The 230,686-nt window shown below is 38.9% G+C and carries 210 protein-coding genes, 2 tRNA genes, 5 pseudogenes and 1 other annotated feature (2 of these 218 cut by a window edge); of the genes and pseudogenes, 57 read left to right on the forward strand and 160 right to left on the reverse strand.

All coding sequences use genetic code 11. The features are described 5' to 3' along the window. Positions 1-88, reverse strand: the 5' portion of a protein-coding gene (locus R8495_RS08090) for an FtsX-like permease family protein (protein ID WP_317634968.1). It extends 1,721 nt beyond the left edge of the window; the window shows 88 of its 1,809 coding nt (coding positions 1-88); its start codon is at positions 86-88; its stop codon lies beyond the left edge, outside the window. 11 nt (positions 89-99) lie between these two features. After that, entirely contained in the window at positions 100-852 is a 753-nt protein-coding gene (locus R8495_RS08095) for an ABC transporter ATP-binding protein (RefSeq protein WP_317634969.1), read from the reverse strand. A gap of 122 nt (positions 853-974) precedes the next feature. On the opposite strand from R8495_RS08095, the gene R8495_RS08100 reads away from it, so the two are divergent. Continuing rightward, positions 975-1,445: a YbhB/YbcL family Raf kinase inhibitor-like protein gene (locus tag R8495_RS08100; RefSeq protein WP_317634970.1), complete on the forward strand. Its 471-nt coding sequence runs from the start codon at positions 975-977 to the stop codon at positions 1,443-1,445. Positions 1,446-1,503: 58 nt separating this feature from the next. Then, the gene (locus R8495_RS08105) at positions 1,504-2,220 is read left to right on the forward strand and encodes a hypothetical protein (protein WP_317634971.1); all 717 of its coding nucleotides are present in this window, start codon (positions 1,504-1,506) and stop codon (positions 2,218-2,220) included. Positions 2,221-2,249: 29 nt separating this feature from the next. Here the strand turns inward: R8495_RS08105 and R8495_RS08110 are convergent, their stop codons facing one another. The 9 genes and pseudogenes from R8495_RS08110 to R8495_RS08150 form a co-directional block, all read right to left on the reverse strand. Then, positions 2,250-2,450, reverse strand: coding sequence for a helix-turn-helix domain-containing protein (locus R8495_RS08110; RefSeq protein WP_317634972.1), 201 nt, complete (start codon positions 2,448-2,450; stop codon positions 2,250-2,252). Between the two features lie 14 nt (positions 2,451-2,464). After that, the gene (locus R8495_RS08115; RefSeq protein ID WP_317634973.1) at positions 2,465-2,983 is read right to left on the reverse strand and encodes a DUF2975 domain-containing protein; all 519 of its coding nucleotides are present in this window, start codon (positions 2,981-2,983) and stop codon (positions 2,465-2,467) included. Next, positions 2,967-3,353, reverse strand: a complete 387-nt coding sequence (locus tag R8495_RS08120) for a hypothetical protein (RefSeq protein WP_317634974.1) — start codon at positions 3,351-3,353, stop codon at positions 2,967-2,969. Before R8495_RS08120 ends, R8495_RS08115 begins: the two co-directional genes overlap by 17 nt. A 525-nt stretch (positions 3,354-3,878) precedes the next feature. After that, positions 3,879-5,675, reverse strand: a complete 1,797-nt coding sequence (lepA, locus tag R8495_RS08125) for a translation elongation factor 4 (protein WP_317634975.1) — start codon at positions 5,673-5,675, stop codon at positions 3,879-3,881. Continuing rightward, positions 5,675-6,364 (reverse strand): TetR/AcrR family transcriptional regulator, encoded by a 690-nt coding sequence (locus R8495_RS08130; protein WP_317634976.1) that lies wholly within the window; start codon positions 6,362-6,364, stop codon positions 5,675-5,677. The genes lepA and R8495_RS08130 overlap by 1 nt, the downstream gene beginning before the upstream one ends. Before the next feature lie 77 nt (positions 6,365-6,441). After that, a pseudogene (locus R8495_RS08135) lies at positions 6,442-6,708 on the reverse strand (Txe/YoeB family addiction module toxin). Then, positions 6,705-6,968 (reverse strand): type II toxin-antitoxin system Phd/YefM family antitoxin, encoded by a 264-nt coding sequence (locus tag R8495_RS08140; RefSeq protein WP_317634977.1) that lies wholly within the window; start codon positions 6,966-6,968, stop codon positions 6,705-6,707. The pseudogene R8495_RS08135 and the gene R8495_RS08140 overlap by 4 nt, the downstream one beginning before the upstream one ends. Positions 6,969-7,016: 48 nt before the next feature. Continuing rightward, entirely contained in the window at positions 7,017-9,449 is a 2,433-nt protein-coding gene (locus tag R8495_RS08145; protein WP_317636620.1) for a glycyl radical protein, read from the reverse strand. A 116-nt stretch (positions 9,450-9,565) separates the two neighbouring features. Then, a complete protein-coding gene (locus tag R8495_RS08150) occupies positions 9,566-10,315 on the reverse strand; it encodes a DeoR/GlpR family DNA-binding transcription regulator (RefSeq protein WP_317634978.1) in 750 nt (249 codons plus the stop codon). Between the two features lie 117 nt (positions 10,316-10,432). Between R8495_RS08150 and R8495_RS08155 the strand changes: the two genes are divergently transcribed. Further along, positions 10,433-11,242, forward strand: a complete 810-nt coding sequence (locus tag R8495_RS08155) for a glycyl-radical enzyme activating protein (RefSeq protein ID WP_317634979.1) — start codon at positions 10,433-10,435, stop codon at positions 11,240-11,242. A 54-nt stretch (positions 11,243-11,296) separates the two neighbouring features. On the opposite strand, the gene R8495_RS08160 is transcribed toward R8495_RS08155, so the two are convergent. Continuing rightward, complete coding sequence (locus tag R8495_RS08160; RefSeq protein ID WP_317634980.1) at positions 11,297-12,367, reverse strand: Mbeg1-like protein; 1,071 nt, start codon at positions 12,365-12,367, stop codon at positions 11,297-11,299. A 156-nt stretch (positions 12,368-12,523) separates the two neighbouring features. On the opposite strand from R8495_RS08160, the gene R8495_RS08165 reads away from it, so the two are divergent. Next, positions 12,524-13,483: an FAD:protein FMN transferase gene (locus R8495_RS08165; protein WP_317634981.1), complete on the forward strand. Its 960-nt coding sequence runs from the start codon at positions 12,524-12,526 to the stop codon at positions 13,481-13,483. Here R8495_RS08165 and R8495_RS08170 read toward each other — a convergent pair. The 3 genes from R8495_RS08170 to R8495_RS08180 all read right to left on the reverse strand — a co-directional run bounded on the left by R8495_RS08170 (position 13,473) and on the right by R8495_RS08180 (position 17,208). Further along, entirely contained in the window at positions 13,473-14,033 is a 561-nt protein-coding gene (locus R8495_RS08170) for an NADPH-dependent FMN reductase (RefSeq protein ID WP_317634982.1), read from the reverse strand. The genes R8495_RS08165 and R8495_RS08170 overlap by 11 nt on opposite strands. 14 nt (positions 14,034-14,047) lie before the next feature. After that, positions 14,048-16,495 (reverse strand): NAD(P)H-dependent oxidoreductase, encoded by a 2,448-nt coding sequence (locus tag R8495_RS08175; protein ID WP_317634983.1) that lies wholly within the window; start codon positions 16,493-16,495, stop codon positions 14,048-14,050. A gap of 95 nt (positions 16,496-16,590) precedes the next feature. Continuing rightward, complete coding sequence (locus tag R8495_RS08180; RefSeq protein WP_317634984.1) at positions 16,591-17,208, reverse strand: DUF3862 domain-containing protein; 618 nt, start codon at positions 17,206-17,208, stop codon at positions 16,591-16,593. A gap of 250 nt (positions 17,209-17,458) precedes the next feature. On the opposite strand from R8495_RS08180, the gene R8495_RS08185 reads away from it, so the two are divergent. Both R8495_RS08185 and R8495_RS08190 read left to right on the forward strand, forming a co-directional pair. Next, the gene (locus tag R8495_RS08185; protein WP_317634985.1) at positions 17,459-18,247 is read left to right on the forward strand and encodes an ROK family protein; all 789 of its coding nucleotides are present in this window, start codon (positions 17,459-17,461) and stop codon (positions 18,245-18,247) included. 100 nt (positions 18,248-18,347) lie between these two features. Beyond that, positions 18,348-19,373, forward strand: coding sequence for a PTS fructose transporter subunit IIC (locus tag R8495_RS08190; protein ID WP_317634986.1), 1,026 nt, complete (start codon positions 18,348-18,350; stop codon positions 19,371-19,373). A gap of 33 nt (positions 19,374-19,406) precedes the next feature. On the opposite strand, the gene R8495_RS08195 is transcribed toward R8495_RS08190, so the two are convergent. Both R8495_RS08195 and R8495_RS08200 read right to left on the reverse strand, forming a co-directional pair. Further along, on the reverse strand, positions 19,407-20,198 hold the full coding sequence (locus R8495_RS08195) for a glycyl-radical enzyme activating protein (protein WP_317634987.1): 792 nt from the start codon (positions 20,196-20,198) through the stop codon (positions 19,407-19,409). Positions 20,199-20,208: 10 nt separating this feature from the next. Next, on the reverse strand, positions 20,209-22,551 hold the full coding sequence (locus R8495_RS08200) for a formate C-acetyltransferase (protein ID WP_317634988.1): 2,343 nt from the start codon (positions 22,549-22,551) through the stop codon (positions 20,209-20,211). 163 nt (positions 22,552-22,714) lie between these two features. Between R8495_RS08200 and R8495_RS08205 the strand changes: the two genes are divergently transcribed. The 3 genes from R8495_RS08205 (at position 22,715) to R8495_RS08215 (ending at position 25,251) form a co-directional block, all read left to right on the forward strand. Next, on the forward strand, positions 22,715-23,479 hold the full coding sequence (locus R8495_RS08205) for a DeoR/GlpR family DNA-binding transcription regulator (protein ID WP_317634989.1): 765 nt from the start codon (positions 22,715-22,717) through the stop codon (positions 23,477-23,479). 173 nt (positions 23,480-23,652) lie between these two features. Next, the gene (locus R8495_RS08210; protein WP_317634990.1) at positions 23,653-24,561 is read left to right on the forward strand and encodes a sugar-binding transcriptional regulator; all 909 of its coding nucleotides are present in this window, start codon (positions 23,653-23,655) and stop codon (positions 24,559-24,561) included. A gap of 9 nt (positions 24,562-24,570) precedes the next feature. Then, a complete protein-coding gene (locus R8495_RS08215; RefSeq protein WP_317634991.1) occupies positions 24,571-25,251 on the forward strand; it encodes a fructose-6-phosphate aldolase in 681 nt (226 codons plus the stop codon). Positions 25,252-25,295: 44 nt separating this feature from the next. Here R8495_RS08215 and aroD read toward each other — a convergent pair whose 3' ends face one another. The 10 genes and pseudogenes from aroD to R8495_RS08265 all read right to left on the reverse strand — a co-directional run bounded on the left by aroD (position 25,296) and on the right by R8495_RS08265 (position 34,603). Next, positions 25,296-26,048 (reverse strand): type I 3-dehydroquinate dehydratase, encoded by a 753-nt coding sequence (gene aroD, locus R8495_RS08220; protein WP_425613273.1) that lies wholly within the window; start codon positions 26,046-26,048, stop codon positions 25,296-25,298. Then, on the reverse strand, positions 26,048-26,923 hold the full coding sequence (locus R8495_RS08225; RefSeq protein ID WP_317634994.1) for a shikimate dehydrogenase: 876 nt from the start codon (positions 26,921-26,923) through the stop codon (positions 26,048-26,050). Before R8495_RS08225 ends, aroD begins: the two co-directional genes overlap by 1 nt. A gap of 16 nt (positions 26,924-26,939) precedes the next feature. Beyond that, positions 26,940-27,812: a shikimate dehydrogenase gene (locus R8495_RS08230; RefSeq protein ID WP_317634995.1), complete on the reverse strand. Its 873-nt coding sequence runs from the start codon at positions 27,810-27,812 to the stop codon at positions 26,940-26,942. After that, on the reverse strand, positions 27,813-28,322 hold the full coding sequence (locus R8495_RS08235) for a shikimate kinase (protein WP_317634996.1): 510 nt from the start codon (positions 28,320-28,322) through the stop codon (positions 27,813-27,815). A 1-nt stretch (position 28,323) separates the two neighbouring features. Beyond that, positions 28,324-29,407: pseudogene (locus R8495_RS08240) on the reverse strand (prephenate dehydrogenase). Then, positions 29,391-30,692 (reverse strand): 3-phosphoshikimate 1-carboxyvinyltransferase, encoded by a 1,302-nt coding sequence (aroA, locus tag R8495_RS08245; protein ID WP_317634997.1) that lies wholly within the window; start codon positions 30,690-30,692, stop codon positions 29,391-29,393. The pseudogene R8495_RS08240 and the gene aroA overlap by 17 nt, the downstream one beginning before the upstream one ends. Before the next feature lie 8 nt (positions 30,693-30,700). Further along, entirely contained in the window at positions 30,701-31,228 is a 528-nt protein-coding gene (locus tag R8495_RS08250; protein ID WP_317634998.1) for an amino acid biosynthesis protein, read from the reverse strand. Positions 31,229-31,238: 10 nt separating this feature from the next. Beyond that, positions 31,239-32,405: a chorismate synthase gene (aroC, locus tag R8495_RS08255; protein ID WP_317634999.1), complete on the reverse strand. Its 1,167-nt coding sequence runs from the start codon at positions 32,403-32,405 to the stop codon at positions 31,239-31,241. Positions 32,406-32,408: 3 nt separating this feature from the next. Continuing rightward, entirely contained in the window at positions 32,409-33,581 is a 1,173-nt protein-coding gene (locus R8495_RS08260) for an MFS transporter (RefSeq protein WP_317635000.1), read from the reverse strand. Positions 33,582-33,895: 314 nt separating this feature from the next. Beyond that, positions 33,896-34,603 carry a hypothetical protein gene (locus tag R8495_RS08265; RefSeq protein WP_317635001.1) on the reverse strand — a complete coding sequence of 236 codons (708 nt, stop codon included), beginning with the start codon at positions 34,601-34,603 and terminating at the stop codon, positions 33,896-33,898. A gap of 127 nt (positions 34,604-34,730) precedes the next feature. Here R8495_RS08265 and R8495_RS08270 point away from each other — a divergent pair, with 127 nt between their 5' ends. Further along, positions 34,731-38,915, forward strand: a complete 4,185-nt coding sequence (locus tag R8495_RS08270; RefSeq protein WP_317635002.1) for a BspA family leucine-rich repeat surface protein — start codon at positions 34,731-34,733, stop codon at positions 38,913-38,915. A gap of 104 nt (positions 38,916-39,019) precedes the next feature. On the opposite strand, the gene R8495_RS08275 is transcribed toward R8495_RS08270, so the two are convergent. From R8495_RS08275 to R8495_RS08320, 10 genes are all read right to left on the reverse strand, one after another. Beyond that, complete coding sequence (locus tag R8495_RS08275) at positions 39,020-39,193, reverse strand: hypothetical protein (RefSeq protein ID WP_317635003.1); 174 nt, start codon at positions 39,191-39,193, stop codon at positions 39,020-39,022. Positions 39,194-39,235: 42 nt separating this feature from the next. Next, the gene (locus R8495_RS08280; protein WP_317635004.1) at positions 39,236-39,616 is read right to left on the reverse strand and encodes a hypothetical protein; all 381 of its coding nucleotides are present in this window, start codon (positions 39,614-39,616) and stop codon (positions 39,236-39,238) included. A gap of 128 nt (positions 39,617-39,744) precedes the next feature. Beyond that, positions 39,745-40,281 (reverse strand): hypothetical protein, encoded by a 537-nt coding sequence (locus R8495_RS08285; RefSeq protein ID WP_317635005.1) that lies wholly within the window; start codon positions 40,279-40,281, stop codon positions 39,745-39,747. Positions 40,282-40,284: 3 nt separating this feature from the next. Beyond that, on the reverse strand, positions 40,285-41,163 hold the full coding sequence (locus R8495_RS08290; RefSeq protein ID WP_317635006.1) for a hypothetical protein: 879 nt from the start codon (positions 41,161-41,163) through the stop codon (positions 40,285-40,287). A 29-nt stretch (positions 41,164-41,192) separates the two neighbouring features. After that, positions 41,193-42,695, reverse strand: a complete 1,503-nt coding sequence (locus R8495_RS08295) for a hypothetical protein (protein WP_317635008.1) — start codon at positions 42,693-42,695, stop codon at positions 41,193-41,195. Next, positions 42,695-43,243: a sigma-70 family RNA polymerase sigma factor gene (locus R8495_RS08300; RefSeq protein ID WP_317635009.1), complete on the reverse strand. Its 549-nt coding sequence runs from the start codon at positions 43,241-43,243 to the stop codon at positions 42,695-42,697. The genes R8495_RS08295 and R8495_RS08300 overlap by 1 nt, the downstream gene beginning before the upstream one ends. 218 nt (positions 43,244-43,461) lie before the next feature. Continuing rightward, positions 43,462-44,364 carry a hypothetical protein gene (locus R8495_RS08305; RefSeq protein WP_317635010.1) on the reverse strand — a complete coding sequence of 301 codons (903 nt, stop codon included), beginning with the start codon at positions 44,362-44,364 and terminating at the stop codon, positions 43,462-43,464. After that, positions 44,361-44,909 carry a sigma-70 family RNA polymerase sigma factor gene (locus R8495_RS08310; RefSeq protein WP_317635011.1) on the reverse strand — a complete coding sequence of 183 codons (549 nt, stop codon included), beginning with the start codon at positions 44,907-44,909 and terminating at the stop codon, positions 44,361-44,363. Before R8495_RS08310 ends, R8495_RS08305 begins: the two co-directional genes overlap by 4 nt. A gap of 129 nt (positions 44,910-45,038) precedes the next feature. Further along, positions 45,039-46,412 carry a hypothetical protein gene (locus R8495_RS08315; protein WP_317635012.1) on the reverse strand — a complete coding sequence of 458 codons (1,374 nt, stop codon included), beginning with the start codon at positions 46,410-46,412 and terminating at the stop codon, positions 45,039-45,041. Further along, a complete protein-coding gene (locus R8495_RS08320) occupies positions 46,409-46,948 on the reverse strand; it encodes an RNA polymerase sigma factor (protein ID WP_317635013.1) in 540 nt (179 codons plus the stop codon). Before R8495_RS08320 ends, R8495_RS08315 begins: the two co-directional genes overlap by 4 nt. A 79-nt stretch (positions 46,949-47,027) precedes the next feature. On the opposite strand from R8495_RS08320, the gene R8495_RS08325 reads away from it, so the two are divergent. Then, a complete protein-coding gene (locus tag R8495_RS08325) occupies positions 47,028-47,282 on the forward strand; it encodes a hypothetical protein (RefSeq protein WP_317635014.1) in 255 nt (84 codons plus the stop codon). Positions 47,283-47,565: 283 nt separating this feature from the next. Here R8495_RS08325 and R8495_RS08330 read toward each other — a convergent pair whose 3' ends face one another. After that, on the reverse strand, positions 47,566-51,216 hold the full coding sequence (locus R8495_RS08330; protein ID WP_317635015.1) for a BspA family leucine-rich repeat surface protein: 3,651 nt from the start codon (positions 51,214-51,216) through the stop codon (positions 47,566-47,568). A 206-nt stretch (positions 51,217-51,422) separates the two neighbouring features. After that, the gene (locus tag R8495_RS08335; RefSeq protein WP_317635016.1) at positions 51,423-51,986 is read right to left on the reverse strand and encodes an NAD(P)H-dependent oxidoreductase; all 564 of its coding nucleotides are present in this window, start codon (positions 51,984-51,986) and stop codon (positions 51,423-51,425) included. A 144-nt stretch (positions 51,987-52,130) separates the two neighbouring features. On the opposite strand from R8495_RS08335, the gene R8495_RS08340 reads away from it, so the two are divergent. The 4 genes from R8495_RS08340 to R8495_RS08355 all read left to right on the forward strand — a co-directional run bounded on the left by R8495_RS08340 (position 52,131) and on the right by R8495_RS08355 (position 55,546). Then, positions 52,131-52,559, forward strand: coding sequence for a flavodoxin family protein (locus R8495_RS08340; protein WP_317635017.1), 429 nt, complete (start codon positions 52,131-52,133; stop codon positions 52,557-52,559). 2 nt (positions 52,560-52,561) lie between these two features. Further along, positions 52,562-53,548, forward strand: coding sequence for an alpha/beta hydrolase (locus R8495_RS08345; protein ID WP_317635018.1), 987 nt, complete (start codon positions 52,562-52,564; stop codon positions 53,546-53,548). Between the two features lie 63 nt (positions 53,549-53,611). After that, positions 53,612-54,718, forward strand: coding sequence for a flavodoxin family protein (locus tag R8495_RS08350; protein WP_317636621.1), 1,107 nt, complete (start codon positions 53,612-53,614; stop codon positions 54,716-54,718). A 96-nt stretch (positions 54,719-54,814) separates the two neighbouring features. Beyond that, complete coding sequence (locus tag R8495_RS08355; RefSeq protein WP_317635019.1) at positions 54,815-55,546, forward strand: alpha/beta fold hydrolase; 732 nt, start codon at positions 54,815-54,817, stop codon at positions 55,544-55,546. A 368-nt stretch (positions 55,547-55,914) separates the two neighbouring features. On the opposite strand, the gene R8495_RS08360 is transcribed toward R8495_RS08355, so the two are convergent. The 18 genes from R8495_RS08360 to R8495_RS08445 form a co-directional block, all read right to left on the reverse strand. Next, on the reverse strand, positions 55,915-56,067 hold the full coding sequence (locus R8495_RS08360) for a hypothetical protein (RefSeq protein ID WP_317635020.1): 153 nt from the start codon (positions 56,065-56,067) through the stop codon (positions 55,915-55,917). Positions 56,068-56,635: 568 nt separating this feature from the next. Further along, on the reverse strand, positions 56,636-56,968 hold the full coding sequence (locus R8495_RS08365; RefSeq protein ID WP_317635021.1) for a hypothetical protein: 333 nt from the start codon (positions 56,966-56,968) through the stop codon (positions 56,636-56,638). 108 nt (positions 56,969-57,076) lie between these two features. After that, positions 57,077-57,391, reverse strand: a complete 315-nt coding sequence (locus tag R8495_RS08370; RefSeq protein WP_317635022.1) for a hypothetical protein — start codon at positions 57,389-57,391, stop codon at positions 57,077-57,079. Positions 57,392-57,676: 285 nt separating this feature from the next. Then, positions 57,677-61,123, reverse strand: a complete 3,447-nt coding sequence (locus tag R8495_RS08375) for a BspA family leucine-rich repeat surface protein (protein WP_331678012.1) — start codon at positions 61,121-61,123, stop codon at positions 57,677-57,679. A gap of 134 nt (positions 61,124-61,257) precedes the next feature. Further along, the gene (locus R8495_RS08380) at positions 61,258-61,419 is read right to left on the reverse strand and encodes a hypothetical protein (RefSeq protein ID WP_317635023.1); all 162 of its coding nucleotides are present in this window, start codon (positions 61,417-61,419) and stop codon (positions 61,258-61,260) included. Between the two features lie 457 nt (positions 61,420-61,876). After that, positions 61,877-62,818: an ABC transporter ATP-binding protein gene (locus tag R8495_RS08385; protein WP_317635024.1), complete on the reverse strand. Its 942-nt coding sequence runs from the start codon at positions 62,816-62,818 to the stop codon at positions 61,877-61,879. A gap of 1 nt (position 62,819) precedes the next feature. After that, positions 62,820-63,896, reverse strand: a complete 1,077-nt coding sequence (locus R8495_RS08390) for an ABC transporter ATP-binding protein (protein WP_317635025.1) — start codon at positions 63,894-63,896, stop codon at positions 62,820-62,822. A gap of 10 nt (positions 63,897-63,906) precedes the next feature. After that, a complete protein-coding gene (locus R8495_RS08395; protein WP_317635026.1) occupies positions 63,907-64,926 on the reverse strand; it encodes an ABC transporter permease in 1,020 nt (339 codons plus the stop codon). A 2-nt stretch (positions 64,927-64,928) separates the two neighbouring features. Beyond that, positions 64,929-65,861: an oligopeptide ABC transporter permease gene (opp3b, locus tag R8495_RS08400; RefSeq protein WP_317635027.1), complete on the reverse strand. Its 933-nt coding sequence runs from the start codon at positions 65,859-65,861 to the stop codon at positions 64,929-64,931. Between the two features lie 22 nt (positions 65,862-65,883). Further along, entirely contained in the window at positions 65,884-67,554 is a 1,671-nt protein-coding gene (locus R8495_RS08405; protein WP_317635028.1) for a peptide ABC transporter substrate-binding protein, read from the reverse strand. Between the two features lie 183 nt (positions 67,555-67,737). Next, positions 67,738-69,399 carry a peptide ABC transporter substrate-binding protein gene (locus R8495_RS08410; protein ID WP_317635029.1) on the reverse strand — a complete coding sequence of 554 codons (1,662 nt, stop codon included), beginning with the start codon at positions 69,397-69,399 and terminating at the stop codon, positions 67,738-67,740. Positions 69,400-69,528: 129 nt separating this feature from the next. After that, on the reverse strand, positions 69,529-71,214 hold the full coding sequence (locus R8495_RS08415) for a peptide ABC transporter substrate-binding protein (RefSeq protein WP_317635030.1): 1,686 nt from the start codon (positions 71,212-71,214) through the stop codon (positions 69,529-69,531). A gap of 147 nt (positions 71,215-71,361) precedes the next feature. Then, the gene (locus R8495_RS08420; RefSeq protein ID WP_317635031.1) at positions 71,362-71,547 is read right to left on the reverse strand and encodes a hypothetical protein; all 186 of its coding nucleotides are present in this window, start codon (positions 71,545-71,547) and stop codon (positions 71,362-71,364) included. After that, entirely contained in the window at positions 71,540-72,124 is a 585-nt protein-coding gene (locus R8495_RS08425; protein ID WP_317635032.1) for a hypothetical protein, read from the reverse strand. The genes R8495_RS08420 and R8495_RS08425 overlap by 8 nt, the downstream gene beginning before the upstream one ends. A gap of 49 nt (positions 72,125-72,173) precedes the next feature. Continuing rightward, on the reverse strand, positions 72,174-72,782 hold the full coding sequence (locus R8495_RS08430) for a response regulator transcription factor (RefSeq protein WP_317635033.1): 609 nt from the start codon (positions 72,780-72,782) through the stop codon (positions 72,174-72,176). After that, a complete protein-coding gene (locus R8495_RS08435) occupies positions 72,779-73,843 on the reverse strand; it encodes a sensor histidine kinase (protein ID WP_317635034.1) in 1,065 nt (354 codons plus the stop codon). The genes R8495_RS08430 and R8495_RS08435 overlap by 4 nt, the downstream gene beginning before the upstream one ends. A 25-nt stretch (positions 73,844-73,868) precedes the next feature. Continuing rightward, positions 73,869-74,633: an ABC transporter permease gene (locus R8495_RS08440; protein ID WP_317635035.1), complete on the reverse strand. Its 765-nt coding sequence runs from the start codon at positions 74,631-74,633 to the stop codon at positions 73,869-73,871. Next, on the reverse strand, positions 74,630-75,517 hold the full coding sequence (locus R8495_RS08445; RefSeq protein ID WP_317635036.1) for an ABC transporter ATP-binding protein: 888 nt from the start codon (positions 75,515-75,517) through the stop codon (positions 74,630-74,632). The genes R8495_RS08440 and R8495_RS08445 overlap by 4 nt, the downstream gene beginning before the upstream one ends. Before the next feature lie 165 nt (positions 75,518-75,682). On the opposite strand from R8495_RS08445, the gene R8495_RS08450 reads away from it, so the two are divergent. Next, complete coding sequence (locus R8495_RS08450) at positions 75,683-78,082, forward strand: AAA family ATPase (protein WP_317635037.1); 2,400 nt, start codon at positions 75,683-75,685, stop codon at positions 78,080-78,082. 790 nt (positions 78,083-78,872) lie between these two features. On the opposite strand, the gene R8495_RS08455 is transcribed toward R8495_RS08450, so the two are convergent. The 6 genes and pseudogenes from R8495_RS08455 to clpB all read right to left on the reverse strand — a co-directional run bounded on the left by R8495_RS08455 (position 78,873) and on the right by clpB (position 92,454). Further along, the gene (locus R8495_RS08455; RefSeq protein WP_317635038.1) at positions 78,873-82,304 is read right to left on the reverse strand and encodes a BspA family leucine-rich repeat surface protein; all 3,432 of its coding nucleotides are present in this window, start codon (positions 82,302-82,304) and stop codon (positions 78,873-78,875) included. Positions 82,305-82,448: 144 nt separating this feature from the next. Next, positions 82,449-85,031 (reverse strand): BspA family leucine-rich repeat surface protein, encoded by a 2,583-nt coding sequence (locus R8495_RS08460; RefSeq protein ID WP_317635039.1) that lies wholly within the window; start codon positions 85,029-85,031, stop codon positions 82,449-82,451. Further along, positions 84,997-85,161 (reverse strand): hypothetical protein, encoded by a 165-nt coding sequence (locus R8495_RS08465; protein WP_317635040.1) that lies wholly within the window; start codon positions 85,159-85,161, stop codon positions 84,997-84,999. The genes R8495_RS08460 and R8495_RS08465 overlap by 35 nt, the downstream gene beginning before the upstream one ends. 449 nt (positions 85,162-85,610) lie before the next feature. Continuing rightward, positions 85,611-89,273 carry a BspA family leucine-rich repeat surface protein gene (locus R8495_RS08470; protein ID WP_317635041.1) on the reverse strand — a complete coding sequence of 1,221 codons (3,663 nt, stop codon included), beginning with the start codon at positions 89,271-89,273 and terminating at the stop codon, positions 85,611-85,613. A 163-nt stretch (positions 89,274-89,436) separates the two neighbouring features. Then, positions 89,437-89,581, reverse strand: a pseudogene (locus R8495_RS11195) (HigA family addiction module antitoxin); the annotation flags it as partial. A gap of 284 nt (positions 89,582-89,865) precedes the next feature. Then, positions 89,866-92,454, reverse strand: a complete 2,589-nt coding sequence (gene clpB, locus R8495_RS08475) for an ATP-dependent chaperone ClpB (RefSeq protein WP_317635042.1) — start codon at positions 92,452-92,454, stop codon at positions 89,866-89,868. A gap of 102 nt (positions 92,455-92,556) precedes the next feature. Here clpB and R8495_RS08480 point away from each other — a divergent pair, with 102 nt between their 5' ends. Continuing rightward, the gene (locus R8495_RS08480; protein WP_317635043.1) at positions 92,557-93,477 is read left to right on the forward strand and encodes a magnesium transporter CorA family protein; all 921 of its coding nucleotides are present in this window, start codon (positions 92,557-92,559) and stop codon (positions 93,475-93,477) included. Here R8495_RS08480 and R8495_RS08485 read toward each other — a convergent pair whose 3' ends face one another. The 7 genes from R8495_RS08485 to R8495_RS08515 form a co-directional block, all read right to left on the reverse strand. Continuing rightward, entirely contained in the window at positions 93,478-94,254 is a 777-nt protein-coding gene (locus R8495_RS08485) for an SDR family NAD(P)-dependent oxidoreductase (RefSeq protein ID WP_317635044.1), read from the reverse strand. Beyond that, the gene (gene rnz, locus R8495_RS08490; protein ID WP_317635045.1) at positions 94,255-95,193 is read right to left on the reverse strand and encodes a ribonuclease Z; all 939 of its coding nucleotides are present in this window, start codon (positions 95,191-95,193) and stop codon (positions 94,255-94,257) included. It lies immediately after the preceding gene. Positions 95,194-95,202: 9 nt separating this feature from the next. Then, positions 95,203-97,191 carry an acyltransferase family protein gene (locus R8495_RS08495; protein WP_317635046.1) on the reverse strand — a complete coding sequence of 663 codons (1,989 nt, stop codon included), beginning with the start codon at positions 97,189-97,191 and terminating at the stop codon, positions 95,203-95,205. 2 nt (positions 97,192-97,193) lie between these two features. After that, positions 97,194-98,486 carry a GTPase ObgE gene (gene obgE / locus R8495_RS08500; RefSeq protein ID WP_317635047.1) on the reverse strand — a complete coding sequence of 431 codons (1,293 nt, stop codon included), beginning with the start codon at positions 98,484-98,486 and terminating at the stop codon, positions 97,194-97,196. Between the two features lie 90 nt (positions 98,487-98,576). Next, positions 98,577-101,231 carry a cation-translocating P-type ATPase gene (locus tag R8495_RS08505; RefSeq protein WP_317636623.1) on the reverse strand — a complete coding sequence of 885 codons (2,655 nt, stop codon included), beginning with the start codon at positions 101,229-101,231 and terminating at the stop codon, positions 98,577-98,579. Positions 101,232-101,404: 173 nt separating this feature from the next. Further along, a complete protein-coding gene (locus tag R8495_RS08510) occupies positions 101,405-102,481 on the reverse strand; it encodes a glycosyltransferase family 4 protein (RefSeq protein ID WP_317635048.1) in 1,077 nt (358 codons plus the stop codon). Further along, positions 102,462-103,409 carry an NAD-dependent epimerase/dehydratase family protein gene (locus tag R8495_RS08515; protein WP_317635049.1) on the reverse strand — a complete coding sequence of 316 codons (948 nt, stop codon included), beginning with the start codon at positions 103,407-103,409 and terminating at the stop codon, positions 102,462-102,464. Before R8495_RS08515 ends, R8495_RS08510 begins: the two co-directional genes overlap by 20 nt. Positions 103,410-103,476: 67 nt before the next feature. Here R8495_RS08515 and R8495_RS08520 point away from each other — a divergent pair, with 67 nt between their 5' ends. After that, a complete protein-coding gene (locus R8495_RS08520; RefSeq protein WP_317635050.1) occupies positions 103,477-104,205 on the forward strand; it encodes a WecB/TagA/CpsF family glycosyltransferase in 729 nt (242 codons plus the stop codon). Here the strand turns inward: R8495_RS08520 and R8495_RS08525 are convergent. From R8495_RS08525 to R8495_RS08540, 4 genes are all read right to left on the reverse strand, one after another. Continuing rightward, positions 104,180-105,142, reverse strand: coding sequence for a glycosyltransferase family 2 protein (locus R8495_RS08525; protein WP_317635051.1), 963 nt, complete (start codon positions 105,140-105,142; stop codon positions 104,180-104,182). The genes R8495_RS08520 and R8495_RS08525 overlap by 26 nt on opposite strands. A 1-nt stretch (position 105,143) precedes the next feature. Then, positions 105,144-106,676: an O-antigen ligase family protein gene (locus R8495_RS08530; RefSeq protein WP_317635052.1), complete on the reverse strand. Its 1,533-nt coding sequence runs from the start codon at positions 106,674-106,676 to the stop codon at positions 105,144-105,146. Between the two features lie 21 nt (positions 106,677-106,697). Next, positions 106,698-107,411, reverse strand: coding sequence for a GntR family transcriptional regulator (locus tag R8495_RS08535; RefSeq protein WP_317636624.1), 714 nt, complete (start codon positions 107,409-107,411; stop codon positions 106,698-106,700). A gap of 48 nt (positions 107,412-107,459) precedes the next feature. Further along, positions 107,460-107,540, reverse strand: a tRNA-Tyr gene (locus tag R8495_RS08540). Between the two features lie 127 nt (positions 107,541-107,667). Between R8495_RS08540 and R8495_RS08545 the strand changes: the two genes are divergently transcribed. Next, positions 107,668-107,799, forward strand: coding sequence for an SPJ_0845 family protein (locus R8495_RS08545; protein WP_317635053.1), 132 nt, complete (start codon positions 107,668-107,670; stop codon positions 107,797-107,799). Positions 107,800-107,841: 42 nt separating this feature from the next. Here R8495_RS08545 and yihA read toward each other — a convergent pair whose 3' ends face one another. The 6 genes from yihA to rpsO all read right to left on the reverse strand — a co-directional run bounded on the left by yihA (position 107,842) and on the right by rpsO (position 114,479). Beyond that, positions 107,842-108,435 carry a ribosome biogenesis GTP-binding protein YihA/YsxC gene (gene yihA / locus R8495_RS08550; RefSeq protein ID WP_317635054.1) on the reverse strand — a complete coding sequence of 198 codons (594 nt, stop codon included), beginning with the start codon at positions 108,433-108,435 and terminating at the stop codon, positions 107,842-107,844. Beyond that, positions 108,435-109,670 carry an ATP-dependent Clp protease ATP-binding subunit ClpX gene (gene clpX / locus R8495_RS08555; RefSeq protein WP_317635055.1) on the reverse strand — a complete coding sequence of 412 codons (1,236 nt, stop codon included), beginning with the start codon at positions 109,668-109,670 and terminating at the stop codon, positions 108,435-108,437. Before clpX ends, yihA begins: the two co-directional genes overlap by 1 nt. 36 nt (positions 109,671-109,706) lie before the next feature. Beyond that, positions 109,707-111,005 (reverse strand): trigger factor, encoded by a 1,299-nt coding sequence (gene tig / locus R8495_RS08560; RefSeq protein WP_317635056.1) that lies wholly within the window; start codon positions 111,003-111,005, stop codon positions 109,707-109,709. A 137-nt stretch (positions 111,006-111,142) separates the two neighbouring features. After that, positions 111,143-112,333 (reverse strand): elongation factor Tu, encoded by a 1,191-nt coding sequence (gene tuf, locus R8495_RS08565; RefSeq protein WP_317635057.1) that lies wholly within the window; start codon positions 112,331-112,333, stop codon positions 111,143-111,145. A 130-nt stretch (positions 112,334-112,463) separates the two neighbouring features. Then, positions 112,464-114,143 (reverse strand): ribonuclease J, encoded by a 1,680-nt coding sequence (locus R8495_RS08570; RefSeq protein ID WP_317635058.1) that lies wholly within the window; start codon positions 114,141-114,143, stop codon positions 112,464-112,466. A 66-nt stretch (positions 114,144-114,209) separates the two neighbouring features. Then, the gene (gene rpsO / locus R8495_RS08575; RefSeq protein ID WP_317635059.1) at positions 114,210-114,479 is read right to left on the reverse strand and encodes a 30S ribosomal protein S15; all 270 of its coding nucleotides are present in this window, start codon (positions 114,477-114,479) and stop codon (positions 114,210-114,212) included. Between the two features lie 183 nt (positions 114,480-114,662). Here rpsO and rpsT point away from each other — a divergent pair, with 183 nt between their 5' ends. Beyond that, positions 114,663-114,923: a 30S ribosomal protein S20 gene (gene rpsT, locus R8495_RS08580; protein WP_317635060.1), complete on the forward strand. Its 261-nt coding sequence runs from the start codon at positions 114,663-114,665 to the stop codon at positions 114,921-114,923. 68 nt (positions 114,924-114,991) lie between these two features. Here the strand turns inward: rpsT and murQ are convergent, their stop codons facing one another. The 11 genes from murQ to R8495_RS08635 form a co-directional block, all read right to left on the reverse strand. Continuing rightward, entirely contained in the window at positions 114,992-115,885 is an 894-nt protein-coding gene (murQ, locus tag R8495_RS08585) for an N-acetylmuramic acid 6-phosphate etherase (RefSeq protein WP_317635061.1), read from the reverse strand. A gap of 2 nt (positions 115,886-115,887) precedes the next feature. After that, positions 115,888-116,922, reverse strand: a complete 1,035-nt coding sequence (locus R8495_RS08590) for a MupG family TIM beta-alpha barrel fold protein (protein ID WP_317635062.1) — start codon at positions 116,920-116,922, stop codon at positions 115,888-115,890. A gap of 9 nt (positions 116,923-116,931) precedes the next feature. Further along, positions 116,932-118,389: a PTS transporter subunit EIIC gene (locus tag R8495_RS08595; protein ID WP_317635063.1), complete on the reverse strand. Its 1,458-nt coding sequence runs from the start codon at positions 118,387-118,389 to the stop codon at positions 116,932-116,934. A gap of 10 nt (positions 118,390-118,399) precedes the next feature. Then, positions 118,400-119,293 carry an alpha/beta hydrolase gene (locus tag R8495_RS08600; RefSeq protein ID WP_317635064.1) on the reverse strand — a complete coding sequence of 298 codons (894 nt, stop codon included), beginning with the start codon at positions 119,291-119,293 and terminating at the stop codon, positions 118,400-118,402. A 207-nt stretch (positions 119,294-119,500) separates the two neighbouring features. Next, positions 119,501-119,656, reverse strand: a complete 156-nt coding sequence (locus tag R8495_RS08605) for a hypothetical protein (protein ID WP_317635065.1) — start codon at positions 119,654-119,656, stop codon at positions 119,501-119,503. 23 nt (positions 119,657-119,679) lie between these two features. After that, a complete protein-coding gene (locus R8495_RS08610; RefSeq protein WP_317635066.1) occupies positions 119,680-120,165 on the reverse strand; it encodes a DUF2247 family protein in 486 nt (161 codons plus the stop codon). Positions 120,166-120,175: 10 nt separating this feature from the next. Next, positions 120,176-120,904: a hypothetical protein gene (locus R8495_RS08615; protein WP_317635067.1), complete on the reverse strand. Its 729-nt coding sequence runs from the start codon at positions 120,902-120,904 to the stop codon at positions 120,176-120,178. Positions 120,905-121,269: 365 nt separating this feature from the next. Continuing rightward, the gene (locus tag R8495_RS08620) at positions 121,270-121,542 is read right to left on the reverse strand and encodes a hypothetical protein (protein ID WP_317635068.1); all 273 of its coding nucleotides are present in this window, start codon (positions 121,540-121,542) and stop codon (positions 121,270-121,272) included. A 3-nt stretch (positions 121,543-121,545) separates the two neighbouring features. Further along, a complete protein-coding gene (locus R8495_RS08625; protein WP_317635069.1) occupies positions 121,546-122,988 on the reverse strand; it encodes an LXG domain-containing protein in 1,443 nt (480 codons plus the stop codon). Continuing rightward, positions 122,985-123,329 carry a DUF3958 family protein gene (locus R8495_RS08630; protein WP_317635070.1) on the reverse strand — a complete coding sequence of 115 codons (345 nt, stop codon included), beginning with the start codon at positions 123,327-123,329 and terminating at the stop codon, positions 122,985-122,987. The genes R8495_RS08625 and R8495_RS08630 overlap by 4 nt, the downstream gene beginning before the upstream one ends. After that, positions 123,326-123,616, reverse strand: coding sequence for a TIGR04197 family type VII secretion effector (locus R8495_RS08635; RefSeq protein ID WP_317635071.1), 291 nt, complete (start codon positions 123,614-123,616; stop codon positions 123,326-123,328). Before R8495_RS08635 ends, R8495_RS08630 begins: the two co-directional genes overlap by 4 nt. A 258-nt stretch (positions 123,617-123,874) precedes the next feature. On the opposite strand from R8495_RS08635, the gene R8495_RS08640 reads away from it, so the two are divergent. Next, positions 123,875-124,678 (forward strand): Cof-type HAD-IIB family hydrolase, encoded by an 804-nt coding sequence (locus R8495_RS08640; RefSeq protein WP_317635072.1) that lies wholly within the window; start codon positions 123,875-123,877, stop codon positions 124,676-124,678. Here R8495_RS08640 and holA read toward each other — a convergent pair. From holA to R8495_RS08665, 5 genes are read right to left on the reverse strand one after another with little or no spacing between them, the layout of a single operon-like run. Next, complete coding sequence (gene holA, locus R8495_RS08645) at positions 124,662-125,669, reverse strand: DNA polymerase III subunit delta (RefSeq protein ID WP_317635073.1); 1,008 nt, start codon at positions 125,667-125,669, stop codon at positions 124,662-124,664. The genes R8495_RS08640 and holA overlap by 17 nt on opposite strands. Then, complete coding sequence (locus R8495_RS08650) at positions 125,656-127,869, reverse strand: DNA internalization-related competence protein ComEC/Rec2 (protein WP_317635074.1); 2,214 nt, start codon at positions 127,867-127,869, stop codon at positions 125,656-125,658. Before R8495_RS08650 ends, holA begins: the two co-directional genes overlap by 14 nt. Further along, positions 127,870-128,481, reverse strand: a complete 612-nt coding sequence (locus R8495_RS08655; protein ID WP_317635075.1) for a helix-hairpin-helix domain-containing protein — start codon at positions 128,479-128,481, stop codon at positions 127,870-127,872. It lies immediately after the preceding gene. Positions 128,482-128,539: 58 nt separating this feature from the next. Then, complete coding sequence (locus R8495_RS08660; RefSeq protein ID WP_317635076.1) at positions 128,540-129,403, reverse strand: M56 family metallopeptidase; 864 nt, start codon at positions 129,401-129,403, stop codon at positions 128,540-128,542. Continuing rightward, positions 129,403-129,765, reverse strand: a complete 363-nt coding sequence (locus R8495_RS08665) for a BlaI/MecI/CopY family transcriptional regulator (RefSeq protein ID WP_317635077.1) — start codon at positions 129,763-129,765, stop codon at positions 129,403-129,405. The genes R8495_RS08660 and R8495_RS08665 overlap by 1 nt, the downstream gene beginning before the upstream one ends. A gap of 162 nt (positions 129,766-129,927) precedes the next feature. Here R8495_RS08665 and R8495_RS08670 point away from each other — a divergent pair, with 162 nt between their 5' ends. Both R8495_RS08670 and R8495_RS08675 read left to right on the forward strand, forming a co-directional pair. After that, complete coding sequence (locus R8495_RS08670) at positions 129,928-130,818, forward strand: ABC transporter ATP-binding protein (protein WP_317635078.1); 891 nt, start codon at positions 129,928-129,930, stop codon at positions 130,816-130,818. Next, positions 130,811-131,545 (forward strand): ABC transporter permease, encoded by a 735-nt coding sequence (locus R8495_RS08675; RefSeq protein WP_317635079.1) that lies wholly within the window; start codon positions 130,811-130,813, stop codon positions 131,543-131,545. The genes R8495_RS08670 and R8495_RS08675 overlap by 8 nt, the downstream gene beginning before the upstream one ends. 25 nt (positions 131,546-131,570) lie before the next feature. Here the strand turns inward: R8495_RS08675 and R8495_RS08680 are convergent, their stop codons facing one another. From R8495_RS08680 to R8495_RS08705, 6 genes are all read right to left on the reverse strand, one after another. Beyond that, on the reverse strand, positions 131,571-132,596 hold the full coding sequence (locus tag R8495_RS08680) for a threonine aldolase family protein (protein ID WP_317635080.1): 1,026 nt from the start codon (positions 132,594-132,596) through the stop codon (positions 131,571-131,573). An 86-nt stretch (positions 132,597-132,682) separates the two neighbouring features. Beyond that, positions 132,683-133,324: an ABC transporter ATP-binding protein gene (locus tag R8495_RS08685; protein ID WP_317635081.1), complete on the reverse strand. Its 642-nt coding sequence runs from the start codon at positions 133,322-133,324 to the stop codon at positions 132,683-132,685. A 2-nt stretch (positions 133,325-133,326) separates the two neighbouring features. Continuing rightward, positions 133,327-135,321, reverse strand: a complete 1,995-nt coding sequence (locus R8495_RS08690; protein WP_317635082.1) for a bacteriocin-associated integral membrane family protein — start codon at positions 135,319-135,321, stop codon at positions 133,327-133,329. Between the two features lie 26 nt (positions 135,322-135,347). Then, the gene (locus tag R8495_RS08695; RefSeq protein WP_317635083.1) at positions 135,348-136,376 is read right to left on the reverse strand and encodes a hypothetical protein; all 1,029 of its coding nucleotides are present in this window, start codon (positions 136,374-136,376) and stop codon (positions 135,348-135,350) included. Continuing rightward, a complete protein-coding gene (locus R8495_RS08700) occupies positions 136,376-137,002 on the reverse strand; it encodes a DUF1700 domain-containing protein (RefSeq protein ID WP_317635084.1) in 627 nt (208 codons plus the stop codon). The genes R8495_RS08695 and R8495_RS08700 overlap by 1 nt, the downstream gene beginning before the upstream one ends. After that, positions 136,995-137,306, reverse strand: coding sequence for a PadR family transcriptional regulator (locus R8495_RS08705; protein ID WP_317635085.1), 312 nt, complete (start codon positions 137,304-137,306; stop codon positions 136,995-136,997). Before R8495_RS08705 ends, R8495_RS08700 begins: the two co-directional genes overlap by 8 nt. 209 nt (positions 137,307-137,515) lie before the next feature. On the opposite strand from R8495_RS08705, the gene R8495_RS08710 reads away from it, so the two are divergent. Further along, positions 137,516-138,481 carry a polysaccharide deacetylase family protein gene (locus tag R8495_RS08710; protein ID WP_317635086.1) on the forward strand — a complete coding sequence of 322 codons (966 nt, stop codon included), beginning with the start codon at positions 137,516-137,518 and terminating at the stop codon, positions 138,479-138,481. Here R8495_RS08710 and R8495_RS08715 read toward each other — a convergent pair. Beyond that, entirely contained in the window at positions 138,473-138,919 is a 447-nt protein-coding gene (locus R8495_RS08715; RefSeq protein ID WP_317635087.1) for a hypothetical protein, read from the reverse strand. The two genes, R8495_RS08710 and R8495_RS08715, sit on opposite strands and share 9 nt — an antisense overlap. Position 138,920: 1 nt before the next feature. Then, complete coding sequence (locus R8495_RS08720; protein WP_317635088.1) at positions 138,921-139,124, reverse strand: helix-turn-helix transcriptional regulator; 204 nt, start codon at positions 139,122-139,124, stop codon at positions 138,921-138,923. A 118-nt stretch (positions 139,125-139,242) separates the two neighbouring features. Between R8495_RS08720 and R8495_RS08725 the strand changes: the two genes are divergently transcribed. Further along, the gene (locus R8495_RS08725) at positions 139,243-139,434 is read left to right on the forward strand and encodes a hypothetical protein (protein ID WP_317635089.1); all 192 of its coding nucleotides are present in this window, start codon (positions 139,243-139,245) and stop codon (positions 139,432-139,434) included. 58 nt (positions 139,435-139,492) lie between these two features. Here the strand turns inward: R8495_RS08725 and R8495_RS08730 are convergent, their stop codons facing one another. From R8495_RS08730 to R8495_RS08765, 8 genes are all read right to left on the reverse strand, one after another. After that, entirely contained in the window at positions 139,493-143,197 is a 3,705-nt protein-coding gene (locus R8495_RS08730; RefSeq protein WP_317635090.1) for a BspA family leucine-rich repeat surface protein, read from the reverse strand. Next, positions 143,190-143,534 carry a hypothetical protein gene (locus R8495_RS08735; protein WP_317635091.1) on the reverse strand — a complete coding sequence of 115 codons (345 nt, stop codon included), beginning with the start codon at positions 143,532-143,534 and terminating at the stop codon, positions 143,190-143,192. The genes R8495_RS08730 and R8495_RS08735 overlap by 8 nt, the downstream gene beginning before the upstream one ends. 269 nt (positions 143,535-143,803) lie before the next feature. Further along, positions 143,804-144,460, reverse strand: a complete 657-nt coding sequence (locus R8495_RS08740) for an ABC transporter permease (protein ID WP_317635092.1) — start codon at positions 144,458-144,460, stop codon at positions 143,804-143,806. Then, on the reverse strand, positions 144,457-145,395 hold the full coding sequence (locus R8495_RS08745; protein WP_317635093.1) for an osmoprotectant ABC transporter substrate-binding protein: 939 nt from the start codon (positions 145,393-145,395) through the stop codon (positions 144,457-144,459). The genes R8495_RS08740 and R8495_RS08745 overlap by 4 nt, the downstream gene beginning before the upstream one ends. After that, positions 145,388-146,026, reverse strand: coding sequence for an ABC transporter permease (locus R8495_RS08750; protein ID WP_317635094.1), 639 nt, complete (start codon positions 146,024-146,026; stop codon positions 145,388-145,390). Before R8495_RS08750 ends, R8495_RS08745 begins: the two co-directional genes overlap by 8 nt. Then, entirely contained in the window at positions 146,019-147,230 is a 1,212-nt protein-coding gene (locus R8495_RS08755; protein WP_317635095.1) for a betaine/proline/choline family ABC transporter ATP-binding protein, read from the reverse strand. Before R8495_RS08755 ends, R8495_RS08750 begins: the two co-directional genes overlap by 8 nt. 145 nt (positions 147,231-147,375) lie before the next feature. Continuing rightward, positions 147,376-147,666 carry a PTS sugar transporter subunit IIB gene (locus R8495_RS08760; RefSeq protein WP_317635096.1) on the reverse strand — a complete coding sequence of 97 codons (291 nt, stop codon included), beginning with the start codon at positions 147,664-147,666 and terminating at the stop codon, positions 147,376-147,378. Positions 147,667-147,693: 27 nt separating this feature from the next. After that, entirely contained in the window at positions 147,694-148,155 is a 462-nt protein-coding gene (locus R8495_RS08765; protein WP_317635097.1) for a PTS sugar transporter subunit IIA, read from the reverse strand. Between the two features lie 191 nt (positions 148,156-148,346). Between R8495_RS08765 and R8495_RS08770 the strand changes: the two genes are divergently transcribed. From R8495_RS08770 to R8495_RS08790, 5 genes are all read left to right on the forward strand, one after another. Then, positions 148,347-149,108, forward strand: a complete 762-nt coding sequence (locus R8495_RS08770; RefSeq protein WP_317635098.1) for a DeoR/GlpR family DNA-binding transcription regulator — start codon at positions 148,347-148,349, stop codon at positions 149,106-149,108. A 44-nt stretch (positions 149,109-149,152) separates the two neighbouring features. Then, positions 149,153-150,505: a PTS galactitol transporter subunit IIC gene (locus R8495_RS08775; protein ID WP_317635099.1), complete on the forward strand. Its 1,353-nt coding sequence runs from the start codon at positions 149,153-149,155 to the stop codon at positions 150,503-150,505. A gap of 21 nt (positions 150,506-150,526) precedes the next feature. Then, positions 150,527-151,333, forward strand: a complete 807-nt coding sequence (locus tag R8495_RS08780) for an SDR family oxidoreductase (protein WP_317635100.1) — start codon at positions 150,527-150,529, stop codon at positions 151,331-151,333. 176 nt (positions 151,334-151,509) lie between these two features. After that, positions 151,510-152,511: a tagatose 1,6-diphosphate aldolase gene (locus tag R8495_RS08785; protein WP_317635101.1), complete on the forward strand. Its 1,002-nt coding sequence runs from the start codon at positions 151,510-151,512 to the stop codon at positions 152,509-152,511. A 69-nt stretch (positions 152,512-152,580) separates the two neighbouring features. Next, positions 152,581-153,471 (forward strand): aldose 1-epimerase family protein, encoded by an 891-nt coding sequence (locus tag R8495_RS08790; protein ID WP_317635102.1) that lies wholly within the window; start codon positions 152,581-152,583, stop codon positions 153,469-153,471. 132 nt (positions 153,472-153,603) lie between these two features. On the opposite strand, the gene R8495_RS08795 is transcribed toward R8495_RS08790, so the two are convergent. Continuing rightward, positions 153,604-158,049, reverse strand: a complete 4,446-nt coding sequence (locus R8495_RS08795) for a S8 family serine peptidase (RefSeq protein ID WP_317635103.1) — start codon at positions 158,047-158,049, stop codon at positions 153,604-153,606. A 445-nt stretch (positions 158,050-158,494) separates the two neighbouring features. Then, positions 158,495-159,850, reverse strand: a complete 1,356-nt coding sequence (celB, locus tag R8495_RS08800) for a PTS cellobiose transporter subunit IIC (RefSeq protein ID WP_317635104.1) — start codon at positions 159,848-159,850, stop codon at positions 158,495-158,497. 250 nt (positions 159,851-160,100) lie between these two features. On the opposite strand from celB, the gene R8495_RS08805 reads away from it, so the two are divergent. From R8495_RS08805 to R8495_RS08825, 5 genes are read left to right on the forward strand one after another with little or no spacing between them, the layout of a single operon-like run. Continuing rightward, complete coding sequence (locus tag R8495_RS08805; protein WP_317635105.1) at positions 160,101-160,547, forward strand: MerR family transcriptional regulator; 447 nt, start codon at positions 160,101-160,103, stop codon at positions 160,545-160,547. After that, positions 160,544-162,277, forward strand: a complete 1,734-nt coding sequence (locus R8495_RS08810; protein WP_317635106.1) for an ABC transporter ATP-binding protein — start codon at positions 160,544-160,546, stop codon at positions 162,275-162,277. The genes R8495_RS08805 and R8495_RS08810 overlap by 4 nt, the downstream gene beginning before the upstream one ends. Continuing rightward, positions 162,277-164,145: an ABC transporter ATP-binding protein gene (locus R8495_RS08815; protein WP_317635107.1), complete on the forward strand. Its 1,869-nt coding sequence runs from the start codon at positions 162,277-162,279 to the stop codon at positions 164,143-164,145. Before R8495_RS08810 ends, R8495_RS08815 begins: the two co-directional genes overlap by 1 nt. Positions 164,146-164,195: 50 nt before the next feature. Beyond that, positions 164,196-165,164 carry a LacI family DNA-binding transcriptional regulator gene (locus tag R8495_RS08820; protein ID WP_317635108.1) on the forward strand — a complete coding sequence of 323 codons (969 nt, stop codon included), beginning with the start codon at positions 164,196-164,198 and terminating at the stop codon, positions 165,162-165,164. A gap of 51 nt (positions 165,165-165,215) precedes the next feature. Beyond that, the gene (locus R8495_RS08825; RefSeq protein ID WP_317635109.1) at positions 165,216-166,628 is read left to right on the forward strand and encodes a 6-phospho-beta-glucosidase; all 1,413 of its coding nucleotides are present in this window, start codon (positions 165,216-165,218) and stop codon (positions 166,626-166,628) included. 11 nt (positions 166,629-166,639) lie between these two features. Here the strand turns inward: R8495_RS08825 and coaBC are convergent, their stop codons facing one another. Beyond that, positions 166,640-167,857: a bifunctional phosphopantothenoylcysteine decarboxylase/phosphopantothenate--cysteine ligase CoaBC gene (gene coaBC, locus R8495_RS08830; protein WP_317635110.1), complete on the reverse strand. Its 1,218-nt coding sequence runs from the start codon at positions 167,855-167,857 to the stop codon at positions 166,640-166,642. After that, a complete protein-coding gene (locus R8495_RS08835; protein WP_317635111.1) occupies positions 167,851-168,597 on the reverse strand; it encodes a DUF4931 domain-containing protein in 747 nt (248 codons plus the stop codon). Before R8495_RS08835 ends, coaBC begins: the two co-directional genes overlap by 7 nt. 92 nt (positions 168,598-168,689) lie before the next feature. Between R8495_RS08835 and R8495_RS08840 the strand changes: the two genes are divergently transcribed. Genes R8495_RS08840 through R8495_RS08865 form a run of 6 tightly spaced genes read left to right on the forward strand, consistent with a single transcriptional unit; the run spans position 168,690 to position 173,285 of the window. Continuing rightward, positions 168,690-169,337, forward strand: a complete 648-nt coding sequence (locus tag R8495_RS08840) for a TetR/AcrR family transcriptional regulator (RefSeq protein ID WP_317635112.1) — start codon at positions 168,690-168,692, stop codon at positions 169,335-169,337. Then, the gene (locus R8495_RS08845; protein WP_317635113.1) at positions 169,318-170,103 is read left to right on the forward strand and encodes a lysophospholipid acyltransferase family protein; all 786 of its coding nucleotides are present in this window, start codon (positions 169,318-169,320) and stop codon (positions 170,101-170,103) included. The genes R8495_RS08840 and R8495_RS08845 overlap by 20 nt, the downstream gene beginning before the upstream one ends. Next, positions 170,100-170,924: a glycosyltransferase gene (locus R8495_RS08850; RefSeq protein WP_317635114.1), complete on the forward strand. Its 825-nt coding sequence runs from the start codon at positions 170,100-170,102 to the stop codon at positions 170,922-170,924. Before R8495_RS08845 ends, R8495_RS08850 begins: the two co-directional genes overlap by 4 nt. Beyond that, a complete protein-coding gene (locus tag R8495_RS08855) occupies positions 170,917-171,870 on the forward strand; it encodes a glycosyltransferase family 8 protein (RefSeq protein ID WP_317635115.1) in 954 nt (317 codons plus the stop codon). The genes R8495_RS08850 and R8495_RS08855 overlap by 8 nt, the downstream gene beginning before the upstream one ends. Further along, entirely contained in the window at positions 171,867-172,721 is an 855-nt protein-coding gene (locus R8495_RS08860) for a lysophospholipid acyltransferase family protein (protein ID WP_317635116.1), read from the forward strand. Before R8495_RS08855 ends, R8495_RS08860 begins: the two co-directional genes overlap by 4 nt. Further along, entirely contained in the window at positions 172,722-173,285 is a 564-nt protein-coding gene (locus R8495_RS08865; protein WP_317635117.1) for an SOS response-associated peptidase family protein, read from the forward strand. A 27-nt stretch (positions 173,286-173,312) separates the two neighbouring features. Here R8495_RS08865 and manA read toward each other — a convergent pair whose 3' ends face one another. Beyond that, complete coding sequence (gene manA, locus R8495_RS08870; protein ID WP_317635118.1) at positions 173,313-174,281, reverse strand: mannose-6-phosphate isomerase, class I; 969 nt, start codon at positions 174,279-174,281, stop codon at positions 173,313-173,315. 102 nt (positions 174,282-174,383) lie between these two features. On the opposite strand from manA, the gene R8495_RS08875 reads away from it, so the two are divergent. Beyond that, positions 174,384-174,965 (forward strand): histidine phosphatase family protein, encoded by a 582-nt coding sequence (locus R8495_RS08875; RefSeq protein ID WP_317635119.1) that lies wholly within the window; start codon positions 174,384-174,386, stop codon positions 174,963-174,965. 33 nt (positions 174,966-174,998) lie between these two features. On the opposite strand, the gene R8495_RS08880 is transcribed toward R8495_RS08875, so the two are convergent. From R8495_RS08880 to R8495_RS08890, 3 genes are read right to left on the reverse strand one after another with little or no spacing between them, the layout of a single operon-like run. Continuing rightward, positions 174,999-176,465, reverse strand: coding sequence for a glycoside hydrolase family 1 protein (locus R8495_RS08880; RefSeq protein ID WP_317635120.1), 1,467 nt, complete (start codon positions 176,463-176,465; stop codon positions 174,999-175,001). Positions 176,466-176,520: 55 nt separating this feature from the next. Next, positions 176,521-178,062, reverse strand: a complete 1,542-nt coding sequence (locus R8495_RS08885; protein ID WP_317635121.1) for a multicopper oxidase family protein — start codon at positions 178,060-178,062, stop codon at positions 176,521-176,523. Between the two features lie 56 nt (positions 178,063-178,118). Then, positions 178,119-178,577, reverse strand: coding sequence for a hypothetical protein (locus R8495_RS08890; RefSeq protein WP_317635122.1), 459 nt, complete (start codon positions 178,575-178,577; stop codon positions 178,119-178,121). A gap of 66 nt (positions 178,578-178,643) precedes the next feature. Between R8495_RS08890 and R8495_RS08895 the strand changes: the two genes are divergently transcribed. Together R8495_RS08895 and R8495_RS08900 are read left to right on the forward strand one after the other, a co-directional pair. After that, positions 178,644-179,522, forward strand: coding sequence for a deoxyribonuclease IV (locus R8495_RS08895; protein ID WP_317635123.1), 879 nt, complete (start codon positions 178,644-178,646; stop codon positions 179,520-179,522). Between the two features lie 10 nt (positions 179,523-179,532). Next, positions 179,533-179,606, forward strand: a tRNA-Arg gene (locus R8495_RS08900). Between the two features lie 283 nt (positions 179,607-179,889). On the opposite strand, the gene R8495_RS08905 is transcribed toward R8495_RS08900, so the two are convergent. The 20 genes from R8495_RS08905 to R8495_RS09000 form a co-directional block, all read right to left on the reverse strand. Further along, the gene (locus R8495_RS08905; RefSeq protein WP_317635124.1) at positions 179,890-180,078 is read right to left on the reverse strand and encodes a DUF4926 domain-containing protein; all 189 of its coding nucleotides are present in this window, start codon (positions 180,076-180,078) and stop codon (positions 179,890-179,892) included. A gap of 104 nt (positions 180,079-180,182) precedes the next feature. Next, positions 180,183-180,488 (reverse strand): hypothetical protein, encoded by a 306-nt coding sequence (locus R8495_RS08910; protein ID WP_317635125.1) that lies wholly within the window; start codon positions 180,486-180,488, stop codon positions 180,183-180,185. Positions 180,489-180,631: 143 nt separating this feature from the next. Continuing rightward, positions 180,632-181,087: a hypothetical protein gene (locus R8495_RS08915; protein WP_317635126.1), complete on the reverse strand. Its 456-nt coding sequence runs from the start codon at positions 181,085-181,087 to the stop codon at positions 180,632-180,634. 546 nt (positions 181,088-181,633) lie between these two features. Then, entirely contained in the window at positions 181,634-182,161 is a 528-nt protein-coding gene (locus R8495_RS08920; protein WP_317635127.1) for a DUF2247 family protein, read from the reverse strand. Beyond that, positions 182,158-182,430: a hypothetical protein gene (locus tag R8495_RS08925; RefSeq protein ID WP_317635128.1), complete on the reverse strand. Its 273-nt coding sequence runs from the start codon at positions 182,428-182,430 to the stop codon at positions 182,158-182,160. The genes R8495_RS08920 and R8495_RS08925 overlap by 4 nt, the downstream gene beginning before the upstream one ends. A 123-nt stretch (positions 182,431-182,553) precedes the next feature. After that, positions 182,554-182,901 (reverse strand): hypothetical protein, encoded by a 348-nt coding sequence (locus R8495_RS08930; RefSeq protein WP_317635129.1) that lies wholly within the window; start codon positions 182,899-182,901, stop codon positions 182,554-182,556. Between the two features lie 223 nt (positions 182,902-183,124). Then, a complete protein-coding gene (locus R8495_RS08935) occupies positions 183,125-183,484 on the reverse strand; it encodes a hypothetical protein (protein WP_317635130.1) in 360 nt (119 codons plus the stop codon). Between the two features lie 81 nt (positions 183,485-183,565). Next, a complete protein-coding gene (locus tag R8495_RS08940; RefSeq protein WP_317635131.1) occupies positions 183,566-184,204 on the reverse strand; it encodes a hypothetical protein in 639 nt (212 codons plus the stop codon). Then, positions 184,201-184,815, reverse strand: coding sequence for a hypothetical protein (locus R8495_RS08945; RefSeq protein ID WP_317636653.1), 615 nt, complete (start codon positions 184,813-184,815; stop codon positions 184,201-184,203). Before R8495_RS08945 ends, R8495_RS08940 begins: the two co-directional genes overlap by 4 nt. Further along, entirely contained in the window at positions 184,719-185,705 is a 987-nt protein-coding gene (locus R8495_RS08950) for an LXG domain-containing protein (RefSeq protein ID WP_317635132.1), read from the reverse strand. The genes R8495_RS08945 and R8495_RS08950 overlap by 97 nt, the downstream gene beginning before the upstream one ends. After that, on the reverse strand, positions 185,702-185,938 hold the full coding sequence (locus R8495_RS08955; RefSeq protein ID WP_317635133.1) for a DUF3958 family protein: 237 nt from the start codon (positions 185,936-185,938) through the stop codon (positions 185,702-185,704). The genes R8495_RS08950 and R8495_RS08955 overlap by 4 nt, the downstream gene beginning before the upstream one ends. Positions 185,939-185,961: 23 nt before the next feature. Continuing rightward, positions 185,962-186,483, reverse strand: coding sequence for a hypothetical protein (locus R8495_RS08960; protein ID WP_317635134.1), 522 nt, complete (start codon positions 186,481-186,483; stop codon positions 185,962-185,964). 125 nt (positions 186,484-186,608) lie between these two features. Continuing rightward, positions 186,609-187,130 carry a hypothetical protein gene (locus tag R8495_RS08965; RefSeq protein ID WP_317635135.1) on the reverse strand — a complete coding sequence of 174 codons (522 nt, stop codon included), beginning with the start codon at positions 187,128-187,130 and terminating at the stop codon, positions 186,609-186,611. Between the two features lie 15 nt (positions 187,131-187,145). Then, positions 187,146-188,363 (reverse strand): hypothetical protein, encoded by a 1,218-nt coding sequence (locus R8495_RS08970; RefSeq protein WP_317635136.1) that lies wholly within the window; start codon positions 188,361-188,363, stop codon positions 187,146-187,148. Between the two features lie 120 nt (positions 188,364-188,483). Then, positions 188,484-188,885 carry a hypothetical protein gene (locus R8495_RS08975; protein WP_317635137.1) on the reverse strand — a complete coding sequence of 134 codons (402 nt, stop codon included), beginning with the start codon at positions 188,883-188,885 and terminating at the stop codon, positions 188,484-188,486. Positions 188,886-188,895: 10 nt separating this feature from the next. Continuing rightward, positions 188,896-189,939 carry a CdiA family toxin C-terminal domain-containing protein gene (locus R8495_RS08980; RefSeq protein ID WP_317635138.1) on the reverse strand — a complete coding sequence of 348 codons (1,044 nt, stop codon included), beginning with the start codon at positions 189,937-189,939 and terminating at the stop codon, positions 188,896-188,898. Positions 189,940-190,089: 150 nt separating this feature from the next. After that, positions 190,090-190,581 (reverse strand): T7SS effector LXG polymorphic toxin, encoded by a 492-nt coding sequence (locus R8495_RS08985; protein WP_317635139.1) that lies wholly within the window; start codon positions 190,579-190,581, stop codon positions 190,090-190,092. After that, positions 190,578-190,922, reverse strand: coding sequence for a DUF3958 family protein (locus tag R8495_RS08990; protein WP_317635140.1), 345 nt, complete (start codon positions 190,920-190,922; stop codon positions 190,578-190,580). Before R8495_RS08990 ends, R8495_RS08985 begins: the two co-directional genes overlap by 4 nt. Further along, positions 190,919-191,209, reverse strand: a complete 291-nt coding sequence (locus R8495_RS08995) for a TIGR04197 family type VII secretion effector (RefSeq protein ID WP_317635141.1) — start codon at positions 191,207-191,209, stop codon at positions 190,919-190,921. Before R8495_RS08995 ends, R8495_RS08990 begins: the two co-directional genes overlap by 4 nt. Before the next feature lie 301 nt (positions 191,210-191,510). Continuing rightward, positions 191,511-192,278, reverse strand: a complete 768-nt coding sequence (locus tag R8495_RS09000) for a MerR family transcriptional regulator (RefSeq protein ID WP_317635142.1) — start codon at positions 192,276-192,278, stop codon at positions 191,511-191,513. 138 nt (positions 192,279-192,416) lie between these two features. Here R8495_RS09000 and R8495_RS09005 point away from each other — a divergent pair, with 138 nt between their 5' ends. The 3 genes from R8495_RS09005 (at position 192,417) to R8495_RS09015 (ending at position 196,665) form a co-directional block, all read left to right on the forward strand. After that, complete coding sequence (locus tag R8495_RS09005; RefSeq protein WP_317635143.1) at positions 192,417-194,702, forward strand: HAD-IC family P-type ATPase; 2,286 nt, start codon at positions 192,417-192,419, stop codon at positions 194,700-194,702. 192 nt (positions 194,703-194,894) lie between these two features. After that, entirely contained in the window at positions 194,895-195,593 is a 699-nt protein-coding gene (locus R8495_RS09010; protein ID WP_317635144.1) for a DUF3800 domain-containing protein, read from the forward strand. A gap of 142 nt (positions 195,594-195,735) precedes the next feature. After that, on the forward strand, positions 195,736-196,665 hold the full coding sequence (locus tag R8495_RS09015; protein ID WP_317635145.1) for a hypothetical protein: 930 nt from the start codon (positions 195,736-195,738) through the stop codon (positions 196,663-196,665). A 386-nt stretch (positions 196,666-197,051) separates the two neighbouring features. On the opposite strand, the pseudogene R8495_RS09020 reads toward R8495_RS09015, so the two are convergent. From R8495_RS09020 to R8495_RS09045, 6 genes and pseudogenes are all read right to left on the reverse strand, one after another. Further along, positions 197,052-197,507, reverse strand: a pseudogene (locus R8495_RS09020) (GNAT family N-acetyltransferase); the annotation flags it as partial. A 41-nt stretch (positions 197,508-197,548) separates the two neighbouring features. Continuing rightward, a complete protein-coding gene (locus tag R8495_RS09025) occupies positions 197,549-197,977 on the reverse strand; it encodes a hypothetical protein (RefSeq protein WP_317635147.1) in 429 nt (142 codons plus the stop codon). Further along, positions 197,968-198,465 carry a Panacea domain-containing protein gene (locus tag R8495_RS09030; protein WP_317635148.1) on the reverse strand — a complete coding sequence of 166 codons (498 nt, stop codon included), beginning with the start codon at positions 198,463-198,465 and terminating at the stop codon, positions 197,968-197,970. The genes R8495_RS09025 and R8495_RS09030 overlap by 10 nt, the downstream gene beginning before the upstream one ends. Before the next feature lie 69 nt (positions 198,466-198,534). Further along, positions 198,535-198,852: a carboxymuconolactone decarboxylase family protein gene (locus R8495_RS09035; RefSeq protein ID WP_317636625.1), complete on the reverse strand. Its 318-nt coding sequence runs from the start codon at positions 198,850-198,852 to the stop codon at positions 198,535-198,537. Further along, positions 198,849-199,259, reverse strand: a complete 411-nt coding sequence (locus R8495_RS09040; RefSeq protein ID WP_317635149.1) for a cupin domain-containing protein — start codon at positions 199,257-199,259, stop codon at positions 198,849-198,851. Before R8495_RS09040 ends, R8495_RS09035 begins: the two co-directional genes overlap by 4 nt. Before the next feature lie 13 nt (positions 199,260-199,272). After that, on the reverse strand, positions 199,273-199,695 hold the full coding sequence (locus tag R8495_RS09045) for a MerR family transcriptional regulator (protein WP_317635150.1): 423 nt from the start codon (positions 199,693-199,695) through the stop codon (positions 199,273-199,275). A 144-nt stretch (positions 199,696-199,839) separates the two neighbouring features. On the opposite strand from R8495_RS09045, the gene R8495_RS09050 reads away from it, so the two are divergent. From R8495_RS09050 to R8495_RS09065, 4 genes are read left to right on the forward strand one after another with little or no spacing between them, the layout of a single operon-like run. Then, the gene (locus tag R8495_RS09050) at positions 199,840-200,184 is read left to right on the forward strand and encodes a PadR family transcriptional regulator (RefSeq protein ID WP_317635151.1); all 345 of its coding nucleotides are present in this window, start codon (positions 199,840-199,842) and stop codon (positions 200,182-200,184) included. Then, on the forward strand, positions 200,174-200,974 hold the full coding sequence (locus R8495_RS09055) for a DUF1129 domain-containing protein (protein ID WP_317635152.1): 801 nt from the start codon (positions 200,174-200,176) through the stop codon (positions 200,972-200,974). Before R8495_RS09050 ends, R8495_RS09055 begins: the two co-directional genes overlap by 11 nt. A 38-nt stretch (positions 200,975-201,012) precedes the next feature. After that, complete coding sequence (locus R8495_RS09060; RefSeq protein ID WP_317635153.1) at positions 201,013-201,750, forward strand: ABC transporter ATP-binding protein; 738 nt, start codon at positions 201,013-201,015, stop codon at positions 201,748-201,750. A 46-nt stretch (positions 201,751-201,796) separates the two neighbouring features. Next, positions 201,797-203,344 (forward strand): ABC transporter ATP-binding protein, encoded by a 1,548-nt coding sequence (locus tag R8495_RS09065; RefSeq protein ID WP_317635154.1) that lies wholly within the window; start codon positions 201,797-201,799, stop codon positions 203,342-203,344. Between the two features lie 3 nt (positions 203,345-203,347). On the opposite strand, the gene R8495_RS09070 is transcribed toward R8495_RS09065, so the two are convergent. The 4 genes from R8495_RS09070 to pyrF all read right to left on the reverse strand — a co-directional run bounded on the left by R8495_RS09070 (position 203,348) and on the right by pyrF (position 206,996). Continuing rightward, positions 203,348-204,223: an alpha/beta hydrolase gene (locus R8495_RS09070; RefSeq protein ID WP_317635155.1), complete on the reverse strand. Its 876-nt coding sequence runs from the start codon at positions 204,221-204,223 to the stop codon at positions 203,348-203,350. Then, positions 204,220-205,527, reverse strand: coding sequence for a PTS transporter subunit EIIC (locus tag R8495_RS09075; protein WP_317635156.1), 1,308 nt, complete (start codon positions 205,525-205,527; stop codon positions 204,220-204,222). Before R8495_RS09075 ends, R8495_RS09070 begins: the two co-directional genes overlap by 4 nt. 119 nt (positions 205,528-205,646) lie before the next feature. Beyond that, positions 205,647-206,273, reverse strand: a complete 627-nt coding sequence (gene pyrE, locus R8495_RS09080; RefSeq protein WP_317635157.1) for an orotate phosphoribosyltransferase — start codon at positions 206,271-206,273, stop codon at positions 205,647-205,649. A 3-nt stretch (positions 206,274-206,276) separates the two neighbouring features. Then, positions 206,277-206,996, reverse strand: a complete 720-nt coding sequence (gene pyrF / locus R8495_RS09085) for an orotidine-5'-phosphate decarboxylase (RefSeq protein WP_317635158.1) — start codon at positions 206,994-206,996, stop codon at positions 206,277-206,279. Positions 206,997-207,221: 225 nt separating this feature from the next. On the opposite strand from pyrF, the gene R8495_RS09090 reads away from it, so the two are divergent. Continuing rightward, complete coding sequence (locus R8495_RS09090; protein WP_317635159.1) at positions 207,222-208,439, forward strand: MFS transporter; 1,218 nt, start codon at positions 207,222-207,224, stop codon at positions 208,437-208,439. A 16-nt stretch (positions 208,440-208,455) separates the two neighbouring features. Here R8495_RS09090 and R8495_RS09095 read toward each other — a convergent pair whose 3' ends face one another. Together R8495_RS09095 and R8495_RS09100 are read right to left on the reverse strand one after the other, a co-directional pair. Then, complete coding sequence (locus R8495_RS09095; protein WP_317635160.1) at positions 208,456-208,797, reverse strand: carboxymuconolactone decarboxylase family protein; 342 nt, start codon at positions 208,795-208,797, stop codon at positions 208,456-208,458. Positions 208,798-208,842: 45 nt separating this feature from the next. Continuing rightward, complete coding sequence (locus R8495_RS09100) at positions 208,843-209,712, reverse strand: LysR family transcriptional regulator (protein ID WP_317635161.1); 870 nt, start codon at positions 209,710-209,712, stop codon at positions 208,843-208,845. A gap of 117 nt (positions 209,713-209,829) precedes the next feature. Here R8495_RS09100 and R8495_RS09105 point away from each other — a divergent pair, with 117 nt between their 5' ends. Continuing rightward, the gene (locus tag R8495_RS09105) at positions 209,830-210,981 is read left to right on the forward strand and encodes an MFS transporter (RefSeq protein ID WP_317635162.1); all 1,152 of its coding nucleotides are present in this window, start codon (positions 209,830-209,832) and stop codon (positions 210,979-210,981) included. Positions 210,982-211,032: 51 nt separating this feature from the next. After that, positions 211,033-211,893, forward strand: coding sequence for a ribokinase (locus R8495_RS09110; RefSeq protein ID WP_317635163.1), 861 nt, complete (start codon positions 211,033-211,035; stop codon positions 211,891-211,893). Here the strand turns inward: R8495_RS09110 and R8495_RS09115 are convergent. Next, positions 211,873-212,319: pseudogene (locus R8495_RS09115) on the reverse strand (HIT family protein). The gene R8495_RS09110 and the pseudogene R8495_RS09115 overlap by 21 nt on opposite strands. Before the next feature lie 99 nt (positions 212,320-212,418). Between R8495_RS09115 and R8495_RS09120 the strand changes: the two are divergent. The 3 genes from R8495_RS09120 to R8495_RS09130 all read left to right on the forward strand — a co-directional run bounded on the left by R8495_RS09120 (position 212,419) and on the right by R8495_RS09130 (position 225,847). Beyond that, entirely contained in the window at positions 212,419-213,027 is a 609-nt protein-coding gene (locus R8495_RS09120) for a sugar O-acetyltransferase (RefSeq protein ID WP_317635164.1), read from the forward strand. Then, positions 212,957-215,530: an excinuclease ABC subunit UvrA gene (locus R8495_RS09125; RefSeq protein WP_317635165.1), complete on the forward strand. Its 2,574-nt coding sequence runs from the start codon at positions 212,957-212,959 to the stop codon at positions 215,528-215,530. The genes R8495_RS09120 and R8495_RS09125 overlap by 71 nt, the downstream gene beginning before the upstream one ends. Before the next feature lie 252 nt (positions 215,531-215,782). Continuing rightward, positions 215,783-225,847 carry a beta strand repeat-containing protein gene (locus R8495_RS09130; RefSeq protein WP_317635166.1) on the forward strand — a complete coding sequence of 3,355 codons (10,065 nt, stop codon included), beginning with the start codon at positions 215,783-215,785 and terminating at the stop codon, positions 225,845-225,847. Positions 225,848-225,874: 27 nt separating this feature from the next. On the opposite strand, the gene R8495_RS09135 is transcribed toward R8495_RS09130, so the two are convergent. From R8495_RS09135 to R8495_RS09165, 7 genes are all read right to left on the reverse strand, one after another. Continuing rightward, entirely contained in the window at positions 225,875-226,705 is an 831-nt protein-coding gene (locus tag R8495_RS09135) for an amino acid ABC transporter substrate-binding protein (RefSeq protein ID WP_317635167.1), read from the reverse strand. Between the two features lie 9 nt (positions 226,706-226,714). Then, positions 226,715-227,347: an amino acid ABC transporter ATP-binding protein gene (locus R8495_RS09140; protein WP_317635168.1), complete on the reverse strand. Its 633-nt coding sequence runs from the start codon at positions 227,345-227,347 to the stop codon at positions 226,715-226,717. A gap of 12 nt (positions 227,348-227,359) precedes the next feature. After that, entirely contained in the window at positions 227,360-228,001 is a 642-nt protein-coding gene (locus R8495_RS09145; protein WP_317635169.1) for an amino acid ABC transporter permease, read from the reverse strand. A gap of 44 nt (positions 228,002-228,045) precedes the next feature. Next, positions 228,046-228,277: a binding site (T-box leader), on the reverse strand. Positions 228,278-228,620: 343 nt separating this feature from the next. Beyond that, entirely contained in the window at positions 228,621-228,956 is a 336-nt protein-coding gene (locus R8495_RS09150) for a hypothetical protein (RefSeq protein ID WP_317635170.1), read from the reverse strand. A gap of 55 nt (positions 228,957-229,011) precedes the next feature. Further along, positions 229,012-229,734 carry a hypothetical protein gene (locus R8495_RS09155; protein ID WP_317635171.1) on the reverse strand — a complete coding sequence of 241 codons (723 nt, stop codon included), beginning with the start codon at positions 229,732-229,734 and terminating at the stop codon, positions 229,012-229,014. Positions 229,735-229,767: 33 nt separating this feature from the next. Further along, positions 229,768-230,319: a DUF2247 family protein gene (locus tag R8495_RS09160; RefSeq protein ID WP_317635172.1), complete on the reverse strand. Its 552-nt coding sequence runs from the start codon at positions 230,317-230,319 to the stop codon at positions 229,768-229,770. Between the two features lie 37 nt (positions 230,320-230,356). Beyond that, a protein-coding gene (locus tag R8495_RS09165) for a contact-dependent growth inhibition system immunity protein (protein ID WP_317636626.1) crosses the window boundary here: on the reverse strand, positions 230,357-230,686 show its 3' portion. Its footprint extends 57 nt past the window's final position; 330 of the gene's 387 nt are visible here — the last part of the coding sequence; its start codon lies beyond the right edge, outside the window; the stop codon is at positions 230,357-230,359.

Below are 230,686 nucleotides of genomic sequence, written 5' to 3' on the forward strand. Positions count from 1 at the left end.
TGGCTGCTGAGATCATTAAACCTGAAAATAAAACGAGATAATCTTTTAATCGACTTTTAATGCCACTTAATGCTAATTTAAAACTCAATGTTCTGCCCCCTAATCGTTAAATGTTCCGAGTTCATCAAGAATCTGGTGGTAAAACGATTCTCGATCTTGTTGATTACGCTTTAGCTCGCGAAAAATTACTCCATCTTTGATGAAAAGAATTCTTTGACAAAAGCTCGCAGAAAATGGATCGTGCGTTACGAGGAGAATCGAAATCTGATCTTTAAAATTAAGACTCGACATGGTGGTTAATAGCTCACGAGCACTGTTAGAATCAAGTGCTCCTGTTGGTTCATCACCAAAAAGAATTGCAGGCTTTGTCACAAGTGCCCGTGCAGCAGCTACTCGCTGTTTCTGTCCGCCTGAGATTTCAGTAGGATATTTTGGAAGAATTTCTTCGATTGATAATTTTTGAGCAATCATTTTAACCATCGCCTTAATTTGACGTGGGCTCACGCCTTGTAACGATAACGGTAATGCAATATTTTCTTCGGAAGTGAGGTTTTCTAAGAGATTAAAATCTTGAAAAATAAAACCAATCTGATGAGCCCGAAAGTCTGCCAGCGCATTCCCTTTTAAACCAGTAATGTCATGACCATTAATCTGCACATTACCTGAAGTTGGCTTATCGAGCGTTGATAAAATGTTTAATAACGTCGATTTCCCTGAACCTGAGGCTCCCATAATTCCAATGAACTCCCCCTTTTCAACTTGAAAGCTGACATCTTTAAGGGCGGTTGTTTGTTCACCACGCGCTTTACCATAAATTTTCTTAACTTCTTTAACTTCCACAACATTTGTCATGAACTTTTCCTCCTGATTTGATTACGAATGAATTCTAGCAGGAAAAGTTGGGTTCTAAACTAACAGTTTTGTAAGGTTGGAAATAACTGTTAAAATTAACATCAAATAAGAAAGGATTAATCATGAGCAATAATGAATTTACTTTCGAATGTCCTGATTTAACAGAAGGAGCAACATTTCCTCTTCGATATACTGGCAGAGGTGATAACATTTCTCCTGAATTTATTCTTCATAACGTTGCGGTGAACGCTCAAACAATCGCAATTACTTTAGATGACATCAAACATCCAATTTTCAAAACCTTCAACCATTGGTTAATTTGGAATCTGCTTGTCAAGGACCGCATTCCCGGACATATTCCTGCTGGTAAAATCCTTCCTGAGCTAGGAAATGCAAAACAAGGAGTTGCTTACGGACGCCACCACTATGCGGGTCCTAAGCCACCACGCGGAAAACAGCACGCTTATCGATTTACAGTTTATGTTCTTGATTCTGAACTCGAATTAAAACCAAGCGCTCGCAAAAAAGACTTTTTAAAAGCAAGTGATCCGCACATTTTGCAACAAGCTGAACTCACCGGCTTATTTGAGTAAATTTTTTGACTCCTGCGATATAATGAAATGAGTCTATTATTGAAGGAGAAAATTTAGTTTGGCAAAAAAATATCGGGGGCACAATGGTGCGCTTCATTCCTATGAATTCTATCAAGAACGGAAAAATGATCCGATGTGGCATGATGATTTTATTGAGGTTCGCCGCATTAAACGCCGGACTTCCCTCGTTGAAGCAATTGTCGTTGTTGCGTTAGTTGTTTTTGGCGTCGGTATGTATGGCATCGTCGAGAAAAACAAGCAAACACCTGCCGCTCCAATCGCTAGTTCTAGTAGTTCTTCTGCTCAATCAGAGTCTTCAAAAGAAGTTCAATCAAGCCCCGAAGCGAGTAAAGAAAGCTCTCAGCCTCAAAAGCAGGAAACTGGTGATTCTGATCGGCTTAAGAGCTTTCTCACTGGTAAAAGTTATAAAATCGTGCCAATTCTTTATGACGGAATCAATGCCAATCAAGCGGCGCACACAAATAAAGCACCTCAGAATTTTGTAGAAAATAGTATTAAGATTCTGAATTTTGTTGACGAAACGACTGTCACCACCAAGAGTGTTAATGGCGGGCAGGATAGTAAGGAAAATTATCAAGTTTCAGATTCAACTCTAACAATCGGATCTTTTAACGTCCCATATCAAATGCATGATAACGACGCTGAATTTAAAACTTGGACTTCAAAAGATCAGGACGGACATACCGTAACTTGGAAAATGGAACCCTACCACGAAAACAACCAACAACATAATCATCATCACGACCACGATTAAAAAGCCCTTGAATTTACGCTCAAGGGCTTTTATTTCACATGTTTAATAATATCTCCCGGCTGACAGTCCAATGCTTCGCAAATTTTCTCTAAAGTGCTAAAACGAATGCCTTTAGCTTTGCCATTTTTTAAAATCGATAAATTGGCTGGAGTGATGTCAATTATTTGAGCCAACTCTTTTGAACTCATTTTCTTCTGCAGCATCACCATATCTAAGGTTATTTCAATCATTTAATTTTACTCCATTAGATTAGACTATCAGAATCCTCCTGTAATTCAACACCTCTTTTGAAAACTAAATAAATCACATAGATGACTAGAAATACCAGCGCGACGACGAACAGCTCTGTCCACGAAATGTTCATACTCTTCTGATGAATGATATTAAATAGAATTTTGGCCAATAAATCAAGGAAGAAAAAAGCTGCTGTATCCCACATAATCCACCGAATATTTTTCAGATTATCAGCCGTAAAATAAATTTCATGCTTAAGATTTCTGACAATTCTTCTAACAAAAATTGAAACTCCTAAAAATCCAACCACAATTAGGAACGCCGTGATCAGCGAAAAAACATCTGCAACCGTAGAAGAAGATTTGTCTAAAACATCTTCCAGCAATTCAGTATGGAAGCTGCCAAAGTCAAAAACCATTTCTAGTCCCGCAAACAATAACGCACCTGTTGCAATTGCGAAGATAGCCGAAAAGACATATGTAACTATTTCCAAAACGCTTAACAGCACTGAATTAACTTTTTTGCTCATTTTTAGATCCTTTTCTTAAAAATAAGTAAATCGGCACGAAGAACAGCCATGTCCACGAAACATAAATATCACTGATGTTTTGTAAGTGAAAGACTTTTGATAATACTTCCAGCACCAAAAAAGCAGCAGTCAATCGCCTAATTTGCTTTAGGTTATCAGAATTGGGACTCTTAATCATTCTTCTGGCAAAAATCGAAACTCCTAAAAGAACAATAATAAGTGCGAGGGACAAAAACCAAGCCAGCAACGATTGCTCCGCATTTGAAAGTAGAGTTGTGCGCAAATTACCGATATTTAAAAACATTCCAATTCCCGCAATCATCAAGCCGCCAATATCAATTATAAATATGCCAGAAAAAATATACGTCACTATTTCAGGACGCTCAACAAAACTGAATTAACTTTTTTATTCATCTTAACGTTTCCTTTTTTGATTTCTGTTATTGTAAAACAATAATTATTTTTTGTCAAACAATAATTAAAACCAATCAATGAACTGGCGCATCATAAGGTCTGGCTCTGCCTCTAAGGCAATTAACACTTTATTATCCGCTTGGCTCGGTAAAGCTCCGGTTTCGTAGATCGCAACAGTTGTCACACTGAAGTTCAATAGCGCCGCAAAATCTAGTTGCGTTAAACCTAACCGATGACGCTTATTGGTGTAATAAATTTATGATTTTCACGATAACGATCTAATGCCTGATTAATTGCAGCTTCATCATCAAAGTGCGAATTTCAATCTCCTCTCCTCGAATTTTATATTTTTCGTTAATGATAGTCTTCATCAATGACCTCCTAATTAGAATCTAGAAAATAAATAACTTGCACTTATTTTATAGAAAAAAAGCAGGTTTGGATACCCCCTACTTCTTCAATTCAATGGCACAAGATCAAGTTATTGCTTCAATTCCAAGATTGAGTTAAAGACTTCTTGTGACAGTTTGACGTTATTTTTGACTGCCTGGCGCTTGTTGACGCTCTGGCGCCGCAGTAAATCTTGTTTCTTCGAAATACTTTTTTTAGTGGCACTAACGGCAGCATTTTTCCTTAAAGGCGGAATATCAACGCGGGCGAGTGCCTTACCCTCCACGATTGCCTGAGCGGGCATCGGATAAAGCGCGCGGGGAACGGTATATTTCAATTTATGAACCAGCTCTTGGGTGAGGCGGGCAGCATCTGAGCGATGAACGACAAACGACAGGGCATCGATTGGCGAATAGTTGATATCGACCTCAACTTTCACCACATCAGCCTTCTGATACCCCGCATCTTCGGTATCCAAAGTTGCATATCCGTGAGAAACCGACTTGAGTTCATTAAAAAATTGGTACGCCACTTCTGAAACGGGAATCTGATAAATTAGTTCAGCGTTTTTGGCACTCGAATCCATGTCCATGAGTTCGCCCTTATGCTGGTCAGCAAGCTTCATCACGGCACTCATGAGGTCATTTGGGACTTCAATTGTTGCATTTACTATCGGTTCCTCGATGTAATCAATTTCGTTGAAATACGGGAATTGCGTTGGATTGGTGATTTCCTTAACTTCTCCGTCTTTCTTCAAATGAATCCGATAAGTTACGTTCGGGGCGGTGGTTAAAACTTCTAAGCCGTACTCATTTTTCAATCTTTCCTGGATGATCTGGAGGTGAAACATGCCAAGGAATCCGCAACGAAATCCTGGTCCGAGAGCATCAGAGAGCTCTTCGCGATAATGAAGTGAGGGATCATTCAGAACTAATTTTGCTAAAGCACTTTTCAATTCCTGGTAATCATTATTCTTCGGATAAAATCCGGCAAACACCACGGATTTAGCTGATTCATAGCCCTGAAGCGGCGTTTTGGTCGGATGATCTTTTAGCGTCAAAGTGTCTCCCACTCGCACCAACTGCGGATCTTTTAACCCCGTCACAACATAACCAACGTCGCCTACCGATAACTGATCAACTTGCTTCATTTCCGGTGTGAAGATGCCAATTTCATTGGTTTGAATGTTCACATTTTCGGCCACCAGTATTGCTTGCTCGTCCGTTTTTAAGGTGCCCTCAAAAATCCGCACGTAAGCAATTATGCCAAGAAATGGATTGTAGAGCGAATCGAAAACCAGCGCCTTCAATGTCTCCTTGGGATCTCCTTTAGGAGCTGGAATTCTGGTGTGGATTGCTTCCAAAACCGCTTCAACTCCAAGCCCGGTTTTCGCAGAAATTTTTAGGATTTCTGCTTCAATTAGATCATCGTCCAATTCTCTAATCTGTTCCTCGGTTTCCTCGACGTTAGCCGCTGGCATATCAACTTTATTGATGACTGGAATGATCGCCAAATGATTTTTCTTAGCTAAGCGATAATTAGCAACCGTTTGAGCTTGCACTCCCTGCGTTGCATCGACCAACAAAATTGCTCCATCACTGGCAGCAAGGCTTTTGGAAACTTCATAGGAAAAGTCGACGTGACCAGGCGTGTCAATAAAATTATATTCATACTGGTGACCGTCTTTAGCTTGGTAAACGTTGCGAACCGTGCGCGATTTAACCGTCACTCCGTGTTCCTGCTCAACCTTTAAATCGTCTAAAAGCTGATCTTTTTCATCACGCTTGTCGATAGTATGCGTCAACTCCATAATTCGATCAGCCAAAGTCGACTTTCCATGATCGATATGCGCAATAATCGAAAAATTGCGAATATATTTTTGATTCATTATAAACTCCCCTTTCTAAGCAATAATCCGTCTAAGTAAGCAGCATAAATTTCCTGGGCTTGCCGATTCAAATCAACATGAAAATCTTTCATTTCCATTTTCAGCTGTTGATGATTAAACTGATCCAATCCTGATAAGTTCATTAAACCGCTGATAATCGCACTTTGGGCGAAAAACAATTGATTAACTTCCTGTGCAGTTAAAGTTGAAATCTTTTCAGCAATCGCCTGATTCAGGCTCTGGGTAATGTGATACAGTTTTTCTCGTTCCCGCACGGTTTGATCTTTGATCCAATTCTTCTCAAGAACCAATCCCCGCAAAGCGTTTAAGCGCACGACGACAGGCCGATTTTCAATCAAATCTTGCGTTAAATCTAACAAGAATTGCCGTAGTTCTGCCAAACTGCTAATCTTTTGGGCATCAAATTGACTGTGAGCTGCCAAGAAATATTCTTGATAGCCATGCAGCAAAAGATCCATAAAGATGCTTTCCTTGGTGGGATAATAATTGAACAGCGTTCCCTTTGCGACCCCCGCGGATCGGGCAATTTGAGCCATTGTAATCTCAAAATACGAATGATTTTGAAAAAGCTCCAAAGCGGATTCGGCAATTTGTTGAGTTTTTAATTCTTTTTGTTTTTCATTTTGTGCATACATCGACTCTTTACCTTCAAATTGACCAACGGTCATTTTTAATCAAAAGCTATTATAGAGCGTTGGCGTATGAACGTCAAATTTTGGGCAAAATAAAAACCGGCCGTAGCTGGTTATTGATAATGAGTCCAAGCAGAATAAATATAAACAATCTTTTTTGATCATCAACCGCATAAACAACCCGGTGTTGACTATTGATCCTTCTCGAATACAGACCTTTATTATAAGGTTGAAGTTTTTCAAAAGATTGCGTGGGCTGATTGATAAGGATCCTCTTTCAGAGCATTTACGACTTCCAAAAAAATATTTTTTAAATTAGAATTTCGAATTTTCTTTAAATCAATTTTTGCCGAATTTTTAATCTGAACCGAGTAATTCATAAATGTTCCCAGTCTATTTCATCGACCTCGGTAAATCCACTATCATCATCAATTCTCTTCTTCACTTGGGCTAATGTTCCTGTACTATCCAGGTATAAAGGTTCAATAATTGAATCCCAATCATTCTTACTAACAAGCACCGCTGCCTCATCCTCTTTACCATTAGCTGGAATGATTGTCACGGGGTTTTTTTTCCTATTAACATCTTTCAGAATTTGATATAAATTTTGTCTTGCTTTGGTTGGTGTATAATTTTTCATAATTTGCCTCTCGTTTATTATAACGTACGCAAGATAAGCGGCCAAATTCTAAAAATCTTGTTCCGTTCGTTCAATAATGTCATCCTGAGTTTCTTTCGACAATCCGACGAAGAATGCAGAATAACCAGCAACTCTCACAATTAAATCGCGGTGCTGATCGGGATGCTTTTGCGCGTCAATTAAAGTCTCCCGCGAAACAATATTGTACTGCACGTGATAACCATGAAGCCGATTGAAAAAAGTCCTAATCATGGCAATCATTTTCATACAATTTTCATCTGAGCGTAAAATCTGGGGGGACATTTTCTGGTTGAGCAATACTCCACCGGTGATGTCGTTAGTCCAAAGTTTCGCGACACTTTTGAAAACCGCCGTTGGCCCGTTTGTATCCATCGCATGTTCCGGCGAACATCCTTCTGCTAGTGGAGTGCGCGAGTGTCGACCATCCGGCGTTGCCAAAGTGCTATGTCCTTGACCCACATTTGCGGATATCGAAGAAGTTCCAGCGTAGCGAAGACCGCCAATTGGTCCTCGACCGTAGCGTGTATTGTGATATTTTCCAATTTCATCGATGTAAGATGAATAAGCTGCAACAATCAAATCATCAACTACGTCATCATCATTTCCATATTTTGGAGCATCATTAATGAGCATTTGCCGAATCTCTTCGCCCCGCTCCCCTGCAAAATCGCTTTGCAAAGCATCCCAGAGTTCCTGGGGGCTTAATTGATGTTGTTCAAAGACTAACGTTTTGATCGCCGCCAGCGAGTCAGCTAAATTAGCTATCCCAACTTGTAAACCACTAATAAAATCGTAAATTGCTCCGCCTTCTTTAATTGTTTTACCGCGGCCAATGCAATCATCAGTCAAGGTCGAACAAAGAATATCAGGATAACCCTGCTCCAACACCAGATCACAAGTATTTTCAATCACGACACTTTGGCGCGTCATTTCTCGCAATGATAAATCCCAAGCCTTCATCAATTGATCATAAGAAGTCATTTCAGTAAATTGACCATAGTTCGGCAAAAGCCGTTTGCCTGATTCCGGGTCCACTCCGCCGTTCATCACAATCAAAAGGACCCGCGGAAAATTAATAAAACTCATCCCCGTACAACGGTAACCCCATTTTCCGGGCACTGCCGACTCAACACAACCAATCGAACTGTAATTATAAGCATCTTCTTTTTTAACGCCGCGCTCGATAAATGACGGAATGATAATTTCATCGTTATTGAACGCAGGCATGCCCAATCCTTGTTTGATAACCTCGACACACTCCCGCATAAAAGTATCACTTAGACCATGAAAATATCGAACGGTCAGATTAGGTTGTGGCAAATGCACTTGCACGATCGCTCCTAAAATCAAGTAAGACACTGGATTTGTCGCATCTTTTCCGTCAACAGTTTGCCCGCCAATTGTAATATTTTGATACAAAGGACTACCCGCCGAAAATTGAGTATGCCCCCAGGAACGAACTTTATTGATTGTCAAAGTCTTTAAGCACAGATTTGTCAAAAGCTCAGTTGTCTTTTCAGGTGTAATTTTTCCTTCAGCCAAATCTTTTTCATAATACGGTGCCAAATACTGGTCCATCCGGCCGTAGGAAACTGAATGCCCATTTGACTCAATTTGTAAAATATCGTGAATGAACCAAACCGATTGAATCGCTTCCCAGAAATTCTGGGCTGGTTCATAGGGAACGCGACTCATAATATCTGCCATCTGATTTAATTCAGCGCGCCGTGTTAAATCGGTTGTTTGAGCTGCCTGTAATTTTGCTAAATCAACATAACGTTTGGCGAAATCTTTAACCGCTTGAATCACAATCAAACTTGATTGATAGAAATATAATTTCTTCTGCTGTTCAAAATCGGTCAAATCGAGAGCAGCCATTTTTTTCTGCACCCGCGCTTCATACCATTTGAGGCCGTGCTGTAAAAGCGCCTGATAATCAACCGCGATGTGCCCGTCGCCAGAAGTGATATTGCCAGCAGCTCCAATAATTCCAAGATCATAAAAGACCCGACTTTCCGGCGGAAAAGCTGCTAATCCTCGATCTTCCAAGGTATTGTTATGCCAAAAAGGAGCAATCTCGCGCAACTGATCTTTAGACTCTTCTGTAATGTAGAAAACATCTCCTGGCCTTTGATCGAAAGTATCTAATTCATCAATGACCCAATTCATTGAATATTCTGGAAATACCGGGGCCCATCGATTGGAACGTGCTTGATTGCCGACCAAAAGGGTCTCCGGTTCAATATAAATCGTCATATTTTTTAGGATATGTTCTAAAACATGCGCCCGCAAAACATCCACCTGTTCACTTTGATGAGCTTGATAAGCTTCTGTTGTCAAAATTGCTCGCTCAGGATCAACGTATGGCTTTGCCGTCAAAATTGATTCCCGATACTGCTCCATCTTTGCTGTCAACTGACCAAAATGTTCAATCGTATGATTAGTTTTCGTTGCCGTCATCGTTTTCATTTTTATGTTCTCCTATTTTCAAATGAAACTAATATAACTTTCCTACGAAACCATCATAAACTCTTAGAGTTAAAAAAGCAAGAAAAAAGCCCGCAGGCTCAAGTTTTCTAAACTAGTTTAACAATAATTTTTTTTGCGGCTAACGTCTTCTTAGCAGTGTCAGAAAGTTCTCGATCAGTAATAACTTCAGAAACCTCTGTCAAAGAGAACTGTTGAATCAAGCTTGGCTTTTGAAATTTACTAGAATCCGTCAAAATGATTAATTCTTTAGCATCTTGAGCCATTTGCCGGACCGTTTCCGTTCTCATTAAATCATTCCCAAAAAATCCCATTTTATCGTCAAAACCGTCAGTCCCAATAAAAAGTTTCTGTACTTTGAAGCCTTGCAGAGTTCGCTTAACCAATGGCCCCACAACAACTTGCGATGTACTTTGATATTGACCACCTAGAATAATTACTGACAAATTCGGATATTGTGCCACGTAATTAGCAATAAAGTATGAGATCGTAATGATCGTAACGTGCTTTCCTTGCTTTCCCAACTGTTCGGCCAATAAAGCACAAGTGGAGCCAGACTCAATCATAATGGTTTCCTGCTCTTTAACCAACCGCGACGCCTCGCTGGCAATTTTCAGTTTCGTTTGATAATTTTGAGCCAACCGATAATTCAGATCGTCTGGATTATTAACAATCGCAAATCCGTGTTCGCGTTTAAGTAAACCGCGCTCTTCTAATTCGTTCAGGTCTTTTCGAATCGTTACTTTGGAAACCGCCAATAAATTGGCTAATTTACTCACTTCAATTTTCTTGTTTTCATTAACTATCTCTAGTAAACGATCAATTCTTGTTTGCTCCATTGTAACTCCTTCCAACTATTATTTTATCCTTTTTGCTCTTGATTCCAATTTCATTCGTAGCTAATATTTATTGCGTTCGAAATAGAAACTGATATAATTTAGCTAAAGGAGAAAAAAATGGAAATTAATCTACTAACTAAGACCACACCCACTAAGGGGTTAATTTTCAACATCCAAAAGTTTAGCCTTAACGATGGACCTGGAATCAGAACAGTAATTTTCTTTAAAGGTTGTCCTCTAAGGTGCAAGTGGTGCTCGAATCCGGAATCGCAATCAAGATTACCGGAACCAATGTTTGACGAAAAACAAAATGCCGAAATAACGGTTGGAAAATATTGGACCGTTGAGCAATTAATGAAAATAATTCTCCAAGACCAACCTTTTTATGAAGAATCTGGCGGCGGTGTTACGTTTTCCGGGGGCGAGGTTCTTTTTCAAGCACCTTTTGCAATTGAATTGGCTCAGGCCGTTAAATCAGCTGGGATTAATTTGGCTTGTGAGACCGAAGGGTATGCAAGCAGCAAAGTTTTTGAATCATTTATGCACTACGTTGATTTTATGTATTACGACTGTAAACAATGGGATCCAACCAAGCATCGTAAAGGCACGGGTGGCAGTAACGAAATCATCATCAAAAACCTGGTCACAGCCATCAAAGCGAACATTAACGTCCACGTCCGAATTCCAGTAATTCCAGGTTTTAATTATACAAATGATGATGCCCAATATTTTGGCGAACTTTTTCAAAAAATTGGAGTCAAGGAAGTTGAACTTTTGCCTTTCCATCAATTTGGTCTTAAGAAATACGAAGATTTACATCGCGAATATGAATTAAAAGACGTGACTCAACTCCAGCCAGCTGATCTTTCAGATTACCAAGAAATTCTCACAACAGCCGGAATTAAAACCTCAATTAACGGCTGGTAGGTTGGATCTGCCTCTTAAATATTCTTCCATCATATTTCTCCTTTGTCATCGGTGTTATTGTTTTTTTGGATTCTTCCGAAATAAAATTTTCGTCGATTTAAACGAAATCTCTACCATATTTTTGGTAACGGTTAACCAAACTTTTCTCAAATCAGGATCAGCATCTTTCATTCCTTTTAAAATTAAGATGGTCTTCGTCAGCCAATTTTCTTTTAACTCTGCAAACGACTCTGACTCCGTTGAAATTAACAAGTCATAAAGGGTGTCGATGTAATAGGCCTTGTAATCGTCATCGATTAAATTAACGATTTCGTTAGTAGCAACACTGAAGTACTGAGAGAACCGATCAGGTTCATTGAGGTTTACAAAATGATCAGACTCAGTTCGCCATGTAAACAAATCGTGTTGGTGAAATCCGTGTGCGTTGCTTAAGACAACCTGATAATCATTGGTCGGATCTAATAAGCGCCCTACAATCGAAGACTGTGGAATTAATTTCGTAATTCGATCTTTCAATTTTTCATATTTTTGGTCTCCAAACCCTGGTCCGTCAAAATTATAAATCTGCTTTATTCGGTCTTGTAGCTGAAGCGGGGATTTGACTCCAGCATAAATTGCCACATTTCCACCCTTAGAATGACCCCCTAAATAAAATTGCCCCGAATAATTTTGAGCAATTTTTTGAAAATACTTCAAGCCAGACTGCTGCGAGGGAACGGTTGTTTGAAAAGACATATTAAGATCTTCCTTGATCCCCAAAAGCGAACCATCAGTCCCACCAAAAGCAAGATAATACAACTCGGGCGCAATTTGAAAAGTAATCGCAAAAAATTGCTGCTCTTTTTTCCGATCGTTAAGCTCTAATGGCGCAATCCACTCAACATTCCCAAAACGCTCACTTTGAGCCAAAGCTTGTGCTAACAAAACGTTTTCTTCTGGATACCACGTGACCTTGGCGGCTATAGATATTTCTTCATTTGTCAAATCTTTAAATTTATGAGCATTGCTTTGATTAAAATCAAGATAAGATACTTGCGCTAAAATGGCTGCATCCACTACATTAAAAGGTAAAGTTGAAAATGAGCAAGTACCATTTTTATTCAAATAATCAATCAAATTTGCCATTTACATAACCTCGTTAGCGTTTATTTTCCCACATTTTAGAAGTTTTACCAAAATTTATCGTTTATAATTAGATTTAAAGGAGCAACTGATTGAAATCCACGATAAATTTGGTAGCAAAGAAAGCCACTTTAACTAATCCAAAAAAAAGGAACTATAATGAATAAAATTCAAAAAAGCTATTACGCATTGGGAACCATCATTAATTTAACCTTATTTGGAAATCCCGAGACCTATATGTTAGAGAATACCAATCGGCTTATTAAATATTACGAAGACCTTTTCACTGTAAATAGTACCACATCCGAAGTGATGTCGATCAACCAAGCTGCAGGTGTGAAACCCGTAAGTGTGAGCGATGCAACCTATAATATAGTCAAAAAATCCATTATCTTAAGTCAAGAAAATTTCGGATTTAATTCCTTGATTGGCCCTTTAGTAAAACTATGGCGAATTGGATTCGGTGATGCGCAAGTTCCCACAAAAGCTCAAATTCAAAAATATTTAACCCTGATTGACCCTCAAGCAGCCACATTCAATGATGAAGATCAATCGATTTATCTAAAAAATCCAGCCATGGAGTTAGATCTCGGTGCAATCGCCAAAGGTTACATTGCCGATCGCATCAAAGATTATTGGTCAGCTTGGGGCAAACAGGCTGGGATTATCGATCTGGGCGGCAACATTTTATTCATGGGCGCCTCGCCTCTCCATCAAGATCATTTATGGTCGATTGGGATTAGAGATCCCCAAAATCCTAGCGGCAAACCCATTGCAGCTGTTAGATTCAAGGCTTGTTCGGCAGGCACCAGCGGAATTTATGAGCGCCATTTAGATTCTGGCAGCAAGAGCTATCATCATATTTTAGACCCTCAAACCGGATATCCCCATGATAACAATTTGGCCAGCGTCACGGTCCTAAGCAAATTATCTTTTGACGGTGAGGTTGAAACCACTCGACTTTTCTTCGCCGATCAACCGATTGCTGACTGGGGCAACAATTCTTCTGATCTATATGGAGCAATATTTGTAACGCTAGACAAAAAAATCATCCTCCAGAAACTACCGCCACAAGCGATAACTCTGTTGGATGATCAATATGAATTAATTACTTTTTAACAATTTTTTCGTGATGTAATTTAATATAATCCATAAAATCACTGAAACAATTTTGTAAATTTTGATTTTCCGCCTGATCCACTAGATTACCATCTTGATCAAAAACCTTTGCTACATTGCCTAAAAGAAATTCATTGCCTGGTAAAACATAAGCATCAAGTTCCGGCGCTGCCAAAATTTGCCTTAACTGTAATTGTGCCCGAGATGAGCCCTGAATACCATAAGACGCCCCAACAATCAACACCGGCTTGGCTTTAAAAGGATGAACAGAGTAAGACATCCACTCCAACAAGCTCTTTAAAGCAGCCGGAATGGCGTGATCGTACTCCGGAGCGCTAATGATTATCCCATCAGCATCCTGAATTTTTTGTTTGATCTCCAGCAACCGTGGATATTTATTTAGATCATCATCTTCACAAAAAGCTGGTAGATCAACTAGTTCACAAATTTCAATTTCGGCTTGATTAGAAAATTTCTTTTGAATGTATTTCAACAGAAGTCGATTATAGGAAAAATCTGCATTAGTACCTACAATTGCAAATAATTTCATCTATTTATTTCCCCTTACTTTGCTTGATCCATTGCATTTTTCACAGCCTCTTTTAAGGCGTCACTCGTTCTCGTAGCACCTGAAATGGCATCAACGTTATAAGTGTTATTGTCAATCATCTTTTGAGGCAAACTCTCAAGCACTTCTTTACTCATATCAGCACTTTCGCTTTGTTTAAGAATTTCGACTTGCTTAATTTTATGATCCTTACTCAAGGTAACGCGGACAACGATCTCGTCACCCATCCCAGCATTACTTTTACCAATATATTGATTAGGCCCCGCCGAAAAACTCTCTTCTTTTTGCAAATCACTTTTCAGATTTGCTGTTGGAGTTGTTTCTACTGGCGCTACTGGCGTGCTTGGAAGTGGCAATTCAAATATTGCATCGTTTTTTTGCTGCGCCGCATTCTGACCCGCTATTTTACCGGAAATCAAACAATCTGCCAAATTGCCGCCAGCTGCATATTCATTAGCAAAAGGCGAGCCTAATTCCCCCGCTTCGTATAAATGCGGAATCGTTTGTCCACTTGGGTCAACAACTTGGCAGCGAGAATTACGCCGCGCCCCCCCTTGAGTGTTTAACATGTTTTGCCTCATTGGGATCGCGTAATACGGGCCATGATCATTAAACGCTGTCATCGTTTCTGGCGCACGTTTAAAAGCATAGTCCTTGCCTTTTTTAGCAAAATGATTGAAATCACGAATTGTCTCTTCAAGATTTTTCGCATCAGTACCAATTCGCTCAGCCAATTCCTTAATTGTGTTGGCCTTAACTGCAAATTTCAAGATGTTTGGATAGCCGCCTGGATTATCATTATCAGCTTTAATCTTATTGTATTGGGCTTGATCAAAAATCATCGCCGGATGAACTTGTGAAAGGGGAACTCGCCAAAAACCATGATTATAAATATGTCCGTGTCGATTTATCTCATCTTCTTTAAAATAACGAGTTCCATCATCACCAACCACAAGTGTACTACCTGTAAAAAGTACTGACCAGAAAATATTTGTCGTGTAAAGGCTGCGAATACCTTTTCGTTGACGCGGAGAAAGTCCGTGAAATTGCCCCATAGATTCATAACTACGCATATGCCACAAATCAGCCCCAACTTCTAAGGACATCTTAACTCCAGCACCTTTGTTATAACTGGTCCCGATCGGCGACATGTAAGGTTCTTGCAAATAATCTTCAATCATTTGTTGATTATTTTCAAATCCGCCTGTTGCCATGACAACTCCATTTTTGGCTTGAATATTTCTCACCACGTGCTCGTGTTCAATTTGCACGCCAATCACCGCTTTAGTCGTTGGATCTTGAATCAAATGAAGCGCAGGAGAACTAAACCAAACATCGATTTTATCTGAACGATCTACTACTTTTTGCCGTAAAATTTTCCAAAGAGCAGCGTCGGCAATTCCATGATGCACAATCGTCATGTCACAACTTTGAACTCCTTCGTATTCTGGAAATTCTTCTAATACTGCCTGCAATGAGTTGGGCTCACCCCATTCCTTGCGTACGCTAACCGGTTCAACGTCCAAGTAATTGCGAACGTAATCCTCCATATTAACTAAACCTTCAACAAAAGCATCTAATACTTCACCGTCGACGCCAATTGGATCTGCCATTTTCTGATAATACTTTTTGAGATTTTCAAAATTATCACCCGAAGCGATCAATTGATGAGAAACTCGCGTGTTCCCACCTTCTGAACCTTCAGGTGCTGAATCGACCAACAAAACTTTAGCTCCATCATCAGCAGCAAAACGAGCTGCGGTCGCCCCAGCGCCTCCGAAGCCTAATACTATTACGTCATAACTTGCATCCCAGTGAATTGAATGTTTTGGGTTCATTAACGCGCGATATGCGTCCATCGGATTTCCTTTTTCGTACATGTTTCTTACCTCCTGGTTTAAAATTTTGCTTGTGTCTACAAATTTAACAAATTCATCAATACATTCCGTTAGAAAAGAAACCGTCTTTTCGTCCTTTAAGTTCCCCTCGTCATCAAAAGCTGTTTTCGCATTGCCAAGCAAAAATTCATTTCCTGGCAGAACGCGAGAATTAACCCCTGGCGTATCCAAAATCTGACGCAAATGCAGCTGCGAGCGACTTGAACCTTGAGCATGATACGATGCTCCAACAATCATCAACGGTTTTTTTGCTAACGGATGCACCCGATAGGATAACCATTCGATCACGCTTTTTAAAGGGGAAGGAACCGAATGATTATACTCAGGACAACCGATAATAATCCCATCGGCGGCTTCGATTTTCTCAGCCAAAACCGTCACGCTTGCTGGGTCCGACGCCGGATGATTTTCATTAAAAAGCGGAATATCCTTAATGTCACAAACTTCTAACTCGAATTTATCCGAAAACTGCTTTCGAATATACTGCAATAAAATTCGATTGTACGATTTACGGGCATTCGTGCCCACAATTCCAATCACTTTCAAATATTCAGTCCTCCTTGTTATTTCCAATATGTTAAAAAGATTTCTTCACAAGAACCATTATACCATCTTAATGTATTCGTTTACAAAAAAGAATGTCACTTGAGATTCTTCTGGTTTAATAAATAAACTTGATCATCTACAAAATCAATCGAAATATTCGCTTCTTTCTCAGGATCGCTTTTCGCTAGATTGTACATATAGTTGTAACTATTCATTCCCTTTTCTTCGTCAACGGGACCCAAATCAAGATATCCGTCAGGCTCGCCTAAGATTGCCTTCACTTGTTCTGGCGTCTGACCTTTTTTAATTTTTTGAAAATCGGCCAGCGTAATTGTATTCGTTCTTTTCGTCTTGGTGTTTGTGAGGAATTTGGAAATGATCTCTTCTTTTTGATCAAAAATAATTATCACATGGCTTCCTGATTCGCCCTGCCAAATCGCACTTTCCCTAAGACTTCCTTTTTCTTTATAATTTTCTGCTGGCTGGCCCCATTTACTTATAACGGTAGATTTTTTTGTCGGATGATCCAGCTTCAATGCTTGATAATCAGCCAGCGAAATTTCTTTTTGTACTTTTGGGGCCGAGGATTTTTTCTTACTGCTCTGCGATTTACTTGAAACGGAGTGTGACTTCGGGTGATCCTCAACTTTTTTTGTACAGCCTGTCATCAGACTTAAAATTAAAACGCTAACTATAATTGTTGTTTTTTTCATTAATTATCTCTCTTAAAATTTAAACTATATCTTAGATATTATCAGTTTTAGAACAGATTCTCATTTTTAAAAAATTTAAATTAAACAATTGTGCCCAATTCTCTTAAAATAAAAAATCTAAAACGCTTAGCAATCCTTTCGTTATCATGTTTAATCCGTTTACAAATAAATTATCCACCGCCATCAACGTAGTGAAAGCGTTATAACTAATTTAAGATGATATTCAACTACAAAATATGGAGGTTGAAACATGAAAAGTATTGGAATTGATATTGGAGGAACTCAGCTGAGGGTCGGAATTTTTGACGAAGATTTTAAATTGATCGATAGCTTCAAAACCAAAAACGACGACCAATTATCCGTTCAAGATAATTTGAATAAGCTGATTAATTATTTACAGAGTCAAGATTATGAATATCGTAGTATCGGGGTAGGCTGTCCCGGGCCTTTAAACATCCGGGCCGGAAAAATTCTCACTCCGCCTAATATGCCGAAATGGTGGGGCTTTGACATTGTCGAATACATCGAAAACATTACAAATTTAAAAACCACTTTAAATAACGATGCTAATCTCGCGGGCTTAGCCGAAGCCAAATTAGGTGCAGGACGGCTTTATAAAGCAGTTTATTATCTAACTATGTCTACCGGTATTGGCGGAGGATACATTAGAGAAGGCGAGATTGTTAATGGATCGAACTCAGCGGCGGGTGAAATTTATAACATGATCATTAATGACAAATCTCCGGCCCGAGCAGGCGTTAATCCTGGCGCAGTTAATGAGCAATGCAGCGGTTCAGGCGTAACCCGAATTGCCCAAAACATTTACGATAAAACTGTCGACTGCAAGGAACTTTTTGATTTACGTGATAGCGGCGATCCGGAAGCAGCAGAAATTATTGATACCTATATTGTTGACGGAATGGCAAAATGCCTCGCAAATATCTCGGCAGTCTGTGATCCTGATATCTTTGTCATTGGCGGTTCAATTGCAATTTATCATCCAGAATTGCTCCAAGATATTGCACAAAAGTCCAGATAATATCTGATTTTCCCGAATAATTTACGACTTTTGCCTGCCCAATTTAAAGACGACGCTGGTTTAATCGGCGCTGCCCTATTACCATAAAAGGAGACCCAAATTGACCAAAAAAAAATCAATTTTAGACCATATTATGGCCGGAATCGGATACATGTTGCCTCTAGTTGTTGCTGGGGGGATCTTGATGGGTGTTGGTTATATGTTGGACAATCCAGCAGTTAACCCTGCTCACTACGGCTACAATAACGTTTATGCCAAATTTTTCTCGACCATCGGCAGTAAAACTTTTAACTTTATGCTTCCAGTTTTAAGTGCGGGGATTGCTTACAGCATTGCCGGAATTTCCGTGATTCCGTCGGCACTAATGGCCGGAGCAATCGTAAAAGATGGAACTTCTGGCTTTCTAGGCGCACTTTTTGTAGGATTTATTACAGGTTACCTAACTCTTTTAATCAAAAAATTGCTTAGAAAAATTCCTTCTTCTCTTGATGGATTGCGCAGTTTATTATTAATTCCGTTACTCACTGTAATAATGACCGGCTTGATCACACTCTTTGCGGTTGAACCCGTAATCGGTCAAATCAACACCCTGCTCAATTCTTTTTTAAAAAGCTTGAACGGTTCAAGCCAAATTCTGCTCGGCAGTCTTCTTGGCGGCATGCAATCTGTTGATATGGGAGGTCCGGTGAATAAAACCGCGTACCTATTTGCGACATCTTCGCTTGCTAACGGTCAGTATACGCTTATGTCGGCCGTTTTAGCAGGTGGGATTGTGCCACCTTACGTGACCGCTTTTGCAAGTACAATTTTCAAAAACAAATTTACAAAAGAGGAACGAGCACGAGGAATCACCAACTACGTTGTCGGCTTAGCAGGAATCACCGAAACTGGAATCCCTTTTCTAGTATCTGATCCCCTCCGGGTTATGGCCGCCTGTATTCCAGGCTCAGCAATTGCTGGCGGACTTTCGATCTATCTACATTGTTCAGTTATGGCGCCATTTGGCGGCATCTTCATTCTTCCGTTAAATTCAAATCCCTTAGGATTTCTAATCGCAATAATTTCTGGCATCATTGTTGGTACGATTATCCTCGGCCTACTCAAAAAAACTGTTGCTCCTGAATAAATTAAAAAACCACTTTTTTAGTGGTTTTTTAATTTATTCTAATCCGCTCACAATCGCATTAATGTTTTTGCTCGCAAAATAGTCATGAATATTATCGACTTCTTCTTGTGTTAAAAGCTGCGTTTCTTCCATTGTGTATTTGCGACCTAAGTATTTATACTTTTGACTGCCATACTGATGAAACGGGAGAATATGAACTTCTTTTACTCCAATTTCATTAACGTAATCCGCAATTTGACGAATATTCTCTGGCTTAGTGGTAAAACCCGGAATTAATGGAATTCGCGGGGTAACTTCAACCGTCGGAGTGTTTAGAAAAGCTTCAAAACTAGCTTTAACCATTCTGACATCATCACCAATAACTTGTCTTGCTCTTAAAGGATCCATAATTTTAAGATCAAACAAAGCATGATCGACGTAAGGCAAAACTTTTTTAATTTCGCGCATAGGAACTGCTCCGGTTGTTTCAATTGCTGTATTAATCCCAAGGGATTTAGCAGCGTGCATCAAATTGGCCGCAAAGTCAGCCTGAACCAGGCATTCGCCTCCTGACAAAGTTAACCCTCCACCAGAAGATCGATAAAAAATATCATCCTTTTCAACTTCTTTGATCACTTCATCGACACTATACCATTTGGTGATTGTTTCTTTTTTGCCATTTTTGACCCAAGTTAAAGGGACTACTGCCCCTTGCGACTCAGGATTACTACACCAGGGACATCTAAGCGGACAGCCTTGAAGAAAAACAATTGTCCTAATTCCAGGGCCATCGTGTATTGAATAGCGCTGAATATTGAAAATTAATCCTTGATCACCTTTTATCACCGTTAATCTCCTATAACGAGTGCTCAGCCCGTCGAATAATGTCATCTTGAATTTTCTTATTCAAATCAACAAAGAAGGCACTGTATCCGGCAACTCTGACAACAAGTCCAGCATAATTCTCGGGATGTTTTTGCGCATCAAGTAATGTTTCACGTGATTGAACATTAAACTGCACATGGCGAATTTTTAATTGGGTAAACGCCATCAAAAAGTCAGCAAATTTCTTGATCCCATTTTCACCCTTCAACGTATTGGGTGAAAACTTCACGTTTAGTAAACTGCCATTTACAGCTAACGTATTGTCAATTTTACTGACTGACTTCAATACCGCAGTTGGTCCTAAATGATCGCGTCCAACCATCGGAGAAAGTCCACCATCAGCCAATTGATCATGATCTTTACGCCCATCTGCCGTGGCTCCGACATCTTCACCTAAAGGAATATGAGCAGAGACGGTATAAGCTCCCGCGATAAATTCTCCTCCTCGGATATTTTGGTATTTGCCTAGTTCTAATGCATAGTGGCGAAAAATTTTAGCACATTCAAGATCCAGCTCCTCGTTATCGTTACCGTATTTGTCAAAATCATGAATTAAATGCTGGCGCAATTCTTCTCCATCTTTGCCCGCAAAATTATTAGATAAGTGATTTACTAGATTCTTGAATGTCATTTCGTGGTTTTCAAAGACCAATTTTTTAACGGCATAAAGTGAGTCTGCTAAATTTGGTTCGCCAATCCCCTGAACTCCCGAGAAATTATAGCGGGCGCCGCCTTGAGTGACGTCCTGTCCATTATCGATACAATCTTCCACAAGAGCGGAAAGAAAAGGAATTGGAGCAAATTCGCGATGTCCCAAATCAACAAGATCAGATCCTTTAGTTACAATTTTGACGTAGTGATCAATCTTATCCAAAATGTTTTGGCGTAATTTTTCGTAGCTCACCGTTGGATCATTCTTTAAATCATTCATAGACAGCTCCATGATCCGAAGTAAATTAAATAACGCAATGTCATGAAGCCCATAAGTTCGCCCAGGAACCGTTGTTTCCACGCAACCAACTACCGCATAATCCCGTGCATCGTCAAGCGAAACTCCCTTACTTAGAAAACCTGGCACGCAGACTTCATCATTAAATAACATCGGAATCCCTGTACCTAAACGGATTGTTTCACAAGTTTTATTTAGAAACGTTCGAGGAATCTTCTCATTAATCCGCACCGAAAGGTTTGGCTGCGGTAATTGTATTTCATGATAAAGATCTAACATTTTATATGACAATTCATTTACTGCATATTGTCCGTATTTATCATCGCCGCCAAGTGAAATCGTGTAACCTGTTGGAAATCCGGCAAAGCACTTTGCACTCTCCTCGCTTCTCAAAAGAACCACATCATTGGTCTTGAGATAAAAATCACCAAGAATTTCGTGCATAAATTTCTCTGGAATACCTTCCGCCTTTGATGCGGCGTAAAACGGCGCCATATACTGATCCATTCTCCCTAACGAAAGCGAGGAAGCATTGGACTCGTACTGCCCCACAATACTAGTCATCCAAAGCAACTGCAACGCTTCATAAAAACTTGCAGGTGCTTCGGTTTCAAGACGGCGACACATTGCACTCATCTCTCTTAATTCGATTTTACGATAATCAGGCGTTACAGGATCGGCTGCCATCTGGTCTGCAAGATCGGCGTAACGTTCAAAATGACGCTGCATTCCTTTAAAGACGATCAAAGCAGCTTTAAAAAAATCGTTGTCAGGATCTTGTTCAATTTTATCTTCCAGTAGAGCAACATAAGCTCCAACACCATTTTTTAAAATCGCAGGAAAATCCATAATGATATGTCCTTGACCTTTGTCGGTTTGATTAAGCTTGATAACTCTCTCATCCACCGCCGCCTTGACTTCTGGTGTAATTTTCGCATTAATAAAATCTTTCATCGATCGATCAGTCCAATAAGGTAACAACTGCTCTTGATAAATTTTTTTGTCCTCATCAGTAAATTCAAATTGATCTTGCGGTCTTGTCGCAATGGTATCTATTTCTTTCATAATCCAATAAGGATCCATTTCTGGCGATAAAATTCCGCTTCGAGGTCGGATCGTCCGATTACCAACCAGTAGTTCGCCTGGACGAATGCTAATCTTAACTTGGTCCAAAATATAAGCTGTGGCCTTAGCCCTGCGAATAATTGTTGGTTCGTTTTCTGTTGTCTGGTAACTTTGGGTATAAAGCAACGCTCGCTCTAATGAAATCCTTCTTTTAACTTTAAATAAATTCGCTTTCATTTCTTGGATTTGTGATTCTGGCCTTGCCGTAAGGTAATCTGTTGTTTTTTCTAATACTTTCATGAGATAAACCCCTTTCTTTTTTCTTAATTCTAACCAACAAAAACGATCAATTCAACGTATTGCTTGGTTTTTTCTTGGAATTGCACAAATATTCAAAGTTTTTTGTTGATTTTTTGGAATTAAAAATGTATAGTAAATTAAAAAAGTTTAGAAAAGGACTCTAATGAAAGCAATTGAAATCCAACAACGACGGCAAAAAATTTTGACACTTCTGTCAGAACAGCACCAATTGTCAGTCCAAAAATTAACTGAAATCCTAGATGTTTCAGATGAAACAATCCGCAAAGATTTGAAGGTTTTAGTTGACCAAGGCATGATAAAAAAGAGCTACGGAACTGCTGAAATTGTTTCTGCCAGCCCGCTGCCGCCGGTCAGTCACCGTGATAAAACCGAAAATCCTGCCAAATCAGCAATTGCTGCAACAGCTTTAACCTTAATAACCCCAACGATGCGCTCAATTGGCCTTGATCAGGGCAGCACAGTAGCTAAATTGGCAGCTAGAATTAATGACTTGCATCACAAAACCGTCATTACTCGCTCCCTGCCAGCTTTAATCGAACTTAAGGATGGAGACAACGAATTTTTTTCGCCAGGCGGATATTACAATTACAATGATATGTCGTTTCAAAATATTGAAAATCCTGCCCTCCCCAATATCCAACTAGACATTAGCTTCTTTGGGTCAAGCGGCGTGAAAAATAGCGAAGGCCTTTGTTCTTCCAGTTTTACCGATGCAGCTTTTAAAAAACAAATGAACGATCAATCTACCGTTTCCATCGCCTTACTAGATCACACCAAATTTACGCAAACTTCCCTCGTCACCGCTTTACCGTGGACCAAATTTGACACTTTAATCACCGATCACAAAACGCCGCAAGAGATCGTTAAGCAGCTCCAAAACGATGTCAAGGTGATTGTAGCCGATTAAGTGATTTTGCACAGATGTGCAGGATCTGCTAAATTGTCTATTTTAATTGTTGATAAACGCTTAATATACCGCAGAATTTGCTTTATATTCATTCTTCTACCATTCTTTTTATCTTGTGAGCTGTAAAAAGACTCGCTATCATTAATTTTGGGCTTAATGAGAAAGGATCACCCGTGAAAAATCGCCAGTTATTAGCTAGAGTTGCTTATCAATATTACATTCAAAACAAGACGCAAGCAGAAATTGCAAACAACCTTGATCTGGGCCGCTCAACGATCAGTCGGCTTTTAAGTGAAGCTCGAAGAGAAAATATCGTCAGTATTCAAATTAACGATCTTGATCTTTTAGAGCTTGAAGTCAAAGTTAAGGAAGCTTTCAATTTGCGTAATGTAATTATTGTTACTAAAAGCGAAGCAATCGCACATGAGGCTGCCTTATATCTCAAACAAATCATTAAGCCAAATAATCGCGTTGGTGTCGCCTGGGGGTCGACTTTGGCACGGATGGTTGGACAACTCCAGCATCCCAAATCGACTAATGCAACTTTCATTCCGTTGGTCGGTGGACCAAGCGCTGCTAATTCCAAGTATAACGTCAACACGATTGTTTATGATTTAGCCAGAAAATTTGTCGGCAAAAGTGCTTTTATCAATGCAACCGCGGTACAAGAGTCAGCGGCTTTACGTAACTGCATTATGAACTCTAAAGATTTTGCAGAATTTGCTTATTCCTGGGAGCACCTCGACATTGCACTGGTAGGTGTTGGTGGGCCTTTAACAAATAAGACCACTAGTCATTGGCGCGATCTGCTTACAACTGATGACCTCGTCTTATTAAAAGAACAGCACGCAATTGGCGATTGCTGCTGTACTTTTTTCAATGAAGATGGAAAAATTTTGGCTCCCGAACTCCAAAAGCGAACAATTGCGATTCCTTTATCCATGCTCAGTCGCGTGCCTATAAGCATTGCGCTAGCTAGTTCTTTAAGCAAAGTTCCCTCCATTAAGGCGCTTTTGTCGATGGGCATTGTTAACACTTTAATCACCGATCAAGAAACTGCAATAAATTTACTAAAAAGGTAGGTATAAACTATGGAATTTTTACTAGATACAATTCATATCCCCGACATCGAGCGTTTTGCCGGATTTTTGCCCTTAGCAGGTGTTACCTCTAATCCGACGATTGTCAAAAAAGAAGGTCACGTTGATTTCTTCAGTCACATGAAACAAATTCGCAGCATTTTGCCAAAAAATGCTAGCCTACATGTCCAAGTGGTCGGTCATAGCGTTGAGGAAATGCTAGCCGATGCCCACACAATTTTAGAAAAAATTGACCCCGAAACTTACATTAAAGTTCCAACTTCTGAAGATGGACTTAAGGTCATCAAACTTTTGAAAGCTGAAAATATCAATGTAACTGCGACTGCTATCTACACGAAATTCCAAGGATATTTAGCAATTGCAGCTGGCGCTGACTACATTGCTCCTTATTACAATCGTATGCAGAACATGAATATTGACGCAGCTGATGCCATTGCCAATTTTGCAAATTTGATCGCCGAAAACAATTCTCACACCAAAATCTTGGCTGCCAGTTTCCACAATGTTAACCAAGTTACCGAAGCTTTTGAAAACGGCGCCCAAGCAGCCACGATGGGCGTTGATATCGTTGAAGCTGCTTTAGAAATGCCAGCTATTCATCAAGCGGTCAACGATTTTACAAATGACTGGGAAGATATCTTTGGAGCTGGATCGACTGTTGCTAAAATTTAGTTAAACAAAAACCCCGCACGGTAAATGTGGGGTTTTAATTTGCCTCAATTAAGCTGTAAATCATTTAAATCTTGTCGTAAACGTTCAATTGGAATTTGGCCGGGAGCAGAAGCAGTTCCAACAGTTGCAAAAGTTACAGTTGAACCAAATACTTCACCAGCAATGCGGGAAACTTTCCCAAGATCCCCCATTGACATGGTAATCAGTGGACGATTAGCGATCTTTGAAGTTTCTTTAGTTGCGCTCATTAAAGTTAGTACGTCGGCTGGCGTCTCGGGCATGACCGCAATTTTTGCGACGTCGGCTCCCAGTTCGATCATACCTAAAAGGCGTTCTTTAATATCTTTGGCACAAGGAGTTTTCGCAAAATCATGATTGCTCATTATTACAGCGACGTTGTCTTGGTGAGCAAGCTGCACGATTTGTTTTACAATATCTTCTTGGTAAAATCGCTCAACGTCAATTGCATCAGTAAACTTCCCTTGCAAAACAGTTTGACAAATTTCAGCGTAATCCTCTACGTGAGCTAGTTCTAGCTGTCCACCTTCATTTTTAGTTCTAAAAGTTGTGATGAGCGCGATGTCGCCAATGGTTTGACGCAATTCTTGACCGACGGATTGCAGCGCATTAAATTGATCAAAATAGTCAACGCGCCACTCAATTAAATCTGGTTGAGCTTCTTTTGCTTTTGTAGCTTGCGTGATGATTTCTGCTTTATTGGCGCCAGTAATTGGAACCGCAATTTTAGGTCGTCCAACACCTAAAGTAATATTTCTGATTTTTGTTTCTGCCAAAATTATTCCTCACTAAATAATAAATCATGAATATATTCAACTGGCATCGCCTGATCAGTCCAAAGTTTAAAAGCTTCGGCACCTTGTTTAAGCATCATCGACAGGCCGTTATAGACATGCTTTACTCCAGCATTTTGAGCAACACTCATAAGTTTAGTAGTTCTTGGAGCATAGACTGTGTCATAGACAATCATATCTTTTTTAAACCAACTTGGATCGTTAACCAAGCTCTGGTTTTCTAACGGTTTCATCCCAATTCCAGTGGAATCGCAATAAATTGCACCATCTTGAATTTCATTTTTAAAATCAGCTTCATTTTCTAGCTCGTGTAAAGTAGCTTTACAATTAGTCCTCTTATTAATTACATCGACGTTACGCTTAGCGTTTTCCCATAATTCATCGTGACAATTAAAAATAGAAATTTCTTTCACGCCATCAATTGCTGCTTGAATAGCAATCGCTGTTCCTGCCCCACCAGCACCAGCCAAAGTCATTTTTTCGCCAATGATATCAAGATTGTCATCTTTTAAGGATTGCATAAATCCAGTGCCATCAGTATTATAGCCTGTTAAAATTCCGTGATCGTTTACGATTGTATTGACCGCACCCACCATTTCGGCTGCTGGATCTAATTTATCTAATAGCGAAATGACCTTTTGTTTATTGGGCATTGAGACATTTGAGCCACGCATATTTAGCGTACGAATAGCATCAATTGCCTGAGGCAAGTTATCGTTAGTTACTTCAAAAGCTAAATACGCGTAGTTTAATCCCATCTTAGCAAAAGCATTGTTGTGCATGGTTGGGGACATAGAATGTCTAATCGGATATGCCATCAAACCAATCAAAACTGTATGTCCGTCGATTCGTTCGTTCATTGATAAATCCTTTCTATTAATCGCTAAATAATAATTCGCGAATATATTCAACTGGCATATTCTGCCCTGTCCAAAGTTTAAAAGCTTCGGCGCCTTGTTCTAAAATCATTCCCAGTCCATTGTAGACATGCTTTACTCCAGCCGCTTGAGCCACTTCCATTAACTTTGTTGTCCGAGGTGAATAAATAATATCGTAGACAATCATATCTTTTCTAAACCAGTCGGGATTACTAACCAACGTCTGGCCTTCTAACGGATTCATCCCGACTCCGGTGGCGTTACAGTAAATTGTGCAGTCTTTGATTTCTTTTTGGAGCGCCGATTGATCTTCTAAAGCATATAAAGTAGCCTTACAATTGGTTCGATCATTTATTATATTTACATTTCGCTTAGCATTTTCCCAGGAAGCTCCGTGCCGATTAAAAATCGAAATTTCTTTTACTCCATCAATTGCTGCCTGAATTGCAATTGCAGTTCCAGCCCCGCCAGCACCCGCAATGGTCATCTTTTCCCCGATGATATTTAAATTTTCGTCTTTTAATGACTGCATAAAACCAGTGCCATCAGTAACATAACCCGTTAGAGTCCCATGATCATTGACGATTGTATTAACAGCTCCCACCATTTCGGCAGTCGGATCCAACTTATCTAAAAGCGGAATTACCTTTTGTTTATTTGGCATTGAGATATTTGACCCTCGCATCTCAAGAGTACGAATAGCATCAATTGCCTGTGGTAAATTATCGTTAGTTACCTCAAAAGCTAAATACGCATAGTTTAATCCTAGTTTGGCAAAAGCGTTATTATGCATGGTTGGTGACATGGAGTGTCTAATTGGGTATGCCATTAATCCAATTAAAATTGTGTGTCCGTCGATTCGTTCGTTCATTTATCGGTCCTTTCTGAGTAACCATTCTTTAATTTGCTGCATAATCTGCAGTGGGGTTAAGGAATCTGTTTTGATAGTTAAATCAGCGATTTTTTCGTATTGGGAAAATCGCTTTTCTTTTAGTTTTAATAGTCCGTCTTGGTTTAAATCCTTAATTAATGGTCTGCTGGTATCATTTTTAAGATGATTTATCGTAGCTTGATTACTGGCTGCCAACCAAATGATCGGCGCTTTGCTGGATAGTAATAGGGACACGTTAGCGGGGATTGTTGGAGTCCCGCCGCCGGTTGATAAAATCCCGGGAAGCTTTAAAGCTTTGCTTAGAATTTGTTGTTCTAATTTTCGAAAGTGAGCTTCACCATGTTTTGCAAAAATTTCAGAAATAGATTGTCCCGCTTCTTCGACGATTAAATTATCTAAATCAATATGCTTTGTTTTCAATTGTTCAGCAAGCAGTCGACCGACAGTCGTTTTGCCGCTTCCCATAAATCCAATCAAAATTGCTTGCATCTTAACTCCTCCTAACAATTTGGTAACCTGCTTTTTGCAGGATTAAATCAGCTTTGTTTTGCGTAGCTAAATCGCCAAATGTTAACTGCAAAACTCCGTCAATTTCTTCACGTATTTCTAGAATATTAATATTAATTAAATTTAAGTTCTCTTCTGATAAAAGGGTAGTAATTTTGGCGATGGCTCCAGTTCGATCTGGGATATTTAAAAATAGATCAAAGAAATTAGGTAAACTTCCCATTTGTTCGGGACCTAAATGATCGCGAGTGATTTTGGCAGCAGTAAAAAATTCTTTAAGGGTTGTTAAATCTTGAGCTGTTAAAGCTCCTTTTAAATCAGAAAGTTCATCAATATAATCCTGCAGTTGTTTTACTAAAATGTTGGAATTAGAAGCTAGAATGTCAGTCCACATTTTGGGATCTGAGCTTGCAATCCGCGTGATGCTTTTAAATCCACCGGCGGCTAACCTTAATCCGAGAGGGAAATCTGCAAGTGTCACTTGGGTTTCATTCACCAAAGCCGCTGCGACAATATGTGGTAAGTGACTGATCTGTCCGACAATTTGGTCATGTTCCTTAGAATTAATGATTAACCATTTTACGAGAGCTGCAGAAAGTAATTCTTGTAAACTATTAACAGCGCCTTCGGGAGCGTTACCTGGAACTAAAAAGTAAAAGGCATTTTCAAACAAATTAGCTCTGCCGGCAATTATGTGATCCTGCCATTGGATGACCGCCAATAAAGGTTATTCCTTTTTGCTGAAGAGGTAATGCAGCTACCATAATATTATCTTTAGTGCTTCCGACATCGGTAACGATAACATTAGGTTTAAGCTTAAGTTCAGCCAACTTTGCTAAATCTTTAATGATCGTCTGAACGGGGCAGGCTAAAATAATGACATCGGCTTTTGGAGCTACTACAAGAAAATCGGTTGAGATTTCATCAACTAGTCCATGGCGTGAGGCGTAGTTTAAGCTGTCTTGATTAAGATCCATGCCAATTATATTAGCTGCCGGATGATTTTCTTTAATTGCGAGAGCTAGTGAACTGCCAATCAGACCCAACCCTTTAATTAGAATCTGCATCTTCAATCTCCTTTAGGTCTTCGAAAAATTGAGGATAAGAAATACTAATGGCATCTTCATTTTCTAAAGCAAGGGGTTCTTTTATTCTCAAAGCTGCAATGGCTAACATCATTCCAATCCGATGGTCGCCGTGACTATCTAATTTTGAATTCTTAATCTGCCATTCATCTCGACCGTCGATAATAAATCCGTCTGTAAGCTCAGTAATTTTAATTCCCAGTTTTTGTAATTCAGTGACAATAGTTGAGATGCGGTCGGTTTCTTTTACTCTTAATTCAAGAGCTCCCGTAACTTCACTCACACCGTTTGCAGCAGCAGCTAAAAGAGCAACTAATGGTAATTCATCTATTACGTCCGGGATATCTTTCGAGGTAATTTTAATTGGTTTTAACTGCGCACTTTCAATTTCAAGATCGGCAGTCGGCTCGCCGTCGGTTTGAGAACGATTAGTGATTTTAACTTTTCCGCCCATTTTTTCTAAAATATTTAATAAACCGGTACGAGTTGGATTAATTCCGACATTTAAAATTGTGATTTTAGAGTTAGGAATAATACTAGCAGCTGTAATAAAGAAAGCTGCTGAAGACATGTCACCTGGAATTGTCAAATCTTGTCCGACTAGATGAGGGTGGGGATCGACAGTAATCGTGTAACCGTCATCGCTTGTAGTTATGCTAGCTCCAAATTTATTAAGTAAGCGTTCAGTATGATCGCGGGTCGGCAGGAATTCTTTAATTGTACTTTTTTCATCTGCCTGTAAGGCTGCAAAAATGAGGGCACTCTTAACTTGTGCGCTTGCAACCGTCATTTGGTAATCAATAGAGTGTAACTTCTGACCAGTGATGGTCATTGGTAAATGCCCGTCAGTTAATTCAATTTTGGCGCCCATCTCTTGAAGGGGTGTTTGGACTCGCCCCATCGGTCTTTTGCTTAGTGAGGAGTCACCGATTAAAGTGGAAGTAAATGATTGTCCTGCTAAAAGACCAGCTAGAAGTCGAGTTGCAGTGCCTGCATTTCCCATGTCTAAGCTCTTTGTGGGTCTTTTTAATCCAGTTAATCCCTGACCCTCGATTGTAACGAAATCATTTTTGCGGGTAATGGGGACCCCGAGATCTTTTAGGGCATTTAAAGTCGATAAGCAGTCATCGGCAGCTAGGAAATGATGCAATTGGGTCGTGCCGCTACTTAAGGCTCCGAGAATTAGCCCACGGTGAGAGATGCTTTTATCACCGGGAACACTAATTACTCCATGAAGTCCATTTTTAGAAAAAGAATTTAATTTCATAATTTCACCTAATTAATTTGATATAAACACCACACCATTGAGGGAGAAAAGCTTTTAATAACAGTCTCATGAGTGGTTAATTTAATATTTTTGGTATTTGTTAAGACATATGCAGCCTGATTTTCTTGGTAAGCCTGATAGGCTAAATATTTACTAGGGGTAGTTATAACTGATACGTCTTTAATCGTGTTTTTTAAAAGCTCAGCAGTGGCAGCGTGAGTATAGCCAATCTTATTTGCTGCATTGAGCCGTTTGACCACAACCAGTGGATCTAGCTTGGTAATAAAAGAAGTTAATAAATTCATTTGATCCAGCAAGGTATAATGAATATCCCCCCAGCTTGCGTGTAAACTGTTTGATTTAAAAGCAGTTGGAATGATCAAATACTCTTTTGAAAAGTCTGCCAAGTTAGCGAGGATTTCTTCAAAACTTTCGTGGCAGATAATTTGGGCAAGATTATTTTGATAGCGGGCATTATAATCAGCCGCTGCCGCGTAACTATCTGTATCACATGGACCTAAGGTATGGATATTCATTTTGATCTCCTTAGTATTGAAGCAATTCTTTCCGGTAATCGTGGAGGGCTTTTTGAAGACGATCTAAGTTGCTTGCCTCAAAAGTTGCGGTAATAGCTTTCGCAATTTCAATTGCTACGACACTTTCGACTACAATCGAAGCAGGAACTATTGCCGTGGTGTCTGATCGTTCGACTTGGGCTTTTTGCTTCTCTTTAGTTTTGATGTCGACGGTTTGCAGCGGTTTATAAAGTGTTGGGATTGGTTTCATTGCAGCTTTGATGATAAGCGGCATGCTGTTAGTCATACCGCCTTCAAAACCTCCGAGATGATTGGTTAATCGACTCCAGCCAGTATTAGGATTCCAATCGATTTCGTCCATGACTTGACTGCCGGGTTTGCCGGCAGCGGCAAAGCCATCACCGATTTCAACACCTTTCATTGCATTAATTCCCATGACTGCGCCAGCTAGTTGACCATCTAGTTTTGTATTCCAACTAATATAGCTTCCTAAACCTGCAGGTACGTTTTCGACAACGACCTTAATAACTCCGCCAAGAGTGTCGCCGTCTTTTTTTGCCTGTAGGATTGAATTGTGAATTTGTTCAACAAAATTCGAGTCTAAAATTCGGAGGTCATTTTGTTCAATCGCATTGTTGATTTCTTGAACAGATAAATCTTGCTCTGGAATCTTAGTTGCGCCGATTTGTTGAACATAGCCAATCAAATTAATATCAAGCTGGGATAATAATTGTTTGCAAATTTGTCCCAGTGCGACGCGCATTGCTGTTTCACGGGCAGAAGAACGTTCTAAAACATTTCTTAGATCACTTTGACCATATTTCATCCCGCCGACTAAATCAGCGTGTCCGGGTCTCGGACGAGTAATTTGCCGTAAAGTATTACTTTGAGTCGCTGGACTAATAGGGTCCATAATTTGACTCCAATGAGAATAGTCCCGATTTTGAATTGTTAAAGAGATTGGACTTCCAAGCGTAATATCATGGCGAACACCACCAGTGATTTCTACTGAATCGTGTTCAATCTTTTGGCGGTCTCCTCGTCCAAAACCACCTTGCCGAGCAGCTAAAGCATCATTGATTTCTTTAATGTCTAATTTTAAGCCAGCTGGAATCCCAGTGATAATGCCAGTTAATTGAGGACCGTGAGATTCTCCCGCAGTAACGTAATTGATCATAATTTATTGCTCCTTTTTTGAATTTCTAAGTGCCCAAGCTGTGAGACTGACAAAAAACAAACCTAAAGCACAGACGACCAGATCAAAGCGAATCGCATTTGCCACGCTTTTTTTAGATAGCCAGCCAGTAATAATCGGGATCGAAAACGCTGCGAAGCTGCCGAAAGTGAAAAACGATCCCGTGATACGGCCTTTAATGTGCGGATATAATTTAATGAACAAATTAAGTCCAATCTGCAAAACTCCGCCCGCGGCAGAAAAGCCAAACAGAAATGCTGCGCTCATCGAAATAAATGGAACTGAACTATAGCAGACCACAAAAAGTGCCAAGAGCGAAAGAGCATTGAGGCTTACTAAGAGTTTCGTTTCCGCAACCCCTTGACGTAAAAGGAGAAAAATCAAAATTACTCCAGTGATCGAACCAACGCTATATAACGACAAGAGCCAGTGCGATAAAGATTGGCTAAATCCAAAAGTTTTCCTAACAAAAAGACTAATCCACTGTGTGTACAAAATCATCACCGCCATCGATGTGTACCCGTATCCCAACAAGCCAACTGTGGCTAAAGCTTTAGATTTTTTGGTCAAGTTTTCATTTACCACTTTTGTTTCATAATCATCCAAATTTCGTTCAGGGAAAGTTTGAAGATTTAAGAAAACAAAGTTAATTACTAAAATTGCCGCTGCTAGAATGAACGACCAGCCATACCACATTTGGCGCGATTCCAGATTTGAAATTATTAAAGGGAGGATAAATTCTCCGATTGAAATAAAAGCCTTCAATAAGATATTGGAAGATCCTCCCCGTTTTCCCATCTCAACAAAAGTCGTATAAGTGCCTGAATCCAGAGCTGATGCTGCAACACCGGATAAAATGGAAAACATGTAAGCTACCTGAATGTTCTTCACAAATGCCATCCCGACAAAAAAAGTGAAATAGCTGATCATTCCCACGTTAATGAAAATTTTTCGACCGAAATAATCAGATAAATTACCAAGAACGAAATAAGCTAAAAGCCTTCCAATCCCGTTGCCTGAAACAACATAAGAAACTGTAGCAAGCGGGGTCTGCCAATGGTGACTTAATGCTTGCATATTTTGCGTTAGAATAATCATTCCAAAGCCATGAATAAAATAGTTTATGTATAAACTAAGTGATAATTGTCGTTTGTTCATATACTCTCCTTAAAAAGCAAAAACCAGCTAGACTGTTGTAATCTAACTGGTTTTTAAGCTAATTATATACGGCTCAAGCTAGATCACATTGTGTCTAGCTGGTGGATCAAAATGACTCTGCTTAGACACGGACAAATTCTGGCGTCCGTATCCATAAGATTACGGACGCTAACTAAAATAAGCAGAGCCATAAAAGTAATCTTTATTTAAAATACAGCGAGTCATAAGGATCTCCTTTCGTTTAATGAATGTAAATATTAAATCATACTTATTTATCAGAGTCAATGAATTTTGTATCAACATTTATAAATCCACTAGTCAAAGCGCCAACTAATCTGCCTTTTGACCGTTTTAAGTTCAACCTTACTTTTTGGGTCGGCGAAAAATTTATAAATTGCCTGATTTTGTCTCTTGCCTTTTATCTTACGACTTTTGGGTGCTTCTTTGGTTACAAAACTGACCAAATAGTTAGTTGTGGCTCCGGGCTCGGTTGTCACTTTATTATTTGCGATCCGTGCTAATTCCTCGTCGTGATATGTTCGATCCATCCCTACATAAGGAGTCGTGACCAAATGCATTTTCATTTGATTGCCAGTGGTTTTTACCTCGTATCTAACCATCTCTTTAACTTTCATAATTGATTGAAGCGCAGTAATTCCATTTTGCGCCTCTTTAGTTGTGTTGTGATACTCAAACAAAAATTTAAAACCAACCAAATCCTTGTCGTGATCTTCTGGCGTTTTGGGATTAGGAGCCCACGACAATTCAGGGGAATGAATCGTAAAATCCCCCACTGCAGTTTTCAAATTATCAATCGGATAACCGTTGTAACTATCTTTGGTCTCCGTATAAGAATACGTCGCATTTTTGATTTTTTCCTGCACTGATTTATCCACTTGTGCAATCTTTGCACTTTGAGACTTGACATCTTTATCACTGGAACTAGAACGAGACTCACAGCCCATCAGCAAACCAGAAAAAATTAGTGCTATGCCAATTTTAATACTTTGTTTATTGATCATTTTTAACCTTTCGATTGTAAACTATTTTCCTTTATTTCAAACACAAATTTCAACAAATTGATCTTATCATAATTGAAAAAAAGCTAAACTTAAGTTTAAGTGAAAGTTATTAACTGAAAGGGACAAGATGCGTAACATTCGGAAGAAATCATACTTCATAGTTTCAATTTTCATATCTTTAATTTTTTTGTATCTTGGCTTTACTCTTAATAAGCCTATCATTAAAGCAATTAATTTGCCAAAAGGATCACTTCAGCCTCGACTGGCTAGTCCAGTGACGATCGGACCTGGTGACAGTCAGAATTTTTTTGCCCCGATTGGAGTCGCCAAGGTCAATGTTAATGACGACGGAACTTGGGATACAATCTCGTTAAATGAAAACAAAAAATTTCAAGTTGGCGCGGTTGCACTAAATTCAACTATTGATATGACTAAAGATTTTAACTTCAGCTGGAATTTAAAAATTGATCCTGCTGAAGATTCTGGCTTAGGCGACGGAATTGGTTTTGTCTTTCATCCTCTCTATAAACCTGGCGAAACAGTCAATGACACGACTGGGGCAGCACCTTACACTTTACCGAGTGTATTTGGTAGACATGCTGACGGTAGTTCTGTGATCGATCCAACTGACCCAGACAATGGACAAAATATACACTCACTAGGATTTAGCGCCAGTAGTTTTGGGATCGATGATTTAATGAATGCTCTTGGGTTTAAAATCGATACTTACTACAACAACAACAACCCTTATCAGCAAATGCCTGGTACTCCTTATGGTGATGCAAATCACACGATGTTTAATTACGTATATCCAGATGATTATTACCCGTCAACTGGTTCAGGATTACAAACCGATAATTCGTATGGTGCTTTTGTCAGCACTGATGGAACTGGATTTGCGCTCCCTTCACAATATTCAGCTCCACTAAACGGGCTAGATGTAACCGCAAAAAGCGACTCCTTTGGCAGTGTTAACGGAACTAAGATCAAAATTGCCGATAGTGCTTGGCGCCCAATGACAATAAGTTATACTGCCAGCACTTACACCATGATCGTGACTTTAGGTGACCCTACTTTGGGGCAAAGTATTACTTGGACTAAGGTTTTAAATCCGCAGGAACAGGCAATTATTGCCGAACGCCACAATTGGGCGTTTGCCATTTTAGGCTCCACCGGCGGCAATTACGAAGGTAATACGATCAAAAATCTGCGGGCAACTTTTACACCAGGAGAGCCGGTTATTACAACTAGGTGCGTTGATGAGAACGGCAACGATTTAATAGATCCTAAAACTACTCTTCAGTCTAATTGGCAGGCGGATCACGGCAACTTAACATTCGTTGATCAAAATAATCAACCGACAATTAACAAAGACGGGAAAATTTATCGGCGTGCTCAAGTCAATGGAACCTATTTTGAAAATGGAACCAAAATTAATAAACGACTAGGCTCAGCTGGCAGCGGTGCTGTGGTTAATACTGACGGTGACGAAATGACAGTGACTACTCAGTTTGGCAACGTCACTTTTATTAATTATGTCTATCGTCAAGAAATTTCCAGCTCCAATCTCGGGATTGATTGTCAAATGAGCGTTAACGGCGGACCATTTAGTTCCAATGTAAGTGTTAAAAAAGATGATACGATCGTATTCAAATACAGCGCAACCAATAATAGCGTCCCTGGCGTCTGGAAAAACGTGACGGCATTTCAGCCATACAGTGAACGTTTTCGCGTTCAACAAATGCCGCCCGGAGCTTCTTATAATGGCTATTCGATCTACATTCCGCTAAATTCAGGAGCTACTAATAACTTACTACCTGGTCAAACTGGGTCGAACACGTTAACAATGATCTACCAAGGAAAGAACGACCGATTTCCAGGAATGCCTGGGATGGACGATCGCAATGATCAAATTACTGTCACCACCACTCCAGGATCTGCTGATGATCCTGAATCTACCAACATTGCTTTTAATATTTCAATTTATGATCAGTCAAACCAACTAATTGATGATAGCGGCAACCCAATTTATGGTTCTTATTTCTTTGATAGCAACAATAATAAAGCTCCATTAATGAATAATGACCAAATGTATCAAACCGGTAACTACGTCCCTAACACAACGAGCTCGGTGACTGATTCCAATTGGTGGTATATTGACTCAAGCAATACTCTTCATATCTACCGTCATGACTTGGATATAATTCCAACTTCAAGAGCTGATTGGCCGTGGGCACTTGATTATACGAGAATTCAAAAAATTATCATTCATCCGGGCTTTAAAGTTAAATCCTTAAAATGGATTTTTTCAAGTATACAGCAACTATCTGATGTTACTGGGCTTGAAAATATTGATACTTCTGAAGTTACTGATTTTAGCTATATGTTTGATAATTGTCCGAATCTGTTTGCAATCGATTTAAGTAAGCTTGATATGCGGACAGCTCTTTTAAGTGATCATATTTTTGACAATGATATCGGCCTTGAAAGAATCACCTTAGGTCCTAAGAATAGATTTCCAACTACCGATCGTACTTTAATGGATCCAATTTCTAGTCCAGGGACTACGCGCAAGTGGCAGGCAATCGCTAGCGGCACGGCCGCAAATCCTCAAGGTGCGACTTTTACAACAGCGAATCTATTAGCAAAATATGCCAATGGAGCTGAAAAGGAAACTTACGTTTGGGAGCCGACGTGGTGGGATTACGATGATCTAAACCAAGTCTTGACGATTCATGCTCACATGTTAAATCTCGTTAACGATTCGCCAAACAACAGCGAAAATTGGCCGTGGTATCAGTATTATTATCGAGTGAAAAAAGTTGTAATCGACCCTGGAGTAGCAGCAACCGGTTCACTTCATAATTTCTTTGGGGCGGTAAGTCGCGAACTTACCTCAATTGAAGGTCTTGATAATTTAGATACAAGCGAGGTCACTGATATGAGTGACTTGTTTAATGGTTGCATATATGTGGAACATATTGACACTCATAATTTCAATACCAGCAAAGTGACTAATATGAAAGGGATGTTTAGTTCTTGTCGATCCGAAACTGAACTAGACCTTCGAAACTTTGATACCAGTAACGTAACTGACATGTCAATGATGTTTTACTATAGCCCTTCATTTAAAAAGATCGATGTGTCGAGCTTTAACACTAGTAAAGTTACCACCATGTCTTTGATGTTTAGTACCTGTTATGGACTTGAAGATCTTGACGTTAGTGGATTTGACACCAAAAATGTGATTTGGATGAATGAAATGTTTGGTTCATGTAAGGAGTTAAAACAAATTGACGTGAGCCATTTCGATACCAGTAAAGTCATTAATATGTTTTTGATGTTTGAAAACTGCGTCAAACTTGAAAGCCTGGATTTAAGAAGTTTTGATACGGCAAACGTCACAGACATGGGCTTTATGTTCGCCGCAGACCTCGAAATCAAAAGCATTAAATTTAGTGATAAATTCGTAACTGACAAAGTAACTAACATGTATTCAATGTTTGGATACTGCACGAAATTAACCGAACTCGATTTACACAATTTTGATACTAGAAATGTAACTTATTACACTGGTCCTGGTGTTTCTAAGGGAGTTGGTCAAATGTTTGATCACGACGCGATGCTTTGGAAGTTAACTCTTGGACCTAATACAAAACTGAACATGTATGCTGGTCAAAATTGGGGTTCAATTTTGCTTCCCAATCCAGCGCCAGGAGATTTAATCAAAGATTCCGAGCATCCGGCAGCGCATTTCTACTGTACTGCGGCAAATTGGCGGGAAGTTGGTAGTGGAAGCGACCACAGTCCATTAGGGGACGTAAAAACTGCCGCTGATATTAGTGCTGAATCAATGACACGTACTGACACACGGACTTACGTTTGGGAGCAAAACGGAGGAGCACTGACAATTACGAATTCGAACGACCAAATTGATTTTGGAACTAAGCTCCTGAAAGATCAGACTGCAAGTTATACTAGTAATGAACAAAATTTAACTGTTAGTGACACTAGAAGTTATCACGACAACAAAACTTGGCGGGTAGAAGCCCAAGCAGAGCCGTTAGCAAGCGTCGATGATCCTACAAGAATAATTAGAGGCAATCCGTTATGGTATCAGGACGCAAGTAATTTATATAATTTAAATAGTCCTGTGATCATCGATCAAGGAACGAGCAATGGCAACGACTATGAATACTCCAAAACAATTCCGTGGAACCTGCTTTTAAAAGTCCAAAGACTAGACATTCCCGGTGGTGGTCGTTATAACAGCAACGTAATATTTACTCTCATTGATACAAGTGGAATTTAAGCTCTAATCAATTCGCCCTAAGAGCCTGTTTTAAGCTCAACTGAACTCTTAGGATCCGCTAGAAATTTGATTTTGACCTGTTCTTTTCTCGGATCATGCAGACCTTATCCTTGAAGTGGCTTCTTGGTTACAAAACTAATGATGTATTTACCCAGACCTTGAGCTGGCGTCAGATAATCATTATTGGCGATTCGTCCCTTTTCCGATCTCTGATAGTCTTCATCCATACCACGATAAGGTTCGGTAACTAGACGGGCTTGCAGCTGATCAGCAGACAAGCTCTTTCCTTTAATGGTGATCTTCTTAACCTTCGTGACCGATTAAAACGCTTTAATCCCATTTTGCGGTTGATCTGTATTATTCCGATAGTCAAAAATAAACCTAAATCCTTCAAGATCCTTTTTCAGATTCTGAGGATCAACAACGATCGTATATAATTCAGGCCCATAAATTGTAAAATTTCCGGCAGAAGTCTGAAGCTCATTCATTGACGATCCTGAATATACTTCATTAGTTTCCTGATAGGAATAAGTGCCAGCTTTGATTTTGTCCTTAACTGCTAAATCATAATTTTCTTGTTTTGGATCATGAACCTTCTTTGAGTTAGTGCTGCTAGATTTAATATTTTTTTGTTGAGTACAACCGGTGAGTAAAACCGCTGCAGCCAGTAAAATCAACATCCGGATTTTGTTAATTGACATCTTCTTCCTATTCCGTTTTTTGGTACTTTCCAGTCTTCACCATTTCATTTACTGCTTGTTCGAACAATTGATCTTCCGCTTTCATCCTATTGTAAGAATCGATTCTTCCCTGTGAGGGTTCATCAGGTCTAAATATTATACGTTGCACCTACACAAAATCCATCTGCTAACCCCTTCACTGGCATCGTCAAAAGGATTTCATCACCTGGTGCTGCGGGGTCATAATCATTAGTCTGGATCAATGTATATTGTTCTAACTGCGCAGGAATAAAAGATTTCTGCTGGTAGGCTTCATAGTAAACTGAATTCTTTATTTTACCGCCGTCTGCTTCAATATCAGCAAATGTTCCCTCTTTGGATCGATCGCCATCATAAACTTTTTCAATAAAAACTCTGTAATGCGTGCGGGGAAAGTTTGCGTCAACGTTGTAACTAGTCTTTGTAATCAAACCACAAAATGTAATCATTGAAATCTTTTGATCTTCGGGCATTGAAATTCCGCAAAAGTCTTCTTTCATCCCTCCGCCAGATTGACGTGTGACCCCTTTTAAATCCTCTTCAAATTTAGGTCGATTCTTCTCAGCTTCCGCCTTAGCGTCTTTGAGCTTTGAGGCTAGAATTTCTTCTTTGGTGGGAGCTTTTGGGACTGGCTGATCGGCTTTCAATTGCTATGCGCAACCACTGACGAACAAGGTCAATCCGACACAGATACTTACTAGAAATCTATTGTTTTTTTCATCATTTTTTTCCATCAATTCATTGATTTCATTAACGATCGTCTGATCAGTTGAATCGTTTCCTTCTACTGGTAAGCCTTGATCCTGAAATTTTTTAATATAATTTTCGTTGACTAATTGATACTTGTCAGCCGAATTCTTAACCCACATACTTTTAGAACTCCAACCCAATGAATAACTCTTGTCAGGGTCAATGATCGTCTCACCTTCAGGGATCATGTCTTTAGTTACTTTAGTAAGGTTAACGACTAACTCCGTCCCAATTCGTGCAACCGGAAAATCTTCACGCTCTGAGAAAATTTCTTCGCTTAGCTGTTGTTCAGACAAATTAGAATTCATCCCGTCACTTAAATTGCGCCGTGTATTAAATCCCCCCTGCTGGTAAACATAGACCATCTTGCCGACTAAATCCTTGCTTTTGGCAGTTAAACCTTGATTAACGTAGATTGAAAGAATCGTAACCGCCATATTTTTTGCTTCGGGAACTTTCGTCCAGTTAGTAACCACTCCCTGAACCGTCGCCGAAGACTTTTGATCCATTTCAGCTAAATTTTTCCCGTGTCCAATCCCAAAACATTCGGTTGCTCCGTAAGTTTCTAAACTTATATTTTTGATCTCTGCCGCCTGTTTTTGTCCATCTTTTTGCGCTTTAGCTAAAATTTCAGCATAGGTGGGTTTAGCTGGCGTTTTAACGGTTGTTTGTTCTTCTGCATTTGACAAAACTGTCTTGGGTCTCAAGGCATAAACTCCCCCACCGATCACCATAACTGAGCCGCACACTCCTAAAATAATTAAATTTCTATTTTTCATTTTTAAATTCCTTTCTGGGTTTCTTTAAGTTAATTCTTTGCAGTCAAGCGATTAATTTCAGCGGTGATCTCTTGATCCCCTGCTGAATTACCTTCGACTGGTATGCCAAGTGCCTGCTCGAATTGATATTGTCCGCCTTCATTTTTGACCCATATGCTCTTTTCTCCTTGAAATAATGAATAACTTTTATTAAGATCAATGACCTTTTCGCCTTTAGGTAGCGTATTCTTACTTACTTTAGCGAGATTCAAAACGACCTCGGTTCCGATCCGCGCAACCGGAAAATCTAAACGCTCATAGAAAATTTCTTGGTTTAACTCTTGTTCAGATAAAGTGCTGCTCATCCCATTTAAGATGTTGCGCCTGGTATTGTAGCCACCCTGCTGGTATACGTAAATCGTCTTGCCAGCTAAATTCTTGCTTTTGGCGGTTAAGCCACGGTATACGTAAACTGAAAGAATTGTGACCGCAGTGTTTTTCGCATTGGGAACCTTTGTCCAGGCGGTAACAACTCCTTCGACGGTCGCTGATGATTTTTGATCCATCTCCGCAAAATTTTTAGCGTAGCCGATCCTTACTTCTGCTGGCTTATTATAAGTTTCTCGCGGAATCTGGTAAATTTTGTTCTCCTGTGTTCGACCAGATTTCCGAGCTTTCGCTAAAACTGCTAGATACTTGGTTCGAGCGGGAGTCACACCGTGCTTCACCATCTGGTTGATTTTTGCTTCTTCCTCTTGATCAGTCTTTTTTTCGGCGGGACTTAAATCGGCTGGTCGATGCAGCGTGAATTGTTTAGCTTTTGGTGTGCGATAGAAAATATTATGATCTTGAGCCGTGAAATTTGCTCTATTTGCATAACTCGGAATCTTTATAACGACTTCGGTACCCGGCGCCGCCGGATCATAACCGTTCGTTTGGACAATTGAATTGTTCTGTTTGCCGCCCGGAACTTTGATTGTCATAGTTTTCCCTTCAATCCTTGGGTCACCATCGTAAACTTTCTCTACAAAAACTTGATAGATCGTATTTTCAGATGAAAAGCTAGTCTTGGTGATCAAGCTCTTAAAGTGATTAAATGGAATTGAAACACTTGATATCGACATCGCAGTAGTATCGTCTGAAAACTGAATGGCAGTTTTATTGGTATCTTCTTCAGCCGCCTTTGGCCTTGGTGCTATACGTGGAGCACTTTTTAATTCTTCTTCGAAGGAAATTTTATTCTTAAACGCCTGAGCCCGAGCTTTTTGAAGCGCCGTTCTGGTTTTTTTTCTTTTTGTTGACTGAGTTTCTGGCTTCTTTACAGTCATTCTTGCAGCAAAAATCGTAGCGCCGACGGCAAGAAATATCACCGCCGCTGCTAAAATTGCTCGAAGTTTAAACTTAACTTTTCGTTTAGGGTGAATTTTCTGCTGCAAACTTGCTTCGATATCTTTTTGATCAAAGGAATTAAATGGTTGGTCGAACTCTTTTAAATAATTATCTAGCTGCTGATCAGTTAATTTAGTTAATGGAAGTTCATGCCTCGCACTCATTAAAGTAAATCCTCCCTTTCCATCAATTGCTGCATAATCGGTTTAATTTTCTTTTTGCCTTGATAAAGCCGATTGTTGACCTCAGTTAAACTTAAATTTAAGTTTTTACTGATCACCGCAGGTTTTAATTCCATAAAAAAACGTTCAAAACAAATTCTCTTCGTCGGCTCTGTCAGCGTTTCAAGCGCCGCAAATAAGATCTGCCAAACCAAGTCATTCTTAGCTTGCGGAGCAGGAATTGTTTCTAAAATAAAGTCGTCAGTTTCTGTCGGATCATTTTGATCACGCAATTTGTTTAAGGCCATGCTCTTAGTCATCAAAGCTAAGTAGTTCTTAAGCGATCCCCGTGTAGAATCATATTTAGCCGGATGCTGCCAAAATCGCCAAAAGACGTCTGTGACCAATTCTTTTACCTCCGATGAGCTTGTCTGTTTACCCAAAACGGAATATGCTACTGCCCACAGGAGCTTCGAATAATGATTCACCAATTCATTAAAAACCGATTCATCTCGATTCTTAATCGCCGCAGCAGTCTGTTGGTCGTCCATTAATTTTCTCTCCATCTCAAGTTTTCAATTAATTCTCATAATCTTATAATTTTAGCGTTTATTCTTTTCTACATTGGGCATTCGATAAAAAAGGACACTCATGATAATCAAAGGAATCATCATCTTTCGCATTATCCCCCATTTCCTAAAACCATATCACCATATATACACAAGTTTTCGAGAAAATACTTAAAAATTTGCAAAAAAAAACCAGATATTTATCTGAGATTTTTTTGAATTAACTCGTTGATTTGATTAGTGATTGCCTTGTCAACGCTCTGATCACTTTTGCTGACTGGCTCGTACTGACCGGTCGAATTTTTGATCCACATGCTTTGTTCGTCAAAACCAAGCGCGTAACTTTTCCCCGGATCAAAAACTTTCGCTCCTTGAGGTAAATTATTTGGCGTAATCTTATTTAGATTAACAACCAATTCAGTCCCAATGCGAGCGACCGGAAAATCTGTCTGTTCGTAAAAAACTTCTTCATTTGATTGAGCTGGCGTTAAGGTATTGGGTCTTCCGTCCAACATGTCCCCCCGCTTGTTAAATCCACCTCGTTGATAAACATAAATCGTCTTACCCGCCAAATCTTTACTCTTATCTGTCAAAACCTGATGAACATAAATCGATAAGATTGTTACCGAACTATTCTTAGCGCCCGGCACCTTGGTCCAATTAGTAACGACACCTTGAACTGTCGCCGAAGACTTCTGATTCATGTCACTAAAGTTTTCATAAGAAAAAGCATAAGTCTCAGCTCCCTTAAAATAATTTTCTTTAGGTACTTGCTGCAGTTCTTTTGCCTGCTTCTCTCCGTCCTTCTTGGCTTGTTTTAAAACAATTGAATACTTAGCCGGAGCCGAACTTTTCACAGGAACTTTCTGGAGTTCTCTAGCAGCAAATAATCCTCCCCCCACGACTAGAAGCAACAAAGCCGCAGTAAGAATCAGCCAGGTGTTTACCTTCATTACCCGCTTTGGATGCTTTTTTTTCTGCAAATTTGCTTCGATTCGTTTTTGATCATCGATCGTAAAAGGTTGATCGAGCTCTTTTAAATACAGCTCCAACTGTTGATCAGTCAATTTAGTTAATGGAAATTCATGTTTTACACTCGTCACAATAAATCCTCCCTCTCCATCAGGTCCTGCATAATTGGTTTGATTTTCTTTTTACCTTGATAAAGGCGATTATTAACCTCAGTTAAACTCAAATTTAATTTTTTACTAATGTCTGCGGGCTTCAATTCCATAAAAAAACGTTCAAAACAAATTCTCTTGGTTGGTTCCGTCAGCGTCTCAAGTGCTGCAAATAAAGTTTGCCAGACCAAATCATTGTCGGCTTGCGGGGCAGGAATTGTTTCCAAAATAAATTGATCAACTTCTGATATTTCTACCTGACCACGCAATCTATTTAAGGCCATACTCTTGGTCAACAAAGCCAAGTAGTTCTTAAGCGTTCCCCGCGTAGAATCATATTTAGCCGGATGCTGCCAAAAACGCCAAAATACATCACTGACTAATTCAGCAACATCCGAAGCACTCGTTCGCTTCTGCAAAATTGAATAAGCCACCGCCCACAGCAACCTAGAGTATCGATTAACCAATTCATCAAATACTTGCTCATCGCGATTCTCAATCGCTGTTACAATCTGTTGGTCGTCCATTCACTAATTCTTCCTCTCTCCTAAAAACCCGCTCCTTTATTTTTCGCATTATATACACCAAATTTATCAAAAATACTTAAACATTAGCAAAAAAAATCCCAGATATTTATCTGAGATTCAAACATAATCCTATTTTAAAGGCAATCTTAGCCAATCGTAATTTGGCGAATTTAAGTCATCTGAGCCACGACCCGCTATATCGAACTGCAAAAACGGTTTGTAATCCTGAGGATTGATCACCAGATACCCATAAGTAATAATTTTACTTTCGTGAGCTTTGAGCGAACCAATATTAGTAAAATAATCGTGCTCTCCTGAACCATGCGGCAAAGCAATTACCGGTTCAGCAAAGCCTTGGTACGGCGATGAATAAACTGACTCATCGAGAACAAATTGTTGATCAACGGACTTTAACAACTTTAAATTGGGGGGATTAATCCCAAACTTTTCGATATTTTCCGTCGAGTCGTTGGTAACTTTCAGCTTAATTTCGCAAAAATATGGCTGAATAGTTAAACTTTTAATTTTATGATCGATTGTTTTTTTGCCATCTCCACGCCGATACAGCTCTCCTTCAAAAGGCGTCAAATTCCCGTCTGATGCGACCATTTTATCTGGATTTATCGCTGCATCTTTAGAAAGATCAAATTTAGCTGGCACCGTTTTGGAAATATTTACCGCCAGCGGTTCAATCCTTACAGTTGAATTCTTTGAATCTTGTTGGGTGAAAGTCGTTTTAAAATCCTTAATCCTCGGATTATTAGCTTGTAAAATAGACGGAATTTTGCGAGCTTGTTGGTAAAGCTGATCTAGTGCAATTTCTGGAGCTGCCTGACCCGCAGCGGCAGGAGTTAACGACATCCCCGTGATTATTTTCTCGGCTTCCTCTTTTGAAACTTCTGAACCAAAAAATAGTTGCACCACTCGCTGCTCTTTTTCGAATAAGACTAAAGCCTCAAATAATTGTTCATTGCCACGATGTTTTGGCACCAGATAAACGGTGTGCCCATTAATTAACTTTTGGTCGAACTGTTTCGAATTTGGAATTTCAATTTTTGTTTCATCCTTTGGACGGTAAAGTAGTGCAGAAAAATAAGATTCAACTTTTTGTGGATCGCCGTATGAAATTTCTTCTGAATTCTTGGATTTAGTCCAATTATTTAGCAAGTAAGAAAATTTCACCTGATAGTGCTTGTTATCTGCATTATTGTTTTTAACTATTAGGGTGGTCAGAAATCCATCGCGATGAGTCACTGCTTCCCAAATTTTATTAGCCGCAAGTGCTGTACCTGGTAAGACTACTAACAATATAGCTGCTGCAATTAGAGCTTTGATAGGTCTTGAAAATCTTCGCCGCTTCGAATGTATTTTCTGCTGCAGATTCCTCTTAATTCGATTTTGATTGTCAGCTGAATACGAGCTATCTAGTGCGTTAATCATTTCATCGAGTTGTTGCTCCGTTAAACTATTTAACGGTGATTCATGTTCTAATTTATGATTCATTGCCCCTCCTCTTCTAGCAATTGCCGCAAAATCGGTCTAATTTTTTTCTTCCCTTGGTAAAGACGATTATTTACTTCAGTTACGCTGAGATTAAGCCGTTCACTAATAACCGCGGGCTTTAACTCCAAGAAAAATCTTTGGAAACAAATTTTCTTCGTCGGTTCGTTTAAAGCCTCAATCGCCTTAAACAGTGCCTGCCAGAAAATTTCGTTGTTTACTTTCGGCGCTTCAACGTTCTCAAGTAGAAAATCGTCAGAAGAAGTAAGCGGACTTTGTTTAAGATGTAACTTATTGATCGCCATGCTGCGAGTCAACATCGTTAAATATTGTTTTAATGAACCGCGGTTTGCATCAAATTTTTCAGGCTGTTGCCAAAAACGCCAAAAAACATCGCTGACTAATTCTTCAACATCGGCTCGATTCCCCATAATTGAAAAAGCCACCACCCACAATAATTTTGAGTATTTACTGACAACTTTATCAAAGGCTACTTCATCTCGTCGCATCACCGCCGTGGCAATCCATTGATCATCCATTTAAAGACTCCTTTCACTAAAATATACAAGATTTAAATCCAAAACTCTTAATTTTGAGCAAAAAATAAGGTGAATTCCTTTGTGGGAATTGATCTGGTCGGGAAATTACGAAGCAGCTGATCACATCAGTAAACGGGGGCGTAAGATTCTTTACCAAATGGTGATGAATATTGTTTCAGCTACCAGCAGTCGTTCCTCTAAGCAGATGCATGTTTCTGTTTATTACCGAAACAAAAAGCAATCCGCTCCGTCTCATTCGACGAAGAAGATTGCCATTGCTTCGATGCACCGCCTGCTTAGAACGATATGCATCCTGATTACAAGATTACCATAACACCATTTTGAAAAAAATCAGCGATGGTGGCTTATTTAGCGTAGGAAAAAAAGAATATTCAAGTATATTTTAGTGATTAGCGATGATTGAATTTGAAAATTATGAAGCAAAATTTCTAGTTGAGATCACTTAAAATATTTTTGAGTTTGAATTTAAAAACTCAGAAATCAGGATCATTTATAAAAAACAAGGAACAATTTGTCCCTTGCTAATTAATCAAAATAAAATTTCAAAATTGCTTGACTAATCGTAGAAAAAAGCCCACAACGTGAGCTCTTAATAACTAAGGAGTACTATTCACTAAAGTAAATGTTAAAGTTGCACTATATCTACCGGGTTTTGGGATGTTAGATACTATCGATTTAAAACTCAAGCTCCAAGGATAGCTCTTAACATCTTGATAGTCGCTTGTTCCACTTTCGTTGTAAAGGGGTTTTGCTGTTGAAGTTAGATGAGTAATAGAACTAGATGTTGTGTCATGATAATAAAGGGGATCACCTCCAATAACCTTCGTTGGATCTGTTATATGCTTAAATGGTTTTGTCACCGCTGCTTCAATTCGCCATTGTTTACCATTACGATCATTTCGATTGTCTGTTACTTTCAAGTTTTGCGCTGAACTATTATACTCTTGATTTCTTAAATGCCCTGCATGGGTTCCAAAATCAATATTACCTGGCGTTGCTTCTAAAGTTTGAGTTCCAACCTGATCCCAGACGTAAGTCCTGACATCGTTTCTCGTTTGTGATTCACTGACAATCTGAGCTGCTTTTTTAGCTGCTCCCGTTGGTGCATGAACTGTTGCTGGAGTCAATGCCTCACGCCACTGTGCATTAGTTGCATAATACACCGGAGATGAAACATAGATATCATTAATCGCATTTCCAGGTTTCGGATCAGCAAGCTTTGTTTGACTTCCTAATCTAGTCCCATTCCCTAATGTCAATTTCCACAACGCTGGAGTTCGATCAGGTTCAGTTATAGTAGGCGGAGCTAAATTGAACATGTTCTTAGTATTGGCGGTTGACTTAATATTAAAACCTGATAAATCCAGTTCTGTTAAACCCGAACTATTTTCAAACAAGTACGACATATCTGTCACCTTTGAAACATTAAAGCCACTAAGATCCAAATGAGTGATCAATGGACACCCAGAAAACATTGATTGCATACTAGTCAAACTATTCGTTACAAAACTTGAGGTATCGAGTTCTTTAAGCTTCAAGCAATTGAGAAACATCCAATTCGCATTTATCACACGGTTCATATCGAAACGGCTGACGTCAATTGACTCTAACGATTCACACATTGAAAACATTGCATAAGTATTCTCAGCTTTACTTGTATCAAAATTACTTACATCAAGATCTTTAAGATTTTTATCTCCTTCAAACATCCCCGAAAAATCATCAACATTTCTGGTAATGAAATTTGGTCCAAAGGTTACACTCTTTAAATTAGTGCACTTTTGCAACAGTCGATACATGATGGTTACATTGGGAGTATTAAACGACGTTAAATCTAAAGTTTCGATGCTTGAACAATTCGCAAACAAACTATTCAAATCTGTTGCATTGGTTAAATCGAGATTATTTAAACCAACAAATTGTGTAACATTAATTAATCCATTAAATAAGTGAGAAACCGAACCGCTAGAAGTTACTCCTGGATTAATCACAACTTTAGTGATATCTGCCAAATATTGTTTCCAAGGCCAATCAACATCTGGAAAATTCGGGATATTGGTCGGAGTAATAATTGCATCATTATATGCATTTAAAGTATGCGGATAAAGTGTTAAAACTCCATTTTTATAGGTCCACCATGGAGACCCCTCAAAATTCAAAACATCAGATGAAGGAACATAATTACTCGTTTTGTAAGTTGGATCAAGACTAGCGAGCGGCGATTCGTCATTTCTGGCATCATAGAAGTATGAACCCCAAACCGAATTGCCTGCTTCATCTATTAACTGATTTGAATGGTCATAAATTGAAACTTTCATCTTAATTTTAGAAATCGTTGGATCTGTTTCAGTTTCTGGAATAGTCGTAATCGCAATTGACCCAGCATCATCTGCTGTAATATGAGCATTTTCACCGCCCATATATTTCAAGGTTATATTGTTCGTTCCAGTTGCACCTGGTATTAAATCGTTACTAGTTCCGTTGTTTAACGGCACATACATATAACCGCCATCTACTGATACTCCTGCTGGTAAAGGATCAGGAGCTTTAAACAAGCCTCCGCCTAGATGTTGAACAGCTGTAACATTATTCCAAATTCCAGGAACTTTATTATTTTTTACGTTATAAATGAATGTCACTCGATCTCCATTATTAACATTTCCGGAAGTAACAGCTGGTCCATTATTAACCTTGAATTTAACATCAGTTTGGATATCAGTGCTGCCTGCTGGCATATTTCTTCGATACACATAATTTAAAAACATGACGTTATCGAATTGCGTTGTCGAAATTAAATTATTCCCGCTTGCTGTAACTGTTGTGCCACTAGAAGCTGTTCCTAATCGTTTATTAATCCTCGTATTATTTGCAAAGATGGTTCCATTTACCTGTGCTCTAACGTAAGTGTTTCCATCCTTGCCAGTAATTGTTGGTTGCGTATTAGTATCGACAAAATTAGCTTCGCCTGGGTGTTGTTTTTGCCAATCTTCAAAAGTTGTCGTTATCGGAGATTGAAGGTCAGTACCATTCTCGTCAATATAACGAGTTGTGATAACTGGATCTCCCGGTGTAAAAGTTCCATTTATATTTTTAACGGAATGACCTTCGTAACTTGCACCGGTCGAAGCCAAAATTGCAAAACCCCAATTATTGCGATCTTGAATTACGCCTTTTTCTCCAGCGGTTAAAGTCTTAATCCATGTTACTTTTCCACTGCCCGTTGCATCATGTAAGGTCACTTTCATCGTGTAGGTACTTGCGTCATATGAAATTTCCATATTTCGCCACTGATGATCACCAATTTTCATCGCACTACCGCTTACACTACCTTCCGAAGTAGTTTTTTGTATTACAGCACTGCCATTTAAAGGTGCACTTAAAGGCGTCTTTTTAATAAAACCATTATTACTCGTAATTGCAAAAGAGCCAAAACTATTATCTGAAGTGACTTGACCTTCAACACCGTTAGGACTCGGATATGCATCATCTACGATATGATACCACTGGCTATGATGAATATTATCTCCATAAGCATAGCCGGGAGCTTCTGGATCCCCATAATTGTTATAATATGTGTCCAGCTTAAAACCTAAGGCATTCATCATATCACCAATTCCGAGACTCCCACCAGTTCTTCCAATAGAACGAACTGTCTGACCATTATCTCGACTGGTTGGACTAGTAACGGGATCATCACCATTTTCTCTTCCAAATACTGCAGGAAGTCTATACGGTGCCTCTCCTTGAGAGCCTACAATTATCTCACCTGGCTTATACAGCGGGTGAAATACAAAACCAATCCCATCTGCCATCATCGAAGTAGAGACCGGATCTATTTTTACATCCCAACTAAAGTTGAAATCTTTCGTCATATCAACTGTTGCATTTAATGTAACAGCGCCAACGTAATAGGTATGTGGTTTGTTTAATAAAATGTTATCCCAAGTCCAGTTTTCATTAACTGTAACTTCGGCACCTTGAACCGGGGCAAAGAAATTCTGTGAATCTCCTGCGCCAATTGTAATTGGCGTTAAGCTACTAGAACCCCTGATCAAATTTTGAGGACTGTCTAAAAAATTGTTTGTCGAATTTTGATTATTATAAGCCAACCTGTTAACTATTGGACTAGCTGTATTATTTGGAAATCGCGCTGCTTTGCTTTCCTGTCTGAAATTTAGAGTAAAAAATAGTACCACGATCCCACTAATAAGTACAAAAATATAGCCCAGTTTTCTTAATAAGTTCATCACATCTCCCTTCATAACTTACAGAACAACTACCTTCACGAACAGTATATCAAACTTCTTGTCAAATTTTTTTTAATTTCCAAAAAAAAATTAAAAAAAGAATAAAAACTAGACTATAGCAGTTTATTTGTGTTTTTCTAACAAGGGTAATAACTTATTTTTAAAAATTGGGGCCTACACTTTTTTTCGAAATTATTAAATATAATTTAAATCTTTTCAGCTTTTCGTTGAATTTTTTTGATAAATTTTTCTCTAATTCGATCGTTTTTTTCTGCTGAATACAAAATATCACGCTGCACTTTTCCAAATCCACATGCTTTTAAGACAAACCATTGCAGTGATCGGCCATAATCCTGTAAAAATGGAGCGGATATCCGTGGAGCATTACAAGTCGTAATAATCCAGGCCCTTTTATTTTTTAGCAAACCGACCATTAGTCGACCTTTATAGGCGTATGCGAAACCTTGCGAAAAAACTTGGTCAATAAAACCTTTAAGTAACGCTGGCGCCCCTGCCCACCAAATTGGAAAAATAAAGATCAGATCGTCTGCCCAAGTAATTAAATCTTGATATTTTTTCATCTCTGGTCGATTTTTCATCAGATGGCGCGGATGCTCTTTATCAAATCGCAAGGACGGATCAAAATTTTCCTCGTAAAGGTCAAGTACCTTAACTTGATTGCCAGACTTTATATTTTCTTTGACCGTGGTCAAAAGTTTATGATTTAAAGATTGATGATTGGGATACGTATAGATAATTAAAATGTTCATTGCTGTGCTCCTATTAATTTCATTTTTTATTTATAACATTGGAGTGCAGTTCAATGTCAAGATTTAATATCGGATAATCAAATTTCTAACAAATGCTTGCCTTCGACCCAGCTCTAACGTTTAAACTAGTTTTTGTTTAGAAGGATGGTGATAAAAATAGAGATTATATTTGTTAATGCCAGTCAGAATAAATCTGGTAATACTAGCCGGATGGGGGAAAAATACCTCCAAGGCAAAACTTACAAACAATTGAATCTGGTTGATTACAAAATCTATCAACTTAATCAAAATTATTCAGACGATCAATTCGAACAAGCTTTTTCACAACTAAACAAAGCAGACTGGATTGTTCTTGGAACGCCAGTTTATTGGCATGATATGAGTGCTTACCTAAAGACACTTTTAGAACGACTTTCACAAGACTCTCATTTTGATGATTTAAGCGGTAAACGCATTTCAGTGTTAATTCAAGGAAGCGATCCAAGCGATACGATTAAATCTGTTACAAACATTATTAAAAGATTTGCAAATTCTGCAAGAATGGAATTTGTTGATGCAATGGAGGATTTTTAACTATGACCACAAATAAATTTGGTTTAGTCTATAAAGATGCAATAACTGAAAACAAACCCGGTAAAGTTAACATTCATCTCGTTAATTATCTTGCTAATGGAGTAAAAGCTGCAGCAAACGTTTATACTCCAGCAGATTACGATGAATCATCAGAAAAATTATATCCAGCTGTTACCGTTGCCCACCCAAATGGTGGAGTTAAAGAACAAGTAGCCGGACTTTTCGCTCAAAAGTTGGCAGAAAACGGCTATATTGCTATTGCTGCAGATGCTTCTTATCAAGGAGCAAGCGACGGATTACCTCGTAATACCGATCGTCCTAGTAATCGAATCGAAGACATTAGAGTAATGGCTGACTTTTTAGATACATTCCCTGGCGTTGACCCTAAACGAATCGGTGCTTTAGGGATCTGCGGAGGAGGTGGTTATACCATTGAAGCAGCAAAAACCGATAAACGACTAAAAGCTGTTGCAACAATCAGTATGTTCAATTCTGGAAGAGTTCGCCGCAACGGCTTTAAAGATTCACAGCTTGATTCAGTACAAGAACGGCTTAGACAAGCAGCTGATGCTAGAATCCAGGAAATATTAGGAAACGATGTTCAATATACCGGTGAAATGGCAAAAATGACTGACGAAGAGCTAGCTGCTCTACCGTTTGATCTTTATCGTGATGGTTATGACTACTATCAAGTAACTCATAAACACCCAAATTCAACGGGCCGTTATCCGGTCAGTAATTTAATTTATTTAGCTGAATTTGATGCTGAAGATCACGCCAATTTAATTGACCAGCCTTTATTAATGATGGCAGGTGACCAGGCTGATACTCTTTATATGACAGAAGCAGTTTATGATAAAGCCACTGGAACTGATAACAAAGAACTGTTTTTAATCAAAGGTGCAAAACATATTGATACTTATTGGAAGCACCCTTATGTCGATCAAGAAGCTGACAAATTAATCGAATTTTACGAAAAAAATCTTTAGGAGAATTATAAAATAAAAAAAAAGTTAATTACTTTAACTCTAGTACTAGGAATTTTAATTGGAATTTCTGGCAGCTGGGCGGCAAATGCCAGAACTGTTTCAGCTGCACCTCAAACATTTGCTGAACCACATTACACTAATGCAAGTGACCGACGAGTTTTTCTTAACGCAAGTCAAAACGAAAACGGAAACACTTCTACTTTAGCTAAAAATTTATTTGGTAATTTAACATATAAACAAGTAAATCTAGCTAGTTATAACATTCCCCAAGTAGGTCAAGGCGACGGTGATTTCAGCAAAGTATGGGATCAACTAAAGGATGCTGATGTAATTGTAATAGGGACTCCTGTTTATTGGTCTAACATGTCTGGTTACCTTAAAACATTTATTGATCATTTACAAATTAATAATGATCTGACAAACCGTGATTTATATATGATCGTTCAAGGTTCAGACTCAGATCAAACTCTTGCCATAAACTCAGTTTATGGAACTATGAACCGTGTTGCAATCCGCTTTAACATGAATTTCATAGGAATTGGTCAAACTACTGAACAGATTAACCAGCTCCATAATAAAATGATTGGAAGTGCACCAAGTATTCCAGCTACACCTAGTGAACCAACTGTCCCAACTACTCCAACCAATCCTACTACCCCAAGCGAGCCAAATACTCCAAGTAATCCAACCACCCCTAGTGTGCCAAGTACTCCTAGCACTCCTGATAGCTGGACGATTACTGACAAAAAAGGTGTTGGAACGATTAATTACCAGCCAGGTTACGGAGTTAACGTCTGGAATGCTCCAGGAGGAACTTTCACTGGTCAACGACTACAACACAATACTTCTTGGAAAGTATTTCAAATGGCAACAAATGCAGAAGGAAAATTTTTTTATAGTGTTGGGAAGGACCAATGGGTCGATGGACAATATTTTTCTTTTGGTGTTGGAAACGGTATGGAAGAATTAGACGGCATTGTAACTATCAAATATATCCCCGGATATGGCGTTAATCTATGGAAAGGGCCAAATGCTACCAGCGGTTGTTACGAGAGCCGTAGCCTAAAAGACGGCTCAGAGTGGAAAACATTTGGCAAACAAAATGGCTTTTACAAAATTGGTGAAAACCAGTGGGTTCAGGGCGACTACGTAATATATCGCGACAAATAATAAATTTAGCAGTAGATAAACAAGAATCTATCTACTGTTTTTTTTATTAAATTATTCTACAAAAAATGGTAAAATCTTCTCAAAAAGGAAAATAAAATGGAAATTGTAGAATTTGGAACCAAAAATTCAGAAGTAATAATCCTGCTCCATGGCGGTGGACTCTCTTGGTGGAATTTCCGAGCAGAAGCCGAGCTTTTAGCGCCAACCTACCACGTAGTCTTACCGATTCTCGATGGGCATGCTGGAAGTGACGAAGATTTTCAAAGCATCCGGGCAAATGCTCAAAGAATTATCTCTTTTGTTGATCAAAATTACCACGGCAAGGTCTTTCTAATTGGCGGACTATCGCTTGGAGCGCAAATTTTAGTTGAGATGCTTACTCTAAGAAACGACATTTGCCATTACGCAATCATCGAAAGAGCCAATGTGATTCCCTCAAAGCTAACTAATATCATGATCCCCTTTTCAATTAATCTTAGCTACGGACTAATTCAAAAACCTTGGTTTTCTAAATTACAATTTCAAAGCCTTAAAATGGATAATCACTTCTATCCTGAGTATTACCGCGACACCCGTCTAATTACTAAAGCCAACATGATTTCCTTTCTAGAAGCTAATACGAGCTTTGAAGCTGCTTCAAATCTTAAAAGCTGCCAAGTTAACACCCGCATCGTCGTTGGAGCAAAAGAAAACGGAGCGATTAAGCGCTCCGCTAAAATTTTGCATGAAATGATGCCTCATAGCACACTAGAAATAAAAAAAGATCTCTACCACGGTCAATACCCTTTAAATTGTCCTCAGGCTTATGTTCAGGACTTAATTGACTAGTTTTCAAGGCGATCGCGGAGGCGTATTTTCAGAGCATATCCTTGCTGAATTTAACCCTTTATATATTCATTTAATTTTTATTAAAAAATGTTTTTAGCTCTGATGATTAATTTGCTTAAAAGATCTTGATCGACTTTACCAATGATTTTCCGTGTCGCGCTTGATAATCAAAATTTGGAATTTGATAGGTAATAATAAATCCTGTTATTTGAGGTTAATTGCTTGAAATAGGCAAATAAAGTCGTTGATCATTTTTAATCTTTGAAGTTACCATCATTCCAGATGATTCATTGTATCCTTTATTAGAAGAACGAACATTGATCTTCTATATTCCCGCTATCCGGGTTATACCAGCGTGTGGCTCGGCATCAATGATTAATTATCTCCTTACCACGCGGCTTTTCGAACCCATAATTACCGACCTCCGCCAAATATTTCTCAAAATCAATATCCGCAAATTCTCCGTTAAGCCAAGGATTATTTTCAGCAGTACGATATTCAAGCGTTCTATCTTTTTCCATCTTGTTGCCCCCATTTGTAAGTACAGGTATATACCAAAAAATCAAGATTACAATCATCCAAACCGCTGTGTTCCCAGCAGCTTTGTAAGATCAAATCCTGTGTTAAGCCGGGAGTAAATCGAACAAACCACGAATAAATTTTTCCCAGCAAAAGTTACTTGCTTGGCGCGTCCTGAGATAACTTGATATCGCCTTGTATATTTTTTTACTAAACAAAAATCCCAATGTAAAAAATACATTGAGACCTTTTAAAGTTCCCATTCACGGTAGGGAAACGCCTGACTTTTAAAGCTCCCATTTATGGTAGGGAAGCGCCTAACTTTTATAGTTCCATGGTACATTTTTTTTAATTCTTGTCAACTTTGTAACTGGCACCCTTTTTGATTCATCAAGATAACTTGGATTCTCTCCCATCTTGAGTTATTACAAATCGCAATTTATGATCAAATCATTGAACGTTCAAAACATACAAGTTCAGACTCTTTTACTAGACTATTTATCCTCAAAATGCTCAATGCAGCTGACGCTTTTGACGCCTCTTTTGTCAAAGTCGGCGCGATTTATTTATTTAGACCTGACTTCTAATAACTCTAGTCAAATTTTGCAAACTGGCAGCCACCGGCAAAACTGTAATTAAATTCCAATGATCTTCTGTTGTTGGAGCAAAAATATAAACGTTATTACTATAAATATATGCCCTGCTGCCATTTGGTGAATTGAGCATAATCTTATTCATCCATTTAAACAAATTTCCCTTAGTTTTCCCGTGTTGTAAACCTCTTTGAATTACTTTTTCTAACAGATTCTTTTGGCCTTTCTTATGTATGCCTGCTCTTTCTTTTAGTCGTTGCTTGGCATGCCGAGAAATGGTAATTTTGTTGGCGTCCAATTTTTTATTCACTTCGATTTGCTCCTCCTTCCCTATGCAATTTATATATAATTATCATCATAGTTAGTAGTAATTAGCTAATCTTTGCAAATTTCTTAATAAAAAATTTATGGTGAACTGCTAAAATGAAGTGCTTTTTTGGCTGCCCCCGACAAATTTTTGGAGTTCTTTCCGATAATTTCTCATCTCTAACAGCTTAAAATTATTGAGCGCTAGCTCGAAAAGTTCAAAATTAGCAGACGCCTGACTGTGATAATTTATGAAACACCAGAAGACTGAAAAACTCTGGTCACGTCGCAATTTTGTTAGATGCTTGCAGAAATGCCCTTCAATACAAAATCCAACAAAATTAAAAGCAATTGTCAATAAAGCTTCTTGAATTTTTAAATCCTGATCACCTTCAAAATGTTTAATAATTCTTATTGGCCAAATCATAATTAGTTATATAACCACAATATACTGTCAATTCATTTTTTAATATTCCTCGATATTGAAAATTAATTCTTTTAAGGTGGCTTGTTCTGGTTCGGTCAAACTAAAACCTTTTCTCAAATGAGCTAACATTTGTTTAATTTATTAGAATCTGTTTGTCTCGGTCTGATAAATTACTTTCTTCGTACAGCCTCTGAATCTTTTTGAGCTCAACTTTCAAGAATTTTGCAACTCAATTAGATTGCTTGTCAGTTATAAAACTCTTTGATTTTTATCGTTTCAAAGTAATCAAGGAATCACATTCACCAAAGTAAATGTCACTGTTGCATTGTATTTCCCTGCTTTTGGGATATCACTCGGACTTGCCTTAAAACTCAAATCCCATGGATAATTCTTGACGTCCTGATAGTCGCTTGTCGCAATTCCGCTATATAGAACTTGCGCTGTAGAAGTTAAATGTGTCTTCGTCCCTGAGGTCGTGTCATGATAATAAAGCGGATCGCCATTAATTACTTTGGTCTGATCTGTTGCGTGCTTAAACGGCTTTGACACCTCCGCTGTTATCTGCCAATTCTTCCCCGCTCTCGCATTTCGGTTATCGGTTAATTTCAAATTCTGCGCTGAACTTTTGTATTCTTGATTTTTCAAATGTCCCGCATGAGTTCCCAGATCAATGTTGCCTGGCGTTGCTTCTAAAGTCTGCTTACCAATTTGATCCCAAACGTATGTCCGCTTGCGATTAGCCGTCGCCGATTCACTCATAATTTCAGCTGCGGTCTTCGCTGCTCCGTCTGGCTCATGCAGGAAATCATCAGTGCTTGCCTCCCGCCACTGAGCATTCGTAACGTAATATTGCGGATTAGGCGGTACCGGTTTAGCGAGATCGTTAATTGGTGTTCCAGGCGTTGGATCTTTCAATTTTGCAGAGATCAACGTCCCGCTAACTGTAACATCTGGAAATTTCGTATTTGGACCAAGCGTTAATTTCCAAAGTTTAGGAGTATCTTCCAACATCGAATCGTAGCCTCTATCCACATAATTTGAATCCACTTTGTGAACAACATTAGTCAGGTCAAAACTGCTCAAATCCAGACTTTCTAAAGATGTACAACCCTTAAACATATATATAACATCCGTTACTTTACTGGTATCAAAATGACTTACATCAATATTCTTTAATGAACTACATCTGCGAAACATCCTACTCATATTAGTTACTTTGCTGGTATTAAAATTTGTTGCGTTCCATTTTAGATCAGATAGAGAGGTGCAAAAATTAAACATCGATGACATCTCAGTAACATTACTGGTATTAAAGTTACTTAAATTAAGGTTTGTTATCGATGAACAGCTAGAAAACATTTCTGACATATCAGTAACATTACTGGTATTAAATCCTGTTACATCGAGGCTAGTTAATGATTCACACCCTAAAAACATTCTTTTCATTGAAGTAACTTTAGAAGTATCAAAATCCTTCACTTCTAAATTGGTTATCTTTCCACATGAATAAAACATTTCACCCATATCAGTAACATTATGGGTATCGAAATTCTTCACATCGAGATTGGTTAACGACCTACAGTTCCAAAACATGCTATTCATATTAGTAACTTTACTTGTATTAAAGTTACTGACATCTAAATTGGTTAAGGAACGACATAGGCAGAACATGTAGTACATATTTGTCACTTCACTGGTATCGAGATTCTCTAGCCCTTCAATCGTAGTCATATTTTCTTGATCATAAAATAAAGTGCTTAGACTGCCCTTTGCTGTCACTCCCGGTTTGATTACCGTCTTTTCTATTTGTAAGCTATAGTCACGCCAAGGAAATTGGTCGTACCGTCCAGAAGAATCAAGCACTTTATCGCTATCATAATTCAACTCATGCGGATAGATCGTCAGAACTTTAGTCGTTGCATTAAAGTCCCACCAGCCCTGATCATTTACTGTCACCGAATCTGTCGTCGGAACGTACTTGGCTGTATTGTACACTGTTTCAGTATTAGCTAAAGGTGCGTTAGCGTTAGCTGCATTATAGAAATATGATCCGTAAGTTGGATTGCCGCTATCATCAATCAACTGATTGGACTGATCATAAATTGAGATCTTCGAGACAATGGTTGACGTCTTTGGTACTCCTGGCGTCGCAGGATTATTAGTGATCGTAATCTGTCCCGCATCGTTGGCAGTAAGGCTGGCCTTTTCGACTCCTTCATACTTCATCTTGACCGTATTAGTTCCAGTTTCGCCTAATTGTAAGCTGTTATTTGATCCGTAATTCAAAGGAACGTATAACAAACCGCCACTTTGAGCAACTCCCGCAGGCAGCGTGCCCGTTGGAGTGAAAAGACCACCTAAAGACTGCACTGCCGTCACTTTCTCCCAAATCGGCAGAGTATTATTTTTCGCTGTATATTTAAATGTGACTTCATCTCCTGGGTGAATATCAACGGTTTTAGCAAAATTCGTCCCATCTGAGCTTAGCTGCAGATCGGTTGTAATATCACCAGCCGATAAAACTTGACGATAAACGTAATTGACAAAAACTACTCCATCAAAATTAGTATTAACCGTCATAGAAGTTCCAGCTGTAGTTACCGTACCGTCACTACCGGGAGTGCCGATTCGTTTATTGATTCTTAACCCATTGCTAAAAACGGTTCTATTTACTTGAGCTCGTTTGTAAGTTTTACCATTTTTAACAATCGTCCCTGGGCTGCTGCTATCAGTAAACACGGTTGACCCCGGGTGTTCCCTTTGCCAATCTTCATAAATTGTAGTAACTGAAGTCTGAAGGTCAGTTCCAGTTTCGTCAATATAACGAGTTGTAACAACCGGATCTCCGGGTGTGAATGAACCACTAACATTTTTAATATAATGACCTTCGTAACCATCACCAGTCGATCCTAAAATTGCAAATCCCCAATTGCTTCGATCAGCAACAACCGCCTTTTCACCAGCTGAGAGGACTTTCTTCCAAGTTACTACGCCTGAAGGATCGGCTAATTTAACAGTAATCACCGCAGTTGAAGAATCGTAACTAATTTCCATCGGATGCCACTGATTGTCGGCAAGTTTCATTGCATTACCGTTAACCGTCCCATCAGAATTATTTTTTGCCGTAACTGCAGTACCATTTAACGGGGCTGTCAAAGCATTTTTCTTTGCAAAACCATTATTATTAGTTGAGACAAATGCTCCAAAACTATTATCGTTTAAAAGTCCACCCGAAATACTTGGAAAAAAATCATCTACGACGTGATAATCTTGCTCATGTAAAGAGCTCCCATAAGGCGTTCCAGTCAACTCAGGTGCTGAATTGTAGTTGTAGTAAGTATCAACCTTAAAACCAATAGCATTCATTAAATCGGAAATCCCAAGGTTACCACCGTTTTTTCCGATGGATCTAATATTTTGACCGTTATGTCGACTATTAACATCGGTTACAGGGGTAACTCCATCTTCTCTGCCAAAAACAGCCGGCAGTACATATGAGTTCTCGCCTTGAGATCCCATAATTACTTCTCCCGGTTTATAAAGTGGATGCAACACAAATCCAATTCCATCAGACAATCTACTTGAAGAAGATGGTTCTATTCTAAGATCCCATCTAAAAGTAAAATCCTTAGTCATGTCAACGGTTGAGTTTAAAGATACTGCACCTAACTGATTTTTTTTAGCATCATTTAAAGTTACAGAATCCCACGTCCAATTTTCATTAACTGTCACCTTTGCTGCTGATACGGGAGCAAAGAAGTTCTGTGAATCTCCTGCTCCAATATCAACTGAAGTTAGTCCGTTAACACCCCTGACTAATTTTTTGTTTTTTGTAACTGGTTTTAAATCAGTTACAACGGGATTAGCTAAATGCCCCCCCCCCTGAAATCGCTACCATTATTTTCATTGGTCAAATTATGTGGAAAATCTGCCGCTCTACTGTCTTCTTTAAAGTTAAAAGCGAATATTAGTCCACCTACGCTGCACAAAGTAATTAAAAAATAGCTCAATCTTTTTAATAAATTCATCTTCATCTCCTTTTGTTCTGCTAAAGATATTGTAATAGATTTCATTATATCAAATCACTAATCAGATTTGGTTCATTTATTAAAAAAAATATTAAAAAAGATGAACTAGTTAGAGCTAATAACAAATTCAATCTATTTTTCCTTTGTTGAATTATCAATAATTAAAGCTTCATCATTCAAATTTCCGGGTATTTTTTTATATATTTAGCTCAATCAACCTTTTAAATTTATTTTAATCCAATAATATCATGTGTTCTCTCCTAAATTTGGGATCTCCATTGCCTCATGGTGTTTCTAGCTTTGTCCTCAATAAATTCAGCTAATCCGGTGATCCCTCAATACCATGGATGTTAATTGCTCTAGAAGAAACGAGCCAGGTTTAATCGAACAGTTCAGTAGAATATTCGGCAAAAAAAAACGCCTCATAATCGTTAAATTATGAGGCATTTCAAATGTTCTAACGCTGAGCTTCTTTTTGGTATTCAGCCACTTCAGCTACAGTACTATAAACAAAATGTCCTGGGACAACTTCTCTTAACTCCCGTTTTTCATCTCCCTTGCGTTCAATCGAACTATCGTAAGGAATTTGCTGGCGTTTGCGCTCAACCTCGGGATCAGGCAGCGGAATCGCCGAAAGCAAGCTCTTTGTATAAGGGTGCAGTGGATGATTATAAACATCATCAGCTGTACCCAACTCCATTAAATGTCCTAAATGCATTACTGCAATCCGATCGCTGATGTATTTAACCATCGATAAATCATGAGCAATAAACAAATAAGTCAGATTGTTGTTTTGTTGTATTTCCTTCATTAAATTAACTACTTGGGCTTGAATCGAAACGTCAAGCGCCGAGATTGGTTCGTCAGCAATAATAAACTTCGGATCCACTGCCAGAGCACGCGCAATTCCAATCCTCTGGCGCTGTCCACCAGAAAATTCGTGCGGATAGCGAGTCAAATGATCAGGATTAAGTCCAACTACTTTCAACAAAGACTTGACACGATTCGTACGGTCTTGATCGCTCTTAGCCAAATGATGGACATCTAGACCTTCAGCAATGATATCTTTTACTTTCATCCGGGGATCAAGCGAAGCATAAGGATCTTGAAAAATCATTTGAATACTGCGCCGAAAATTCAAGATTTCTGAACCGTGATTCTTGATTTTACAAACATCTTGACCATCAAAAGTAATCTTACCACTTGTTGGTTGATAAAGTCTGATAATACTACGACCCGTCGTACTTTTGCCAGAACCAGATTCGCCCACAAGACCAAAAGTCTCGCCTTCATAAATATCAAAACTCACGTCATCAACGGCCTTGACCTCGTTAGCTTTGCCGACATTAAAATACTGTTTAAGGTGTTCGACTTGGAGAATTTTCTTCGGTGTTGTCATTTTAATTTAAACTCCCCTCAATCGGATTTTCGATTTGACCTGCATGTTGTAAATGCTGGTATTCCTCTGAGCGTGCTTTGATTGCCGCAGGCGGCTCAACTTTTGGAGCATCCGGGTGCAACAACCAAGTTGCCGCATAGTGAGTTGGACTAACTTCAAAGAACGGCGGCTGCTCTTCTAAATCAATTTGCATTGCATAAGGATTACGCGGTGCAAAAGCATCTCCCTTTGGTGGATCTAATAAATCAGGCGGAGTACCTGGAATTGACGCCAATTTATCACTTCCCAGATCAAGCGTCGGCATCGAACTTAAAAGTCCCCAGGTATACGGATGTTTTGGATTATAAAAGATGTCGTCCACTGTGCCGTACTCCACAATTTTTCCGGCGTACATTACCGCAACCCGATCAGCAATTCCTGCCACAACTCCTAAATCATGAGTAATAAAGATAATTGAAGTATTAATTCTTTGTTGCAATTCCTTCATTAAATCGATGATCTGAGCTTGCACCGTAACATCCAAAGCGGTTGTCGGTTCGTCAGCGATCAGAATTTCCGGTTCATTAACAATCGCGATCGCAATTACGATCCGTTGGCGCTGACCACCAGAAAACTGATGCGGATAATCTTTCATCCTCCGCGGTGCGTCCTCAATCCCAACCATTTCTAAGGCCTCTTGTGCCCGTTTTAGCGCCTCAGACTTAGAAATCTTTTGATGGATTCTTAAAGGTTCCGCCACTTGTTTACCAATTGGCATCGTCGGATCAAGAGAAGTCATTGGATCTTGAAAAATCATCGCTAAATCATTGCCTCGATGGTCGTTCATCTCTTTTTTTGATGCTTTTAAAAGATCCTGCCCCTTATAATCGATAACTCCGCTTTCTATTTGGGCATTAGATGCCAAGAGTCCGATAATACTACGGGTTGTCACTGATTTGCCAGAACCAGATTCACCAACAATCGCCAGCGTCTCCCCTTTTTTAAGGTCAAAACTAACATCGCGAATTGCCTGAACCTTCCCTGCGAAAGTGTGAAAATTGATTCGAAGGTTTTTGACACTCAAAATTTCTTCTACCATAATTTACCTCCTACTCAGATTTTGGATCAAAGGCATCTCTTAACCCATCCGCGAAAAAGTTAAAGGAAATCATTAAGATGCACAAAACTAGTGCCGGATACCACATTTGGTATGGTAAGAAACGAAATGCTTTCTGTCCGTCAGATAACAATGTTCCTAGTGACGCATTTGGTGCCGGAATTCCAATTCCGATAAAGCTCAAGAAAGCTTCAAAGAAAATTGCACTTGGAATTGAAAACATTGTTTGAATAATAATTGTTGAAGAAAGGTTCGGAATCAAATGCTTTCTCGCAATTCTTAGCGGTGTTTCACCAATTGTAATTGAGGCTAAAACATATTCTTGCTCTTTTAACTTCAACGTCTGAGCTCGAATTAACCGCGCCATTGTGACCCAACTACTAAATGCAATCGCCAAAATAATTGACTGTAATCCTGGTTTTAGCACCAAAAGCAACAAAATCGCGACAATTAAATTTGGAACCGAAGAGATAATTTCAATAATCCGCTGCATCACAAGGTCAACGCTACCGCCTTTCCAACCGGAAATTATTCCGTAAGGCAATCCAATTATCAAATCGACTAATGCCGCAATGAAAGCAATGATTAAAGAAAGTCTTGTTCCATAAAGAATCCGAGAGAACAAGTCTCTTCCTAAATAATCGGTCCCCAAAATATAAGTCCGATTTTTCGGTACATTATTAGCCTTATAAGGATCAACAACAACCCCAGCAGCATTTTTAATTTTCCCTCGGAAACCGGGGATATTTGAATTAGCAATTCGTGGAGGTAAATTCGCATAATCTGGATTTTGAGCATTGGGATTATGTGGCGCAATAACTGGCGCTAAGAATGCCAAAACTCCCATAATCACTAAAACAATAAAAGCAACAACTGCAACTTTATTATGGCATAAACGCCTAATTGCATCTTGCACAAAAGTTAAAGAAGGTGCGCTAATTTTCTCTTGGTCAGCCGACTGATCGCTAGTAACCTTCTGGAAACTTTGAGCATTAATCTTTACTTCCTCCATAATCATTTCCTCCCCTTACTAGTCAATCGAATTCGTGGATCAACAATCATATATAAAATATCAGTAATTAGTAACATGATCATAAAAATCACTGAATAGAAAATCGTCAATCCCATAATCGTCGGATAATCGTTAGTCATAATTGATTTAACAAATTGTTCGCCGATTCCAGGAATAGAGAAAATATTTTCAACAACCATCGATCCCGTTAAAATATTTGCTGTTAATGGTCCGATAATAGTGATCACGGGAATTAAAGAGTTCCTTAGAGCGTGCTTAACAACTGTTTGCCACTTAGTATTTCCCTTCGCCTTTGAAAGTTCAATATAGTCGCTATTTAAAACATCGACCATTTCTGTGCGCATAAAGCGCGCAATTTGAGCTAATGGCGAAACTGCTAAGGCTAACGAAGGTAAAATACTTGAGCGCCAGCCATCCCACAAAGCAATCGGAAAAATTTTCATTTTGAAGGCCAAATAAAATTGTAATAACACTCCTAAAACAAAACTTGGTACCGAAATCCCTAAAATCGAAACAAAAGTTGCAAGACTATCGACCCAACTATTCTTGTTGATGGCCGAAATAGCGCCTAAAATAATCCCAAGAACCGAGCCCAAAATCATCGCTTGAGCACCAATTAACATAGAAGGTTTCAACCTTGAAATAATCAAAGTTGAAACAGATTGATTATTAAATTGGAATGAAGTTCCAAAATCACCATGCAACAAATTTAACATGTATGTTATGTATTGCTGCCAAATTGGTTTATTCAATCCGTATTGTTGGTTCATAATTTTAAGCTGTTCTGCTGACAACTTATCCTGATTGGTAAAAGGAGTTCCGGGCATCATTTTCATCATGAAAAATGTCACGCTGGCGACAATAAAAAGGGTTAACAGCAGATAGAAAATTCGCTTTAATATATATTTGGTCATGGTCCCCTGACTCCCTTAGATTCTAATCTTTCAATTCAACTAAATTCATGTCGTACATACTTCCTGGATTAAGAGTCATATTCTTAACTCGCTTGTTAGTCATCCAAGCTTCGCCTAATTGATAAAGAGGCGCTACTCCTTGTTCCTCATTGAGAATATCTTGAGCGTCCATCATATCTTTCCAGCGTTTGGTTGGGTTATTAGCATCATCAGTCAGGCTCTTATCAACTAACGCATCGAATTTCTCGTTCTCCCATTTCCCAACGTTATAACTAGAATCTTTTGTAACTAATGTTAAGAAGTTGATCGGATCTGGAAAATCAGCATTCCAAGCATATACTACTAAATCAAAATCACCAGATTTTGCACGAGTAAGACGACTCTTGAATGGAACGTTACTTAAGGTCAGTTTCAAACCAGGTAATTTCTCTAATTGGTTTTGAAGAAATTCACTTTGTTTCTTAGCATTGTCTGTATCATCACCTAGTAAAACTAAATTAAAAGTTTTACCAGTGTTGCCAGTTTCTTTTAATCCTTTTTCCCAAAGTTTCTTAGCTTCTGCGGGATCGTATTTTGTATACTTGTCGCCTGTCGAGCTGGTTTCTTTAACAAAATCTTTGGTCTTATCGTTAGGGTCAAATGCAATATTGCTTGCAACAATTGAATTATTGACTGTAGATCCGTCACCAAGAACTTTACTCGTTAACTGCTTACGATTAACTGACATTGAAAGTGCACGACGAACATTAGCGTTTTTGAAAATTTCATTTTTCTGCTGATTAGCTGACAAATAGAAAGTTGAACTCTTCTTAGTAATGCCATAACCATCTGAGCCTTTCATCTGTTTAGCAGTATCTCCTGTCAAAAGCGCCCGGTCCAATTTGTTAGACTGATATAAGTTAACAGCAGTTGTCGGATCTTTAACTACTTGGTATTGGATTTTCTTGACATTAACACTCTTGGCATTCCAATAACTATCATTTTTTTCTTCAGTCCAACTATTGTCAGAACCTTTCCAGTTAACTAATTTATAAGGTCCGTTGAACACTAAAGTATCTGAATTAGTCCCGTACTGCTTGCCCCATTTATTGACTGTTTTTTCGTTTTGGGGGAAGAAGAAAGCTGCACTCATTAATTGACTAAAATAAGGAATTGGCTTTTCTAAAGTTACCTCAAAAGTATGATCATCAATTGCTTTGACCCCAAGAGAATCGACTGGTTTCTTCCCGGCAGTGATATCTTTTGCGTTAGCAATTCCTTCGTAGATATACGCATATTGAGATTTAGTTTCAGGATTAACAGTTCGTTTCCAAGCAAAAACAAAATCGTTTGCTGTCACTGGATCACCATTACTCCACTTGGCATCCTTACGTAAAGGAAAAGTATAAGTCAAACCATTATTCGTTGGTTTAACAACTTTAGTCGCAATTGCTGGTGCGATTGTTTTCCCCTTATAGCGATAAAGACCATCCATCACATTGTTAAGATTTTGGGAACTGATCGTATCAGTTGCCAAAGATGAATCCATCGTCGAAATAACGTCCTTTTCGGAAATTCTGAGTACGCTATTAGCATTATTACTTGTTGTTTCCTTCGTTTTACTCGAAGATGAGGAAGAAGAACTACAACCAACCAGAGCAAAGGATCCTAAGGCAATCGTCACCCCCGCAATTAGAACTTTTTTAAGTTTCATTTTAATACTCTCCTTACATCAAAGATTTTAAAAAAATATGGATCTTTAGTTTACCGTCTTCAAAAAGAAAAATCAATATTTATTCATGTTTTTAGTCAATAATCGGACAACTGTCTCTGGGAAATCAGATTTTTTTTTAGCCATTTCCATCCCAATATTTGTTTATACAAGTTCAAACAAACTTTAATTTTCTAGCTTAACTTCAGCCATGTTGTAAGTATCGCCGCCTGTTAAGACAAAATTTTTAACTTTTTTACTTGTCATCCAAGCTTCAGCTTGTTGGTAAAGTGGGAAAACTGCCTGTTGTTCATTTAAAATATCTTGTGCTGCTAACATGTCTTTCCACCGAGCACTCGGATTATTGGCATCTTCATTTAAACTTTGATTAATCAAGCTATCGTATTTCGGCTCCTCCCATTTACCAGTATTGTAGCTAGAATCACTAGTTAACAGGGTCAAAAAATTAATTGGATCTGGAAAATCAGCGCCCCAAGCAGATACTGTCAGATCAAAATCGCCTGATTTTTGCCGAGTGGAACGAGTTTTACCGGGAACGTTACTTAAAGTAATTTTTAGACCTGGTAATTTTTCAAATTGATTTTGCAGAAATTCACTTTGCTTCTTAGAGTTATCTTGATCATCGCTTAAGAGAGTCATATTAAACGTTTTGCCCGAATTACCAGTTTCCTTTAGTCCTTCTTCCCACAATTTCTTAGCTTCGTTTGGGTCATATTTACCATAAAGGGCCGCCGTTGTACTTGTTTCTTTGACAAAGTCCTTGCTTGAGTCTTTTGGATCAAAAGCCATATTGCTTGGCATAAAAGAGCTAACTGGAACTGAACCATCACCCAAAATTTTATTAGTTAACTGCTTACGGTTGATCGATAGCGATAGCGCCCGCCGAATTTTGAGATTATTTAAAATCGGCTGTGTTTTAAGATTTGGCGTAACGTAAAGTGTGACGTTTTTCTTTGCGAGACCATAACCATCCGACCCTTTCATTTGTTTTGCAATGTCACCACTTACGAGTGCCCGATCTAGTTTGTTACTTTGATACAGATTCAAAGCAGTCGAAGGATCTTTCACAACTTGATACTGCAACTTCTTAACTTTGACTTCTTTGGCATTCCAGTAACGATCGTTTTTAACTTCGGTCCAACTATTATTAGCCCCGTTCCAATCTACTAATTTATATGGTCCGTTAAAAACCAAGGTCTTCGAGCTAGTTCCATATTTTTTGCCCCATTTTTCAACCGCTTTTTGATTTTGCGGATAGAAATTGAAAAATGTCATTAATTGGTCAAAGTAAGGAATTGGCTTTTCAAGTGTTACTTCAAGCGTATATTTATCAATTGCTTTGACGCCGAGAGAATCGACGGGCTTACTCCCTGCGTTAATTTCCTTAGCATTGGCAATGCCCTCATAAATATAGGCATATTGTGATTTGGTTTCCGGATTGACTGTCCGTTTCCAAGCAAAAACAAAATCTTCTGCAGTTACCGGATCCCCATTACTCCATAAAGCATTTTTTCGCAATGGAAAAGTATAAGTCAAACCATTGTTGGTAGGTTTAACGATTTTGGTCGCGATGGCTGGTTCAATTTTCTTGCCTTTGTAGCGATAAAGGCCATCCATCGTGTTATTCAAGTTCTGAGAACCTGCAGCATCAGTATTCAAAGAGGAATCCATGGTTGCGATTACATCTTTTTCTGAAATTCTAATGACACTATCATGACTATCTTTCTTGGCTGGTTGAGAACTATTAGAAGAACTGCTACAACCAGATAGTACACCCATACTTAGCAAGACTACTGTGCTTGCAATCAATAATTTTTTAGCTTTCAATTAATATTCACCTCATTTTCAAAAGTTGTAACGAAAATATTATATTAGTTGGCGCTAAAAGTAAATGAATATTTTGATCTTAGTCATATAAAAAAGCATCAAATCATAAAAAAAATGAGACTTTACAAGCTATTTTTCAAATTTTACGCAAGCCATATCATAAATACTATTTGGACAAAGGTTCATCCCTTTGAGTTTGCGATTACTCAACCACGATCCAGCAGGCTGGTAAAGTGCAATCACTGGTTGTTGTTCATTTAAGAGGTTTTGAGCCGCTAGTAAATCTTTCCAGCGAGCATCCGGTTTATTGACGTCAGTAGTGGAGCTATTCTTAATCAAAGCATCGTATTTAGCATTGCTCCATTTACCATAATTAAAAGTTGAATTTGTCGTTAATAAATCCAGAAAACTAGTCGGATCGGCAAAATCCGCTGCATTAGGCGCTGCCACTAAATCAAAATCCCCACTACTCTGGCGCATTAAACGAGTTTTGGTTGGAACGTTACTCAAAGTAATTTTCAGTCCAGGCAACTTTTCAAGCTCACTCTGTAGAAATTCACTTTGCGATTTAAAGACTTCCAGATCATCGGCCAACAATTCTAAATTAATAGTTTTATCCGTATTGCCAGTTTCTTTTAACCCTGCCTGCCAGAGCTTCTTTGCTTGAGCTGGATCATATTTACCGTAAATACCGGCCGTTTTACTAGTTTCGCTAACAAAATCCTTAGTTGAATCAGCTGGATCAAAAGCCAAGCCGCGCGGGGTAAACGAATTGGATAACGCTGACCCACCGCCTAGCACTTTATCAATCAACTGTTTGCGATTAATCGATAACGAAATAGCCTGACGAATTTTTGCATTATTCATTAACGGCAGTTTCTTTAAATTAGGAGTGATGTAATAAGTCGCGTTCTTCTTTGCCAATTCGAAATCTTTATGATCCTTCATTTGCTTGGCGATCTCCCCGGAAACCATGACGCGATCTAGTTTGTTTGATTGATAAAGATTAAGTGAAGTCGTCGGATCTTTTACCACTTGATATTGGACTTTATTCAATTTCACATTTTTGGCATTCCAATAATGTTTGTTTTTTACTTCTGTCCAAGTATTATCGGGACTATTCCAATGATCGAGCGTATAAGGACCGTTAAAAGCCAGCGTCTTGGAGTTGGTTCCATACTGAGAGCCCCACTTTTTGACCAACTTTGCATTCTGAGGATAAAATGCACTACTGGCGAGCAATTGATCAAAATAAGGAATTGGCTTTTCCATCGTTACACGCAAAGTCTTCGAATCAATAGATTTGACACCCAAAGTATCTACTGCCTTGCTTCCTGCTGTAATCTCGGTCGCATTCTTAATCCCTTCATACAAATAAGCGTTTTGGGACTTAGTTGCTGGGTCCACCATTCTTTGCCACGCAGAAACAAAATCATCTGCGCTCACCTGATCACCGTTACTCCACTTAGCATTTGGACGAATTTTAAAAGTATAAGTCAAGCCCTTGTTGGTGGGCTTCACAATTTTTTCGGCCATTGCCGCCTTTAATTGACTGCCCTCATAACGATACAGTCCATCCATTGTATTCGCCAAATTTTGGGCTGAGACGGGACCGGCTGCATGAGACGAATCCATCGTCGGAATTACATCGCGCTCAGCAATCCGTACGATTTCAGCTTGTTTTATTTTGGGCTTTGAACTAGCAGTCGTTGAGCTACTTTGCGACTTCGAAGTGCTCGTCTTAGCGCAACCGGTGGCAAAACCAACACTAAGGATTGTAATGGCGCCCGCGAGCAAAAATTTGTTTAGTTTCATTTTTCACCTCTTTATAAACTGTCTAATTTAAGCATACAGATAATGAGGCGAAAAGTAAAACGCTTTCGATTTTTGATAAAAAATGAAAGTACAAAAATCCCGGATAACCAAAGCCAGCTTAAGAGTTGAGCCAAATTCATGGTAAAGTCAATCCCAATTTGTCGTTAAACAAATCGATGGATCTTCAAAATTAAAGTGGACAAGCCCACCATCCTGCTCATTAACCACCGCCTGAGCTGCAATGTCAGCCACAATCGAATTATGAATTTGAGCATAAATCGGAACTTCTGAAGCAAAATAAAAACTCAGAAAATTTTCTGAGCATTTAATCATCTGTTTGATCGAAATATTTCCCCTGCATCCCAGCGTAACGTATAATTGCCATCACTGAAGCAATCGTGTAATCGTCATTTTCTAAAATATACTCGATTCCTGCTTCAATGCAATGTTTTTTTTCCTCGGCTTCAGACACAATCTGCGAATAAGCTTCATAGATTTCGCGGTCAACGACCCTAAGCTCACCTTCAGTAGTGAAAAAAGTATATTTATCTGTAGTGACAACTACTTTTTCCAATTTGTTGACTGGCAACTCGCGGGTCTCCTGCTGGCCGGTCGTTAGGCTCGTAAGTTTGAAGCGCGGCACCTCAATTGTTTCCATCAAATCTAATAATTCTTGCGGCGCACCTTCGCGATTGCGAAAAATATTTTGCGCCAACATACTTACGTCGTTTGTAAATCTTGCCCCATCAATTTCAGGTAAATCAGCTGCCATTTGTTCAATGATCCCGTTGATGACCTCTAAATATTCTTGATAGTTTAGCACAACATCGGTGGTTTCCAACCAAACTCGATGACTTTTCGTTGTACCAGCTACGATTGACACCAAACGATCTTCTTTTTCACTCGTCAAATTATTACTTCCTTGTTTTTAACAATTTTGCCAGACTTCAAACTTTAAATCAACTCAGCCACTTATTCTTCTTAGCAATTTTCACTGCTTCCATCCGGCTATGGACTCCTAACTTACTAAAGATTGCCGACAAATAGTTTCGCACTGTCCCAACAGATAAAAATAATGCAGTCGCAATCTCTTTTGAAGACATGCCATCTGAAGCAGCCTCTAACACTGCTAGTTCACGCTTCGTTAAAGGATTTTGTTCAGAGCTCACCATATTTATTACTAATTCTGGTGAATACCGAGTAAGACCGTCCATGACTTGCCGAATTGTTTCAATTAACTCATCACTTGGACTATCCTTTAATAAATAACCCGCAACTTCTGCCTTCACTGCACGCTCAAAATAAACCCTTTGGGCAAAAGTAGTTAAAATGATCACTTTGGTGCTCAAGTCACTTGTATGAATCTGATCAGCAACATCAAGTCCCGTCATTTCAGGCATTTCAATATCTAACACTGCTACATCCGGCTTAAGAGTTTGAATGTCTTCCCAAGCATTATTCCCGTTATCAGCTGCACCGACAATCGTCAGGTCATCTTCTAAATCTAGTAATTGACTAAGTGCCGACTGCAAAATACTTTGATCTTCCGCTAAATAAATTCTAATCATTTTTGATCCTTAAAAATTTCAAATTGAACCTCAGTACCATGCCTTTCTCGGCTAATTTCAAAAGTACCGCCTGCTTCTAACATCCGACTCTCCATTCCGGTAATTCCGTGAGACCCCGACCGCATAAAACTCTTAGCTCTCCCATCATCATGCACAATAATTTGATAACGATCTTTAAATTCATTGAAATTGATTTGAACTTCATGTGCATGCGCGTGGCGAATTATATTGGTAATTGCTTCCGGCAAAACCTCTGCAAATTTATTTTGTACCGCAGTCGACCACTCAACAGCCTCTGATTCACCTTTAGTAATTAAAATTAAATCCGCTGCAGCTAAATTTTTACTCTGCTCTAGCAGAACTTCCGTCAATGATTTTTGGTGTAAATCATTAACAATATTACGAACTAATTGTAAATTTTCCCGACTAGCAGCCGCAATATCTGATAATTCACCTGCCACTTGTTCAGGTCTTTTGATTAGTAACTTCTGTGCAAGTTCAGCTTTGATCGTAATCATCGAAAAACTTTGACCCAAAGTGTCATGTAAGTCTCTAGCGATGCGGTCCCGCTCACCTTGGCGAACAATTGCTTCAAGTCGCCTTTTATCTTGGCTAAGTTGATATCTTCTAAGCCACGCATGCGAAAGTCCGTACGACATCATCGGAGAAAACATGACAAAAATCAAAATAAATAGCACATTAACTAAATCAAAATTATTATGCCTGATTGTGATTGCATGAATACTCCCGATGCCAACACAAAGATAATAAGCTAAACAAAACCAGTTAAAATACTTTTTCGGATAATGTCCAAGCGTATATGATAATTGCCAGCCCGAAAAAATGATCATATAAAAATTCATTTCAAAAATGCAAAAGGCGCCGGTAATCATCAATTCAAGCGGAATTGTAACACGACGCCAAGCACTTTTTTCAAAAACTAAAATATAATCAATCAAAAAAATAATCGTTGCCAAAAGCCAAAACAAATCATGCCAGCTTTTAACCGGCAGATAAAAATCCATCGTCATTGGCAGATAAATTAGCCAGATGTAGTTCATCCAAGCCTCGGGTCGCGAAAAAAGTTTACGCATCACTAGTTACAACACCTTTTTTACTAACTAGTTTAGTTATGACCACCACTAAAATCAATCCCAGCACGATCCAAATTATAATCCCGCCAAAATCCGTGAGTTCAACTTTTTGATTTATTAAAACTTTGCTTAAAATATTGTTAGCGAAATAGGTTGGCATCAGTTTACCAATTTTCTGAACCCAATCAGGCATCATCGCAAGCGGCCACCAGAGTCCGCTGATAATTGCCATCGGAAATGTGACAAAATTACTCACCACACTGAGCGTTTCATGGCGTGAGATGTTAGACATCGCCAGTCCAATTAAAAGCAGCGGAATTTGACCAATCACTGGAATAATTAATAAAGAAATAAATTGTCCAGCCGTTAATTTAATTTCGTTAATAATCATCGCTGCAATTGTTAAGACCAAAATTGAGAACAAGCTCAACATGATCATCCAAAATCCAAGTGAAAAATAATAAGGCAGTTTACCCTTGGGAGATAAACTTAAAAAGTCTACAAAGCCTTGATCACGATCACCACGCATAATCTGCGCAAAACCAAAAATAGCACTAATTAAAACACTGTAAATAATCATGCTGCCTAAATAGGACTTATTAAATATTTTCATTTCTGCTGCACTGCCATAAGTAAATATCTTCGTAAATAAAAGATAGAACGCCAATGGCATCAGAGTCGTAAAAAACTGATACGAATAATCTCGAAAAACCAGCCGTTTACCGTCAAATTTTAACTGAGCCTTAAAAGTTTTCATTTGATCTGCTCCTTTGCAGTCATTTTCACAAATATTTCTTCTAATGACTGTCGCTCCACTTTGATTTCTTCAATCCGATCAAAGACTGGAACTAAAGACTTAAGAGTCAAATCCCCATCACTGCTTATTAACTCAATTTGCTGATCGTGTTGTGTCACCTTTTCAACCGCTGATAAATCTCGAAAAGCCTTCGATTGAAGCTCTGTTTTAAAAATAATTGTCGTTTCATGATGCTGTGCTTGTAATTCAGCCAATGTTCCTTGAAAACTAAAGCCGCCGCCTTGCAGGATCAAAAGCCTTGATGCTGCTTGCTGAATTTCTTCTAAGTAATGACTCGTAATTACGATTGTTTTCCCTTGCATCTTTAGATCAGTTATTCTTTGCCAAAACTGTTGTCGGGCACTCGCGTCCATTCCTGCCGTCGGTTCATCAAGAAATAAAAGTTCTGGATCACCAATCAAAGCGATGCCAAAGGTCACTCGGCGCATTTGACCGCCTGAAAGACTCGTCAGCAGTTGTTTTCGTTCATTTGCTAGACCAATGATTTCAAGGAGGCGATCGACTGGAAGGACGGTTTCGTATTGGGCAGCTGCCTCCATTAACATTTCTTCAACGTTAATCTTTTTTATCCGCATATCGCCTTGAAGCATTGAACCGATTTTTTCTTTATTGCTTAAGATTCCCGGCTGCGAATTAAAAACTTTTATTTCACCGCTTCCTTTCAACACTCCTAACAAAATATTAAGAAGTGTTGATTTACCAGCACCGTTTTCACCAATCAGACCAACAATTTCACCTTTGGCAACTTCAAGATTAAGACCTTTTAAAACTTCTTTTTTCCCATAACTAAATTTTAAGTTGCGAGTTTCAATAACATATTCCAATTCGTTCACCTCGATATCTATTATCTATGAGTGAACGTATTCGGAGTAGTTCTCTTTGTCACCAGTTAACTATGACTTTTGTCATTTAAATTGATCAATTTTTGTCCAAAACAAAGTAAATAGGTTAATATATTAACAGAGAAACATTTACAAAGGGAGAGTTCGATGGCAAATACGATTCACGTAGGCAAAGGATCTGACAAATACGAATTTAAAGAAGCAGTTGAAGCTTCTGAGAGTGGCGATACTATTCTCATTGATCCTGGTGTTTATAACGAGGTTTACTATACCATTTACGGTTTAAACTTTAAAGGTCTTGGAAACAACGCGTCTGACGTGGTTCTAAACACTAGTCTTTGCGTTGATTCAAACTGCTATTTGTCGCTAGAAAATCTCACAATTAATAGCATCCCGAATCAAAATGCTCTGGTCGTCTCTGATAACGCCCAATTTGAAGCAAAAGAAGTGATGTTTAAATCCAGCGATCCACGAAATCCAACGGTCGCAGTAATGGACAATGCCCAATGCACTCTTAATTATTGTGAAGTGCGTAGTATTCAACCGACCATTTCCCTTTATGTAAATAACGCAAAAGTTGTTAATATCGAAAATTCGATAGTTTACACGCTGAGTGCGGCAGCAAGCACTATCAATGTTAATGTAGCTAAATTGGATTACATGCATTTGGAAAATAATTCCAATTTTTCAGCGGAAGAAATTCATTTTACTAATCAATATGATGAAAAAATCAGTGCCGTCGATTCTAAAATTCTCATCAACACAGTCAAATTACCTTTTGGATCTTCCACGTTTAATCTCGAAAATGCTTCAGTTGCAGTTGCTGACAACAACGCTGGAACTTTTAATCGGTTGAACGTCAACTCAGACCAACAATCTTCAATTGACATCAAAAACGTTCGAATGCAAAACACTCATCCTCAAAAGCCACAAGAGCGCCCACATCCACCAAAAGAAAAAGCGAGCAACCAATCAGCTCTTGATGAATTAAATGAGTTGATCGGTTTAGATGAAGTTAAGCATCAAGTTGATTCATTTATCAAAATGGCGATTTTTAATACAAAGCGTGTGCAGCAAGGACTGAATCCATTTGAATTATCCTTAAACTCAATGTTTTTAGGTAATCCAGGAACTGGAAAAACCACCGTTGCAAGAATTGTTGCAAAGGCGATGTACGAAAACAACGTTTTGCCCACCGATAATTACGTCGAGGTTTCAAGAGCCGACCTGGTGGCGGAATATATTGGTCAAACCGAAGCGAAAACGCAAAAAATAGTTGAAAGTGCGATGGGTGGCGTCTTATTTATTGATGAAGCTTACACGCTCATTAAATCCCAGGACGGAACTGACTACGGCAAAGACGCTGTTGAGGTGCTACTCAAATACATGGAAGATCAACGCAGCAAATTGATGATCATTTTTGCCGGATACACTAAAGAAATGAATGATTTCTTGGAAATAAATCCTGGCCTAAAGTCGCGAATTCCCAACGTCTTTACTTTTGAAGATTATTCGCCCGCTGAAATCGAAGAAATTGGTATCAACTACCTTCACCAAGCTGGCTTAACTTTTGATGAGGATTACTATCGGCGCGCTTTACGCAAATCTTATTCCATTGATTATGACGGCTCCAATGCGCGTTGGGTTCGTAATTTCAACGAAAAATTAATTCGCATTTTGGCTGAAAGTGGTCATAGTTTAACCGAAATCAGTAATGATAATATTGATCAGCTGTCTTTAAAAACCAAAGAAAACAATGTGGAGGCAATCTTGCGAGAGCTCGACGACTTGGTCGGTCTCGCTTCAGTTAAGAAGTTTGTCCACGAAACAGTTAAACAAGCTGCAGTCGATCAAAAGTTGGCTGATCATTTACCAGAAGAAGAACGTCCGTCTTATCACATGGTCTTCGAGGGCGAACCAGGGACCGGTAAAACCACGGTGGCCCGGATTATCGCAAAGCTGTTTTCCGGCTTAGGAATTTTACCCAAAGATACCGTCCTTGAAGTCTCAAGAGCCGATCTTATTGCCGAATACGAGGGACAAAGTGAGATTAAAACCAAAAAAGTGATCCGCGATGCAATGGGCGGCGTTTTATTTGTCGATGAAGCTTATCAATTAAACGGCGCTGGCAAGGAAGACTACGGCAAAGTGGTGATCGAGACTTTTATCACTGAACTCGAAAACAACCGCGAGAAATTTATTACGATTTTTGCCGGATACACAAAGGAAATGGAAGAATTTTTGGGGACTAATCCCGGCTTACGCTCCAGAATTCCTTTGAAAATTGAATTTGATTCTTATTCGCCAGAAGACATCGCGGAGATTGTGACCCGCCAAATTACCAAAAATTGGCAAGTCAACGTTGATCTTTTGAAATCGATTGTTACTCAAAAATACGCTAATCTGCCCGTTAGCGATCAGAGTAATGGTCGTTGGGCCAGAAATTATTCCGAACAATTAATTAAAAATCACAAAATTTGGCTGGCTGATCACCCGGAAGTTACGAACTTCACCCAAATTTCTGATGAAGTTTTAACTAATAACTAAAAAACATCTAACGATAAATTTTGAAGTGAGGATTCGATTTCTTCAAAGCAAATTAAAATAAAAAACGACACCCCTGGTAACGGGCTCTATTTAACCTTTTCCCTGAAAGTTATAACGTTAAAGTAACAACTAAAAAAACTATAAGCAATGTCGATTCATTTTGAAGATAACTAATCATAGCAGCTTTTGATCACCAGCCTTCTTCAAGTGACAGCAACATATTCTGGTAATCGTGTTTAAAATGATGCATCTTTTGATATTGTTGAGATAACGTTTAACTGTCGATTCTGCATCGTTTTGGCGGCAAATTCCTGTTGATAAATTAGATTTTCGATAAAAGAAATTACCTGAATTGCAATAAGAAATCCAAAGATCAAAGTGCTAGAAGCCGCAAACTATTAGTGATTTTTAAAAAATCACTCAGAATCTTAAAGAGCCCCCTCCCATAATTTCTTGATACTTTCAAGCTTAACTGAGAATCTAGCTGGATGTTTTCGAAAATAAAACAAAATCACAAAGAACCTAAAAGATCGTATTAAAAATCGGGAGTGCGATTAACAAAGTAACCAGATTAAAGTTTGGCAAAATTACCCCCAACGACCCTAAAATGATCGTTATTACCAAAACAATCACCAGGTCTCAAAAAATAACCAAGCAAGATTATTAATCAGATTCGCATGAAGTACCATTCGGACCTTTTTTTAAAACAATCTTTCTACTGTAAAACAATAACTTAAACGCAAGTATTTTATCAATTAATGTAAAACACCTCCGAATTCGGAGGTGTTGATTATGGCGTTATATTAACTAAAGTAAAGGTTACTTCACCTACATATTGGCCTGAGGACGGAATATCACTTGGTTTGGCTTTAAAGCTTAACGTCCACGGATAATTACGTTCCTCTTTTATGGTACTCGAACCAGTCCCAGTAAAGATCGTCTGAGCGGTTGGAGTTAATTGGGTGATTGTTCCACCATTTTCGTGGTAATACAATGGATTACCCCTAATTGCTTTACTTGCATCATTTATCAGTTTAAAAGGTTTCGTTACTGCCGCTTCAATATACCAACGCTTCATAGTTCGATTATTCCGATTATCTGTTAACTTCAAATTTTGCGCTGAACTAGTGTACTCCTGATTTTTTAATGAGCCCTCGTGAACTCCAAAATCGATGCTTTCAGGAGTCGCTGCTAGCGTCTGAGTGCCAATCTGATCCCACACATACGTCCTGGTATCACTTCTCACCCCCGACTCATTCATTATCCTGGTCACATCTGCGGCAGGTCCAGCTGGCTCATGATCGTTTCCATTTGTTCCAACCTCACGCCACTGTGGATTAGTTACATAATACACTGGAGTAAGAAGATCAAGATCATTAATTGGGTGCTCGACTCTAGGATTGCTTAACTTATTCTCCGCAATGTAATCTTCCAAAATAAAGTTTGGCCCAAAAGTGATCTTCCATAGTTCTGGCGTATTCGCTAACATTGCTTTGCGATAATCACTATACACTCTCTTCGTATTGAAATTCGTTAAATCTAAGCTCGTTAACTTTGAACAATTCTTAAAAATTCCACCAAAATTTGCGACTTGTTCAGTCTTAAAATCTTTCACATCGATACGTGTTAGCTCAGCACAGCCACTAAACATGTTCTCCATATTTGTCACTTTGGTCGTATCAAATTTGCTCACATCAAGGCTCTTTAAGACAGTGCATCTTTCGAACATCGATTTCATGTTCCTAACATTAGTGGTTTTAAATTTATTTACATCAAATTTTAAATCAACCATTGACTCCATATCGTAAAACAGCATCGACATGTCAGTAACCTTGCTGGTATCAAAATTCGTAATTTCTAAATTTATGATTTTCTTACACCAAGCAAACATTCCCGTCATGTTTGTTACATTGCTTGTATCAAAACTACTTACATCAATACTCGTCAACGATTGACAGTTACTAAACATAATCCCCATATCTGTAACCTTACTGGTGTCAAAACCTGTCACATTGATCGATCTCAGAGCCTTACAACCGCCAAACATACTACTCATATTGATCACGTTGCTTGTATTAAATCGCGTTACATCAAGATTCGGCAAAATCGAACAGCCATAAAACATCGCTTGCAAATATATAACATTGGTTGTAACAAAGTTTGTCACATCTAAAGACTGAAGACCTGAACAATAGGAAAACATCGAGTCCATCGACGTAACTTGAGACGTGTCAAAATTGCTTACGTTGATGCTAGTTAAGCCGCGACAACTGGAAAACATCGAACTCATATCTGTCACTCGACTTGTATTTAACCGTTCGAGGCCGATAATCGAGGTCATATTAGTTAAATCATTAAACAATCCATGAATCGATCCCACAGCGGTTACGCCAGCAGAGATAACTGATTTGTTAACTGTTGCTGCACTTTGATACCAGGGCCAAGCATTTTGAGGCTGTCCATATTGATCGACGTAACTAACCCGATCGCGTTCCCAGTTTAGTTCGTGAGGATAAATTGTTAAAGTTCCTGCGCTGTCAATGTTCCACCAAAAATTTTCTGAAAGATTGATTGTTTTTACCGCTGAGACATTATTTGCATTGTCAACAGCTACAACATGGAAATATTTACCTGCCGAACCAGCTCGACTAAAACTAATGTTGGCCTGATTACTAGCAGAGGAATTTGGATTAAGATTGATATTAGAAACTAAACCCGTTGCTGGATCTATCGTAGCAGTTGGCACTCCATTAGGATTACTATCTACTGTATAAATATAGCCTCTTAATCCACTCAAAACCGGAAATTTTACCACATCAGAATATTTAGTTGTTGTTGAAGTTCTTGCTTTAACCCGATAATAGTAATCAGTTGCATTGTCATCGCTATTAACAGTAATATTAACCTGATCGTTGTTTGGTTGAGTTACGGCCGTAGTCGGTTGATTAGGTGCCGTTTTATCTTTTACAGTGTGATCATCCCCTGGTGAACTAGTCGTTAAGGTACTAGTATAGTAAATCATATTAGCGATAATTTTTGCTTCATCCGGCGAGCACGAACCTGTCGTATGCCCGGTTTGAATTTGCGCATAGTTATCTTTCGTCACCAAATACCAATTATTACTTCCCACAGCAGTACCAGTCGGATCATATAAAGGCGTTACCGGATAAGTTGCTCCCCCATTTCCAATCGCAGTCAGTGGAGCCTTAAATTCCATCCACTTAGTTGCATTACTTCTAGTAGAGTAAAACTGACCTACCGTATGGGCTGGCTTTATGAGATAAGTTTTTGTCGGATCTAAGTTGTATGGATAGCGGTTTAAAAACCCATCTTTAGTAAAAGCTACATTCGGTGAACCAATGTCAGTAAAATTAGTATTCATAAGTGGCGAACCCACATGATAACCTGCAGGTAAATTATCGCATAGAAATAAATCTAATTTACTTGCAAACGTGTTCATATAAGGATGACTAAATCCATGAGAAAAGATCGTGTCATGGCCAAAAATTACCGATCTTCCAGTCGCACCAAAATCTGCTACAACTGGTTGTGAAGCAGCAGTTAAATCATTAACTCCCGGGGTCTGGCCCCCGTTAACGTCCTCAGACCCAAAGTAAACCCCATCATATTGATAAGTTGAAGTGCCCTTTTTTAGATAATAATTCGCATTTTTATTAAATTCTGTCAACGAAACTGCTTCAACACTAATTAACCCCATCGATACTGGTTGACCGGTATTGGGGTCAATTTGATCCATCCATTGTTTAAGATAATTACAATTATCTGGATAAACATTTAGGATTTTAACATGCTTTCCATAGTTAACCGGTGGGGTGTCCCAAACTGGAGTTGATACATCATTTGTTCTTTCAATTACATAACCATCCAATAGATCTGGCACTGCATCCCATACCAGATGAACGGAATTTTTTCCAGCAACAACGTTACTTTCACCAGTTAATCTAAAATCTCTAGTTTGCACCAACTGATATAGGAATCGCGGACTAATTTCCGTTCGAGGTTGAAATTTAGGAGGATCATCCTTTTTTAAAGGATCTACAAAAAAACTTTCATTCTGAAGTTTATTCACAGAAGGACTAACAATCTTTTGTTCTGACAAATCAGCAGCCTTGCTCTTTTGTTTGAAGCTAAAAATAAAAAGCAAAACCAAAAATCCACTTATAAACATGAGAATATAGTTTAATTTCTTTGAAGGTTTCATCGTCATCTCCTCATAATTGTATTAGATTCTAATCAATTATGGTTAGTATATCAGACTTCTTATTGCATTTGATTTCTTTTTCCATAAATTTTTTTGAAATAAATGAAGTGATATTTCCAAACAATTTATAAAATGGAATCGTAATTACGGAACATTGACTAAAGTATATGTGATTGTCGCTTTATATTGACCCGGGACTGGGATAGTACTTGCTTGAGACTTAAAACTCATAGTCCAAGGAATCGCCAGTATATCTTGATAGCCACTACCCCCCGTTCCGCTATATAGCGTTTGAGCCGTTGACGTAAGGTTAGTTGTCGCCCCATTACTTTGATAGTAAATTGGATTACCTGAAATTTTCTTGGTGGTGTCATTTGCAAGTTCGAATTGCTTCGTTACGGCTCCTTCAATACGCCAAGACTTACCGCTACGTGCATTCCGATTATCAGTGATGTTGAATTCCTGCGCTGTACTCATGTAATCATGCTCCCGAATTGAGCCCCGATGGGTACCAAAATCAATATTGCCGGTGGTCGCTAGGGTTTGCTTACCCTGTTGATCCCAAACATAAATTCGTATTCCGGTGGCTGTCGCTGAATCACTTATAATCTGAGCAGCAGTTTGGGACAATCCTTTTGGATCGTGAACCGTTCCTCCTGATCCAATTTCACGCCACTGCGGATTCGTCACATAATACGTCACGCCTGCGTCTACAATCTCTGTTTCAACAGCTGGATTAGCTAACGCCGCATCAGAATTAAGTTTTGTATTTTCCCCTAGGATTAACTGCCAAAGAGAAGGCGTACTCCAAAACATATTGGAACTATTACTAACATTTCTCAAATCAAAATTTCTAAGATCTAAAACTTCGAGTGCTCGACAATTGTAAAACATCTCAGATGTATTCGTTAGTGCACTTGTCCCCAAACGACTCACATCGATATTTTTCAAAGACGTGCAGTTTTTTAAGAAACTTTGCATGCTGGTAGTTTGATCAGTATTAAGATTTTCCATTCCCTCAATTGAGACCAAAGCATTTAAATCCACGAAAAGATTATCTAATTTATTAACGGAAGACACCCCTGGTTTTATCACAACCTTTTCGATCAAAGTTCGATAGCTACTCCACCAAGGCCACTCTTTTAAGCCATTAGATCCTGTTTGGGTATCATTATCAAAATTTAGAGCATGAGAATAAATGGTCAGAGCTTTTGTCGCCGCTTTATAATCCCACCAGAAATAATCACTTAAATTGATTGTTTTAGTACCTGAAACATTATTAGCGTTATCAACCGCCACAATATGCAGGTATTTTCCTGCTCCATTTGAACGATTAACAGTCAGTGGCGCTTGATTATCAGTATTAGAGTTTGGATTTAAATTAATGTTAGTGATGTTTCCGGTTGTCGGATCTTTAGTTATCTCTGGCTCGCCTGCTGGATCATCATCTAAAGAATATACATATCCTTTCAGTCCACTGATAACAGGAACTTTCACATGATCAGAATATTTCGTAATCGTTGGCGTCTTAGCTTTAACCCGATAATAGTAATCAGTTTTATTGTCAGTAGAATTAATGTTCAAGTTAATCTGATCAGTGTTTTGAGAAGTTAGTGATAAATCTGGTGTGTCTGGCGCAGCAGAATCTTTGACCGTATGATCCTCGCCGTGCGGCAACACATTTAGAGTGCTGGTAAAATAAACCATATTAGCAATAATTTTGGCTTCGTCAGATGAACACGAACCCGTGCTATGCCCAGTTTGAATCATTGAATAATTATTTTTGGTGACCAAATACCAATTGTTATCTCCAGTTCGATCGCCAGAGTTTCCTAAAACCGGCACTCCGTTTGCATCTAAATAATGTTCTGATGGTGCAAAAACACCAAACGGTGGTAAATATTCCATCCACCTTTGAGTATCACTACCATATTGATAATACTGTCCACTATTATGAGAGAATCCAATGTGAAACTCTGCATTAGGATCAAGTTTGTACGGGAATTGGGTCAAATAACCCAGTTTCATTTTTTCGGTAAATTTAACAACTGTTGACCCCACCCGATCGTCATTAACTCCACCAGCAAAATTGGAGAACAATTTCAAATTTAAATTTAACGCTAATCTAGAAAACTGAGTATGATAAGAGAACATTGTATCATGACCGAAAATTACAGATCGACCAGTATCACCAAATCTTTGTGTCGCAAGAACCGACGCATCTACTAAATCTTTACCATCGTTATTATCGGCTGAACCAAAATAAATCCCATCATACTTATAATTACCATTATCATCTTTTAAATAGGAATCTGGAGTAACGTTAAAACTATCAATGGATACCGGATCTACCTCAATCAATCCCATTGAAACCGGCTGTCCCGTATTAGGATCCACTTGATCCATCCAAGATTTCAAAAAATTATTACTTCCTGGATAGACGTTTAATATTTTGATCTTTTTTCCATAATTGGTCGGTGGTACCATCCAGTTGGCCCCGTCAGTTGTGCGCTCCACGAGATAGCCGTCACTTACATCCACAACTGGATCCCAATCTAAAACGACGTAGCTTTGCCCATCTTCGAACTTACTTTCAGCATTGAGTCTAAAATCACCAGTACTTACGACCGTTGACATATCACGAGGTTGGATATTTAAACGAGGTTGAAAAATATTAGTCTTCTTTTTCTGATTAACTAAATCCCCCCCCCCTGTAAACGCTACCATTTGTTAATGTCGCTACATTCGCTGGAAAATCAGCAGCTCTGTTATTCTGTTTAAAATTCAATGCAAAGTTAATTGCCCAAACTCCGCTTAAAACTGCCAGAATGTATCCCAACTTCTTTACTAGCTTCATCGTCATCTCCTTGTAATTGTGTTATCTATTCACTAATTATCGATAGTATATCAGACTTCTCATCAAATTTGATTCCGTTTTTTATAAAAAAAATTTGGAATAACCGAACGATGTTGCTGTGAGGCTGATAAAAAAAGCACTGATCATTTAGACCAGTACTCAGTTTTTGCTCGCGCAAATAGTAAAATAACTACAATTTTCTTTTGCCAATCCTCATACATTACGCAATTCAATATATTCTTGTAATTTAAGGAAATGGCGTTCAGAGATCCCGAAAACTTTTCCTAATCTGAGGGAGGTATCAATTGTTATCTAACGATGAACATCTAAAATATCATGAATTTCCGAAGTCGGAACTTTAATTTCATGAGCTAAACGGTCAGCTGTGGGATCTATAGGATACATGAATTCTCCTCACTAATTTTTGGGGTACACGTCTGATAAGTATTTTAAATCTCGTCGACATTAACCAAAGTAAAAGTAATTTGGCCGGTGTAGTGTCCTGGTGCTGGAATATTGATCGGTTCGGTTTTAAAGCCCAGCTTCCACGATACCGGAACTCGATCCTGATAATCAGTTCCAATGTATCCAGCTGTTCCGTTATAAACTGTCTGGGCAGTAGATGTTAAATTATATTTGTTGCCGGTCGCAGTATCATGAAACCACAACGGATTCCCCTTAATAATTTTGGTCGAATCAGTATCTAGCTGCAGGTCTTTACTAACTGCCGCTTCAACCTTCCAAGTCAAATCTTTGCGGCTATTCCGATTATCCGTTTCAGTGACATATTGCACGGAACTTAGAACTTCTCGGCCCGCAAACGTAAAGTTTTGATTTCCCAAATCGACAAGCGTATTAGAAACTGCTAAATCTTGCTTGCCATTTTGATCCCAAACATAAGTTCTGGTATCATGGCGCGTGACCGATTCTCTTCTCAGCTGCTCACTAGTAATGATGGGTCCCTTTGGATCATGAGGATCAGTGCCCGGACCCACTTCTTGCCAATTATAACTAGTCGCGAAATATTTTTTCGTCGGATGATCCAAGTCATTAATTTTTTTCCCAGGAAACCCGCTGCCGATATTACCAATATAATCATCAATCACCATATTTGGTCCAAGCGTTATCTTCCAAAGATCTGGCGTATTATAGAACATTCTTTCTCGCCCTGACAGTGAACTATAGCGGTTATTGAAATTTGTTAAATCCAAAGTGGTTAATTTGAGACAGTTTGAAAACATACTATTAACTTTTTTAAGATGGTTTCCATCGAAATGACTAACATCAATGGTTGTCAAATTCTTACATGATTCAAACATCCAATCCATATCTGATACATGTGTCGTCTCGAAATGAGTGACATCTAATTCAGTTAGGCTTTCACAACCACTAAACATCCCTGACATCTGAGTGACCTTAGCAGTATTGAATTTAGTAACGTCTAATTGTTTTAAAGACTCACAGTGAATAAACATGGAGGACATTCGCGTTACCTGATCGGTTTTAAATTTATCAGGATCAAAATACAAATCCGTCATTTTTATATCATAACAAAACATTGCAGCCATATCAGTCACCTGACTCGTATCAAAATTTCTAATATCAAGCGTTGTTATCTTGCGACAAGAGCCAAACATCCGACCTATATCAGTAACCTTACTGGTATTAAAATGGGTCACGTCAAGACTGGTGAATAATTCACAAAAATTAAACATCCCATTCATACTGGTCACCTGACTCGTATCAAAATGCGTCACATCAATGCTTAATAAGGAGCGACACATACTAAACATCGACATCATATTCGTCACTTTGGCAGTGTCAAAGTGACTGACGTCTAAATTAGGAACCTTGTAGCAACTATCAAACATCTGCGACATCGTGGTCACTTGAGACGTATCAAAATTTGTCACATTGATCGATGGCAAAACTCGACAATCTTGAAACATTTTACTCATACTGGTGACTCGACTCGTCACAAAATTGCTCACATCCAAGTTAGCTAACAAAAGGCAATTAGAAAATAGCTCCGACATATTGGTCACCTGCCGCGTATCGAAATGCGTTACATCTAAACTAGTTAATACTCGACAATTACTAAACATTGCAGACAGATCGGTAACCTGGCTGGTATCGAAATGACTGACATCTAAGCTAGTTAACGCATAACAATCCCGAAACATCCCCGCCATACTCGTCACCTGGCTCGTGTCTAATTGTTCAATTCCGGTAATCGTCGTCATGTTTTTTAATTTTGCAAATAAATTATAAATAGATCCATCTACCGTCACACCCGGCGAAATTACTACTTTCGTTATCTGATCAAAGCTCTGATACCACGGCCAATCTTGGTGTGGATAGCCGTATCCATCGAGCCAGGTAAAAAGGTCCCGATCCCAATTCAGGGCGTGGGGATAGATCGTGAGGACATTACTGCTATCTACCGTCCACCAGAGATAATCACCTAAACTAATTGTTTTAGTTCTGGTAAGATCGAAATTATTGTTCTGATCCACAGCGACGACATGTAAATACTTCTTAATTCCATCCGCGCGGTTAACGTTAATCGTGCCTAAACCCGTTGCATCTGCCGTTAAATTTAGATTAGTCACTTCTCCATTAGCATCTTTAACCGGCGTTACCACCCCATTAGGGTTATCATCAATCTGGTAAACAAACCCTTTGATCCCGCTTGTAATCGTCGATTTCACAACGTCTGAATATTTGGTCATCGAAGCCGTTTTTGCCTTCACCCGGTAAAAATAATCAGTTCCCACATCACTTGCCTTAATTTGGAGCGTTGCTTTATCACGGTCGGTCGTTCCGGCAACTGTTGGCATCTCAGGCGCAGCACTATCTTTAACCGTATGATCTTCGCCTTGAGTAGATAGATTCAGCGTACTGGTGTAATAAATCATATTTGCAATAATCTTCGCTTCATCGGGGGTACATGCACTCATCCCATTCCAAATTGAGTGCCCGGTTTGAATCATTGCATAATTATTTTTCGTCACCAGATAAAAGTTGTTATCACCAATCCGCTGACCATTATCGCCCGAAACCTGATTACTGTTTTCATCGAGATAATTAATTTCCTTTGCTTCATCGGCAAAAGAAAATGGCGGCTCATACTCCATCCACCTCTGTGCTCCTCCTTGGTACAAGTAATATTGCCCCGAAGAATGAGAAAATTTTATTTCCAACGTTTGATCTAAGCCAAATTTATACGGATACTGGTTTAAAAAGCCATTCATTGAAAACTTGACTTTTGTTGAACCTAACCCAACGTTGCCGCCCCAACTAGGAAACCCTGGTAAAATTTTTAAGCCTAAACTGGGTCCGAATTGCATCAAATACGGATGTTGATAGTAAACCGTATCATGGCCTAAGATAATCGAACGGCCAGTTTGCCCGTAAGCCACCGTTGCCGCATACGACGTGGCATTCAAATCGTTATTCGGTCCGTTCCCCCCGTTGCCATCCTCTGAACCAAAATAAATTCCGTCATATTGATAGTTTCCCGCAGCATCTTTTAAGTATTGATCCGGGTTACTGTTAAAATCTGCAAAAGAAACCGGCACCACATTGATTAGCCCCATTGAAACGGGCTGCCCCGTGGCTGGGTCTAGTTGATTCATCCATGTTTGCAAATAATTACAATTATCCGGATACACGTTAAGGATCGTTATCTGCTTACCATAATTAGTGGGGGGTAACTGCCAGGCAGCTTCATTACTTGGAAGAGCGGCATCATTTGTCCGCTGAATCACGTAACCATCTGAACTATCAACAACACTATCCCAATTTAAAACCTCGTATGGTTGATTAGAACTATTAATCTGACTATTCACAAATAAATGAAAATCATTAGTTTGAACGACGGTTCCTGCTATTTGTGGACCAATATTTCCCCTGGAGGATACCAGTTTCCCTTTGGTCTTAAATGGATCCGCTAATTCATTTAAACTCGGTGTCTTAAATTTACTCGAACTCCCATGAAGCGAGGCTTGGTCAGCGTGGGTATCCACATTTGGCATTACGTGCCAAAAAACAAAAAGCACTGCTATGACTGTTATCAAAAGTAAAAGTCGTTTTATTTTCCGCCAATTCATCTAAATTCCCTTCTATATGTTGAAAGCTTTTACTTAATGATATCATTAGATATATTCTTCGTTGATCGATTTATCATAATTTTTTTATCATTAATTGATATTTTAAAAAAACTTTTAGTCTAATAATGCCTATTAACAATTCCAGATATCTGAAAAATTAGATGTTAGCACCAAATAATCTTCCTAATCTGATCGAAGTATCGACTGTTATCTGACGACGGTCATATATTCTAGAAGTCGGGATTCTGATTTCATGCGCGCAGCACAAATTCTTCTGACAAAATTTGGCTAATTTCAGGAGTTGTAATTCATTCCACATCATCTATTCCTTTCAAGCATGATAGTCAACTATTTCCAAGTTCTCAGAATCTTTATTATTTTTTCTTCAAAACACGATTAATACTGTATTGATTTGTTCGCCCTTCAATTGTATTAGATCATTGATATTCCCTGAATTATCTAACAACTTGAGAGTAATTTCTTGGATAAAAGCTGATGATAAACTTTTTCAGCCACATGGAAACATCAGTAACTTTCTTTCGAATAAAATAATGATTTAAAACAAAAAAGAGCCAAGGCATGCTCAGCTCTCTTATTTACTTACAAAAACCAACTCTTTATCATTGAGTTCTGCGGTAACCTTTGTATCTGGTAGCACCTTACCTGCGATAATTTCTTTAGCAAGCGGAGTTTCCACGTTGTTCTTAATAAATCTTTGCACCGGACGGGCACCAAAGCTTGGATCGTAAGAACTCTTGCCAATCCATTCCAAGACAGCAGGAGTTACTTCCAATTCGATCCGCTGATCTTTCAAACGGTTCTTGAGATCTTGCATATCGATGCTAACAATTCTGACTACATCGTCTTCACTTAAAGCATTGAACTCTAAGATTGCATCCACCCGGTTTAAGAACTCTGGCTTAAAATGTGCTCTCATGATGTTCATTAACTGCTGATGTAGTTCTTCGCCTGATTCTTTTTGCTGTTGATCCAAAATCAAATCTGCGCCTAAATTACTGGTCATAATAATTAAAGTATTCTTGAAATCAACAGTCTGACCTTTACCATCAGTTAAACGGCCATCATCAAGTACTTGCAGTAAGACATTGAAGACATCCGGGTGAGCTTTCTCAATTTCGTCCAGCAAAATGATCGTATAAGGATTGCGTTTAACCGCTTCGGTTAACTGGCCACCTTCCTCGTAACCAATATATCCTGGTGCTGCTCCGATCAAACGTGAGACCGACTCTTTCTCCATGTACTCACTCATGTCAATTCTGACCATGTGTTTCTCAGAATCAAATAACAATTCAGCTAAACTTTTAGCAAGCTGAGTCTTACCAACTCCTGTTGGTCCTAGGAAAATAAAACTGCCCAACGGTCGATCAGGATCTTGAATTCCTGCCCGAGACCGAATAATAGCATCAGATACGACTTTGATTGCTTCGTCTTGCCCGATCACTTGTTTCTTCAAATCATCTTCAAGGTGCAAAAGCTTCTCCCGATCACTTTGAACTAATTTGGAGATCGGAATTCCCGTTTGTCGACTAATTACTTCAGCAATCTCATTTTCCGTCACCGATTCGTCAACCATCCAGTCAGTATGATTCTTCGAGTTGCTTTCGTCTTCTTCAAGTTCGCGTTCTAATTCAGGCAAAGTTCCGTGCTGAATTTTCGCCGCCATTTCAAAATCACTTCGATTTTGAGCTTCTTGCAGATCATGACGTGCTTTTTCGATTTGCTTCTTCTTTTCATTTAAGCTATTAATCGATTTCAACTCTTGATCCCAGCGCGCTTTCAGCTTGTTATTCTCTTCTTTCGCTTCGGCGATCGCCTTTTTGGTATCAGCCAACCGAATTTCCGAAGCCTTATCAGTTTCCTTCTTCAAAGATTCCTCTTCGATTTGCAGTTGAATCAATTTGCGGTTACTCTCATCAAGCTCTTCGGGCACGGAGTGCATCTCAACGTTGATATTAGCACTCGCCTCGTCCACTAGATCAATTGCCTTGTCGGGCAAATATCGATCGGTAATATAACGATTGGAAAGAGTTGCCGCAGCAACCAACGCACTATCATGGATTCTAACGCCATGATAAACTTCAAACCGCTCTCTTAACCCCCGCAAAATACTAATTGTGTCTTCAACGGTTGGTTCATCAACTGTAACTCGTTGGAATCTTCGCTCTAGCGCCTTATCTTTTTCGATGTAAAGCCGATATTCATCAAGCGTCGTAGCTCCAATTAAGCGCAGCTCGCCGCGGGCCAGCATTGGTTTTAAGAGATTTCCTGCATCCATACTGCCTTCGGTTTTGCCCGCACCAACAATATTGTGAATTTCGTCGATAAAAAGAATGATTCGTCCGTCAGCTTTTTTGACTTCTTTTAAAACCGCCTGCAGACGTTCTTCAAACTCACCACGATACTTAGCTCCTGCAATGAGTGCTCCCATATCAAGGTTGTAAACAATTTTATCTTTCAAATTATCTGGTACATCGCCGTTCACCATCCGCTGAACTAAACCTTCAACGATCGCCGTTTTTCCAACTCCCGGATCCCCGATTAAAATTGGATTATTCTTCGTCTTGCGAGAAAGTACCCGAATCACGTTCATAATTTCCGCATCACGCCCAATAATTGGATCCGCGTTTCCTTTGCGAGCTGCTGCGATCATATTGGTACCATATTTCTCTAGCGCCTTGTAATTTTTCTCAGCATCTTGGCTTGTAATCTTACTGCCGCCTCTAAGATCTTCAACAATTTTCTTCATCTTAGTCTGATTTAGTCCACGGCCTTCCAAGAACTTGGTAAAAGCTAGCTGGCGCAAATTGAATAAAGCCAAAAGGACTGTATCCACCGCCACAAACTCGTCTCCATAAGTCTTGGCGATTTTCTGAGCTTCAGTGAAAAGATTGAGTAAATCCCGCGAGATCGTTTGACCGTAATTTGAATTACTGCCAGAGACTTTAGGAAGATTGGCAATTTCTTGTGCCAACTCCGCGGATATAACCTCATTATCAATTTTCTCGCCGCTAAAGATCGTCGCTCCCAATGAGTCGTCTTGCTCCATAATAGCTTTAATTAAGTGTGGGACATCGATTTCGTAGTTTTGGTTTTCAATTGCTAATTGTTGTGCTGCCTGAATCGCTTCATTTAATGTATTAGTAAATTTATTCTGGTCCATAATTATTACCTCTAAATTCGTTTGCATATATTATAGTCAGGATTGGTCAAATTGTCAAAACATCTTTTTTGACTTTTGGTATAATGTTTATTGGTGAAAAAAATGATAAAAACAGAAAATAGTTATTCAAACTTCGAATGGATTCAAATCATTAACCCGAGCGACGAAGAAATTGGCCAAGTGAGAGCTGATTACAACCTCAGTTGGGAAATGATTCAATATGCAACAGATAATTTTGAGTCGCCGCGCTACGATCATTATGAAGATACTGATCTGGTGATCGTAAACGGGATTGCTGAAAAAGTTAAAAAAGGAGTGAAAATTCAACCAATTGCCTTTTTCATTCAGAATTCCACGCGGCTCATTACTTTTACTAACTACGCAACTAGCCAGATGCTCTCTGACATCATTCAAAAAATGCCCGAGGGTTATAAAGAGTCCATCCCACCTGAAAAAATGCAACCTTTCGATTTGGTTTTAAATGCCTTTTACAATCTGACAGCTCAATATTTAGATGCTCTTTCAGAGGTGGAGCGAAAACGCAACCTCCTGCAAAGCGAACTCTATCATAAACGCAATAGCGAATACTTAAGCGAGCTGCTAAATGTCAAAGTTGAACTTATTTATTATTTAAGTGCGCTCGAAAAAAATCGCGCAACGTTGCAGCAATTTCGAAAAGAATATCAACAAAAAATCGATACCCCCGAGATTAAATATCTAAGAGATATCGAAATTGAAATGAAGCAAGCTTTAGATATGGCCAATATTTCAACCAAGATCATGAATTTGCTTTCCGACGCTTACGAAAATATTGTAAACAACAAAACCAATCGTTCAATGAGCATTCTCACTGTTGCCTCAATTGTTCTGGCAATTCCTGCGATTATCGTCGGATTTTTCGGCATGAACGTCACTTTACCAGGAGAAGAGGAAGCCTCTGCCTGGCTTTTGATCACAATTGGCACGATCCTTTTGATGTTTTGGGTCTATATTATCCTGAAAAAGCGCGGATTCTTTAACTGATCACTTTTTGTTAAAAACTACGCCTGCCAAATAGTCGCCCAGATGCGGTACAAAGGGATAAAACTTAGCTGCCGCTTCCATGTACCATGGCAGATTTACTTCACGCTGATAGCGTTCCAGTAGGGACGCTATTTTCTTTGCCACGACTTTTGAGCTCAAAAGATAAGGTGCAACTGAATGTTCATAATTGCCGCTCGGGTCAGCTTTGGTGAGAAATGGTGTTGCAACTGGACCAGTGTTGACCGTCGACACCTTCACTCCCTTACTTCGAAGTTCAAGGCGCAAGCCATTAGAAAAAGCAATCACTGCCGCTTTTGAACTCCCATAAATCGTCGCTTTGGGCGTTGTAAGCTTGCCCGCCATTGAAGCAACATTAATGATCTGACCAAAGCCCTGAGCTACCATTAGCGCTGCAATTCCCTTTGTCAGATAGATCAGTCCTAACGTATTTGCTGCAAAAGTCTGAGCGATCTCATCATCACTTGTCTCAAGGACGGTTTTAAAATGTCCGCTTCCGGCAAGATTGATTAAGGCTGTGACTATATATTTATCGGAAACTATCTGCACCAAACGTTTAATGGCTTTTTGCTGCGACAAATCACAGCTCATAATTTCAGATGATTCACGCTTAGGATCAATTTTGGCTTGTGATTGCAAAAGTCGTTCAGAACTGCGTCCGACCATCACTACAAAATAATGTCTTTGGACCAAAAGTTTCGCTACAACAAATCCGATTCCCGAAGTTGCGCCCGTCACAATAACTACTCTTTTAGCCATTTAAACTCCTTTTTTTGGAGGAATTTTGAAGATACTGAAATCATTAGCAACTCGAACTCCCGGGAAAATTTTCTCCGCTTGTTTTTGGAGAATTTGAGCCGATTTACCCAGATAACGAGCTGAAATGTGCGTTAAGAGCAAGTGTTTCGCCTTAGCATCTTTTGCCATCTGCGCAACCTGAGTACTCGCCGAATGGTAATATTGGCGCGCAATATCACGCTCTTGGCTGGCAAAAGTACTCTCATGAACAATCACATCCGCGTTGTGAGCCAAAAGTTGGTGGTTCTTACTAATTCTTGTATCACCAAAAATTGCTACTACACGCCCTGGAATTGTCGGACCAACGTAATCATGCCCGTAGAGTGTCCGTCCATCCGGCAGGGTGACATCTTCTCCGCTTTTTAACTTACCATAAAGCGGGCCGGACGGTACATTTTCTTCACGCAACTTATCAACCAATAATTCGCCAGGCTTATCCGCCTCGGTGATTCGATAACCAAAACTCGCAATCCGATGGTCTAATAAAGCATATTCAACCCGAAAATTCTGATCATCAATCAAGACTCCTTGATCATTTTTCAACTCATGAAAATTAATGCGATATCCCAAATGGGTGCCCGAAAGTTTTAAACTCATCATCACGTAATCTTTGATCCCAACTGGTCCATAAATATCGATCGCTTCTTCTCCATTTTGAAAAGAACGACTCGACAAAAAACCAGGCAAACCAAAAATATGATCACCATGCATATGAGTAATAAATATTTTTGCAATTTTGCGCGGACGCAGATTAGTCTTTAATATTTGGTGTTGGGTCGCTTCGCCGACATCAAACAGCCAAACTTCATTAATTTCATCTAATAATTTTAAAGCCACACTCGTAACGTTACGACTTTTTGAAGGAGCTCCTGCTCCAGTTCCTAAAAATTCAATTTCCATTTAAATTTATCATTTCTGCTCCAAAAATTGGAGAATCTCCTTAGCAATAAATGTGCCGTACTGCACCGCCCCCGTTGGGGTCGGATGGGTTAAATCATCATACAACCAATCACGATGGTTGCCAACATGCTGATGCCAATCAATAATATGCATATTCGGATATTTTTTTGCCTCTTGCATAATAACCGCATTATTTGAATCTTGCCATGACCTGGTTGGAACATGATCGGTGATCCAAAAGACATCACGCTCAGCAGTGGCAATTTGCATCGCCTGCTCAATTAAATCGGGCGTCAACGTCCCGTTTGTCCCCAAACCAATCACAATCGTCGAAGCAATCACGCCTTGCTCAGCTTTTTTCTTTAGAAGATCAGGTAAACTGCTGGCCTGCCGACTCACTACTGCATCAATTACAATCTTAGGGAAAATTTTGGTCAGATCTGCCTGCCCATCAAGCATCACACTATCCCCGATTGCAGTCAGATTAGTCCTTTGAGCCAATTGAAGTTCAAATTGCGTCAGTCCATACTTCTCATATTCTTGATTCACCGGATTCTTTTTGGCAGCAAATGTTAAAGCACGCCGAGTCGATCGACTTACTGAACGTGAACGTTCCTGGTTTTTTTGTAATTGTTTTGCCTCACGATTTGCTTTTTGCGCATTCTTTTCAGCCAATTGATTATGAACTTTTTGGGCAGCAGCATTTTTCTTAATTTTGCGCGCCAAAGCTGTGTCATTGGGATTTTGAACTTTTGCAAAAACTGAGTACACATTGCTGCTAACACCCAACAAAACCAACGGTGCCAAAATCCAAAGACCGATTTTCCCCCGCAGCTTAAGGCCTTTTTGACCTTTAAAAACTAAAATATCTTTCAAATCAGCCTGGAAGTTTGACCAAGTAATTTTAGCAAAATATTGTTCGATAAAATAATACGAAAAAGCACTGATCACAAATATTATGAATAACTCAACTATCGAATAAAGAAACGGATGTTTGGCGATCAGCTTGACCTTGCTCTCAAAGAAAATCAGCACCGGAAACTGATAAATATAGATTCCATAACTAATTTTTCCCAAAAAGCTGCCTGTGCGCGTAGTTAAAATTCGGTTAAAACTGGCTCCAGGATGTGCGATAACCGCAACCAAGACCGTCGCCAAAGCTGAAAAAATCAGCATCCCATAATGATAGAGCCCACTTGATTGATCCCGCACGGTAAAAATCATCCCAAGCATTCCCAGTGCCGCAATCGCCCCAACGCTGTCGATCAAAATGCGGCTTTCTCGTTTTAAATTGGGATTTAGCCGATTAACTGGCCAAACAAATGCCAAGGCACTACCTAAAAGAATCGAAAAAGCCCGCGTATCAGTCCCATAATAAACTCGATTAATGTTAGCTGAACTATAAAGTAACGCCATTTCAAGTGCTGACAAAACTGCGAGTCCTAAAACAACAAGCGAACGTTTGCCATTTGTTTTCAGAAGCTTATACAGTAAAAAAATAACCAGCGGCCAGATCAAATAAAACTGCCCTTCAATTGAAAGGGTCCAAAGATGCGTAAATGGCGATTCATTGTCAGCAAATCTTTCGAAGTAAGATTGACCATTAAAGATCTGCCACCAATTATATAAATAACTCAAGTTAGTCAACACAATCTGCCAAAGCTTGGCAAGCAAATTACGTTGAAACAATAAAATATATGAGCTGCTAGCCAATAACATCGTTACTAATGCCGGATAAAGTCGCTTGGCCCGTCGAATAAAGAATGCGCGGTAGTCAATATGATGAGTTCTTTGAACTTCGCGTATCAAAGAACCTGTAATCAGGTAGCCAGAGAGAACCATGAAAATTGGCACTCCCAAATAGCCACCCGGGAATATCTGCGGATTCAAATGATAAAAGATTATTAATAAGACTCCAATGGTTCTAAGACCATCAAAACCCGTGATATAAGTCGAAACACCGTTGGTCCTCTTAGTGCTTCTTGCTTTTTGCCCCATTCTTAATCTCTAAACTCCAGTTCAAAATCCTTAATCACAACCGTGTCACCATCTTGAACCCCAAAATTACGCAACGCTTCATCAACACCCATTTTTCTTAACGAGCGCGCAAAACGCATCACGCCATCGTAGTAATCCAGATTAGAACGATCTAATAGTTTAATGACTTTCTCACTCTCAAGCTCGTAACGCCCTTCATCCAACTTCGTAATTTTGAAGCCCTCTTCCTCTGGCGTAAATTTGTAATCCACGTGTTTAAGTGCTGAATTTTTTTCTTCAACGACCCGTGGCACCTTCGACAACTCATTAAACATCGCCGCAACTAAGTCATCGATTCCCTTGTGAGTCTGATTAGATATTTCATAAACTGTGAAGCGATCGCCGTATTTCGCAGTTAAAGATTGTTTAAACTGTGCTAACTTCTCCGCTGCCCCTGGAAGATCAGATTTAGTTCCCACGACAATTGTTGGCTTATTGGCAACATCTTCCCCATAAGTTTTCAGCTCCGCTTCAATTACTTCAAAATCTTCAAAAGCATCGCGCCCGTTTTCCGGATCTAAATCTACTAAATGGACGAGCACTCGTGTTCGTTCGATATGGCGCAAGAAAACAAGGCCAAGGCCAACTCCTGTCGACGCTCCTTCAATAATTCCAGGGAGATCGGCAATTACTAACTCTCTTCCATCTTTAAACTGCAAAACTCCAAGATTAGGTCTTAAAGTGGTAAAAGCATAAGCCGCAATTTTAGGCTTCGCACTTGTGACAACCGAAAGAAATGTTGATTTTCCAACGGAAGGAAATCCAACTAAACCAACGTCTGCCAGCAACTTCATCTCTAAATAAAGTTCCCGTTCTTGGCCAGGTTCACCGTTTTCTGCCACTTCGGGTGCTTGATGGGTTGAAGTGGCAAAATGAATATTCCCGCGGCCACCACGACCACCCGTTGCAACCACAACTTTTTGGCCTGCGTGCGTTAAATCTCCCAAAATTTCATGAGTGTTGGCATCTTTAATAATCGTCCCAATTGGCACCTGCAAAATTAAATCTTTACCACCATGGCCATACATCGACTTAATTTGCCCGTCTTCGCCTTTTTCAGCTTTAAACTTGCGACGATATTTAAAATCCATTAAAGTCTTCAAGCCCGGATCGGCAACAGCGATAATATCACCGCCTTTGCCTCCGTCACCGCCAGCGGGACCGCCGTTGGGGACATATTTTTCGTGGCGAAAAGCAACTTTGCCGTTACCGCCGCTGCCAGCTACCACTTTGATATAAGTTTCATCTACAAACATTTTCTAACCTCTTACTAAGTACTAAAGATATCCTATTTGCGGCCAAACTTCAAATAACGAAAAAGGCGAGTAGATTCTCGCCTAATTATGTTAGAAGAGCCGCTGAAATAATTTGACCACCTCAACAACTACTACCATTAAGATCGCTCCAGCCACGACTACGCCCCATTGAGCAAGATTCAAAGTAGTAACATGAAAAAGTCCGTTAAATCCAGGAATTAAAACCGTAACTCCTAGAAGAATTAAAGATATTAAGATTGACCAATTGAAGGTCTTATTCGCAAAAATATTAGCTTGGAAAATTGATTTCTGAAATGACTTAACATTAAATGCATGGAAAAGTTGAATTAAAGCTAATGTCACATAAGCCATCGTTTGCGCATCTCCGTGAATCAACGCTGGATCTGAGTGAACTGGAAATTGGATTGCCCAATAGTAAACCCCAAGCGTTATCGCAGCTTCCACAATTCCTTGGTAAATTATCGCTGGTAAAACGCCACCGGTAAAGAACGTCGAATTTCTCCCTCGTGGCTTTTGGTCCATGATGCCTTTTTCCATTGGCTCCACTCCGAGGGCAATTGCTGGAAAAGTATCAGTTACTAAATTGATCCACAACAGCTGAACCGGAGCTAAAACATCCCAGCCCATTAAAGTTAAAACAAAAATGGTTATTACTTCACCAAGGTTAGCCGACATTAAGTACTGAATTGCCTTTTGGATATTGGCAAAAACCTTCCGGCCTTCTTTGACCGCTTGAACGATCGTGGCAAAATTATCATCTGCAAGTACAAGATCACTAGCTCCTTTTGAGACTTCGGTCCCAGTAATTCCCATGCCAATGCCAATATCAGCTGCTTTTAAAGCAGGCGCGTCGTTAACGCCGTCTCCCGTCATTGCAACAACTTTATTTTTAGCCTGCCAAGATTTAACAATACGAACCTTATCAGCTGGATTAACTCGCGCATAAACCGAGTATTGTTCAATTTTATCTGCTAATTCTTCATCACTAAGCTGGCTTAACTCGCTACCAGTGATCACGGCGTCTTTGGCATCATCAGAAACAATTCCTAAACGTTTAGCAATCGCCTGGGCGGTGATCTGGTGATCCCCTGTAATCATCACCGTTCTAATTCCGGCATGTTTAGCCTGAGCTACTGCATCCTTAGCCTCTGGGCGCTCAGGATCAATCATCCCAACCATCCCAGCAAATACGAGCTCATTTTCAATCGTTTCAGAATTAATGGGCGAAGGCATCTGATCAACTACTTTATAAGCAAAACCTAGAACTCGCAAGGCTTGCTCTGCCATCTCGCGGTTAACAGCTAAAATTTCTTCCCGATCAGCTTCCGTCAAATCAAAAAGTTCGTTATTTTTGAGATATTTCGTACAACGTTTTAGCACCAAATCAGGCGCACCTTTGGTCATCACCAAATTGGCGTTATCGCCAAAGCGATTCATAGACGTCATCATCTTGCGATCTGAATCAAAAGGCAGATCATTAAATCTTGGGGTTGTCTTTAACTCATCTTGGATATAGAAATCATTTTTCAGACCAAAATCGATCAGCGCCGTTTCCGTCGGATCGCCGAGAATTTTGCCATCGGCTGCAATTTGAGCATCGTTAGCGAAATTCATCACTCTTAAAGTCATATCCTGACGATCAATTGGAGCGTCGCTATTTAAAAGCTCACGATTGGTATAAATTTTTTCGACCGTCATTTGATTCATCGTCAAAGTTCCGGTTTTGTCAGAACCAATCACATCCGTACTCCCGAGTGTTTCCACTGCGGGCAGTTTACGAATAATTGCGTGATGTTTAGCAAGATTTTGGGTCCCGAGTGCCAAAATTATTGTAACAATCGCTGGCAGTCCTTCAGGAATTGCTGCTACTGCAATTGAAATCGCGATAATTAATAAATTAATCACGCTGGCTTCGTGCTTACTGAGACCGATTAGGAAAATGACAACCGAAATTACCAAAATAAGATAAGTTAAAACTTTCCCGAGTTGAGAAAGATTGCGCTGAAGCGGCGTAATATTTTCCTTTGCTCCTTCAATCATTGACGCAATTTGACCGATTTCAGTGTTCATTCCCGTGTTAACTACGATCCCGGTGCCCCGACCAAAAGTAACATTAGTCCCCGCAAAAGCCATATCAGCTTGATCACCTAACGCTACGTCATCTTCATTGATGGTCGTCGCTAATTTCTGAACCGAAATCGATTCCCCCGTTAGAGACGATTCTTCAATTTTTAAAGTCGAGGTTTCATACAGCCGAAGATCAGCTGGCACAACATCTCCAGCTTCCAGTGCAACGATATCGCCTGGTACCAATTCCGTGCTATCGATCTCATGAATCACTCCGTCGCGTTTAACCCGCGCCTTGGGGGTCGACATTTTTTTCAGCGCATCGATTGCCCCTTCCGCTTTTGATTCTTGAAAAACGCCAAACAGCGCATTTAAAATCACGACAGCCAAAATGATCACAGCATCAGCCCATTCATGAGCGACAAAACCTGCAACTAAGGCGGCAACCATCAAAACAATGATCATAAAATCTTTGAACTGATCAACAAACATCTCCAGATAGGTCTTTTGGTGACCCGCCTGAATTTCATTTTTTCCATATTTCATCTGTAAACGCTGAACTTGCGTTTTACTGATTCCATCATAAGAAGTGCGATACTCTTCTATTAAATCTTCAACCGAAATCGCATAAAATTTTTTCCTTTTTTCTGGCTTAATCTCCAAAATTTCCTCCAAAGAATAAAAAGAGACCTATTGCTTATTGCCATAAGTCTCACAGTTTATAACAGTCCGGGGGCAAGAACTGCTGCAACAAATATCTCCCCTTGGTCGCTTAAGAACACTTACAACAAAAATTTAAATTTACCTTGCGGCCATTTATGAAAATTATATCAAAGTTTTTCTTTTTTGCTAAATTTTTCGTAGCCCGTCATCAAATCTTCGAAAAATTGCTCAGCTCCAAAATGATCTCTTGCATAAGTACGACTGTTTTGTCCAAGCTGGGAAAGTCGTTCAACTCCCATTTGATAAGCCTGACTCAGTCCTTTTTCAATGCCCTCTTGACTGTTATTAACAACAATTCCCTTATCAGCATCCGGGATCAATTGCGATGTGACTGAAAGTTCAGTCATCAAAACTGGCACTGCATTGTTCGCTGCTTCTAAAAATACCAGCGGGAAACCTTCGCTTTTTGAAACAATCAACGCTAAATCCATTTGACAATATAGTTCATTGATCGCTCTCTGATCTAACGCCCCGTAAAATTGAACCTGCTCAGTTAGCTCATTTTCTGCTACCAAATTATTCAATTCATCTTTTAAGTCGCCCGCTCCAACCACATGTAAGAAAATGTGCGGATTATTAAGATGGGCCAAAGCTTTAATTAAGCGCGCGTGGCCCTTGACCGGATGCAATCTCGCCACTATTATAACCTGCATGAAATCGTGCTTGATTTTTGCTGGCACCTCCGCTGAAAAATCAATTGCGTTAATTATTTGACTAATCTTATCTGCTGGAATTTTGAGCTTCAAAAGCTCCTCTTTTAACTCCGTTGACACCACAAAAAGTCCGTCAGCACGCCGTAAACTCGCTAAATTTAATTTAGTTTGAATCTTACCTTTTAGCCCACCGCCCAAAAAATCATAACGGGGATCGCTGTGGACTGTAACAACTCGCGGGCAAAAAAGCTTCTTTTGCTGGAGTCCGACTAAAAAATTAGCTCTCGGCCCATGAGTTTGCACTAAATCAAAGCGCTTCTCATTTAGATATTTGATCCATTCTTCAGGTTTTCTTTGATTCACAACTTGATATTTAAGTCCGTTTTCTCTCGCTGCCTTTGCAACAGTTGAGTCAGTAAACAATATTAATTCATTATCAACTTGATGTTTTTTTAAAACTCGAGCCTGAAAAATCAAGTGAGTCAGCGCTCCACCCGTTTCTTGACCTGCATTAATGTTCGCGATTTTCAAGTAAATATTCCCAATATTTTCTAAGACCCGTTTTAAGGTCTACTTTAGCAACTAATCCTAAATCATTTAACTTCGACGGATCACCGTATGAATACTTGATATCGCCCTTTCGCTCAGGCAAAACATCTTTTTTCAGTTTGTGACCAGTAATATCTTCAATGATCGTAATCACTTCATTTAAGGTTGCTTTTTGACCAGTCCCAATATTGACAACTTCGCCTAATGCACGTGAATCTTCTAGCAAAGCCAAAATGCAATTAACAACGTCAGTTACATATGTAAAATCGCGAACTTGCTCTCCGTCACCAAACTGCTTAAAACTCTTGTCGTTCATCAAGCAATCCGTAATAATAGAAAGGACACCTGAATAAGGAGATTTGGGATTTTGCTTCGGGCCATAAATATTAAACAGCCTGACTGCGACTGTCGGCATTCCATAAAGATTATGATAATTGATGACATTTCGTTCAGTACTGTATTTATCAACTGCATATTGGGTTGCCGGTTCCACTGGCGATAACTCGTTTTTAGGAACTCCTGCTAAATTACCATAAACGGCTGCTGAAGAAATAAACAGCAAATTCTTCAAAGGTAATTTTTCTTTGCGTAGATGTTCTAAAATGTTAAAATTTGCTTCAGCATTCACTGCATGAGTGCGCCCAGGTTCGGCAATGCTATCTGCGACACTTGCCACTGCACCGACCAACAAAATATAATCAAATTTTTCTTGATCCAAAAGATCATTAATAAAATCATGATCAGTAATTGAATGTTTTAGAAAATGTAATTGATCACTTTGATTTAAATTTTGAACTTGACCCATCGAAAGGTCGTCCACCACAACAACTGTTTGTCCTTGTGCGAGTAATGTATTTGCAATTGTAGAGCCAATAAAACCTGCTCCGCCAGTTATTAAATATTTTGCCAATTTAATTAATCCCATCCTTTAAGATATTAATATTGTAGCATTCCAGAAAGGTCGAAAAAATATATCAATGAAAATACAAAAAATTTTAAACTTTAATTTTGTCAGTGCCACCAATCAAGAATTCGATTCAGTTTTAGTAAAACGTCTTGAAGACCGTCAAAATACTTTTGTTGTTACTGCAAACCCCGAAATTGTCATGTACGCCAGAAGCCATCCTGAATTCGCCAAATTAATTAGCAAATCAACTTATTTAACGCCAGACGGAATTGGAATCATTTATGCTGGCAAACAACTAAAAACACCGTTAAATGAGCGAATTACTGGCTACGATACATTCTTGTATCTCTTGCAGGTTGCCCAGGAAAAACACCTCAAAGTTTTGTTTTACGGAGCTAAACCTGAAGTAATCGCAGCCCTTGAGCAAAAAATCAAAACCGAATATCCCAATATTCAAATTGCTGGAGCTTTTGATGGATACTTGTCAGATTCCACTCCTGTTATTGAATGCATCAAAAATACTCAACCCGAACTCGTCTTTGTCGCTCTTGGTTCGCCTAAGCAAGAGGAGTTTATCGACCAAAATTTGACGCTCACAACTGCAATTTGGCTTGGAATTGGCGGGAGTTTTGACGCATTTACGGGCAAAGTAAAACGAGCTCCTAAAATCATTCAAAAAATTAATTTAGAATGGCTCTATCGGCTCGTTACTAATCCACGGCGTTTCAAACGATACTTAGCAATTCCTCGTTTCATGCGAGTGGTCAAACAAGCTAAGCGAGATGCTGCTCCAAAGTAATCAATTTACGATATTTTTTCTTATATTGATAGCTATTTCTAAAATAATCGCGATAAATTTTATCTTCAAGTAAAGGCATTAAGGCCTTTACGCCGCTAAACTTAAATCTCCGCAAATTACCTAGTGCTTCAGAAAAGCCGTTAACCACCCGGGAAAATTCGGCTTTTTTTTCTGGATTATAACCGTACTTATTCAAGAAGTTTTTATAATCGTCTTCATCAAAGTAGTCAAGAGTCCCTGCTCGAAATTTAGAACGTAAATATTGAGCCGTCAAAAACATTTGAAATTTATTACTTTGAGTCATCGAGTTTTTCCGAATTCGATATTTTATAAGCTCACTGCTCACTCCGGCAATTCTCTTTTGATGAGCTGCTAAACGCAACCACAAATCATAATCTTCGGCCGTCGGGTAAGGATGATAACCAAATTCTCGTAACACAGAGCCCCGAAAGAAAGCAGAGGGATGTACTAAATTACTGCCATAAGGCAACAATTTAGCAATATGCTCGGGCAGCCGCAAAATCGGATCATGTGAACCAATAATTTTCCCCTCTTCGTCAATAAACGTCGCCGAACTGGTGACTACATCATACTGATGCTCCTCAATTAAATTCAACTCAACAGCTAACCGATCGGAAAAAGAAATATCGTCTGCGTCCATCCGAGCGATGAACTCTCCTTGAGTTAAGCCGATCGCTTTATTAAGCGAAGGTGCAAGGCCTAGATTCTTTTCATTAACAAAAAATCTAATTCTTTGATCGACTTCTGCTAACGCATTGATTGTTTTCTTTAATTCAAGATTTTCTGGATTATCCAAAATTATAATCAGCTCAAAATTAGGATAAGTTTGATCTAAAATTGAATTAATTGCTTCGTTTAATTCTTCGATTCGTTCATTATATGTGGTCATAATGACCGAAATGAGTTTTTGCTCCATGCTAGAGGGTCCTAAGTAAAGGTTTATTTTTGGGGTCTGAATGCTTGAAAAAAACATTCGTTTGACCAACGAAAAATGCTAACAACACTGCTGAAGTCAGAAAATCGAGAATATTTCCGGCATATACCGAGAACCCGATAATTCCAACAATTGCTAAGGTCATTGACGCATTAAGGAAATTAAAGTAACTCTTAAATTTAAAGAGCAACAGATAAATAAATTTTAAAGTCAGAAATACCATTGGTCCGAGGAGAATTAAAACACCAAAGAATCCCATCGAATACCACTGAGAAAGAAAATCACGCTCTAAGTTAAAGATATTATTCATCCTAGTATAAGTAATGCCAAACCAATTATCTAAGTGATTATTATTAATTTTCTTCACTCGGTCTAGCATCGCTTTTTCTAAATAGCGATAATCCATTCTCTTTTTAAGTGGCGCTTTCATTACTTCAGACCAAAACTCGGGGTCAATAATATAAGAATATTTCCCATTAACAAATTCTGGATTTAGTGAATACTCTTGATAATTCGCCTGAATATAGCGCATCAATGGCGTAATTTTCCCATGAGCTTTATGTTCTAATTCACGCTTAAGAACCTGCTGCTGCTTTAAAAGAGCTGCTTTATTACTGTTTTTCTCAGTAATTGTCACATCGTTTGTTAGGCTGCGGTTTGACATCGGAGAAAACGGAATGATTGAACCTGCAATCAATAAAAGTAAGAAACTAAGCCCTATTGAACTACGATGAAGAGTCTTTTCTTTGCCAAGCGAATAAGTAAAAAGAAAAATTAATAAAGTGCCAAATAAAAGTGCCAAATAACCTAACATCGCTGTTTTGGTCCCCAGCATTAAACAGCTCAATAGCTGAACAACTGCCAAACTTAAGTTGTTCCATTTGGGCGCTGTAAAAATCAAGTAGAGAATAAATGGCACTAAAAGCAGAACAACTCCGGAAATTGAATTAGCATAATAGAAGAAACCTTTAGAAGCAAATCCGTAAAAACTTCCTGGGTCTCCATTAGTAAACCACTCAAAAATATTGCCGGAAATGAACCCATCGCCATAAGATGCCAGACTTAACTTAATCAAATTGAATAAAACGATACTGCCAGAAACAATCCAAGCTAATGTTTGGGTAAGCACACTAAACGTCGCAAAACCAAAATCAACATGCGTCGTCAGTAAAATGATAAAGACCGGAATCAGCATCCGAATTAGGTAAAATGCTTCACCAAAAAGTGAGAAATTGAAATTTGTGGTCGAGAATGAATTGAAATGCCGTGCATTTAACACATGCAAAGCAAAATAAACAATACACACACCTAAATAAATCAACACCCACTTTAAGACTTTTCGATCAGGCTTCTCCCGCAAATAAAAAATTGCCAAAACTGCCGTGAAAATAATCCTAATAATTGTTGAAATAGCAAAGGGAAAAATTTTCGATAACGGGGGTACATAAAAGAAATAAAAATCTAAAAATGGCTGCAGTAAAATGAAAATTACAAACGTTTTGCCTAAAAGGCTCATCTTTTTGAAATTGCTCATAGATTAAAAAGTGTTTCTCCTCTCTAAGTAAAACTCAAAACGATCACCTGCATATTGAGCAATTACTAGTTCGAACGGCTGATCATCATCTAAATATGAAACTTGTTGTAACTTTAAAATTGCAGAAGAATAAGGAATTTCAAGATAGCCCGAAATTTTTTCGTTGCTAAGTACCGCAGTAACATTCTGCTCCGCTCGCCCAATCCGCTGACCAGTACTTTGTTGCACTGCGCTATAAAGTGAATTTACGATTTCGGATTTTTTAGCCCCGGCAATAAAATTCAGTGGAACAGCCGCTACTTCAAAGCAAATCGGAATCTCATCGCCAAATCTAATTCTTTCAATCCGCATAATTTTATCGCTCGCTTTTAGTTGTAAAACTTCTTTTTCCGTATCGTTAGGTACAACTTCAACAAACGAAACCGTCTTGAACGATGGCGTTTTCCCCTGAGCCTTAATGATTTCTGAGAAACCAGTGACTCCTTCCATTTTCTCCTGAACTTTTTTATTGGCAACAAAAGTCCCTGCTCCCACACGGCGAACCAAAAGACCGTTGCGAACCAAAAATTGAATTGCCTGACGCAACGTCATGCGAGAAACTTGATATTCTTTTGCTAACGCTCTCTCTGAAGGCAATTTCTGCCCTACATGCCAATCGTTAACTTCTATTTTTTTTCTTATATCGTTATAAATGCGGATATACGCTGGTTCACTCATATTATACATAATTTATAAAAAAAAGCCCCGTGTTCGGAGCTAGTGAAATGGAGGAGAGTGGATTCGAACCACCGAACCCGAAGGAGCGGATTTACAGTCCGCCGCGTTTAGCCACTTCGCTACTCCTCCGATACAGTTAATTATTTTACAGATTTTAATCGTATTTTGCAAGAGTGTGCTCGTAAAATATTTATGTAATTGACTTTTCTTTTGCCACCAAGCAAGCTACAATATAAGACAATAGAGGAGGTAGCCTATGGCACTAAAAATTCACCGGGAATTAAATTTGGAGAGTCTTTTCGATCAATTTGCAACTCTCCCTGAAGACGAGAAAAAGAAGGCCAAAGATCTTAAAAAACAAGATCAAACCTTAGATAAAAAAGACTAAATTTGCAACAAAAAAAGGCGCTCTTGCGTCTTTTTCTCTGCCTTAAAATCCAATTACTTCCTTAATCCAAGCATTTAAATTATCAATTCCTGTCTTGGTCACGGTACTCGTCAGTAAATACTCCACCAGCTCAACATTTTGACCAAAATCGGTTTCAATTCGACGTTCTAGCTTGCTTAGATCGCTTTTTTTAACTTTATCTGTTTTAGTCACAGCAATCATATGAGGGACCCCGACCCGATTTAGAAATTTCTCAAAGTCCAAATCAACTTGCTGAGTCGGAATTCTTCCGTCCACCAGCTGAACGATTCCCCGTAAATTCTCAAGATCTTGCACTGTCGTGCGAATCATCTGATCAATTTCTTGGCGTCTGGATTTTCCTACTTTTGCATACCCATAACCCGGATAATCGACCAATTGATAACTTTGATCAACTGGCAAGTAGAAATTAATTGTTTGAGTTTTTCCTGGAGTACTGGAAGTTCTTGCTAAATTTTTGCGATTCAAAAGTGTATTAATTAAACTTGATTTACCGACATTGGAACGACCAAAAAAAGCAATCCGTGCTAGATTACTTTTCGGAAAATCAACAGCTTTAACGGCACTTGTCACAAATTGTTGGTCTTTATTTGCCATTACGATGCCTCAGCTGTTTTTAAAACAATTTTTGGCTTTTGAGCGCCTTCAATCGAAGATTTGGTCACGATAACTTTTTCAACGTTACCTTGACTAGGGACATCATACATAACATCACGCATTGATCTTTCAATAATCGACCTTAATCCTCTAGCGCCAGTTTTTCGTTTAATTGCTTCTTCTGCAATGGCCTCTAACGCACCATCAGTGAATTCCAATTCAACATCGTCCATTTTCATCAAAGAACGATACTGTTTAACCAAAGCATTTTTTGGCTTAGTCAAAATACTAACTAAATCAGCCGTTGTTAATCTACTTAAAGTTTGAATGATAGGCAGACGACCGATAAATTCAGGAATTAAACCAAATTTCAGCAAATCTTCAGGAATCACTTGTTGCAAAACTTGATCTTCGCTTAGATCTTGATTACTAGCTCCAAAGCCGATAACTTTTCGCCCCAGCCGTTCTTTAATGATTGTTTCTAAGCCATCAAAAGCTCCACCAACGATAAAGAGAACATTTTTTGTATCAATTTGAATCATTTCTTGTTGAGGATGTTTACGCCCACCTTGAGGCGGAACACTAGCCACTGTTCCCTCTAAAATTTTTAAAAGGGCCTGTTGAACGCCTTCACCTGAAACATCTCTTGTAATAGATACATTTTCGGATTTTCGACCAATTTTATCGATCTCATCGATATAAATTATGCCTCGCTCAGCTAAATTAACATCATAATCAGCAGCCTGTAATAATTTTAGCAAAATATTCTCGACATCCTCGCCCACGTAACCTGCTTCGGTTAACGATGTAGCATCAGCAATCGCAAACGGAACATTCAAAATTTTGGCTAAAGTTTGGGCTAAATAGGTCTTTCCTGAACCTGTTGGTCCAATCAACGCTACATTACTCTTTTGAATCTCAACGTCACTTTCATTTTGCTGAGCAATTCTTTTGTAATGATTATAAACCGCCACTGATAAGGATTTTTTTGCTTCATCCTGGCCAACTACATAATCATCTAAATAACTATTAATTTCTGCTGGTTTTGGAAAATCCGTCAGCGAAAGCTCATCATCACCCTCGTCGATTTTAATTTGATCGTCAATGATACTTTTTGACAGGTTAACACATTCGTTACAAATGTAAACTCCTGGTCCCGCAATGATTTTCTCTACCTCATCTTGCGTTTTTCCGCAAAAAGAGCACCTAATAATTCCGTTTTCTTCGTTGTTCAATCATTAACCTCAAATTTCATAACTCTTTGATTGGGTCTATTTTTTGTCTTTACCTTCAACTTCTTTTGCAGAGTCAACAATGATATCAATTGCTTGTTTGATTCCAATATCATGAATCAGCATGTCGTCGCTTAAAGTTTGACGAACTCGCTCAGGTTCCATCTTGTATTCTTCAGCCAATTCTTTGATTTCTTCATCAATATCTTCTTGCGAAGGCTTGATATTTTCTGCTTTAACAACTGCTTCAAGAACTAAATTAGTCAAAACATTATCTTTAGCTTCTTCTTCGTATTGTTTACGCAAATCCTCTGTCGTAGTACCTGTAACTTGCTGATACATTGGCATACTGAAACCACGAGTTTGTAATGCTGCATTAAAGCGAGTTAGTTGTTGATCCACTTCTTTTTCAATCATTACTGGTGGAATTTCTTCAATTTCACTTGTTTCAAGAACTTGCTGAATTGCATTGTTCTGCATATCGCGATCAGCGTTATCGTTCTTCTCTTCTTCAAGTATTGAACGAATCTTATCTTTTAATTCAGTCAAATTCTCAACGCCAAGATCTAAATCTTTGGCAAAGTCATCGTCAAGTTCAGGCAATTCTTTAGCTTTAACTTCATGAATTTTAACAGCGAAATGAGCTTCTTTGCCAGCCAAATCCTTCGCTTGATAATCTTCAGGGAAAGTAACTTTAACGTCAACATCATCATCAGCTTTATGACCAACTAATTGATCTTCGAATCCTGGAATAAAACTATTTGAGCCCAATACCAAAGAATAATTCTTTGCAGAACCACCATCAAATTCTTCGCCATCAATCGTGCCGACATAATCGATTACAACAGTATCTCCATCTTCAGCTGCACCGTCTTTAATTGCCAATTCTGCTTCTTGTTCACGGCGTCTTTGAATTTCTTTATCAACATCTTCGTCAGTTACTGTACGGTCAATTTTCTCAACTTCGACACCTTTATACTTGCCAAGTTTAACTTCTGGTTTAACTGTCACTTTAGCTTCAAGAACCCAATCTTCGTCCGGATTCATCTTATCAATTGTCAAATCAGGATTGCTTACTGGTTCAATCCCAACTTCTTTAAAAGCTTTCTCAAAAGATTTTGGAAATACAACTTCTAAAGCATCTTGATAAAGACTCTCATCACCGTAAAATTGACGGTAAACAGTCCGATTTACTTTACCTTTACGAAATCCTGGTAATTGCACTCGATTTTTAATTCTATTAAAAGCCTGATCAACGGCTTTCGAAACTTCTTCTTTATCTATTGAGAACTTTAATGTTCCTTCGTTAGTTCCCGTTTTTTCCCATACTGGTTTCATTAATTTCCTCCATGATTTAAGTCATCACATAGAACTATATTATAGCAGACCTAGTTTGTAAATCTATTCAATTCTCAAAAAAAAAGAGGACTCTATTTAAAAGAGTCCCCATTTGAATTCAATAAATTAAAATTCAATTAGTCAAGAATTTCTGTTACCTGTCCAGCACCAACGGTCTTACCGCCTTCACGAACAGTAAACTTAGTTCCCTTTTCAATAGCAACTGGTGAGATCAATTCAACATCAAATGCAACGTTATCACCAGGCATAACCATCTCAACTCCGTCAGGAAGTTCAATTGTTCCAGTAACATCAGTAGTATGGAAGTAGAACTGAGGACGATAGTTTGAGAAGAATGGAGTATGACGTCCACCTTCGTCTTTAGAAAGAATGTAGACCTGACCACGGAACTTCTTGTGAGTACTGATTGAACCTGGCTTAGCTAAAACTTGTCCACGTTCGATCTGATCATGGTTAATACCACGAAGTAAGATACCAACGTTATCTCCAGCTTCACCAGTATCAAGTGTCTTATGGAACATTTCAACACCAGTAACTGTTGATTTCAAAATATCAGGTTTCAAACCGATGATTTCAACTTCGTCACCAACTGTAACTGTACCACGATCAACACGACCAGAAGCAACAGTTCCACGACCAGTAATTGTGAAGACATCTTCTACTGGCATCAAGAATGGCTTGTCAGTATCACGTTCTGGAGTTGGGATGTATTCATCAACCGTATCCATCAATTCTTCGATAACTTTTTCGTATTCAGCATCGCCTTCAAGAGCTTTCAATGCTGAGCCACGAAGTACTGGCAAATCATCTCCAGGGAAACCATATTCGCTTAATAATTCACGAACTTCCATTTCAACAAGGTCAACTAATTCAGGATCATCAACTAAATCAATCTTGTTAATGAAAACGATGATGTATTCAACACCAACCTGACGAGCAAGCAAGATATGTTCACGAGTCTGAGGCATTGGACCATCAGTTGCTGCAACTACCAAGATTGCACCGTCCATCTGAGCGGCACCAGTGATCATGTTCTTGATGTAATCTGCATGTCCTGGGGCATCCATATGAGCATAGTGACGTTTGTCTGTCTCATATTCGATGTGAGCAGTGTTGATTGTAATTCCACGTTCTTTTTCTTCAGGAGCAGCATCGATTCCTGCGTAATCAAGTTCTTTAGCTAGACCTTTCTTTGAAAGTACGTGAGTGATAGCAGCAGTTAATGTTGTCTTACCATGGTCAACGTGACCAATAGTACCAATGTTAACGTGCGGCTTAGTTCTTTCGTAATGTTCTTTTTCAGCCATTTAAAAATGGACCTCCTAGATTTTCTTAAATAATAATTATCGTTATTTAGCAGTAAATTGCTTGGAAGCGTTCCGAGTATATATTATACCGACTAAATCAATCTTTGTAAACACATATCGCTTGTTAGATTTACTGACGATTTGACTTATTTTGATTTACTTCCATGATTACCGGCAAAATTACCGGGTGCCGTTTGGTCTGATCAAACAAGAATTTACTTAAATCATCACGCACATCTTGCTTAATTTCTGACCAATCAAAATCATCTTTTTGCAAATATTCTAAAACCGATTTTTTAATAATTTCTTTACTATCGTTTAACAATTCTTGGTTTGTTTTATTATAAACAAATCCCTTTGCAACGATTTTCGGAGTTGAAATGATTTTGCGATTTCTCCGATCAATTGTTACCGTTGAAACAAAAACTCCATCCTCTGAAAGCATCTTACGATCTCTTAAAACGATGCTGCCAATATCTCCTACCCCGATTCCGTCAATCATCACATCGCCAGCAGGAACAGATTTGGCTTGGTGCATGGCGCCTTTTTTGATTTCTAAAACATCTCCAATATCACTAATGAATACATTTTTGCTTGAAATCCCTGCTTCTTCAGCAATCTCTTGATGAGCAGCAAGCTGGCGATATTCTCCTTGAATTGGAACCAAATATTTAGGATGAATCAACTTAATCAACATTTGTAAATCATGACGACTAGCATGACCAGTTGCATTAATATCATCATTTAAAGTTTTGACCTCACCACCTGCGCGGTAAATCAAATCTTTTGTTTTGGCCATTGCCGTCTCCATTGCGTATGAAGGAGAAGTGGTAATCATAATCAAATCTCCTGGCCTAATTCGAACATTCTTATAGCGGCCAATTGCCATACGCTGCAACGACTTCATTGGTTCACCCATTTTGCCAGTTTCCAAAATGACCAGCTGATCATCTGGATAATTCTTCAAATCCTTTAACGGAATCAGCAAACCTTCTGAAAGTTTTAAATACTTCAATTTCATCGCCGTGCGGACGATTTTTTCCAAATCCCGACCCGAAATTGCCAGCTTTCGATTGCTATACTCCGCCGCATTAATAATCTGTTGAATTCGTACAATATTGGATGCCACCGATGCGGCAATAATTCGACCCGGATGATACTTGAAGGTCTCATTGATGTAGGAAGTAACTTCTTGATCTGTGTTATAAGAAAGCATTGATTCGGCATTTGAAGAATCGCTTAAAAGAGCAACCACATTTTCTTCACCAATCCGAGCCAGCCGATTTAAATTGGTTTCATATGGTCCGGTTTGTGAAAAATCAAATTTAAAATCTCCCGTGTAAACAATCTTACCTTCTGAAGTGTTAAGGACAATTCCTAAACTATCAGGAATTGTATGAGTCGTCTTAAAAAACGAAATTGTCACCTTTTCAAAGTCGATCTCAGAGTTTTCATCAATAACATTAAAGTTATACTTATTCTTCATCTTGGTATCGATAATATTATTCTTAACCAACGAGATCGTCAGTTTGCTGCCAAAAATCGGAATATTATATCCTTTATGCAAAAAATAAGGCAATGCGCCAATTGCATCAGCATGTCCGTGAGTCAGAAAAACTCCTGCAATACGATCAATATTCTCTTCCAGATAAGTAAAATCTGGCACTACCACATCAATTCCTAACATTTCGTTTTCGGGGTATTTAAGGCCAAAGTCCAGCACAAAAATCTCCCCGTCGGCATCAACTGCGTAAATGTTTTTACCATTTTCTCGCACGCCGCCAAGTGAAATAATTTTCACATTTCCCAAATACAAATCACCTCTTTTTCTTTCATTTTTTTACTAAAAAACCTGCAATTATGCAGGCCATTAACTCTATCTTCTTAATCCTAATGAACTAATTAGCTTCCGATAACGGTCAAGATCATTTTCTCTTAGATATCTGAGCAAATTACGACGATGACCAATTTTCTTCATCTGACCCACATAAGAATGGTGATCCTTCTTATGCTTTGTTAAATGCTCATTTAATACATTAATTTCTTCAGTCAAGAGAGCAACTTGGACCTCAGCTGACCCAGTATCACCCTCGCTGCGTCCGTATTTTTTAATAATTTCGCTCTTTCGTTCTTTTGAAATAGCCATAAATCAATATTCCTTTTCATTTATTCCGTAAAGCGAAGTAAGAGGAAAGCCCTCAAACTTAGCAATAGGTGTTATCATAATAACATTAATCTCAGAAGAATTCAAAACTGCTAGCCAAATTAAACTTTAATTGGTATAATAGACGAGATTAATTTCACTATTTAAGGGAAGGAGTGGTTCTTAATGCCTCAAATCAAATCAGCTATCAAGCGAGTTAAGACGCAAAACAAGCGACGTTTAGCAAACAATTCTCAGCGTTCAGAGATGCGTACTGCAATTAAGAAGTTTAACAATGCAGCAGCTAAGGGCGAAAAAGATCAAATTGAAGTTCTTTACAAAAACGCAGCAAAATTGATCGACTCTGCTAAACACAAAAAATTGATTCACAGCAACAAAGCAGCACGTGATCTTTCTAAGATTACTTTACGTAAAAATAGTCTTTAAGAAGAACTTCGGTTCTTTTTTTTATACACCAAAAAAGCAAAATCTCAAATCCCGAGACTTTGCTTTTTTTATTGACCAATTGCTTCCCGCACGAAACCGCCCGCAGCAGCAAGTTTTAATCGTGCTTCTTTAGCATCAACCGAACTAAGAATCATCACAATCGCCACTTTAACTGAAGCACCCGCCGATTTTAAAGCAGCGGCGGCGGTCTGATAATCAACTCCCGTAACTGATATGATCATTTTAGTTGCCCGTTCTACTAATTTTTCATTGGTTGGTAAAACATCCACCATCAAATTTCCATAGGTTTTACCGATGCCAACCATTGAAGCCGTCGAAAGCATATTGAGAACCAACTTCTGACTCGTCCCGGCCTTTAATCTGGTTGAACCCGACAAAACTTCAGGCCCACAGACGACCTCAAGTGCAATTTCAGCATGACGGCTAATCTCAGCGTCATAATTGCAAGAAAGTGCAATTGTGCCTGCATTGAGCTCTTTGGCGTAATCGAGACCGCCGATCACATAAGGTGTCCGACCACTCGCAGCAATCCCGACCACTGTATCATTTTCGTTAAGATGCCTTGCAAAAAGATCTTCACGAGCCAATTGAGCGTTATCCTCAGCTCCTTCCACCGCAATTGTCATCGCTTTTATCCCGCCAGCAATTAGGCCTTGAACCATTTCAGGATCTGTACCAAACGTTGGAACGCACTCTGCGGCATCTAAAACACCTAAACGCCCGCTTGTTCCTGCACCTAGATAGAAAAGTCTGCCGCCCGATTTAAAGCTTTGAACAATTCGTTCAACTGCTTGAGCAATTTGGGGCAAAATCGATTCAATTGCTTGGGGCACCTTTTGATCTTCTTGATTCATTGCCGTCACTATCTCTAAGGCCGACATTTGATCTAGATTAGTCGTTCTCGAATTGCATTGTTCTGTTGCTAATTTTTCCAAATCCATCTTTAATCTATTCCTCTAATTTCAATCCCTTGTCCTGAATTACAAACGTCTAATAATCCAAGATCTTCTGACACTATTTGCCCGATTACATTCACTGTTTGATCACCTGGCAAATCTTTTTTCACAATTTCCAATTCTCCTGCGTAACGTTGAGCCAACTCATTATCAAGCGTAATACTGCCTCGTGGTCGAGCGCAGACACTTGCTGGCATAATCGGTGCTGTTTTGAATTTTCTTCCTTCGACAATTCGAATCACGTCACGCGCAAGATCAGCTCGTTGATGCAAAACTTGGCGAAAATACGCAGGCGTCAAAGAGCTAAATTTAGCGTGCAACATGACAACATCTTTTTTCAAAAATTTGGCAAACTGCTCAGTGGATTCAAGACTCAAAAAACCATCACCCACATAAACTAGATCAACTCCACTTTGCAGCATTTTAATGGCAGGAGCTAACGGGCGCTTGCCCCGATCTTCTTCCAAAGTCGGTAAAGTTGCAAAAACTGGCCCCCTCAAAGTTCCATCTCCTGGAACAAAAGCCGTTACCTTAAAGCCGTGATCAGCAAGCCAACGATTTCGCCCATTAAACCAAGCGCGCTCAAGCCCCGTATTTTTGCGCGGATAATAATTATGCCAGGCTTCTAAATTCGCGAAATTCGCCCCACTTGATTTTAAAATTTGGTACTCTTCTTCATTAAGTGTACTTGCGTTAAGGGCCAGCGAAATTTCCTGTGAAAGCTCGGCAATCGTTATAAAATCAATTCCGTCATCCAGCCTTAATTGACAGTTAAACAAATCCCGTGTGTCAATCTTTAGGCGCTTTAGTGCCGTACTCGAAATATCGACTGTCAATCGTAGTTTTAAGTTTTGGCAAATTTCGCCTAAATATTTCAAGCGCTCTAATAGATACGCTGGGTCATCTTCTGGTAAATTAATCGAAGTAAAAACTCCTCTAAAACCGGTTGCTGCCATTTTTTTAAGGTGGTCCACCGTTTCGTCCGTTAAATCATCATGCAAAAAAACTGAAAATCCAAACATCATTAACCCCTATTCAGGAAACAGTTCATCGATTCGATTTTCATCAAATCCAAAGAACCAAGTACAAACAAATCCACCCGCATAAGCAATTAAAAGGGATATTAGATAAGCTAGCTGTTGACCTGGCTGCATAATTAATAGGCCGAATAACCCGGAAACACCCTGAGAAACCGTTCCTAAATGGAAAAGCGACGCTGCAACACCTCCAAAACCAGCGCCCACGCAAGCCATCAAGAATGAACGACCTAATGGCAAGGTTACCGCGTACATTAAAGGTTCACCAACACCTAAAATTGCAACTGGGATCGAACTCATGACCATTTTCTTAAATCTTTGATTTTTCGAACGGAAAAATAATGCTAAACCAGAACCAACTTGTCCGCCACCTGCCATCATCAAAATTGGCAGCAAATAATTGATTCCTTTAGTTGGACCCGTTGGATCATTAAGCATGACATGGATTGGGGTCAAAGCCTGGTGTAAGCCGACCGAAACTAAACCTAAGAAAGTAGAAGATAGGATATAACCGCCGACCCAGCTTAATTTGTCGTATAAGAAGTCCATCACCAGATAAATTGCATTCGTCAACCAAGAGCCGATCGGCTGCAAGAAAACAACTGCAATCAAACAGCAGAAAATCAGCGTGAGTAAAGGCGTAAAGAATGTATCTAAGACGCTTGGCATCCATTTACGAACCATTCGCTCAGTCCAGGCAATAAACATGCCTAAGAATAAAGCAGTTAAAAGGCCTCCAACGCCCATCGAATATGGTTTATTGGTAATTGGCATTGAAATTGAAAGTGAAGCTAACGGAAATCCAGGCATTGCTGTGCCTAAGCAAAAAATTCCGCCAATTCCCCCAAGAATTGCGCTCCCTTTAAATTCACGAGCTGCATTCATTGCAACAAAGATTGGTAAAAAGGCAAAAAGTCCCCAACCAATCGTCTTTATTGACATGTACCACCAATCATTTGCCAAAGCGCTACCAGTTTGGTAATCTATGACGTTTGTTAACCCATTAATTAAACCTGCCGCAATAATTCCTGGCAAAAGTGGAATAAAGACGTTTGCAATGTGTTGCAATCCTCGCTGCAACGGCTTATCATGCTTTGCTTTATTTTTGGCTTTATTTTCTGAAGCTTGCTCCTTAACGGCTGCAAGATCAGCAGCCTTAGTATCACTAGCTGACGTTTGGGCATCTTCGTCTGCTGCTCCAAGCGGTTTACCTGTCAATTCTGCAAAAGGTTCTGCCACTTGATTTACTTTGCCTGGCCCCAAAACCACTTGCAAAGTATCAGCTTTAACAACTGCCAAAACTCCGTCAATGCGTTTAATTGCATCTAAATCGGCTTTATCCTGATCACGTAGACCGATTCTTAAACGGGTCATACAAGTTACATTTGACGTAACATTCTCCAGTCCTCCGACATTTTCAAGGATCTGTTTTGCAATATCTTCGTTGCTCATTTTTCTCTCCTTAGTTCATCTCTTTAAGCGCCCAACTATAAGCATTGGGTGCGGCTTTTGCCCAATAAGTCCAATTGTGATTGTCCCCAGAATCTTTCACAAATTTGACGTCAACTCCCTTGTCCTTCAAGTCCGCAACAAATTTATCAACGTCTTTAATCGGAACCGTGGTATCTGAGCTCGTCGATTCCACGAAGAATTTCACAGATTTTGAATCACTGTTAAGGTAGTTCGTCGGGAAAAGCTGATCATAAACTTTGTCTGACCAAGGTTTCTTGCCATCAGTAAAAGCGTGAAGCTGTCTAAATGGACTTTCCGCTGGTAATTTCTGCCAAACAGAAGGCGAAATCAAAACTGCTTTTGAGAATTGATCAGGATATTTTAAAGCCAACCGAGCAGCACCATAGCCGCCCATCGAAATGCCCCCGATTGCATGTTTTGCGGGATCCTTAGAGACTTTATAATTTTTCTCAATGGTTGGCACTAAATCTTTCATAATTGCTGACTCCATTTTTTGACCATCTTTTGCATCGATATAAAAGCTGTTGAAGCCATCGACGAAAACAACGATCGCTTGATTTTTGCTCCGATGGATAATCCCGTCAAGAATTTGCTGCGAGTTGAATCGCTCCAACAAATTGCGGTGATTGCCGTAAAGTCCGTGCATCATGTAAAGTACCGGATAAGTCTTATTAGACTTTGGATTATAACCTTCCGGTAAATAAACATCGTAATTCCAATCCAGCCCCAATTTTTTGGAATACATTGTCGTCGTTGCCACGGTGCTAAGATGACTCGCAGGCTTAGCTGGTTCTGCTTTAGACTTGGTTGTACAACCAGTTAAGACCAACAAGGTCATCAAAGTCGCAAGCAGAGCCGAAATTTTCAAAAAACGCTGTTTCATTGTTTCCTCCTTAATAAAAACGCTTTCCGTAGATATTTTATCATCTTTTTCCGTGATATGAAATAGAATTTCTAATATTTGTGAATTATCTAAAAAGAAAAGAAATGAAGTTTCAAAAAAGAGCTTCTAACCATCTCTAGTTAAAGCTCTCTTGGGATCCTATCATTTGTTTAAAGTCACAACTTAAAATATTTTCTATCATCACTATTACTTGAAATCTTCAATCAACGACTCAATTTGCGGCTTCCAATTGTTGTGCCAATCTGCTTCATCCTCAGGTCGATAATCTTCTATTTCAAACATATCTTTTGGATTATGATGGTCTTTAAAGTAACCATCTGCACTTTCAACCAACCATTCCATAACTTTTGCAACATCTTCATCATTCAGTTCTCTCTTACTATTTTATATTCACAATCCAAAAATTCACGAAATCTATTGATTAAATCATCTTTGACTGTTGGAGGTTCTTGAGGCATATAATTTATGAAAGTAGACATTTCAGGAGGATAATTATGTAAATCATAGTATTCAGCAATCTTGTTTAATAATTCATCATCATTTTTAATCTTTGTATTAATATCTTCAAGATAAATATACCTAAGCTTTCTTTCTTCAAATTTATAATCGTCGGAAGTTTCTTCCAAATCAGGAAAATATTTAACCTTTATTTTATTCAAAAATACTTGAACATTATTTGCATCTACATTCCAGGTCAACTCAACAACAAAATCGTCATCATTACCTTCCTCCATTAGTTCAACTGCATATTTAGAAATAACATTGAAATTGAAATAGTGATGTATAACTCCTACATAAATTGTTCTCCAATTGTAATTTATACCCTTTTCTTTAAAATCCGATAATTCCATTTTCCCCTCCTTATTTTTTTATAATTTGATTAGGTTTACCAGTCAAAATTCCGTTAGTTATAAATCTTCTATGGGTCATATTTCCATGAAAATCAATGATCCATTCGAATACTCCTTTTTTACCATTATAATGATCTTCGATTTGAAAAAATCTCAATTTCTTTCCATCTCCACCAACCAATGGAAATTCATCCTTTATTGTGGGATAGTTATCTATAATATTAGGAAAGCCATGCTCTTTTGGTGCGTAAGGAAATTCCTTTTCTGAATTTACTTTCCCGTTGAAATCCATAATTTTAGTAGACTTAATATTGTCAATTTGTATAGCGCTTCCTACTCGTTTACTCTCTAAAACCGGACTATATAATTTATGTATATTGTTGTTGGAGGAAGTTGTTTTTCTGCCAAAGACGGGATTTATACCGCATTTCCCAAAGTCAACCTGATCAACACCCTTTGCTGCTTTACCATTTATCGGTTTAGCACCGCTGATCTCGCCAATCTTTGCGTGCCCAATTTTCCCTTTTGATAGTTTAACACCTTTGCCTGCGTATCTTAAACCCGCTACGGATCCTATGGTCATCAAACCTGATTTTTGAGCAAACCATGCTACTGATTCTACATTTGCACTGATTTGTGTGCCTGTACGCCAACATTCGGCACCTGATATCGGGTCAAGTAATTCTTCCCGTCTCCTTTTCTTCTCGCTGCTTGGTCTAATTCTAAAAGCTCTTCCCAACTAATCTCTTTATAAACTCCCTTTAATTCTTCGCCGTGCTTCTTAAGAAAGTCCTCTAGTTCTTGATCAAAAATTCTTTCCCCATTTTTATCAATAAACCAATTAGTCGTCACTTTATTCGTCGATGGATCTTTAAACCGCCATGCGTATACTTTATACGGTTTTAACTTTTCCATCATCGACTTACGGTATGCTTCATCTTTCGCTTTCTGAAAGTTTTGAATCTTATTCGCCCATTCCAGATTATCTGGGATCAGAAATACTCCTCTTATGCCATCCCACGATGTTTTCGTCTGCTCTTTAATCTATTTGACTACAAAAGCCTTGTATAAGTTATATAATTTTTTCTAATATCATAATTTTTATCACTTTAATAAATTCAAAGTCTTCATCACTTCATTTCTAATTTGTTTTTCGCTATAGTAAACATTGGGTATTTTTAAATCTTCTGGATCATCAGAAAATCTAGCGGAAATATCTGAAATTTCTCCAAACATCTCATATTCTCTCTTTGACAGTTCATTGTAATCAATTTCCAAATCAAAAATCTTAACAAATTTTTTAGCAAAATCTTTTATCCCAATCTGTCTACTTTGAAGCATATTTAACAATTCATATAACTGTTCCTTTTCTGACACGGCTTACTCCTTCGGTTTGAATTTAGTTATTTCGGGTAATGGTCCCATTGGTCTTCTGCTGTATTTAAAATGATAAATCAAATTTTTATTTTTATCATATAATACTTCTAAATTATATTTACTTCCGTTAATTTCTATTTTGCTGTAAAACATTGCTGCACTTGATCCTCTAGGATCTGGCATTTGATTTCCAATTTCAATTGTCTCTTCAAGAAGTTGAATTGGAACATATCGGTCAGGATCATTTAGGTGTTCCGAGACTCTACTAGAAAAATCAACCTGGTTAATCTTGCTTGAAATTCCTTTGCCGCCTGCTACTTCTTTAACTCCGCTAGCAGTGGTAAGTTTATACGATGCATAGGCAAATCCCAACATCTCAAGCACCGTACCTAAGCCTGAATTATTCAGAAAATCAATGCCGTCTGCAACATTTTGGGAGGCTGATACCGTACCGCTTACTAATCTATTATAACGTTCACCAGTTGCATAATTTACACCTTTGCGCCACCCAGCTTTGACCTTATTTTCATAAGCGTCATAGCTCATTAATTCGATTAGTTCAGGACCTAAATATTTTCCTGATTTCTCAAGATACCGGTAAAGTTTATAATTATCAATCCCATTGCCGGTCTTCAAATCTTCAATCTGCCAAAGGATATCTGGCTCTCCTAGGTGATTTGTATAAGGAATTGCATACACTCGATACTTCTTTAATTCTTGATTCAACTTCGGATCAATCCCGTGAAGTTCATCTTGACTCATTTGCCAATGAGTCTGAATCGTATTTGCCCAATCCAAATTATCTGGGATCAGAAATACTCCTCTTATGCCGTCCCACGATGTTTTCGTCTGCTCCAAGCCTTGATCAACTGCTTGCTTTAGAACATCAATATCTTTAAAGATGCTTGAAGACTTCGCATTGAACGCCCTTAGCTTCCTCAATAAAATCTTGAGTTTCTCTAGGGTCTGTTCATAACCCGAAATCATTAGCTGAGTATTGGCTATTTCACGTTCTTTGATTAACGCTGGCAGAGAATTATTTGTTGTCGATACTCCCGGCAATCCTTGGACTGGAACATCTGATATCTGGTTTAGAATACTTTGTGCACTGCTGATTAAAGTTTTCAGCTCAGCGATCTTACTTTCAAGCTCGGCTTCATCTAAGTCTCCGTGATCTACTTCAGCCTGATACTGATCTGGAAACTTCTGAACTGCCTTTTCTACTGCTTCAGCTAGCAGCATTCCACCTTGTCCCAGCGGCTTTAAGACTTTATCAAAGTACGCTCTGGCTGACTTATAGGCTTCGCCTTTTAAAGTATCTGTCGTCAACAAGAAATCATTTATTGCAGATTGTAGATTGCGATAATCTTCAATCTGTTTACGACAGAGAGCCCTTGTACTTGCTGCTTGGGCTTTGGAAGCTCCAACTCGCATTCTTATACTCATTGACTTTCCTCCCTCAGGGCCTGTTTCTTAGCGGCAACAACTTCATCTAGCTCTGTTTCAAGTTTGCGATTCATTGACCTTAAATTTGTTTCGTAATCACTGAAACGTTGTCTGGTATTACGAGCTTGTCTGGCTTGATCTTCTCTCATTGAGTTGAATATATTAGATTGATCACTTCCTCTAAATTCAAATCCTATTTCTTCAAAGAAGCGATTGGCACGTTGAAAGTGCTCATCATACGATTCTTGGAGCTGGCGAACTTTTCGCATTGTTTGTTCCACGTTCTCTGACTCAATCCGCTTATCGTGTTCCGTTTGTGTTAATTCGTCGTATTTACTCATCTTCGCCACCCCGCTGCCTCGAATAACTTTTGGCTAATTTCTTGGTCCGCAGCTTCAAAGTCTTTTGCGACACTACGTAGGTGTTGCGATGCACTATTCACTACTTGACTAATCTTTTGTGCCGAATGTTTTGTTGCCGCAATCGCCTTATGAGCACTAGCGTTGCCGAGCATTTTTGTGCTTTTATCCTGATTTACTGACGAAGAGCTGTTTAAGTTATCGGTAGCCGTCTTGATTCTTGTTGCTTTATTACTAGCGACGTTAAAGTCGGTTAGAATTTGATTCATTCCGATTCCTCCTATATTGTTTATGTTTTTAACTTTAACATAGTCAGAATACAAAGACAAAATTTTGCAATTAAAGAAAGTTCGGAATTAATAATCAGTAATTTTTACTTGATTTAGAATCACTATAAACAAGTTTGAAATAATACAATAATTTTCTTCGATTTTAATCAACTTTTTAATTAACTAGCCGAGTTTTCTGTAATTCCTCAGTCTATAAATCTGCTACAATATTCCTAAATAATACTTGGGAGACAACAAATGATCAAAGCAATTGCGTTAGACATGGACAACACCTTACTAAACAACCAAAAACAAATTAGTGCGGTCAACAAAAAAGCCCTCAAAGAGCTGCACGAACAAGGAGTTAAGATTATTCTTTGTTCGGGGCGGCCTTACAAGGGCTTAAAGCCTTATCTGGTGGAGCTGGAATTGCTAAACCCTGGTGACGTCTGCATTTGCTTTAATGGCGGACTTGTTGAAACCAGCAAAGATCAAACCAAAATCGCCAGTCACACGCTTACTAAAAGTCAGCTAGCTGGTCTTTACGAGGCAGCTCGTAGCAATCAATTTCCACTGGACTTGGTCGCTGAAAATCACGTCTATTCGCTTGTAGAGCTTGGTAAATCAAGCTACGAAGAACGATTAGGTAAATTGATTTCATTTGAAAATACTAATTTCGCTGACGTGCCAGAAGATGAAGTCTTCTATAAAGCAATTATGCTAAAAGATCTCACAACTGCGCAATTTGCCAGCGAATTAATCAAACAAAGTGGAAATTTTCACGTGACGGGCTCTTATCCGGAAATGCTCGAAATCCTCCCGCCTGATATTAATAAAGCTGTTGGATTAAAAGCTGCTTTAAAATATTTCGACCTCAAGCCAAGTGAATTAGTTGCCTTTGGCGATGAAGCTAACGATCAAGAAATGTTGGAATTTGCTGGAATTGGCGTTGCGATGGGCAACGCGACTGCAAAACTTAAAGCCGTTGCCAACGAGATCACTTTAAGTAACGTTGAAGACGGAGTTGCGGTCTTTTTACAAAAAATCAGCGACCAATTTTAAGCTCCAAAATTAAATCACTAAATAACTCGTCATAATTGACCGTGCTAGTTTTAATTTTCTGGTCCATTTCAAGTAAAAGATGATTCAGCCTCATTAACTGACGCATCGAAAAGCGTTGTGAATTTTGCAAGGCAAGTTTAATCCGGTAAGGATGAATCCCGAGCTTCTTTTGAATCAAGCCTTGATCGTAAGCGGCGTCGCTTAAAATTTTGACTTGGAGCAGCAGTTGAAAATTACTGATTAAAGCCCCATTAAGAACGTACGGCTGACCGTAAAAATCTAGCAGTTCCCGGTAAAGCGGCATAATTGTCGTCAAGCTTTTGCTGCTCAAAGCGCCAATTAAACCAAAAACATTATCATCCGGGTTAGCACTGATCAGCTCTTTGACGTCTTTAACTGTCAATTCGGTTGTCGTCGTCAAAAACAGCTCAAGCTTCGGGATTTCAGCTCTTAAAGCTGTATAATCAAAATTGGTGCGCGTCAAAATTTCTTCAATGACTGGCCTTTCAAGCTTTACCTCAGGATTTCGCTTAAAATATTGGACTAACTTGGCCCGAACCTCATTAGGCTTTAACTTGCTCAGATCCACTTGGGAAGCATTACGCGTGATTAACTTGTTGATCCCAATACGCCGATCGATTGTTTCTCCTTGCCCGCTGAAAATCAGCGTGACTCCTGCCAAGCTGCCCTTTAACCTGCTTTCAAGAAACTTAGCTTGCTTTGCGTTAAACTGCTTTTTAAAAGCGGAGAAAAAGTGCTCTACATAAAGATACCTTTTGCTCGCAAAAAGGCTTGAGTTGTCGAGCTCAACTAGAAAATTCTCGGCCGAATCCTCGGCTAAATCCAAAACCGTAAACGAAGCTTGCTGCAAATTGGCAACTTGCTTCGTTTTCCGGCGCAGATCATTAAATAAAGCTGTCTCATCCCCCGTCGCTAAATAAATAACGGCGGGGACTTTTTTGATTTCTTTTATGTAACTATTTAGATCCATGTTTAAAACTCTTCATTTCATTTTTAAATGCGTTGTATTCATAATAAACCATTCCGACGTCTAGTGTCGCCAACCAGGGAATATTTTTTTGAGTTAGCTTGTTCAAAGTTTCAGGACTCGGATGACCATAACGATTATTGCGCCCCGCAGAAATCCAGGCAATTTTTGGAGAAACTGCCTCCAAAAATTCTTTGCTGGTGGAAGTCTTGCTCCCGTGGTGCCCAGCTTTTAGTACGTCCGCCTGAACGGAAAATTGCTTCAAGACCTGTTTTTCCCCGTCCCTTTCCAGATCGCCGGTAAACAAAAAAGTTAATTGACCTAAATGCGTCAAAAACGTTACCGAATCATTATTCTCCCCTGGTCCAGGAGTTGATGGATGCAATATTTTTAATTCTTGCCCCTTGATTTTGACCGTTTGGCCCGCCAAAACTGGAATAAACTTGGCTGTGTTTTTTAACGGCTCTACTTTTTTGCGATAGTTCTTATTTTGAAGAATTCCCTCACCATAAATCAACCGATCAATCCGCATATTCTTAATCAACACTGGCAGATCCCCAATATGATCGGCATCTTGATGCGTGGTTATTACTGCGTCCAAGTGATTAATTCCGCGACTATGCAAATAATTTAGCGTCACCGTCTCCACCCTTGATTTACTTGTGCGCTCCTGCCATGGTTCTTTATCAAGTCCAACTTTTCCACCGGTATCGATCAAAATCACTTGTTTGTGAAACGGGGTTTCAATCAAAAATGAATCGCCTTGGCCAATATCAAACATCACCACACGTCCGGTCAACGGAAAGTGAATATAAAGAAAAAGCACTAAATAACAGCTCGCAAGTCCAGTCAGCGCAAGTTTGGACCAACCTTTTTTACTAAAAATCAAAAGGCCTGATAAAACTAACATTAGCGCTACAGTTACTGATATTTGTCCAAACACAATCTCGAAAAATTGCAAATTAGAAAGTTGATCTAATATGCGGTACAAAATCCAACAGATAAAATTCACTCCCTGATCAAAGAGCGGGAAATGAAGGATCAAGTTGAGGCAAAATAGTGGAAACAGAAACGAGATCACCGGAAAAAAGAGAAAATTTAGGAAAATGCTCAGAAAGTTCCAGACAAAGACCTGCTGCAAAATTACCGGCAGCATCAACAAATTTATTTTGACATTGGTCACTAAGCGATTTTCTGGCTTCTTGACCTGCATAAAAAAAGTGATCAAGAAACTCAAAATTCCGCCTAAACTTTCAAGCAGAAATGGTCGTTCAACCAAAAATGCGATGAACGTAAAGGACCAAACGTCAAGGCGGGCATAGCGACGTTTTAAAATCATCATGAGGCGACTCACCGCCAAAAATATTGCACTGCGCGTCAGACCGACGTTCCCCTGATTGAAAAAAATAATCAAAATCAGGAAACACAAACAAAAAATGTTAACTTTTGTCGCTGTGATTCTCATTCTCGCTCCCAAACTCTGCCACATTGACAGCCAGAAATACAGCTGCATCCCGCTTAGTGCAAAGAGACTTAACAATCCCAATCGGCTGAGTCGATCTTTACCTAACAGATCATCCTGCTGACCGATTAATAGCTTTAAAAAATATTGAGAATAACGAGGAAAAGTCGTTAGGTACAAACTAAATTTCTTCTTTAACCCCAACAAGCGCTGTCCAAAATTTTCGTTAACTTTATTAATCTCAAATTCACCCAGCGATACCCTTAGATTGCAACCCTTTTGACGGTGCTCAAATTTTTGATAATTAAACTCTGCTTCATTGCGTGGTGCATCGATGCCCTTATAATCCTGATATACTGTCACAGTAAACCAATATGTAATTTGAGCAAATCCTTTTTTCTCAGCTTCTGATTGAAGCTTAGCGGTCATCAAAACCGGAATTTTACCAGCAGTTCCCCGCATCTGCAACAGATCGCCGTTAACTTTCACGTCGTTTGGATTGACTAGAACCTCAGTTGTCTTAGGAAGTTGAATCTGAGAATCAACATATCGACTGTAACATCCCCAGCTCAAAGCAAAAATGGCAAAAATAAAACTCCAAAACCAAATCAAACGATTTCTCAGAAAATAAATCCGGACCAGACAACAAATAACTAAGATTCCAAGTAAAATCTGCGGACTTAAAACCAAATAAAGCAATGAAATGAACAGCAAAGTTGGAAAAATCCAATAGCCTCTCATCTAATCACTAACGGTGATCTGATCTTCTAAGGCTTCAAATGTCTTGTCCCCGATGCCACCGATATTTTTCAGATCTTCAATGTTCCTAAACCCACCATTTGCCTCTCGGTACTCAATTATTTTCTCAGCTTTTTTTGCTCCAACCCCGTTAATCTTTTGTAACTCGGCCAAATCAGCGGTATTCAAATTGATCCTTTCTTTTTCCTGGCCCGTCTCTGGTGATGATCCAGCGGTTTCAGTTTGAGCAACTGGCGCTTCACCTTTTTGGGGAATATAAAAAGAATCCTGATCGCGAGCGACTTTCGCTAAATTAACTGTCTTTAAATCGGCCTCTGGGGTCGCTCCGCCAGCTTTTTTCAAAATCTCCGCTAAGCGGGTGTTTTTACCAATTGGATAAATTCCTGGTTTAACCACCGCTCCTTTGATTTCTACAAATTGCTCGCCACTTGATTTTTTCTCGCTACTTTTTTCCGACTTCGACTCAAACAATTGATCATTTTTTGAGGAACTCTTTGACGGGCGCATCAACAAGAACCCTAACCCGACAACAAGTACGAGCACCACGGCGATCAACGCCAGATAATATTTCTTTAGAACTTTTTTGAATTTCATTGTAATTTACCTCCTCAAGATAAATTACGCAAAAAAATCTCAAAAACGAAAAAAAATTTTAAATTCCGTAAATCAAAATCAGGCAAATCAGCAAAACAACCGTCAAAAGTCTAAAAGTAACCGATGGTCGACCGACATTATAACTGTTAAGAAGAAAGTCAATGCGGATATTCAAGTAATTTTTTCCCAAGAAAAAATTAGCATCTGACATGCGACGATCTGCTTCTTTAGCGCGTTTTGCTACTGATAACAAGTTTTCCACATAACCAAAATAATAATTCTGGCCCCGATTCTTCACCACCTGGCGATCGACAGTGATCTCATTTATCAAGTTCAAATCATCGATGAGAAAATAAGCTGGCGGAAAACACCAATAAAGCGCCAACAATAGCTCGCCTAAAAACTTTTTTAAAGGATCATGATTTTTCAGATGATTGAGTTCATGAGCAAGCACATAATCCTCTTCACCTGGCAAAAGCGGCATTAGCGGGAAAATGAGCGCTGGATGCAAAATCCCAACCACACAAGGGGAATCAACTGCTGCTGACTGATAAATTTTCACGTTAGGCGCAATTTGCTCTTTGGCCGCCTTGGACAAATAATCTTTTGGTAATGATTTCAAAAAACGGCGACTGCGATAAAGCCGATAATAGCGGCTAAACAGGAAACAAAAAGCGACCATTGTCCCAATTAACCAAATCACCTGGACGAAAAACCAAAAAGAGAAATCGAACAAATTTGGCACTGCCAAAAGACCCCAATATAAAATCAAACGTAAGCAAATTAAGATAATTAAAACTTTAAAGAAAATAAAGAGGTTTTTCTGGTGAGCAAATTTGCGATGTAAAAGCCAATCCAAGCCCAAAATTAAAAAGCCATCAATTAAAAGCAGCAAAAATAAAGGGGGGATCGATAAATTCATTATTCTCTGATTTCTTTGAGCTTCTTTTGGACCATGTCTTCAATTTTTTTGAGCTCTTCTTCGCTATTTTCCTGGGTCACAAAACTGACAACCATTTTTTTGAAAATTTTCTTAGGAATTATTTCCTGGAAATATTCTTCTTCTGAAATAATTGCCTTATAAACTCGCGCAATCGCTGTGCGGGCAATACTTGTCCCGTCAAATTCAAGGCATTTTTTCTCGACCAAATTCTTTAAAACAACTTGTACTGTATTTTGACTTAATTCGGGATTGTGTTTCACAACATCTCGGATTGTCAAAGATTTTTTTAATTCCCAAAAAACCGTCATTACATCTTCTTCACGCTTCGTTAATCTTTTCATTTGAAACTCCTCATAGGTATATATGTTATACATTATAACAATAAAATCTCTTTTTTTCTTCCATTTTCAATAATCCGGTTGCTTTATCTGTAATATTATAATAGAATAACCGAAGTAAGCTTCAACTATATAACATTACATTTACAAGAAAGGTAGTTAACGATGTCTAATCAAACGATCCTCAGCGTTAAACATCTCAATAAATCTTTTGGCGCCAAGCAAATCCTTTTTGATCTTAGCTTTAAGGTTCAATCTGGCCACATTGTTGGTTTAGTTGGTCCCAATGGTGCAGGCAAGACCACAATTTTAAAAGCGATTTTAGGCCTCATCAAAAGCTCAGGCGAAATTCTGATCGACGGACAGTTGATGAGTTTTAACCATTCAGCTCCTTTAAAATCAGTTGGTGCTTTGATTGAGTATCCTGGAATTTATCCTTATTTAACGGGGCGCCAACATTTACAACTTTTTGCACATAACGGAGATATTCAAACAACAATCGATGAGCTAGCGCTTAATGATTTTATCGACCAGAAGGCCAAAAAATATTCGCTGGGCATGAAACAAAAGCTGGGCATCGCACTTGCCCTAATCAACAACCCCCAACTAGTCATTCTTGACGAACCACTAAATGGCTTGGACCCTCAGGCGACCCGCGATTTACGCGAGCTGATTATCACAAAAGCTCAGGCGGGCACGACTTTCCTTGTTTCTAGCCACTTGCTGTCAGAACTCCAAAAACTTGCTGACGACTTAATCGTGATCGACCACGGCCGCTTAATCGCAAGTGCAGCAATGAATGAAATTCTGGCAAGTAATCGCCATTACGTGGTAATCTCAACAAATAATGATTCTTTGGCTGAACAAACTCTGAGCCAGAACAACTACCCTGTTGTGAGTTCTGACCCACTCAAAGTCATGATTGACGCTGCTCATCCGGTCGAAAAATTACTGACAGTTTTAAATGAACAGCGTGTAACAGTTAAAGATTTAATTCACGAAGACGACGACTTAGAACAATCTATTCTAACTATTTTGGAGGAAAAAAATGCTTAAACAAGAAATTTTCAAGCTCAGCCAAAAAACGAGCACCTGGCTCACAATAATTTGCTTAATTATCGTCAACTTTAGCGTTGCCCTAATTGGCCATCTCATGCCAAAACACTTTATTGCGCGCGAACTCTTCATCGCTAACTTTGCCACCAATTCGATCATTCCCCTGATTTTAATTGCTGCAAGTGCTTCAATTATTACTTCTGAGTTTGAATATAACACAATCAAAAACTTGATCTACGAGGCAAAATCCCGCCAAGCAATTTTAATCAGCAAGTGGCTGACAATTTTCTTGTACTCCTTATTTCTCTATGGCTTAATGGCGCTAACTACGCTAATCAACAAATCCATCTTCTATAAAGGTCCGATCAGATCCCAGTATTGGTTGGAGCAAAACAGCGCCTCACTTCTAAACGTGTGGCTCTTACTCAGCCTCGTGTTTCTCATTGCCACAATGATAAAAAAGAGCAGCATGGCGATCACCGTTGGGATTGTTGGTGAATTTGCGCTTAGTATTATTGGCGTCCTAATGTTTAACTTGATCAAAAAATGGGAATTTCTCAAATGGAATCCGCTCAATTTCTTAAACTTACCAGCGCAGTTGAGCCAGCCTGCTTTCTATCATCCATTGACGCGCCTCACTGATCTTCAGCTAATTGGCGGAAACATTTGCTATATCGCTTTGTTTTTGGCACTCGGTCTTGTACTTTTTGCCCAAAAAGAGGTCTAAAAAAACTGACCTCAACCGATCAGTCCTAAATTAATTCTAATAAAGTAGCCACATTTTTTGCGGTCGTGGCCCAAGAAGTCGCAAACCGGACCACCTGATGCTCAGCATCAAGATCTTCCCAAGGAGAAAATCTAACTTTTTGCGCCAACTCAGCCGCCTTAGTTTTAGTAAGCACCACAAACTGCTGGTTAGTCGGCGAGTCAAGATACATTTGATAGCCTCTTGCCTGAAATCCCGCTTTTAATTTGAGCGCCAGCTCAACGGCATGACGACTAATGTCAAAATAAAGATTATTGGAGAACAACTCTAGAAACTGAACTCCAATCAGGCGACCTTTGGCCAGTAAAGCGCCGTGCTGTTTAATCTGCGTGAGAAAATGCTTCGGTTCGTTGTTCTTCGTAAAAACCACTGCCTCGCCACACAAAGCACCGACCTTGGTGCCACCGATATAAAAAACGTCGCACAATTTAGCAAGCTCGGCAATCGTTAAATCCGATTCTTCACTCACAAGACCATACCCGAGCCGCGCGCCATCTATATAAAGAGGCATTTCATATTTGTGACACACTTCAGCCAAGCGGGTCAGCTCGTCTTTTGAATAGAGCGTGCCGTACTCAGTCGGATAAGAAATGTAAACCATGCCCGGAAACACCATATGATCATGATTTGCGTCATCATAAAAAGTTTGGCAATAATCATCAACTGCCTGGGCGCTAATTTTGCCATCAGTTGCAGGAATTGTGAGAACTTTGTGCCCGCTATATTCAATCGCGCCCGCTTCATGCACACTAACGTGGCCGGTCTCAGCGGCAATCACGCCTTCATATTTGGTTAACAGCGAATCAATCACCACTTGATTGGTCTGCGTCCCGCCCACTAAAAAGCGAATCTGAGCTTCGGGGCACTCAATCACTTCTCTAATCTTTTGAGCCGCCTGTTTACTGTATTCGTCGCTGCCGTATCCTGGTTCTTGCACCATGTTGGTTGCAACAAGGCGCTCTAAAACTTGTGGGTGCGCCCCTTCTGAGTAATCATTTTCAAATGAAATCATCAGCTTCCTCCTAAATCATTGATATTAATAGTCTAAACTATTTTACGTCCCTTTTAAAATCGTAACGGCAAAATGATCTTCTTTTTTCATACATTCGATATTTCTCTAATATCAATCACTTTGTCTGCTAAAGTCCAAATGACGGGATTATGAGTTGCAATAATAATTATCCGCTTTTCTGTTCTTAACGATAGAATTAGCGCCATGATTTCTTCTGAGGTCTTAGGATCAAGTGCTGCCGTCGGTTCGTCAGCGAGAATTAGCGGCGGATCCTTTAAGATCACTTTTGCAATCGCAACTCGCTGAGCCTCGCCACCGGATAAAGAGAAAATCTTCTGGTTGAGATCAAGATACGATAATCCGACGCTTGATAGCGCCTTTTTTTCTATTGAAATTCGAGCGGTCTTGCTCATTTTTTTGCCAATCAGACCTAAATCCAAGTTGTCGGCAATCGTGTTACTTTCCAAAAGGCCAAAATTCTGAAATAAATAGCCCAGATCATCTCTAAAAAATTGTTGGGGCTTAATCTGATTTAAAGGCTTGTCGTTATAAATGACCGTCCCAGAATCGTAAGGCTCTAACTTCGAAATCATGTTTAACAACGTGGTTTTGCCGCTGCCACTCGGGCCGATCATAGCGTATACCAAGCCATTCTCAAAGGTTAAATTGGTTTTATTTAGAACTTCACGATCTTTAAACGTTTTGGTGATATTTTCAATTTTGATCATTTTTACATTCCTTTCAAGACGGCGACCGTAAATTGGTCTTCTTTTTTGATTTGAACTCCAAGAGTAATTAACAAACTTGCTCCAAAGAGGCCAAACGTGACTAAGCTTGTCCACAGATTTCTCGTCAATATCAGATCAAGTCCAACTCCTGTTAAGAGAACTGCCAGCTGGATTAACAAATACTTTCGGTGCAGTTCAGAAAATTGCATTCCCGCAATTCGTTTAATTAAAATGCTTCTTCGAAATTCCTCAAAATAAAGCAAATTCATTGAATTAAACAAAAGTGCTGCCGTAATTATCCCCAAAATCGAACTGGCGATAAAAGAAATTGTCTGATTACGGAAAAATCGAACCTCTTTATAATACAATTGCTCAGAATTACTCACTTCCAAAACGTCGCGCGCAACCTGGTACTTATACAATAACTTCATTGTTCGCTCATAACTCGGGAAGAAAATTGACTCTTGTGCTTCTTTGCGCCAAAATGTTTTGGCGTAAATGCTATCGCCCGTTGAACGTGGAGTCATGACCACAATAATTGGATCTTTGACAAATTGGTCGGGTAAAGCAGAATTATTATTGTAATTAAAGCGCTTCTCGCCGTCAGCGGTGTAAGCAATCACTGCAGTTGTTTTAGCCTTGCCCAAAGCTCTTTGAGAAATATCCTTCTCATACATCTGCTGATATTTCAACTGCTCCGATTTTAATTTCTCTGGCAAAATCAAGCCAAACTCACCTGGTTCTAAATGAAGCATTTTGTCTTGCATCTTTGAATCCAGCTTCACTTGCTGTTCAGTCAAATAATTCGGCGTCACAATTAAGGTATTACCCTCTGGATCGTAATGCTCACTGGCTTTTTTGGCTTCCTCCGTATTCATGCTCGAATAATTAGTAAAATTATGGTGCACCATAATCGCATTTTGCTGATAGATGGCTTCGTTAGCTAATTGATACCAATTGGTGGCGTCAACCTCGTTACTCTTATCATCGTATCCTCCAGCGCCAACGCCTTGATGGATCCCATTGACTCGATTTTTCTGTTGCTGCCACTTCCCAGCAGCCCGATTCTCTTCTTGTAATTCGGCGTAATAAATCGGAACATTATTAACTCCGTAACCAACAAGTACGACAGCTAGAAATTGGCAAAAGAGCATAACTCCCAGCAAGCGACCGATCGGCAATTTCCCTTTAATAATCGACATCAAATCTTTTCTTTGCAAGCCAAGCAGATAAATCAAACTAAGAATTAGCGAGATTAAAAGCAGGATCCCATCATAAAATAGCAAAACTCCTAGAATAAGTTTCCAGCCTTTTAATTGAAGCTGACCTTTTGCCAAAAGCACTGCCACGCTCAGACCAAAACTAATTGCAAAAGCTGCTAGCACTGTCAAAACGTCGGTTTTCACACTTTCAAACATAATCGTTCCCAATTTCTGACCAGAAATTAGACGAATCCCGGCTGAGCGCAAATCTTTAATGCGCAAAATTATCGTCAGCGCTGTAAAAGCGAGCACGAACATGATCAACGAAAGCATGATTGTATTACTGAACAAGAAACTTATCACAACTATCAAAACAGATTGTTTAGGGAAAATTTTCGCGTCGTAACCCAAGCTTTTAAAATGATCGGCAAGCTTTTTTTCACTGAGCGAACCCGAAATAATGCGGTAGTTGGCAAGAGCTGGACTATTCTTTTGTTCAACTTTTGTGGCTTCCTGCAAACCTTTGGTAAGATTACCTTCCCCGTATTTTGCATAGACATAAACTTCTTTAGTCTTCGTTGGATGAACAATACTTTTTGCAACCAAACTGTGATGTTTTTTGGCAAAATCACTTAAAGACTGATCGGTCAACTCCTTATTGACGGGCTTCATCCCTTTGTCAACTAAAACGCCAGTATTTAGACGTGATGTGAACCTTTCTGGGCTTTCTGTAAGCTCCCAGAGGAAGAAAGCGGCGACAATAAAGGTGGAAATGAAGATAAATATTTTTTTCATAATTGCTCCTAATTAATAATTTGCGGCTACTTCATCTCAAGCTTCACTTCATCTCCTTTAATTTCAATCGAATCATTATTTGAGCGCTCGCGTTCAAACCCGGCTTGAATTTCTTGCCCGTCAACCGTGCCACTGGCCGTGTCTGCTTTAACCTTGATACTTAGATCTTCGTTTAACTGACTGGAATCGATAAATAGTTGATGTCCTTTAGCTCGATTGTCACCTAACAGTTGACTTCTTTTCATATTTAAATGAATTTCATCAATTTTAATTTGGCAGTTATTTATTTGACTATCCTCAACATTCATGGTGCTGCTCCCTCTGCCAGACAGCTCGTTTTTGCCTAATAGCTTGCTGTTTGCGAGACTCACTTCAAAATATTGGTTCGACTCCACTTGGAAATCAGTAATTTCAGAATTCTGAATCAAGTACTTGGTGTCGCCGCCGTTGGACGATTTACCTTCCCAATTGGTCAAATGAGAATCTTGAATGACAAAATTACCGCCATCTGTCCTCATTTTCTGTGAAACATCCACTTTATTTAACAAAATTTGGCTGCTCCAATCTTGCAGTGGCATATAATGTAAACTCAATTGTTGGAGCTTTAAGTCAGACAAACTAATCTCATTACCTTCCGGACTCCAATTTATTGCAACACTATTTAACGAATTAACATCGGGCACCGTAATTGTTAATTGCGGAGAACGTTTAGCACGATTAGAAAATTCCATATGTTTTTCATCAACGTACAAAACTCCTTTTTCGATTTTGAATTCCTCAACCGGCCGGTTAATTTCATACTTGACCTCAAAGTGATCGCCTTTAGTAATCGCTAAATTCGTACTGCGCAAACTAACTCTAACTTCATTGAAAGGTTCCTTTAAAGTTTTGACGTGAAATTTATTATATTCGGCCGCCGAGCGATCAATCACTGGATGAAAATCCTCACCAAGGTAGAATTTGCGAACCCCGTCATTCCAAAAACCAAAGAGCGCCATCAGAGCGCCGATTAGAAAAATCGCACCATTAATCCAGTAATACTTCTTCATTTTCATTATCTGTCCCCTTTATATGAATCACGTTTTTTGAAAACTTTGCGTCCAAGCTTGCGAATCAGCTTCGCCGTGGTTCCGATCAGCCAGCGAATGAAGAAGAAATCGAGCGGTTCAAACATCAAAACAAATGTAATTCCCATCAGCGCAATCCCACAATAAAAGAGGCCAACTGCCCAGTTAGCGCTAAAAATTACCGGAATTGCAAATACTAAAACTGCAATAAAAGAAAGCAGTAATGCAACTGAGACGATGATCACCACGCCGATAAAGATAAAAATCAGTAGTAAAAACACAAAGATCACAATGAAAAGCGGAATCCCGACCGGAATTGCTCCAAGCCCAAGAAGAATCCACCAGATTGCCCATAAATCTCGCTTCGTTTTTGCTTGTTTGTGCGGATTCTCCAAGATCGGAGTACTATCTGGTGAAAGTGAATGCTCCGCTAAGATTTTTCGAGCCAATTGTCTTGGCGTCCCGAGCTCCTTTTCAATTTCTTGGCGGCTGTTAAAATCAGCATCTAACAAGTACTCTTCATAGAACTCACAAACATCGCCCAACTCAGTTGGATCTAAGACCGTTAGATAAGTCTTTAACTCTGCTACGTATTTATCTGCAATTTCAATCATGATTTCTTAACACCCCGTCAATTTTTCCCCGATAATCCTTCCATTCAGTTTGAATTATTGCCAAACGAAGTTTACCTGTCTCCGTGATTTGGTAATATCTCCGATTTCGCCCTTGAAAAGGCTCGTCGTAAGTTTTTAAATAATCGTCCTTGGTCAAACGTCTTAAAACGGGATAAACCGTCGACTCTGACACATCAAGCACTGTTTGAATTTTCTTGGTCAATGCATAACCATATAAATCTTCGCTTGCAATGAAAGCAAGAATTGCTCCCTCTAAAAGCTCCGATGATACTTGAATTGCCATTCATTTACTCTCTATCATATGTGATTGCTAATATTATACGAGATATAATATTGTGCGTCAACAAAAAAAGGATAAACTAATCTTGTTCATCCCCTAACATTTTGTTAAATTTCTTACTTTTTTTCTTTAGGTTAACCGTACATATACGATGAAATCTAGTATAATAAGCTTTGATAACAATCGAATTAAGAATAAAGGATCTTTTAAAGATGGAAGAAATAAAAAAATCCCGCCGGAAAAAACGCTGGATTATTTCAATTTGCACAATAGGTATTATTTTGTGTCTTGGTGTTTCGGGCTGGTTAGTTTGGGCTTATGAACAACATCCTCAACAAATCACAAAGGTCAAAAAAACTGAACATAGAATTAAATCGAAAATAAAATCAGCTTCCAAAGGTACTTCCCAGGTTAAAGCCGCCAGCGAAAGCAAAGATGTTCCAAAAGAAAAGCCCAAAACTAAAAGAGCTCCTACAAATCACAATGAAGCAGCTGACAGTTGGACTTTTAAAGTTGAGCAAGTGCGCGAAGATATGAAGGGACCCGTAAACCCTGACAAGCCCAAAGTTGTTTTTTTAACTTTTGACGACGGACCAAGCAGTAATGATACTCCGCAAGTGCTCAATATTCTGGCTGAACACAATGTTCATGCGACTTTTTTCTTGGTGGGTAATCGTATCACTCCTGAAACCCAAGCATTGGTCCAACAAGAATACGATAGTGGGCATGGGATTGCAGTGCACAGTTTTACTCATGATTACAAGATCCTTTATCCTAATAATGTTCCAAATGCTCAGGCAATTCTTGATGAAGCAAATAAAACCAGAGACCTGATGAAATCTTTTCTAGGCGATAAATTTGATACTAGGGTTTGGCGCTATCCAGGTGGAACGATGTCTTGGAAGAATTTAGACGAAAGCAAGTCTTTGCTTGAAAAAGATAATTTTACCTGGATGGACTGGAATGCCGCCGACGGAGATGGCCTGGGCGCATCTGCTCCCAAAACCGTCCAAGCAGCGCTTAATTACCATGCAATGTCTTTAACTGTTTATCCTCAATCCAATGTCGAAATTATTCTCATGCATGACGCTTCTGATAAACAAGTAACCGTTCAAGCACTCCCAGAAATTATTAAGTACTATAAAGACAGAGATTATCAGTTCGGAATCTTAGAATAGCCATTCAAAAACCAGCCAGCTAACTAGATACGTTAGAAATCCTACTATGATAGGTGAGGCAATTGTAATAATCCCTGCAATTTTAACAAGCATTATATTGTCAGAAACGGTGACGAGGAAAAAGAAGGCAAAAAGCGCAATCATTAAAGATATAACGGTTGTTTTATAGGTTACGACGGTTGCGCGATGGCTAATTAATTGCTCACGTTCATCGTCAGTACTGAATTCAGATTTCGATAAATCGTAGTTCTTGTATTTAGCAATCAGGAAACGGATCAAGGCTGCAACAAGTAAAATTACCCACCATATTCCAAAATGAAGCTGGAAAATTGTCCTGCCGCTATTGATTTCGGAACTAAGAATCGTTTGAATCAAGGCAATTAGTAAGATGATCATTAAAACCACATTTCCCACTGCTGCAAAAATAATTTTTTTCAAATCAATTGTCCTCCAACCTAAAGATTTCGTTAATATCAACATTCAAAACTTGAGCAATCTTGAACCCCAGCAATAAAGAGGGTGTGTAGTTACCTTTTTCAAGCGAGCCAATCGTTTTACGAGTTACTCCAACTTTAACGGCCAGCTCTTCTTGCGTAAAGTTTCTCTTTTTACGCCAATACTGAACTTCATTAGTAATTATCATTTAAAAATTCCTTTTTGGGAAGTTAACTTCGCATTTAATAATACCCGACTCTAAAAGAGAAGTCAACTACTCATTTAATTCAACTTTAAGAGCTTATATAAAAACTTAACGAGTGATTATGGAAAACACAAAACGTCGCAACACTTATATCTTTTGGGCGCTCATCGTGATATTAATTAGCATTTTGGCAACTTATGTCAAGAACATCTATACTTTGTCATTAAAAATTGGAATCACAATCTATCTTTTGAAAGTTGACAAAATATTCCATCCTCAAAAAGCAAAATTAAATAATGAAGCTAGATCTTAGTGCTTACAACTAAAAAAAGAGCGCCGATCATTACTGATCAACACTCTATAGTATAAATTTAAGGTATAACATTCACCAAAGTAAATGTCACTGTTGCATTGTATTTCCCTGCTTTTGGGATACCACTCGGACTTGCCTTAAAACTCAAATTCCATGGATAATTCTTGACGTCCTGATAGTCGCTTGTCGCAGTACCGTTATATAGAAGTTGCGCCGTAGAAGTTAAATGCGTCTTCGTCCCCAAAGTCGTATCATGATAATAAAGTGGATCGCCGCTAATTACTTTGGTTGGATCTGTTGCATGCTTAAACGGTTTCGTTACCGCTGCTTCAATGCGCCAATTCTTCCCCGCTCTCGCATTTCGGTTATCGGTTAATTTCAAATTCTGCGCTGAACTTTTGTATTCTTGATTTCTAAGCGCCCCAAGGTGGGTTCCCAGATCAATATTGCCAGGTGTCGCTTCTAAAGTTTGCTTCCCAATTTGATCCCAAACGTAAGTTCTAACATCATTGCGAGTTGCAGACTCACTGAGAATCTCAGCTGCTGTTTTCGCTGCTCCGTCTGGCACATGCTCTAATCCAGGTGTAACAACTTCCCGCCACTGAGCATTCGTAGCGTAATACTGCGGATTAGGCGGTACTGGGGAATCTAAATCGATAACTTTGTTCCCAGGCGTTGGGTCTGCCAATTTTGTAGAGATCAACGTCCCGCTAACTGTAACATCTGGAAATTTCGTATTTGGTCCAAGCGTTAATTTCCAAAGTTTAGGAGTATCTGCCAACATCTCATAATACCCACTATCCACATAATTTGAATCCACTTTGTGAACAACATTAGTCAGGTCAAAACTGCTCAAATCAAGACTTGCTAAAGACGTACATTCATTAAACATTCTTCTAACATTCGTTACTTTACTGGTATCAAAATGACTTACATCAATAACATTTAATGAACTACATTCGTTAAACATCCTTTGCATATCAGTAACATTGTTGGTATTAAATTTCGTTGCATTCCATTTTAGATCAGATAAAGAGTTATCATAAACAAACATATCTGACATATCAGTAACTTTACTGGTATCAAAACTCCTTAAATCAAGGCCTGTGAGTAATCGACAAAAACCAAATATGGATTGCATATTAGTAACATTACTGGTATTAAATCCTGTTACGTCTAAGCTAGTTAGTGATTCACACCCATGAAACATTCGCAGCATTGTAGTGACTTTAGAAGTATCAAAATCCTTCACTTCTAAATTGGTTACTTTTTCGCAGCTTTTAAACATTTCACTCATATCAGTAACATTATGAGTATCGAAATTCTTCACATCGAGGCTGGTTAACGACCAACAGTTACCAAACATCGTCCCCATATTAGTGACCTTACTTGTATTAAAGTTACTAACATCTAAATTGGTTAAGGAACGACATAGGCAGAACATGAAGTACATATCTGTCACTTCACTGGTATCGAGATCCTCTAGTCCTTCAATCGTAGTCATATTTTCTTGATCATAAAATAAGGTTCTTAGACTGCCCTTTGCTGTCACTCCCGGCTTGATCACCGTCTTTTCTATTTGTAAGCTATAGTTCTCAGACCAAGGAAAGCTGTAGTTCCGTCCAGAAGACTCAAGCTCTTTATCATCCTCATAATTCAACTCATGTGGATAGATCGTCAGAACTTTAGTCGTCGCATTAAAGTCCCACCAGCCCTGATCATTAACCGTCACTGAATCTGTCGTCGGAACGTAATTGGCTGTATTGTACACTGTTTCAGTATTAGCTAAAGGAGCCTGAGAATTAGCAGCATTATAGAAATATGACCCGTAAATTGGACTACCGCTATCATCAATCAACTGATTGGATTGATCGTAGATTGATACCTTTGAGACAATAGTTGACGTTTTGGCTGCTCCCGGTGTTGCAGGATTATTAGTGATCGTAATTTGTCCCGCATCGTTAGAAGTAAGGCTGGCTTTTTCGACTCCTTCATACTTCATCTTAACCGTATTAGTACCAGTCTCGCCTAACCTCAAATCATTTGTCGATCCTGTGTTCAATGGTACATATAACAAACCGCTGCTTTGAGTAACGCCTGCAGGCAATGTGCCTGTTGGTGTAAACAAACCACCTAATGACTGAACTGCTGTGACCTTTGACCAAATCGGCAGAGTATTATTTTTCGCTGTATATTTAAATGTTACTTTGTCTCCTGGATGAATGTTGGCGGTCTTAGAGAATGTTGTCCCATCAGTACTCAACTGTAGATCGGATGTCACATCAGTACTGCCTGTTGTAAGATCCTGACGATAGACATAATTAATGAATGTAACGAGATCGAATTCTGTTTTGACCTCAACGTTACTCCCACTGCTGACTGCAGTAGTTCCAACTCCCGAAGGACCCAGGCGGCGATGAGTTCTCGTACCGTCCTTAAAGAACGTCCCATTGACCTGAGCTCGCCGGTAAGTCTTACCATTTTTTACTATAGTTTCAGGACTGCTGTTATCCACAAATTGAGTCGACCCAGGGTGGAGTTCCTGCCAATCTTCTAACATGGTCGATACGGTATCTTTTAAATCATTACCATTCTCATCAACATAACGTGTGATGACTACTGGATCCCCTGGGGTAAATGTTCCGTGAACGTCTCGAATGACATTTAGCTCATTTCCTGCACCGGTAGATCCATGAATCGCAAATGCCCATTTCTTACGATCAGCAATCACTGCTAATTCATTTGGAGTCAAAACTCTTGACCAGGTCATTTTATGGATAGAATTGCCCTCGCTTCCAGCGATTGTTACTTTAAAAGTATTGGTACTTGATGCATATGAAATGGTCATCGGATGCCATTTACCATCAGCAATTTTTGAAGGAATACCACTAACTCCACCGTAGGCATCACTTTTTCCTGTTATTGGTGTAGTCTCGTCTGCAACTAAACGCCAAGAATAACGACCTGGCATCGCAAATCCCGTATTATCTGTTTCCACGAATGCGCCAAATGGTGTAGTTTCATCATCGTTAGACAAATAATTGACCGCATGTCCTGGATTTCCATAAGAGGTACCCGGCTGTTTTCTCCCGTTAGGTGTATTAAAGTAAGTATCAATCTTAAAACCAATCACATTCATCAGATCACTAAATCCAAGATCTCCTCCACTAAGCCCAAGTGAATGAATTTTTTGACCATTGTCAGGGTCTGTCGCTGAAGTAACTGGCGTGGTGTTGGAATGACGCCCAAAAACTTCTGGCAGTACATAACTATCACCGCCTTGTGAATCAAGAATTGTTTGACCGGGTTTATATATTGGATGAAAACTAAAGCCTAATCCATCCGCTAAATCAGTCGTCCCACGATCAATCTTTAAATCCCAATTAAAAGTGAAGTCCTGAGTCATATCTACTGAAGTATTAAGAACTGCCGCTCCACGCTGCCACAATATCGGCTTGGTGATTTCAATTGTATCCCACTTACCATTTTCATTAAGCTGGGCAGAAGCATTACCAAATGTTGAAAAGAAAAACTGAGTTTCACCTGGCTCAGTCGTAATTGGCTGAAGTGCTCTTTCAATTCTCGTTTGAAAATCAGGGCGAAAAATAGGTTTACTATTATCCGTTTCTTTAGGACTTACAGTAACATTTTCTTTGCGCTCAAATGCCTTACTAAAAGAACCGCTTGCGATCTCTAAACTTATGACAAAAAAGCCGACTAAAACAAATGGGATTATACTTAAACACTTCCATTTCTTATTCATAAAGATCACCTCTATTAAATTGGAGATGAATTTTTTCTTCAATTATTTTAGAAGACGAAAAAGAGACCCCATTTCCTATCACCAAGATAGAAGTCATCGGATCTCCTTGATTATGTTTTGTTTCCTTAAGGAAGCCATTTTGAATTAAAGCTTTTAAATCACCTTTTAGATAATCAGCTAAGCCCCCCCCCCTGGAAACGTTTGCATTGTTTTCAATTGCTACATCCGCGGGAAATTCTGCAGCTTTACTGTCCTGCTTGACATTTAAAGCAAATGTTAAAGCCCAAATTCCGCTAATAGCTACCAAAATATAGCTTAATTTCTTAAATAAGTTCATCTTCATCTCCTCTTTGTTGTTGATATAATATTTTCTTTATCTCCATTATACCAAATCATCAATAGAATTTTACTCAATTTTCGTAAAAAAAATTAAAAAAAGACGAATTAATTCAACCTATTAGCTGATTAATTCGTTTTTGCTCTCTTTGGATTATTTTAATATACAAAAGATATATAAATTTCAGTAAATAAATTTTTGAAAATCGCTCTTGCTGTTCGATAACCAAAAAAGAGCGCCGATCATTACTGATCAACACTCAATATTTGTTAGTGATTAGTCCGAGCTGCAAAACGTTTCTCCAAAAATCCCAAAACTAAATCTGAAATAATTGCCATCAAAGCTGTTGGCAGCGCGCCCGCTAAGATAATCGCACCACCGTTAGTTGCATTAGTCCCACGAATAATAATATCTCCCAGGCCTCCTGCTCCAACGAAAGATCCGATCGCAGTTACACCAATTGCAAGGACCAGTGCACTACGCAGCCCCGCCATGATCACAGAAATCGAAAGTGGTAATTCAATTTGAATCAAGCGCTGCATTTTGGTCATTCCCATTCCCTTACCAGCATCAAGCAGATCAGGGTTCACATTCCGCATCCCCGTGTCAGTGTTTTTAATGATTGGTAAAAGCGAATAGAGAAAAACCGTCAAGATTACGGTATTAACCCCGAGCCCTAGCCCCAGCATCATAATAGAAACAAGTGCCAAAGAAGGAATTGTCTGAATTACATTAGCGATCCCGACGACCCATTTAGCAAGCTTTGAGTGCCGTGAGATGAAGATCCCAATCGGAATTCCAACAATTGACGCCAGAATAACCCCGTAAACTGAAATCAGAAAATGCCGATTAAATTCACCAAGAATGTATTGACCGTTATGGGTAAAATAATAAATCAATTGCTGTAAAAGATTCATATCTTTCATTTGTCATTTACCCCCTCAAAATAATGATGCTTTTCTAAAAACTGCTTAGCTGCAACTGAAGGCTCCAACAGGTCATTATCTACTTGATAATTCAATTTTTGCATCGTCTTCAGACTTATTTGACCGTTTAAGCGGCTTAAAATTGTTTTTAATTTTGGATACTTTTTTAATGCCTGATCATTAACAACCACGCTGGCTTCATAAGGCGGGAAGAAATTTTTGTCATCTTTTAGGAGCTTCAAATCATAACTAGCAATCCGACCGTCAGTTGAATATCCTAAGACTGCGTCCATTTTCCCTGAATCAAGCGCATCATAAACTAAGCCGATCTGCATCGGATAGACCTTACCAAATCCGAATCCATACGTATTTTTAAATGCGCTGTAGCCATCGCCGCGCCGATTAGCCCAAATCTGGTCAATCCCCACGCGCATATCGCCAGCAACACGTTTCAAATCAGAAACAGTGTTTAGATTATGGTCTTTGGCATACTTTGCCGTAACCATAAACTGATATGTATCAGCAAATCCGTACGTTGGAAAATAGGTCATTTGATATTTTTCGCGAAAATCATTTTTCACTTCTTGATTAATCTCTTTAGAACTAGTACCGCCGCTTAAATTTAAAATGGTCTGGTAATCCGTTCCCGTGTATCTAATCGCCGTGAGATCAGTATCGCCGCGCTTTTGCGCCTCAAAGCTAACATTTCCGGAACCCAAATTATTAATAATCGTTGTTTGATATTTTGAATCATGCTCAATCATCTGTTGAATTATATTAGCCATGATTTGCTGTTCAGTTGTATTTTGGGAACCGATTTTGATAGTATTGTCGCCGGTCCCGCTGAGACCTGGCCACGAACAGCCAGTTAAAACCAGGAGTAAGATCAAACTATAGAGAACTATTGTAGCGTTCTTCCATTTTAATTTAGGCATCTTGCACCTCCTGCGTCCGCGGAGTCACTTTTGCCTCGATTTTACCCAACAGCCAATCGACTAAAAGCGCCAAAAGAATTGCTGGAACCGATCCACCTAAGATCAAATCGCCCCGATAAAGGTTCAAGCCGTTAAAAATCATGTCGCCCAGGCCGCCTGCTCCAATATAGGAAGCCAGAGCAGTCCAAGCGATGACATAAGTCCCTGAAAGGCGGATCCCCGCCATGATAACTCCTGCTGCCTGGGGTAATTCGACATTCCAAATCGACTGCCAATTATTCATTCCCATGCCTTTTGCAACATCGATCAAGCTCGGATCGACTCCGGTCATTCCGATATAAGTATTACGCAAGATCGGCATTAAAGAATAAATAAAAAGGGCAACGATTGCGGGGAGTGTCCCAATCCCAAACAGCGGAATCATCATCGCTAAAAGTGCCATTGCCGGGATTGTCTGTAAAACGCTCGTTAGCCCTATCACGAATCCCGCAATTTTCTTAGCTCTCGTTAAAAGAATTCCTAAAGGAACAGCCACAATAATCCCTAATAATAAGGCGATTGCCGAAATATAAATATGTTGAATAATTTCTTGAACCAGCTCGCCGCCATATTCAGTCAAAAAATCACTCATTTTGGGTCACTTCCCTATTTTTGGGATGAGCAGCATCGTGATGAGCACTAGTCTCACCCACATCAGAAGAAACTTCTTTATCAGATGATTCTTCATTATCACCGCCGCTCCATAACGCATCATAAACCATATCCACAAGTGATGCTCTCGTTACAATTCCGGTCAAGACCCCGTTGGTATCAACGACTGGCACATTTCGATAGCCTCGTTTTAAAATCCGGTCGACTGTGTCTGAAATAACTGAATCTTTGCGGACAAAAAATGCCTGCTTATTCATCACATCTTCAACACGTTCTTTCTTATTATATTGGTCATTGATCATCTCTAAGTCCACATAACCTCTTAAGATGCCTTTCGAATCCGTAACCAAAAGCGTATCAACGCGCATTTGATGCATCAAGCTCAACGCTTCACGCAAATTCGCATTGTTTTGGATTGAAATTGCCTTTTTGGAAATTTGCCCAACTGTCGTGATCGTCGGTCTGGCCTGGATTAAACGTTCTTCTCCGATTAAATCGGCCACAAATTTATTGGCCGGATGGCGCAAAATATTCTCTGGCGTATCAACCTGGACTTGGTCACCGTGCGACATCACAACAATTCGCGTCGACAGTTTTAACGCTTCATCCATATCATGGGTTACAAAAATAAAAGTTTTGCCTAAGCGTTGCTGTAAATCCTTCACCAAATCCTGTAAAGAATCACGCGTAATTGGATCAAGGGCCCCAAATGGCTCATCCATCAAGATGAGCTCCTGATCGGCAGCAAGTGCTCGAACCACTCCGATTCGCTGTTGCTGTCCACCAGACAGCTCACTCGGATAGCGATCTAAAAACTCCTCTGGCAACTCAGCCATTTTTATCATTTCAACTGCGCGATCATCCATCTTCTTTTGGTCCCATTTGAGCATTTTAGGGACCAACAAAATATTATCCTTAATTGTCATATGCGGTAGTAATCCAATATTTTGAATAACATAACCGATCTGACGCCGCAATTTTACAGGATCCATCTTCATAACATCCATTCCGTTAATCTTAATCTCACCAGATGACGGAACATTCATTCGGTTAATCATCCTCATTGTTGTTGTTTTACCAGAACCCGAAGTCCCGATGAAACAAATAAACTCACCTTTTTCAACATCAAGATTAAAATCATTAACCGCAACCTTATCGCCGTATACTTTTCGTACATGCGACATTTCTAAATAAGCCGTAATAGCACATCCTTTCTAAATGGACTTTTCTATAACTATTATGTATCACTTATTGCTTTCAGTCAAAAATATAAATCAATTGAGAATTTGCACAAAAAAAGCCAGATTATATTCTGACTTTACGATTTATCTATTTCAAGTTTAATGTGTCAAGGATTTGATCAATAACTTTATCTTCTCCGATATTTGTTAGAAAAGGCAACCCATTTAAAATCGGCTTATTTACGTCTTCTGTATACTTGGCAGTTGTAATGATCAAATCATATTGATCAGCAATGCTTGGAATTTGGGGAATCGAGGTTTGATCAAAAGAAAGCTGACTCATATCCACTCCTCTTTCTTCTAACTTTTCCTCAATAGCATTTCTTGCAACTGTTGATGTTGCAATACCAGAACCACATGCGACTAGAATTTTTTTCATAATATCCCTTCTTATTTCCTATTTAATTTACATTTCGCAAAATTTTTTTTGCAAATCATCATAAAGCTCATCAGTACTTTGGCAATCTAAGATTTTCTGCAAATAATCTTGATCTTGCACAATCTTCATTAACTGCTGCAACATCGCAACTTGCTTCTTAGGTTCAGCAATCGCCATCATAATAATTATTGAAACATCTAAAGTAGAATCTGGATCACCCATATTTTGGAAGCCCACTGGTTTTTTGAGGGTCGTAATCGCTAAAGCAGATTCGTTAACGTGCTCAGCATCTGCGTGGGGAATCGCCACCTTAATATTTCCGGTTGGTAAACCTGTTGGGAAAATCTTTTCCCGCTCAAGAATCGCCTGAGCATATGTCTTTTTGACTAATCCATTATCTAACAATTTCTGGGCACTAAAATTTAAAGCTTCTTCACGATCATTGAATGTCTTATCTTTAAAAATCAGGTCCTTACTAATTAAAACCAAATATGTCAACTCCCTTGTAGTGTTTTATAGCTAGCGAAATGGCTTTTTGCCGCAAAACAATTCTACATCCAGAAAGCGCTTTTTGCAATATTTATTTTTCCAACTGCCAAAAAAATTTTGCTAACGGTTTGCAAATCGTTTTTTTTGTGCTATTTTATACTTATCGCAATGAAAGGCGGATGATAAAGTCTATGGATGCAACAGCACGGCGCGCGGCTATTGTTAATATCCTCAAGAAGAATAATTTTATTAAGATCTTGGAGTTAAGCAAGTCTTTAAATGTTACAAGAGAAACTGTAAGAAGAGATTTATACAGCTTGGAAAAGAAGGGCATTGTTCGGACTGTACGTGGTGGTGCCGTACTGAACGTTGCGATGAACGAAACAGATTATGATCGCAGAGCGCAGGAAAACATTAAGGAAAAACATGTTATTGCCAAAGCTTTTGTCGATTTTGTCAGTGAGGGAGATACCATCTACTTAGATTACGGTACCACCAGTTTGGCTGTTGCCAAAATATTGAAGCATTTTTCAGAATTAACAATTGTCACCAATTCAATCCCGATTATTAACGAACTTTACAAAGTAAGTGGAATCGAAGTAATTGTTTTAGGTGGAATTGTTAGAAAAAACGAAGGTGCTCTATATGGAAACAGTGCAATCAGTGCAGTCCAAGATATGGTTATAAACGTTGGATTTTTCTCTGGCAGTGGGATTACTCCTGAATATGGGTTAACGAACCATCACTCAGGCGAAGCAGAACTAGCCAGAGACATCATTAAACGATGCCAGAAAAAAATTATTGGAGTTGATCACCACAAATTTGGCAAAGCCTTTCTTAACAAAGTTATGAAGATCTCTGAGATGGATGTTTTAATTACTGAAAATATTTCAGATGAGCAGATCATTCATGATTTACAGTTAAATACCGACTTAATCATAGCTTCAAGCTAGTTTAAGTCAACAGATCTATTAGGAAGAGAAAAGAGATGATTTAAGTGCAAGTAATTCAATATATTGTTAATTTAGGACCTAGCGTTATGATTCCGCTGATTATTTTTATTGTTGGTTTGATCTTTGGAAATGGGATCGGCAAATCGTTACGTTCAGGGATTTCAATTGGAATTGGCTTCGTCGGCATCGACTTAGTAGTTTCACTTTTGACAAATAATTTGGGCAAAGCCGCAGAGGCAATGGCCAAAAACTTTCATTTAGGACTAGAGGTTATTGATATCGGGTGGCCTGGAACCTCACCAATGGCATGGGCTTCTAATATGGGATTAATCGCAATTCCGGTTGCAATTGGAGTCAACCTCATCATGTTAGTAACTAAAATGACTAAAGTTGTTAATGTTGATATCTGGAACATTTGGCATATGGCATTTACTGGAGCAATTGTTCAAATTGCAACCGGTAATTACATTTTAGGAATTATTGCAATTGCAATTCATGCTGCTATTGCATATAAGTTAGGTGATATTTACAAACCGGTCACTGATAATTTCTTTGAATTAGAAGGAATTTCTGTTCCGCACGGAACTTCAGCTTACATGGGTGTTTTTGCTAAACCGATTGACGATTTAATTGATCGGATTCCGGTTATTAACAAAATAACTTTGAATTCAAAAACTATCGAAACAAAGTTTGGAGTTTTGGGGCAACCTTCAATCATTGGAGCTTTTCTAGGAGTTGTAATTGGATTATTGGCTCGTTTCAGTATTGCCAAATCTCTCCAACTAGGAATCCAAATGGCAGCCGTAATGGTCTTAATGCCAGTTGTTGTTAAATTTATTATGGAAGGTTTAATTCCAATTTCACAATCAGCCAAAAAAGTCATGGATAAACGCTTCAAAGGCAGTAACTTCACAATTGGGATGGATCCTGCTCTGTTACTTGGCAACTCCGACGTTATTGCTGCTGGATTGTTATTCGTCCCAATAACCCTTTTAATTGCAATCATTGTCCCAGGAAATAAGGTTTTACCTTTTGGTGATTTAGCAACAATTGGATTTTTCATCGCAATTGCAACGGGGGTTCACCACGGAAATATCTTTAGAGTATTAATATCTGGCTCATGTATTATGTTTATTACAATCTGGATCTCCAATCAAATGTGGACACTTCAAGATAAACTTGGTCGGGCAACTCATCTATTAGCAGCTGGCAAAAAAGTATCCTCTTTGGACCAAGCTGGTAGCCCAATCACGTATCTTTTGACTAAGGGTTTCACACTTGAAATGTCAATTGGATTCTTTGTGATATTAATTTTATTTGTTAGTGCATTTATTTATACGTATGTAAGTTACAAAAAGGATCGCTTATATAAAGTAGATTCTAAGAAAAATAGTTAATTATAATTTGGAGGAAGATTAATGGTAGTTAGTGATTGGTTAGACATTAAAGATAGAGTATTCATTGTTACTGGCGGTTCATCAGGAATTGGAAACGCAATTGTTGAGGAACTACTTGCTGACGGAGCAAAAGTGGTTAATGCAGATTTAAAGCCAGGTAACGTAACTAATGAGAATCTAACTTACATCAAGACAGATGTTACAAACAAAAAAGAAGTCGATGATCTTGTTCAAAAGACGATTTCTATGTATGGAACTATCGATGGGCTTGTCAACAATGCGGGCATCAATATCCCAAGAGTTATCACAGACCCCAAAGATCCCAACGGAAAATATGTTATTGATGAAGCTAACTACGAAAAGATGTTTAACGTAAATGTCAAAAGCACTTTCTTAATGTCGTCTGCTGTAAGCAAAGTTCTTGTCAAAAACAAGTCGGGTGTGATTGTTAATATGTCTTCTGAATCCGGCTTAGAAGGATCTCAGGGAGCCGGAATCTATTCTGGCACTAAAGGCGCGATTAACGGTTTTACTCGAGCTTGGGCAAAAGAATTGGGTCAATATAATGTAAGAGTTATTGGAGTTGCTCCAGGGGTTCTCGAAGCAACTGGCCTTAGAACCTTGGATTACGAAGAAGCATTGGCTTATTCTAGACATGAATCAGTAGAGGATCTTCGAAAAGGTTATGCAAACACTTCAACAATTCCATTAGGTCGAAGCGGCAAATTAAGTGAAGTAGCTAATCTAGTAGCTTTCTTCCTTTCAGATCGTTCAGGTTATATGACTGGTCAAACTGTCAACGTTTCGGGTGGAAAATCACGCGGGTAGTTTAATTGATTATATGAAAACTGCAACCTGCAAAACGATTTACAAGCTATTAAATTTTAAAAAAATTAAAATGAAGGCGTTTACTTTGATCAGTTTTTTCTGTTTTTTTGCAAAATAACTGGTATGATAGATACGGAAATATTTATTAATGTAATGGCCTGAGGAGGTACTTTTTAATGTCTGTAAAACTTACAGCAGATCAGATTAAACATCTTAAAAATTTGTCAGATAGCAATAACGTTATCTCAGCTTTAGCTATTGACCAGCGTGGATCTTTACAAAAGATGCTCGCAGCAGCAGCTAACAAGCCAGCCGATGAAACAACAATCGTTGATTTCAAAAAAGCAGTTTCAGCTGAATTGACAAAATACGCAAGTGCAATTTTGTTGGATCCTGAATATGGTTTACCAGCAAGTAAAGTTCGTTCTAATGATTCTGGTTTATTATTATCATATGAGAAGACTGGTTACGACGCTACTGAACCAGGACGTTTCCCTGATTTAATCGATGATCAAAGCGCGCTTAGAATTAAAGAAGAAGGCGGCGACGCAGTTAAATTCTTGCTTTACTATGATGTTGATGAACCAGATTCAATCAACGATCGTAAGAAGGCTTTCGTAGAACGTGTTGGTGCTGAAGCTAAAGAAAATGGTCTTCCATTATTCTTTGAAATCGTAACTTACGATGGCAAGAACGAATCAGCTTCGGAAGCAGAATTTGCTAAGGTTAAACCTCACAAAGTTATCGAAGCTACTCGTGAATTCAGCAAACCTCGCTACAACATTTCTGTCTTAAAACTTGAAGTTCCAGTTAACCAGAAATATGTAGAAGGCTTCAATGGTGACAACGAAGTTGTTTACTCACAAGACGAAGCTAAGAAATACTACAAGGAACAATCAGATGCAACTGATTTACCATTCATCTTCCTCTCAGCAGGCGTTACTAACGAATTATTCTTAAAAGAATTACAATTCGCTAAAGAAGCTGGTTCTGAATTTAATGGTGTTCTTTGTGGTCGTGCAACTTGGAAACCAGGAATCGAACCATTTGCTAAAGATGGCGAAGCTGCTGGTCAAAAATGGTTAGAAACTGAAGGTAAAGCTAACATCGACAGCTTAAACAAAGTTTTAGCTGAAACAGCTACTCCTTGGACCAACCGAGTTGAACAAGCTGACTAATTAGAAACTAATGAGCTTAAAAAGTTGATTCCAAAGGGGTCAACTTTTTTTATTAAAAAGGAGTTAAATATGTTTACCATTGAAAACGAAAATTTTCGTGCCACGATTAACCAAACTGGAGCTGAATTACAATCAGTTCAAAATAAAAAACAAGATAACTATGAATATATTTGGAATGATCAAAGCGGAAAATTCTGGCATCGCCATTCGCCGATTTTATTCCCAGCAGCTGGTCGTTCTAACAACGATCAATACGAATTAAACGGCAAAATTTACCCGATGATGCAGCATGGTTTTGCCCGTGACTATCCGTGGAAGGTCACTAATCAAACAACCGAGCAAATCACATTTGAGCTCCACGAAAATGCTGATTCTCTTAAAATTTACCCATTTAAATTCACTTTAGCTGTTACTTATCAATTGAATGATCAAGGCCTCAATGTTTCAACAAAAGTAACCAACAACACTGAACAAGAAATGCCATTCGCCCTCGGATTCCATCCGGCATTCAACACATTTACACGCAGTGATGGCAGTTTTGATGATTATTCCCTGACCCTTGAGCCCGTTAATGGCAACATAAAATTCTTTGCGCCTGGCACTGCTCCTTTTATCAACGGTCAAATTGAAGATTTAAAAGAAAGTGACGGAAATCAAATCCCCCTCACTCACGAACTACTTGATGATGGTTTTGTTTTAATTGCCAATACTGAAATCGATAAATCTACCCTTTCAACTCCTAATCATGAGCGCAGTGTAACAATCGAGTGCGGCAACTTCCCTTATCTCAACGTATGGAGTCAAGAACATGCAAATGCGCCATTTATCTGTGTTGAACCTTTTGCAGGGCTTCCTGATATTGAATCAGATCAACCTACTGATTGGTATCACAAAAAAGGCAACTCGATTGTGAAACCCAACGAAACTACTGAGCTCCATTTCCAAATTGATTTTAAATAACATTTTCAGTTCTATAATATTGAGTGTTGATCAGTAATGGTCAGCGCTCTTTTTCTATTTGAGAAAAAAACCAGCCAGATCAATTTAGATCTGGCTGGAAAATTACTGGTTGACATAGAACCCGCTTTTTGCTTATTTTAACCCTTGATATGTGATGTTTAGATTGTGACTAACAATATTTCCCGATGAATCAATAACGGAAATTTGATACCGATTGAGCCCCGGTTTCAAATTAGCACTTACAGAGAAATTAACCGGAAATCCTGTACTTTGATTGTACAATCCAAAAGCTGGTGTTACTGAAACAACACTGTTATTGGCAAAAACTTTAAAGCCAGAATAATTATCATTAGCGGTTCCACTAATTACATATGGATTTCTCAAAGTTGTTACTTGATAATTTCCTTGTTCATCCTGACGCCAATTTTTGGAATCATTAAAACTAATTGTCGGCAAATTTGTATCAACTTTAAAACGAATCGAGCCGTCCACTAAGGTCTTGCCATTTTTATCAACCACATAGACCCAAATTGATTTATAACCGTTAGTCGGTAATTGAATTGTTTTCTTGAACGTTAAATTTTTTGGATCGTATTTAACAGCTTCTCCCGCAATTTTTAATGCTCCAACTGGTCTTTTTAGTTTACCTGAAATAGTATACATGCCATTTTCGGTATTAAAACCTTTCGTTTTGGTTGTGATAACTTTCGTGTCGCCAACTTTTTCCAAATCTTCGTCATTAAACGTCACTTGATCACTTGGATCATCGTCGTAAGAAGAATTAACTGTAATTGTCACTGGCTCAGATACATTACCGTCGATATCTGTTGTCGTAATCGTTAATTTATTTACCCCGTAATGCAGATCTAATTTTCTAACAAAACTACGATCAAAAAACAAATCATTTGCATTTATTATGACGTCTTTCTTGCCGCCTTTGATTGTAACTTTCGTAATTCCAGGATCAACGGTTCCCTTTACTTCGTAAGAACTTTTATCAGTATTAACCGTCTTGCCTGAGTCATTAATATAGATTGGACGTGTCTTCATTGCAATTACTGTTTTAACAGTTCGAATTATATTTTTGCCGTTAGGATCAGTAGAAAATCGGAAAATGCCGTCCGACGGAATTGGAACTTTGACGGAAAAGATATTGTTCGGATCAATTTTACCAAGTTTGCCGTTGATATAAATATCCCGATTATACCAACCATTAATCGTCATCATTGAATTTTTGGCATCAACATATGGTGTTGCCGTCGAAATTCGTTGCCCATTTTGTAAATTGTAAGTTACTAAACCTTGAGCAGATAAACCCGGCACGGGCATCAGTTTCTTGGTGTAACCGTAATTGCCAGCGTTATCTAGCACCCCAACTTCAATTTGATTTTTACCACTCGTTAAACTAGCAACTTGTTCAGGAACCAACCGAACTTTAAGCGGATTCAACGAAACCTTTTTGCCAGAATCATCATAAAGGTTGTAGTTTTGTGGTACGCCATTGATCGTGGTATTCATCACGCCCATATTCTGGATCCCACTGTTTGAATCGCTCAAATCGACACTTAAATACAAGCCATTGGAATCACGTTGTAATTGAATATTTGTTAGCTTGGGCTCCACAGTATCTACTTTAATAGGCAAATCTTGAGTTTGAATCAAAGAATTCGGTGTTGTCGGATTGACCGTTAATCGATATTTATAATTTCCATCAGCGACTTTAACATTTTTTCCTTGTTTTTCGTCCCAAACTTTACCGTCCCAAGCCAATCCTTCATGCGTAGACGTCGTAAAAGCACCACTTTTAGCGTCATAAAAAGATTTTCTAATATTGGTTTCTTGATCGATTATCTTTATAACCTTGTTATTAGAATCCACAATTTCAAAAGATGGATTGCGACCATTTTTCAGCAAGTAATAAGTTGGGTATGCGTAATCTTGATTTCCATCATTGTTTGGCGAAATTGCAACGGTTTCTGGTTTAATATGCTTCAAAATGCGACTTGGATCAGAACTAAAATCAGGCGCACTGTTTTGTTCTTTGCGAATACTTCTTGGTAAATTAGAGCCTAAAATATTACCATCACTATCTTTAAAATAACCACCACCAAAAATGGAATCTTGACTCCAGGAAGGTTGATCAATAATCGGACTTTGACCCCATTTTCCATGGAAGCCAAGATAAGGAATTACTAAATTAGGTGATGATTCACTGTCAAATCCAATATAACCTTCAACAAATTTTTGATTTGGAAAATCCATCGGTAATGTTAAATGCACTACAACATTTTTCGTCCCATGTGCTGGAACCACAACCGTATTGCTATCAGTCGTTAAAGAGGCTTTAGAAATTCTCATTTCATTGACCTTGCGATTTAATTGATCATTACTAGTCCAAGGACCACCATGATCATTAAAAGTGTATTTAACCTCTCGATCGCCCCGATTAGTTAAAGTTACGGTCATGTCAACGTTTTGACCAATTTCTTTTAAAGCAAAAGAACTGTCTCCCGTAGGCGTCGTTGCACTCACTCGATTATCAACTGCTTTATCTAATTGAATCAAGCCAGAGCCTTGCTGCCTTGGAGATACAAGATTGCCTTGACTACTAACATCTAACATCGGTTTTGCTGTATTCATCAGGCTTGTTTTCGCAAATTTAGTTAATTGATCTTTACTTAGATTAAGTCCTTCTTTTTTGAGACTTTCTGCTAAAATCGCCGTCGCTCCCGCAATAAAAGGCGTTGCCATTGAAGTACCGCTCATTGTCTTATAGCTATTTTTATTTGCCAAGGACAAAATTTGACCCCCTGGGGCAGTAATATCTGGCTTAAATGAAAGATCGTTGGTTGGTCCCCATGAAGTAAACGAAGACATTTTACCACCATTTAAACTAGCAACCTTTTGTTTACCAATCGAAATTGTATAAGTTGCTTGAGGTGCAGCATTGACAGCTTTTACAAGCGCTTTCCCGTCATTTGTCGTTACACCCAGAGAAGGAAATGTTTCATCCCACGAGAAATTTAATTGAGAGTCATTTGGATTGTTATCAATTATTACAATCCCAACAGCTCCCCAAGCTTTAGCATTTTCTTGCTTTTCTAAGAAAGTTGTAGTGCCACGAGTGACAATAGCAATTTTATCTTTTGCATTGTCATCAAAATCTTCCGGGTTGCCAATTCCTGGTAACCCATCTTTGCCGTTTTTAGCAACGTAAAAACCATGACCTGAAACTGAAGCAAAACTAGCAACTGTTGATAACTGACCTGAAATTTCTTTTCCTAAAACGTCCTTACCTGAAGAATCAACAATTTTCGCCGTATTTTTCATTTGGCTACTGTTCTCTGATGAAGCTACAGTAATCGCATCTGCTGATACTCCTGGAGCATTCACTGTATCTGAATCATCTGCTTGATAAAAAGGGACATCTGTTCCGTTGGCAGAATTAGACATACCTTCATTACCTGCTGCAACAACCGGAATCACTCCTTGCTTAGCAGCATTGGCTAAAGCAATTTGTTCAGGATCTTTAGAATCAACGTCTCCAGCAGTTGAACCTAGCGACAAATTAATTACATCGGCACCCAGCTTAACTGAATCTTCAATTGCACTGATTATATCGTCATCTGAGGCTGTATTTGAAGAATTGCTGAACACTTTCATATTTAACAGCTGCGCCTCAGGAGCAATCCCTTGTGCGTCTTTGCTTGCATTGCCATCATTACCGTTAGCCGCCGCAATTCCAGCAACATGCATTCCGTGCATGGTTGTTCCCGTATCCCACACAGTTTCACTAGTCCCATCAGCGTAATTATAAGCAAAAGGAATTTTATCAGAACAGGCCTTGCCATATCCCAAAGTTTTAGCCATATTATTACCTTTGGTGGACGTAATTTTTTCTTTGCTCGGATCGGTTAACCGGAGATCCTTGTGAGTTGAATCAATTCCGGTATCAATAATCGAAATTACCATTCCTTCACCTTTTAAATGGTTATTCGACCAGACTTTTTGCACATTTGCTAAATCATTAGCAGTTGCATCTGTTGGACGATATTGATGCGAAACTGTCACTTTTTTAACTCCAGGAAGATTCTTGATCTTAGGAATTTGATTTGGTTTTGCGGTAATCGAAAAACCATTAAAAAGATATCCGTATGCATGTTTGACCTTGTTTCCGGTAATTTCTTCAACTTGATCTTTAATGTCAGTTTGTCCGTCAATAACATTATTGGCCGCCTGATCAATTTGATCTGCAGCTTCAGTGGTACCTGGATTAACATCAATTTGATTAACTGCTGGTTTATCGTCTAACTCAACAATAACTTTAACAGATTGACAGCTTAAATCCGAAAAATTTAACTTGCTTACATCGACACCACGAGTAGAAAGTTGAGCCTTAACCGCCTGGTAATACTCATTTGTCGCCCATGATTTGTAATCATTAGAGTTAGATCGTAACTGTTTTTCCATCGAGGTCTTATTTCCAGTTTGATTTTGTTGCGCCAAAACTCCTTGAGTTTGTGCAACTGGCGCAAACAGCAACAAAAAAGAACCAAGTAATTTAATAGTTTTACTCATTCATTTCCTCCTTGCTAAAAAATAGGTTTTAAATTTCCCCCTCACCCTAGTTACGAAAAAAGCCACTACTAACTGGGTAGTGACTTACAACTGTTCAAATTCATAGAAACTTTTTAGGAGAGTTACTACTGAAATCAATCTAGGTGTCTTGATTTCAACAATATTTACTATATAGAAAAAGTGTGAATAAAGTATGAACAAAAATCAAATTTTTATTTTGCGACAAAATACGCACAAAAAAATTATAGTAGATATAATTGCTCATTAGAGGCCTATTATATATATTTTATAATTCTTTTTTCAGTTTTTTTAATACAATCAAACATTTTATTTTATAATATTTTTGGCATCATCGTGATACAACCTTTAAAACTCCTAATTTTGTGTTCAGTGAAAGAAAAAGCCAGCTAGATCAATTAAGATCTGGCTGGCAGAAGTTTTTACATTATTTTGTTTCAGTTGTAACGTCTTTTTCTTTTTTAAGCAACGCGTTATCATAGCGCTTGATAAAAGGATACCAAACTACAAAGGAAACTAGGGTGCAGACAACCGCTGCTACCGCACCTTTCCAGCTAGTAGTAGCAATTAAGCCTCCTAAGCCAATTGGGGTTGGCCACGGTTGCTGGATGATAATCTTTGGTACCAAATTCGTAGAAATTGCTAGATAAGCCACTAAACCTGAGGCCATTGGCGCAAAAACAAATGGAACAAATAAATCAACATTATACACAATTGGCAATCCAAAAATTAGCGGTTCATTAATATTAAAGATCGCTGGAATAATTTCCAGTTTACCAATTTCTTTTAACTGGGTTGAGCGTGCTCTTGTTGCTAACCAGATCGAAACTCCCAACGTCGCGCCAGATCCACCAAGAATAACCATCGCATTCATTGGATCGCCCGCAAAGAAGTTATGAGCGCCTTTAACGTTATCAGCCATATTAGCTAACAAAATCGGAGTCGTAAATGAATTGATAATCGTCGCTCCGTGAATTCCGAACCACCAAAGGAAGTGGATCAAGAAAACAATGATCATAAAGCCCCACCATGTGTTAGTAATCTTGCTTACAAACGAGAATGGAATATATAGAACTTTAAATAAATCCGTCCCTAAAAGGATAAAGATCAAACTCATTAAGAACACAACGACCGCCACACAAACTCCAGGGATCAATGCACTAAATGAATTTGAAACTCCTGCTGGAACTGATTCTGGCATTTTGATTTGCCAATTATGCTTCACGGTAAAGCGATATACTTGCACTGTAATCCAGCCCACAACTAATCCGGTAAAAATCCCGACCGATGCTAATCTGGCAACTCCACCAGCAGAAACAGCATACCCACCAACAACAATATTGGCATCTTTTAAAGATTGTTCTAATTGAATTGAACCATTTTTCCAAAACATTTGCGGTACATTAATGAAAAATGCCATCAAAAACATCCACAAAGCATTCAAAGGATTAAGATTCAACTGTTCTTCAGTGGCATAAATTTTAGTATAAGAATACGTAAAAGTTCCCGAAAAAATAATTGCTAAAATCCCCATCGTTGAATTGTAAACAACTTGATATAAATTAGAAAATCTTCCTAAAGTATCGGCATAAAAATCCGCAAATCCTGGATTTGGAAAAGCCTGTGGTAAAACCGTTAAAATCAAAAAAATTGCCCCGATGATTGTAAACGGTATAACGCTGTATCCAGCATCCATTATTGCTCTGACAAATCGCGAAGATGCAAACTTTCCAGCAACTTTAGTGATATTGTCTTTTAACGCCCCTTTTTGGGTTGTATCCATAACATTCCTCCACACATTTAATTACTCTTAGCATTATAAGTTAAAGTCAAACTATGATCAATATTTTTTTATCTCTTAAGAATACAACATTTATACACGTTTTTTGAAGAATTGCAATATCCAATTCGCAGAAAAAAGGTATTCCTTTTTTCAAGGATCGTGGTATGATATTAAATGTTATAAGTTTATCACATAATGTGATAAAGAACTCTGATTACATAATAACAATTTACTTAAAAAGGAGGAGAGCATGGATAACCTAGTCAAAGTGATCAAGCAACTTGATCTTTCTATTGGCATTGGTGAAGCAAGTCGCATCACAGGAGCCAGTGGAGCCCAATTAAGATATTGGGAAAAAAAAGGCTTAGTTCATCCAATCCAAAGAATTGATGGCGGTAATAAGCGTTACGATCTTAACACTTTGATGCGCATAATTTTAATCAAGTACTACATCGACAACGGGTTTACATTATCGAAAGCCAGTGAAATTATCAGATCTCGCTGCGATGATGGAACTATCATTAGAACATTTATCATGCAACGTTTAAATGACATTCAAAATGACGGTGAAATGGTCAAACTTCATTTTGGTGAAATAGATAATGACCCTGGATATCAGATGGTCGTCGAGGTGCAAGACGAAAATGTCAGATTACTTAGACAAAAAAATAAAGCTTCTAAGGAGGAAAAAGTGTGATCAAGCTTTCAAAATCAAGAGTAAAAAACGTGTTGGTTTTTTTATCAATTGTTTTCATGATCGTTCAAGTTGTAACGACTCTGATGCTACCAAATTATACTTCAGATATGATCAATAACGGGATTGCCAAAAACAATACCGGATATATTGTCCAAGCAGGGATGAAAATGTTAGGTGTAACTGTTATTTTTATTCTTGCTGCCATCGGCAATGTTTATTGTGCAGCCCAAGTATCCCAAGGATTTGGTAAAGAGTTAAGGAGTGACATCTATTCTAAAGTTTTAAATATGTCGCGTGGAGAATTCGATAAGGTCGGAACTGCTTCTCTTATCACTCGGACGACTAACGACGTCAACCAGATTCAAAACGTGACGATGATGGCATTAAGAATGATGATTCAATCGCCAATTATGTTAATTGGCGCAAGTGTTATGGCTTATCGCAAAGAAGCTAAACTTACTTCGGTGTTCTTAGTTGCCATTCCAGTTTTAATAGTTTTTGTTGGCTTAATTTTATATTTCGCAACCCCTCTTTTTAAATCTCTTCAGAAAAAAACTGACCGAATTAATTTAATTTTTCGAGAAGGATTAACTGGCGTGCGAGTAATTAGAGCTTTTCGCCAAGACGATTTTGAACAAAATCGATTTGACGAAGCTAACAAAGACTATACTAATACAGCTCGCAAAGTGTTTTCATTGGTATCTTTAATGTTTCCAGTGATGACCCTTGTTATGAGTGGTACTAACATCGGGATCACCTGGCAGGCGTCTCATTTAATAGGTAACATTGAGATGCAAATGGGTAATTTGGTTGCTTTTATTACTTACGCAATGCAAATTCTGATGAGCTTCATGATGCTTTCCATGGTTTTCTTTTTGGTTCCTCGTGCTCAAGCTTCAGCTGCCAGAATCAATGAAATATTGGATTCTAAATCAGAATTGAAAGAGACATCTTCACCAACTGAAATTCCAACAGAAATTATGGATTTATCTCTCGAATTTAAAAATGTTGATTTCTTCTATGGCAAGGCAAAAGTTCCTGCGCTAAGTGGCGTTAATTTAACTATGAATCAGGGACAAACCCTTGCAATTATTGGAGGAACGGGCTCTGGTAAATCGACGATGATTAATCTCATTCCGCGGATTTACGATGCAACTCACGGATCAGTCAAAATCAATGGCATTGACGTTAAGGATACCAATATTGACGCTTTGCAAGATCATGTGTCTTTAGTTCCCCAAAAATCAGTGCTTTTTAAAGGAACAGTACGTAGTAATTTGCTTTTTGGAGACGAAAGTGCAACCGATGAACAGCTTTGGCACGCCTTAGAGGTTGCCCAAGCAAGCGATTTTGTCAAAGAACTTCCTGGCCAGCTTGACGGAGTCGTAGAACAAGGTGGCGACAATTTCTCTGGTGGACAAAAGCAACGGCTTGCAATCGCGCGGGCCCTCGTTAAATCGGCTGACATTTATATTTTTGATGACTCTTTCTCGGCGCTTGATTTCAAGACAGATGCACTTTTGCGCCAAGCTCTTAAAGATGACGAGCGGATCAAGAACAAAATTGTCGTGATCGTCGGTCAGCGAGTTTCAACTGTAGCTAGTGCAGATCAAATTGTTGTCCTTGACGATGGTAAGATGGTCGGCCTTGGAACCCATCAAGAATTGAAGAAAAATAATGAAGTATATCAAGATATTGTTAATTCACAGATTAAGGAGGGTGACCAATAATGAGCGAAGTTCACAGAACTAAAGCGCCAACTTCCGGGGGACCAGGACAGATTGCGGTTGCAACTTCTAAACCGCAAAATTTCTGGGGCACCCTCTTACGATTAGGATCTTATCTTAAGAAATATACAATCGCCGTGGTAATTGTGGTAATTCTTGCAATCGGATCCCAAATATTCCAAGTCCAAACTCCGAAAGTTTTGGGAAAAGCTACTACTGAAATCTTTAAAGGTTTCATGGTCGGAATCCAAATGAAAAAAAACGGCCTTCATATTACCCACTATCCAATTAATTTTGACAAAATTAAAGAGATCCTATTTACGGTCATTCTCTTGTATTTAATTGCTGCGCTATTTAGTTTCCTCCAGCAGTTCATTATGACCCAAGTCATTCAAAGTGCTGTCTACAATTTACGTAAAGAGCTTAAAGCAAAAATGAAAATAGTTCCAATTAGCTATTATGACACGCATTCAAATGGAGATATTTTATCACGTGCAGTTAACGACATGGATAATATCGCTGGCACGCTCCAACAGAATTTAACTCAGCTGATCACAAGCATTACCATGTTTTTAGGAACACTTTGGATGATGTTAACAATCAGCTGGCAACTGACCTTGATTGCTCTTATCACTATTCCTTTAAGTTTAGTAGTCGTTGGACTAGTTGCTCCGCGCTCACAAAAGCATTTTATCCAGCAGCAAAAGAGCTTAGGTCTTTTAAACAATCAGATTGAAGAAAATTATGCAGGTCAACTGATCGACAAAAGTTTTAACCAAGAAGATAAAGCAATTAAACCATTTAATGAAGAAAACGAAAAACTTTATCAATCTTCTTGGAAAGCACAGATGATTTCTGGACTAATTATGCCATTAATGAATTTCGTTTCTAACCTTGGTTACGTCTTCGTTGCAATCTATGGCGGAATTCAAGTTACTAAGGGAAAAATTACTCTCGGTAACGTTCAGGCTTTCCTGCAATACACTCAACAATTCTCGCAACCGATCACCCAGCTAGCTAATATTACCAACTCAATTCAAACCGCTGTTGCTTCAGCTGAACGGGTCTTTGAGGTCTTAGATGAACCAGACATGAAAGATACTAAGGTTGATGTTTCGGATCAACAAACTGATAACAAAATCGAAATGGATCACGTAGTCTTTGAATACGAAGAAAATGTTCCACTTCTAAAAGATTATTCGCTATCGGTTAAACCAGGAGAAATGATTGCCATCGTTGGACCAACTGGCGCTGGAAAAACTACAATCATCAACCTATTAGAACGCTTCTATGACATTCAAGGCGGCTCAATTCGCCTTGACGGAAAAGATACTCGAAATATTACCCGTGAAGAACTCCGCTCACATTTTGCGATGGTTTTACAAGATACATGGCTATTTAATGGAACAGTTTGGGATAATCTTAAATACGGAAATGAAAATGCAACTGATGATGAGATCATTGCTGCCGCGAAAGCTGCCCACGTCGACGATTTTGTACGTCAACTCCCTGACGAATATCAAACAGTCTTAGACGAATCGGCTTCTAACATTTCCCAAGGACAAAAGCAATTGCTCACAATTGCCCGCGCTTTTGTCGCTAATCCTGAAATTTTAATTCTAGATGAGGCAACTAGTTCCGTTGATACGAGAACCGAAATTCACATCCAACATGCGATGGGCCGCCTGCTTCAAAATCGGACCAGCTTTGTCGTTGCTCACCGGCTTTCAACAATTAGAGACGCCGATAAGATTATCGTCATGAATCACGGATCGATCATCGAAACTGGCAACCATCATGAATTGATTGAAAAAAATGGGTTCTACGCCGATCTTTATAACAGTCAGTTTGCTGGAAACGTTAGTTTATAACAATTAATCCCCCTTAGTGGGGATTTTTTCGTTATAATTGGAGTTAGGAGGTGTTCAACATTACAACGATTTATGACATTGCTAAAAAAACTGGTTTCTCTAAATCAACTATTTCGCGCGTCACTAGCGGAAATGGTTATGTTAGCTCTGAAAAACGACAAATAATTCTTAATGCGATGCAAGAGCTTAACTACACTCCAAATCAGGTTGCCAAAAATCTTCGAAATTGTAAAACGCAAACCATTGGTTTCCTATCTGCTGATTACTTCCCTTTGATGGGAGAATTTATCAATATTTTTAACAGCATGGCCGCAAGTTATAACTACAACACGACTGTGTTTTTCACTAAAAATGCCAAAAACGAACAAAAAATTCTAGAATCGCTCGCTAATCATCTTCTAGATGCAGCGTTTATTTTAACGAGAATTAACGAATGGGATTTAATCAATTCCTACACCCAATTTGCTCCAATTGCCACCTGGCAACGCGTCAAGAATACCAATATTTATTCAAACTATGTTGACCACTATCCTATTTATTTCAAAATTTTAGAGAAGCTTTACAACAAAGGATTTGAACGCGTGGGGCATGTTTTCTCATTAGAGCGAAACGAAAACACTAAAGCCCGCATCCAAGCGATCAAGGACTTTTCGCTGCAACATCAAGCAAGTGACCACAGTTATCAACTTTTTTATGGACAGCAATCTCATGCTGGTCAAGACGTCGCCCAAAAATGGCTTGCCCAGAAAAATCGTCCAACTGCGATGATCTTTTACTCTGATTATGTTGCCGCCCAATTTATTAGCGCTTTAAGACTCAACCAAGTTAAAGTGCCCGAGGACTGTTTTGTGATCGGTAGTGATGATAGCGAAATCGCAAGATTAATGAACATCCCCACCGTTGATTTTTGTTTTCGCAGCCAAGCAAAAAACGGATTCATTTACCTCTATAACCAACTTAACCAGAAAAATTTACCTTTTGTGCCGCAAGTTCCTAAGTTTATTTACCAAAAAATTTAGCTTGACCTGGGATCAATCCCACAAGCTATTCTTAATTCGGAGGTAATATAGATGACTAGAAATCAACTAAAAATGGTGACAATTGGTGGAGGATCCAGTTATACACCTGAATTAATCGAAGGATACATTAAAAGGCAAGATCAACTGCCAATCAAAGAAATTTGGCTGGTTGATATTCCTGCAGGCGAAAAGAAGTTAAACATCGTGGGCGAAATGGCCAGAAGAATGGTGAAGAAATCTGGTCTCGATTGGAAAATCATCACCACACTAGATCGCCGCGCAGCTTTAAAAGACGCCGATTTCGTCTCCACTCAATTTCGAGTTGGCTTAATGGCAGCACGGGTTAAAGACGAAAGAATTCCCGGCAGCTATGGATTTTTGGGCCAGGAAACTAATGGTGCGGGTGGAATTTTTAAAGCTTTTCGGACCGTGCCAGTTATTTTAGACATCGTTAAGGACATGAAGGAATTATGCCCAGATGCATGGTTAATTAATTTCACCAACCCAAGTGGAATGATCACTGAAGCCATTCAACATTATGGCAAATGGCCGCGGGTCATTGGACTTTGTAATGTACCAGTAATGGCAATGATGACTGAGCCGCAGACAATTGGGCGTGAATTGAAAGATTTGACCTATAAATTTGCGGGCATCGATCACTTCCACTGGCATCGAGTATGGGATAAAACCGGCAAAGAAGTAACGATGGAAATCATCGATAAAATGTATGAAGGCAAGGACGCTGGTCTGCCAAAGAATATTTTCGAAATTAACTTCTTTAAAGAGCAGCTTGAACAAATGAAGATGATTCCTTGTGGTTATCATCGTTATTACTACCGGCAAGAGGAAATGCTTAATCATAGTTTAGAAGAATTTGATAATGGTGCTACTCGAGCACAAGAAGTTATCAAAATTGAGCATGAACTATTCAAGTTGTATCAAGATCCCAATCTCAATTACAAGCCAAAACAACTAGCTGAACGTGGTGGAGCTCACTATTCTGATGCTGCTTGCGAATCGATCGCTTCGATCTACGCTGATAAGCGTACGCATATGGTTGTATCGACTTTAAATAACGGTGCAATCCCAGATCTACCAAGTGATCATACCGTTGAAGTCTCAGCTCAAATTGGTGCTGCGGGCGCAATTCCGCTAACATTTGGCCCTTTCCAGCCTGCTGAACGCGGTTGGATTCAATTGATGAAAAACATGGAGTTGGTGATTGACAAAGCAGCAGTGACTGGCGACTATGGCTTAGCACTCCAAGCTTTCATTATGAATCCCCTGATTCCTAGCGGTCAAAAAGCCAAAGATCTGCTTGACGAAATGTTAGTCGCTAACAAGGAATTCCTGCCCCAATTTGCTGACAAAATTGATGAGCTTATTGCTCAGGGAGTTCAAGTTCACGATGAAGTGGCTCGCAATATTGATGAAACTTTAGCTCAGCAAAATCTTGAACTTTAAAAAAATAACAGTTAAATCGAATTTGATTTAGCTGTTTTTTTGATTACTTTATCCACCAACAATTCGGCGATTTCACTTTTGGTTAGCAATTCAGTCGATTCAACAGTTTTATCTGAGCTAATAAAAGTAACTTGATTAGTATCCACGTTAAAGCCGACTCCTGGCTGAGAGACATCGTTTGCCACGACCAAGTCCAAGCTTTTTTCGCATAATTTCTTAGTTGCATGATTAATCAGGTCCGTCGTTTCGGCTGCAAAGCCAACGGTCACTTGATTTAAGCGTTTAATCTTGGCTACCGCCTGTAAGATATCAGGATTTTTCGTCAATTCTAAGGTCCAACGATCGTTAGTTGGATCTTTTTTGATCTTTTGTTTTGATTGTTTTACTGGTTTAAAATCGGCCACTGCAGCTGCCATCACCAAGATATCACTTGTAGCGAAATTTTTGATTACCTGATCTTGTAATTCTGCTGCACTCTCAATTGAAATGAATTTAACATTATTTGGAGGCGTAAGCTTCGTAGGACCACTGATTAAAGTGACTTCTGCCCCACGCGCCAAAAAAGCCCGCGCCACCGCATAACCCATTTTGCCCGAAGAATCGTTACCAATAAATCTAACGGGATCGATTCTTTCCTGCGTCCCACCAGCAGTTACGACGACTTTCTTTCCAACAAGTTCCTTCGATAAATTTGAAAAAGCTATCAGCGAGTTGACAATTTCTGCAGGCTCTGCCATCCGCCCTTTGCCTTCGTACCCTTCTGCCAAAAATCCTGTATCAGGGTCAATAAAATGAACCTCGTCGTTTTGTAGAATGTGAACATTTCGCTGAACAGCTGGACTGAGCCACATCTGGTCGTTCATAGCAGGTGCAATAAATTTCGGCGCATTAGTTGCAAGCAGTGTTAAACAAGCCATGTCGTCGGCAAGTCCTTGCGCCATTTTGCCAATAAAATCTGCACTTGCTGGAGCAATAATCGCCAAATCGCTCCAACGCGCTAACTCGACGTGATCAACTACCGCTGGATTAACGCTTTCAAAAGAGTCAGTCAAAACACGATTCTTGGTAAGCGTCTGAAAGCTTAAAGGTGTCACAAATTTTTGCGCTGCTTCGGTCATAACAACTCGGACGTTGGCCTGGGCCTTGACTAATAAGCGTGTCAAAGTTAAAGCTTTATAAGCGGCAATGCTGCCCGTCACGTAGAGGGTGATATTTTTATTTTTTAACATAACAGCTGTCCTAATTGATTTTTGATGTGTTCCATTGTCTTTTCATCATTAACTTGCGGTATTTTATAGCCAACAAAGTACGGAGAAGTCACATAGCGCGCCAAAATCTTGACCAATACTTGGCCTGGAAATTGATAGAAAAACAAATTATAAGAATCCATACGCCCTTCCAAATAATCGTTCATTAAATAACGGACCACAATCTGCAAGGAATCAGCAAATGAGTCGAGCGCTTTAACCGAATCCAGCCAGAAGTTAATTTCCAAAAATCCACCGATCGGCTGAGTCGAGAGATTCACCTTTACTCCACCTTGCTCCCAAACCTTGATGCCTGTAAAGTTATCAATTGCCACATTATCTAAGACATCGATCTGATCAAGACCGACAATTTGCATATGCGGATGCGTTAAACTCCCTCCCGAGTGCGGCCCGAAATTCTTATAAAACAAAACACTGCGAAATTTTTCGCTGGCAATAACTTCCTGCCACTTTGAATAGGCAAATTTTATAATTGCCCGATTCTGGGTTTGAGTGTAATTAGAGAAGTCGCCATCGTGCTGATTAGTTTCAATGATCAAAGTCTGCCAAGCATCTTTTAAAGTACGATACTTATTAACCACCCAGATACAGTCCCCTTCTTGATCAAGAATATCTGTGAGATCGGACGGCTCACAAAAAGGACAGTTATTACTGCCGTGCGGCTTCTTTTGCGCAACCTCTGGCTGGAAAATTAAATTCATTATATGCCTCCTTAAACCATTATGATAATTGTTTTTTAAACTTCTTTCTGGTATGATCTGGGTTAGTGATTAATCACTCCAAAAGGATACGTATGGAAAATAAATTAGCTACAAATTTAAATTACTGGTACAACACAGATGAAATGCCCGCTAGTAAACAAAAAGTTCTAGCTTCAGCGATTAAGCTTTTTTCAACCAAGGGTTATGATAAGACCAGCACTAATGAAATTTCTCAAGATGCCGATGTAAGCCAAGCAATTATTTTCAAATATTTTCACAGCAAGGCAGAGCTTTTAAATTCCATTCTTAGTCCAGTCATCAAGCAACTGATTCCAACTTATGCCGATCAATTTCTAAATAGTTTAAGGGAAACAAAACTCAGTGCTGATCACGTTGAAGAAGGAATTTATTATCTCATTAGTGAAAGATTTTATTTCATGTATAGAAATTCGGAAATAATTATCATTTTAATTTCCCAAGCTTTGACCAACGAAGATGTTAAAGCGGCCGCCCTAAGCTCTTTAAGTAAGAAACAAGATAAACTGATGCGTCTAATGTGGCATAAATATAAAGATCTTACTGGCTCGAAAGATAAAGAGGCATTTCAGAACTTTGTTTCACTAATCGTCACTCAAGTAATGAGCTATTTTTTTCTAGTGACCAAAATTGCACCGAATGACAGGTACGACTTCGAAAAAGATCTCCGGAGGTTTGCACGAAATGTCTACCTCACCCTCTAAGTTAACTACATTTTATCATTCTTTTAAAGAAGATGTGGTAACCTTGAAGCACCAAAACTATCAATTGCCAGATGATTATAATTACTCCACTGATCGCTTGACTTACAGTCTACTAGCTCCTGCTGTTAGTCTAGTCGCCAAAATTATTGCATGGTTTTATGCGATAATATTTCTTCATTTAAAGGTCGAAAACAAAGATCTTCTAAAGAATATCAATCAGGGATATTTTGTGTACGGCAATCATACCCTTCCGATGGGTGACAGTTTTACCATTTTTTTATTGGTCCCTCTTACGAAAGTGGCTGCAATTGTGGCGCCGGAAAATCTCGCGATTCCGGTGATTGGTCCGCTCCTTCCATATGGCGGAGTTGTGCCAATTCCGAGCAATCGCCATCGCCTGCTTGATTTTAATCGTGCGGTCCTGGACAAAATTAAAAAGAAAAAAGCGATGTTTATCTATCCCGAAGCCCACGTCTGGCCCTATTACACCAAAATTCGGCCACTTGAGTTGGGATCATTTCATTACCCGATCGAAACAGGAGCGCCGGTTTATTGTAAAACCACGACTTTTCAAAATCGGCGCTGGAGCAAAAAACCTAAAGTGACCGTTTATCTCGACGGTCCAATTACCTGGAATCAAGACCAATCCAAAATTGCCCAAGAAAAAGAGCTGCGCGATAAGGTTCAAGCATGCCTTGAAAAAAGGAGCTGTCTAAGCACTTATGAATACGTCCACTACCAATTTAAAGGAGACATCAATCAATGAATATCCTATACTGTGGTGATCAAAAGATCCGAGATGGTCTGATTACTTCAATTTTATCGCTCCTTAAATACAATCCAGAGGCTTTGAATATTTTCGTATTAACCGCTCAAATCCATCAACGCAAAAAAGTTTATCATCCCATTGATGATGCAACAATTATCTTGCTAGATCAGGTCGTTAAAAAGCGAAATCCTGAAAGTTCGGTAACCAAAATCGACATCACGTACCTATTTAATCAAGAAAAGCCTGTCATGAATATGAATACTTTCTTTACTCCGAACTGTATGCTTAGACTTTATGCCGACGAGTTACCAGAGATTCCAAGCAAAATTCTTTATCTCGACACTGATGTTTTATGTCATCGAAATTTTGAGGATTACTACTATCAAGATCTCCATCATCATGAAATAGTCGGGACACTCGATCAATATGGTAAATGGTGGTTTCACCATGAAGCTAGGCCATTTGATTACCTCAACTCCGGAGTTTTGCTTTTAAACATGGATTTAATCCGTAAAAACGGACTTTTCGCTAAATGTCGCAGAGTTTGCCGTACTCGGTGGATGTTAATGCCAGATCAATCGGCAATTAATCGGCTCTGTCACACTAAAAGAATTGTCGGAGACGAATATAATGAGCAGCACGAACTGCACTACGACACGGTCTTCCGCCATTTTTCTAACACCTTCCACTTCCGACCTTTTCGCGTTCAAAAGGTCAAGCCATGGCAAATCGAGCGCATGCATGATGTTTTGCACGAACATGCTTTTGACGATGTTCTAGAAGAATACTTAAAATTAAAGGAAAAAATAGATGACTAAAATTATTCCCATTTTTTATGGCATTAATGATACTTATGCACCATACTTAGCAGCTTCTTTGAACTCTCTAGGAAAAGTTGCTAATCCCGCTAATATTTACGAAATAACTATTATTTATCAAGAATTGGCAGCCGATAATATAACCAAATTGCAGCAATTTGCTCAAGATAATATCCGTGTTAATTTCAAGCAGTTGGAAAATGATTTGCAGCAAGATCTTAACAATGACCAAAATCCATTACGAGCAGATTTCGTTACTTTTACGATTTATTATCGTTTGTTTATTGCTGATCTTTTTCCCCAATACGATAAAGCAATTTATTTAGACGGCGACACCGTTATTAATACCGATCCAGCTAAATTATATGACCAAGATCTTCTTGACAATTTAATCGGAGCAGTTCCGGATGCTTTTATCACCCACGATCCACGCGGACGCAAATACGCACGCGATGCTCTTGCAGTGGATGAGAACTTCTATATTAATTCAGGAGTTTTACTCATGAATTTAAAAGCTCTTCGCGCGCAACATTTTAGCGAAAAATTTATGGATCTTCTAAACAAATATCATTTTAAATTAATTGCTCCTGATCAAGATTACTTAAATGCTCTTTGTTTTGGCAAAACACTCTATCTCGATCCGCGCTGGGATGTGCAAACCGAACATGTTATTTCCATGAATTTTAAACCTCATATCGTTCATTACAATTTATTTGGCAAACCATGGAATTATGACAAGGTACCTTTTGAAGATCTCTTCTGGGAATCATCACGTGAAACTCCCTATTATGATGAGGTTGCAAAAATTAAAGCTGAATATTCTGCTGAACAAAAACAACACGACCAAGAACGTCAGGATTTATTAATTAAACGCGTTGAAGAAACGCCTGATTATCCAGTGACGTTCAAAAAAGTGCTGCAACAAGGAGTTCAAATTCACGTATGATTATTGGAGGCGATAAAAGTCAAGTAATTGATAACATCAAGCAAAATGCAGATCATCAACTTTTTAACGACAAGGTTGAAGTTGCTGATCCAACTCTTAGTGTTGAGGAAGAAGATCAGTTGATTCATAGTTTTCTTGCCCACCGTTCAACGCTTTCTTATCACGTTAAAAACTGGCTCGCTCGCTTTTCGATGCGAGCTTTAACCGACATTGTTAACTCTAACACGATCATTGAACCTGCCAGTAAAATTTCTGAGTTGCCGCAAGGCGGGATTATCACCTGTAATCATTTTAATCCCCTTGATAACACCGCCATCAGGAAATTAGTTGCAAAAAAACACCGTCGACTTTTTGTTGTCAGCCAACCAACTAATTTGAAAATGACTGGTTTGCTTGGTTTTTTTATGAATTATGACGATATTATTCCTCTTAGTAAAAGTTTTCGTTATTTAAAGGCCACTTTTCCCCGACTTTTACAGGAAACTTTTCAAAAAGGAAACTACGTTCTCATCTATCCTGAGCAGGAGATGTGGTTTAATTACCGTCTCCCTCGTCCGCCTAAGCGTGGTGCTTATTATTTCGCTGCGAAACTAAATGTCCCAATTATTTCCTGCTTTGTTGAAATTCAAGATCTAGCTCAAGACGATAATCAACAATTCAAAAAAGTCCGCTACGTTGTCCACGTTTTGCCAACGATTTACCCTGACCCCGACCAAAATATTGAACACAATACCAACATGATGATGGCAAAAGATTACGCCCAAAAATCCGCAGCTTATGAAAAATCCTACCACCAGAAATTAGACTATGAATTTAGTCCAAGTGATATTGCAGGCTGGCAGGGCAACTAAATGTGCGGTCGTTATCAATTTGAGCTAAATCAAAATCCAGAAATTAAACGAATTTATGATTTAGCTGCTACACAAGGGGAAAAGCCAGCGATTGGTGAGGTGACTCCCGGTTCAAATCCCGCAACTATTATCATAAAAGATCAAAAAATCTGCGTAGTTGCAATGAAATGGGGATTTCCTGGCTTTAAGCCAACCCAATTAGTAATTAATGCGCGCAGGGAATCAGTAGAATCTAAAGTATTATTCAAAAATCCCTTTTTAAAATCACGCTGTGTTTTTCCAGCAACTGGTTTTTATGAATGGGATCAACTGCATCAGAAATACCTTTTCGATTACGGCAATGAACAAAATCTTTATCTCGCAGGATTTTATGCTTATTTTAATAACGTTGCCTGCAGCGTTATTCTCACCACTGAACCAAATGTCAGCGTCAAAGCTGTTCATGAACGGATGCCGGTGATTTTAACAAAAAGTCAGATTAAACCTTGGTTAACTGATCTGAATTTTGCCCGCAGATTAATAACTGCGCAGATGCCAAGTTTAAGAGTTGAAAAAAAGAGCTGAAATTAATCAATCAGTTCTTTTTTGCATTTACTTATTATTTGGCTCTGAGGCAATAATCTGCAAATCGCCCGCCAGCTCCCAAGTTGAAACCTGAGCTGGAATAATGAAATGCACACCTTTTTGAATTGGATAATCTTTGCCATCAACGCTCAAGCTGCCCTTGCCCTCAATAACTGATGCCAAAGTGTACGGAGCTCGCTGGTGCGTTAATTTTTGACGGTCTTTGATGCGCCACTGCCAAACACTAAAAAACGGTGATATCGGCGCTTCGATATAAGTCGTGAAAGTCGATGCTCCGCGCTGTTGCTCTTTAACATTAAGTTTGGGATCAACATTGGGGACCGTCGTGACATCGATTGATTGTTGCAAATGTAATTCCCGCTTCTCTCCCGTTTTCTCATCCACGCGATCATAATCATACAGTCGATACGTTGTGTCACTTGACTGCTGGGTCTCAAGCACCATAATGCCCTTGTTTAAAGCGTGAATAGTGCCGCTCGGAACGTAAATGAAATCTCCTGTCTTGACTGGATATTTACGCAAAAGCTGATCCCACTCACCTTTATTGATCATTTCAGCAAGTTCCTGCCGATTTTTAGCATGATGCCCATAAATTAGATAAGAGTCTGGGTCAGCTTGAATTACGTACCAGCACTCCGTCTTTCCCAGTTCATGCTCATGAACTTCGGCATATTCGTCATCCGGGTGAACCTGCACCGACAAACTTGCATCAGCATCCAAAATTTTGGTTAATAACGGAAAAACTTTCTCCTTCGGATTACCAAAATATTCCGGGTGTAATTTAAAAGCTTCATTTAATTCTTCGCCTGCAAGTGGTCCGTTTTGAATTTTACTCGGACCATGGGGATGAGCTGAAATCGCCCACGCTTCTCCAATCTTTCCGGCTGGAATTTGATAATTAAAAACCGTCTCTAACTTGCGCCCGCCCCAAATTTTCGGCTGAAAGCTGGGGCTCAAAAACAATGGTTCTATCATCGTTTGATTTATCCTCCTCTTTTTTCATCATTGTAGCACACAACTTCGAGTCTTTTTGTGTTACCTTATTAGAAGAAATAAAAAAAGAGGAGAAATTTTAAAATGCACCAAACGATTTATCTCATGCGCCACGCTCAAACATTGTTTAACTCACAAGACCGCATTCAAGGCTGGTCTGACTCACCGCTAACGGAAAAGGGAATTGCTCAAGCAAAAATCGCCGAACACTACTTCACTGATCGCAAAATCAGAATTGATCGTGCTTACGCGTCAACCTCCGAGCGAGCATCAGATACCCTGGAACTGGTAACTGACTTGCCGTATCAACGCCTAAAAGGTTTAAGAGAATGGAATTATGGTACTTTTGAAGCTCAGCCCGTCAACATGTATCCTTACAATCATGACACTGATTTCTTCCCACTTTTCGGCGGAGAAAGTGATCAAGACGTCCAAAAAAGAATTACCGCAACAATGATGGAAATTGTCACCACTGATAACTCGCCCAACAAACTTGTTGTGTCTCATGGAGGAACAATACGCAGTTTTGTCCGTGCATGGCAGCAACATGAAGCTAGCCATGAGTACTTACATTATGAAAATTGCTGTATTTTGAAGTTCTTCTATGAAGATGGAATTTTTTCATTTCAAGAAATGTTTAACTCCGATTTCAGCTCGCTGGACTAAAAAATGGAACCCGCAAAGAGTTCCATTTTTTATTTACGCTAAATCTGTTCCATTAGAGGCGATGACTTTTTGATACCAGTCAAACGAATCCTTCTTACTGCGTTTCATCGTGCCGTGACCTTCGTCATCGAGATCAACATAAATCATTCCATAGCGCTTGGACATCTGACCTGTGCCAGCCGATACTAGATCAATACAGCCCCAAGGAGTGTAGCCGATCAAGTCGACGCCGTTATCAATCGCTGCCCCCATCGCCGCGATATGGCCTCTGAAATAATCAATGCGGTAAGGATCATGAATCTTCCCGTCAGCTTCCACTTTGTCAATCGCGCCCAAGCCATTTTCAACGACCATCAAAGGAAGATGATAACGGTCGTTCACAACTTCTAAGTAGTACTGTAAGCCAAGTGGATCATCAGCCCATTGCCACTCAGAGTATTTCAAGTATGGATTTTTAAGGCCCATCACAAAATTGCCACTGACTTTTTCGGCATCCGGGTCATTGTGGGTCGAAACGACGTTTGACATATAATAGGAAAAAGTATACAAATCAACCGTGCCAGCCTTTAGATCGGCCAAATCAACTTGTGTGATATCAAGAGCCAAGTCGTGTTCGTCCCATAATCTCTTGGCAAACGTTGGATATTCACCCTTACACTGAACATCGCCACAATAGAAAATATTCTTCTCCCAAACATGACGATTTAGCATGATATCTTTTGGATCACTCGTTAGAGGATAATTTGCGATTCCACAGATCATGCATCCAATCTGATTTTCTGGGTCAATCTCATGACCAATTTTCACAGCCCGCGCACTGGCCACAAACTGATAGTGTAGCTGCTGATAAGCGTCCTGATAATCTTTTTCTGTCGCACTATCACCAAACATATCTAGAAATTGAATCGTGTTGTTAATCTCGTTAAAAGTCAACCAATATTTAACAAGTCCCTTGTACTCTTTAAAAACGGTGGTCGCAAACTTAACAAAAAAATCAATTACCTTTCGATTATTCCACCCATCATAGTGCTCCTCTAAGTAAAGTGGCGTATCAAAATGCCAGATGGTTACCAACGGCTCAATCTGATACTTACGCAGTTCTTCGAAGACTCGCCGGTAAAAATCTAGCCCTGCTTGATTCGGTTTTTCTTCGTCACCGTTAGGAAAAAGCCGCGACCAAGAAATTGACATTCTGAAGGTCTTAAATCCCATTTCAGCAAACAATTTAATGTCTTCTTGATAGTGATGATAGAAATCAATTCCCACCTGATTAGGATAATACTCGCCTGGCAAAACTGCTCCATGAGCATTTTTTGGAACTTTGTCTCCTTTACCCGTCGTTCCATCAGGAAATTCATAAGTCACTTGCCGCCGCTGATTCAAACTCCCGGCAGTTGTAATATCAGTGCGGGCTAACCCGCGGCCATCGACATCATACGCACCCTCACACTGATTAGCAGCTGTCGCGCCGCCCCAGAGAAAATTCTTTGGAAAAGTCATTTAAATCCTCCTTTATACAATAAAACATCTCAGCAAAAACTGAGGTGTCCTCTTTCTACATATCCATATGCATTTTATGATACGAATCCATTCCTGGTAACCAAAGCTCATCTTCTGGAATACCTCGTTCTTCAGAAAATGCCTTCATCAATTTATCCATTGTCATCAATTCATAATGCGGCCGCGGCTTACCCGGAATAAAAGTCTCAATCTGTGCCATCATGCCGCCGTCCTCATGCTCTAAAATATGGCAATGATACATGTACAGGCCTGCCAGGTCAAAGCGAACCAAAATCCGAACCGTTTCACTTGGATTAACCCCAACAGTATCTTTAAATCCGCGTTCATTTGGATAAGGATCGTGTCCATTACGAGATATCACCAAGAAACTCATCCCATGACAGTGAAATGGATGCACCATTCCCATTTTGCGACCGTTGGTATTTGAAACGTCCCAATACTGAACCAATCCAACTTCTTGTTCAGCATCAATTCGGTCCATCTTGAACTTCTTGTGATCCATCATTACTGACTCGTCCATGCCAGACATTACAACCTTGCGCACAGGAGTCTCGGGATCAACAGCTGGCACCTCGATTTTTAAAAGCTCGTCTGGCACTTCAACATGTTGATCGTTAGTAAATTCTTTGATTCGAAAAGTCATTATCGGGGTCTGATCTGAATACAAAATAACTTCGTCGCCTGGCTTGTACTTACTAAAATCAACCACAAGCTCCGCCCTTTCAGCACAAGTCAGCATTAGCTTCGTAAAATGAACGGGTTTTGGCAATAGACTGCCATCTCCTGCAATCTGAACGAATTCTAAATCATCACTAAAATGCAGTCGCCATTCTCGACGATTTGCACCATTAAGTAAACGCAGCCGCATTTTTTTAGCAGTGACATCAAAATAACCATTCACCGTTCCGTTAACCAATGGCGTTACACCTAAAACCCCATCCGGATCATAATCCGTGCGGTAATCTAATTGATTATTCTCATGAAAAGTCCGATCTTGTAAAATCACTGGAATATCATCAACCCCATAAGTTCTTGGCAAGCTTAGACTTGCTTCATGCTGATCGGTAACTACAACCATTGTTGCAAGACCTTTATAAACTTGCTCTGCGGTTGCAGGACACGGATGAGCATGCAGCCAGTTGGTCGATGCAGGTTGATTCAAAGTGAAATCAATCTCAGAATCTTCACCCGGATAAACTGGTGCGTGGCAACCTCCGTCAACGTAAGGACCAGAAACATTCAAGCCGTGCCAATGAAATGTAGTAATTTCTGGCAAGCGATTTTGCAAGGTCACATGAATATGCTTACCAACTGGGAATACCACTGTTTGGCCTAGAATGGAACGATTATAACCCCATGTCTTAGTTTTTTCACCTGGCAAAATTTCCGTCTCTCCCGTTTGCGCACAAACTGTATAATAGATATCCGTTTGCGTTTCGCGGTCCGGTTTTAAAAGTTCCGGGACTGCCAAAGGAACTGCTGGAGTCTTTGGCTCCTCTAACTCCTTGTAGCCCCCATCTTGAATGTCGTACCCATTAGCATCAAAAAAATAATCCTTGTACACTTCTTTGTTCATAAAAGAACCTCCTGCCTACATCATATATCCTTCTCGCTAAAAAGTCTCTACCTAATTTAATCTTCTTGGAAATAATTTTGATGTAATTTAACAGGATTATTAATAGCCAACTCTTGATCCCAGGTTAATTGAAAAGCAATTTTCGTTTCTTGCCGCGATTCAACTTTTTGGTAATAAATTAAGTTTTGAATTACCAAAATTTGGGCCGAGTTACTTGCAGGCAACACAAAATTACCCGTTTCATCATAAACCGGCTGGCTCAATTCAGAAGCACCAAATAAATTTAAATACTTAAAACGCGCGGCAGGAGTATACAATTTCAAATTTACCCGGTAATTCTGCTTTTGATAATGTTCAATTATTTTTTTGGAAACTTCTAACTGCTCCGAAAGTGAAAGTATTGGAAGCTTCAAATCTTGAATTTTGGGCAACTCGTCATGGATTTTCTCTTTAGCTTCTAAAACAGCTAATTCTTTTAATCCTCTGGCGGCCGCCTGATCCCATGTCTCTACCATTTTAATCCTATTAAACTTTTATTTCCTTTAATGATATCATAGACTAAACAATAGAAAGAAGAAAAAATGTTAATAGGTTCAGTTCAACCGTTCTCCGGTTCAGAAATGTTGATTTCATCTGTCAAAGGAGCACTTAGCGATCAGGAAAACACTCTAATGATCTACACCGGTGCGCCGCAAAATACCAAGCGGACTCCTTTAAACTTGCCGCAAATTGAATCTGGGCAGATTTTGATGAAAGAAAACGGCATTGCTCCTTTAATAGTGCATGCTCCATACGTAATTAATCTTGCCAACACCGCAAAAGAGCACATTTTTAATTTCGGCGTCCAATTTTTAAAAGAAGAAATTCAGCGCTCAGAGGCATTAGGTGCAACGCAAATTGTCCTTCACCCTGGATCACACATAGGAGCTGGCGTTGAGGCCGGGATTGCCCAAGTGATTAAAGGGCTAAACGAAGTAATCGCGCCCGACCAAAAAGTTCAAATTGCAATTGAAACCATGGCAGGTAAAGGCAGCGAAGTCGGAACTAGCTTTGAACAGCTTGCCGAAATTATTGACGGGGTCAAATACAACGAACATTTATCTGTTACTTTTGATACTTGTCACACCAGTGATGCTGGATATGACATCAAAAACAATTTCGACGGAGTTTTGGCAGAATTTGATTCAATCATCGGATTAGAGCGGCTGAAAGTTCTCCACCTTAATGACTCCAAAAATGTTCAAGGTGCGCACAAGGATCGCCACGAAAACATTGGCTTTGGGACGATTGGCTTTGAAACTTTGAATTATATTGCTCATTATGAAGCGTTAAAATCAGTTCCGAAAATCCTTGAAACGCCTGCGGTAGACGGACATTCTCCTTATAAATGCGAAGTTGCGATGCTTAAATCTCAAAAATTTGAGCCCGATTTACTGGAAAAAATTGTTGCTTCGAAGTAAGATAGTAGATGGCTCCTTAGCGCAACTGGATAGAGTACCGGTCTTCGAAACCGTAGGTTGTGGGTTCGAACCCCACAGGGGCCATCGAAAGCTGTCTTCGTGACAGCTTTTTTGAATTTACTTTCCGCCAGTATTATCCATTGGACCGCCATGGATCTCTATTGTCTTACCGTCTTTCTTCGCATCTTCTTGCATCTTTTAGAATAATCATCAATGTTTAAGTTTATCATACCTCAATTTGGTGCCGTTGATTTCTTTTTGTTCTAAACCGTTAACCAAAAAACAATCAGACTGATGGATTTTAAGAAAATTTCATTCGATCGATGACACGCTGTCTGTTTTAATTCGCCAATATCTTTAAAGATCGTCATCGATATAATTTTGTTCCACTAACTTCCATAACCTCGATTGTATCTTTGTTGGCATCAAAAAATTCAATTTCATATATTTCTCGAATTTTATCCAGTACCATAACGACCACTCCCTTGGTTCCTACTTTTACATTTTCATCAATATCTTCTGTGCTAATCACAACGTCATATTCTCTAAGTGTCATTAGAATCTCCTTTTTTGAATTGTCATCACTGACCTCACTACCTGAAATTCTTAATCGGATAATCAATAATTTTGGACTGCAGCAAGACTAATATACTTTTCTGATCAATCTAGTCCAAGGCCTTTTTTAACTTCCCTCAATAACGGGATCAGCTTCGTACACTTTGGATCCTCTGCCAGAATATCCATGACTGCTTCAACTGTATAATCATAAAAAGTTTCAAAATCTAAATATGCATAGTAGTCTACAGGTCTTGCTGGATAATCAACTTCCGCCAGCACATGTTGATCATCTAGCGGCTTAACTAAATGATATGTTTCATACTCGTCTAGATCATCTTTAAATGATAAACAAACTAAATCTACCCCAAAGCCTTCTCGTTTAGCAAAAAATTTCAATACCCCTACCATATCAAAATCTACAATTGAAAAATACGTCCACATTAATTAATCAATTTCTTTCTTATCTGTCAAAATCTTATATTCACGTGTATCCATTATCTTATCTCCTACCTAACAGCGGTAAATTATGAGATTCAGAAAACATTATTCAATTACTTTACCTTCCCAGAGCTTAAATAAAATTCTGTTATATTTCCGTCAGCAGTTTTAACGATGATAGTTTTTTCATCGGATAAAGAATAATCATCTACGATATCTCCAAAACCCATTTTCCATAAAAATATTCCGCTTTTTTTATATACTAGAATCTCTAATTCACAAATACATACCACAAATTCGGAGCAAGAATCTGCTAATATCTCATAGAGGGGGAAAGATAGACTGTTACTAAATAATTTGTTTCTGTTTTGATAACTGATACATTCCAGCTTCTGATTGATTCCAAAAAAAACGGTCTTCGTCTCAGAAAACATCTTTATTTGCGGTTTTAAACCAATATCAAAATAACTAAAACCAACTTCAATTAAGCTATTTTTTTCTTTTACAAATTCATTGTCTTCTGATGGATTTTCACTAAGCAGAAAAGCCTCTTTACTTAAATTATCCATTAAATCTCGCCCAGAGTCATAAGTCTTGGTTTCGAATATGTCCATTAATAATAATTGCTCTCTGATTACAAATTTAATAAATTCTACTATTTATTACTGTTGATACTTTTATTTTTTCCCTGGTGAATGAAATCTTTATTTATTTGGATTATACCATTTTTTGCTGAAATAACGCATTTTATCTCTTTAATAATCTCCACATCTTCATCACTTCATTTCTAATTTGTTCTTCGCTATAGTAAACATTGGGTATTTTTAAATCTTCTGGATCATCAGAAAATCTAGCGGAAATATCTGAAATTTCTCCAAATATCTCATATTCTCTCTTTGACAGTTCATTGTAATCAATTTCCAAATCAAAAATCTTTTATCCCAATCTGTCTACTTTGAAGCATATTTAACAATTCATATAACTGTTCCTTTTCTGACATGGCTTTCTCATTCGGTTTAACAATATCTTGTATCAATTCAAGAGTTTTAAAAAGCCAGAAACCGCAATTTCTAGCTCCCTTCGAAAGTTAATGTCGATTAGCGAAGAGCTTTAAATTACAATAAATTATTTTTCTCTTTACGTAACCATTTTATGTGATCATAAATAACTTTATGCAAATTTTTATCAGTATAAAATTCGCTCAGAGTTAGTTCATTATTTACTCCTTGATATTGATACGGCTTGTCGACTGGTGATTCCAGTTTTAACCAAAATTCAGTTATTTCTAATAAAGCATCAATGCCATCCTTATCAAAAAGCTCCCTTATTAAATTGTTGACTAAAATCCATCTCCATCTAAAGTAAGCTTTTAAATCTTTTCTTTCAGAACTACTAACCAAACTAAGATATTTGTAGATTTCACTTTCGTTATAGGGTGCGGTTAAACTGCCTAAATCCCACAAATACTGATTATTTTCATTTTCATGTTTCGACAAGTAGTTTAAGGTATATGTAATCACCACATCATCATCAATTATTGCCGGAAGATAAAATTTGTTACTATACCCAAATCTACCTATTTTTAATTCACTCCAGCTAAAAGGAATTTTGCTTTTTTTAAATTCATTTATCCAATCTGTCATTTTATTGGTCCCCCGTTACTAAGAAATATTCTTTGAGTGACTCTTCCATCCTGTACTATCCACTCAAATCGCCCAATTACTCCGTCCTGACTTCCTTGAATCTGATATAATTTTGCGTTACCAAGATCAGTTATTTTAGCAAATCCAGCGTAGTTATCAACAATATCTGGAAAACCATGTGTCAGCGGTGCATTAGGAATCTCTTTAATTATTATTGTGCTTGTTTTTACTGGAGCTTTTCTGGTGTGGGAAAATTGGTTGACATACAACTCGAGTTTTCGTATTAATTCTTAGATATAAAGTAATTTTTACACTGGATTTGATCTTTTCAAAAATATTGGCAGCATTGATAGCCTTACATAAGAAAAAATTGGCTTAATCAATGATGACTTCTATTGCTTTGCATTTATTAAAAAATCGTCCACTTCTTTTTTTGTTGCGGGAATCATTTCATCGGGTCTCTCAACGAATTCTCCATTTTCAAACGTTGTTAAACAATTATCACATGTCTCGTAAATATGATTATGATCAGTGGACGACGAAATTCTGAGATTTGATTCTTGGCAGCTTGGACATAAATAATCAGTCGTAAATGTTGCAATATTCCATATCAAATGAACTACGTTTCCACAAATTTCTTTATTAGAAGCCTTAGACAATTTTTTTGAATATGATAAAAACAAGCCCACTAAATTATCTTCTGTGGTCCCTAAATAAAAATCATTTGCATTGAATTTCATTATTTCTTTCAATGTACATTCATAAACATATCGTTGAAAGACTTTCCTATATTTTCGAATGAATTTAAGTATCAATTCAAAAGAAAGAACCATCTCGTCATTATCGGATTTTTTGTATATTTGAATTATTTCTTCTCTCGTTGTTAACCTCCTAGAGTCTTAAACAAAATCCTAAACTGCCTCTACCAAATAATCAAACATCTAATTCGACCATCTAATAATATCAAATAACTTTTTTGCTTTTTATAATATAAATAAACGTTTTTAGGTTCAACTTTACTCGTGTATGCTCCTCGTCAACCCCATGATCTTCGCTTACTTTATCGATTATTAATACTTCGTTTTCAAAACTGGAAATTAAATATTGATTGCCGTCCAGAAACAATCTGTTGTAATTTTTAGCATCATATAGTTCGTGCTTAATTTTTTTCTTTTTGTCTTTATTATTAGCCTTAACGAACTCTATTGTATTATTAAAATTCTCCTGATCTTCTGGGTCAATTTCTGACATAAGAAAATCTTTGATAATATAAAGTTTATGTTTGTCTAAAGAACTCAATCCACTGATAACATCATTATCCATGTTTCACATTTTCTCCCACTAAATAAGCACTCCTACTGGTTAGCAAAACCAATTGATCAATATCCTTCTTGTTGGTAGTTTTCATATTCCGGCATAGTGATCTTCATCGATTTTTAGGTGAATTTTTTCACCAATTTTGATTAACCCATTCCACTCACAAATTCCATCAGCACTATCTATGTAAGAAACCACGTCTTCGCTGTTTTCTGGGATCTTATAAATTGAACCTTTTAATTCTTTAATAATATACTTAATATCTCCAACGTCATATTTATCATTGGACAAGAAAAGAATTCTATTTAAAATATCATTTTCCATTTCGATTAAATTTAAATAATTTTTCTGAATTGAAGAAGACAATAGCCACATATTCAATAAATCCTGTTTACTCAAATCTGGTAAATTTTTAAATAATTCGACATCAGCATATATTACTTCAAGAAACGTTTTAAATTCATCATCACTAAAAATTATTGGTACGTATTTGTAAGTATCTTTCAACATTTCAGGAACTAACGGCACCACGACTATAAAATCCTTGCTATATTTTAATTCAGTTTCAAAATATTGATTTGTGCCGTAGTTTAGTCGCAAAACAATTTTGCCGTTTTTATTTAAAATTAAGCCCAGCAAGGATCCATTATGAACCAAAGTATTATTCTTATATATTTTGATCCAATCTTTATACTCTCCAGATACCGAATAATGATATTTTGTCATTTTATTTCTCCTCTACCTAACAGCGGTATATTTTTAAAATCTGGTAAATCGTAAAGTTCAGAAAACCTTTTCCAATCTATTTTAGGAATGAAAGTTCGATGAATAATTGTATTGTTTTTTACTGTTATATGATAGACGCCGTTTATCCCATCAATTGACCCTTTAGCTAAATATTCAATTCTTCCATCGGATCTATAAACAATCGGATTAGATAAGATATCCTGATTTAAAGCAGCAGGAAAGTCATGATATAAAGGATCAATTTTTGCTTTTTCTATTACACTGCTACTATTTTTAAGGTTACCAAAGTCAACCTGATCAACACCCTTTGCTGCTTTACCATTTATCGGTTTAGCACCGCTGATCTCGCCAATCTTTGCGTGTCCAATTTTCCCTTTTGATAGTTTAACACCTTTGCCTGCGTATCTTAAACCCGCTACGGATCCTATGGTCATCAAACCTGATTTTTGTGCAAACCATGCTACTGATTCCACACCTGCACTGATTTGTGTGCCTACACGCCAACATTCGGCACCTGATGTCGGGTTAAGTAATTCTTCCCGTCTCCTTTTCTTCTCGCTGCTTGGTCTAATTCTAAAAGCTCTTCCCAACTAATCTCTTTGTAAACTCCCTTTAATTCTTCGCCGTGCTTCTTAAGAAAGTCCTCTAGTTCTTGATCAAAAATTCTTTCCCCATTTTTATCAATAAACCAATTAGTCGTCACTTTATTCGTCGATGGATCTTTAAACCGCCATGCGTATACTTTATAGGGCTTTAGCTTTTCCATCATCGACTTACGGTGTGCTTCTTCTTTCGCTTTCTGGAAGTTTTGAATCGTATTTGCCCAATCCAAATTATCTGGGATCAGAAATACTCCTCTTATGCCGTCCCACGATGTTTTCGTCTGCTCCAAGCCTTGATCAACTGCTTGCTTTAGCACATCAATATCTTTAAAGATTGTCGAGGACTTCGCATTGAACGCCCTTAACTTATCCAATAAAATCTTGAGTTTCTCTAGGGTCTGTTCATATCCCGAAATCATTAGTTGGGTATTGGCTATTTCACGTTCTTTGATTAACGCTGGCAGAGAATTATTTGTTGTCGATACTCCCGGCAATCCTTGGACTGGAACATCTGATATCTGGTTTAGAATACTTTTTGCACTGCTGATTAAAGTTTTCAGCTCAGCGATCTTACTTTCAAGCTCGGCTTCATCTAAGTCTCCGTGATCTACTTCAGCCTGATACTGATCTGGAAACTTCTGAACTGCCTTTTCTACTGCTTCGGCTAGCAGCATTCCACCTTGTCCCAGTGGCTTTAAGACTTTATTGAAGTACGCTCTGGCTGACTTATAGGCTTCGCCTTTTAAAGTATCTGTCGTCAACAAGAAATCATTTATTGCAGATTGTAGATTGCGATAATCTTCAATCTGTTTACGACAGAGAGCCCTTGTACTTGCTGCTTGGGCTTTGGAAGCCCCGACTCGCATTCTTATACTCATTGGCTTTCCTCCCTCAGAGCTTGTTTCTTAGCGGAAGCCACTTCATCTAGCTCTGTTTCAAGCTGGCGATTCATTGACCTTAAATTTGTTTCGTAATCACTGAAGCGTTGTCTAGTATTGCGAGCTTGTCTGGCTTGATCCTCTCTCATTGAGTTGAATATATTAGCTTGATCACTTTCCCTAAATTCAAAGCCTATCTCTTCAAAGAAAAAACTAAGAATTTTCAAATACATTCTTAGCTTGTATACTACTTAGACTAGTCTTCTTCCCAATCGTAAGGCTCTTCTACTGGCTCCAGGGTCTTTGCTTCTTCCAAGCTCATTTCATTTGCCTCATCGTAGCTCAAACTTAAAATATCTTGGTGATTCTTTTCAAAACCTTCAACGCCAATCCATGTTTCTCCCAGGTCCTCACTAATCACTCCATTCGCTGATTTAGCGAGCTCAATCACCATGATGTATAGTGCTCTTTGGTCGACGGTAAGAATGTTGACATGATCGGTAACGATGCGAATCAAATGATGACTTTTGGAATAGTAGGTATTTATATTTTCATGATGAAATTTACTATGATCATTATTCCATTGGCTGTTATTTAACCATTTGTCATCAGCTAATGACAAATAAACATCTTCCTGTAAGCACTCATCATCTCCAATATGGGAAAGTTCTAATTCTTTACCATTCTTTTCTTTAAACCACATCCTTTCGGCTAACTCTCGATAACCGATTGTTATTTTTGGTTTCTGACCGTTTTTAGTTTTTATATAAATTCTCACAATGTAATACTCTCTATTTCGTTTTCAACCAGATAAATTCTTTCCTTTGTTATCTTTCGTTAAATTTCAGGAGCAATCGCAAAAAACCAAAAAACACCAATTATAACTCCTTGATCTCCGTATTTTTAATCATCTTCCCAATCATATGGCTCTTTGACTGGCTCCAGCGTCTTTGCTTCTTCCAAGCTCATTTCATTTGCCTCATCGTAGCTCAAACTTAAAATGTCTTGGTGCTTCTTTTCAAAACCTTCAACGCTAATCCATGTTTCTCCCAGATCCTCGCTAATCACCCCATTCGCCGATTTAGCGAGTTCAATCGCCATGATGTATAGTGCTCTTTGGTCAACAGTAACAATATCTACGTGTTCGGTTACCAATCGAATTAATTTCTGAACTTTTGAATAATAAGTATATATATACTCTTTATAAAAATCACTATCATCATCATCCCAGCGCTGATCATTCAGCCATTTGTTATTAGCCAATGTTAAATAAATATCTTCTTGTAAGCATTCGTCATTTCCAACATGAGAAATGCTAAGTTTACGGTCTTTTTCTTCTTTATACCACATTTTTTCGGCCAATTCCCAGTATCCGATTTTTATTTTTGGTTTCTGACCGTCTTTAGATCTTATATAAATTCTCACAATACAATACTCTCCCTATTTAGTTTTCAACCAGATAAAGGCTTTCCAGATGTTATTTACCAATTGGTTTATCTTATTTTTCCCTAGAAGCCGTTTTGTACTTTCAGGTATCAGATCATAAATACTGCTTTTATCAGTGATTTTTTCGAATTTTATTTCATCATTCAATCTTGAACTCTTTCCTCCGCCTGCCTGAATCTGGATCTTGTTATTTGAATCTGGTTCAGCATCTACTCTTATTTTATATTTATGATTACCGATCCTACCTTCAATTGGCTGACCAAAAGTCTTGCTACTTGGCCGATCTCGGATTGTCATAATGTTGCCCTGGTAACCTTCTTTAAGGCTATTCCATCCATCAATTGTAACTGCCGCACCGGCAACTGCAACTGCTCCATTGGTTGCTATGGAAACAGCTCCTGCCAATTCCGGAACAAATACTGTTGCAGTTCCACCAGTAGCTACTTCAACTATCCCAAAAACACCAAGGATTCCCACTATGCCTGTAATTGTTGCTACTTCGCCACTTGCCATTTTTAAGGAAGTACCAGTCAAAAATGCAATACGTTCCAATGCTTCTTTTGTGGTATTTATTTTTTCTTTTATGTACTCCAAATCTTCTTCTAACTTGATTTCATTATAGGCGATGGTAGCTTCCTGGTCTAATTCTCCATTACGATACACTAAGTAATCATCAACACCGTCTTCATGTTTAATAACTTTAACGGAAAATTTATCGGCATGTTCTCTTTCATACTGTTGCCAATGGGTCTGAATCGTATTTGCCCAATCCAAATTATCTGGGATCAGAAATACTCCTCTTATGCCGTCCCATGATGTTTTCGTCTGCTCCAAGCCTTGATCAACTGCTTGCTTTAGCACATCAATATCTTTAAAGATGCTTGAAGACTTCGCATTGAACGCCCTTAACTTACCCAACTTGATCTCTAGTTCTTTGATTGTTCGCTCATATCCGGCAACCAACAATTTATTGTCTGCAATTTCTTGCTCTCTGAATAAGGCGATACTTGTAAAGTTGGGGCTCATTACTCTTAGTGAATTTTCTGGAAAAGACAGCTTAGTCACAATGTTTTGGGCTTCTTTCATCAACTGTCTAGCCCTGGCAATCTGGCCTTCAAGCTCTGCTTCATCTAAGTCTCCGTGATCTACTTCAGCTTGATAACGATCCGGAAACTTCTGAACTGCCTTTTCTACTGCTTCAGCTAGCAGCATTCCACCTTGTCCCAGCGGTTTTAAAACTTTATTGAAGTACGCTCTGGCTGAATTGTATTTATCTGGGTTTAAAAAAGCCAGAAATCACACAATCGCAATTTCTAGCTTCAATCTTGACTATTATACACCAAGACTTTTCTTTACTTCTCCCAATAACGGTAGTAATAGATCTGCCCGGTCTGGATGTTCTGACAAAATATCCTGAATCTCCTCAGTCAAATACTCAAAAAACGTTTCAAAATCTACGTAAGCCATTTCATTAACATCTACCGCTGGATAGGTTAGTTCAACCAGCACATGATGGTCATCTAGTGGCTTGGGTAAATTTTCTACATCTTCCTCGTCTAAATCCTTCATAAATGTTATCCCCACAACCTCTTCACCGTAGCCTTCTTTTTGAGCAAACCATTTCATTGCTCGCACTATTCTCCCCTCGATAGCTCCCAAATATGTCCACATCAATGAATCGATCCGTTTCTTGTCGGTAATAACTTTATAATCTGTATATTGATCGTATTCCATTTTTTAGCTCCTATTTCTTTATATCTTTCAATACTTCTTCAAACGTCGGATAAAAGTTTTTAACTTTTCGATTAATTTTTTGATTTTGGTTTAGAAAACCTACAAAATCCAAATCATCTAATTTTCCTACTACAGATTCCCCTTCAACTTTATGGTATCCATTCTTTAATGCCTTTTCTCCCCACTCATACATTTCTTGATCACTAATAATTTTTGGGTCGTAAATTGTTTTAGGAAACTTTATCTTTCTGTATTTTAATGGGTAAGATATATTTCCTGCTTTATCTTTAAGTGGTACTTGATACCAAATTTCATAGATACCTTTGACCTTGGGGTGTGGGGTTTTGGAAATTATCAAATTTTCGGGTTCTGTTCCTAATCCTCTCAATCCCTCCATAAAGTCATCTAGATTATGTCCACCTTTAAAACCTCGTTTCTTATCAAAACCTTCGACATTCTTTAAGTGATTTTTTGCACTACTTTCAAATCGAAGGTTAGCTAGTCTTGGAAGTTCTATTGAACTTTTTCCTGAGATTTTGCCATTTATCGGTTTAGCACCGCTGATCTCGCCAATCTTTGCGTGTCCAATTTTCCCTTTTGATAGTTTAACACCTTTGCCTGCGTATCTTAAACCCGCTACGGATCCTATGGTCATCAAACCTGATTTTTGTGCAAACCATGCTACTGATTCCACACCTGCACTGATTTGTGTGCCTACACGCCACCCTTTCGGCACCTGATGTCGGGTTAAGTAATTCTTCCCATCTCCTTTTCTTCTCGCTGCTTGGTCTAATTCTAAAAGCTCTTCCCAACTAATCTCCTTGTAAACTCCCTTTAATTCTTCGCCGTGCTTCTTAAGAAAGTCTTCTAGTTCTTGATCAAAAATTCTTTCCCCATTTTTATCAATAAACCAATTAGTCGTCACTTTATTCGTCGATGGATCTTTAAACCGCCATGCGTATACTTTATACGGCTTTAGCTTTTCCATCATCGACTTACGGTGTGCTTCTTCTTTCGCTTTCTGGAAGTTTTGAATCGTATTTGCCCAATCCAAATTATCTGGGATCAGAAATACTCCTCTTATGCCATCCCACGATGTTTTCGTCTGCGCAAGTCCTTGATCAACTGCTTGCTTTAGAACATCAATATCTTTAAAGATTGTCGAGGACTTCGCATTGAACGCCCTTAACTTACTCAACTTGATCTATAGTTCTTTGATTGTTCGCTCATATCCGGCAACCAACAATTTATTGTCTGCAATTTCTTGCTCTCTGAATAAGGCGATACTTGTAAAGTTGGGGCTCATTACTCTTAATGAATTTTCTGGGAATGACAGCTTAGTCACAATGTTTTGGGCTTCATTCTTCAACTGTCTAGCTCTGGCAATCTGGCCTTCAAGCTTGGCTTCATCTAAGTCTCCGTGATCTACTTCAGCTTGATACTGATCTGGAAACTTTTGCACTGCCTTTTCTACTGCTTCAGCTAGCAGCATTCCACCTTGTCCCAGTGGTTTTAAGACTTTATTGAAGTACGCTCTGGCTGACTTATAGGCTTCGCCTTTTAAAGTATCTGTCGTCAACAAGAAATCATTTATTGCAGATTGTAGATTGCGATAATCTTCAATCTGTTTACGGCAGAGAGCCCTTGTACTTGCTGCTTGGGCTTTAGAAGCTCCAACTCGCATTCTTATACTCATTGACTTTCCTCCCTCAGGGCTTGCTTCTTAGCGGCAACAACTTCATCTAGCTCTGTTTCAAGTTTGCGATTAGCTGCTCTTAGACTTTCTTCCTGCGCGCCAAGATGATTCTTAATATTCAGCATTTGGCGGTGGTGTTCTTCTTTTAGAGCGCCAAACACGTTAGCCCGATCACTTCCTCTAAATTCAAAGCCTATTTCTTCAAAGAAGCGATTGGCACGTTGAAAGTGCTCATCATACGATTCTTGGAGCTGGCGAACTTTTCGCATTGTTTGTTCCACGTTCTCTGACTCAATCCGCTTATCGTGTTCCGTTTGTGTTAATTCGTCGTATTTACTCATCTTCGCCACCCCGCTGCCTCGAATAACTTTTGGCTAATTTCTTGGTCCGCAGCTTCAAAGTCTTTTGCGACACTACGTAGGTGTTGCGATGCACTATTCACTACTTGACTAATCTTTTGTGCCGAATGTTTTGTTGCCGCAATCGCCTTATGAGCACTAGCGTTGCCGAGCATTTTCGTGTCTCCGTCCTGATTTACTGACGAAGAGCTGTTTAAGTTATCGGTAGCCGTCTTGATTCTTGTTGCTTTATTACTAGCAACGTTAAAATCGGTTAGAATTTCATTCATTTCGATTCCTCCTGCATTCTTTATATTTTTAACTTTAACATAGTCGGAATACAAAGACAAAATTTTGCAATTAAAGAAAGTTCGGAATTAATAATCAGTAATTTTTACTTGATTTAGAATCACTATAAGCTTTTTTGCACTAAAAAAGCATCAGCTTTCTAAGATCTGATGCTCTTAAGTTAGTTAGGTATTCCATTTTCTATTGAGGTACATGAATTGCATACCTCATCTTTTCATTGTATTCCATTTACGAATAAATATCACTCATTCAACTTCTACATTTAGTATGTTTGATCAAATTTTATACGTAATGATTAATAATTTGAGCTAATAGTTCAACCGAATCACCGTCGGTGCGCGAATTATAATAATCGCTAAATCTTTCATCGGCGAGATACATTTGGACAATTCCCCGGTGAAAGTTCGAATCGTATTTGGGATAAATCAACTTGAGCCATTTTTGGTGACTCAAAAAAGCATCCATTGCAACTGGACTATCCAAATCCACTACTCCTGGCTCCTTTAGCAAAATATTTAAGTCCTTGATCAACTGCTCTTCCGCTTTTTTCCAGGCGTCGTATTTTTCTTTGCTCAAATTTGCAAAGTTATCATTAAACTGCTGCAATTCTTTCTCCTCATACTTATCCCGCAACTCTTCACCGTAGAGCCTTTCATTCTCCTGCAAATACTGAGTTTTCAGCTCCTGAAATTTTTGATCATCTGTCATCGATTGTTCTCCTTGATAATATTTAATCGCCTCACTGAGGCTGGCATTCAGGCGATTTAACTCCTCAACTTCCTGGCGAAGCCAGCGCTGATGAGTCTTTAAAGAATTTACAACGTCATAGTTGGGATTTTCCATGATTTCTTTAATTTCTGATAACTTAAAACCTAAACGGCGAAAATAAAGAATCTGCTGCAGCAGATCAACTTCTTGCTCAGTGTAAATTCGGTAATATTTCTCTGTTGTCAGCGCTGGCTGCAAAAGCCCGATCTGATCATAATAACGAATCGTGCGGGCGCTCACCCCTGAAAGTTGTGCCAACTGCGATACTGTATATTGAGTCATTTTTCCTCCTGCCAAAATTACTTTAAACGTTGACGTAACGTCCAGGTCAACATTTTTTTTAATAAAAACGTTATCTTCATTCCTCCTCTTAAAAAACTGGTAAAATTTACTTATATTAACGAAGAGGAAGTCTTAAAAATGCAAGAAATTAACGGATTAACTAACGAAGATGCCGCCGCTAAACTAAAGAGCGAGGGATACAACGAAGTTCCCGAAGCGCCATTTAGTCTCAGCAAACAAATTTTAAAAAGACTTTGGGAACCCAACGCTTGGATTCTAGAAGCAGCTTTGTTCGTTGAAATAATTCTCGGCAAATGGTTTCAAGCTGCCTTTATCGTAGTTTTGCTACTTTTTGCCGCAACCAACGGCGCTTTTCAAGCACGTAAAGCGCACCGCAACCTTAGCTCCCTGTCACAAGATTTAACAATCAAAGTATCGGTTCTCCGATCAGGCAAATGGATCTCAGTTCCCTCTCGGGAGCTGGTCTTAGGAGATGTTGTCAACTTGCAACAAGGAAACATCATTCCCGCCGACATGAAAATCTTGCAAGGAAGCCTGGAAACTAATGAAAGTAGTATCACAGGCGAAGCGAACTCCATTAGCCATCACGAAGGCGATCTAATTTATTCAGGAACTGAAATTCTTTCGGGTCAAGCACTCGCCACAGTTAGTGCGGTGGGGCTTAACAGTCGAGCTGGTAAAACAACCAGTTTATTAAAAAATACGACTGCTCCTGGACATTTGCAAACCTTACTAAGTAAAATTATCGGCTACCTAGCCTTGATCGATGTTATTTTAACAGTCATTATTCTCGGGGTTGCGCTCATCCGGCACCAAGATATTTTGAGCTTAATTCCTTTTATCGCGATGCTTTTCATTTCAACGATTCCGATCACGATGCCATCAAGTTTTTCGGTGGCGAACTCGATTGAAGCCAAAATTCTCAGTACCAAAAATATTCTGGTTAGCGATTTAGCTGGGATTCAAGACGCCGCAAATTTAAATGTTTTGTTATCAGATAAAACTGGCACGATCACCAATAATCGCCCCGAAGTCGTCGAGTTCCACAACTACTCGAAATTTTCTGACTCTGATGTTTTGGCGCTCGCAAACGCAGCTACTAATCCACGTCAGCCCAGCGTGGTCGACAAAGCGGTGCAAGCCTATGTGCTCAACAAAAAAATCGACACTTCAAAACTCCAAATTAAGGAAGTGACTGATTTTGATCCGAAATTTGGTTACTCTAAAGCTGTAGTTAGCACTGACCAGGGTGAGCAAGACGCTTGTCTCGGCTCATTTAGTATTCTGGCAAAGAAAACCAACTTCACCCAAGAAACCAATGCCAACATGGGTGCAGGTCGTTCAGTTGCCGTCAGTTTAGGCGATCAACTGGTGGGACTTTTTATTCTCGAAGATCAGCCAAGAAGCGATAGCCCTGCCGCAATCAAGGCAATTAAAGACCGCGGGGTGCGCGTGATTATGATCACCGGTGACAACCAAGTTACCGCCCAAACCGTAGCAGCTGAGGTCAACCTTGAGGGCAAGATTGTTTCCTACGACGATTTTATCAAAATGGATAGCTTTGAAGGTATTGCTGGCGTGGCGGAAGTTTTGCCTGAACACAAACTTGCGATTGTCAAAAAGTTCCAGCAAGCAGGATATATTGTTGGAATGACCGGCGACGGAGTTAATGATGCCCCTGCTTTGAAACAAGCTGAGGTTGGAATTGCCGTTAACAACGCTGTCGATCTCGCTAAGCGTTCTGCACGTTTTATTTTAATGACACCAGGACTTGGCAGCATCGTTGAAATTCTTGATAGCGGGCACCGAGTTTATCAGCGCATGATGACTTGGACGATCACCAAACTTGCAAGAGCTGCTGAATTGATGATTTTACTAACACTCGGATTCTTGACTTGGGGCGTTGAACCATTGACTTTAAATGCGATGATCCTGCTAACGCTTTTCAACAATTTGGTCACAATTGTTTTGGGTACCGACCGCACGACGATCACTTATCACCCGGAAACGTGGGACCTCAAGCGGCTTAACAAGCTGGCGGGAGTTTTCGCAATCGGCTGGAGCGCTATTGGATATGCGCTAATGTGGTACGTTAATGACCTCTATCCTCACCAAACCGAGAAGAACAGCACGATCATTTATCTGTTCTTGATTCTCAGTGCCCTCATGATGATTTTAATGACCCGAACCAAGAAACCGGTCTGGCGCGATTATCCTAGTAAATGGGTCGCTGTCGCAATTAGCGGTGATATGATCGTTTCATTTATCCTGGCTTATTTTGGAATCATGATTGCAAAAGTTTCGCTGGGCTGGATGGCTGCGGTCTTACTTGGCGTCATCGTTTTCGGCACCATCCTCGATCTTTTCAAATTACTATTTTATAAAGTAGAAAAAGTCGGCTAATTCAAAAAAAGTAAATCAAAAATCATCTCAAATGTAGCGCATTATTTACCTTTTATCAGTTTATGATATAATATCAGTGCAGGTTTTATCACGCTGTATACTCGTGGAATCGAACTAGCGTTTAAGCGACATGTAATGTCGTCGACCCATGAGGCCACCACCTTCGGGTGGTGGTTTTTTTTGGAGAAAATTATGAACATTTATGTGTATTCAGACGAATCTGGCGTTTTTGATAAAAAACATAATGACTTTTTTGTTTATGGTGGAATAGTAATTTTTACGACAGAAAATCATGAAAACTGGAAAAGAAAATATAAAAAGGCCGAACAAACTATTAGAAAAATAGAGAAATTGGACAAGGACACCGAAGTTAAAGCAACGAATATCAGCAATAAATCTAAAAACAAACTTTTTCGTTCGTTAAATAAGATTGAGAAATTTGGAGGAATAATTTATCAGCCAAAAGTCCTTGATAATATTTTCGAAAATAAAAAATCAAAGCAGCGCTATCTTGATTATATTTTTAAAATTTGTGTAAAACGCAAATTTGAAGACCTTATAAATAAAGACATTTTGAACCCTGAAAATGTTGAAAACATTTATTTTTTTGCCGATGAGCATTCTACTGCAACAAATGGAAAATACGAATTAACAGAAGGCCTTGAACAAGAATTCAAGTTTGGAACGAACAATTGGAACTACTCGAAATTTTTTCCCCCAATTTTTCCATCAATGAGCTCTATTTCCTTAGACTATTGCAATTCTCAAAGAAAAATATTAATCAGATCTGCTGATATTATTGCAAATAAATTGCTTTATAGCGCTAAGAAAAAAATAATTCCCGATCTACAGAAGGATAATTTTATAATAACAACATTTCCAAATAATTAACATCATTGTTTATTTCACTTTCGATTAACGAATTATAAACTGATTAACCATTATTTGCTTCATCTATTCAAAAGTTACTAATAAACTGTATTGTATCTTAAACGACTCAAAAACTTATTTATGTACTAATAGGATCAAATGTATGAACACTAAAGAAATCTCTACTTTACAAGAAATGAAAAATATTTATAACAAAGAATTAAAAAAACTTCAAGTAAATGAAGAAAATAATTATTTTTATTGGAAACAAGATCGTTTTTTAGATATTTGGATAATACATTACAAAAAATCCTATAAAAATATATTTTTTGATGATTGGATTGGATTTGCCTATAAAAGCATTAAGTCAGATAAACTACATCTATTAAACATCGATGATGAAAAAACTCTTTCGCTCAGATACAGTAATGCCTTTGGTTCAAAAGAAATACTTGGTTTATTGATCCAAGACGGAATTTTATCAATAGATTTAGAAAACGCAAAACTAATTTCTTCAAGCCTTCAAGGAAATCGAATTTTTCCACAAAATAATTCAAATAAAACAATTGTTGAATGCGCAGCTACTGATTGGGTTTATTCTTTTTTTAATGCAGAGTATACGGAAGCAACAAACAAATTAAATACTACTGAAACTCAAATTAATTTTAATTTTGAACAAAATAAATTTTTTGTGGATCAATTCGAAATACCTAAAATTATAAATACTATTAAAGATCCCGAATTTAAAGATGAACTTACTGATTCTCTCTGGGCTTATGAAAAAGGGCATTGGTTTCTTGCTGCTGCTGGATTAGGTACTTGTCTAGAATTCATATTAGATTTAACCGTTGTTAAGCATTATGGTAGGCCAAAAAGTTTTCCTAATGATCCTACCTTATCTGATTATCTTAATCAATTAAAACAACCTCCAATATCTTTAAATATTCGCGATGTTAAATTTTTAAAATCAATATTTATGCTCCGTAATAGCGTAGACCATCATAATAAAGGTAAAACTTCTAAGCAAATGTGTGATAGTTTATTAGGAGGAATTGCTCACGTTTTTAATGAATATTATCAGAGTGAAAAATGATAATATATAAATTAAACATATAATTATTGTTTAGTGAAAGCTTCTAATGATCCTAATCCACAAAAAGAAATTAGAGTTAAAGTTACCAAAGATCAACGACCCTAACATCTATAATAATGTTTTATGACTAAATGATAAAAGATTTATGAATATTGCTACGTATGCAAAAAACTGTAACCTTAAATAAACGGACGCCGCTTCATTAATTGGTATTAGATTAAAAATACCGGGTAAAAAGATCGACAAATTTACTGGACGAGAGTTTAAAATAGTAAATTACTTGCTTGATACGAATATACCAATAAATTTAGAACGACATTATCCTAGAAGTATTTTTCCAAGTGTTTGGAATTTATTTAAAAATAACGTTTCACGAATTTTAATGATTAATCGGATTTACGAAGAATCCCGTACTTCACGCTATCCCAATACTGATCTTGCCAGTATCGAACTTTTCTAACACAGGCTTCTTGCTTCATTCCTAAACTTTCGGCTAAATGAATCATCCGGGTATTGCCTGACCAAGTTGTAAGTCCCAAATGCGGTAGATCGGTAGTTTTCCACAATTGATCAATCCACTTACTTAAAGCAGCTTTTCCGATTCCTTTTTGCCACTGATGGCTTTGATAAATTATAATTCCAACTTCAAGCCAGCGTTTTAAATCGCCGTCTTCATAGTAAGCCGTCACACATCCGATCATCTGATCATCAACCATAATTACTTGAAATAATGGATTTTCATAATAATAATCGTCGTTTTAAAAAACTTCTAAGCTTGGAAACTGATCATTAAAATAAGGTGCGTCCCACTTTTCCATTCGATCACTAAATGCCGGTTTCCAAAACTTGGCTGCTGGATGTTTATTTTCATCGGAAAATCATCCTAACCTTTATATAATTCATGATTTAAATCGACTCCAAAAATGTAAAAAGTATTATCAATTCTTTTACCTATTATTCGTGATTTTTGAGAAAGTCTAATTGAAAAGAACGATTTTCCAGCATGGTCCTCTCTTTTCTTAAGAAATTCTTGAGGTACAGGTTTATTAGCTAGTTTTCCCTTAATTTTTCTTGGATCAAGGAACTCTACACCGCTAGCAGCTGGTAAATTTAAAAATCCAACTAGAGTTCTTTTATTAATATCTACTAATTTTTTCACAAGTGCTCGATGATCTAATTCATTATTTTCAAAATTATATTTTGATTCTGAAAATAGAAAGGAAAAGTTCCAAGAAATTCTCAAATCGTTCGCTTGCCGCAATTCTTCAACCCAATGAATCTGAGTTTCATTTTTTTGTACTTTTATTGACATATAATGTATTCTTTAAAATAATTTTTAATCTCTTGATTATCAATCTTAATCCATTCTTTATCTTCGCAATAGGATTTTTCCCATGGTCCTTTTTGATCATGCGATAACTCTCTTAGATAACTAGCTGTATATTTCCCATACTTTTGCCATGTAATATTCAAAACCTCGGAAGCACTTTGATCAGTTGAAATTAAATCAAAGTTATCTGCTAGTTCAATTGCCCTTTGATCTGAAATTTGATCGGTCAACTCTGGCAAATATTTCCCACGGTACTTTTCTCTAATTCCTTTCACAACAGGACCGTGTTTAAAAGCATAGATCTGATCATCGAAAAGTCTTTTATCATGTACTGCCAAGCAGATTCCCTGAGCAAAGTACATCAATTTTTGTAGTTTCATATTAGTAATTGGTTCAGCACTATCATCTAATCTTAACTCAGCTCGATTTTGAGCAATAAACCAATCGGCAATTTGCTGGCTCCTGTACATGATTTTCTCCTTAAACCTTTTTCTAACATTAGTATATCATACCAAAAAAGCCAGCCTCCCGGCTGACTCTTAATCAAAGATTTCTTTCGCTAAATTAAATGCTGACCAAGCTTTCGGCCACCCAGCATAAAATGCCAGATGAGTGATTAGTTCGACCATCTCATCTTTAGTGACGCCATTTTGCTTTGCGATTTTCATGTGAGATTCCAATTGCGGAAATAATCCTTGTGACATTAAACTAGCACAGGTAATCATACTCCGATCACGAGGAGACAACCTATCTTCTCTTGACCACACTTCCCCAAATAAAACATCATCATTTAGCTCCGCAAATTTCGGGGCAAAATCTCCCAATCGTTCACGTCCAGCGGTTTGTTTTTTCATTATTCAACTCCTTCATATTCTTCATCTGTTACTGGCTCCAACCACTCAGGCGTCCCAGCGGTAATTGCGATATGTTCAAACCAGCTATCTTTGGTCGCTCCATGCCAATGCTTAACTCCGTCATGAGTTACGACGACGTCTCCAGGCTTTAAGTGACGTGCGGGCTGACCCCATTCTTGATACCAGCCTTCACCACCGGTTACTAGAAGCAGCTGAAAGCCATCGTGGTGAATGTGCCAATTGTTCCGACATCCCGGTTCAAAAGTAACATTTCCCACCCCGACGCTAACTTCAGGGTCACGAACTAAATTTGCTAAATAGCTTTGACCAACAAAATATTGGGCATAAGCATCATTTTTGTCACCAACTGGGAAAATTACCCCATTCTTTACATCTTCATTTTTTGCCATATCGATACACCTATCAGCGAAAACGGGCTAAGTAACGTTCAAAATCTTCATCATCAGGAATGCTTCCAGCCATTTTCTCCGCATACCAATCCATTTTACGATTAAGTACTGTTAAGTTCTCCTCAACTTGCGCTATCTCGTCGAGACATTTTTGCTTCACTTCCCCCAGCAACTGCAGACGCGCAGGAATTGTCGCGTCACCTTGCGCCCTAAGTTTAACGTAAGTTTTTAACTGCGTGATTGACATGCCAGTTCCCTTTAAATGAAGCAAAAATGCTACCCAGCGGCGATCCGTTTCGTCGTAATAGCGCCGATCTGCCTCATCTCTTTTTGGTTTAACTAGACCTTCATTTTCGTAATAGCGTAAAGTATAAGGCGACAATCCGACTTGCTGGGCAAATTCACCGATGCTATATTTTTGCGTTACTTCTTCCATTTCGCAATCCTTTCTTAACACTTAGAGTTTACTTCTTAGAGCATACTCTAAGTCAAGGAAAAATTTCACTAGTATGCTTTACAAACTAGTAAAAATATTTTACACTACTGGTATGCATTACAAACTAGTAAGAAAGGAGCATTGATGAACCATAAACTCAGCACTCAGCTGCTCAAAGGAACCTTGCAAGGAGTCATGCTAATGATTCTGGCCCAGGAACCGGAGTATGGATACGGACTGAGCACCAAGCTCAATCATTACGGCCTCAGTGAAATTCCCAAAGGTACGATTTATCCACTCTTGGCGACCATGGAGAAAAACGGGCTGATTGAGGGCAGAATGAAACCTTCCGACGAAGGACCCGATCGCAAATATTTTTTTATTACATCAGCTGGTCAAGCAGCCAAAGCCGATTTCATTGAACAGTGGAATCAACTGGCCGCAAGCGTCACAAAATTAATTAACGAGGAATCAACCGATGAAAACTAAAGATTTGATCAACCAAAATAACCAATTACGCAAACAATTAAACCAAGAAAATCAAAAATATTACGAGGATCTGTTGTTGTACATGCGCCTAAAAGGCCTGACTAAAAACGAAAGCGCACTTGAGCGTCAGCTCATGGAAATCCTGCAAGATCTGATCGATGCCCAAAAAGATGGGGTCTCAGCTGCAGAATACTTCGGCAAAAATCCCCAAGAGCTGGCTGATCAAATTTTACAAGAAACTCCGCTGCAGCCTACCTCATTGATTAAACTCATTTTAATTGTATTTGCCACAACTGTTTTAACTTCAATTCTTCCTGCCCTGGTTAGCGTCAAAACCCCCGTGGATCTCGGAGCAATGCTCATAAATGGTTGCTACTTTGCACTCCTCATTGTTTGTTATTTTAAATTTTTAGGAGAAACGATCTACCAAAAGCGATCTGAATTTTGGTCCATCATTATTAGCGCTGGCGCCATAATCCCAGGATTTCTAATTCCCATTTTTGTTAAGACACCCCTGCACTTCAAACTTAACGACTGGTTGGGTATTGTCATCATTCTGATTTTATTAACGGTCGGATTGATCAAATCTAGCAAGGAAATCTTGGCCTGGCCGATGCTAATGTTCGGCGTCGGAATCGCTCTATTAGCGATTGCAATGAGACTTCCAGTAATTGGTAATTTTCTAAACGAAACAACAACTGGAAAAACAATAATTACTGTAACTTTTACTTTTATAACACTTCTTTTCTATTTGATGAGTGCTTTTGTCATTAAAAAAGATCGTAAATAACTGGTCGTTCAGTTAGAATTAGAAAAAGGAGTCTTTAAATGAAACAATTACAAATCCATGATCTCTCTAAAAAGTTCGACCAAAAAATTATTTTCGAAAATGCTAACTTCGATTTTTCCCAAGGGCAAATTTATGGTCTTTTAGGGCGAAACGGTTCGGGTAAATCAACGTTATTCAATCTAATTGCCCGCAATATCCCCTTCGACGCGGGCGAAATCCAGATTGACTCTGATGAAGGGGCAGGATTAACTGGTGACTATCCTGATCTCGCGGTCGAAATGGTTTATACGCAGCCGCATTTGCCTAGTTTTATGACTGCGAGAGAATTTGTTACTTTTTTCACTCAAATTAACAGCCAACGGCTAATGAACGTGAACTCATCGCAAAAACCGCGCGAGTATCTAGAACTGGCTGGGCTAAGCGCTGATGATGCCAATAAGCTTTTGCGCGATTACTCACAGGGAATGTTAAATAAACTGCAACTGGTTGTAGCTTTAATGTTGAAACCGCCGGTTCTATTACTAGACGAACCGCTCACGACCGTTGATGTAGTCGCGGCCCACGAGATGCAGCAGCTCATTGTCAGCATGAAGCAAGATTCAGTCATCATTTTCTCAACTCATATCATGCAGCTGGCGCAAAATCTCTGCGATCAAGTCGTCTTGTTGCACCATCAACAACTTGAAGAACTTCCAGGGCTCGATCTGCACTCCGAAGCTTTTGAAAACGCCGTAATCGAAAGGTTAACTGATGAAATCAACGATGATCAAAACTAACATCTTCGCCTACCAAGTCAAAATCGCCGAGTGGGTCAATGGATTTTTGTATTTTGTCCGCCGGATCCCTTTCATCGGCCGACATATTACTCCTCATGTTTACCGCTATCGTCCGCTCAAAAAATTTCTGACGGTCGTTTGTGCGATTTTCCGTTTCCTGATGCACTTATTCTTTGGCGGTTTGACCTTTCTGATTGCTCTCCTCGGGATGCTGTTTTATTCAGATTTCATTTTGAAACGCGACATCGCAGGATCAACCAGCACCGTGCTAATTTGGCTGATCTTAATTTCTTTGGTCGAATTAATGCCGCGTAAATATCTCATTGAGAATGACGCCTTAACACTGATCGATAACTTTCATCTTGATCAAAAAAATACAATCCAAGCGCTCACTCTCGGAGTATCCCTGCGCAAAAACCTCACTGCTTCTTTGATCCCACTCTTATTGATCGGGCTAATAGTCCAAAACTTCTGGCTGGTTGTAGCTTCAACTGGCGCTTATGCCTTCCTTCTTGCCTGGAATCAAGCCAGCTCACGTTTTTGGTGGCAACTGCAAAATAAGAACAAACTGCCAATTATCCTCTATGCTCTGATCGTTTACCTGACCCCGCTGGGCTTAGTCCTCTTTGGTCAGCTAGAAAATCTGGCTACGTCTCTATTCTCTCCCCTTGGCGCTCTGATTAGTTGGCTGCTGGCGGTGCTTTGCGTTATCTATTGGCTGAAATTTCCCGCCGAAACTCAATTTATCAGCCACATGAACCAGATGAAAAATAAAGGAATTCAGTTAAAATTAGACGACACTGATCAATATTTCGCAAATGGCCTCAATTTAGAGAAAAGCCTTCGTCTTGAGCCTACAATGCAAATTTCTAAAAAAAGTTCAGGCAATAATTACCTCAACTCCCTTTTATTTGCGCGGTTTCGCCCCGAGCTCAATAAAATGCTTAAACTGCGCCTTTTATCGATCGCGGGTGCAGGGGTCTTAATCCTAGTGAGCTTAGTCGTTTTTAATCGGATCCACCTTCTAGGAACAATAAAAGAAGAACAACTCACCAACATCTACGGTATGCTCTTCTTCCTTTGCTACCTTGCTTCTTTTGGCCGACCAATTGTTCAGCTCCTCTTTGTTAACTGTGACGCCGCAATGTTATATTATCCTTTTTACCGCCAACCCAAAGCGATCTTAAAAGGCTTCTTTTTCCGTTTCCGCCAAACCATTCTTTATAATGGAATCATTAGCGGATTGATTTTCATTCTATTTCTGGGGCTCCTAATTGTCCCCGCAATTAAGGTTTCTGTTCTATTTTATTTCGTCCTCGCTCTTGAGCTAGCTGGCCTGACTCTATTCTTTTCCTTTCACGAACTTTTTATCTACTACCTTCTACAGCCATTTACAAGCGACTTAAAAGTCGTGAGTCCGCTTTATAAAATAATCGACGGCGCAATGTATTGGATTTCCTATCTTTTCTTACGCGAACATTTTTCTGGTTATGGCTATGCAATTTTCATTGCAGTTTTCACTTTAGGATACGTTTCTATCGGCACCATGCTGATTTATTTCTTGGCGCCCAAAAAATTTCGAATTCGCGCCTGAGCTCTACTGCTTTTCTGTTTTTTGACCAGTTGGAAAACCATCTCCCGGATTTTGCTGCCGCAAATTATTCATTAAAGTGTTACTCCGGATAATTTGAACCACCTGCGGATTGCGCACCAAATCCGAATGATCAGAATTGTTACCAGTCACTGTAATTAGAGTGTAATTTTTCACCTGATCTTGAAAAATAAATTTTCCTGCTTCCACACTTTGCGACGGAACAATCCCATCATCGGTATAATTTTTAGTTCCGGCAATCGAATAAACGATTAGATTTTTTGGAAGCGACTTGCGATCTTCCACCATGTTATCAAGCATCTGAGTCCTTTTTTCAACGTCAGTTTCACTAAAATTGTATGGGGTCCCGATAGTAACAAGTGACTTAATATCCAAGTTATTTTCATTAAAATATTTTTCAAGGTAAGTTGTATATATAAGCCCCCCGTTTGAATGGCCGACACCAGAAAAATTGTTAAAGAAGTAGTGGGAGCGCAGGTATTTCATTGCGAGACTAAACCAGCGCGCCTGCTTTTTTATATTGTTATAACCATCAGCGTTATTTTCAAAGCCGACTACAAAGAAAGGCTGAAGATCACGCGGTGATAATTTACCAGACACAACTAGATTATCATTCTTCTTCACTGTAATTTTTATAATACTATGCTTGTTAGTTTGACTGTTAAACTCTTCAAACAACTTATCAAAACGGTCAACCGAAGCATCACTTCCTGGGATAAAAATCACGGGCGACAACCGGGAATTATGAATATCGCGAGCTGAACTAACGTTACTGCGCATCCAATTATAACTAGGGATCGCCATTCCCAGAAAAATTATTAAAGTTCCAAAGAAAATCCCAATATATTTTATAGTTTTCATTCTTTATTTCTTTCAAATTGGTGATAATGTTCTAAGATTTTTAAAAATGGAAAATATACAGCGACAGAGGCCAAGATACACAAAACACTGACAAACAATGCAACCCAATTACCATTGGTGCCAAGAAATCCCAACAAAAAACTCGGGGTCGTTTGGGGGACTCGATAAACCGCGGGCGGCATCCACTTAAAATTGATGAAAATCCAAGCAATTGCCATACTAACAAGCGGCGACACTAGATAAGGGATTAACAAAATCGGATTAAAGAGAATCGGAATTCCAACCATCACTGGAGAATTCACCGAACCAAGACCAGTGGGAATTAAACTTAGCTTCGCCACTTGCCGCAAATTTCGCTGGCGGGAAAAAAGTAAAATCGCAATGATTAAACCCAAAGTTAACCCCGTACCACCAAAATTGCCATAAGTTTCATACATGGTGTGCAGAGTTACCGGATTTGGGACTCCAAAAAGATTTTTATGAGTCAGCGCATAATCTAAATTAGCAGCGCTAGCGGTACTATTAACGCCCATCGTCACCGAAGTAAGAGAAACAGAAAATCCCACAAAAGAGAGTAACCCATTAACTAACGAAATAAAGTAAATAAAAACCATCGTGTGCTTAAATTTGGACACTGGCAAATTGACTAAGTTTGTAAACAAATTGGTTATATTTTTTTGTGATGAAAGATTAAGGACATAGCTTAAGAGCGCCGCTGACATCAATATAACTGTGATTGGAAATATTGAACGGACACCATCATGATCGTCGCGGCGACTTTGCCAAATTCGATTGCGTGTCCAAACTAAAAAGTGATAGTAATAAGCAACTCCCAGCCCTGTCAAGATCCCGATAAAAACATATCGAAAATCAAAATTGGTGAGATATAGTAAATTTCGATTATCTCCCGTCGAGTTATCCAGCAGATTATAATTAAAATTAAGCAAAAAAGTCACAAACAAGCCGCAAATACCAACGATATTATCATCGTCATGAAGCAATTTTGCCAAAAATTTAGCTGAAACCAACGTAGCCACAAGAGCCGTCATGCTAACTGTTACTATTTCAAGTCCATTAAACATAATGCTGAGTTGATGATAAAACGGGAACCATTTCTCAACTTGATAAACGCTCGCAAAAAAACCATCGCGCGTAAACACGGCCTGGTGTATATACTTAATAAAACTTCCTAAGAGAATAAAAGGAAAAAGAGTTGAAAAAGTTTGCATCACTGCTTGATAAGGTTTCAGGCATGCAATGCGATGATTCAGTCGAACGGTTTTATCCGTGATCTTACTCAGCAACCTCAATATACTTACCCATCTTTCATTATGTAGTGATATCATACACTAGTTTAAGCTGTAGTTTCAGAAATAATGTAAATTTTTACCTAAAAAAATCTGACAAAAAGTCAGATTAGTAATCAACCCCAGCTCCAAGGGTCTTCGCGCCAAGTCAAAAGTTCTTTTTTCTCTTCGGGAGTTAAAATTTTTTCTTTTTGCGCCTCTTCAATTAGGGTCGAATAATTCGTTAAAGTCGCAAGCGGCAGGCCTGCTTCCGTGAAATTTTTATTTCCACTAGGCAGTTCATAACTGAAAATTGCGGCAACTCCTAAGACCTCATAACCGGCTTGCTTGAGCGCTTGTGCAGCTTTTAAGACGCTACCACCGGTAGAAATCAAATCATCAATTAAGACAATTTTGGCATCTTTTGCCAAATGACCTTCGATTTGCTTGCCTTTACCGTGATCTTTTGGTTCAGAGCGAATGTAACAAAGTGGCAATCCCAGCCGATCAGCAACGCTTGTCGCATGAGGAATCCCGGCTGTCACCACGCCGCCAATCGCACTCACATTCGGAAATTTTTCAACAATTAAGCGTGCCAGCCCGCAAGAGATGTGCATTCTAACATCTGGATAACCAATCGTGAGCCGATTGTCCGTATAAATCGGTGCCTTAATCCCGCTAACCCACTGAAATGGTTCATTCGTTGACAAAGTCACTGCTTTTATCGTTAAAAGGTCCCGTGCAATTTGTTGTTCAATATTCATCGTTTACTCCCTTCGAAAATCGCTTTTAACTGCCTTATACGCGGCTAGCGGATCACTAGACCTTGTGATTGTGCGACCTACCACAATTCCGTTACTACCTAAGTCATGTGCTTGAGCAGGGGTCACCACTCGCGCTTGATCGTCTAGTGCATCACTTTGCAGCCTGATTCCCGGATTGATGCTCAAAAAATCTTTTGAAATTTGTTGATGAATTTCTGGTGCTTCTAAAGCTGAACTAATGACCCCATCAGCTCCAGCAGAAGCTGCCAATTGGGCCAAATGCTTGACCGAAGCCTCCATCGAACACTGATCATTTTGCAGCGTTTGATGCATTGCCTCTTCATTCATCGAGGTCAACTGAGTGATTGCTAGAAGCTTTGGTGTCACCAAACTGGCCTCTGCCGCACCCAAGAGCAATCCTTCTTTAGCTGCTGCGATCATTTGGGATCCACCTAAACCAGTAACTGTCGTCAGCTCAACTCCCAGCTGACCAATTTGCTTCATTGCCTGTTTTACAGTGTTCGGAATATCATAAATCTTTAAATCGAGGAAAACATGCAATCCTTCGCTACGTAAGTATTTAATTAACCCTGGACCTTCTCCATAAAACAATTCCATGCCAACTTTAACCCACAAATCCTGCTCACTTGCAAAATGTTTAAGAAAGTTAACGGTCTCTTTAGCACTGACAAAATCAAGTGCGATAATTACTGGATTATCCATCTTATCCTTTCTGCTCAAAAAAAGAACCATGGCGACCTCGTGCCAAAGCCCTTAATCAATTTTATGGCCGCACGGGACCCGTTTTTATTTGTATCAAGGTTACGCTATTAACTAATTTTGGTCAAGAAAAAAATAATGCTTGCATCGCGATATAATTTATGGCAAAATTTTTCCCAGTGCAATCTGCGCAGGATGCCATTAATTTAATTTTTGGAGGTTTGATCAATGGAACAACAATCAACTTCCCGCAATCAAAGACAGACAGTTCTGTCAACTAGTGCGGGATTTGCTTTAGAAAATATGGATATCATGTTTCTCTCTTTTGCTCTCACACCTATCATTTCCACTCTTAGGATTAGTGGTGCTGCTGCAGGGTTAATTTCATCAATCACCAATCTTGGAATGTTAGTTGGTGGCGTAATATTCGGTTTATTAGGAGATCGTATTGGAAGGGTTAAGACCTTTTCCTATACGATCTTTATTTTTGCCTTCGCAACTGCTGGCATGTATTTTGCCAAGGATATCGGGGTAATTTATCTATTGAGGTTTATCGCAGGTATTGGAGCAGGTGGCGAATACGGCGTGGGAATTGCGCTAATTGCCGAAAATTTTCCAAAAAATAAGGTTGGCCGCATCACGAGCATTGCTGCTGTTGGCGGACAAGTTGGAGCAATCTTTGCAGCAGTAATGGCGGCGGTCATCATTCCGCGTTTTGGCTGGAACACCTTGTTTCTTTTTGGACTATTGCCTGTCGTTCTAGCATTTCTCGTCCGCCACAGTCTACAAGAAAGCCCCGAATTTCTTGCCAGCCAAAAATCAAATGAAACCAAAGAAAAAATTAGTTTGGCTGAACTTTTTACTACCAAAAAACAATCTTATCAAACGATTGCCTTAATGTTCATGGTTGTTGTCCAGATTGCAGGCTATTTTGGGCTTATGAACTGGCTGCCGTCTATCATGCAAAAGCAGCTTCATATCAACGTCTCTGGCTCTTCAATTTGGATGATTGCCACAATTATTGGAATGTCTATTGGGATGATGGTTTTTGGCACAATCCTTGACCGGCTCGGACCTCGGATGGCTTATAGCATTTTTCTGGTTGGCTCTGCTGTTTCAGTATTTCTAATCACTTTGGCTACCAACGAATTGACTCTGATTTTAGCAGGTGCCGTTCTGGGATTTTTCTCAAACGGCATGTTTGGCGGATATGGAGCCATCATTTCCCGTCTTTATCCAACTCATATCCGGGCCACCGCCAACAATCTAATCGTGAACGTCGGCCGCGCAATTGGCGGCTTCTCCTCTGTCGTCATCGGATTTCTAATGGATCATTCCAATTTAACTGTCACGATGGGTTTTCTTTCCCTGCTTTACGTTTTGAGCCTTTGCGTCATGTTTTCAATCCCTGCCCTTAAAGGACTCAACATCTCAAACAAAGCATAAAAAAAGTGCAATCGCACTATTTGTTTTGCAGATATTTAGCAATTGATAGAGCTTTTGCACCATAAGCGGTCGATGGTCCGCCACCCATTAAGATCGCAACTTTCACTACTTCTGATAATTCTTCAAATGTTGCGCCACTTTCTAAACTGTTTTTCACATGTCCGCGAATACATCCCTCGCAGCGCACAGAAACTGCAATCCCGACTGCAATCAACTCTTTAGTTTTCCTATCCAGCGCCCCAGGCGCCAGCATAAGTTGAGCTAGTTCACCAAACTTAGCCATTTCTTCAGGGAGCGCTTCTTGCAGTACTGCTGACTCCTCTTCTGCCTGTTTGTAATCACTTTGATAATCTACCATAATCGATACCCTCCATATATGGTTAGATTATACTACGAAAGCGCTTTACATGCAATCTATTTCTTTAATTGACTTTACAAAAGCTTTCACAGCCGGTGTCATCACAAAATTTTTGCGCCAGATCAAGAGGTGATCAATTTCTTTGGCTGGTTGAATCGGGACAAAAGTTAATCCTGCTGCAGGACGTTCAACAAAAGAACCTGCTGAACACATTGCATAACCCCAACCGGCCATCACTAGCGGCAAAGTATTGCTTAGTAAATTCTGCGAACCAACAATATTTAATTCGTGGTTAAGCCACGAAACGATTTCTTCTTTAACAATGGTGCGTCGAGGAACTATTAAAGGCAGATCAGCTAATTCAGTCAAGCTGAGGCCTTTTTTTTGCGCCCAACTTGAATTATCTGGTACTACAATGCCCCAATAATCTTTCATCCCTAATTTCAGCTGTTCATACTTTGCTGCCTCAACAGGCGCCAGCAAAAATCCGAGATCGAGCAGTCCATTATCGATCTTCTCGCGAATATCATCACAATCAGCGTCGTATAAACTAAATTTGACGTTAGGAGCGATTTCTTGAAAATTCACAATTGCTTGGCTTAATAACTGAACAATCTTTGATTCAACACAGCCAATCGCGATTTCACCACGCAAATCATTTTCTTGCAAGACGTCACGCTGCGCTTTGACAGATAAATCAATAATTTGTTTAGCTCGTTCTTGAAAAATTTTCCCAGCACTCGTCAACACCATCAGCCGACTCTGGCGCTCAAACAATTGAACATTTAAATCTTTTTCTAATTTCTGAATTTGACGGCTTAAATTTGGCTGAGTAACGTGAAGTTGCCGCGCAGCTTTCGAGACATTGCCCAACTGCGCAACTTTTAAAAAATACTCTAACACTCGTGTTTCCATCGATCAATTCCTTTTATATGCAATTTGGGTATCGTTATCTACTAATTATAAGTATTTTACATCAAAAAACAAATTAGGTAAGATGAGTTCAATCAATAAATAAGGAGCTAATTTACTGTGAAGAATCATAAACTCTTAATTTTCACTTTAGCCTTTGGAACTTTTAGCATCTTAAACACAGAGGTTGGAATTGTTGGAATTTTACCGGTAATCTCGAAACATTTTGGGATTGGAATCAGTGGCGCAGGCTTGTTAGTTAGCCTGTTTGCCTTAACAATTTCCATTTCTGGTCCCATTATGCCAGTCGTGATGGGGAAATTTAAAATCAAACGAGTCCTTCTCTTCACTCTTTGGATCTTCGTTTTATCAAACATCATCTCGGCTAATACCAATAATTTTACGATCGCGCTAATTGCCCGCATCATTCCCGCAATTTTTCATCCTGTCTATTGTTCGTATGCTTTAACTCTTGCGAGCAACTCGGTGGCGCCAAAAGAGGCACCCAAAGCTGTATCGTTGGTTATGATGGGGGTATCTTCTGGGATGGTTGTGGGAACTCCTGTTACCACGATCATTGCCAATCACTTTTCTTATGCCAGCGCGATGTATTTTCTAGCTATCGTTAGTTTATTGTCAGTTATCCTAAATAACCTATTTTTGCCAAAAGACAGTCAGATAACTAAAATAACGAGCAATGAAGTAGCACTTCGACAAGTAATCAAACGGAAAAACGTTTGGGTTTCTGGACTTGCCACCATTAGCTTAGCCGCCGCGATGTCTTGCGTTTATAGCTATGTCTCTGACTATCTTAGCCAAGTTGCTCGCTTTGAGGCTAATCAATTAAGCTCTGCTCTTTTCATTTTTGGACTTGCTAGTATTTGTGGCAATTTCATTGCAGGCTTTGGACTTAGTCGATCTCCCCAAAAATTCGTTGCAATCGCGCCCATCATCTTGGCAATGATTTATATCTTAGAACCTGTGTTGAGCCAGCAATATATTTGGATGTTTGGATTAATTATAATTTGGGGCGCTATTTATGGAATAGGAAATAATACCCAGCAATACTTAATTTCTTCCGCACTACCAAATTCATTAAATCTCGCCAATGGTCTTTTCATCTCACTAGGAAACGTCGGAATTACGATTGGAACTACCATCGGCGGGCTAATTTTGGGCAAATGGGGAATCGGGATTTTGCCACTAGCAGGAATTTTCTTAGCTATTTTTACTTTCTTTATGATCATTTGGCGTAATATTGCGCTGGTTTAATTTCCTCGATTTTGTTATATTGGGTTTAAATAACGTTTAGGAGTAGTATATATGAAAAAAATTGCCGTAATTGGCAGCGCCAATATTGATTTGATTTTGAGCACTGATCGCTTCCCTGCCGCGGGAGAAACTGTTTTAGGAAAAGATTACCAGACCACTTTTGGCGGCAAAGGATCAAATCAAGCGATTGCTATCAACCGTTTAGGTGGTGACGTTAAATTTTTCGTCCGTCTCGGTTCAGACAATTACGGACAACAAATGGCCGCTAACTTTGAAAAAGAAAAACTTGCAACTGCAATCAGCTGGTCAGAGATGCGTTCTGGTTTTGCTACGGTCATCAACTTTGATCACGACAATCGGATTATGGTTTTCTCCGGCTGTAATATGGAGTCGACTCCTGCGTATGAAGATAAAATTATCGCTCAGTTAAATGATTTCGATTTGATCTTACTACAATGTGAGATCGCACCGAGTCTAAATTTTGCGATTGCTAAATGGGCTCACAACGAGGGCAAAACTGTGATTTTAAATCCTGCACCCGTTGATAAATTTGAACCTCGCATTCTACCATTTATCGACTACTTGATTCCAAATGATACGGAAGCGGCGCTAATTTCCAAGCAAAATCCTGCCCCGTCAACGAAAATCATTACCACTAAAGGCAGCCTTGGCGCAACTTTTGTCGAAAATGGACAAGAACATCTAGTTCCCTCATTAAAAAATCTGAACGTTGTTGATACAACTGGTGCAGGTGATGCCTTTGTCGGCGGCTTTGTTTTTGGTCTTTCAAACGATTATCCGCTTAAAAAATGCCTCCAAATCGGCAATATCGTTGGCGGCAAAAACACTGAGGCACTGGGCGCTACAACTGGGTTAATCGATCGAGCCACCCTAGAATCCGAGATCAGTTAAGGACTGATTGAGATCATCTTTTAGCTGAGTAAGTTCAATTGAATTCGGATCGTTGTCTTCAGCAAACATAATTGAACGATCGAGCCACCAAACAGGACCTGGCGGCACAAGATCTCCGGCGTGGCGAGCAAATAAATGCCAATGCAGATGGGCATCTCCATTTCCAAGAAGTTCGTAGTTCATCTGATCAGCTTTAAAAGCCTCACGAACAGCCATTCCCACCAAACTCATTTCATCAAGAAATTTTAATTTTATATTGTAAGGAAGTTGATCAATCTGGGTCACGTGCTCTTTAAATAGAAACAACGTGTAACCTTTAAATTACTGATGATCCCCGATTACAACATATCCCGTCTGTAACTCTCTAACAAAGTATGGGTTTTGTTGGCTTTGGATCAACTCAATTCGACGACAAATTTCACACATTTCTAGCTCCTAATCGACAGCTGCCATTTTTTGGGCAGCTCTTTTACTCTTGAACGTTATAGTTCATAATAAATGAAAAAAGAGTTGAGGAGTTTAATTTTGGGTAAAGAATTAGATAATATGTTAAGTGGAAAGCTGTATCACGCGGGTATTGATCCAATTGCTCGCGAGGCTGGTGCCAGAGCACGACGTTTAAGTAGAACTTTTAACCAAACAACTGAGTTTGATCGAGAACTAAGAACTAAACTATTGAAAGAACTTTTTAAAGCCACTGGCGAGAAAATTTACATTGAACCACCTTTTCACACTGATTACGGTATTCATACTACTATTGGCGAAAATTTTTATGCCAATTATGACTGTATTTTCCTAGACGTTGCTCCGATCACTATTGGCAACAATGTCCTTTGTGGTCCGCGAGTTGGTATTTATACTGCAGGACATCCGGTCGACGCAGAAATTCGTAACTCGGGACTTGAATATGGATATCCGATTGTAATTGGCGATAACGTTTGGATTGGCGGCAACACCGTCATCAACCCTGGTGTAACGATTGGCAATAATGTCGTAATCGGTTCAGGATCGGTCGTAACTAAAGATCTCCCAGATAATGTAATTGCGGTGGGTAACCCTTGCCATGTGTTGCGCCCAATCACTAAAGAAGATCAAATTTATTGGCAAAAGGAAAAAGAACGACGTGAAAATTGATCACATTGAAGTACGAGGCGGCAAAGTCAATAATTTAAAAAACATTGATCTGGATATTCCTCTCAATCAATTTGTCGCTATTTCCGGTCTTTCTGGCTCAGGCAAAAGTTCACTTGCGATGGGAATTCTCTACGCTGAAGGATCACGTCGATATCTTGAAGCACTATCGACTTATACGCGGCGAAGAATCGGTCAAAACAAGCGAACAAATGTCCAAACAGTCAAACACATTCCTGCCGCCCTGGCTTTACGTCAACGACCAACAATTCCAAATGAACGTTCGACAGTTGGTTCACTAACGGAGGTGTTTAATTTAGTGCGGCTAATATTCTCACGGTTGGGCTCTGTTGTCTGTCCTAACGGACATCGACTTGATCCCACGATCAAGATTGCTCAAGCAATGGATTATACCGGTGAACGCATGGGAGTAATCACTTGTCCAACTTGCGCTGTCAAGTTCAAAGCAAAAAGCGCAGAAGATTACGCATTTAACGCTGCAGGCGCATGTTCTGAATGCCACGGACTCGGGGTCACTCGCACATTAGACGAAAGTCGCTTAATTGCTGATGATAATCTTACAATTAAAGAAGGAGCGGTCGCATCTTGGCATCTACCTGGTCGAAATTTCATGCCAACGGTTGCTAGTTACCTTGGCGTCCGAATTGACGTGCCATATAAAGACCTTAGCGCTAAAGAAAAAGAGATCGTTTTACACGGAGAAAGACAGCATGTTGCAATTGAAATTCCAACTGGCAAAGGCCGGATTTTTCATATGGATCATGCTCTTTATGAGAATGCTTATAATGCAGTTTACGACTCGCTAAAAACGAGAACCAATGAACGTTCAATTGCGCAAATCAATAAATTTTTCCATTTTTCAACCTGTCCAGTTTGTCACGGTTCAAGGCTAAATCCCGAACTTCTAACGACTCTCGTCGCAGGTCTTAATATTGCCGAAGTTGCCGAACTAGAACTTGGGCAACTTCCAGCTTGGGAAGAAAAAACTAAAAACTCTCTTCCTGCTAATATGAAAACACTGGCTGAAACACTTTTTGCCGATTTCGACGACAACCTGCGCCCGCTAATTGAATTGGGACTTGATTACCTTAATTTAAACCGCAGCGGCAACAGTCTTTCAACCGGTGAATTACAGCGCATCCAGTTGGCTCGAACTTTAAGAACTGAAACAACGGGCGTGCTTTACGTTTTAGACGAGCCTTCAATTGGATTACATCCGGCAAATATCGAAGGTTTGCTTCACGTTCTACGCTCCCTTGTCGCCCAAGGCAACTCTCTGGTTGTCGTTGATCACGAAGTAGATCTAATCGCGGCTTCTGATTGGATTATTGAAATTGGTCCTGGCTCGGGAGATGCAGGGGGGCAAGTCATTGCATCCGGCACTCCGAAATATTTACCTAAGAATCCTCTATCTAAGATTGGTCCCTTTATTTCAGGTAAAGCAGATATTCTAATAAACAAAAAGCCAGCTGAAAATATCACGTCAGCTAGAACTCAAATTGAGATTAATGATCATTTTAATCTCCACAATTTGAAAGTTTCCATCCCTGAACAACAAATTACAGCTGTTACAGGATTTTCGGGTGCCGGGAAAACTACTCTGATTCTTGATAGTCTTGTACCATCGATTAAATCTCCGCATAATCTTCCGGCACATGTTGATAAGCTTCAAACCAATCTAAAAAACGTCGTAAGCGTTGATGCAAGTCCTGTGGGCAAAAATTCTCGTTCAACCGTTGCAACATATACCAAAATAATGGACAACTTACGCAAACTTTTTGCCGACTTACCGGATTCAAAAAAGCGCAACTACACAATTAGTAGTTTTTCCTACAATAATAAAGAAGGAGCTTGTCCTCATTGCGGCGGAGTTGGGACGATTAGTTTAGATATCCAATTTCTGCCCGACTTAGAGGAAGTGTGCCCTTATTGTCAGGGAACACGCTTTAATCCCGAGATTCAAGAAATTAAATGGAACAATTATTCAATTGTTGATCTTTTGAATTTATCAGTTACTGAAGCCCTCCCCGTTTTGGCCGAAATTCCGCCAATTGAACAAGTTCTAAAACAATTAAAGGCTGTCGGCCTTGAATATCTTCATCTCGGTGAAACGACTCCTAGTTTATCTGGTGGCGAAGCACAAAGACTTAAAATAGTCAAACATCTCAATAAGAAACAGCAAAATACGCTTTTCGTTTTTGACGAACCGACTATTGGACTTCACCCACTAGATGTTCAAGTTCTTCTTAAAATTATCGAGCGTCTTTGCGATAATGGCGCAACAATAATCGTTATTACCCATGACCTTGACTTGATGATTAATGCAGACGAGTTGCTTGACCTAGGTCCGCGCGGGGGTGACAGAGGTGGCAAAATTGTGGCACAGGGTAATCCGCTAGATTTGATTAAGAGCCCTCAAAGTCTAACCACTCGTTACTTAGCAGCTCATGCTAATAAATTCAAACTTTTCTCTTATAAAAGATAAGTAAAAAATATTAGAAATATCCTTTTTTCTCGAAAACTAACTTTCGATTTAAGAGGATGTTTCTTTATTTTTTTGGAAAAACATAAAAATTATTATGGAAATCCGAACTAAAAAAAAGGAATAAACAGTTATACTTAAAGGGAAAGTAGATCGGAAACCGTATTTTATCTTTGACATTAACTTGCGGGAGAAACATCACCTGATAAAAAATGGCCTAAATGATCTGAAATATTATTTTTGAGGAGAAAAATTATGTATAACGTACCCAAGAGAAAACGACGCAAAAGACAAGTACCAAAAGTATTGCTCTATTCAGCGACTGTCTTAACGGTTACAAGTACCAACGTATTACCTGCTGTCAGTGTTTTTGCTGAATCACAAACACCTACTAAGCAAAATGAACAAGATAATTCTGAGCTTTTACAGCAAGAACCACTTGCGCAAAATCAAGATGATTCTAATGAACCAGCTCAGTCAGAAGAAGCAAGCAGTGAGCAAACAGCTAATTATACCGTTATCTATAAAGATGAAAACGGAAAAATTATTAATATTAATGATCATTTTAGCTCAGAGGCTGGTAATGATGTCAGCACTTTGATTGCCAATGACGTTACAAAATTAACTGGTAACTGGGAATTAATCGATCCCACTTCTTCAATTATTACGCCAGTTTCTAGTAAAACGCCAATTGAAGTCACACTTAAACAGCAAGACCAACCAAACGCTGAACAAGAAGCACCCGAAACGCCTGCTTCTTCAAACCAACAAGTTGAACAAAATGAAGCTGAATCTATCCAAGAGAAAGATGAGACCCCTATTGCTGCTAGTGCAAGCGAATCTCAAGAAACTAAGGTAGAAACGCCAGCTCCAGAAAACAATCAACTGCAAAGCCAAAATATAACACCTAAAGCAGCAGTTAGCAATAAAATTGCTATTGTTTTAAACGGTGCTACTCTGGAAACAATTACTGTTTCTGGTGAAGAAGGCTCCTCAATAAACTTAAACTCATGGATTCCAAGCGGTTATGCACTAACGGATGATTATAAATTTAAAGCTGATAACACTAATCAAACCGTTGAAATATTGAAGGTTGACGACCCTTCTTTTGTCAAAAATACGATTCAAATTAAAGACTCCAACGGAACCCCGATCGGTGCTGCTTTTGATGTTTACGGTGTTGTCGGTCAAAAAATTAACTTTGGAATTTTCCTTGCCGATGGTTACGATCCAATTGACAACAACACGGTTTTTGATTATTCACAAGGAGTTCGTGACATTAGCGTCAAGGTGAGTTCATCTCCTAATTCTCAGCGTGTAACTAACGAGGTTCAGTTTACAATTGATGGCACAAACGTTGGTAATACTGTTGAAATCAACGGTCGACTGGATGACGAAATGAATTTAAGCCAGTGGATTCCGAGCGGTTATAAAACTACGACAACTCCTCATTTTAATGACGGAATTTCGACTCAAAAGATTGCACTTGAGAAAATTAGCAATGCTTCATTTAAGAAGAATACGATTCAATTTAAAAATGGCAATGCCAATGTTGGTAGTTCTTTTGACGTATTTGGAACTTCTGGGGATTCAATTAATTTTGGAATCTTCATGCCTGAAGGATACAACATTCCAAGTGTAACTTTCGATGAATCCACATCAACTCGCGATATTTCTCTGACGGGAAACAATCAAGTAACTAACATTTTGAGCTTTAAAGAAAACGGAAACGTTGTATCAACAATTCCAATTTCAGGCAAAAAAGGAACTACTTTAGACATCACAAGATTGTTGCCTGAAAACTATGAGATAGTTAATTCAGGTGATAATGTTGTTACTTTCGACGATGCTGTTTTAAATAAAGATATTAATATTCAGGGTAAAATTATTCCTAAGAACAGCATTTTATTCGTTGACGATACTACGCAAGCAATTGTTGGTTCGCAGGAAGTTGCAAATGCTCGCTATAACAGTGCAATTACTCTTAATTTACCAACCAATTACCTTTTAAAAAATGACAAAGCAACTTTCGCAGTTGGCGCCGATCAATCAACGATCTCTGTCCCTGTCAAAAAGGATCAAAACCACATTGACAATTACGTGCAATTTAAAGTTGATGGCAATAATTTTGGAGAGAAAATAAAAGTAACTGGTAAATTAAACGACACTATTACTTTTAACAACAACGAAATTCCTAGCGGTTATGAACTTGATGGCACAGCCCCCGTCTTTGCTGCTGATGGATCGACTGTTGAAGTAAATCTAAAGAAATCTGCCGTTGCTGGTAATATTGAGAATACTGTTGAATTTCAAGATCAAAATAACACAACCGTTGGTGGCCCCTATACAGTTAGTGGTGCAAAAGATGCAGCTATTAACTTAGCGAGCTTAATACCTGCAGGCTACGAATTAGTCGGCACCGCTCCGATATTTAATGATACTAACACTTCACACATTGTTAAGGTTAAACTCAGTACGCCAGCTGCTGTTACTAATTACGTGCAATTTACGATCGATGGTCAAGATCAAGGTGAGATGCATGAAGTTTCTGGTAACCCAGGTAGCAAAATCAACCTTTCTTCGCTTATTCCAACTGGCTATGAATTAGTAAATCCAACTCCTACTCCGACGATTGACCCAAATAAGGGAACGATTATTAGAGTAGCAATCATGAAAGCTGGCGTTAGTGTTACTAACCACGTGCAATTTAAGATTGATAACAACAACATCGGTTCTGCAGTTGACGTAACTGGTAAACAAGGCAACAACATGAACTTGTCTCAATACATTCCGTCTGGTTACAAGATTGTAGGAACTCCTGTTCTTGCCGCTGATAACACTACTGTTGATGTTACGCTTCAAGTCGCTGACGCAACTGCACCAAAAAATACAATTCAATTTGTAAATAATGGTGTAAACGTTGGTAGTGCCTTTGATGTCTACGGTCAAAATGGTGCTACGATTCAGCTGGGAATTTTTGCTCAAAGTTACGCTGGTCCAGCGCTTAAAATCGATACTACTAAGTCTAGTCGTCAAATCGACTTCACAAGTGGTCTTGATATTGTTGCTCCTGTTTCAGTTACTAACCACGTGCAATTTAAACTCAATGGTAATAACGTTGGCGCTGCAGTTGACGTAACTGGTAACCAAGACGATAACATGACCTTGACTCAGTACATTCCGTCTGGTTACAAGATTGTAGGAACTCCTGTCCTTGCCGCTGACAACAGTACTGTGGATGTTACGCTTCAAGTTGTAAATTCAACTGCACCGAAAAATACAATTCAATTTGTTGATAATAACGGTGCTAACGTTGGTGCTCCTTTTGATGTCTATGAAGCAAATGGTGCAGCAATTAAGGTCGGCATCTTTACTCCTGCTGGCAAAACTGCACCAAGCTTTAACTTTGACTCCTCAAAGACAGATCGTAAAATCAACATTAATGACGGTACTGATGTTACTGCTTCCGTTCATGTAAAAAATACTGTTCAATTTGTACTTGATGGTGATTCAATTAACAGTCCTGTAGAAGTTGAGGGTAATTCTGGCGAATCAGTTAATTTGACAGACTTGATTCCTACTGGATATGAACTACAGTCCACGCCGGTTTATGGACCAGAAGGCACTGCTCTGAGTGCTGTTTTACAGAAGAAAACTGATCCTTCCTTAATTAAAAACACTTTTACATTTAACACTTTGACAAGAGCTCAAATTGGCTCTGCTGTTGATGTTTATGGTGCCGAAAATGAAACTATTAATTTTGGAATCTTCATGCCAAACGGTTATGAATTATCTGATACTGCACCATCAATAATTAATAGTTCTCAACCGCGTTCAATTAATGTACGGCTTCGCGGCGGATCCCCGATCACAACGGTTACGAACCACGTTCAATTTAAGCTCAATGGTAATAACGTTGGCTCTGCAGTTGACGTTACTGGTAACCAAGGCGACAACATGACCTTGACTCAGTACATTCCGTCTGGTTATAGTATCCAGGGAACTCCAACATTAGCTGCTGATAACACTACTGTTGATGTTACGCTTCAAGTCGCTGACGCAACTGCACCAAAAAATACAATTCAATTTGTAAATAATGGTGTAAACGTTGGTAGTGCTTTTGATGTCTACGGACAAAATGGTGCTACGATTCAGCTGGGAATTTTTGCTCAAAGTTACGCTGGTCCAGCACTTAAAATCGACACAACGAAGACTAGTCGGCAAATCGACTTCAACTCCGGTCTTGATATTGTTGCTCCAATTTCAGTTACGAACCATGTGCAATTTAAACTCAATGGTAATAACGTTGGTGCTCCAGTTGATGTAACTGGTAACCAAGACGACAATATGAACTTGTCTCAGTACATTCCGTCTGGTTATAGTATCCAGGGAACTCCAACATTAGCTGCTGATAATACTACTGTTGACGTTACGCTTCAAGTTGTAAATGCTAACGCATCAAAGAATACAATTCAATTTGTTGATAATAACGGTGCCAACGTCGGCGATCCGTTCGCCGTTTATGCTAACGATGGTGACCCGATTAAACTCGGAATTTTTGCGCCAGCTGGCTTTACAGTCCCAAGTTTTAACTTTGATGCTTCTAAAACTGACCGAGAGATCGATGTTACTACGGGACAAGATATTACAGCTCCAAACTCAGTTACTAACCACGTGCAATTCAAGATTGATGGCAACAATATTGGCGATCCGATCGATATAACTGGGAATGTTAACGACACTATGAATCTAAATAACTACATTCCATCCGGCTATAAAATATCAACCATGCCAACAATTGTTGCAGACGGAAGTAATATTGATGTCACACTTGAAGTTATCAACTCAAGTGCGGCCAAAAATACAATTCAATTTGTCAACAATGGCGCTAACGTTGGCAATCCATTCGATGTTTACGCCAACAATGGGGATCCAATTAAGTTAGGAATTTTTGCACCAAATGGCTTTACTGTCCCAAGTTTCAATTTTGATGATTCTAAGACTAACCGAGAAATTGACGTTAATTCCGGTCAAGATGTAGTTGCTCCTGTTTCAGTTACTAACCACGTTCAATTTAAGCTCAATGGCAATAACATTGGTGCTCCAGTTGACGTTACTGGTAACCAAGACGACAATATGAACTTGTCTCAGTACATTCCATCTGGTTATAGTATTCAGGGAACTCCAACGTTAGCTGCGGATAACACTACTGTTGACGTTACGCTTCAAGTCGCTGACGCAACTGCACCAAAAAATACAATTCAATTTGTAAATAATGGGGTAAACGTTGGTAGTGCTTTTGATGTCTACGGTCAAAATGGTGCTACGATTCAGTTAGGAATTTTTGCTCAAAGTTACGCTGGTCCAGCACTTAAAATCGACACAACGAAGACTAGTCGACAAATCGACTTCAACTCCGGTCTTGATATTGTTGCTCCTGTTTCAGTTACGAACCATGTCCAATTTAAAGTTAATGGTAATAACATTGGTGCTCCAGTTGATGTAACTGGTAGCCAAGGCGACAACATGACCTTGACTCAGTACATTCCATCTGGTTATAGCATCCAAGGAACTCCAACGTTAGCTGCGGATAACACTACTGTTGACGTTACGCTTCAAGTCGCTGACGCAACTGCACCAAAAAATACAATTCAATTTGTAAATAATGGGGTAAACGTTGGTAGTGCCTTTGATGTCTACGGTCAAAATGGTGTTGCAATTCAACTTGGAATTTTTGCTCAAGGTTACGCTGGGCCAACGCTTCAAATTGATACTACGAAGACTAACCGGCAAATTGATTTTACGAGCGGTCAAGATATTACTACTCCTAATTCAGTTACAAATCATATCCAATTCAAAATTAACGGAGTCAGTGTTGGTGCTCCTGTGAACATTACTGGTGCTGTTGGCGATAATATGAACCTAAGCCAGTATATCCCTTCAGGATACAATGTAGTTGGAACTCCACAACTAGGGGCTGACAACAGCAATGTTGATGTTTCGCTCCAAGTTGCTGACGCTACTGTACCAAAGAATACAATTCAGTTTGTCTCAAATGGTGCTAACGTTGGGAATGCCTTTGATGTCTACGGTCAAAATGGTGATGTCATTAACCTCGGAATCTTCAAAGGTAGTTATGCGGGTCCTGATCTACGTATCGATAGTACGAAGACTAATCGGCAAATTGACTTCTCAAGCGGTCAAGATGTTGTTGCTCCTGTTTCAGTTACTAACCACGTTCAATTTAAACTCAATGGTAATAACATTGGTGCTCCAGTTGACGTTACTGGTAACCAAGACGACAATATGAACTTGAATCAGTACATTCCATCTGGTTATAGTATTCAGGGAACTCCAACATTAGCTGCGGATAACACTACTGTTGACGTTACGCTTCAAGTCGCTGACGCTACTGCACCAAAAAATACAATTCAATTTGTAAATAATGGTGTAAACGTTGGTAGTGCTTTTGATGTCTACGGACAAAATGGTACTACAATTCAACTTGGAATTTTTGCTCAAAGTTACGCTGGGCCAGCACTTAAAATCGACACTACTAAGACTAATCGGCAAATCGACTTCAACTCCGGTCTTGATATAGTTCCTAGCCCAGTTCAAGTCACTAAGACGGTTAAATTTACTGATCCAGATAATAATGTTCTCAAAGAAGAAACTGTCACCGGTGCCAAAGATTCCACTAAAGACATTAGCAGCCTTGTTCCAGACAATTATGAACTAGTCAATGCTACTGACAAAGATATTACTTTAACTGACGACGGACAAGCAATTGTACTTCAAGTCCAAGGCAAAGAGTACAATAATACAATTTCGTTTGTTGACGAGACTACTCAGCAGAATCTTGGCTCACAATCTGTTCATGGACGCTATAACACTGCAATTACTGATTCGCTTCAAGTTCCTACCGGCTATAAACTACAGAATCCAGGAATTGCTAGCACCCTTAAATTTGGCGCCAGCAATGCTGAAATCAAGGTTTCTGTTGTCAAAGACGAAAACCACGTTACTAACCAAATCCAATTTACGGTTGATGGAGCTAATCATGGTGCTCCAGTAGAAGTATCTGGTAACCTAAACGACGTAGTTGACATCGCTAGTTTAATGCCAAATGGTTATGAATTGAGCGATCCTTCGTTAGTCGTTAAGCTGGTAGCTAATGGTACAACTCAAACTGTTGCCATCAAGCAAAGTACTCCCGCTCCAAATAGTGTTACTAATACCATCAAGTTCCAAACTGCCGATGGTGTCCAAGTTGGTCAGTCGGTTACAGTTACTGGGCTAACCAATGACATCATCAATCTTTCAAGTATGATTCCTACGGGTTACGAATTAGTCGATCCTTCTGCGGTTCATAAAATTGGAGCTGCTGATGAAACAATCACTATTAACATCAAAAAGATCTCAACTGCAGTCGATAATTACATTCAATTTACCGTTAACGGTACCGATTTTGGTAGCATGATCAAAGTTAATGGCGAACCGGGATCAAACATTAACGTGGCTTCTCACCTACCAGCAGGCTACGAATTAGTAGATCCAGCAGCAATTGTCAAAGTCGACTCATCTAACGGCAAAATTGTGAAAATTGCCATTAAGAAAACTGCTGTTGCTGTAACCAACACTGTTAAAATTACTGATCCAGAAGGCAATGTCTTAACACATCAAGACTTCACAGGAAATCTTGACGACACGCAAGATATTAGCAGCCTCCTGCCAGAAAATTACGAATGGATTAATAATAGCGATAAAACAGTGACTCTTGGGACCAATGGTCACGTAATCACTGTTCAAGTTCAGGGTAAAGAGTATCATAACGAACTGAACTTCATTGATGACGAGAAACAAACACTTGTCGGCAAACAAGATATCACTGGTCGTTTTAACACGATGATTGATACAAGCTCGCTCAATATTCCAGCTGGCTATAAGCTGAAAATCTCAATGTCTCGTGGTGCAAGTGGCGTCAGAATCGGGGTTAACGACGCAAAAGTCACCGTTCATGTCGAAAGAGATGCAACCCAAGTATCAAACCAGATTCAATTTACAGTAAACGGTACTAACTTGGGAGCACCTGCAACGGTAACGGGTAAAGTTGGTGATCCAATTAGTCTAACTTCCCTTATTCCCAACGGTTACGAATTGGTTACGCCAAATTCTAGTTTAACTTTTGCAGCTGATGGTACAACTCAGACTGTTGCACTAAAGAAGAAAACTGCTTCCGTAAATGATGTTACCAACACCATCAAATTCCAGTTAGCTGATGGCACTGCAGTTGGAACTCCATTAACAGTTACTGGTCAAACCAATGACGTCATTAACCTTGCGACAATGATTCCTGCTGGTTACGAATTAGTTAATAAATCAGACGTCCATAAGATTGGTGCTGCCGATGCTACGCTAACAATCACTGTTCAGAAAATTTCGACTGCTGTTGATAATTACGTTCAATTTACAGTCAACGGTACTGACTTCGGTACGATGATTACAGTTAATGGCGAACCAAATTCAACTATCGATCTTTCAAATAAGATTCCAGCTGGCTATGAATTAGTCGATAAAACTACTCATCTTAAGATCGATGCTACCAATGGTAAAATCATCAAAGTCGCAATCAAAGGAGTCGCAGTTAAAAATACCGTTAACATTACTATCAATGGTCAACAAGTTGGTTCTGTCAGTGTGTCTGGTAACCAATTTGACAACATCGACCTCAGTTCATTCCTTCCTAGTGGCTATGAAGTAGCTTCGACACCTACATTGAATGCCGACGGAACAGTTCAAAACGTTGCAATCCAAAAGAAAAATGATTCGACGTTAATTGAATATAAAGTCAATTTAACATCGACGGATGGTTCAATAAATAAAGAAGTTAAGCTCTATGGTAAACCAGGTGATCCAGTCAAACTGGGAATCTTCGTACCAACTGGTTACACTGCACCAACAAATGCTAAATTTGGTGCAGCAGGTGTGCCTCTACCTATCCAGTTAACGAAGTCTGGTACGCCAGCACCAACGATGGGAACTAATTATCTTCAGTTCACTGTTGACGGAGTTAACTATGGTGATCAAGTTAAAGTAACTGGCACCATCGGTAGTGCAATTAAGATCAGTGACTTCATTCCAAGTGGTTATGAATTAGTTGACAAAAATGCGAGCGCATCAATTGACAGTAGTGCAACGGTCTACAAGATCGCAATCAAAAAGACTAATGCTCCAATTGCTACTACTAACTACGTTCAATTTACCGTTAATGGTATCAACTACGGAGCTGCAATCAAAGTAAGTGGAAATATTGATGACGTTATCAATTTAACCAGCCTGATTCCAAGCGGTTATGAACTAGCAACAACGCCAACTACAATTAAATTTGGGTTAGAAGGAACTACTCATCGCGTAGAACTAAAACAAACTACTAATACTCAAACTGTTGAGAATTACCTCCAATTTACAATCGATGGTCAGGACTACAGCATCAGAATTGCCAGAACTGGAAAACTAGGCGATAAATTAGATCCTACTCCGTGGATCCCTGCTGGTTATGAGCTGGTTGATAAAACGACTCCTCTTCAATTCCAAGCTAACGGAACAGTTCAACGAATTGCTCTTCAAAAATCAACTACTCCAGCTAAAACTACAGTTACTAATTGGATTCAATTAACAATGGATGGCACGGCTCTTGGGAGCCCGATCAAAGTAACGGGCACAACTGGTAATCCAATTACCCTCAGTAGCGTAATCCCTGCTGGTTACGAACTCGTTAATAAAGCTACTACCATGAACTTTGGTAGCGACGGCGATGTTTATCAAGTTGCAGTTAAGAAATCAATAACTCCAACGCCAGCACTATCAACTGTTCAGAATTATATTCAATTTACAGTCGATGGAAAAGATTTCAGTTCTCAAATTCTGAGAACAGGTAAATTAGGTGATGTAATTGATGTCGCTTCATTGGTTCCAGCAGGCTATACTTTAGCTGATAAGAATCTTACCTACCGTTTTGTAGAGGATGGAACGATCCAAAGAATCGCCCTTCAAAAACTTGCAGGTGCAACTGACCCTGCTAGTAGTTTTAATGCTAAAAAAGCAGCAGATCCTGCCAGCAAAACTTACAGCGATCCAGCTGATCCAGCAAGTTCAACTACTCGCAAACAAGCATCCCTACCTCAAACGGGAAGTGACGAGATTCAAGCTGCTGCACTAAGTGCTTTAGGAGTCACAACTGCAGGCGCCGCTGCTCTGTGGTTCAGCTCAAGAAGAAAACGACTTCAAAAAATTCGCAGCATTGAACATTCAGGCAAATAGAAACTAAAAAAACTGAAGCTAAAAACTTCAGTTTTTTTGTTGTCTTTCTAGATCTTGCCCGAACCACTTCTTAGAGATCTCCGCTAATTTACCGTTTTTTTTGAGTATTTTTAAGCCTTCGTTAATTTTATTAGCCAGCTCTCGATCAGACTTTCTTAAGCCAACAGCGAAACTTTCTGGTTTAAAGCCACCACTAATAACCGAATAATCTGAGGGATTGCTTTCATGTGATAAATAATAAGTTGCATAGCCACGATCGATTAATAAGCCGTCAATGCGTCCTGCATTTAAATCCATAAAAGCTTCATTAAATCCATCGTACAGCACCGGTTCATGGTTCTTGACCAGATCTTTTAAAATCTTTGGCTGCTTTTCGAACCGGTCATACCCAGAAGATCCATTCTGCAAACCCACAACTTTTCCTTTAAGATCTTGAAACGACTTGATTCCCGATTTTTTTAAGGCAACGATCACCTGTCCATTACGAAGATAACTATCGCTAAACAATACTTTCTGCGCTCGTTCGTCAGTCCTGGAGTACCCGTTCCAGATGAGATCAATCGTCTGATTCTGCAGTTCATTTTCCTTCATCGACCAGTCAATCGGTTGAAAATCCACTTTAATCCCGTAAAGATCAAACACCGCTTTGGCTAGATCAACGTCAAAACCTACAATCTGTCCTGATTTATTTTGAAAACCCATCGGAACAAAAGTATCATCAAGACCCACGATGACCTTTTTTTCTGCTTTAATGCGTGGCCACTGATCACCGTCAGTTTTTTGCCGACCACAGCCTACCAAAGATAAGCTGGTGAGCAAGGTCAAGAAAATCAGTAAAACATTTTTTCTTTTAGTCATCTAAGCCTCCTAGAGCGCTTCAACGTGCAGCATGTCATCGGCAATGTGTTTAGCAAATTCCAGGTCATGCGTCACCACGATTTGGGTGATCCCCTGATCTTTTAACTCCAAAATCACCTTCTCGACTTGCTCTCGCAATTCTGGGTCAAGAGCGCTCGTCGGCTCATCGTAACCGATGATTTTTGGCTTCATCGCCAAAGCTCGAGCCAGCGCCACCCGCTGTTTCTGCCCGCCAGACAACTGATAAGGCATTAATTTCTCCTTACCTTGAAGTCCCAATTGTTCAAGAAGTGCTTTAGATTGCTCCTTGGAAGTTACCTTATCTTCTTTCAAAACTAGCGTGGGCGCCAAAGTGATATTATCGATTACCGAAAGATGCGGAAAAAGTTGAAAATCTTGAAATACCACTCCGACAATTTGATCGATATTAGCCATCTCAACTGGATTAAAAGGCGTGCCATCAATGATCAAATCACCTGAATCAATTGTTTCTAATCCTGCCAAACATCGAAGCAGTGTAGTTTTTCCGGCCCCAGATGGTCCGACGATCGTCAAAATTTCGCCATCTTTAATCTCTAAGTTCAACTGATCAATGATCTTGCGTTCACCGAAGCTTTTTACCAAATTCTTAATTACTAGCATGTTGTCGCCCTCCTATTTGTAATACTGATAATGTTTTTCTAATTTTCTAGAGAGGAGCGTTAACCCCGCCGTCAACAAGAGATAAATCGCACCAACTAGAAGGAGCGGTACCAAGCTCACATCGCGACTCATCGCAATTTTCCCAGCTCTTAAAAGATCTCCAAGCCCTAAAACGTAGATCAGTGAAGTATCTTTAACTAAGTTAATTACTTCGTTTCCGATCGACGGCAATACAATTTTGACCACCTGGGGCAAAATAATTTTGCTGATAGTCTGCCATTTTGTTAACCTCAGGACTTTTGCCGCTTCATATTGACCTTCTGGAATTGACTGAATCCCGCCCCGGAAAATTTCTGCAAAATATGCGGCATAATTTAAAATGAAAGCAAACAATGCTGCATCATAGCGTTCAAAAACCACGCCAATTAGAGGCAAGCCATAAAATACGAAAATCAATTGCAGTAACAATGGCGTTCCGCGCATCAGCCAAATATAAAAATCAATCAAAATTCTCAACGGTTTAAAGCGGGTCTGCAGGGCAAATGCCACCAAAATTCCTAACGGAATTGATCCCACCAACGTAAAGAAAAAAACTTTTAAAGTCATCACTGCCCCGTTTAATAACGCTGGCAAAATTTCTAAAGTGTATTTCATCTTTTTTCTCCCTATAACTAAAAAAAGTCCCTTAGCTAGAATAGCTAAAGGACGCATGAACGTGGTTCCACCTTTTTTTCGTTAACGCCTCACGACGATAACCTCAGGAAGTCAAACAACTTCTGATGCAATAACGGGCATGCCCGAACCTCTCTACTGAGTTTCAAAAGGTTAATACTCCCAGATGTGTTTCACTTCCCGCTTCTGCCTTTTTCCATCAACCAAAGGCTCTCTGTAAGAAACCAGTAAAGTTACTCTTCTGTTCAAAGTATGATTGCATATATATTACACGCTTATTCTAAAAAAAGAAAGCTTTTTTTGAAAAATTTTAGTGAAATCTAATAACGAACGTAAATCTTTTCCTTACATAGCTGTTCATTGCCTGTGTAATTGTTGATCTAATTCTTAAAATATCACGCAAGGTTCTCTCAAATAAATAAATTTTGACCCCGGTCTGATGTACAAATAAAAAAATTGTATAAAATGGCAGCAATTATCGCCGTCGAATCTATAGGCCTTTCGACCCTCAAACGTCGAAATTATTTACGCGAGCCTCAACAAATGTATTTCCTTGTGCAATTTTAATAATGTCAATTCCGAAGTTTTCTATTTGACCTAATTAACTATTTACATAAAAACGGCAACGATGTTTCCATTCATCATTGTCATCTATTTCCATATCGACTTCAATTTTTACATTGCCAGAGTAATGTGCCGCCAAAAAATCAAGCGAAAAACCTGGTGTATAGTTCCCTTTCAATTCACCGAATTGAACGTAGCAATTTTCTTTAAAATCATAAGAATATTGCTTTATCTTTTCACCGATAAGTCTCAATGTATTCTTTTCAATATAACAAAGTTGTTTCACCAGCACAAACTCCGCACTAGCAATAATGCTAAGTTGTAAAAGATCTGAATCCTGCCAAACTTTTTTGATATTTATGTTATTTTCCATTAAATCTCAAACTACCAACCTTTCAACTAAAAGAAATTCGTATTTTTTAATTATTCTAACGAAAGTCGGGATAGATACAATTGTCTACTTGGATTAGATCCATTCTACTGAACCTATATGAGACTTTTGCCCCATAACTGTCTTGGGTGTCATCAACATAGTAAACATTTCCAAGAACGTCTAAAACTTCTATCAAATTCTTACTTCCGACTTTAACACGCTTTAAATATTTAAGCTGAACTCCGTCTTCATCAAAATATCCAAATAAATAAATTTTGCAATTATACTTTTCATTGATTTTCATAAATTCAAAATTCTCAGAACTGGTAATCGCCGAATCATCAAAACACGTTTCTACGTTCGCCGTATTCAGATTTTTAAGTTTAACCAGTCTTGTGTATTCAAAATTATTGATTGAAATTAATTTATACATAATTCCCTTTTGAAGCGCCAGACAATTGTTCCTTAAAAAACAGGTAAATAATTTAGGAATTTTTGGTTTCTTCGCAAATACCATTTTTATTACCTCTTCATGACCGTTTAAAATGATTTCTTGAGAAATATTGTTTTGACTCCATTTAATCTCAGTAAACAATTTATCTGAATCACCGGGAGCTTCGACATCAAAGAATCCATTTTGAATACCATATTTAACTATTTCATCTAAAAGCTTAATTTCGTATTTATAATAAACGTGAAACAAATTATAAATCCTTGATATAACTGCATCTTCTTCTATTATAGAAGATAGTAACTCTATTAAATCTTCCTTTTTCATCGATTGATTCAACCTTTTTCCATAATTATTTCGTCAAATTCCTTTTAAAATTTTATATTCAGTATCCAAAAACCCATGAAAATTTTTAATCAAATCATCCGTGGTAGTTGGAATATCTTGCGGCATATAATTTATAAAACTTGATATTTCGATAGGATAATTATGATTATCATAGTATTCAGCAATTTTATCTAATAATTCCTCTTTGTTTTTAAGACTTCTGTCAAGTCCTTCAAGATAAACATACCTAAGCTTTCTTTCTTCAAATTTGTAATCATCAGAACTTTCTGTAAACTTTGGAAAATACCTCATTTTGATTTTCTCCAATGATTCTTGGACGTTACTTGAATCTATGTTCCAAGTTAATTCGGCAATAAAATCATCATTTCCTTCCTCCATCAGTGTAACGGCATACTCGGAGATGGTTTCAAAATTGAAATAAAATTGGCCAACGCCTACATAAATTGTTTTCCAATCATAGTTTATACTATATTTTTTTAGCTCTGATAATTTCATTTTCTTTCCACCTTTAAGCGCTGATTTTAATCGATGTAAAATTTCATAATTTTTACTATTAACTTCCATTAAACGAAAACTATTTTCCGGAAAATTCTTTCTACACCTAAATTTTTTCCAATACTTTAGATATAAATTTGTTGAATATTTTCATAAAACGATCTCTTTCGAAATCAAAGTCCCACACGGAATCATCAATATAAATTGACAGTTTTTGTAATTCGTGTTTATATAATTTCAATTTATCAATAGGCTCATTAGAAATTTGATCCAAAAATTGTCCATCATACATTTCTCCTGCTAATGGATCTTGGGAAATAAACTCGATAGCCTTCTCAATTGCTAAATATGGTAATTCATGTTGAGTAAACATTGTGTATACGTCATTTTCACTCACTTCATCTTTGCCTTTATTTAACAGTTCTTTTAGCCATGA

The sequence above is a fragment of the Xylocopilactobacillus apicola genome (genome assembly GCF_033095985.1).
Lineage (GTDB): Bacteria > Bacillota > Bacilli > Lactobacillales > Lactobacillaceae > Xylocopilactobacillus > Xylocopilactobacillus apicola.

What these genes read in the sequence shown, in the direction of transcription:
- R8495_RS08095 (WP_317634969.1), bottom strand. Translation starts at nt 852, where the DNA reads ATGACAAATGTTGTGGAAGTTAAAGAAGTTAAGAAAATTTATGGTAAA.
- R8495_RS08100 (WP_317634970.1), top strand. Translation starts at nt 975, where the DNA reads ATGAGCAATAATGAATTTACTTTCGAATGTCCTGATTTAACAGAAGGA.
- R8495_RS08110 (WP_317634972.1), bottom strand. Translation starts at nt 2,450, where the DNA reads ATGATTGAAATAACCTTAGATATGGTGATGCTGCAGAAGAAAATGAGT.
- R8495_RS08115 (WP_317634973.1), bottom strand. Translation starts at nt 2,983, where the DNA reads ATGAGCAAAAAAGTTAATTCAGTGCTGTTAAGCGTTTTGGAAATAGTT.
- lepA (WP_317634975.1), bottom strand. Translation starts at nt 5,675, where the DNA reads ATGAATCAAAAATATATTCGCAATTTTTCGATTATTGCGCATATCGAT.
- R8495_RS08130 (WP_317634976.1), bottom strand. Translation starts at nt 6,364, where the DNA reads ATGACCGTTGGTCAATTTGAAGGTAAAGAGTCGATGTATGCACAAAAT.
- R8495_RS08140 (WP_317634977.1), bottom strand. Translation starts at nt 6,968, where the DNA reads ATGAAAAATTATACACCAACCAAAGCAAGACAAAATTTATATCAAATT.
- R8495_RS08145 (WP_317636620.1), bottom strand. Translation starts at nt 9,449, where the DNA reads ATGACGGCAACGAAAACTAATCATACGATTGAACATTTTGGTCAGTTG.
- R8495_RS08150 (WP_317634978.1), bottom strand. Translation starts at nt 10,315, where the DNA reads ATGGAGCAAACAAGAATTGATCGTTTACTAGAGATAGTTAATGAAAAC.
- R8495_RS08155 (WP_317634979.1), top strand. Translation starts at nt 10,433, where the DNA reads ATGGAAATTAATCTACTAACTAAGACCACACCCACTAAGGGGTTAATT.
- R8495_RS08160 (WP_317634980.1), bottom strand. Translation starts at nt 12,367, where the DNA reads ATGGCAAATTTGATTGATTATTTGAATAAAAATGGTACTTGCTCATTT.
- R8495_RS08165 (WP_317634981.1), top strand. Translation starts at nt 12,524, where the DNA reads ATGAATAAAATTCAAAAAAGCTATTACGCATTGGGAACCATCATTAAT.
- R8495_RS08170 (WP_317634982.1), bottom strand. Translation starts at nt 14,033, where the DNA reads ATGAAATTATTTGCAATTGTAGGTACTAATGCAGATTTTTCCTATAAT.
- R8495_RS08180 (WP_317634984.1), bottom strand. Translation starts at nt 17,208, where the DNA reads ATGAAAAAAACAACAATTATAGTTAGCGTTTTAATTTTAAGTCTGATG.
- R8495_RS08185 (WP_317634985.1), top strand. Translation starts at nt 17,459, where the DNA reads ATGAAAAGTATTGGAATTGATATTGGAGGAACTCAGCTGAGGGTCGGA.
- R8495_RS08200 (WP_317634988.1), bottom strand. Translation starts at nt 22,551, where the DNA reads ATGAAAGTATTAGAAAAAACAACAGATTACCTTACGGCAAGGCCAGAA.
- R8495_RS08205 (WP_317634989.1), top strand. Translation starts at nt 22,715, where the DNA reads ATGAAAGCAATTGAAATCCAACAACGACGGCAAAAAATTTTGACACTT.
- R8495_RS08215 (WP_317634991.1), top strand. Translation starts at nt 24,571, where the DNA reads ATGGAATTTTTACTAGATACAATTCATATCCCCGACATCGAGCGTTTT.
- R8495_RS08225 (WP_317634994.1), bottom strand. Translation starts at nt 26,923, where the DNA reads ATGAACGAACGAATCGACGGACATACAGTTTTGATTGGTTTGATGGCA.
- R8495_RS08230 (WP_317634995.1), bottom strand. Translation starts at nt 27,812, where the DNA reads ATGAACGAACGAATCGACGGACACACAATTTTAATTGGATTAATGGCA.
- R8495_RS08235 (WP_317634996.1), bottom strand. Translation starts at nt 28,322, where the DNA reads ATGCAAGCAATTTTGATTGGATTTATGGGAAGCGGCAAAACGACTGTC.
- aroA (WP_317634997.1), bottom strand. Translation starts at nt 30,692, where the DNA reads ATGAAATTAAATTCTTTTTCTAAAAATGGACTTCATGGAGTAATTAGT.
- R8495_RS08250 (WP_317634998.1), bottom strand. Translation starts at nt 31,228, where the DNA reads ATGAATATCCATACCTTAGGTCCATGTGATACAGATAGTTACGCGGCA.
- aroC (WP_317634999.1), bottom strand. Translation starts at nt 32,405, where the DNA reads ATGATCAATTACGTTACTGCGGGAGAATCTCACGGTCCTCAATTAACT.
- R8495_RS08260 (WP_317635000.1), bottom strand. Translation starts at nt 33,581, where the DNA reads ATGAACAAACGACAATTATCACTTAGTTTATACATAAACTATTTTATT.
- R8495_RS08265 (WP_317635001.1), bottom strand. Translation starts at nt 34,603, where the DNA reads ATGATCAATAAACAAAGTATTAAAATTGGCATAGCACTAATTTTTTCT.
- R8495_RS08270 (WP_317635002.1), top strand. Translation starts at nt 34,731, where the DNA reads ATGCGTAACATTCGGAAGAAATCATACTTCATAGTTTCAATTTTCATA.
- R8495_RS08280 (WP_317635004.1), bottom strand. Translation starts at nt 39,616, where the DNA reads ATGTCAATTAACAAAATCCGGATGTTGATTTTACTGGCTGCAGCGGTT.
- R8495_RS08290 (WP_317635006.1), bottom strand. Translation starts at nt 41,163, where the DNA reads ATGAAAAATAGAAATTTAATTATTTTAGGAGTGTGCGGCTCAGTTATG.
- R8495_RS08295 (WP_317635008.1), bottom strand. Translation starts at nt 42,695, where the DNA reads ATGAGTGCGAGGCATGAACTTCCATTAACTAAATTAACTGATCAGCAG.
- R8495_RS08300 (WP_317635009.1), bottom strand. Translation starts at nt 43,243, where the DNA reads ATGGACGACCAACAGACTGCTGCGGCGATTAAGAATCGAGATGAATCG.
- R8495_RS08310 (WP_317635011.1), bottom strand. Translation starts at nt 44,909, where the DNA reads ATGGACGACCAACAGATTGTAACAGCGATTGAGAATCGCGATGAGCAA.
- R8495_RS08315 (WP_317635012.1), bottom strand. Translation starts at nt 46,412, where the DNA reads ATGAATCATAAATTAGAACATGAATCACCGTTAAATAGTTTAACGGAG.
- R8495_RS08320 (WP_317635013.1), bottom strand. Translation starts at nt 46,948, where the DNA reads ATGGATGATCAATGGATTGCCACGGCGGTGATGCGACGAGATGAAGTA.
- R8495_RS08330 (WP_317635015.1), bottom strand. Translation starts at nt 51,216, where the DNA reads ATGAACTTATTAAGAAAACTGGGCTATATTTTTGTACTTATTAGTGGG.
- R8495_RS08335 (WP_317635016.1), bottom strand. Translation starts at nt 51,986, where the DNA reads ATGAACATTTTAATTATCTATACGTATCCCAATCATCAATCTTTAAAT.
- R8495_RS08340 (WP_317635017.1), top strand. Translation starts at nt 52,131, where the DNA reads ATGGTGATAAAAATAGAGATTATATTTGTTAATGCCAGTCAGAATAAA.
- R8495_RS08345 (WP_317635018.1), top strand. Translation starts at nt 52,562, where the DNA reads ATGACCACAAATAAATTTGGTTTAGTCTATAAAGATGCAATAACTGAA.
- R8495_RS08355 (WP_317635019.1), top strand. Translation starts at nt 54,815, where the DNA reads ATGGAAATTGTAGAATTTGGAACCAAAAATTCAGAAGTAATAATCCTG.
- R8495_RS08360 (WP_317635020.1), bottom strand. Translation starts at nt 56,067, where the DNA reads ATGGAAAAAGATAGAACGCTTGAATATCGTACTGCTGAAAATAATCCT.
- R8495_RS08370 (WP_317635022.1), bottom strand. Translation starts at nt 57,391, where the DNA reads ATGATTTGGCCAATAAGAATTATTAAACATTTTGAAGGTGATCAGGAT.
- R8495_RS08380 (WP_317635023.1), bottom strand. Translation starts at nt 61,419, where the DNA reads ATGAATTTATTAAAAAGATTGAGCTATTTTTTAATTACTTTGTGCAGC.
- R8495_RS08385 (WP_317635024.1), bottom strand. Translation starts at nt 62,818, where the DNA reads ATGACAACACCGAAGAAAATTCTCCAAGTCGAACACCTTAAACAGTAT.
- R8495_RS08390 (WP_317635025.1), bottom strand. Translation starts at nt 63,896, where the DNA reads ATGGTAGAAGAAATTTTGAGTGTCAAAAACCTTCGAATCAATTTTCAC.
- R8495_RS08395 (WP_317635026.1), bottom strand. Translation starts at nt 64,926, where the DNA reads ATGGAGGAAGTAAAGATTAATGCTCAAAGTTTCCAGAAGGTTACTAGC.
- opp3b (WP_317635027.1), bottom strand. Translation starts at nt 65,861, where the DNA reads ATGACCAAATATATATTAAAGCGAATTTTCTATCTGCTGTTAACCCTT.
- R8495_RS08405 (WP_317635028.1), bottom strand. Translation starts at nt 67,554, where the DNA reads ATGAAACTTAAAAAAGTTCTAATTGCGGGGGTGACGATTGCCTTAGGA.
- R8495_RS08415 (WP_317635030.1), bottom strand. Translation starts at nt 71,214, where the DNA reads ATGAAACTAAACAAATTTTTGCTCGCGGGCGCCATTACAATCCTTAGT.
- R8495_RS08420 (WP_317635031.1), bottom strand. Translation starts at nt 71,547, where the DNA reads ATGATTAAATGCTCAGAAAATTTTCTGAGTTTTTATTTTGCTTCAGAA.
- R8495_RS08430 (WP_317635033.1), bottom strand. Translation starts at nt 72,782, where the DNA reads ATGATTAGAATTTATTTAGCGGAAGATCAAAGTATTTTGCAGTCGGCA.
- R8495_RS08435 (WP_317635034.1), bottom strand. Translation starts at nt 73,843, where the DNA reads ATGAACTACATCTGGCTAATTTATCTGCCAATGACGATGGATTTTTAT.
- R8495_RS08440 (WP_317635035.1), bottom strand. Translation starts at nt 74,633, where the DNA reads ATGAAAACTTTTAAGGCTCAGTTAAAATTTGACGGTAAACGGCTGGTT.
- R8495_RS08450 (WP_317635037.1), top strand. Translation starts at nt 75,683, where the DNA reads ATGGCAAATACGATTCACGTAGGCAAAGGATCTGACAAATACGAATTT.
- R8495_RS08455 (WP_317635038.1), bottom strand. Translation starts at nt 82,304, where the DNA reads ATGAAACCTTCAAAGAAATTAAACTATATTCTCATGTTTATAAGTGGA.
- R8495_RS08460 (WP_317635039.1), bottom strand. Translation starts at nt 85,031, where the DNA reads ATGGTAGCGTTTACAGGGGGGGGGGATTTAGTTAATCAGAAAAAGAAG.
- R8495_RS08465 (WP_317635040.1), bottom strand. Translation starts at nt 85,161, where the DNA reads ATGAAGCTAGTAAAGAAGTTGGGATACATTCTGGCAGTTTTAAGCGGA.
- R8495_RS08470 (WP_317635041.1), bottom strand. Translation starts at nt 89,273, where the DNA reads ATGAATTGGCGGAAAATAAAACGACTTTTACTTTTGATAACAGTCATA.
- clpB (WP_317635042.1), bottom strand. Translation starts at nt 92,454, where the DNA reads ATGGACCAGAATAAATTTACTAATACATTAAATGAAGCGATTCAGGCA.
- R8495_RS08480 (WP_317635043.1), top strand. Translation starts at nt 92,557, where the DNA reads ATGATAAAAACAGAAAATAGTTATTCAAACTTCGAATGGATTCAAATC.
- R8495_RS08485 (WP_317635044.1), bottom strand. Translation starts at nt 94,254, where the DNA reads ATGGCTAAAAGAGTAGTTATTGTGACGGGCGCAACTTCGGGAATCGGA.
- rnz (WP_317635045.1), bottom strand. Translation starts at nt 95,193, where the DNA reads ATGGAAATTGAATTTTTAGGAACTGGAGCAGGAGCTCCTTCAAAAAGT.
- R8495_RS08495 (WP_317635046.1), bottom strand. Translation starts at nt 97,191, where the DNA reads ATGGGGCAAAAAGCAAGAAGCACTAAGAGGACCAACGGTGTTTCGACT.
- obgE (WP_317635047.1), bottom strand. Translation starts at nt 98,486, where the DNA reads ATGTTTGTAGATGAAACTTATATCAAAGTGGTAGCTGGCAGCGGCGGT.
- R8495_RS08520 (WP_317635050.1), top strand. Translation starts at nt 103,477, where the DNA reads ATGAAAATACAAAAAATTTTAAACTTTAATTTTGTCAGTGCCACCAAT.
- R8495_RS08525 (WP_317635051.1), bottom strand. Translation starts at nt 105,142, where the DNA reads ATGGAGCAAAAACTCATTTCGGTCATTATGACCACATATAATGAACGA.
- R8495_RS08530 (WP_317635052.1), bottom strand. Translation starts at nt 106,676, where the DNA reads ATGAGCCTTTTAGGCAAAACGTTTGTAATTTTCATTTTACTGCAGCCA.
- R8495_RS08535 (WP_317636624.1), bottom strand. Translation starts at nt 107,411, where the DNA reads ATGAGTGAACCAGCGTATATCCGCATTTATAACGATATAAGAAAAAAA.
- R8495_RS08545 (WP_317635053.1), top strand. Translation starts at nt 107,668, where the DNA reads ATGGCACTAAAAATTCACCGGGAATTAAATTTGGAGAGTCTTTTCGAT.
- yihA (WP_317635054.1), bottom strand. Translation starts at nt 108,435, where the DNA reads ATGGCAAATAAAGACCAACAATTTGTGACAAGTGCCGTTAAAGCTGTT.
- tig (WP_317635056.1), bottom strand. Translation starts at nt 111,005, where the DNA reads ATGAAACCAGTATGGGAAAAAACGGGAACTAACGAAGGAACATTAAAG.
- tuf (WP_317635057.1), bottom strand. Translation starts at nt 112,333, where the DNA reads ATGGCTGAAAAAGAACATTACGAAAGAACTAAGCCGCACGTTAACATT.
- rpsO (WP_317635059.1), bottom strand. Translation starts at nt 114,479, where the DNA reads ATGGCTATTTCAAAAGAACGAAAGAGCGAAATTATTAAAAAATACGGA.
- rpsT (WP_317635060.1), top strand. Translation starts at nt 114,663, where the DNA reads ATGCCTCAAATCAAATCAGCTATCAAGCGAGTTAAGACGCAAAACAAG.
- murQ (WP_317635061.1), bottom strand. Translation starts at nt 115,885, where the DNA reads ATGGATTTGGAAAAATTAGCAACAGAACAATGCAATTCGAGAACGACT.
- R8495_RS08590 (WP_317635062.1), bottom strand. Translation starts at nt 116,922, where the DNA reads ATGTTTGGATTTTCAGTTTTTTTGCATGATGATTTAACGGACGAAACG.
- R8495_RS08595 (WP_317635063.1), bottom strand. Translation starts at nt 118,389, where the DNA reads ATGAGCAACGAAGATATTGCAAAACAGATCCTTGAAAATGTCGGAGGA.
- R8495_RS08600 (WP_317635064.1), bottom strand. Translation starts at nt 119,293, where the DNA reads ATGAAACAGCGTTTTTTGAAAATTTCGGCTCTGCTTGCGACTTTGATG.
- R8495_RS08605 (WP_317635065.1), bottom strand. Translation starts at nt 119,656, where the DNA reads ATGGAATGGTTGGTTGAAAGTGCAGATGGTTACTTTAAAGACCATCAT.
- R8495_RS08610 (WP_317635066.1), bottom strand. Translation starts at nt 120,165, where the DNA reads ATGGAATTATCGGATTTTAAAGAAAAGGGTATAAATTACAATTGGAGA.
- R8495_RS08625 (WP_317635069.1), bottom strand. Translation starts at nt 122,988, where the DNA reads ATGAGTATAAGAATGCGAGTTGGAGCTTCCAAAGCCCAAGCAGCAAGT.
- R8495_RS08630 (WP_317635070.1), bottom strand. Translation starts at nt 123,329, where the DNA reads ATGAGTAAATACGACGAATTAACACAAACGGAACACGATAAGCGGATT.
- R8495_RS08635 (WP_317635071.1), bottom strand. Translation starts at nt 123,616, where the DNA reads ATGAATCAAATTCTAACCGACTTTAACGTCGCTAGTAATAAAGCAACA.
- R8495_RS08640 (WP_317635072.1), top strand. Translation starts at nt 123,875, where the DNA reads ATGATCAAAGCAATTGCGTTAGACATGGACAACACCTTACTAAACAAC.
- holA (WP_317635073.1), bottom strand. Translation starts at nt 125,669, where the DNA reads ATGGATCTAAATAGTTACATAAAAGAAATCAAAAAAGTCCCCGCCGTT.
- R8495_RS08650 (WP_317635074.1), bottom strand. Translation starts at nt 127,869, where the DNA reads ATGAGAGGCTATTGGATTTTTCCAACTTTGCTGTTCATTTCATTGCTT.
- R8495_RS08655 (WP_317635075.1), bottom strand. Translation starts at nt 128,481, where the DNA reads ATGAAATTCAAAAAAGTTCTAAAGAAATATTATCTGGCGTTGATCGCC.
- R8495_RS08660 (WP_317635076.1), bottom strand. Translation starts at nt 129,403, where the DNA reads ATGAATTTATCGATCCCCCCTTTATTTTTGCTGCTTTTAATTGATGGC.
- R8495_RS08665 (WP_317635077.1), bottom strand. Translation starts at nt 129,765, where the DNA reads ATGAAAAGATTAACGAAGCGTGAAGAAGATGTAATGACGGTTTTTTGG.
- R8495_RS08670 (WP_317635078.1), top strand. Translation starts at nt 129,928, where the DNA reads ATGTCTAATCAAACGATCCTCAGCGTTAAACATCTCAATAAATCTTTT.
- R8495_RS08675 (WP_317635079.1), top strand. Translation starts at nt 130,811, where the DNA reads ATGCTTAAACAAGAAATTTTCAAGCTCAGCCAAAAAACGAGCACCTGG.
- R8495_RS08680 (WP_317635080.1), bottom strand. Translation starts at nt 132,596, where the DNA reads ATGATTTCATTTGAAAATGATTACTCAGAAGGGGCGCACCCACAAGTT.
- R8495_RS08685 (WP_317635081.1), bottom strand. Translation starts at nt 133,324, where the DNA reads ATGATCAAAATTGAAAATATCACCAAAACGTTTAAAGATCGTGAAGTT.
- R8495_RS08690 (WP_317635082.1), bottom strand. Translation starts at nt 135,321, where the DNA reads ATGAAAAAAATATTTATCTTCATTTCCACCTTTATTGTCGCCGCTTTC.
- R8495_RS08695 (WP_317635083.1), bottom strand. Translation starts at nt 136,376, where the DNA reads ATGAAAATGAAGAAGTATTACTGGATTAATGGTGCGATTTTTCTAATC.
- R8495_RS08700 (WP_317635084.1), bottom strand. Translation starts at nt 137,002, where the DNA reads ATGATTGAAATTGCAGATAAATACGTAGCAGAGTTAAAGACTTATCTA.
- R8495_RS08705 (WP_317635085.1), bottom strand. Translation starts at nt 137,306, where the DNA reads ATGGCAATTCAAGTATCATCGGAGCTTTTAGAGGGAGCAATTCTTGCT.
- R8495_RS08710 (WP_317635086.1), top strand. Translation starts at nt 137,516, where the DNA reads ATGGAAGAAATAAAAAAATCCCGCCGGAAAAAACGCTGGATTATTTCA.
- R8495_RS08720 (WP_317635088.1), bottom strand. Translation starts at nt 139,124, where the DNA reads ATGATAATTACTAATGAAGTTCAGTATTGGCGTAAAAAGAGAAACTTT.
- R8495_RS08725 (WP_317635089.1), top strand. Translation starts at nt 139,243, where the DNA reads ATGGAAAACACAAAACGTCGCAACACTTATATCTTTTGGGCGCTCATC.
- R8495_RS08730 (WP_317635090.1), bottom strand. Translation starts at nt 143,197, where the DNA reads ATGAATAAGAAATGGAAGTGTTTAAGTATAATCCCATTTGTTTTAGTC.
- R8495_RS08735 (WP_317635091.1), bottom strand. Translation starts at nt 143,534, where the DNA reads ATGAACTTATTTAAGAAATTAAGCTATATTTTGGTAGCTATTAGCGGA.
- R8495_RS08740 (WP_317635092.1), bottom strand. Translation starts at nt 144,460, where the DNA reads ATGAAAGATATGAATCTTTTACAGCAATTGATTTATTATTTTACCCAT.
- R8495_RS08745 (WP_317635093.1), bottom strand. Translation starts at nt 145,395, where the DNA reads ATGCCTAAATTAAAATGGAAGAACGCTACAATAGTTCTCTATAGTTTG.
- R8495_RS08750 (WP_317635094.1), bottom strand. Translation starts at nt 146,026, where the DNA reads ATGAGTGATTTTTTGACTGAATATGGCGGCGAGCTGGTTCAAGAAATT.
- R8495_RS08755 (WP_317635095.1), bottom strand. Translation starts at nt 147,230, where the DNA reads ATGTCGCATGTACGAAAAGTATACGGCGATAAGGTTGCGGTTAATGAT.
- R8495_RS08760 (WP_317635096.1), bottom strand. Translation starts at nt 147,666, where the DNA reads ATGAAAAAAATTCTAGTCGCATGTGGTTCTGGTATTGCAACATCAACA.
- R8495_RS08770 (WP_317635098.1), top strand. Translation starts at nt 148,347, where the DNA reads ATGGATGCAACAGCACGGCGCGCGGCTATTGTTAATATCCTCAAGAAG.
- R8495_RS08780 (WP_317635100.1), top strand. Translation starts at nt 150,527, where the DNA reads ATGGTAGTTAGTGATTGGTTAGACATTAAAGATAGAGTATTCATTGTT.
- R8495_RS08785 (WP_317635101.1), top strand. Translation starts at nt 151,510, where the DNA reads ATGTCTGTAAAACTTACAGCAGATCAGATTAAACATCTTAAAAATTTG.
- R8495_RS08790 (WP_317635102.1), top strand. Translation starts at nt 152,581, where the DNA reads ATGTTTACCATTGAAAACGAAAATTTTCGTGCCACGATTAACCAAACT.
- R8495_RS08795 (WP_317635103.1), bottom strand. Translation starts at nt 158,049, where the DNA reads ATGAGTAAAACTATTAAATTACTTGGTTCTTTTTTGTTGCTGTTTGCG.
- celB (WP_317635104.1), bottom strand. Translation starts at nt 159,850, where the DNA reads ATGGATACAACCCAAAAAGGGGCGTTAAAAGACAATATCACTAAAGTT.
- R8495_RS08805 (WP_317635105.1), top strand. Translation starts at nt 160,101, where the DNA reads ATGGATAACCTAGTCAAAGTGATCAAGCAACTTGATCTTTCTATTGGC.
- R8495_RS08815 (WP_317635107.1), top strand. Translation starts at nt 162,277, where the DNA reads ATGAGCGAAGTTCACAGAACTAAAGCGCCAACTTCCGGGGGACCAGGA.
- R8495_RS08825 (WP_317635109.1), top strand. Translation starts at nt 165,216, where the DNA reads ATGACTAGAAATCAACTAAAAATGGTGACAATTGGTGGAGGATCCAGT.
- coaBC (WP_317635110.1), bottom strand. Translation starts at nt 167,857, where the DNA reads ATGTTAAAAAATAAAAATATCACCCTCTACGTGACGGGCAGCATTGCC.
- R8495_RS08835 (WP_317635111.1), bottom strand. Translation starts at nt 168,597, where the DNA reads ATGAATTTAATTTTCCAGCCAGAGGTTGCGCAAAAGAAGCCGCACGGC.
- R8495_RS08840 (WP_317635112.1), top strand. Translation starts at nt 168,690, where the DNA reads ATGGAAAATAAATTAGCTACAAATTTAAATTACTGGTACAACACAGAT.
- R8495_RS08845 (WP_317635113.1), top strand. Translation starts at nt 169,318, where the DNA reads ATGTCTACCTCACCCTCTAAGTTAACTACATTTTATCATTCTTTTAAA.
- R8495_RS08850 (WP_317635114.1), top strand. Translation starts at nt 170,100, where the DNA reads ATGAATATCCTATACTGTGGTGATCAAAAGATCCGAGATGGTCTGATT.
- R8495_RS08855 (WP_317635115.1), top strand. Translation starts at nt 170,917, where the DNA reads ATGACTAAAATTATTCCCATTTTTTATGGCATTAATGATACTTATGCA.
- R8495_RS08860 (WP_317635116.1), top strand. Translation starts at nt 171,867, where the DNA reads ATGATTATTGGAGGCGATAAAAGTCAAGTAATTGATAACATCAAGCAA.
- R8495_RS08865 (WP_317635117.1), top strand. Translation starts at nt 172,722, where the DNA reads ATGTGCGGTCGTTATCAATTTGAGCTAAATCAAAATCCAGAAATTAAA.
- manA (WP_317635118.1), bottom strand. Translation starts at nt 174,281, where the DNA reads ATGATAGAACCATTGTTTTTGAGCCCCAGCTTTCAGCCGAAAATTTGG.
- R8495_RS08875 (WP_317635119.1), top strand. Translation starts at nt 174,384, where the DNA reads ATGCACCAAACGATTTATCTCATGCGCCACGCTCAAACATTGTTTAAC.
- R8495_RS08880 (WP_317635120.1), bottom strand. Translation starts at nt 176,465, where the DNA reads ATGACTTTTCCAAAGAATTTTCTCTGGGGCGGCGCGACAGCTGCTAAT.
- R8495_RS08885 (WP_317635121.1), bottom strand. Translation starts at nt 178,062, where the DNA reads ATGAACAAAGAAGTGTACAAGGATTATTTTTTTGATGCTAATGGGTAC.
- R8495_RS08890 (WP_317635122.1), bottom strand. Translation starts at nt 178,577, where the DNA reads ATGGTAGAGACATGGGATCAGGCGGCCGCCAGAGGATTAAAAGAATTA.
- R8495_RS08895 (WP_317635123.1), top strand. Translation starts at nt 178,644, where the DNA reads ATGTTAATAGGTTCAGTTCAACCGTTCTCCGGTTCAGAAATGTTGATT.
- R8495_RS08905 (WP_317635124.1), bottom strand. Translation starts at nt 180,078, where the DNA reads ATGACACTTAGAGAATATGACGTTGTGATTAGCACAGAAGATATTGAT.
- R8495_RS08910 (WP_317635125.1), bottom strand. Translation starts at nt 180,488, where the DNA reads ATGGTAGGGGTATTGAAATTTTTTGCTAAACGAGAAGGCTTTGGGGTA.
- R8495_RS08915 (WP_317635126.1), bottom strand. Translation starts at nt 181,087, where the DNA reads ATGGATAATTTAAGTAAAGAGGCTTTTCTGCTTAGTGAAAATCCATCA.
- R8495_RS08920 (WP_317635127.1), bottom strand. Translation starts at nt 182,161, where the DNA reads ATGACAGATTGGATAAATGAATTTAAAAAAAGCAAAATTCCTTTTAGC.
- R8495_RS08930 (WP_317635129.1), bottom strand. Translation starts at nt 182,901, where the DNA reads ATGAAATTCAATGCAAATGATTTTTATTTAGGGACCACAGAAGATAAT.
- R8495_RS08935 (WP_317635130.1), bottom strand. Translation starts at nt 183,484, where the DNA reads ATGGATAATGATGTTATCAGTGGATTGAGTTCTTTAGACAAACATAAA.
- R8495_RS08940 (WP_317635131.1), bottom strand. Translation starts at nt 184,204, where the DNA reads ATGACAAAATATCATTATTCGGTATCTGGAGAGTATAAAGATTGGATC.
- R8495_RS08950 (WP_317635132.1), bottom strand. Translation starts at nt 185,705, where the DNA reads ATGAGTATAAGAATGCGAGTCGGGGCTTCCAAAGCCCAAGCAGCAAGT.
- R8495_RS08955 (WP_317635133.1), bottom strand. Translation starts at nt 185,938, where the DNA reads ATGTATTTGAAAATTCTTAGTTTTTTCTTTGAAGAGATAGGCTTTGAA.
- R8495_RS08970 (WP_317635136.1), bottom strand. Translation starts at nt 188,363, where the DNA reads ATGCTGCTAGCTGAAGCAGTAGAAAAGGCAGTTCAGAAGTTTCCGGAT.
- R8495_RS08975 (WP_317635137.1), bottom strand. Translation starts at nt 188,885, where the DNA reads ATGGAATACGATCAATATACAGATTATAAAGTTATTACCGACAAGAAA.
- R8495_RS08985 (WP_317635139.1), bottom strand. Translation starts at nt 190,581, where the DNA reads ATGAGTATAAGAATGCGAGTTGGAGCTTCTAAAGCCCAAGCAGCAAGT.
- R8495_RS08990 (WP_317635140.1), bottom strand. Translation starts at nt 190,922, where the DNA reads ATGAGTAAATACGACGAATTAACACAAACGGAACACGATAAGCGGATT.
- R8495_RS08995 (WP_317635141.1), bottom strand. Translation starts at nt 191,209, where the DNA reads ATGAATGAAATTCTAACCGATTTTAACGTTGCTAGTAATAAAGCAACA.
- R8495_RS09000 (WP_317635142.1), bottom strand. Translation starts at nt 192,278, where the DNA reads ATGACTCAATATACAGTATCGCAGTTGGCACAACTTTCAGGGGTGAGC.
- R8495_RS09005 (WP_317635143.1), top strand. Translation starts at nt 192,417, where the DNA reads ATGCAAGAAATTAACGGATTAACTAACGAAGATGCCGCCGCTAAACTA.
- R8495_RS09010 (WP_317635144.1), top strand. Translation starts at nt 194,895, where the DNA reads ATGAACATTTATGTGTATTCAGACGAATCTGGCGTTTTTGATAAAAAA.
- R8495_RS09015 (WP_317635145.1), top strand. Translation starts at nt 195,736, where the DNA reads ATGAACACTAAAGAAATCTCTACTTTACAAGAAATGAAAAATATTTAT.
- R8495_RS09025 (WP_317635147.1), bottom strand. Translation starts at nt 197,977, where the DNA reads ATGTCAATAAAAGTACAAAAAAATGAAACTCAGATTCATTGGGTTGAA.
- R8495_RS09030 (WP_317635148.1), bottom strand. Translation starts at nt 198,465, where the DNA reads ATGTACAGGAGCCAGCAAATTGCCGATTGGTTTATTGCTCAAAATCGA.
- R8495_RS09040 (WP_317635149.1), bottom strand. Translation starts at nt 199,259, where the DNA reads ATGGCAAAAAATGAAGATGTAAAGAATGGGGTAATTTTCCCAGTTGGT.
- R8495_RS09045 (WP_317635150.1), bottom strand. Translation starts at nt 199,695, where the DNA reads ATGGAAGAAGTAACGCAAAAATATAGCATCGGTGAATTTGCCCAGCAA.
- R8495_RS09050 (WP_317635151.1), top strand. Translation starts at nt 199,840, where the DNA reads ATGAACCATAAACTCAGCACTCAGCTGCTCAAAGGAACCTTGCAAGGA.
- R8495_RS09055 (WP_317635152.1), top strand. Translation starts at nt 200,174, where the DNA reads ATGAAAACTAAAGATTTGATCAACCAAAATAACCAATTACGCAAACAA.
- R8495_RS09060 (WP_317635153.1), top strand. Translation starts at nt 201,013, where the DNA reads ATGAAACAATTACAAATCCATGATCTCTCTAAAAAGTTCGACCAAAAA.
- R8495_RS09070 (WP_317635155.1), bottom strand. Translation starts at nt 204,223, where the DNA reads ATGAAAACTATAAAATATATTGGGATTTTCTTTGGAACTTTAATAATT.
- pyrE (WP_317635157.1), bottom strand. Translation starts at nt 206,273, where the DNA reads ATGAATATTGAACAACAAATTGCACGGGACCTTTTAACGATAAAAGCA.
- pyrF (WP_317635158.1), bottom strand. Translation starts at nt 206,996, where the DNA reads ATGGATAATCCAGTAATTATCGCACTTGATTTTGTCAGTGCTAAAGAG.
- R8495_RS09090 (WP_317635159.1), top strand. Translation starts at nt 207,222, where the DNA reads ATGGAACAACAATCAACTTCCCGCAATCAAAGACAGACAGTTCTGTCA.
- R8495_RS09095 (WP_317635160.1), bottom strand. Translation starts at nt 208,797, where the DNA reads ATGGTAGATTATCAAAGTGATTACAAACAGGCAGAAGAGGAGTCAGCA.
- R8495_RS09100 (WP_317635161.1), bottom strand. Translation starts at nt 209,712, where the DNA reads ATGGAAACACGAGTGTTAGAGTATTTTTTAAAAGTTGCGCAGTTGGGC.
- R8495_RS09110 (WP_317635163.1), top strand. Translation starts at nt 211,033, where the DNA reads ATGAAAAAAATTGCCGTAATTGGCAGCGCCAATATTGATTTGATTTTG.
- R8495_RS09125 (WP_317635165.1), top strand. Translation starts at nt 212,957, where the DNA reads ATGTGTTGCGCCCAATCACTAAAGAAGATCAAATTTATTGGCAAAAGG.
- R8495_RS09130 (WP_317635166.1), top strand. Translation starts at nt 215,783, where the DNA reads ATGTATAACGTACCCAAGAGAAAACGACGCAAAAGACAAGTACCAAAA.
- R8495_RS09135 (WP_317635167.1), bottom strand. Translation starts at nt 226,705, where the DNA reads ATGACTAAAAGAAAAAATGTTTTACTGATTTTCTTGACCTTGCTCACC.
- R8495_RS09140 (WP_317635168.1), bottom strand. Translation starts at nt 227,347, where the DNA reads ATGCTAGTAATTAAGAATTTGGTAAAAAGCTTCGGTGAACGCAAGATC.
- R8495_RS09145 (WP_317635169.1), bottom strand. Translation starts at nt 228,001, where the DNA reads ATGAAATACACTTTAGAAATTTTGCCAGCGTTATTAAACGGGGCAGTG.
- R8495_RS09150 (WP_317635170.1), bottom strand. Translation starts at nt 228,956, where the DNA reads ATGGAAAATAACATAAATATCAAAAAAGTTTGGCAGGATTCAGATCTT.
- R8495_RS09155 (WP_317635171.1), bottom strand. Translation starts at nt 229,734, where the DNA reads ATGAAAAAGGAAGATTTAATAGAGTTACTATCTTCTATAATAGAAGAA.
- R8495_RS09160 (WP_317635172.1), bottom strand. Translation starts at nt 230,319, where the DNA reads ATGGAAGTTAATAGTAAAAATTATGAAATTTTACATCGATTAAAATCA.